Origin of the sequence: Thermovibrio ammonificans HB-1 (assembly GCF_000185805.1) — a bacterium.
GTDB classification, from domain to species: domain Bacteria; phylum Aquificota; class Aquificia; order Desulfurobacteriales; family Desulfurobacteriaceae; genus Thermovibrio; species Thermovibrio ammonificans.
This window is the reverse complement of the sequence record NC_014926.1, coordinates 766,857-996,062: the sequence shown is the minus strand read 5'-3', so window position 1 is coordinate 996,062 and position 229,206 is coordinate 766,857. Positions and strand designations below refer to the sequence as shown.

The window sequence follows — 229,206 nt, the reverse complement described above, 5'->3', positions numbered from 1 at the left end:
GTTAAGCGCCTCTACCGCTTCTTCAGGGATATGCATTTTGCCTACCTTGAGATTAACCCCCTTGTTATGGTCGGGAACAAAGTTTACCCCCTTGACTTCGTTGGAAGGGTTGACGACACTGCCCAGTTCCTCGTCGGAAGGAAGTGGGGTGAGCTTGAGTTCCCTGCAGGTTTTGGCGGTGAGCTCTCCCCCGAGGAGAAGTACATTAAGGAGATGGACGAAAAGTCCGGTGCCTCCCTTAAGCTAACAATCCTCAATCCCGAGGGAAGGATTTGGACCCTTGTTGCAGGCGGCGGTGCTTCGGTAGTTTACGCCGATACTGTTGCAGACCTCGGCTACGTTAAGGAGCTTGCAAACTACGGTGAGTACTCCGGTAACCCCTCGAGGGCCGAGACCAGGGAGTACGTTAAAACCGTTCTCGACCTTATGACACGCCATAAAGACCCTCAGGGTAGGCCGAAAATCCTCATCATCGGCGGTGCTATTGCCAACTTCACAGACGTTGCTAAGACCTTCGACGGAATCATCGACGCCTTCAAGGAGTACGCCGACAAGATGAAGGAAGTGGGCGTTAAGATTTACGTTCGCCGCGGTGGTCCCAACTACGAGGTTGGACTTGCAAAAATTAAGAAGGCAGCCGAAGAGCTCGGTCTTCCGATAGAGGTTTACGGCCCCGAAACCCACATGACCGAAATCGTTAAGAAAGCTCTTACCGAGAATCCATAAGCAGGAGGGAAAAATGGCAAGGCCCGAATATCTTCTCTTCGATAGAGACACTAAGGCTATCTTCTGGAACCTTAACAGGAACGCTATCCAGCGTATGCTCGACTACGATTACCTTGTAGGTCGTTCACCTTCGATAGTTGCAATTGTTGCTCCCACCCAGAGCAGGAAGTTTGACAAGTTCTTCTACGGCACTGAAGAGATTATGATTCCCATCTACCGCTCAACTACCGAGGCGGCAGAAGCTCACCCCGAGGCCGACGTTCTCGTTAACTTCGCCTCCTTCAGGACCGCTTACGACGTTGCGAGGGAGGCCCTCAACATACCCACAATCAGGACAATTGCAATTACCGCTGAGGGTATTCCCGAAAGGCTCGCCCGCGACATGGCCGCAAGGGCCAAGCAAGAGGGCAAGTGGATAATCGGTCCTGCTACTGTCGGCGGAATTGCTGCAGGAGCTTTCAGAATCGGAAACGCAGGCGGAACCCTTGAGAACATCGTTAAGTCTAAGCTTCACCGCCCCGGCTCCTGCGGACTCGTAACCCGCTCCGGTGGTCTCTTTAACGAGCTCTCAAACATAATTGCCCGCAACGCCGACGGTATCGTTGAAGGTATAGCTATCGGCGGAGACAGGTTCCCCGGCTCAGACTTCCTCGACCACCTCTTAAGGTTCCAAAAGAACCCGGCAGTTAAGTACATGGTTATGCTGGGTGAGGTCGGTGGAGAGCTTGAGTACATGGTTGTTGAAGCTCTTGAGAAGGGGCTTATCACTAAGCCCTTAATCGCTTGGTGTATCGGAACGATTGCGAAGCACTTCGGCGGAGAGGTTCAGTTCGGCCACGCCGGTGCTAAGGCCGGTGCCGATAGGGAGACCGCCGACGCCAAGAACAGGGCCCTCAGGGAGGCCGGAGCACTCGTTCCCGAATCCTTCAACGATATCCCTGACCTCATCAGGAAAGTTTACGAAGACCTTAAGGCCAAAGGCGAAATCGGAGAGATTGAGGAGCCCGAGGTTCCACCCATTCCCGAAGACTACGACAAGGCAAGGAGGGCCGGCAAGGTTAGAAGGCCTACCCACTTTATCTGTACCATTTCCGACGACCGCGGCGAGGAGGCTACCTACTGCGGCGTTCCGATTTCTGAAGTTGTTGAGAAGGGCTACTCGATTGCCGACGTTATCGGCCTCCTCTGGTTTAAGAGGAAGTTTCCCAAGTGGGCTTCCGACTTCATTGACATGGTAATCAAAATTGTTGCAGACCACGGTCCTGCCGTTTCCGGTGCCCACAACGCAAAAGTTACCGCAAGGGCCGGAAAGGACCTTATCTCCTCCCTTGTTACCGGTCTTCTGACAATCGGCCCCAGGTTCGGCGGTGCAATCGACGGAGCCGCTAAGTACTTTAAGATGGCCAAAGAGAAGGGAATGGATCCCTTTGAGTTTGTTGAGTATATGAAGAAGGTTGAGAAGAAGCCGATTCCCGGTATCGGCCACAGGATTAAGTCAACTAAGAACCCCGATAAGAGGGTGGAGCTCCTCAAGAACTACGCCAAGGAGAACTTCCCCTCTACAGAGCTTCTCGACTACGCCCTTGAGGTTGAGAAGGTTACCACCGCCAAGAAGGAGAACCTCATCCTCAACGTTGACGGAACAATCGGCGTTCTCCTGGTTGATATGTTCAGGAGCCTCGGTTTCTCCGAAGCCGAGATTGACGAGCTCATTGAAGCCGGTGCATTTAACGCCTTCTTCGTCTTGGGCCGTTCAATCGGGTTTATCGGCCACATCCTTGACGAGAAGCGTCTTGCTATGCCCCTTTACAGGCATCCGTGGGACGATATCCTCTACGACGTTAAGAGGCCAGAGGGCGTTTAGCGTTAGACCCTTTATACGATTAAGGGGGGCAAAAGCCCCCCTTTTTTATTTTCGCTCTGTGAATAAAAAAGAGCTGGCCCGCAGGCCAGCCTAAGGAGGGTACCATGGGAATTGGAGGGGAGGTGCACCCCTTAATTTAGGCTAAGTATGCTAATATGTCAATACCTATAATGTTAGCTATATTATTTAGGTTCTAATATAGCTTAGGACAATTGGGCTTAGATAGTTTAAAATTTTCTGAACTCCTACCCGGAGGAGCGGTTTGAAGATAAGCGTCTGTACCTACTGCGGAGTTGGGTGCGAAATCGGCTTTGAAAACGGTAGAGTTGTTCCCGTAAACGGTGTTGTGAGCAAGGGGAAGCTCTGTATAAAGGGGATATTCGGTCACCAGTTTGTCAATCATCCCGACAGGATAAGGGGAGCTCTTGTTAGGGAAGAGCTTCTCACCCGCTACGGCTACGCCCCTTCCTCCTACCCAAACTTCAAAGGCTTTAAGCTCGTTCCCTATTCGGTTGCTTACAGAATCACAGCTGAAGAGCTTAACCGACTAAAGGAGTGCTATGGCCCCCACTCCCTCGCCTTTATAGGGGGAGCGAGGACGAACTGTGAGAGCGCCTACCTCTTTCAACGCTTTGCCCGCCAAGTTGTAGGCTCGCCCCACGTTGATAACTGTGCAAGGATATGCCACGCACCTTCCCTGAAGGGGCTAAGAGCCACCGTTGGGGAGGGGGCGGCCTCGGTCCCCTTTGATGAAATCTACAACGCAGAGCTTATCTTTGTTCTCGGCTCCAACACCACAGAAGCCCACCCGATAGTGAGCCACAGGGTTATAGAGCGGGTGAGGAGCGGCGCAACCCTTGCCGTTTTAGACGTTAGAGAGATAGGCCTCTTCCGCTTTGCCAAGTATAAACTGGCAATCCCCTACGAGAGTAACCTCCTCTTTTTAAACGCCCTTGCCAGGGTTATAGTTGAGAGGAGGCTCTACAACGAGCCCTTCCTCCGGGAGAGGGTAGAAAACTTTGATGAGTTTAAAGAGGCTATCTTAAAAGACCCCCTTTCCCACCCTTCGGTGTTTGAAAGACTGCCCGGCTACTCCCACTTGGCCCATCAGATAGAAGAGCTCGCCTTTGAGATTGCCACCAAGAGGACCCTATTTATGTGGGGCTTGGGAATTACCGAACATACCGACGGTAGCTACGCCGTTATGGCCATTGCAAACCTTGCCCTTTTAACCGGTAACGTAGGAAAAGAGGGCTGCGGCCTCATGCCCCTCAGGGGCCAGAACAACGTTCAGGGGGCCTGTGACGTTGGGATGCTTCCCTACTACCTTCCCGACTACAGAGTTCCGGAGGAAATCGGCTACAAAACTCCCGAGATAATAGACGCTATCGACGATGGGCGTATAAAGGCCCTGTGGGTTATAGGAGAAGACATAGCCCACGTTCACCCGAACCAGTCTAAAATCCGCTCTGCCCTTAAAAAGCTTGAGTTCCTTGCAGTTAACGAGCTTTTTCCCTGTGAGGTTACCCGCTTTGCCCACGTTGTTTTCGGAGTTAAGAGCTGCTACGAAAAGAGCGGTGTTTACGTAAATGCCGAGCGGCGACTCCACCTTTCCCGGCCGCTTTTTGAAACTGACCTGCCCGACGACTGGGAGGTTATAAACGGAGTTGCCTCCCAGATGGGAGCGCCCTTTAACTTTAAAAGCTCTGAAGAAGTGTGGAATGCCCTCAGGGAAGACGCTCCTAAGCGTTTTAAAGGGGCCACCTATGAGCTCCTTGAAAAGGACCCCCTCAACCCGCCCCAGTGGCCCGTTACAGAGGAAGGAAAGGGGACGCCGATTCTCTATAGGGAGAGCTTCCCAACCCCTTCGGGCAAGGCACGGCTCGTTTACACCCCTTATAAGCTCCGCGGTATGGTTAAGGAGCTCCTTGAGCGGGGCAAGCTCTCCGGCTTTTACCTTACCACCGGCAGAGTTCTGCCCCATTACAACAACGCAAACCAGACCGGCAGGTGTGAAACCCTTGAAAAGTTCCAAACCTTTAAAGAAGACACCGTTTACGCAAGCGAGGCCGATAGGGAGCGCTTAAAGGGGGCCAAGCGGGTTATCCTGAGGTCCGAGTACGGAGAAACCGCTCCCCTGCCCCTTGAGTTTAACCGCCACCTAAAGCCGGGAACCCTCTTTGTTTCCTTCCACCGAGCAAAGAGCAGGATTAACTTCCTGTTCGGGGATGAAGCCGACGAGCTTGTCAAAACCGCCCGCTTTAAATCGGTAAAAGTTGAAGTTGAGGTGGTTGAGTGAGGCTAAAGAAACGTTACGGTCAGCACTTCCTTAAAGATAGAAATGTTATCCGGCGGATAGCAGACGCCCTCCCTATTACCTCAGACGACGTTGTTGTTGAAATAGGCCCCGGCGGAGGGGCTCTTACGGAAGAGCTTCTTGCCCGAAACCCCAAAGCCCTTTACGCTATCGAGATAGACCCCGACTGGGTAGACTACCTGAAGGAGCGTTTTAAAGACAGAATCACCGTTTTTAACGCCGACGCCACAACCTTTGACTTCTCCCAACTCGGCAGAGGTTTGAAATTTTTCGGAAATCTCCCCTACAACGTCTCTACAGCCATAATCAGGAACCTGCTCAACCACCGCTCTGCTTTCTCGGGCGGCGTTTTCATGGTTCAAAAGGAGGTCGCTGGCAGGCTAACGGCAACGGGCGGAAAAGAGTTCGGCTACCTGCCTGCTCTCCTTCAGAGGTTCTTCACGGTAAAGCCCCTCTTCGATGTACCTCCCGGGGCCTTTAAACCCCCTCCTAAGGTTTGGTCTACGGTTGTGAAGCTTGAGCCCAAGGAGCCCGAACTCTCAGACGAGGAGCTCTTGCCCTTTGAGAACTTCCTCAAAATGGCCTTCTCCCACAGGAGGAAAAAACTCAAGAAGAATATCCCGGTTAAAGGGGAGCTTCCCCCACACCTTCAGCCCCTCCTTGAAAAGAGGGCCGAAGAGCTTACCGGAGAGCAGCTCCTTGAGCTTTTCAGGGCCCTTAAACGGCAGTAGCCACCATGCCGAAACCTTGGCTGTTCCTGCCGCCGAGCCCAACTGTCAGTGCCACTCTCAGGGCCTCCGGGTCTCCTTCAAGGTCGAACATCCCCTTCCACGCCTCTATTACGAACCGGTTCCGGTACTGAACCACCGCCTTTTTAAACACCCCCTCGGGAGAAGGTTGAACCGATATTTCGGGCCTGATACCGGTAAGTTTCTCGGTTTTCTCCTTTAAATCCTCTTCAAGCTTTTTGAAGAACTCCCCGTTTGTTGGCCTGTGGTAGAGGGTTTTGCCGTTGGGGAGGCTCTGGAAGACCGTTACCGGCGAGAGGGTTTTTACTTTTATGCTCTTTTCGTTTACCGTTACCGGAACGGCGTCTACTTTATCGATTCTTACCCTGTTTTTCCCGAGCCGGAGCTCCGTTCCCACCGGGAATTCAATTTCTACATCTTCAAATATTGAAACGTAGAAGTGAAATGAGGATAAGAACGAAATTCTCTTCCTCTCTTTGTTAATCCTCTTCTTCCCGAAAAAGTTGGAGTAGGTAAAGTGGAGCTTTTCCGCTTGGGGAATTAAGTTAAATAGGAATCCCCTGAGTATGTGGTTGTAGTGAATGGGGAGATATACCGGAGATTCCGAAGAGAGATAGATACAGTACCTCAACTCCTCACCCCTCGTTCTTATTTTTTCGCGCCGCTTTTATTGGTTTTTTGTTATCTATTTAACTTTGAATTATATTTTACCGCCGCCCATATTTCTTTAAAAAAGATTAAAGGAGGGCGGGGAGGGCTACTCCCCGAATACCCTCTTGAATATGTAATCTACGTGCTTTGTGTGGTAGGAGAGGTCGAAAATCTCCTCTATCTCCTCCTCCGAGAGGACTTTTCTAACCCTTTCGTCTTTTTTGAGAAGCTCTTTGAAGTCTTTGCCCTCGTTCCACACCTTCATTGCGTTTTCCTGAACGATTGCGTAGGCCTCCTCCCTTGAAAGGCCCCCCTTCTCTATCAGGGTGAGGAGAACCCTCTGGGAGAAGATTAGCCCCTTAAGTAGGTTTAGGTTTTTCATCATGTTCTCGGGGTAAACAACCAGGTTCTCCATAAGGCCGGCAAACTTCTGAAGCATGTAATCGAGGGCTATGCAGGCATCGGGGAAAACGGTTCTCTCGGTGGAGGAGTGGGAGATGTCCCTTTCATGCCACAGGGGAACGTTCTCCATTCCTACAATGGAGGCGCTCCTCACAACCCTTGCAAGGCCGCAGAGCCTCTCCGAGAGTATCGGGTTCCTCTTGTGGGGCATTGCGGAGCTACCTTTCTGTCCTTTCCTGAAGGGTTCTTCAACCTCCCTTACCTCTGTCCTCTGAAGGTGTCTGATTTCGGTTGCAAACTTCTCTATGGAAGATGCTGTGAGGGCAAGGGCGTTCAGGAACTCTGCGTGTCTGTCCCTCTGAACCACCTGGTTGGAGGCCTTTGCGTAGTCTATTCCCAGCTTCTTGCAGGTGAGCTCTTCCACCCTCGGGTCTATGTTTGCAAAGGTCCCCACTGCTCCCGAGAGCTTCCCTACAGCCGCCCTCTTAACGGCGGCTTTGAGCCGCTCGTAGTTCCTCCTCATTTCGTCGTACCATATGGCCAGCTTCAGGCCGAAGGTTATGGGCTCTGCGTGTATCCCGTGGGTTCTTCCCACCATAACGGTGTTTTTGTGTTCAAAGGCCCTCTTCTTTATGGCCTCCATGACTCTCTCTATATCTTTGAGGAGCAGCTCTCCCGCCTGTTTTATCTGGAGGGCGAACGCCGTGTCGAGCATGTCCGACGAGGTCATACCGAAGTGGAGGTACTTGGCTTCGTCGCCTACTATCTCCTTTATGTAGGTGAGGAAAGCTATAACGTCGTGGTTCGTTACCTCCTCTATCTCGGCTATGCGCTTTGTGTCAAACTCCTTCTCCCCTTCAAGGTAGGGCTTAACTTTCTCCTTTATCTTCTCTACCGCCTCTTTCGGAATCTTCCCTATCTCTGCCCAGCTTTCGGCCGCCGCAACTTCAACCTTGAGCCAGTTCCTCAGTTTGTTCTGCTCGTCCCATATGCTGCCCATTTCGGGTAGAGTGTAGCGGGGTATCATAGACACCTCCTTAGCGAGTTTGGGCGATTTTAACAAAGGGAGTTCAGGACTTCCTCTGCCGTTTCTCTGGCGCTTTTGGTGCAGTCGTTTATACCTACGCCTTTGTAGGCGTTGTTGCAGAAGAAGAGGTTGCCCAGCTCCCTGCCGAGTTTGAATATCCTTTCCACTTTTTCGGCGTGCCCGATGGTGTAGTGGGGAATGCCCTTTTCGTGGCGGAACACCTTTACCATCTCCGGGTAGTGGCGGATTTTCATTATTCTCTTGAGCTCCTTCAGGGCTATCTCTGTGAGCTCTTCCTCGCTTTTGAGTGCAAGCTCCGGCTGGCGTGCTCCGCCTATCATTACCCTGATTAGGGCCTTTCCTTCCGGGGCCCTGTTGGGGAATACCGAGCTGTCCCAGAGGGCTCCCAGAATCTTCCTCCCTTCAACTTTCGGCACGAGGAACCCGAAGCCGTCGAGGTTGTGGCCCAGCCCCCTCTTTTCAAAGCCCAGGGCAACTACCGATATGGGGGAGTACTCTATGGAGGCAAGTAGCTCTGAGAGCTCCCTTGAGGTCTCCTTTAGCACCTGTGCGGCTGCGTAGGCCGGTAGGGAGAGGACCACGGCGTCGAACTCTTCGCTTTTCTCTTTACCTCGGAGGGTGTAGGTTACCAGCCACTTGTCTTTTTTCTTCTCTAAGGTTTTTACTTGGGCTTCGGGGGTGAAGCTCTCTCCCAGCTCTTGGGCAAGGAGCTGGGTAAACTGGCTCATCCCCTTAACGAAAGAGGTAAGTACGCCTCCCGGGCCGGCGGGCCCTGAGCTTTTCGCTCCCTTCTTCTTTGCCTCCTTCGCCTTTGCTATGAGCCCCCTGATGAGTCCGCCGTACTCCCTCTCCAGCCTGTAGATGGTGGGAAAGGCCGCCTTTAGGCTCATCCTTTCGGGGTCGCCGGCAAATATTCCGGCAACCATCGGGTCGAGCAGGTAGTCGAGGGCCTCTTTCCCGAGCCTGCGCCTTACAAACTCGGCGAGGGTTTCGTCCTCTTTTTCGGAGGGGGGGACGAGGAGCTCTCCCAGCACTCTCACCTTACCTTTCCAGGAGAGCAGGTAGGAGGAGAGAAAGGCTATCGGGTTCTCCGGCAGCCTTACAAGCCTGCCGTTTTTATAGATGAACCTTTTCCTTGCCTTGTCGGAGCTTCTGTAGAGTAGCTTTTCGGCCCCCAGCAGCTTTACCAGCTCTAAGGTATCGGGCTTGCCGTCGAGGAACCCGTTGGGCCCTGACTCAACTATGTAGCCTTTCTCGTAGTAAGTTCTCGCCTTTCCTCCCGGATAGTTTTCCCTCTCGAGGAGCTTCACCTGGGCCCCGCCCCTTTTTAGGTAAAAGGCGGTTGAAAGCCCAGAAACACCGCCGCCTATAACGCACACTCTCATCACTCACCCCTCAGCTTTTCAACTTCTCCCTTTAGGGCCTCTATAAGGAGCGGAGAGTCGTGTTTCAGCCTAACTCTCCTGTAGTCAATCCCCAGCTCTTTCGCAACCTCTTTATACTCTACATCGAGTTCGTACAAGGTCTCTATGTGTTCCGAGACGAAGCTTATCGGGAAAACGACAACCGACGAGAACCCCATCTCTTTGAGCTCTCTCAGCGTCTCTTCCGTAGACGGCTCGAGCCACTCTATCGGCCCTACCTTGCTCTGGTAGGAGATAAACCACCTGAAACCGGTAAAGGCCGAAGCGATGAGCTGTGCACTCTCCTTTACCTCTTCCGGGTAGGGGTCTCTCTTCTCCTCCACAAAGTACTTGGGTAGGCTGTGGGCCGAAAACAGCAGGGCCGTCTCGTTCGGGTTCAGCCCTTTCAGGTAGGGCCTTATCATCTCCTGAGCCCACTTTACGTATAGGGGGTTCCTGCACCAGGAGCGGCAGTGTTTGACCTCTACTCCCTTTAACTGTTTTTCAACGTCCCGTATGCACGCCCCCACGGTGCCGTAGGAGAACTGGGGATAGAGTGTAATGTGGTAAATCTTTTTGTAGCCTTCCTCTTTTATCTCTTTGGCAACTACCTCAAGGAGGGGCTCTGAGTAGAGCATTCCGCACTTTACCTTTAGGCCCGTGGCCTTGGCAAGGAGCTCTGCCTGCTGTAGGGAGTTCCTCACGAGAGGGCTACCCCCTCCGATTGCCTGATACTGGGGCTGCACTTTAGGGGTTCTAAAGGTTGCTATCAGGTAGGCAAGGGGCTTCTGGAGAAAGGCCGGAACGCCGAAGTTTATGAGGTCTCTGTCGGAAAAGAGCCTGTAGAGGAAGGGTTTTATCTCTTTGAGATTTGAGGGAGCTCCCATGTAGGTAAGCAGAACCGCCTCTTTCAACTCACTCTCCGATTATTTTGATGATTACCCTTTTGGGCCTCTGGCCGTCGAACTCGGCGTAGAAGATTTCCTGCCAAGGCCCCAGGTCCAGCTCTCCGTTTGTTATCGGCAGGACCACCTGGAGGTGGACCAGCAGGTTCTTCAGGTGGGCGTCGCCGTTGTCTTCGCCCGTTCTGTGGTGTTTGTAGTCGGGTCTGAAGGGGGCCAGCTTCTCCAGCCACTCCCAGATATCTTCGTGGAGCCCCTCTTCGTCGTCTTGGATGATTACCGCCGCGGTTAGGTGCATTGCGGAAACGAGGCACAGCCCCTCTTTAACTCCCGACTCTTTTACCGCCTCTTTAACGGTGTCGGTTATCCTTATGAGCTCTCTGCGCCTTTTGGTGTTAAACGTAAGGTATTTAGTGTAAGCCTTCATGGCGCCTCCTTCTTGAAGTAGTTGTGATTATCTCAAATGGGGTTTATGTTCTTAAAGAAAAGGCGGAGGTGGTGATGTACGGAGTGGTTATTGTGGGCGGCGGGCCTGCAGGTCTTTCCTGTGCCCTTACGCTTGCAGACGGGGCAAGGCGCTTCGACTTCGCAAGGAAGCCAATAGCCGTTGTAGACAGCGGAAGCTCCGACGTTTTAAAGGCCGTTTTAAACAACGTTCCCGGCGTTAAGAGGGGAACCACCGGAGAGGAGTACCTTGAGTTCCTCAGGACTCAGGTGGAGGAGTTTGAGGAGGTTAACCTGATTGAAGGTGAGGTTGCAGAGGTTACCGGCAGGGAGGGTGAGTTTAAGGTGGTTCTTTCCGACGGCAGGGAGCTTCAGGCCGAGCTGGTTGTTTTCGCTACAGGCTTTCACTCCTTCCCGGTAAAAACGGACCTCGTTGAAGTTGTTCCCCACCCCAAGTCTCCCAGGCCCGGGAAAATCGCCCTTAGGCCTAAGGCTCCCGGCGTTTACGTTGCGGGTCTTGCTGCCGGCGTTATAACGATGGTTGCCTCTGCAGCAGGTAGCGGCGTTGAGGTGGCCTGCGACATACTCTCTAAGTGGGCCGGTAGAGTCGTTGTGGGTCACGATAAGATAGGCGGTTAAGGGGGCCTTTGCCCCCCTTTAGGCGCTTTTTACAATAGAGAGGAAGTTCTCAAGGAGCTTCAGCCCAGCCCTTTGGCTCTTCTCCGGGTGGAACTGAACCGCAAACAGGTTCTCCTTCTCAACGGCAGATGTGAAGGTTATGCCGTAGTCGGTTTCCGTTAGAGTTACGCCGGGCTCTTCGGGCTTAACGTAGAACGAGTGGACGAAGTAGAAGAACTCCCCTTCTTTAATGCCCTCAAAGAGCTTCGACTCCTTCTTCAGGTAAACCTGGTTCCAGCCCATATGGGGAATCTTGAACTCAGGAGGCAGCCGAAACCGAACAACCTCTCCCCTTATGAGCTTCAGCCCCTCACTTTCGCCGAACTCGTAGCTAACGTCAAAGAGCAGCTGAAGCCCCAAACATATCCCCAGAAACGGCTTGCCCTTCTCAACCTGCCTTATAAGGGTTTCCCACAGGTTGAGCTCTTTCAGGTTCCTTACTGCGTCTTTAAACGCTCCTACCCCCGGCAGGACAACCACCTCTGCCTCCTCAATTCTCTTCGGAGAGCTCGTTACCTCAACATCTCCGCCTACCGATTCAATCGCCTTGCTTACGCTCCTGAGATTTCCCATTCCGTAGTCTACAACGGCTATCACTTTATACCTCCGGGCATTGAGCCGAGCAGGTACTTAATGTCGTTGTCGCCGAACAGGACGCCGGCTCCAAGGTAAACGCCTCTCCACTTGTGGTACAGGAGCTCGTCGCCGCCTCCGTAAACGAACCAGTTCTTGTTGAGGAAGTACTTAACTCCCACTCGCAGGTGGGGCGGTATGTTGTCTCCCTTGGAGTCCTTCCTGCCGGTGTTCCAAAGGTCCGAAACCAGCATAAACCGCTTGTTAAACAGTAGGTCGAGCCCTACCCCTCCGGAGCTCTCTTTGAGTCCTCCCCTCAGAACCAGCTTCGTTCCCGGCCTCAGCCAGTCGGCGTTGAATATCCTGGCGTACTGGAGGGTGAACTGGGTTTTGTAGTTCTTCTCCACCTCTTCTCGCCAGCCGGTTGTCGTTCCCGTATCTATGTAGTACTTCTGGTAGGTTATGTGTCCCTGGGAGTTGCCCACAACCTCAAGCAGGTAGTAGTGGTCCTTCTCCGGGGGCTCCACCTTCAGGGTAAACACCCCTCTGCTGTCGCCGGTTCTCGTGTTTACGTCGCCTCTGAAGCCTACGTAAACTTGAGTCTTTTCGACCTTCTCCGCAAGGCTTCCCAAGGTTTTGACCGTTTTATCCAAGTTGGCGTAAAGGCTTTCGTCGTTGAAGAGCTTCCCGATGGTTCCCTTGCCGCTGTTGACTTTGGCCAGAAGCTCCTTCAGCTCCTTTGTTGTGGCCTTGATGTTTGCCAGGGTCTCCTTGATGTTCTTCGTATCCTGTTCGTTGAGGAGCTCTTTCAGGTTCTTGGTGAGTTGGTCGAGGTTCGCGGCAATCTGGGGTGCCTTATCGCTCGCCAAGCGCAGGTTCCTTACCAGCTGACGGATGTCTTGGCGGTTCTCAAGGGTTACTTCCGAGAGCTGCTGGGTGAGGTTGTTTACGTTGTCGAGTATCTGGGGAAGCTCCTCCCGCAGGCTCTCTGTAAGGGCCAGGGCGTTCTCTATGAGCTTCTTAACGTTTTTCCTGTTCTCGGTTAAAAGGGTGTCAACGTCGTTTACAACCTTGTTCACGCTTGCGGTCAGCTGGTTTATCCTGTCCATTATGATGGCGATTCTGTTCTTGCCGTCGGGGGTTGTAACCGCCTGGTTGAACTTCTCGAGGAGCTGGTTCAGAGAGGTCATCACCTGGTCCATAGAGGCGGGAACCTGGGTCTGCTCTATAACCGAGCCCGGGGGAAGCGGTGGTGCCGGCGGGTGGCCCGGGTCTATCTCAACGTACTTTTCGCCCATTAGGCCCATGGTCTCTATCTTTGCAACGGCGTTTTTGTAGAGCTTCACGGGCTTTGTGAAGATTATCTCTACAACCGCCTTGCCGTCTTTTACTCCTACCTTTACAACTTTACCCACCGTAACTCCGGCCACCCTTACCGGGGCGTCCTTCTCAAGGCCGGCGGCGTTGCTGAAGTAGATAAGGTAGGGCTTTTGCTCAACCCCCCTTTTAAACTGTAGGGGGTTGAGGGTTGTTGCTATAACTCCAAGGCCGGTGAGCCCGGCAATTACCAGGGCGCCAACTTTGGCCTCAAGACTCAGCTTACCCATCTTCACGCTCCAGAGCTTCGGTTATAGGCCCTTCAGGTTCTCCGTTGATGAACTGTTTAACAACTGGGTTTTTACTGTTTCTAATCTCTTCCGGCGTTCCCACTTCAACCACCCTGCCGTTAAAGAGTATCGCTATCCTGTCGGCTATCCTGAAGGCGCTTGTAACGTCGTGGCTCACAACAACGCAGGTCTTGTTAAACTCGCTCCGCAGCCTCAGAATCAGCCTGTCGAAAATTGCCGTCATCACCGGGTCAAGGCCCGAGGTGGGCTCGTCGAACAGTATGCACTTTGGGTTCATACACAGGGCCCTTGCAACGGCCACCCTCTTTCTCATACCTCCCGAGAGCTCGCTGGGGAATAGGTCTTCCGTTCCGGAAAGCCCCAGGAGCGACAGGTAGTAGCTGGCCTTTTCCCGGGCCACTCTCTCCTTCACGCCCTTCTTCTCTATGAGGTAGAAGGCCACGTTGTACCAAACCGGGTAGGAGTCAAAGAGCGCTCCGCTCTGGAAAACGTAAGTAAGCGTCTCCCTGAAGCGCTCAAGCTCCTCCTCTTTCAGGTTTATAACGTCGAAGTCGTAAACCTTTATCCTCCCCTCGTCGGGGATTATGAGCCTTGCTATCTGCTTCAGCAGAACGCTCTTTCCCGTTCCCGACGGCCCCATTATCACGAAAATTTCGCCGTCGTAAACGGTGAAGCTCACGCCGTTGTGGACAACCTTATTGCCGAAGCGCTTTTTCAGGTTCTCAACTATTATCGCTTCCCTCATAGGTTAAAGAGCCTCAGCAGGTAGGTTATCAGGTAGTCGAATATGAGAATCGCTATCGAGGAAGAGACAACCGCCTTTGTAGTGGACTCTCCGACCCCTTTTGCTCCTCCTCTCGTGTAGTATCCGTAGAGGCAGCTTATAGTGGAGAGGAGAAAGCCGAAAACGGCGGCCTTTATGAGGCCGTGAAACACGTCTTCCATATGGGCGAAGTTCTGGGTGTACCTCAGGTAGAGGGTCTTGTTAACGCCGAAGATGTGGACGCTTACCAGGTATCCCCCTATGTAGCCTATTATGTCGGCTATAACGGTAAGGAACACCAGAGAAATGGTTGTGGCGTATATCCTTGGGGTTATGAGGAACTTAATGGGGTTTACGGCCATCATCTCCAGGGCGTCTATCTGCTCTGTAACCCTCATGGTTCCTATCTCGGCTGCCATAGCAGAGCCCGAGCGGGCGGTTACGAGCAGCGCTGAGAGAACCGGAGAGAGCTCCCTGGCCATCGAGATTGCCACAACCGCGCCTATCATGAACTCTGCGTTGAACCTGTGGAAGGCGTTGTAGGTCTCAAGGGCGATAACGCCGCCTGTGAACAGGCTCGTTACCGCTATCACCGGTATGGAGTCTGAGCCTATGGTTGCAAGGTAGTAGATAAACCTCTTGAGCCTCAGCGGCGGCTTAAATGCAAGGGTTACGGCCTTTGCAGAGAGCAGGAACCACCTTCCCCAGAACTCCAAGAAGGCGATTACCCACCTTCCTACGGCCTCGAGGAGTTTAACCACTGACTCCCTCAATCATCGTAGATTCAAAATCGTGTAAATTATACACTTTCCTTTTATTCAATTTCTTTGGTTCAGTTTGAAGTTTCCCTTCTAAATGCCTAAACTTTAGGCAGAAAATTCCAACTTTCCAGTGGAGAGAGAGGATGGCAGAGGAGAAGAGTCTGGAGCACAAGATAGTAGAGCAGCGGAAGGAAAAGGTAGAGAAGCTGAAAGAGCTCGGCTACGAGCCCTACGCCTATAAGTTCGACGTTAACGCCAAAGCCGGTGAGCTTATTGCCCGTTTCGGCAGGGTGAAAAGCCAGGAGGAGCGCGAGGGAGAAGAGCTTCCCTCCCAGGAGTTCTCCCTTGCCGGCCGTATAGTCTCCATGAGGGTTATGGGCAAGGCCGCCTTCTTCCACATTCAGGACGAAAGCGGCAGGCTCCAGTGCTACATCAGGCGGGACACGGTAGGGGAAGAGTTCTACAACAAGGTTTTTAAGAGGCTCATAGATATCGGCGACATCGTTGGGGTAAAGGGGACCCTTTTCAGAACCAGAACCGGCGAGCTGACCCTTGAGGTTAAGGAGCTCACCCCCCTTACCAAGTCTTTAAGGCCCTTGCCCGAAAAGTGGCACGGCTTGAAAGATACCGAGAAGCGCTACCGTCAGCGCTACCTCGACCTCATAGTGAACCCGGAGGTCAGGGAGGTATTCAGAACCAGAACCGAGGTTATAAAGGCCATAAGGGAGTTCCTCGACAGCAGGGGTTTTCTGGAGGTTGAGACCCCAATCCTTCAGCCTATAGCTTCGGGAGCGGCCGCAAAGCCCTTCATCACCCACTACAACGCCCTCGACATAGACGTTTACCTGAGAATAGCCCCCGAGCTCTACCTGAAGAGGCTTCTGGTTGGGGGTTTTGAGCGGGTTTACGAGCTGGGCAAGAACTTCCGTAACGAGGGGATAAGCACCCGCCACAACCCCGAGTTTACGATGGTTGAGTGGTACATGGCCTACGCCGACTACTACGACCTTATGGAGATGACCGAGGAGCTCTTTGAGTTTCTCCTGGATAGGCTCTACGGCCCCGGCGTTAGGGAGATAGAGTATCAGGGAACGAAAATCTCCTTTAAGAGGCCCTTCAGGAGAATCTCCTACCTTGAGGAGCTCTCGAAGAAGACCGGACTCACCCCCGATGAGCTCCTCCACAACGAGGAGAAGGTTCTTCAAAAGGCCAAGGAGCTCGAGATAGAGAACGCCGAGAAGCTCTCCCACTTTAAGAGAGTTCAGGAGCTCTTTGAGAAGCTGGTAGAGCCCGAGCTTATCCAGCCGACCTTCGTTGTAGATTTCCCCAAGGCTATATCGCCCCTTGCCAAGGAGAAGCGCGGTAACCCCGAGCTTGTTGAGCGGTTTGAGCTTTTCATCTACGGCCGTGAGGTTGCAAACGCCTACAGTGAGCTCAACAACCCCGAGGAGCAGGCAAGGCGCTTTAAGCAGCAGCTCCAGGAGAAGGCGAGGGGAGACGAGGAGGCCATGGAGTACGACGCCGATTTTGTTACCGCCCTTGAGTACGGTATGCCTCCCACCGCCGGCGAGGGGATAGGAATAGACAGGCTCGTTATGCTCTTTACCGATAAAGACTCCATCAGGGAAGTTCTCCTCTTCCCTCAGCTCAGGCCCGAGAGGAGAGAGGAGAAGAAGGAAGAGGTTAAGGAGAGTTGAACCCGCTCCTTCTGTGGCTTGCGGTTAGGAGTTTAAAGCCCAAGGGCGGCTACCACTCCTTCGCCGTTTTGATTGCAGTTCTCGGCGTTGTTGTGGGGGTGGCCGCCCTTATAATCGTTAACTCCGTTATGACCGGCTTCCAAGACGCCATAAAGAAGCGGCTTCTTTCTGCCAACGCCGACATAATAGTGATGAAGCGTTCGGGTCCCTTTGTTCGTTACGACTACGCTCAGCACGTGATATCGAAGATTAAGGGCGTTGTAGGTGTTGAGCCGTTTATCTACGTTCCGGCTATGGCCACGGCCGGTCAGGCCCAAACAGCCGCAAGTGCTTCCATAAGGGGGTGTGTTCCCGCCCTTGAGCCAAAAGTTACCTCCATTCCCCGGCACATGGTTGTTGGAGACTGGAAGCTCTTTGAGAGCTCCCCGAAGGGTGTGGTAATCGGGCGTATTCTTGCCGATACTCTCGGCATAACGGTGGGAGACGAAATCACCTTTATATCTCCCTACGGCAGGAAGACCCCTTTCGGCGTTATACCCCGAACGGCCAAGTTCACCGTGGTGGGCATATTCGAGGTGGGGATGTATCAGTTTGACTCCTCCTTGGTTCTTGCCCACCTTGACGCCGTTCGTAAGGCATTCGGTTTCGGAGATTCTGTTACGGGTTTAATGGTTAAGGTTAGGGACCTTAACCTCGTTAAACCCGTTGAGAGGCAGATAGAGGCCGTCCTCGGCCCTGCCTACTCGGTTCAGGACTGGATATCTTTAAATAAGAGCCTCTTCTCGGCACTGAAGCTTGAGAAGCTCGCCATGTTCCTGATTCTGACGCTGATTGTGGTTGTTGCCTCTTTCAACATCTCCAGCCTTCTCATGATGACGGTGAGCTCAAAGTCCAGGGATATTGCCATACTGAAAACCGTGGGGGCGGAAAACGGCTTTATCGTGAAAGTTTTCGTCCTTCAGGGGCTTCTGATAGGGGCAATCGGCACTATTTTGGGTGAGGCAATCGGGATTGCCGTTTCCGTTTTCGGCGAGAAGTTTAAGCTCATTCCCCTGCCGCCGGACGTTTACTACATAGACCACCTTCCCTTTCAGCTCCACCTTGCAGACTGCGTAGTTGCCGCCGTTGCGGCCCTAATCATAAGCGGGATTGCAACGGTTTACCCGGCGCTGAGGGCGGCGAAAACTGAGCCTGTGAAAGTTCTTAGGATGGGGGAGAGTTGAGCAGGAGCGTTCCCGGCACCATTAGGAAGGCAAAAGTTCAGGATGCGGAGAGCATTCAGTTCCTCGTTAACCACTACGCCAAACTGGGGCTTATGCTTCCCCGTTCCATAAACAGCATCTACGAGAACATAAGGGAGTTCTGGGTTTACGAAGAGGACGGAACGGTTCTGGGCGTGTGTGCCCTCTCTGTTTTCTGGGATAACCTTGCGGAGGTGCGCTCCCTGGCGGTTGCTCCCGGTCACACGGGAAAGGGTATAGGCACCGCCCTTGTAAAGAGGGCCCTTGAGGAGTCGCTTGAGCTCGGGATTAACAGAGTTTTTACCCTTACATACCAGGTGGACTTTTTCAGGAAGCTCGGCTTTAGGGAGATAGATAAGAACACCCTTCCCCATAAAATCTGGAGGGACTGTATAAACTGTGTAAAATTCCCCAACTGTGATGAAACGGCTATGGAGATAATACTTGAAGGAGAGGAGAGATGACCCCGCAGGAGCAGTTAAAAGTTATAAAGAGGGGAACCGCCGAGATTATAGGGGAAGAGGAGCTTTTGGAGAAACTGAAGTCGGGTAGGAAGCTCCGCATTAAGGCGGGGTTTGACCCTACGGCCCCCGACCTTCACCTGGGCCATACGGTTCTCCTTTGGAAGCTCAGGGACTTTCAGGAGCTCGGTCACGAGGTTTACTTCCTCATAGGCGACTTTACCGCAATGATAGGGGACCCTACGGGCAAGAACGAAACCCGCCCGCCCCTCACAAGGGAGGAGGTTCTTAAAAACGCAGAAACTTACGCACAGCAGGTTTTCAAGATACTCGACCCCGAAAAAACCGTTGTGGTTTTCAACAGCGAGTGGCTCGGCCAGATGAGCGCCGCCGACCTCATAAAGCTTGCCTCCAAGTACACAGTGGCAAGAATGCTTGAGAGGGACGACTTTGAGAAGCGCTTTAAGGAAGGCAGGCCCATACACATTCACGAGTTCATCTATCCCCTCCTTCAGGGCTACGACTCGGTTGTGTTAAAGGCCGACGTTGAGCTCGGGGGAACCGACCAGAAGTTCAACCTCCTGATGGGGCGCCACCTTCAAAGGGAGTACGGTCAGGAGGAACAGGTCTGCATAATGATGCCCATTTTGGAGGGGCTCGACGGCGTTCAGAAGATGAGTAAGAGCCTCGGTAACTACATAGGGATACTTGAGCCTCCGGAGGAGCAGTTCGGTAAAGTGATGAGGATTTCCGACGAGCTCATGTGGCGTTACTACAGGCTCGTTACCCGCGTTCCGGAGGAGGAGATAGAGGAGATGGAGCGGGCCGTTAAGGAGGGGCGGCTCCACCCGATGGAGGCAAAGAAACGCCTTGCAGAGACCATAGTTGCCACTTTCCACGGTGAAGAAGCCGCAAAGAGGGCGAGGGAGCACTTCGAGAGGGTCTTCTCCCGAAGGGAGCTTCCCCCCGAAATCCCCGAGCCCGAAGTTGAAGTTCCCGAAAACCCGATTTGGCTGCCCAAGTTACTGAAAATCTTAGGGCTTGTTAAGTCTACCAGCGAGGGCAGGCGTCAGATAAGGGGCGGTGCCGTCAGGATAGACGGCCGGAAAATCCTCGACGAAGACTACAAAGTGGACCTGCTTGCAGGGGAGTTTGTCGTTCAGGTGGGCAAGAGGCGCTTTGCCAAGATAAAGCCCGAAAACGTTAAGTTGACTTCCGGTTAAGGCGACAGCTCCACCCTCACCTCTACGGGCTCTGGGGCGGGCTTACCTATGAAGTAGCCCTGCCCCAGGGAAACCCCTATCGCCTTCATCAGGCGGTAGGTCTCTTCGTCTTCTATGAACTCTGCAAGGGTTCTCAGCTTAAAGGCCTTCCCCACTTCAACTATGGACTTCACTATGGTCAGGTCTTTCCTGTCCTCTTTTGCCCCGCGGATGAAGCTGCCGTCGATTTTTATAACGTCTGCGGGGAACTTTTTCAGGTACATGAAGTTTGAGTAGCCCGCCCCGAAATCGTCTATTGCTATTCCGGCGTTGAACTCTTTAAATAGGGTGAATATGCTGATTGCCGCCTTTTCGCTCATGAGTTTTTGGGACTCGGTTATTTCAAATATCACGTTTGAGAGGTCCAGGTTGTACTGTTTGGCTATCTGGAAAATGGTGTTAAGCTCCCTGAAGAAGTACTTCATTGAGAGGTTGAAAAAGAGCTTGTAGGGGCCGAAGAACTTTATGGTGTTTATAAAGAGGAGTTTGTCTATTTCGGGGGTAAGGGCGAGGGAGTCTGCAACCGAGAAAACGTAGTCTCCCTTTAGGATTTCGTCTCTGTATTTTATTCTCGATAGCACTTCGTATCCGAATATCTCGCCGGTTCTTAACGAGACTATCGGCTGGAAACAGGGGAATACGGCCTTGTTCCTTATCGCCTCTATGAGCTTCTGTCTTATTTCTCTGAACTTCTTGGCGTCCTGAAGGCTGAAGTGCTGGTAGAAGACCAGCTCGTTTTTGCCCTCCCTCTTTGCGGTGTAGAGGGCGTCTTCCGCCTGTGAAAAGACTTCAAAGTACTGCTCCTGTCCGCTGCTGACTCCGCCGCTAACGGTTACCCTGATGAACTCATCTTTCAGCTTGAACTCTATGAGGTGGATGTGGCGGTTGAATACCTCTTTAATCCGGATAATCGGAACTTTGTCAAAGAGCAGGACCGAAAACTGGTTTGCTCCCGTTCTTGCTACGAAGAAGTGGGAGAAATACTTCTTAAACACCCTTTTTAGGTGGTGGCCGGTGGCCTTTAAAACGGCGTCTCCCAGCTGGTAACCGTGGGAGAAGTTTACGAACTTAAAGTCGTCTATGTCGAATATGGCAATTATTACGGGTGTTCCGGGCTCTACACTCCTGAGCTTGTTGAAGAAGGACTTCCTGGAAGGTAGGCCTGTAACCTCGTCTACCATATTCTAAGCTCCGGTCGCTCTTCGAGAATCTCTTTTACCTGGTTAACGTCTTTATCGCCTCTTCCCGAGAGGTTTATCACAACCGTTTTACCTTTAAGCTTCTCCCTGTTCTTAAGAACCCAGGCAACGGCGTGGGAGCTTTCAAGGGCCGGTATTATCCCCTCGGTTCTTGAGAGTACCTGGAAGGCCTCGAGGGCCTCTTCGTCGGTTACCGCGTAGTATTGGGCCCTTTTAACCTCCTTTAAGAGTGAGTGCTCCGGTCCTACTCCCGGGTAGTCGAGGCCTGCAGATACCGAGTGGGTGGGGGTTACCTGGCCGTCTTCGTTCTGGAGCAGGTAGGACTTGGCCCCGTGGAAAACGCCGACTTTACCCTTGCACAGGGTTGCTGCGTGTTTGTCGGTGTCCAGGCCGTAGCCCCCAGCCTCTACGCCTATAAGTTCCACCTCTTTATCTTCTATGAAGGGGTAGAAGATGCCGATTGCGTTGCTCCCTCCGCCCACACAGGCCACTATTGCGTCGGGCAGCCGTCCCTCGGCTTTGAGTATCTGTTCTCTGGTCTCCTTTCCTATAACCGACTGAAAGTCCCTAACTATCATGGGGTAGGGGTGAGGGCCTACCGCCGAGCCGATGATGTAGTGGGTGGTCCTGACGTTTGTTACCCAGTCCCTTATGGCTTCGTTTACCGCGTCTTTAAGTGTTCTGCTGCCGCTTTTGACAACCTCTACCTTGGCGCCGAGAAGCTCCATCCTGAAAACGTTTAGGGCCTGTCTGTGAACGTCCTCCTCCCCCATGTATACTATGCACTCAAGCCCCAGGAAGGCGCAGGCGGTAGCCGTTGCAACGCCGTGCTGGCCTGCTCCGGTTTCGGCTATTATCCTCTTCTTACCCATTCTCTTGGCAAGGAGCGCCTGACCCAGGGCGTTGTTGATTTTGTGGGCTCCGGTGTGGTTGAGGTCTTCCCTTTTCAGGTAAACTTTAATGCCGTTCCCGAGGAACTCCGATAGGCGCTCGGCAGGCTGCAGGGGAGTGGGCCTTCCTACGTACTGTTTTAGGAGTTTTCTGAATTCGGATTGGAAGCTTTCGTCCTCTTTAAGCTCTCTGTACTTCTCCTCAAGCTCCGAAAGAGCCGCCATTAAGGTTTCGGGAACGAACTTTCCTCCGAAGGGGCCGAACTTTCCGAGGGAGTCGGGGTAGTTGTACAAGGTGGACCTCCTGACAGTAGAGCCTCTGCTATGCCAAATTTAACCAAATTTTCCGGGTGAAGTAAATCGCTTGGAGGGCCGAGGCTGTTTCCGGCTGTAGCTGGGAGTTTTCACTTTCTTGGGGGTGTGTTTGGCGGTTTTAAAGACAAACGGGGCCTACAAGGCAGGCCCCGTTACCGCTTTGCAGGAGATTACTTAATCAGTCCGGCCGCTATACCCCACCTGTGGGCGTACATTCGGCCGTAAGGCCTTGTGCTTACGGGAACAATCTTTGTGAAGGGCTCGGAGAGAATTTCATCTACCGGTATCCCGAAGGCTTCGGAGAAGCCTTTCAGCTCTTCCGTTAAAAGTTTCATATCCTCTAAGGTCGGCTCAAACACTTTGACCTCTTTGCCCAGGTACCTTTTGGGAACTTCTCCCCTTACGAAGATAACGCCACCGTGCATTCCGGTTGCACAGTAGTCGCCCACTATATCCTCTCCGGGCTTTCTGTTGAGCCCGAGCAGTATGAGCCTGCCTCCGGCCATGTACTCGCCGAAGAAGTTCCCCGCCTTTCCTCCCACTATAAAGGTGGGAACGAGGTTTTTGTATCCCTTCATGTGGATTCCCACCCTGTAGCCTACGTCCCCCTCTATGTAAACTTTTCCTCCCCTCATTCCGTAGCCGCATACGTCTCCAGCGTGGCCTCTAACCACTATTTTCCCTTCCCTCATGGTGTTGCCAACACCGTCTTGGGCGTTCCCGAACACCTCTATTTCGGGGCCGTAGAGGAAAATGCCCAGGTCGTTTCCTGCCGTTCCGTGAACCTCAATTTTCACCTTTCCCTTTATTCCTGTTCCTATGTAGCGCTGCCCGTAAACTTCTCTCAGCACTACCTTCTTGGCCCCTTGGTTTACGAGCTCTTTGATTTTTCGGTTCACTTCCCTGTAGTGGGTTGTTCCGCACTTTATCTCGTATACTCCGTCCGATATCTGTCTAACTTCCATGGTTCACCTCTGCTGTTTTATGCCGGGTAACATACGTCCTCTTCTTTACAGTGGTTGAGAAGCGCTATTACCGGCTCTCCGGCTTTGGGCATCCAAACCCTTTCGGGCTCGGGGCAGATAACCCTTATTGCCGACTCTTCACTCGCCATGTAAACGGTTTCGCCGTTTACGGCGGCAACGAAGGGCCTGAGCTTTATCCTGTCGTTGAACCCGATTACTCCGTCTTTGAAGGCAAAGAGCATTGCAAACGGCCCGTTGAGCATTGCCGGAGCGTAAACCGTCCTTATCATCTTTGCCATTTCGGCAACTTTCTCAAGTCCGCTTTCCCTGTAGTGTTCTATATCTTTCCAGAAGGGGGCGGCCATTGCCATAAATACGGCCCTTATCGGTAGCCTGTGTTTCCTGAAGAGCAGGTCAAAGAGGTAGGCCGCAACTTCGGTGTCTGTTAAGAGGGTGCACTTGTACCCGAACATCTCAACGTAGCGCTTGTTCGTTCCGTAGGAGGTTATCTCTCCGTTGTGGACTATTGCCCAGTCCAGCAGTGTGAATGGGTGGGCACCTCCCCACCAGCCGGGCGTATTCGTGGGGAAGCGGGTGTGGGCAAGCCAGATGTATCCTTCGTACTCCTTTATCTCGAAGAAGTCCCCGATTTCGTCCGGGTGGCCTACGCCTTTAAAGGCCCCCATGTTCTTGCCGCTTGATATTACGTACGCCCCTTTTACCTTCTCGTTTATGGTCATTACCGCCCTTACCACTAAGTCCTCTTCCGTTTCGGTGGGGAGCTTTGCCTCCTCCTTCGGCTCCACGAAGTAGCGGTAGAAGGTGGGCGGGTTTGTCTTCTTGTAGAGCGACGGCACGCTCTTTGTAGGAATCATTTCAGACTTCACTATCCTGAAGAACCTGTTTAGAACTGCATTAACTTCGCTTTCGTAGTCTATGTCGTCGAGCATTACGTGGAAGGCGTAGAACTGGGCCATATCGGGGTAGATACCGTAGGCTGCGTATCCCGCTCCCATTCCGTTGCCGCGCTCTTTCATTGCGGTGATGGAGTCGTATATGTACTTGCCGCTTATTTTTTTGCCGTCTCTGTTTACTATTCCGGCCAGGCCGCAGCCTGACATTTCGGAGTAGCAAGCCATTACACAGCCCTCCAGTCTTTGTAGGCGGTTTTATCCTGCTTGAGCTTCTCCTCTCTCCACCACTGGGGAAGGTCTACAAGGCCGAAGTCCGGTTCAACGAGCCTCTCTTTCACCTGGGAAACGTCTATCTTCTGCCTTATCAGGTTGGTGAGGATTCCCACCCTGTCTATCTCGCCTATGGCGACAAACCCCACCAGCCTACCCTCTTTCAATATCGCCTTTCTGTAAAAGCCCTTCTTTTCGAACTGGTCGTTTACCAAGGTCTCGTAGGAGCTGTCGGGAGCTTCCACTATGCCGGCGTTTAAGACCGGGGTGGGCAGGAACTTTAGGGAGTTAAGGGGCAGGCCTCCCAGGTATTCCAGCTTTTTACCGGCCATGTTGAGCCCGGCTACAAATCCCTGCTCGAAGGCAAGGGGGAAAAGGGGTAGGGGCTTTGTCTGGCCGTCGGTTATGTCGAGGCACTCTGTACAGTCGCCCGCTGCGTAGATGTCCGGAACGGAGGTTTGCTGGTGGAGGTCTACCGTTATTCCCCTGTTCACCTGAACCCCTGCCGTTTGGGCAAGCTCGGTGTTGGGGCGAACGCCTATTGCCACCACCACCGCGTCTGCCCTTATAACTTCGCCGCTTTTGAGCTTCACGCTGGAAACTTCGTTCTCGCCCAAGATTTCCTCTACGGTGTTGTTGAAGAGGAACTCAACCCCCTTCTCCTTTAGCATCTGTTCAACGATTTGGGAGCCCCTTTCGTCGAGGGCCTTTGCAAGGACCCTGTTGAGAAGCTCTACAACCTTGACCTTAACTCCGATTTCCCTCAGGAAGTAGGCCACTTCCAGCCCTATGAATCCCGAGCCTATAACTACAACCTCTTCAGCTCCCCGCTCTTTCAGGTAGTTCTTGAAAGCCTTTGCGGAGTGAAGCTCTGTAAAGGTGAAAACCCCTTTCTTATCGCTTCCCTTAATGGGCGGGACAAAGGGCTTTGCACCCGTTGCAATCAACAGCTTATCGTAGGGGATTAGCTCGTTTGAGTCGAGGGCAACCACTTTGTTTTTCGGGTTAACCGATATCGCCTTGTGGCCCAAGATTTGGGTTACGTTGTTCTCCCTGAAGAACCCTTCGTCCCGGTAGATGAGCTTCTCCTCTGGTATATCCACCAGAACGTCTGCTATCATGGGCTTTGAGTAGCACTTATCCTCGTAGGATATAACCGTTATCTCGCTTTCCGGGTCCACCTTCCTTATTCCCGTTATGCAACCTACGGCGGCCGCACTGTTTCCCACTATCACGTATTTCATAAACCACCCCTCGGTTTATGAGGATTTATCTTTCGTAGTCGTAAACGAGAGCCCTGTTCGGGCAAGCCTCTACACATGCCGGGAAGCCCCTCTCCTGGCACAGGTCGCACTTGAAGGAGTGGCGCTTCTCCTCCTTTATCATCGGGTGTGCCGCCCCGAACGGGCACACCAGCACGCAGTTCCAGCACCCTACGCACCTTTCCTCGTCCAGGTAAACTTTGCCGTCTTCGCCTACCTGAATGGCTCCGGATATGCAGGAGTCGAAGCAGAACGGGTGCTTACAGTGGCGGCACATCAAAGAGAGTGAAACCGCCCCCTTTACCTCAACGGTTGCCCTCGGGAGCAGGCCTTCAAGCTTGTATGCCTTAACGGGGTCTTTGCTCTCGCTGTGAACCATAGTGCAGGCCACTTCACAGTACCTGCAGGAGATGCAGTTCTCCTCTATCGGGTATACCTTCATAAGCTTTCTCTTTGCCATGGCACTCTCCTACATTCCTGCTGGTAGAACGCCCAGTATTTTGTTCTCCTGCTCCGTAAGGCCCCAGCTCCTGAGCCTGAGCCTGTTCCCCTTTATAGACTCAATGGCGTTTATTCCCATAGCGCCCAGGAGCTCTTTAATGTCGTGTGCCCAAGCCCTGAGCAGGTTGTAGAGGTTCTCGGCTACTATATCGGGGTTGAGCCTCTTTGCAAGCTTGGGGTCGTTCGTTGTTATTCCCCAGGCACACCTTCCGGTGTGGCACTGCTGACACTGGGTACAGCCTGCAGCAATTTTCGCAACCGTTCCTATGTAAACGGCGTCGGCTCCCAGGGCTATTGCCTTTAAAACGTCTACGGCGCTTCTGAAACCACCTGCGGCTATCAGCGAAACCTCGTTCCTCAGCCCCTCTTTCCTGAGCCTGTCGTCTACTGCGGCTATTGCAAGCTCTATGGGAATTCCAACGTGGTCCCTGAGAGACTTGGGCGTTGCACCTGTTCCTCCCCTTACGCCGTCTATGGCTATTGCGTCGGCTCCCGCGTGGGCTATTCCGCAGGCTATTGCGGCTACGTTGTGGACCGCTGCTATCTTTACGAACACGGGCTTCTCGTAGTTTGTTGCCTCTTTAAGGGCGTATATGAGCTGCCTCAGGTCCTCTATAGAGTAGATGTCGTGGTGGGGAGCCGGTGAAATAGCGTCTGAGCCTACGGGAATCATCCGCGTTTCGGCTATTCCCTCGTTTACCTTCTCTCCGGGCAGGTGTCCTCCGATTCCCGGCTTTGCTCCCTGGCCGATTTTTATCTCTATGGCTGCAGAGTTCTCAAGGTACTCAAGGTCTACTCCGAAACGGCCGGAGGCTACCTGAACTATGGTGCAGTCTTTAAACTCCTTCAGCGACTTGTGGAGGCCGCCCTCCCCCGTGTTCCAGAGGGTTCCGAACTCCTTGGCGGCCCTTGCCATTGCCTTCTGCAGGTTTAGGTTAATCGAACCGTAGGACATCGCCGAGAAGAGGACCGGTATCTCCAGCTCGAGCTGCTTACCTATTTTCGTTTTTATACTTACGCCGTCTTCGTCGAACTGGAGCCTGTCGGTTTTCCTCCCTATGAAGGTTTTAAGCTCCATAGGCTCCCTTAGAGGGTCTATGGGAGGGTTCGTAACCTGACAGGCGTCGAGCAACAGGTGGTCGAAGTAGTTCCTTATCGGCTTGTCGTTGCCGGTAGAGGTGAGGATTACCGCTCCCGTGAGCATCTGTGTGTGGATATCCCTTATGGCCTCGGGTGTCCAGTTTGCGTCGGGGTGGAAGGTGGACGGGTTGGGAACGACTTTTATTGCGTCTGTGGGGCAGAAGGCTTCGCACCTTTTACAGTTAACGCAGTTTTCGTGGTGGTTCATTATTCTGTTGAGGTCTTCGTCGTAGTAGGTGGCGTTGAAGGAGCACTGGTCTACGCAGGATTTGCACCTTACACACTTTTCGTCGTCTCTCAGAACCATAAACGGGTAGAAGGCAACTTGAGGCTTCTTAAAGAGCATGGTTCACCCCCAAGAGTGGTAGAACTATTTTAACAGGAAATCAAACTTCTCTTATTGTTGAGTTTTGAGGAACAGCTCCTTTACGAGGCTGTCAACGTCGAGCATCCCTATGTAGGTGCCCCCTTTATCCACAACCGGAACCCTATTGACCTCGAGGAGAGCAACGGTTTTAAGGATTTCCTCCACTGGGGTCTGTAGAGTTACGGCAAAGGGTTCAGGCGTCATTATGTCTTTCACCCGTACTTCGTGGCCGTCGTAGAGGTAGGCCAGGCGAAGGTCCCTTATGGAGACTATCCCGGTGAGTCTGTTTTCGTGGGGGTTGTTCACCACCGGCAGGTACCGCTCCTTCTCCTTCAGGAAGCGCTCCCTGATGTGCTCTACGTGGGTGTTTTCGTAAACGGGCTTTACGTTTACGATGTGGCGGGGAAGCTCAACCTCAACCTTCCTTTCGATGAGTTTTTCTATATCTATCCCTTTAATGAACAGGCTCCTTTTGAAAAACTGAATCTCCCTTACGGCGTTTAACAGGTAGTTTGTAAGCGCCGCCGTAAAGAGAATGGGGACTATGAGCTGGTAACTGTGGGTCAGCTCTATAATCACCAGGGCCGAGCGGAAAGGAGCTCCGGAGATGCCTGCAAGGACTGCGGCACTCCCCACGAGCCCGAAAACCCGCGGGTCGAACCCGAGACTCCCGCCTATAAAGTATCCCCCGAAGGCCCCTATGAAGATTGAAGGGGCCATGAAGCCGCCGAATATCCCGCTTCCAAACGATATGAGAACTGCCGCCAGCTTTGCAAGGGCAACCTCTCCTGCCTCGGCCACCGAGTAGCGCTCCATGAAGAGCTCCGTTATTGAGTGGTAACCTACTCCGGCGGCCTCCGGGTAGAAGAAGAGTATCGTTCCCACCGTTAGCCCCGCAACGAAGACCCACCTTGACCACACGTGCCTGAGGGCAAACCGGATTCTCTGAAGGTTTTTGAGGAAGAGGGTTGTGATAACGGTAACCGCCGCCGCAAAGAGGGCAAGGAGCGGGAAGAAGGGCACCTCTTTTTCCGTGTAAACGAGGTGGGGAACGAAAAAGGCCGGGAAGTTCCCTATGTACTCCCTGGCAATGAGGGTTGCCGTTCCGCTTGAAACAACCAGCGGAATAAGGATGTAGTTGTTTATCCTGCCCAGGATAATCTCTATGCCGAACAGAACAGCTGCCACCGGTGCGTTAAAAGTGGCGGCTATGGCCGAGCTTACTCCGCACGTTAGGTATATGGGAGCGTTTACCCTGTTGATTTTGAATGCCTTAACGAAGAGTTCCGAGAGAACGCCACCCAGCTTGGCAATCGGCCCTTCCCTTCCCACGGGGGCTCCAAACCCTATGTTCATTGAAGTTAGGGTTAGAACGAGCAGCCCCTTTTTCGGGTTGAACCCGCCCCGCTCTATAGAGATTTTCTTGGCGATTTCGTCTACCGTTACGTTTTCTGGGGATACAAGGAGCTTCTTCGCTATCCAGTGGCTCCCTAAGTATATGAAGGGAAGTAGTAGGGGGTAGTGTATAGGGTTCCCTCCGGAGATTGCAAAGAAGAGCCCCTTGCTCCAGTCTATCATCCTCCTGAAGAGGACGGCCGAAAATCCCCCGAGAATCCCTACTGTTATCGGTATTAGAAAGAAGTGGTTAAGTTGGTGCAGAGCTCTTTTTATCAAAGTTCAAAAATTATACCACTCTTGTGGGTAGCGGTAGTTAAGAAATTTCTTCTATAGAAGATTTGTATAAGAGAGCTTGTGTGTATTAATATAGAAAGTAGAAAACAAGAATTCGGAGGTGAGCGATGGGGCACAACTACCTCTCTCCCGACGACGCCCTTTTTAAACTCTTTTACTACTTCGGTTACCTGGTGTTGTTCCTCATAGCGGTGTCTGTCGTTGTTGTAACCGCCGACTGGCTGAAGGAGAAGAAGAGGGAAGAGGGGGAGGAGAGCGATGGCTAAGATAGACGAGTTTAAAGAGAAATCTATAGAAGAGACCGTTAAAGAGCTCGGCACCTCCCTTGAAAGGGGCCTCTCTGAGGAGGAGGCACGCAGAAGGCTTCAAAAGTACGGCTACAACGAAATACCGGAAAAAGAAGAGCCTTTATGGCACAGGATTTTCAGGCGGTTCTGGGGTCCAATCCCCTGGATGATTGAAATTGCGGCCCTCCTTTCGGCCTTGGTTAAGCACTGGGAGGACTTTGCAATAATCCTGACCCTCCTGTTTGTAAACGCCGGCGTTGACTTCTGGCAGGAGCACAAAGCCCTGTCGGCTTTGAAGGTTTTAAAGGAGAAACTTGCCCGTAAGGCCCTCGTTCTTCGGGACGGTAAGTGGAAGGAGGTTGACGCAAGGTTCCTCGTTCCCGGAGATGTTATCAAGATAAAAATCGGGGATATTATTCCGGCCGATGTGAAGCTCGACCACGGCGGCGACTACATCCTTGTAGACCAGTCTGCCCTAACGGGAGAGTCGCTCCCGGTAACAAAAAAGCCTGGTGACGTTGCCTATGCAAACTCGGTTGTTAAAAAGGGAGAGATTATCGCCGTTGTAGTGGCAACGGGTCTCGACACTTACTTCGGCAAAACCGTTCAACTGGTTGCCAAAGCGGAAAAAGAGCAGCGCAGCCACTTCCAAGAGATGGTTATTAAAGTGGGCAACTTCCTCATCGCCCTTACCCTTGTTCTCATTGCCATCACGATTTTTGTTGAGCTTAACAGGGGTAAGCCGTTTATTGAGCTTCTCCAGTTCTCCCTCGTTCTGACTGTGGCGGCGATTCCGGTTGCGCTGCCGGCGGTTCTTACCGTTACGATGGCCATAGGGGCCCTTTACCTTGCCAAACGTCAGGTTATAGTCAGCCGGCTTGCGGCCATAGAGGAGCTTGCCGGCGTTGACGTTTTATGTTCAGATAAAACGGGCACCCTTACCATGAACAAGATGACGGTTTCAGACCCCTACACGGTAGGTAATTACAAGCCGGAAGACCTGATGTTTTACGCCGCCCTTGCCTCTAAGGAGGAAAACAACGACCCCATAGAGATTCCTATATTTGAGTGGCTCAAGAAACACAACCTTTACGAGAAGGTAAAGGAGTGCGTTCAGAAGAAGTTTGTTCCCTTTGACCCCGTTAGGAAGAGGACCGAGGCCCTCGTTGAGTGTAAGGGCAAGAAGCTGGTTGTAACAAAGGGTGCTCCTCAGGTGATAATAGAGCTCTGCGACAAAAGTGAGTTCGACGTTGAAAAGGCCTATAAGAAAGTTGAGGAGCTTGCCGAAAACGGTTTCAGGACTTTGGGAGTTGCCTATAAAGCTCCCCAGGAGGAGAAGTTCCACTTTGTAGGCCTCATACCCCTTTACGACCCGCCCCGCCCCGACTCCAAGGAGGCCGTTCAGGAGGCCAAGCGGTTCGGCGTTGAAGTGAAGATGGTAACCGGCGACAACATAGCGATTGCCCGCTATATTGCCCGGATTCTCGGGATAGGCGACAAGATAATAAGCGCAAGGGAACTCCGCGGCGAGCAGGAGCCCAAGGAGTACATAGTTTTAGCCGAGATAATAGCCAAGGCCTTAATGAAGACCCTCCACAACCTTTCCGATAAGGAGATTGAGGAGAAGACCAAACAGATAGTAGAGCTGGTTAAGAAGGAGCTTCAAAACGCTCCCCTACCCAAGGGCATTGTCCGTAAGCACGAGTCCGAAATTATCAAAATAATAGAAGAGGCCAACGGCTTTGCCGAAGTGTTCCCCGAGGATAAGTACTTCATAGTAGATAAACTCCAAAAGGCCGGCCACATTGTAGGAATGACCGGCGACGGCGTAAACGACGCCCCTGCCCTCCGTAAAGCCGACTGCGGTATAGCCGTTGCAAACGCAACTGATGCGGCAAGGGCTGCCGCCGCCCTCGTTCTGCTCAAACCCGGTTTAAAGGTCATAATCAAGGCCTTTGAGATTGCCCGTCAGATATTCGGCCGTATGGAGGCCTACACCATTTATAGAATTGCCGAAACCATAAGGGTTCTCTTCTTCATGACCCTCTCTATACTCATCTTCCAGTTCTACCCCATAACCACGGTGATGATTATCCTCCTTGCCCTGCTTAACGACATTCCGATTCTCTCCATCGCCTACGACCGCGTGAAGATAGCCGAAAAGCCGGTAAGGTGGGACTTCTACGAGCTCAACGTGATGTCCTTCTGGCTGGGGGTTGCCGGAGTTCTCTCCTCCTTCACCATCTACTTCCTCCTTGAGCGCTACTGGCACCTGCCCCAAGACCTCATTCAGTCCATAATCTTTACAAAGCTCATAGTTGCCGGCCACTTCACCATATTCAACACTAGAGTTAAAGACTGGTTCTTCAAAAAACCCTGGCCCTCGGCGGTTCTCTTTATAGCCACCCAGGGAACGAGCTTCCTCGGCACCGTGATAGGTGTTTACGGCTTCCACCTGATGACCCCGATAGGCTGGAAGTGGGGTATTTTCATCTGGGGTTACGCCTTTGCCTGGTTCCTCTTCAACGATGCAGTTAAAATGGCCGTCCTCAAGATGTACCGTGAGAGAAAGTTTATGTTTGCCCCGGGCCACTTCAAACTGATAAAGAAAATCTTTTCTGCTTAAACCCTCCGGCGGGGCTCCTGCCCCGCCATCCCTTGACCTTTACCGCCGATGTAGGATAATTGACAGAAAAATTCTCCCGTGGAGAGTAATGGCGTACCTTGCAATCCCCCGAAAGTACAGGCCTCAGCGGTTCGACCAGGTAGTAGGCCAGGACTTTATAACCAAAACCCTGAAGAACGCCATAAAGAGCGGCCGTTTTGCCCACGCCTACATATTTGCCGGCCCGAGGGGCGTAGGTAAAACCACGACTGCGAGGATTGTTGCCAAAGCCCTTAACTGTGAAAACCCCACAGACGGAGAGCCCTGTAACAGCTGCCCCCAGTGCCTTGAGATTTCTAAGGGAGCTCACCCCGACGTTATAGAGGTAGATGCCGCAACCAACAGGGGGATAGACCAGATAAGGGAGCTTCGCGAGTCGGTCCACTACGCTCCGGCTCGGGGGAAGCGCAAGGTTTACATAATAGACGAGTTCCACATGCTCACTAAGGAGGCCTTTAACGCCCTTCTGAAAACCCTTGAAGAGCCTCCCGAGCACGCCGTTTTCATACTTGCAACTACCGAAATAGACAAAATACCCCCTACAATACTCTCAAGGTGTCAGAAGTTCCTGTTCAGAAAAGTCCCCCGGGAGCTCATAGTTGAAACGCTGGAGAGAATTTGCCGCTCCGAAGGTGTTGAGTTCGATAGAGAAGCTCTTGAACTTATAGCAGTTGCCTCTGAAGGGTGTATAAGGGATGCGGAGAGCCTGCTCGACCAGGCCATAGCCTTGGGCGGCGGCAGGGTAGACTCCAAAGTGGTTTCGGAGTTCCTCGGAGTTCTTACTGGAAGGGAGCTTCGAAACCTCTTACAAACGGCTTTCAAGGGAGACAAAGCGGAGCTTCGCACCCAGGTTAAAAGGCTTGAGGAGCTCGGCTACAACCCCCTTTTCGTGGTTAAACAGCTCCTCTCCTGGCTGGAGGAGGAGCTCTTCAGAACGACCACCTTCTCCGAAGAGGAGGTTAACGCCGCCTTCCAGCTCCTTTCAGAGTGCTACCGGTCGCTCCAGAACCACCCTCAACCCTATACTGCTCTGCTCTTTTACCTCTTCAGGCTCTCCTACTTCAAAGACGTAAAGAGGCTTTCGGAGCTGCTTTCCGGCGGCATCAGCTTAACGGTGCCGGCTCAGAGCCCAGAAAAAAAAACGGCTCATGACCCCTTAAACTCCCTTATTCACTCCGTTAAAGACTTGGGAAACCTTGTAGAGGTAACGGCAAAGAGCGAAATTGCCTACAGAATGCTGAACGAGCAGCTTGCGCTTTTAAGGGAGCGTTTCAAGAAGGAGGTTAAACTCCTTCCCCCTTCAAAAAGAGAGCGCTCGAAACGGGAGCTTTCCCCTGAGAGCAACGATAAAATTGACCTGATGGTGAGGCTTTTAAACGCCAAGGTTATATCTGTAAGGCCCAAGGAGAGAGATGAGAATTCTGATAGTTGACGACGAAAGGGGCATAAGGGAAGCCCTTAAGGAGATGCTCGAAGACGAAGGCTTTGAAGTTTTCACCCTTGAGAGCGGGAGCGGGGTTGTCGATAAGGTCAAAGAGCTTCACCCCCGCGTTCTAATACTCGACCTCTTCCTCCCCGGAACCTCCGGGATGGAGGTTCTTAAAGAGCTCAACCGGGAGGGGCTCACCGGCCAGGTGGCCGTGATTATCCTCTCGGGCCACGGCACGGTAGAGTCTGCCGTAAAGGCCATGAAGTTGGGAGCCTTCGACTTCCTCGAGAAACCCTTCGACTTCGGCGCCCTCCTTGAGGCGATAAAGAGGGCCGCAAGCGCTAAAGCTCCTGCCCACAACGGCCCCCTCCTTGAACACTACACCTCTCTCCCCCTGAGGCAGGCCAGGGAGGCCTTTGAGAAACAGTACATCCTTGAGGTTCTCAGGAAGTTCAACTGGGACCTTAAAAAGAGCGCCCAGTTTATGGAGATAGACATCTCCAACCTCTACAGGAAGATGAACAAGTACGGCATAGAGAAAGGTGAAGTGGCTGAAGAGTGAGCTCGAAAGGATAAAGGAGCAGAACCTCTACAGGCGGCTGTTTCACTTTGAGTCTCCTCCCGGAAAGGTTTTAGAGCTTGAGGGCAGGAAGTTCATCAACTTCGCCTCAAACGACTACCTGGGGCTTGCCTCTGCCGCCTCTTTAGAGTGTTTGAGGCGTTGGGGGGCCGGCAGCGGAGCCTCCAGGCTGGTATCGGGCTCTTTTACCGTTCACAGGGAGCTTGAAAAAGAGCTTGCCCGCCTGAAGAAGACCGAAGACGCCCTGCTCTTTTCCACCGGTTACATGGCAAACGTAGGGGTGATTTCTGCCCTTGCCGGCAAAGGCGACCTGATTCTTTCAGACTCTTTAAACCACGCCTCCATAATAGACGGCTGCAGGCTCAGCAGGGCCGACATTCTTGTTTACAACCACTGTGACCTTGAGCACCTTGAGTCCCTTCTTAAGGAGAACAGGGGGCGTTACCGCCGCTGCTTTTTGGTTACCGACTCGGTTTTCAGTATGGACGGAGACCTTGCCCCCTTAGACGGCCTCTTTAGGCTTAAAAGGCTCTACGGCGCCGTTCTGATTATAGACGACGCCCACGCAACCGGCGTTGTGGGGTGGTCTTCCCTGGAGCTCTTTGGCCTTACGCCCGACGACACAACCGTTTTGGTGGGAACCCTGGGAAAGGCCCTCGGAACTTTCGGGGCCTTTGTGGCGGGAAGCTCCCTCCTTAGGGAGTACCTGATAAACAGGTGCAGGAGCTTCATCTACACAACCGCCCTTCCCCCCTTTGTGGCCTGCCAAACCCTGGAGAACCTGAAGCTCGTTCCCGAGAGGATGGCCCTCCTCCGCCGGAGGCTGAGCTTCTTCCGCAACTTAACCGGCATAAACTCCCCTTCTGCCGTTTTCCCCTACCTCTGTTCCTCCCCTGAGAGGGCCCTTGCCCTTTCGGAGTTCCTCAGAGAGAGGGGCTTTTGGGTTCCGGCAATCAGGCCTCCAACGGTTAAACAGAGCAGGCTGAGGATTTCGGTAACGGCAGAGCATACGGAAGAGGAGCTCCGCCTGCTGTGGAGCTCCATAAGGGAGTTTGAGCTTACTTTATGAGGCTTGCGATGTTGAATATCGGCAGGTAGAGGGCAACGATTATCACACCGATAATCGAGCCGATGAAAACTATCATCAGCGGCTCGATTAAAGAGGTGAGGCCGTCTACGGTTCTGTCAACCTCCTCCTCGTAGAAGTCGGCAACCTTTGAGAGCATCTCGTCGAGGTTGCCGGCCTGCTCGCCTATCGCCACCATATTTACCAGCATCGGCGGGAATATTGAGTGTTTTGCGAGGGCTTGGGAGAGGCTAACGCCCTTTTCAACCTGGCTCCTTACATCTTCAATCGCCTTTCTGATAACCTCGTTGTTTGCCGTTTCTGCCGATATGCTTAAGGCGTTGAGTATGTTGATACCGCTTGCTATCATCGAGGCCAGGGTCCTGGCAAAGCTCGCTATGCTGCTCTTAAGGACGAGCTCCCCGAAAATCGGCAGTTTTAAAAGGAGGAGGTCTGTAAGGTAGCGGAACTTCTCGAGCCTCCGGAGCTGGACAAAGCCGATGATGAAGACCACTATGAACAGGACTATCCAGCCGGCGTAGTCCCTTACCCAGTTGCTCACCTTTATTACCATCTGGGTGAGGGCCGGAAGCTCGCCGCCCATGTCGGCGTAGAGCTGCTCGAAGGTGGGTATTACGAACACCAGTATTCCGGTAACTATGAGCATTGCCACTATAAAGACGAACACCGGGTAGAAGAGGGCGCTTTTGACCTTACCCCTTAACTTCTCTACCTTCTCCAGGTAGTCTGCAAGCCGCTTTAAGGTCTCCTCTAAGGTTCCCGCCTCTTCCGCGGCCCTTACCATGGAGATGTAGAGGTCCCCGAAGATGTCCCTGTAGCGGGAGATTGCGGTTGAGAACTTGCCCCCCTCCTCGATGAAGGAGGCGATTTCCTCAACTATCTGTCTGAGCCTGCGGTTGGGCAGCTGCTCTTTGATTATTCTGAGGGCCTGAACCAGCGGTATCCCGGCGTGAATCATTGCGTGGAGCTGCCGGGTAAAGATGAGCAGGTCTTTAATCGTTACCCTCTCCAGGAAGGAGAGGGAGATGTTCTGGCTCAGGATTGACTTGTCTTCGGAGAGCTTCTCAACTACCACAACTCCCCGGGCAAACAGTATCTCCTTTGCCAGCTCGGGGTTTTCTGCCTCTACAGAACCCCTTCTGCGCCTGTTCAAGACGTCTCTGCCAACGTACTTGTATACCGGCATCTCTACCCTTTCTGATATGCTTTAATGAGGGCTTCCAGCTCTTTGGGGTCGGGCGAGACCCTCTTGGCCTCTTCAAGGTCGATTTTCCCTTCCAGGTAGAGCCTTGCAAGGCTCTGGTTCATTGTCACCATTCCGGTTGCGGCCTGGCCGGTCTGCATCATCGAGTAGATTTGGTGGAGTTTGTTCTCCCTTATGAGGTTTCTTATTGCCGGCGTCGGTATGAACACCTCTACGGCCGCAACCCTGCCCTTGCCGTCCTTCCTCTTTAGGAGTTTTTGGGCTACCGCACCTACAAGAACGAACGAAAGCTGGGTTCTTATCTGGTCCTGTTTCTCTGCGGGGAAGACGTCTACTATACGGTTAATTGTTTCTATCGTTGAGTTTGTGTGGAGCGTGGAGAAGACCAGGTGGCCCGTTTCCGCCGCCGTCAGGGCCGCCTCGATTGTCTCCGGGTCCCTCATCTCTCCCACGAGGATTACGTCGGGGTCTTCACGAAGGGCAGCCCTCAGGGCCCTTGCGAAGCTCTTCGTGTCGGTTCCCAGCTCCCTCTGGGTGATGAGGGATTTGTTGTGCTCGTAGACGAATTCTATCGGGTCTTCTATTGTGATTATGTGGTGGTAGTAGGTGTCGTTTATTATCTTTATCAGCGAGGCCAGAGTTGTAGATTTACCTGAGCCTGTGGGACCTGTAACGAGAACAAGCCCTTTATCTTTGTGGGCGAAGCTCTCCATCACCGGAGGCAGCCCCAGGTTTTTGAAATCCGGAATGCTGAAGGGGATTAACCTGAAGGCAGCTGCAAGGCTCTGCCTCTGGAAGTAGGCGTTTCCCCTGAACCTTGCAACGTCTTTTATCCCGAAGGAGAAGTCCAGCTCCAGCTCCTCTTCCAGCTTTTTCTTCTGTAAATCGGTTAAAACGCTGTAGATGAGCCTTCGGGTATCGGAGGGGGTGAGTGTTCCGTATTCCGTGAGCGGAACCAGGTCTCCCACTATTCTGAGCCTCGGAGGGCTGCCGGGCGCTATGTGGAGGTCGGAAGCTCCCCTGTCTACCACCTCTTTCAGGAGGTTTATCATCGAAAGTTCCGCCATCCCTACTCCCGCTTACAGTAGTATCAGCAGGAATATCAACCCTACTATTATCCTATAAATACCAAAGGGTATGAAGGTGTGACTTTTAATAAAATTAAGAAGCCACTTGACCGCCGCGAAGGCAGAGACCATTGCCACCACAAATCCGACGCCGAGCAGCACAAAGTGCCCGCCGCTTAGGGAGCTTGCGTTCTTCACCAGCTCAAAGCCGGTTGCCGCAAGCATTGTGGGTATGGCAAGAAGGAACGAGAACTCGGTTGCCGCAACCCGGTTCATCCCCAGCAGCAGTCCGCCTATGATTGTGGCTCCTGAGCGGGAGGTTCCCGGAATCATGGCAAGGGACTGAAACAGCCCTATACCTATGGCTTTTGCGTAGCTTATCTCCTCGGGCCTATCTATTTGGTGCTCTCTCTCCTTGTAGAGGAGCTCAACAACTATGAAGATTACGCCCCAAACTATCAGCATAACGCTTACAACCAGCGGGCTGAAGAGCTCCTCTACGTAGTGGTGGAGCAGCAGCCCCAGAATGCCGGTAGGTATGAAGGCGGCTATAAGCTTTTTCCACAGTTCGAGGCTCTTTGAGAGCTTCTCCCTGTATATGAAAACAACGGCCAGAATGGCTCCCAGTTGGATGGCTATCTCGAAGGTTTTTGTGAAGGCGCTCTGTTTTATCCCCAGCAGGTACGAGGCTAAAATCATGTGGCCCGTAGACGATATGGGCAGGAACTCGGTAACTCCCTCTACAACGCCGAGTATTACAGCGTCCAGCAGGTCCATTTAACCCTCCCGGCAGAAGTGGTCGTATCCTTTCGGCTCTATTCTTTTTCCGTCCACAAAAACCCCGCTCCCCTCTCTCACCCTTCCTATTACCTTGAAGCCCGCTTTTTCGAGTTCTTCTGCCAGCTTTTCGGGCGCGGTAACTATGAGCTCGTAGTCTTCCCCCCCGAAAAGGGCGGCTTCAAGGGCCTTCTGGCGGCCCAGCAAGTTTACCAAATCGTCCGACACGGGGATTTTTGAGCTCTCAACTTCAACTGCAACCCGTGAGCTTTCTGCAACGGTGTAGAGGTTAAAGGCCAGGCCGTCGCTCACGTCGGTTCCGCACTTTACGCCGAGCCCTGCCGCCTTTAACCCCTCTCTGAGCCTTACGGGAGGGTTTAAGAACCGTTCAACAAGCCGTCTGTTAACCACTTCCCCTTTGAGGAGCTGAACGAGGCCGCCGTAGCTGTCGCCGAAGCTCCCGGTTACGGCCACAACCTCTCCGGGCTCGGCCCTTGAGCGGAGCAGAGGCTCCCCTTTAACTTCCCCTATGAGCGTTAGGTCGAAAAAGAGGGTGGAGCTCTTTACCGTATCTCCTCCCACTACCGCCACGTTGAGGGTTCGGGCGAGCTCTCCCAGCCCCTTGTAGAGGGCGAGAAGCTCCCCCTCCTCTGTTTCGGGGGTAACTCCCAAGGTAACCGTTGCAAATTTGGGCACCGCACCCGTTGAGGCCAGGTCGCTTACCGACACTGCGAGCAATTTCCGGCCCAACAGCTCAAAAAGCTCGGGGACGAGCTCTCTCCACTCGCTTTTAAAGTGGCTTCCCTCTACTAAGGCGTCTGTGGAAATTGCCGCCTTTGGACCCCGGAGCTTTACTACTGCTGCGTCGTCCCCTATTCCTACAACCGTCTCTCCGTTAACGGGGGTAAGCTCCGATAGCGCTCTTATAAGCTCAAACTCACCGGTTCTCATCTTTTCACTACTAAGTAGCAGGTGCCCTTCTTTTCTTTGACCACGGCGGTAACTTCAACCTTTTTGCCCCTGTCTAACAGGGGGTCGAAGCCACCGGTTCCCCTTAGGTAGATGCAGCCGGTTCCGTCGGATATGCAGCTGTCGGAGCGGGTTATACCGGGGTTTTTACAATCCGGAGGGCAGTCCCACCCTTTGTAGGTTCCAGTTACAACCACCTCTTTTCCTTTCAGTTTGGGGCACTCTTTCAGTATCTCCCCTACGGTTACTCTGAACCGGGCCTCTGAGTTTACCTGAACGGAGCCGCACCCCGTTATGATAAGCAGAGCAAGTGCCGCAGCGGCCTTTCTCATTCTCCCTCCAACTGGTAGTAGGTTTGAAGGAAGTTGTCCCAGAGTGTCTGGGCAAAGGGGTTGTAGTAGTCGGTTTGGCCGTAGCAGTCGCCCGGGGTCTCCATGAAGTAGCAGTAAAGGTTTTCTTCGTCGCTTGCCAGTGTGGGCGGGAAGTAAACGGAGAGGCCGCCGTAGGTTGTTCCGTCGATTGCCGGGATAACTGCCGTGTAGGTTCCGTTTAGGGTGCCGAGGAGTTCCTCGGCCGCCGTTTTAATCTGGTCGGAGCCCGTGAGTTTAAGGGCTTGGGCAAAGGATTTGAGGTCCACGTGGTAAAGGTAGGAGCCGCTGTCGTAAACTTCCGTTGCGTTGGAGCGGGCCGCCGCAAACTGCTCTACCGTTTGGTTCGACAGTAGACCGTAGAGTGTGTCGAGGTTGTCGGCTATCTGCTGGGCCTGCTGGGAGGAGACTGCGGTTAGGGTTAGGGGCCAGTCTGCCGGTGAGTCTTTATAGGTTTGGTAGTAGGCGTCAACTATCGCCTTTGCAAATTCCCAGGGGGTTGCGGCAGGGTTTGAGCTTATCCATCCTGCAACCCGGGTGTAGTCCCAGCCGTTTCCCGGCTCTAAGGCTTCCGAGGCAACGGTTACGTCGGTTAAGTCTTTAAGGTCGTAGGCGACCTCTTCCATTCCCATGAGACACTCGTCGAACCCTACCAGGTTAACGGTTATCCCTTTCGAGCGGAGCTCTTTAAGGGCGTTAACCAGCTCGAACATAAAGAGGTAGTCTCTGCTCGTTGCGTCTTCGGCCGCTATTTTGGAGCTCCTCCAGCCGTCGCCGTGGTTCCAGAGTATCAGGGCCACGTTGGGTGCCGGGAACCGGCCCGTGAACTCTTTTACGAAGCTCTCTAAGGTTTGGGGGTCTCCCATGTCGGGCTCGTAGGTGCTGTTTGTGATGTCGAGCTTCCCGGTGATTTCGTTTGAAACTGCTATCTGCGTGGGAGTGGAGCCTGCGTAGTCTGTCAGGGCTACCACTTTTACCTGGGGGTTGTAGGTAACCGCCTGGAGTTCCTTGAGGTCTTCTCTGGCGTAGCTGCTCAGTGAGTTGTCTCCGTCCATGTAGATGAGAACGAGCCACTTCCTGTAGCTTACCTGCCGGCACGTTCCGTTTGTGCAGGCCTCCACCGTTGCGTTTGAAGGGTCTACGTTAAGGGTGAACTCGCCTTGGGGGTTTTTAACAGAGAGGGTAAAGGGCTCTTTTGACCTAAGGGCTTCCTGGAGCGATGTTACGTTTGCGCTTACGGTTACGTTTTCAAAGTCTAACCTGGACTCCGTTCCGTTAATGTCGCCGGCGGCTCCGTGGATTATCTCTGCCAGCGTTAAACCGAGAGTTGCGTTTCCCATTATCTTGAAGGGGGTAACGGTCTCTCCGCTGTTCTGTAGCTGGTAGTCTCCCAGCTTTACTCCAGGCAGCCAGAACGACATAAGCGGCCTTTGGGTCGGGGACTCAAGGCTGAAGCGGCCGCTGTTGTCGGTTGTGGTGCACGGTCCGGTCCCTTCTATGCATACTTTTACTCCCTTTACATAGCTTGCGCTGAAGGTTCCGCTTACGGTTATCTGACCTGTTGAGCCGCCTCCTCCTCCGCAGCCGAAGGTGAAAAGGAGGGTTAGTGCAAGGGGTGCTTTTTTCACCATGAAGTTACCTCCTATGTGCAGCTGCACTTGAGAAGCTCCGACAGAAGCTCTTGGTCTACTTTAAACTCAACAACCCCCTCTTTTGAGCCCTCCCTGAAAACCGTAACTCCCTTGAGTTTCAGCTTGTAGCCGGTTATGAAAATCTCTTTTATATCCTCAGGAGTTGCGCTTTTGGGTAGGTTTACCGTTTTTGAAACGGCGTTGTCGGTGTGTTTCTGGAAGGCGGCCTGGATTTTAAGGTGCCACTCGGGCGCTATTTCGTGGGCGGTTTTGAATATTCTCTTTATTTTCTCGGGGATTCCCTCTGCCCTTTGGAGCGTTCCGCTCTCTAAAATCTCTTTAAGCTGTTGCAGCGATAGCTCTTTTACCTTTTTCATAAGCAGGGGCTCTATGAAGGGGACTCTCCTGCCTCCCAGCACTCTCTTTACGTAGCCTACGGCAAACAGGGGCTCTATGCTGGGAGTTGTTCCCGCTATCATGCTTATCGTCCCGGTTGGTGCTATGCTCGTTCTCGTGGCGTTTCGTAGGGTTTTTCCCCTGTAAACGCTCTTGTCTATGTTGGGGAAGCTCCCTTTCTGCTTTGCGAGCTCCGCCGACGCCTCAAAGGCCTTCCGGTTTATGAACCCCATAAGCCTCTCTGCCAGCTCTACGGCTTCCTCTGAGTCGTAGGGTATCTCCAGCTCTATGAGGAGCTCTGCCCACCCCATAACTCCCAGGCCTATCTTCCTGTTACCTTTGGCCATTTTCTCTATTTCGGGGTGGGGGTAGCGGTTTACGTCTATTACGCAGTCGAGGAAGCGGACGGCAACCTTTACGAGCCTTTCGAGCTTCTCCCAGTTTATCCGGCCCTTCTCTACGATTTTGGAGAGGTTTATTGAGCCGAGGTTACACTCCTCGTAGGGAAGGAGCGGGACTTCGCCGCACGGGTTTGTGGCCTCTATTCTCCCCAGGGCCGGTGTGGGGTTGTGGCGGTTTATCTCGTCTATGTAGAGGATTCCGGGGTCGCCGGTTTTCCAGGCGCTCTCTGCAATCAGGTCTAGGAGCTCGTCTGCCTTTACCCTGCTCCACACCTTGCCGTCTCTGGGGTTTATGAGCTCGATTTCACCGCCCTTTAAGGCTTTCTGGAAGAAGTCGTCGGTGCAGGCTACGGAGATGTTGAAGTTTTGGAAGCTCTTGCCATCGGTTTTGCAGGTTATAAACTCCTTTACGTCGGGGTGGTTTACAGAGAGGACCCCCATGTTGGCCCCTCTGCGCTTCCCTCCCTGCTTTATGGCGTCGGTTGCGCAGTTGAAAACCTTCATAAAGGATACGGGGCCGGAGGCCTTACCGTTTGTGCTCTTAACAGTATCTCCCTTGGGCCTCAGGCGGGAGAAGGAGAAACCCGTTCCGCCTCCCGTTTTCTGGATTTTTGCCATGAGGGAGACGGAGGCGAAAATCTCCTCTATTGAGTCCTCTACCGGAAGGACAAAACAGGCGGCCAGCTGCCCCAGCGGAGTCCCTGCGTTCATTAGGGTTGGGGAGTTGGGGAGGAACTCAAGGTTTTCCATAACTTTCAGGAACTCCTCCTCCCACCTTGCCGCCTGAGAGGCGGGGCCGTAGAGGAGCTCTGCCTCCGATACGGCCCTTGCCACCCTTTCAAAGAGTTCCTGCGGTGTTTCTCCCGGCCTTAGGTATCTGGCCTTTAGTATTTCGATTGCGGTCTCCGATAGCTTTACCACCCCTTCTACCCGAAGAGTTTTTCTATGTCCTGGGGTTTCTCTACGTTTACCACTTTCAGCTTTCTGTCTATTCTTCTGATGAGCCCTTTAAGGACGTTCTTCGGGCCGATTTCGTAGAAAGTGTCTACTCCCATTTGGGCCATTTTGAGGACGTCTTCTACCCACCTTACGGGAGAGAAGACCTGTCTGTAGAAGGAGTCTTTTATCTCTTCTGGCTCTTTTATTAGCTTAACGTCAACGTTGTTGAGTATGGGGGGGTTGGCTTTGTGGAAGGGAAGCTCTTCCATTAGTTCCTTTAGCCTTTCCGCCGCCGGCTCCATGAGCTTTGAGTGGAACGGCGCCGAAACTGCCAGCCTTACCACCCTTTTTGCGCCGGCCTGTTTAAGCATCTCCTCTGCCTCTTGAAGGGCCTTGATTTCCCCTGATATAACCGTCTGCTCCGGGCTGTTGTAGTTGGCAACCTGCACGAAGCCGCTTTTCACCTTGTTGATAATCTCTTCCACCGCCTCGGCGGGCAGCCCTATTACGGCGGTCATTCCGCCTACGCCGGCCGGAACGGCACTCTGCATAAACTCTCCCCGTTTCCTCACCAAAAGTGCGCCGTTTCCTACCGAGAATACCCCTGCGGCGCCTGCGGCCGAGAACTCTCCCAGTGAGTGGCCGGCAACAACGTCGGGTTTTTTAAAGCCCGCCTTTTCAAGGACCCTTAAAACGGCCATGCTTACCGTGAATATTGCCGGCTGTGCGTTGTAGGTGAGTGTCAGCTCCTCTTCGGGAGCTTCGAAGCAGAGTTTCCTTATGTCCACTTTTGCCCCTTCCGAAGCTTCCTCGAAAACCTCTCTCGCTTCGGGGAAGGCTTCGTAGAGCTCCTTTCCCATTCCGCTGTACTGGGAACCTTGACCGGGAAAGATGAAGGCAATAGCCATACTCCTACCTCCGCCGTTTTAAAGAATTGTAACAGGTGCCCTTTTTAGGGAGCCAGCTCGTAGGCTCCCACTGCCCCGCTGAACTCTCCCAGCTCTGCTCCCACCACCTTCAGGGCTTTGCCGGGAAGTTTGAAGGCCCTTCTCTTAACCTCTTCCTCTACCAGCTTAATCAGCTTCGGGAACTGGACAACCGTTCCGCCGGCCAGGGCCACGGTGTCGGGGTTGAAGGTGTGGACAAGGTTGGTGATGCCAACTCCCAAGTAGAAGGCAAGGGCTTTTATCGCCTTTAAGGCCTTTTCGTCTCCGCTCTTTGCCAGCTCTAAAATTGCGTGCGGAGGCAGGTCTTCCTCGGTGTTTATGTAGTAGAGCCGCTTTAAGCCGTAGGATGAGGCGTAGGCTTCCAGGCACCCTCTCCTGCCGCAGTGGCAGGGCCAGCCGTTTACGCATACGGTTGTGTGGCCGACCTCCATGGCACTGCCCGAAACCCCTATGAGGGGCTCTCCGTTAATTACCGCCCCGCCCCCTAAGCCGGTTCCCAGCGTTAGGCAGAGGAAGAGCCTGCTGCCGCGGCCGCTTCCCCTTTTAAACTCGCCGTAGGCGGCTGCCGTGGCGTCGTTTACCACTCTGACGGCTGTGCCTGTGAGCCTTTTCTCTACTTCCTCTTTCAGGTTTAAACCGTTGAGGAATGGCAGGTTCGGCGACTCTGTAACCTCTCCGGTCTCTCCGTTTACAAGGCCCGCAACGGCTATGCACACCCCTTTTGCCGATAGCTCCTCTGCTCTGCCGGCTATCAGCTCTACCAGTTCCTCTGCGGAGCGGGGGGTTTTTACCTTCTCTCTGTTTTTCCCGTTGTAGAGTTTTATGAAGGTTCCTCCTACGTCTACTCCCAGTTTCAACCCCAGTCCTCCCAGAAGTTGAGCTCCTGGAATATGGAGTTTTTCTCCTCCAGCTTCCTGAGGAAGCTCTCCTGTGGCTTCTGAGAGTCTAACATCTGTTTGAGTTTTGAGAAGTTATAGATGTGTTCCTTGAGCCTCCTCTCTGCGTACTCTTTTGCCGTTTGGGTTGTTATGAGGAAGGGCCAGTCGGAGCTTTGAGCCAGTAGAAGTTCTCTCAACATCTGATTGAGGAGCCGGGTGTTAAGGGGGGTTCTCGGTAGCCCTCTGAGCCGGTTTAGTGTGAGTGCCATGGCGGTTAGGTGGTAGTAAATCCAGCCGTTCCTGCCGTTTACCCATACGTCGAAGTAGCCTTTGTCGCCCCAGGATGAGGTTGCAGGCTGGCTGACGGGGAGCTCTCCGTTTTCGTTCAGGTAGCCGCTGGGCGTTACCGGTCTGATTACCCGGTAGCGGGAGAAGTTTTTAAACAGGTGGTAGAGGAACAGGGGACCTTCGAACCACCAGTGGCCGAAGAGTTCTGCGTCGAACGGAGCCACTATCAGCGGAGGTCTTCCCATAACGTTTTCTAAGTACTCTGCCTGTTTGGCCCTGCAGAAGTGGTAGTGGGCGGCGTGTACTCTCGCCCGCTCTGCCGCCTTTTCCGGTATGTAAACCTCTTTCCGGCCCAGGTCTACGTTCCCGGTTATCCGGTAGTACTTGAAGCCGGTGTAGGTTCTGTGGCCGTCGGGGTTTATGTAGGGTTTTACATATTCCAGAGGAAGGTCGAACCCAATGTCCCGGTAGAAATCCCTGTACCAGGGGTCTCCAGGGTACCCTTCTTTTGAGCTCCAGACCTGTTTGGAGGATTCGGGGTCTCGGCCGAAGCAGTAGCCTCCGGCTGGGGTCTTTACCGCCGAGTAGACTCCGAATTTCGGGAAGGGCCTGCTGTAGAGTAGTCCGTGGGTATCGAGGAAGAAGTAGCGAATCCCGTGTTTAAGCAGCTCCTCCTCGAGCCCCGGATAGTAGCCGCACTCGGGAAGCCATATGCCTTCGGGTCGGCGTCGGAAGTGTTTTAGGTAGTTTTTGACCGCTACTTTTATCTGGGTCCGTACGCTTTCGGGTACGGGCTGTAGGGCCGGCAGCAGGCCGTGGGTTGCTCCGCAGGTGGCTATTTCAACAGCTCCTTTTTCTACGAGTTCCCTGTAGCCGTTTAGAACGTTCCAGTTTAGCCTTTCGAGCTCCTCCTTTACCGATAGGAAGTGCTCTCTGTACATCTTTGCCAGTCTGTTGAACTCGGGCTCTTTTTCCGTTCTCTTTATCTCTTTCTCTGCAAGCTCGAGGGACCTATCGAGGAACTGCCGGAGCTTCCCCTGCAGTGTAGGATCGGCGAGCATCTCACACAGGGGAGGTGTTAGGGATAAGCCCAGTTTTACCTCGGTTTCCTCTTCTTTTAGCTTCCTTACGGTTTTTATCAGGGGAACGTAAACTTCTGCTATCGCCTCAAAGAGCCAGTGCTCCTCCTGGAAGTAGCTGAACTCGGGGTGTTTTACAAAGGGGAGGTGGTGGTGGAGGAAAAGCAGGAAGTAGCCTTTCATCTTCCCTCTCCGTAGGGGCCGCCCCTTTGGAGTTCTGGCTTCTGTTTTGTGATGAGCTCTGTGAGCTCCGCTGCCGCCTCTTCTCCTATAACCACCTCCCTGGCCGGCATTACAACTTCGTTTGAGGTGAGGGCTTCTTCTTCTGTTATCAGAACGGCCTTTACCCTTTTGAAGGGAAGCTCCTCTTCCAGCTCTAAGAAGAGCTCCCTTTGGCCGGGTTCCACTTGAAGCTCTTTAAAGTCCCTTCCCTCTACAATCAGCTTCAGGGTTCCCCTTCTTCCCCCGGCGTTCCAGTAGATAAAAAGGAGCTTCGGGTTAACCGGTATCAGCCCCAGGAAGGAGACCGGGTAGCTTTCGGGCAGGGGCAGTTCCTCTCTTTCCTCTTGGAGTGGGGGCGGTTCGGCCTCCTCGATTCTGCTTGCGGGGGGCGGAGGTGCCACCATCTCCTTGGCGATAAGGAGCTCCCTTTTAACCGCTTCAAGGAGCTGGGCCTTCCGCATCCTACCCCTGCCCCGTATCTTGAGTTTTTTTGCAATCTCGTAAAGCTCCCTCTTTGTGAGTTTTTTAAGCTCCTCTTCTGTTAGGGCTATTTTCATTTCAAACCTCTAATTGAGTTTCCCCTCCAGGAGGTTCTCGTAAAGGCGGGTGTACTTTAGAGCCGAGGCATTCCAGGAGAAGTCAAGCTCCATAACTGCCCTCCTTAGGCTGTAGAACCGTTCCCGGCTGTTCCAGTAGAGCTTCACCCCCCTCTCAACGGCCTCGGTAAAGGCTTCGGGGGTGAAAGGCTCAAACAGAATCCCGTAACCTCCCGGCTCTGAGATGTCCACAACCGTGTCTGCGAGCCCTCCGGTTTTTCTGGCAACTACCAAGGTGCCGTAGCGCATGGCTATCATCTGGTTGAGCCCGCACGGCTCGTATAGGGAGGGCATCAGTAGGAAGTCGGCAGAGCCGTACATCTTCCTGCTCAGGGGCTCGTCGAATGCAACTTTAACGAAGAAGTTTTCAAGCTCGTTTAGCTTTTGGAAGGCTTCGTTGTAGGCTTCGTCTCCGAAGCCGAGAATTGCAAAGTTTGCAGGCATCTGTGCCAGCCGGGCCGATGCCCGGAGTATCAGGTCTACCCCTTTCTGTTTTGCGAACCTCCCGATGAATACAAAGAGCGGCTTCTCCTTTCCCTTAAGCCCCGTTTCTTCGAGGAAGAGCTCTTTGTTCTCCTCTTTTCTCTTAACCGAGGCCTCGGTGTAGTTTACGTACAGGTGGGGGTCCGTTTCGGGGTTCCACACGTCGTAGTCTATCCCGTTGAGTATCCCGAACAGCTTGTAGCTGTACTTTCTGAGGACGCCGTCGAGGCCGTAGCCAAACTCCGGGGTTGTTATCTCCTTTGCGTAGGTGGGGCTGACGGTGTTTACTGCGTCGCCGAAGACGATTCCCCCCTTGAGGAAGTTTACCTTGCCCCAGAACTCCAAAGCCTCCATGTGGAAGAGCTCCCAGCCTAAGCTCAGCCGCTCTATCGCCTCCTTGGGGAATATTCCCTGGTAGGCTATGTTGTGTATGGTCTGCAGGGTTTTAACCGGCAGCTTCAGCTTCTCCTTGGCCAGGACCGGAATCAGGGCCGCCTGCCAGTCGTTTGTGTGGATAACGTCGCACCGTAAGCTCCCCCTTTTCACGAGCTGTGCAACGGCCCAGCAGAAGCTCCCGAACCTGACGTCGTTGTCGGGGTAGTCTCCGTAGGGAGTGCCGTAGAGGAACTCCCTGCCGAACAGCCGGTCGTTCTTTAGGAAGTAGTGGGTTACCTGGTTACCGCACCTGTAGAGCTCGAAGGTGAACTTCCCGGCTCCTATTTCCACCTCTACGCTCTCTCCGGTGGGCTTTATGCGGTGTTTTTCGGTGTTTACACACTTGTAGAGGGGCATCACCGTTGAGACCTGAACCCCTACCTGGCTCAGGGCTTTCGGCAGTGAGTAGGAAACGTCGGCCAGACCGCCCGTTTTCGCAAACGGGTATATTTCGCTGGATACAAAGAGGACTCTCATAGCACAACCTCTCTCAGAAACTTAGCGGCGCTTTCGGGGGTTGTTGGGTTTATGTAGTAGCCGCTTCCCCACTCGAAGCCTGCGGGTACCGAAACCCGGGGCAGAATCTCGAGGTACCAGTGGAAGAACCGCTCTATCCCGGTGTAGTAGTGGGGCCTTCTGGGCTCCTCCCTGGGGGGAGGGGCGGTGTGGATGAAGAAGTTGTAGGGAGGGTTAACGAGGGTTTTGTGGAGCTTCCGCAGGGCGAGCCTTAAGGCGTCTGCGAGCAGGTAGAGTTCCTGGTCGGAGAGCTTGGCGAAGTCGTGCCCGTGTTTTTTCGGCGTTATCCTCATCTGAAACGGGAAGATGGAGTAGAAGGGGCAGTAAACCAGGAACTCCTCGTTTTCGTAAACGACCCTCTTCATCTCGTTGAGCTCGAACTTCACTTCGTCGCACAGGTAACACCTGCCCTTCTCTGTGAAGTACTTCCTGCTCTGGCTGACTACGGTGTCAATCAGCTTGGGTACCTGGGGCGTTGCTATTATCTGGGAGTGGGAGTGGCTCAGGGAGGCTCCCGCCTCCCGCCCGTAGTTTTTGAACACCAGGACGTACCTGATTCTGTAATCCCCGTAGAGGCTCTTCATTCTCTCCCTGTAAACGTAGAGGAGGAGCTTCATCTCCTCTACCGAGAAGTTGTGGGGGTGCTTGTAGTGGTCGGGGGTGTCCACCACTATCTCGTGGGCCCCGAAGCCCCCCACCGTGTCGTAGAGGCACCTGCCCTCGGGTAGCGGAGGGTTCTCTATTCTCAGGGCCGGGTACTTGTTCGGCACCACCCTTATCTTCCACCCCGGCGTGTCGGGTGCTGTGCCGGGTTCCCTTACTGCAAATATCTCGTGGGGTGCAAGGTTCTCCTTTCCCGGCTCAAACGGGCACTTCTCCGGCGGGCTCTGGGGCCCGTAGGTGTGGGGAGGGTAGTCGTGGGGCCTTCGCTCCCTCTCCGGGGCTATGATTACCCAGGTATCCCACAGGTAGTTGTAGCGGAACTCAGACATTTTCTACCTCGAGGTTAACTGTTGTTTTAAGGCTTCCCCGAAAGGGTATTAGGAAGCCCAAAGTTACGCCCTGCAGGGTTCTCTCAAGTCCCCTCTCGCTCTGGTGGAAGGTTTCAAGGGGAGTGAGCAGAAGCTCGAAGGGCACAGAGAGCGAGAGCTTTATCCTCTTGCCCAGGTTTTTATCTTCCAGGGTTACCGTTCCTCCTTTGCGCCCGAGGCGCGGGATTTCCGTAAAGTGGAGGTTGAGCTCCAGAAGGTGGTAGAGCTTCCCCTTAAAGTCGCTCTCAATCTCCTGCCGGTAGAGGAGGCCCCTGCCGGTGGGGGTGAAGCTCTTCCTCACTACGGTTTTGAACACCCCTTCCTCAAGGTATAGGGCTCCCCTCCTCTCGGCTGTAACAGAGCTGCCCAGTAGCTTCAGCTCAAAGGGCTGGTTTGCGAAATCTCCCACCTCACGGAAGCGCTCAAAGAGGAGCTCCTCTTCCGTAACCGGGTTCGGGCAGAAGTGGCAGATGAAGGAGTCCTTCCTGTGCCAGTCCCTCGGAACGTCTTCCGCCTTGAAGGTCGCCTCCAGTTCGTGGATTGTCGATATCCCCTCGTTTTCTTTTTTCCGCTGCCTGCTGTAGATGTGGTAGCCTTCCGTGTGGCGGCTTACAACGGCCTGTACGTTAAAGGGCGGGTTGAGAAGAGATAGCTCAACTACCGCCCCCGCCAGGGAGCCTACTCCCACGAGGAGCTCCTCCCCCCTAATCAGGGCCTCTTCGAGGCCGTCGAGGTTAAAGTCCTCAATTAGGGGGAGCTTCAGGCGGCCCGCCTCAGCGGCCTCCTTGGTGGCCTCAACCGTGTAGCGCCAGAAGTTGTCCCTCAGGACCGGCAGGTATATGCCGCCGAACACTCCGTGCCAGAACACGTCGTTACACTGGGATTTGAGCAGGTTCTCGGTGAACCTGCCGCTCTTTACCCCCAGAGAGCAGAGCTTCAGCATCCTCTTGTGCATGTAGTTGCTCTCGGGGTACTTAACGAAGAAGCTCTTCCAGATGCCTCCCCTCAGGAGCTTCTCGGGGGTTCCGGGGCCCATCTCCCTCTCGAGGAGTTCCTTTGCCTCCTGGAGCTCCTTGAACCTTTCGGCCGGAAGGCTCCACTCCCCCATTTCGTAGTAGGAGACCGACGGCAGGTAGGCTATTCCGCTGGCCTTCTCCTCTGCCGCCTGGCTGAAGTGCAGGGTTTCAACCTCCCCCGCCTCTACAAGCTCTAAGAAGCTCCGGAGCCACCCCTTTTCGTAAACCCAGCTGTAGGTTCCCGGCCAAACACCGAACTTCTCCCCGTCGTCGAAGAGGGTTCTTAAGCCTTTTGCCCCTTTTAGGTATCCCGAAACCTCGTCAACCGGTTTAAAGGGAACCAGGTAGCGGAGCCTTTTATCTATCGGAAAGAGCTTCAAAACCCTCCCTTCGCTCTCCGTTAGGTAGTAGCCGTGAAGCTCCTCCCTCTCAAAGCCTGCGGCTATAAAGTGGTAGTCGTCTACCGCCGTCCACTCCACCCCGAGCTCTGTAAGGTCTTTAACTATTGAGTCGTCCCACACCCTCTCTGTCAGCCAGAGCCCTTTCGGCTCTACCCCGAAGTTCTCCTTCAAGAAGGCGTTCATCTTCTCAACCTGGGCCTTCCTGTAGTCGCCGGGGATTGAGGCCAGCACCGGCTCGTAGAAACCTCCCGTTACGAGCTCAACCTGGCCCCTCTCAACCAGCTTCCGAATGAGCTCAAAAAGCTCCCGGTGTCGTAGCTTTACCTGCTCGAAGAGCCAGCCGCTGAAGTGGAGGGCGAACTTGAACCGCTCAACCTTGGCAGCCGCCTCTATGAAGGGCCTGTAGGCCCTCTCTACGGCGGAGTCTACAACCTCCCTGAAGTTGTCAACCGGCTGGTGGTTGTGAACCCCGAAGAGAAGCTTTCCCATTTTCACACCATCCATTCGCTTGAAAAGTCCCTGCTCAGGTCCAGGAGGGCGTAGCTGAGGAACGGGGCCTCCTCCACAACTTTGCCGTCTACAACGAGCTTTACGGTAAGGTAGAGCCTGCCCCTTTCACTCAGGCACTCTGCAGGTATCTCCACCTCGAGGATTCTGTTCAGGGCCCCCTTGGCACCTTTGCACCCTGTAACGGTTCCGTTGGGCTCCACGGTGAAGCTCTTTTTCTCCTTACCGGATATCTCAAAAACCACCTGGAAGCGGCGCCCTTTCAGCCGTTTCCAGTCGCCGTCTACCCTTAGGTAAAGGTTTCCGTTGCGGTCGTAGCCGTAGTAGAGCTCCCTCATTACAAAGCCTTGGGTTGCCATCGTTGAGAACTCTAAGAGGTCTACCTTGCCCGCCTCGAGCCACTCGTAGTAGCTTGTTACCTGGCCGTCTACCTGGGCCTTTACGAAGTTCCTCGGAGGCTCAGAGGCCGAGCTCTTGAACCTACTTATGGGGGTGAAGAGCTCCTGGGGTATGGTTTTGTTCAGGAGCTTATACACCGCTATGAGGTTACTCCTGAAGAGCCTGTCGAAGGTTTGGGAGAAGGGGGTGTAGTGTCCCTTACCGAACCACCAGAACCAGTCGCTCCCTTCGGCTGCAAGGAGCTTCTCCTTTGCCTTCCGGTAGTTATCGTTTTCCCTCTCCTCTTCCAGGTTGAGCTTGGTTATCCCCAAAAGCTCCCAGGCCCTGTTCTTCTCTCGGTCTCCCACCCAGGTGAGGAAGTTTCCCCCTATCCAGCTTCCTGCAACCACCCTTTCGAGCTTCTCGGTGGCTTCAAGCTCGCTGGGGAAAACGCTCTCCACCCACTCAAGCTGGGAGAGCGTCCTGTAGAGCTTCTCCCTGAAGGGGTAGCCGTTTTCCCTGTAGAACTCCCAACAGTTCTCCCCGTCCAGTATCACGCTTACAACAGGTTCTTTGAACTGCTCACCTATTCTCTTTAACCTTCCGGTGAAGTCCTCTACAGCGTCGTCCTCCCTCCAGCTCTTATAGACGAACCCTATCAGGTCGCTGAGCTCCCTGTCTCTGAACAGCAGTTTCAGTCCCTCGTAGCTGTAGACTCTGTACAGGGGCTCCCTGGTTCCAAAGCGCCTGCTTAAAGACTTAAACAGAACCTCCTCGTCGGTTGCACACCAGTTTGCCCCTTTCTCCTTCAGGAGCTTCAGGGCTTCCTCGCTTACGCCCCCCTCTGCCGGCCACACTCCCCCTTTAAAGTCGAAGAGCTCCTTTACCTCTTTAATGGCCTTTTCGGTCTGGAGCTCGGCGTCGTCTTTGAAGTTCACGTGGAGCGCAGGGAGCCTTACGTCGGGAGTGCTCTCCTTTGCCGCCTCTATGTTTAAGAGCAGGGGGAGTATCGGGTGGTAGTAGGGGGTTGTCGATACCTCTACCTTCCCCTCCCTGCTGAGCCGGCTGTAGAGGGGAATTACCTTGCCGGTGAACCTGAGCAGCTCTCCTATGAGCTCCAGCTTCTCCTCTTCGGAGAAAACGCTCTCTTTCTCTACGAGTCTCTTTACGACCCTTGAGTTCTCCCTCAGGTACCTGCCGCACCACGAAAGCAAGAACAGCACTTCAAGGTTTAAGAAGTCTTGGCTTGTTAGGTTTTTCAGGAAGCTCCCCTCTTGGCTCTCTCTCTCGAACCGGAGGAAGAGCTCGTAGTAGTGTTTGAACGGCTTCACCATGGTTTCAACGTTTCCGTGGAAGAGGAACTGCAGCAGCCACCGCTTCTCGTGGTTTTGGAGCTCTTTAACGGGTCTCTTCATCAGCTCGAGGAATTTGCAGTTGGCCTTCCCCTCTCCGTACTCTTTAAGCTGTTTTATCAGAACCGGCGTAAGGTTGAACGTAACTTTCAGCCCCTCGAACTTGGATGCGTGCCAGGCCATGTCGTAGTAGTCCTTTATCCCGTGGAGGAACACCCAGGGCATCTCGTACTCGCCGGTTATCCCGTTCCTGTAGAGGGGCTGGTGCATGTGCCACAGGAGAACCAGTTTTACTCTTTCTCCTCTATCCATTTTTCAATCTTCCTGTTGAACTGGTTTAGAAGCTCTCTGCCCCTCTCCTCTTTTTCGGTCTGGACGAAGATGTGGAGGTTGTCTGTGAACTGGTCGGGAATCAGGAGTATCCAGTCGCCGTTGAAGAAGATTTTCACGCCGTCTATGAAAGAGGCCCGTTTCTCCATTGCCTCTTCCGATATCTTCCTCATCAGTTTCGCCTTTTTAGAGGAGGGGCAGCTCACTATCACGTGTTTAAAGAAGAACGGGGGAATGGCCGAGAGAAGCTCCGAGACCGATGCGTTGCTGAAGCTCATGAGCTCAAGGAGCTTTATACTTGCGTAAACGGCGTCGGGCGATAGGGAAAACTCGGGGAATATGAACCTGCCGTTTAGGTCCCCTACAAGGGCAAACTGCCTCAGTAAGTTTGCCTTTATTCCCCTGAGCTTCCCCCTCTCAACTATAACGTTTTTCAGCTTGCCGTCTAAAACGGAGGGGCAGCTAACGGGCACCAGCACCTTTACCTGCTGCTCTACCGCCCTGTCGAGGGCCAACAGGAACAGCAGCAGTAGCTTGTAGTTGGGAACGAACTCCCCCGTATCCGATATGACCTTTAACCGCTCTCCGTTGGGGTAGATGATGAACCCGATGTCTGCCTCTGTTGCCTTCACTATTCGGGGAACGCTCCACAGGGCCTTCTCCTTCAGAATGGGTAGGTGGGTTATCTTCTCCTCGGAGAAGTAGGAGTTTAAAACCACGCTCTCCACCTTAAAGTGGGCCAGGAGCTCGGGGTATAGGGCCGAGTAAACGCCGTTCATAAGGTCGGCCACAACCCGGTACGAAGGCTGCTTTATCTTGTGGTCTATAGACTCCTCTATTGCCCGCTGGTACCTGTCTGCGGCGTAGGAGCTCTCCTTTATCAGCCCCACTTCAGAGGGTCCGACCCTTCTGAAGCGCTCTCTGAAGAAAATCCTCTCTATGGCCTTTTCCCGGTTTGTGTCTATTGGCAGACCGTTTTCGTCGAAGAAGAGAATGTCGGTGTGTCCGGGGGAGCCTACAGAGGCCTCAAAGTGGACTCCGGCCACTTTCTTCGTGTTCTCGAGGAGGAACCTCATGGCCGGATGGGGGAACTGCCTCAGGTCTAAAACGTTCACCCCTGTAGAGAGGAGGCCGGAAACGAAGGCTCTTTTAATCATTCTGGAGGCCCTGTGGTAGTCCCTGCTGGTGTATACCCAGCTCCCCTCGGGCAGGGTACTTCCGAAGGCGGCTCCCAGCTTTGCCGCAAGCTCCGGAGAGAGCTCAACGTTTATCCTTCCCGATATTCTGCCCCCCTCAAAGAGGGAGCGCTTCCACCTCTCTCCCCAAACCAGGTTTGAGGAGACTATTGAGCCGCTCTCAACGAACTTCTCCGGCCATATAACAACGTCTTTGGCAATCTGGACGTTGTCCTCTATTTTCACCTTCTCGGCTATGATGGCCCCCTTCAGGGCCGTTACCCCGCTTCCCAGCTCTGTAAAGGAGCAGATAACGGTATTTCTGAGTTTGGAGTCGTCTCCCACTTTTACCCTGTCCCACAGGATACACTCCCTCAGCTGGCACCGTTTACCCACCTCGGTTTCGGGGCCTATCACCGTGTTCTCAAGGAGGGTGCCCTCTCCGACCTCTACGCCCTTGCCTACAACAACGGTCCCCCTGATTTTGACGCTCTTGGGAATCTCCGCATCTCCCTGCAGGAAGAGAACGCCCTCCCTGTGCTTTACGAGTTTTCCCGGAATTTGAAGCTTCACCTTCCCTTGAAGGATGTCCCGGTGGACCTCCCTATAGGCGTCGGGGTTCCCTACGTCTTTCCAGTAGCCTTGGGCTTTAAAGCCGAACAGCTCAATCCCTTTCTCCATCAGGAGCGGGAAGAGGTCTTTGCTGAAGTCGAAGGGGACGTTCTCGGGTATGAAGTCGAGAACTTCGGGCTCCATTATGTAAATGCCCGTGTTGATTGTGTCGCTGAAGACCTCTCCCCATCCGGGCTTTTCAAGGAACTTTAGTATTTTCCCCTCTTTGTCGGTTATCACTATTCCGAACTGTAGGGGGTTCGATACCGAAGTAAGCGTTATGGTAACCGGGGATTTTTTGAACTCGTGAAACCCCGCTATCTCCCTGAAGTCAAAGTCGGTTATGACGTCGCCGCTTACTACTATGAAGGTTTCGTTTAGAAACTGTTGGGCCTTTTTTACGGCGCCTGCGGTGCCGTAGTCTGCCTCCGGCAGAACGTAGTTTACCTTTACCCCCAGTCTTGAGCCGTCCCCGAAGTACTCCTTTATCACCTCGGGTTTGTAGTAGAGGAGTATCACGAACTCCTCTACCCCGAGGGCAACGAGCTTCTTCATCGTGTGTTCCATCATGGGGAGGTTCACGACCGGGAGCATAGGCTTGGGCAGAGAATTTGTAAGGGGCTGGATTCTGGTTCCAAAGCCCCCGGCCATGACAACCGCCTTCATTACCCCTCCCGGTATAAGTGTTCCCGTGTTAGCGGAAAGCCCGATGAGCCGTCCTTTGCCGTTTTTACGAGGAGCGTTTGGTAGAGCCCTATTCGGTTTGTGAGGAACTGGTAGGCGCTGGAGGCCATGTAGAGCCTCCAGATTCTGTAGCGCTCCTCTCCGGCAATCTCAACGGCCTTTTTGTAGTTCCTCTCCAGGTTTCTGACCCAGTGCATAAGGGTGAGTGTGTAGTGCTCCCGCAGGCACTCTACGTCCCTTACTTCAAAGCCGGCCTCCTCTGCCTTCTCAACGGTTAGGTAGATGGGCAGGAGCTCTCCGTCGGGGAATACGTACTTCCTTATGAACTGGGAGGCGGGCTTTCCGAACTCATGGTAGTTACAGCTTATCGCGTGGTTTAGGAAGATTCCCTTCTCTTTCAGCAGGTTGTAGGCCTGTTTAAAGTAGGTGAGGGCCCTCTTCTGGCCTACGTGTTCAAACATTCCTACGCTTGCTATTTTGTCGAAGCTCTCGGGCTCGTTGAGCTCCCTGTAGTCGGCGAGTAGAACTTCACACCGACCTTCAAGCCCTTCCTCCTTTATTCTCTCCTTCACGTAGCGGTACTGGTTTTCACTTAGGGTTATCCCCAGCGCGTAAACGCCGTACTTCTTTGCGGCGTGTATGATTAGGGCACCCCAGCCGCAGCCTATATCGAGGAACCGCTCGCCGGGCTTTAGCATCAACTTCCTGCAGATGTAGTCGATTTTCTGCTCCTGGGCCCTGTCTAAGGAGTCGTGGGGTGTTCTGAAGTAGCCGCAGGAGTAAACCATGTTTCTATCGAGGAACAGGCGGTAGAAGTCGTTTGACACGTCGTAGTGGTACTGTATCGCCTGTTTATCTCTCTCTATGGAGTGAAGCTCACCGTCTACTTCGGCCCAGCACCGTTTTATCTGGGCCTCTCCCGGCAGTCGCCTTATGAGCCTCCAGAGCTTCACCTTCTCGCTCAGCGGCCACCGCCTCTGGAGTATCCAGTCCACCAGCGGGAACAGTAGGAAGATGTCCCCTTCAAGGTCTATGAGGCCGTATATGTAGCTCTCTGCAAGTGAGAGGTCGTTGAACTGCTTTAGGGCCTCCTTTAGGGACCAGGGCGTTTTTATTCTTATTTTCAGTTTATCCCCCCTCCCCCATACCCTCTTGTTGTTCCAGAGGATTACCGAGGTCTCCTCTTCACCGGGGGCCCCTTTAAGGAGCCTGTTTACTATCTCCCGGTTTAGTTCTTCAACCTCTCTCTCACTGCATACCTCCTTCGTCATTGCTCTCCCTCCTGAGCTCTTCTATTGCAACCTTTTTGCCTATTTCAACGGCCGGCTGGCCGTAAGGGTTCACCCCTAAGAGCTTCCCCATAACCACTACCGCAACCATGTAACCCATAAACAGGTAGCCCATCTGGTACTCCGAAAGCTCCTCCATCTCAAAAATCACCATGGGCCTGTTCCTGCTCTTTAGGGCGTGAACGGTTCCCTTGAACTCGGCCTCCATAACCTCCGACACCTTTTTCCCTGCAAGGAACGGTAGTATGTAGCACTCTTGAGGGAGCTTCGGGTCCTCGGCGTAGTGTTTAACGAAGAAGAGCTGGAAGAACTTATCGTCGGGGCCGTCCATGAATAGCTGCAGAATCGCGTGTTGCGACGCGGTCCCCACCGCCTTCAGCGGCGTCTGCCCTTTGCCCTCCTTTCCCAGCGACTCGGCCCAGAGCTGAACGTACCACTCTGTAAACTCGGCCATGTAAGAGGAGTAGGGCATAACCACCGATATCTTCCTTCCCGCCTGGTAGTGCAGGTACTTGGCCGCCGCAAGGTAGAGGGCCGGAAGTGGAGTCTCCAGCAGGTCGAACGCCCCCTCAAGGAGCTTCTCCACCGAGTAGCCGGCAAACATCGCCGGCACCAGGCCTACCGCCGTGAACACCGAGAACCTTCCCCCCACCTCTTTGGGGATGGGGATAAAGGCCGAGCCGAGCTCTCGGGCAAGCTGCTGGAAACTGTTGCCCGGGTCTCCTATGAAAACGGTTCTCCCTTGGGGGCTGAGCCCGCGCTTTTTCAGCTGGTCTAAAACCAGGTTCATAACCGTTACGGTCTCAAGGGTCCTTCCCGATTTACTGATGAACGCAAAGGAGCTCCTCTCCCAGTTGAGCTCGTTAAAGGTTTTCGAAATCAGGTTCGGGTCAACGTTATCGAGGAATTTGAGCTTTTCATCCTTTTTTCCAACCGCCTCGTGGAGGGCCTTTGCTCCTCTCGAGGAGCCTCCCATTCCCACAACCACGAGGGTGTCGCTCTTTTCCTTTAGCTTCTCGACTTCCCGTTTGATTTTTAAGAGCTCCTCCTCACACGGAAGCTTGGAAAAGGGCATTTTCTCCGGGTTGACTAGTTTTCTCGCCTCTACCTCCTCGAGCACCTCTTCGTAGCTCTTCTCCGGAAAGTGCGAGAGTTCAAACTTTACCTTCATCCTCCCTCCTTGTTGTTATTTGTAAACCGGGTAGGTGCACCGTCCCTTTTCTTTAAACTCTACCAGGTTTTTCAGCGTTTTGGTGAGGATTCTCATAATGGCCTCGTGGGTGTTGTAGGCGTTGTGAGGAGAGAGTATAACGTTATCGAACTGGGCAAGGGCGAAGGTCTCTATTGCTTTCTTTAAAACTTCCGGAGATACGTCCTTCTCGCCCCTGAAGATTATCAGCTCCTCTTCCGTCCACACCTCTTCTCCTTCGAAAGTATCGAGGGCTACTCCGGCGAGCCTCCCCTCTTTCAAGGCCTCTACTATGGCATCGGTCTCTACAACCGCTCCCCGTGAAGTGTTAACAAGGTAGCTCCCCTTTTTCATCAGCTTGATGTTTTCCCTGTTTATGAGGTGGTGGGTTGATGGAAGGTAGGGAACGTGGAGTGAGACGATGTCGGAGCGGGAGAGAAGCTCCTCAAGGCTTACATACTCCACCCCGAATCGCTCTACCAGCTCCTCTTTGGGCTTTACGTCGTAGGCTAAAACCTTAACGTCGAACCCCGAGAGCAGCTTTACAAGCCTTGCCCCTATCCTTCCCGTTCCGATTACGCCTACCGTTTTCCCTGCAAGGTCGTGACCCCTCAGGCCTTCTCTGCTGAAGATTCCCCTGCAGGTCCTCTCTATAGTGGGTTTTAGCTTTCTCAGCAGGGCCAGTATCATAAGCAGTGCGTACTCTGCAACGGTTTCCATTCCGTAATCGGGAACGTTACAGACCGCAATACCCCTCTCCCTTGCCGCCTCCACGTCTATGTGGTCGAACCCCGTAGAGCGGGTGGTAACTATCTTGAGGTTGGGGAGGGTCTCTATAACCTTTCTATCTACCTTAGAGTAGATGAATACCGAAAGGGCCTCTACATCTTTTATCCTCTCTATATCGCTCTCTTTCAGGGGCTCTCGGCTGAGGGTTACAATTTCAAACCCTTTGGGCTCTAAAGTCTCCCTTATTACAGGCTCTTCCCAACCTTCAAGCTCAAAGAAGGCGACCTTCATCTCTCCCTCCTCTCTCTTTTAGTGGAGTCCCAGCCGTTTCTCTATTTCGTAAACCGCCCTTATAACCTCCAGTATTGAGTCGGGGTTGATGGATATTGTGTCTATTCCCTTCTCAACGAGGAACTGGGCAAAGTCGGGGTGGTCGGATGGGGCCTGACCGCATATTCCCACCTTTCTGTTGTACTTCTTACCCTCTTCGATGGCCCTGCCGACCATCCACTTCACCGCCTCGTTCCTCTCGTCGTAGATGTGGGCAACCAGCGATGAATCCCTGTCTACCCCTAAGGTGAGCTGAGTCAGGTCGTTAGAGCCTATGGAGAAGCCGTCGAACTCCTCAGCAAACTCCTTAAACAGGATTACGTTTGAGGGAATTTCGCACATTACGTAGACCTTCAGGCCTTTCTCTCCCCTCTTCAGGCCGAACCGCTCCATAACTTCTTGAACTTTTTTACCCTCCTTGGGGGTTCTGCAGAAGGGCACCATAACTATCACGTTTTCAAGGCCCATTTCTTCCCTTACCTTCTTTATCGCAAGGCACTCAAGGCCGAAGGCCTCGGCAAAGTTCTCCGAGTAGTAGCGGGAAGCTCCCCTCCAGCCGAGCATCGGGTTCTCTTCCTTCGGCTCAAAGTACTTTCCGCCTAGCAGGTTTGCGTACTCGTTGGACTTGAAGTCGGAAAACCTTACTATTACCGGCTTCGGGTAGAACGCGGCCGCTATCCTTGCTATACCGAAGGCGAGTTTGTCTACGTAGAACTTACGTTTGTCGCTGTAGCCTTTGGTTCTTCTCTCTATCTCCTCCGCAAGCTGCGGGTCTTTTTCTTTAATTTCGTCAAACTTGATGAGGGCGTTGGGGTGGATGCCTATGTAGTTGTTGATTATGAACTCCTCCCTTGCAAGGCCCACTCCTGCGTTGGGTAGGAACGACAGGTCGAAGGCCCCTTCCGGAGTTGCTATGTTGAACATAATGGGGGTTTTTGGCTTGGGAAGGGTATTTAGGTCAACCTCTTCAACCTCGTAGGCTATTTTCCCCTCGTAAACGTAGCCTACGGTCCCTTCCGCGCAGGAGACCGTTACCTCCTGCCCTTCCTTTAGAACTTCGGTTGCGTTGCCTGTGCCCACAACCGCCGGAACTCCCAGCTCTCTGGCGACAATGGCGGCGTGGCACGTCCTTCCTCCCCTGTTTGTGACTATTGCAGAGGCCTTCTTCATTATGGGCTCCCAGTCCGGGTCGGTCATATCGGTTACGAGAACGTCTCCCTCGTTGAACCTGTCGGCCTCCTCTACCGACATCAGGACTTTTACCGTTCCCGTGGCTATCTTCCTGCCTACGGCAATTCCCTTAACGAGTACTTTTTTCTCTCTCTCTTCCGGTGGTTCTGTAACCTTGTAAACGGTTATTTTTGAGTAGTCTTTGTGGGAGTGGACCGTTTCGGGCCTTGCCTGAACTATGTAGAGCTCGTTCCTCTCTCCGTCTTTTGCCCACTCAACGTCCATGGGCGTCCACCTGCCGTGCTTCTTGGAGTAGTACTCCTCTATTTCGGTTATCCACTTGGCAAGGGTGAGAACTTCGTCGTCTGTAAGGCAGAACTTCTCCCTGTCTGCGAGGGGAACGGGGACGACTTTTACCGGTTCCTTTTCGCTGTCTCCGTAAACCATTTTCTGCTTTTTGTCACCCAGTTTCTTCTCGATTATTGCCTTGAATCCCTTTTTCAGCGTAGGCTTAAAAACGAGCCACTCGTCCGGCGTTACCGCTCCCTTAACAATCATCTCTCCCAAGCCGTAAGAGCCCGTTACCAGTACAACGTCTTTAAAACCGCTTTCGGTATCCAGCGAGAAGCCTACGCCGGAGGAGGCAAGGTCTGAGCGGACCATCTTCTGAACACCTACGGAGAGGGCAACTTTGAAGTGGTCGAAGCCGAATGTCTCCCTGTAGGAGATTGCCCTGTCGGTAAATAGAGAGGCGAAGCACTTTTTAACAGAGTTGAGCAGGTTCTCTATGCCGCGAACGTTCAGGTAGGTTTCCTGCTGGCCGGCAAAGGAGGCGTTGGGGAGGTCTTCTGCTGTGGCCGAGGAGCGGACTGCAACGTCTACGTTCTCTGTTCCGAACCTCTCAGAGAGCTCCCTGTAGTATCTCTTTATCAGCTCTTTTAAGTCTTGGGGAAACTTGCCGCTCTTTATCAGCTCCCTTACCTTTTCTCCCCTTCTGTGCAGGTCGTCAACGTCGTTAACGTTTAGCCCTTTTAGGACTTCTCTTATCTTCTCTTCAAGGTTGTTGTACTTTATGAAGTACCTGTAGCTTTCCGCCGTTATAACGAATCCGTCCGGTATGTTTACCCCTTTCGGTTTGAGGGCCTTCATCATCTCGCCAAGTGAGGCGTTCTTCCCCCCTACAAGCGGAACGTCTTCTATTCCTACTTCTTCAAGCCACACTACCAGTTTTCCCTTCTCCATCGTCTCCCTCCAGAATTAACCGGTTCTATCAATAATCTTAATACAGGATTATTGGATTTTTCAATGTAACCTATTGGTTAGTTTGCTAACCACAAAATTTTACGGTTAGTAAGTGATGCCTTCCCGGACTTCCGCCTTCTGCCCCTTTCCCGGTGCTTCTCCCCGTTTGTCAGAGTGGAAAGGCTCTTGGTTTCCCCAGACGAAGAAGTTGAAGGGTTCGGCCTCGGCGTTTACTTCTTTATTTGTTCCTTTCGGTTGGAGGCTTTACCGTTCTTTCCTTGGTTTGGACTGTTATTTTGGTTGCTTCTTCTGTGGCTTTCTGTTCCCGTTTTATGTTAACCATAAAATTTTACGATATTAGGGTGAACAACCCAAGAACCGGCGCTCCCCCTCCCTCCAACGCCAAACCCCAACTAACGCTCTTTCAGGTTTTTCTCTTCCTGGGCTTTTTTCTCTTTCAGAGTGTGCTTCCAGGCAAGAACCGCAAAAGAGAGGGGTAACAAAATGGCGATGACGGTACAAATAATTCCCAGTATAGTGTTCTCGCTCATAGTGCTACCTCCTCGTAAACCTGTATGATGTTGTAAAGGGTATCCCTCTCAACGGGAACTTTTCCCGCCTCTTTTATCAGCCTTACAAGCCTCTCTTTCGGAATGAACTGACCGGCCCTTGCACCGGCAGCCTGTGTAATATCCTCTTCGGTAACGGTACCATCTATATCGTCGGCACCGAACTGCAGAGCAATCTGGGCAACCTTCTCTCCGAGCATAATCCAGTAAGCCTTCACGTGGGGGAAGTTATCGAGGAGAAGCCTTGAAACTGCTATGGTTCTAAGTTCATCGAAGCCGGTGGTGTAGTTGGCTCCCGGAATTTCGGTGTTCTTAGGGTGGAAGGCAAGGGGAATAAAGGTCATAAAGCCGCCGGTTTCGTCTTGCGCTTCCCTGAGGCGCAGGAGGTGGTCTACCCTGTCTTCAACGCTCTCTATATGACCAAAGAGCATAGTGGCGTTGCTCCTTATGCCGAGCCTGTGGGCGGTTTTGTGGATTTCAAGGTACTCTCTGGCCGAGATTTTATCCGGGCAGATTTTTGACCTCACAGACTCGGCAAATATCTCGCCTCCACCTCCCGGTATTGAGCCAAGGCCCGCTTCAATCAGTTCTATAAGGGTCTCCTCTACGCTTTTGCCCCCGAGCTCGGATATGTACTTTATCTCCTCGGCGGTGTAGGCTTTTATGTGGATATCGGGGAAGGCTTCCTTTACGGCCCTTACGATATCTATGTAGTAGCTGTAGTTCCAGTCGGGGTGGAGGCCTCCAACTATGTGAACCTCGGTAAGGCCGGGGTTCTGCCTTTTGTACTCCTCTATTTTCTTCAGAATCTGGTCTATTGTTAGCTCGTAGGCGCCGTTTTCCCCTTTTCTCTTCCTGAAGGCACAGAATTTACAGGTTCCAACGCAGATATTAGTGGGAGTAACGTGGAGGTTAACATTAAAGTAGGCAAAGGGGCCGTTTTTCTTCTCTGCAACGTAGTTGGCAAGGTAGCCAAGGGTGTGAATGTCGTGGGTTTTGAAGAGCTTCACACCGTCTTCAAAGGAGAGTCGCCTACCGCTCAGCACCTTTTCTGCTATGGGCCAAAGCTCTCTATCTCTGATTTGAAGCTCCATAGTCACCTCTACTGGTAAACTCTGATAACGTTGTAAAGGGTATCTCTCTCAACGGGTAGTTTTCCCGCCTCCTTTATGAGTTTTATGAGCCTCTCTTTGGGCATGTAGGAGCCGCCGGAAGCTCCGGCAGAGCGGGTTATGGTCTCCTCAACGACGGTTCCGTCGAGGTCGTTTACGCCGAAGTGAAGGGAGACCTGGGCAAGCTTCTCGCCGAGGGTTATCCAGAAGGCCCTTACGTGGCGGAAGTTATCGAGCAACAGCCTTGCAACGGCAAGCATTTTGAGGTCGTCGAACCCGGTGGTGAAGTTCCCTCCCAGCTGGGTGTTTTTTGGCTGGTAGGCAAAGGAGATGAAGGCCATGAAGCCGCCGGTTCTGTCTTGAAGCTCCCTGAGCCTTAGAAGGTGCTCTACACGCTCCTCTACCGTTTCTATATGGCCGTAAAGGATGGAGGCGTTGCTCCTTATACCGAGCTTGTGGGCCGTTTCGTGGATTTCAAGGTACCTCTCGGCCGAGAGCTTCTCCGGGCAGAGCTTCTCCCTCACCCTCCCGCTGAAGACTTCCGCGCCTCCGCCCGGAAGGGCGTCGAGCCCGCACTCTATCAGCTCCTTCAGGACCTCCTCGGGCTCCAGCCCCTCCTTCCTGCAGAGGTAGTCAACTTCTTCAGCAGTAAGGGCCTGTATTTTGGCCCTCGGTTTTAGTCTTTTGATTGTTTTTAAGAATTCCTTTATCTCCTTTAGCCCCCAGTCGGGGTGGAGCCCGCTTACAACGTGGATTTCGGAAACTTCCGGAGTTTCAAGGAGCTTCCTCTCAAGCTCCTCTACGGTGAGTTGGTAAGCGCCCTTTTCCCCCTTCCTCTTCCTGAAGGCACAGAATTTACAGGTTCCAACGCAGATATTGGTAAGGTTAACGTGCCGGTTAACGGTAAAGTAGACAACGCTACCGTTAACTCTCCTATTGGCAAAGTCGGCAAGCCTCCCGAGGGACAGGAGGTCGTGGGTTTTAAAGAGCTTCACACCGTCTTCAAAGGAGAGCCTCTGACCGGCCTCAACTTTCTCTGCGACGGGTAGGAGCTCTCTATCTTCAACGAGCTCAGGGTTAAGAATCGACTGTGTCTGAACCATTACCGTCTCCGAAAGGGTCTATTCCGCGTTCTTTCAGGTACTCTGTAAGCTTTTCAATCCGCTCAACGGTTTCGGATGAGAGGTGGTGCTCCATGAGGCACCCTTCCCTCTCTGCAACTTCCTTCGGGAGTTTCAGAACGTCTTTCAGGAAGGTTATAAGCGCCCTGTGTTTCCTGTAGAGCTTCTGGGCGTACTCCCTGCCCTTCTTGGTGGTCCTAACGTAGCCGTAACTCTCATAGAGAACGTAACCCTTCTTGGAGAGCCGCTTCAGAACCTCGCTCACGGTGGGCATCTTAACGCCGCGGGCCTGGGCTATCTCTTTAACCCGGGCAACACGCTTTTGGGACTCGAGCAGGTATATGGTTTCCAGGTAGTCTTCGAGTCTCGGGGCGAGCTTCTCCTCCTTTTCCATCCCTGAAGGTGCCTCCATCTATTTGAGACTTAATATATTCCTCATATTGTTAAGTTTCACTAACTCCTTACGCTCTGGCCGCAGTGCTCGCAGAGGGAGGCCTCGGAGCAGATGAACCCGCAACTCTTAGCGCCCTTCGGCTTCTCCCTATAGAAATCCTCGTCGAACCAGCACCTTAGGCCCAGGCCGAGCTTCCGGGCCACAGCGACGGCGGTCTGCCTTGCCCTTGAAACGGCCTCGATGAAAGTGGTCATACCCGTGGCGGCGTCTCCGGTGATGAAGCTGTTCTCGGAGGAGAGCCCGCCGATGAGCTCTCTATCTACTTCAAAGCCTACGGCGGGAACGAGGTAGTCGTAGTCTGAACTACCGCAGCTGAAAATCAGCCGTTTGCCCTCTGCCCCCTTAAACTCGCAGCCGGTGTAGAGGTTAACCCCCTCGGAGATGGCGGCCCGAACTTCCGCCTCTTGAGCCTTTACGCTCTCCCTCCTCCCCCTGTAGAGAACGTCGACCTCTGCTCCGAGCCGCCTTGCAAGCCTTGCAACGTCGAAGGCAGTGTCGCCCGCCCCTACAACGGCAACTCTCTTACCCTTTAGCTTTGGAGGCTCCCTGAGGAACTTCAGGGGAGTCAGAAAGGAGCCGGTGTAGCCGGCGGGGTTGAAGCTCTTTTCAACCTGGGCCCCCACGGCAACCACGTAGGCATCGAAATTCTCAGGAAGCGAGCGGACCTCCACCCCGAGGTGAACTTTAATGTTCTCAAAAGAGGTAAAGAGCTTCAGCTCCTTGCGGGCAAGCTCAAAGTCGAGCTTAAAGTCGGGGATGTAGTTTAGAAGGCCGCCCAGCTGCTCTTCCTTCTCAAAAATCTCAACCTCAACGCCTATGGAGGCCAGGTAGTAGGCGGCGGTAATTCCGGCAAGCCCTCCGCCTATCACCGCGACTTTACGGCCTGCGGGAGGGAAAAAGGGTGACCTTTTAACGACTTCAACTTCTGAAAGGAGCCTCTCGCCTACCCGGCGGTGGAGCTCCTTTATCTTAAGGGGCCTGCCGGGCAGGACCCCGCAGACCGACTCACAAGGTGCAGGGCAGAGCCGCCCCAGAATATAGGGGAAGGGAGATTTGACGCAGAAGGCGGCATAGCTTTCGTGGATTTTCCCCTCCTGGGCGAAGCTCAAAAAGGCGGGGACGGCAACGGAGGCGGGGCAGCGGTCCTCACAGGGGGAGGTTTCGCGGGAAGCTCCCCTTTTGGCATCGAGGGCCTGAAGGCCGTAGAGAAGCCCCTGGGCGGCAAGTAGCGTAACCGTCCCGTAGTTGAGCCCTTTCCCCACAAGGTAGAGGTAGTAGAGGGGAAACAGCCCTATAACCGAGAAGGCAACTCCGGCAGAGAGCCTTCCCTGGTACACTTGGCCCAGGCCCGGAAAGAGGAGCGACAGCCTAAAGGCCCTCGCCCTCTTTACCCTCCTCTTCCAGAGAACCCGGGCCAACTTCCTGTCGGCATCGAACACTTTAACCATCTTTATTGCTCCCGTCTTGGCAAATTATAGCTTTCCTCTTTAGATGGACGGCTCACTTCTAATATAAAAACCCCGGAATCAACAGTTGATAATAGAAATTTTATTATTTCATAATCTGCTTTGACATTTAGAAAATAAGAGATATACTAAATTAGGAATTGTAAATTAGGGGAGGTGAAGTATGGTTAAACGGCGCTGGAAGACAACTCTCTCAATTTCTTCGGCCTTCCTAATGGGACTAACCCTCCAGGCGCAGGCCCACGGACCGGTTACACTCAAGGACATCAACGGAAACCCCATCTCCCAAACCCTAAACGCCACAGATTCCATAACAATCGGGGGGACAACCTACTACGCAGGTAACCCGGTAAGCTGGGAGGTAACCTGCGGCTCCTGCCACTCCGATGTAACGGGAGACGTTAAAGGGGGGCTCCACTCTCCCGGCCCGATTCACGCAACCTACCACGTAGGCCGGGGCTGGGACGAGATGGCCGATGACTTCGGCGCCAACAGGGTTCGCGAAGGTAAAGACTGGCGTAAGTTCCTGAGGTCCTTCGGCGACGACGGCGCGTGGTGACCCCCTTCATACCGCCAGTTGGCGGCAAAGCACCCTGCAGACGACCCCGGACTCGCCCCCGACATTAACAACGGCATAGATTTCCGCGGAAACGTAAAATACGCAATGGATATGGGAACACCCGACAAGGTGTTCACCTGTGCATCCTGCCACTCGGGCGGAATTCACGCCTTCGACAGGGACAGCGGCAAACGCCACGACGAGGCCGAAACCTGGGACGACGCTACCGACGGCACAGGCTTTTTCTCTAAGGCCTCCTACACCGACGACCAGGTAGACGGAGACCTCTTCTCCTACACGGCCGACGAGTACTCGAGGGGCTACATAGGAATGCCCCACAAGTTCAACTGGAAGAAGTCGGGGGTTCTCGATACCGACTGCTTCCTCTGCCACGCCGACAGGAGCGCTGCCGAGAACGACAACCTCGTGGTTGAAAGTGCCATCCACTTGTCCGACAACGGAACTGTTGAGTGGAAAGCCCTCAACCCGACTCCGGCAAACCCGAGGGTTTTCGTCTTCGTTAAGAAGGACCCCAACGGCCACGTAGTAGAGATTTCCATGGGCTTCCCTCCCCAGCTCAGCTCTCAGGAGGCCCAGGCCGGCTACACGATAGACTCGGCGGCCTTCTACTCGGACCCGCTTGAGAGGCTGGTGGCTATTTACTACCAGAACGTTATTCAGGACTGCCTGCTGAATTCCGGCCTCGACCTCTCAGACCAGCAGCTTGTAATGAAGGCCCAGAGCCTCACGATTGCGGTTATTGCCGGCGCCCTCAGACACGGACAAACCAGCGGGTTTACGGTTCCCTACTCGAAGCTCGGCGGTACCGATTACACCTACAACGGCAACGGGCTTTCGGGATTCTTCAGCCAGTTCTACCTGGACCCCGGAGCTCCCAACTTCTCTGCAAGGGACTACCTGCGTAACGCCTTCTTTGAGTCTACGGCAGACAAGGAGGGGCAACCCTACGTTGGTGCCGGCTTTATGATGAGGGCAACCTCCCTCAGCGACAACTACACCTACTCGCCGGGCGACCCAAACGTTCCCTTTGTAACTCTGGCAAGGGCCGGACACTTCTTCGGCTGGGCCGCAACGGGAACTCTTATGGGGGTTGCAGACCCCAACGACCCGACCAAGCCCCTTGCCTTTGTAAGGCTTATAAAGCAGCCCGACGGAACCTTTAAGGCCGTAGCCTACTACGCTTCTGATGTAGACCTGGACAACGTTCAGTTGCCGGTGCTGGAAACGGATAACCACTACACGCTGGCCGGACCCGACGCCGCCTCTGCAGACGGCGTTAAGGTTACCCACGCCGGCGACAAGGATAAAGACCTGGGCCTCATGTGTGCCCAGTGCCACTTTGCCATCCCCGATACAGAAAACAGGTGGTCCGACCCCAGCGGACAATCCCACCCCTCTTGGTACGTGAGGAGGGGTATCATAGGTTTGGGGGCCGACGTTGTTAAGCGTGGCGCCGTTTACGCTCCGGACGAGAGCCAGAACGATAACTCCGTGGCTCCCATAGCCATGGACTCCTCGGGTGAAATCAACACCGACCCGACGAACACCCAGGGACTTCCCGCCGGCTACGACGTTCACTTTGCCAAAGACGGCGGCAATTTAACGTGCCTGTCGTGTCACGGTCAGGATAACCTCCCCGAAGAGGTCAGGGAGCACCACAACCCCCACAACTTCCTCAAGGGTAACGACCCGGCCGGTGAGGTTATGCCGGCGCTGGACTACAACCCGCCCGTTCAGACCTGTGTGAAGTGCCACTGGGGTTCTGAAGCTGCAGCCGCAGATGCCCACAAGTCTAAGTTCGGGCCCGCTGCCGGAGCCCACATCTCGAAAATCATGTGTCAGGTGTGCCACATTCCCTACAAAACTTACTGGAGCTTCCGCTTCTTCGACGACACCCTGGGCTACTCCAACAACTTCGATAACCGTTTCATGAGCGCAAACTCTACAACTTTCCAGGTTCAGCAGTTCCCGCCCGAGTGGGCAATACCGGCGTTTGCTCCCACTCCAACCTACGGTATCAACTACTCCTACGTGATAGCCCAAACCGACGATGCGGGTAACGACAAAGTTCTCCCCATAGGCCAGATAGATATGGACCCCTTCAGGGCCCTTATGAGGGTCGGCAATACGATGTTCGGCAACTGGGAGATTAAGCCGGGTAACTTCCCGTGGCGCTGGGCTCCCGTGATTATCAAGCGCTGGACGGTAGACGACAGCGGTAACCCGGTTCTCAAGGCGGGGCTCATCAACCCGATTCAGGTTGCAACCTGGGTAGACGCCGCAACCGGAAGGGCTCTCTTCATCAGGGAGATGAACATGGCCTTCGACGGCGTTGCCTACGACGCAAACGGCAACCCGCTGGGAAGGTCTACGATAGACCCGGAAGCTCCCGACAAGAGCGTTCCCGGCCTTACGATAGACCCCAACACCGGCAAGATTGCGATTAAGCTCCACTGGGTAGAGGGCAATCCCGGAGGCTACCTCAACTACATAGACGACGATGACGGCGACGGCAGGCCGGAAATCAGCAACGACGCCGAGTACGAGGCGGTTAAGGCGGCCCTTAAACAGGTGCTCGATAAGGAAGACCCGGACCATCCCCACAACCCGGTTATCATGTTCTTCATGGCTCCCTTCGGGGTTGACCACGGCGTTCTGCCGGCAAGTTACGCCCTCGGCTCTAAGAGCTCCGGTCCGCTCTCCTGTGACGCCTGCCACAGCGCCGACGAGAGCCAGAACAGGCTGAGCCCGGCAGTTATGAGCGGCGACCCGACCGCCGGAAGAGAGGTAACCCTTATTCCCTTTGGCTTCTCTCCGGAGGCCATCTCCGAGTCTAAGGCGGCCGGTATGTGGAAGCTTCCGGCAGGAGCCGAGGTTAAAGACGGAAAAATCGTTGTGACTCAGGGAGCTCTCCTTAACGTCACTTCCGTTCCGGTAGAGAGCAAGGAGTACGCCGCCTTCTACCTGGTTACTCCCGACGGCAAGGTTACGGGTCCGGTTTCCGAAGACGTCCAGATATCGGCACCTGTGGGAGCCGTTGATACCCCAACTTCCGTTAAGGTAGAGAAAGTAGAGAACGCCTCCATTGAGGAGTCGGCCCTTGAGGCGGCTAAATCCATGGGGGTATCAACTCCCGTTCTGGCCACCGAAGTTCTCGACATCCACACCAAGACGAACCGCTTTAACGCCCCCGTTACGTTCACGATTAAGTACGACCCCGAGAAGGTTAAAGACAGGGTGGTTGTTCTTGCCAGCGAAGACGGCAAGAACTGGACTAAGGTGGCCGACTTCGGCGTAGACCCCAACAACCCCTTCGTTACGTTTGCCCGTCAGAACCTCAGCTACTTTGCAATAGTCGGAACCGCTGCCACCTCTACCTCTGCAACCACCTCTTCTGCCGGAGGGGGCGGAGGCTGTTCTCTTGCGGCCTCTACGCCTGCACCGTCCGGTATCGCCTCTTTCCTCTCCATGTTTGCAGGTCTTCTCGGTCTGTTTGTCGGAAGGAGGAAGAGGAGGTCCTAAGCTCTGCTGGGGGCCTCCCCCCCTTTCCCCCTCCTTGTCCGTCTCCTTTAAGGGCATTAAGTATTAGTCTGTCTCAACTCTGTTAGTATGTTCGGAGGTTGTATGGAGCTTCTCAAAGAGAAGGTAAAGGGAGCGGTTTTCGGTGCGGTAATCGGGGATGCGCTGGGAACGCTCGTTGAGGAGATGGACGGGGAGACGGTGAAGAGGGCCTACGGAGGGCCGATACTCGGCTTCAGGGAGCCTTCACCCCTTGCGGTGTGTCCGCACCTGGGGAAGGGGTGTTACTCCCACGAGTCTCAAATTTTCCTTATGGCCTTAAAGGTTTACGCCGAACGGGGTTACTTCGACGAGTCTTACTACGTGGAGCTCCTTGTCGACTGGGTAAAGAGGGAGAGGGAGCACAGGTATCCGTCGGGGGCCCACGTTAACGCCGCCCTCTCCTACGGTGCAGGGCTTGAAAGCGTGGAAGCCCAGGTTAAGGCAACGGACATAGACGGCGCAGTTCCGGCCCTTGCGGCCGGCCTCTTCAGGTGGGACAGCAGCGACGACGCCTACCAGGAGGGGGCCTACGTGGCCTCTATAACCCACGGAGACCCGATTCTGACCGACACGGCCGGAGTTCTCGCCGTTGCGGCCTCGGAGGTTGTAGGGGGTAGGGTCTCTTTTGAGACGGAGGAAGACCGTTTGGGGTTCATAGACGTTTTAAGGGAGTTTGCCCAAACCGAAACGGTAAAGGCGTACCTTGACCTGCTGCTGCAGGTGCTCAGGAAGGGAAGCTTAAAGCCGGACGAGGTTGCAGTTGTTCTTGGTAACGGCTCTTTCGCTCCGGAGGCCTTTGCAAGCGGCCTTTACTTTGCCCTTTCCAACTACCGCTCTTTCAGGATGGGCGTTCTCTCGGCCGTTAACAGTTACGGAGAGTTCGGCGGCGATACAGACGCCGTAGCCTTTGTGACCGGAGGGATTTTAGGGGGGTACTTGGGGTTTGGCTCGATTCCCGAGAGCTGGGTTAAGGAGCTGGAGGGAAGGAAGGAGATAGAGCTTCTCACCGAGAAGTTCTTAGAGAGGATAACGTCTTACGGAGGTTAGCGTGAGGAAGCTACTTGTGGCAGCCGTTTTGTTCTTTGCCCCGGCTGCGTTTTCCGGCACCTGCCCGCCGGATGAACCGCTGCTGAAGGTCGACGGCAGAACCGTTAACTACTCCTACTTTGAGTTTGTGGAGTCGAGGCTCCCCAAGTGGGCCCTTAGGCGGTTTTACAGCGGGCTTTCGGGGAGGGAGAAGCTCCTGGAGAAGATAGGTCAGAGGCAGCTGATACTCACCTACTACGAGAAGAGGGGCTACTTTAACGACCCTGTTGTTAAGAGAAGGCTCGAGAAGTTTAAAATCGACGAGCTTATCTCCATGCTCGTCAATAAAAGGCTCTCTGAGGTAAAAGTATCCCCGGAAGAGGTTGAGAAAGCCCTTGAGAAGTACCCGCCCAAGGAGAGGGCGAGGCTCAGGAAGTTTGTGGAGATAAACATAAAGGCCCACAAGTTTGAGGATGCGGAGAGGAAGCTCTACTCCGGGGCGATGAGGGGGGTGAAAATCGTTAACCTCCACCCTGAAAAAGAGGGCGACGTTGTGGCCGTTTACCCGGGAGGGAAGGTAACTTACGGGGAGCTTCAACCCCTCCTCAACGGTTCGAGCTCTGCCGAGGCGCTAAAGAGGGCCGTTAGGGACTACATGCTCTACCTGAAGGCAAAGGCCCAGGGGCTTGACAGAACCGAGAAGTTCAAAAACGAACTCCTCTACTACAAGGAGTCCTTTGCCGTTAAGGCTTTTGAGTCTGAAATAGCCTCCCAAGTAAAGGTCTCCGACGACGAGGTTAAGCGCTACTACAGGGAGCACAAGCAGGAGTTCAGAACACCCGAGAGGGCAAAGGTTACCGTTTACCCCTTTGAGAGCGAGGAGGCCGCCAAAGAGGCATTGCAGAAGCTGAAGAAGGGGATTCCGCCGGCAAAGGCGATTCCCAAAGAGGTTTTCTCCCGGGGAAGGGTTGTTGAGGTGGAGGAGGGGCAGAACAACCCCGTTGCCCAGCTCGTTTTCACGGAGAAGGGGAAGAAGCTCTACCTCCTCAACGTGCCGAGCGGTAAAACCCTACTCGTTGTCCTCGACAGGTTCGTTCCCTCGAGGGTTTTGGGCTACGGAGACGTTTACACAACCATAAAGAACAGGCTGAAGGTGGAGAAGGAGCGCAGGCTGGTAAAGAGGAAGCTGGAAGAGCTTAAAAAAGAGTTCGGCGTAAAGGCCCTGAGGGGTGCTTTAGTCTGCTTGGGGAGTGAGAAGTCCGATTAAGGGCTCTTCCGTCAGGAAGGAGATTTTCTCCCTGAAGGTGTTGATATCTGCTGCTTCAAGGTCTTTGAAGAAGTCTGTAAAGTAGCCGGGGTCGCCCAGAACGGTTACGGCGTAGCCGATGGCGTCGGCCTCGGCCTCACCCGACTCCCTGCCGAAGAGCTCTCCCTTCTTCAGCTTCTCCTTCGCAAGTCGAAACTCGGATTCCGAAACCCGCTCTACAAGGTTTTTGAGGAGTTTTTTCAGCTCCTCTACGGCTCTTTCGGGGTTTTCGGTTGCCATCGAAACGGTAAAGTTTGAGCCGAACAGGAGGTTCTGGTAGTTTGAGGAGGCGGAGAAGACCACTCCCCTTTCCCGAAGCTCCCTGTAGAGGAGTGCCGAGCGCCCCGATGAGAGCATAGAGTCGAGAATCTCGAAGTAGATGTCGTGTCGGCCGCACGGGGGGAGCTTCCACCCCAGAGCCACGTAGGGGAACGAAACAGTTGGGTGGCTAAGGGCAAACCTCGCGGCGGCGGTGTCGGCAGGTTCGGGCTCGGGCTCGGTTACCGGCTCTCCCTTTTTCTCTGCACAGAAGAGCCCGCTGAGCCTGCTCTTTACCTCCTCCGGGCGGAAGTTACCCACAACAACCAGGCCCATCCGTTCGGGCGTATAGAGTCTGTTGTAAAAGCTCTGAAGGAGCTCGGGGGTGAATGACGAAACGGTGTCGGGGTATCCCAAAATGGGGTGCCTGTAGGGGGCCTTCCTGTAAAGCTCCATCAGGAAGCGCTCCGAGAAGAGCTCGTGGGGGTTATCCCGGCTTCTTGCTATCTCCTCGAGGACTATCGGGCGCTCCTTCTCAACGGCCCTTTCGGAGATAACCGGCCGCAGGACAAGCTCTGAAATCAGCTCCAGGGCCCGCAGGGTGTACCTGCCGGGGAGGTTTATATAGTAGTAAGTGTAGTCGTAAGAGGTTGCGGCGTTGAGCTCGCCTCCCAGCCTCTCAACTTCGGCGTCTATCTGGCCGGGGGCAAGGTTTTCGCTCTCTGTAAAGATTACGTGCTCGAGGAAGTGGGCCGCCCCCCGCTCCCTATCTGTTTCGTAGGCCGCCCCGGCTTTAACCCACAGAACAACGGTGGTTGAGAAGAGGTCTTCTCTCTCCTTAAGGCAGACCTTCAGGCCGTTTTCCAGCGTAAACAGCTCCATTGCTCTCTCCGGGGGTTGATTTGGGAAATTTAACATAAGTGGAAAAAAGGGCCGCCAGAAAACGGACGGCCCTCGGGCAGAGGTGCCCAAGGTGGGGGGATTCCTCAGTCGTTAGGGACCAGTTTAATCCAGTCTATAAAGATGTACTGGTAGAACCATCCCTTCCTACAGCCCAGGAGGTCTACCGTTACCGTTTGGCCGGCGTAGCTATCGAGGGGAACTTTCACCACCCGCCACCTGCTCCCGCTTACGGTCTTCGACAGCACTACCTTGCCGTTAACGGCAACCTTTAAAAGGTAACTCGAATTTACGTTTCCCGCCGTTCTGATTTCAAGCGTTGCCCCATTTTCGGGGACTTTAAAGGTTCCCTCAACAACGGCTGGGTCGACCTTCGTAACCGGGTAGAGGTAGAGAACCCCTTGGGCGCCTTCGGGGGGAACTGCGTCTCCTATGGCTTCGGCCTTCTCCTTCCAGCCGAAGTGCTGGTTGCTGTTGGGGATTTTGTGGGGATTACAGAGGACAACTTTAAAGGTTTTTCCCCAGCTTTCGGGTATCCGGGTGTCCATAAACGGGTACAGATAGGCGGGTTTTATCCCCGACGTGCTACCTTTTCGGGGAAGCGGCTCGGGAACGTCGAACTGTAGGGAGCACACGTTTTCGCTTACGCTCCAGGCGAGGCAGCCGTTGTTCTGGTAGCACAGCTGTTTGCACCGGTTGATGCCGTCGGCTCCGGGAGAGACTGTAAAGCGGGCCAGCGTGTACCCCGTTCTTGCCGTGTTTTTCAGCTCAAGGGGGTAGCCAAGGGCTGTAGAGGAGAGAAGTACTGCTACTGCAATGGCTTTTAGTCCTTCCTTTATCACTCTCTTTCCCCCTAAAGGGTTTCCCCGGCTTGTTGTTGTTTCTTTGACTAAATTTTAGGTCTTATCGGACTAAATGGTTGAATCACAAATCACACTTCTCCCTTGATTTTCCGCTCTGCTGGCCCGATAATAACTAAGCTGTTAACGGTTGGGAGAGCGGTGTGAGAGTTCTGGTTTTCGGAAGGGGAAAGAGCGGTTTGGGGGCGGCGAAGCTCCTTGAAAGGCTCGGAATAGAGCCGCTCCTTTACAGCGATGGAGAGCCCGAACCCGAGCTCTCCGGGATTGCCGCGGTTGTGAAGTCTCCCGGCGTTCCGCCCCGCAACCCGTTACTCGAGAAGGCGAAAAGGGCTGGGATTCCCGTCTACGGTGAGGTTGAGCTGGGGTATCGGTTCTCTTCCGGGAGCTTCATCTCCGTAACGGGCACAAACGGCAAGAGCACAACAACGGCGGTTATATACCACGCCCTTAAGCTGAGCGGCAGGGAGAGCTTCATAGGGGGAAACTACGGAATCCCCCTAAGCACCTTTGCCCTCGATACAACCGAGGAGAGCTTCACCGCCCTGGAGCTCTCCTCTTTCCAGATAGAGGACCTTACCTCCTTCAGAAGCCGTGTTTCGGTCTTCTTGAACGTTACTCCCGACCACCTCAACCGCTACTCCTCTTTCGAGGAGTACAGGGAGGCAAAACTGCGCCTTTTAGATTTCAGCGACTGTGCAGTTGTGAACGGAGACGACCCCTCCTTCAAGCACTTAAAAGGAAAGCTCGGTATCTACACCTTCTCGGTATCTACAGACTCGGGCGCAGATGCAAGGGTCGAGGGAGAGCTTCTCGTTTTCAGTGGCTACAGAATTCCCTACAGGGAGCTTCCCCTCAAAGGAATTCACAACTTAGAGAACTACCTTGCAGCCCTTGTTGCCCTTGCCGTTGTGGGGCTGAGTGAAGAGGAGATTTACGAAGGCTTCAAAGCCTTTAAGGGGCTTCCCCACAGGTGTGAGGTGGTCGGCAGGAAGGGCGGGGTGGTTTTCGTTAACGACTCAAAGGCCACCAACCCGGACGCAATGAAAAAGGCCCTCGAGAGCTTCCGCTCCGTTGTTCTCATAGCCGGCGGTAGCGACAAGGGCCTCGACTTTAAAGAGCTAAAACCCCTTGTAAAGAGCAGGGTAAAGGCCCTTGTTGCAATCGGAGAGACGGCGGGGAAGCTTGTTGAGACTTTCAAAGAGGAGACCTACGTTCTAACGGCCTCCTCTATGGAAGAGGCCGTTGAGAGGGCCTACGCCCTTGCCGGCGACGAGGGAGTAGTACTCCTTTCTCCCGGCTGTGCGAGCTTCGATATGTTCAAGAACTTCCAGGAGAGGGGAGAGAGGTTCAGGGAGGCCGTTAAAAGACTTACGGAGGAAACGTGAACAGGAGACTTGCCGCCTGGGCTCTGTTTATCATTGCCCTGCTGCTTTCGGTAGCAGGCGTTATATTCGTTTACACCGGCAGCTACTTCTGGTGTTTAAAACACGGAATGGCCCCCTACAGGTACGCCCTTAAACAGGGATTTGCCCTTCTTCTTGGGGTAGTAGCTGCTCTCGGCGTATACAAGTTCGCCGACTACAGGAAGATGGCCACCAAGAAGTACCTGTGGCTCCTTTACGGGGCCGCAAACCTCCTGCTGGTGGCGGTTTTGCTCTTCGGCAGGGAGATAAACAACTCAAAGAGCTGGATAGTGGTCGGCGGAATCTCGTTTCAGCCGGCCGAGCTTGCCAAGGTGCTTGTGATACTGTTTGTTGCCGGCTACCTTCAGTACAAGTGGAGCGACATTCAGAACAACTGGAGGGTGTTTGTAGGCTTCATGTTCCTTGCCTTCTTCCCGGTTTTCCTGATACTGGCCGAGAAAGACCTGGGCTCTGCGATGATTCTCTCGATAGTCATATTCGCCATCCTGTTCGTAACCGGGCTCAGTATGAGGTACATAGCGGCCCCGCTGCTTCTGGGGTTCTTAACCTTCGTTGTTGCCGTTGTTACCGCCCCCTACAGGCTTGCCAGGATAAAGATTCTCCTCCACCCTAAGGACTACTACAGGGTTCCCGGTAAGTACGACAGCTACCAGCTGGTTCAAGCCTTCGTGGCCTTTGCAAAGGGCGGGCTCACCGGAATGGGTATAGGCCAGGGAACCCAGTCTAAGCTGATGTTCCTTACCTTCTCCTTTAGCGACTTTATGTTTGCCCACATAGCCGAAGAAACTGGCGCAGTGGGAGCGGGCCTTGTTATGCTTGCGTACCTGTTGATTCTCTACCTGGGGCTCTCCATAGCCGACAGGAGCGACGAAAGGGTGGGGCGCTCTATGGCCATAGGCCTTACCCTCTACCTCTTCCTCGAGGCGGCCGTTCACATAGGGGTGAACTTGGGAGTTGTTCCCACAACCGGTATAACCCTGCCCTTTATGAGTATGGGGGGAACGTCGCTGATTGCAAGTTTTCTGGCGGTCGGTTTTTTGATGAACATTGCGAAGCTTCTGCCGGCCGAGTCTAAGGTGAAAATTGAGATGGTTGAAAGGGGAAGGTACGCGTGAGGGTTGTTCTCTCCGGAGGGGGAACGGGAGGCCACTACTTCCCGGCGCTTGCCGTCGGCAGGGAACTCCAGAGGCGTGGGCACAGGGTCTTCTTCGTAGGCTCTAAGGGGAGAATAGAGGAGCGGCTAAACGACTTCCCCGCCGAGGAACGGGTTTACCTGCCGGTTGCCGCCTTTTCGGGTAAGGGGTTGAAGGGGCTCGTTGCTCCTTTCACGGTTTCTGCCGCCGCTTTAAAGCTGCTGAAGCTCTTTAAGAGGTGGCGGCCCGATAGGGTCGTTGTTTTCGGGGGGTACGCGTCGATGCCTGCCGGCCTGGCGGCCGTCTTAAGCGGCACTCCCCTTTTCCTTCAGGAGCAGAACAGCGTTCCCGGAAGGAGTTTAAGGCTACTCTCCCGCTTTGCGGGTAAGGCCTTTCTCGGCTTCCCCGATGCCCGAAAGAGCCTACGGTGCAGCTGCGTTTTCTCCGGGAACCCCGTAAGAGAGGAGGTTGTAGAGGCGGCCGAAAGCAAAGGGAAGGTGGGGACCCGTTTTTTAAAAAGGGTCGGGTTGAGCCCCGAGCTTCCCACCCTCCTCATTGTGGGAGGGAGTCAGGGGGCCCTGTGGCTGAACGAAACGGCCCTGAAGGCTTTGCCCCTTATTAGGGGGAAGTTCCAGGTTATCCACGTTACGGGGCCGGGAAAGGGTAGAGATAGGGCCGAGAAGCTCTACAGGGAGAGGGGAATACCCGCTTTCGTTACCGAGTTCTACGGCAAGGTATGGGAGCTCTACGCCGCTGCCGACGCTGCCGTTTCGAGGGCCGGTGCCCTTGCGCTTGCGGAGCTTTCCCTCTTCGGGATTCCCACCCTTTTGGTTCCCTTCCCCTTTGCAACAGACGACCACCAGTTTAAAAACGGTGCCTTTTACGCCGAGCGGGGAGCGGCCATCTTGAGGAGGCAGGAAGAGCTTCCCCCCGAAGAGTTTGCCCGAATTGTAGCCAGGCTCCTATTTGATAGAATAGAGAGGGAAAGGCTAAGGAAGAACTTCCTTTCCCTTTCAAGGCCTGAGGCTACCGAGCTGATAGTCGGAGAGCTTGAGTTAAATGGAGAGAACTAAAAGACTCATAGAGGCCGCCCTCTTTCTGGCTCAGGAGCCCGTTTCTGCCGGGGAGCTTTCGGAGAAGCTTAACCTGCCCCTCTTGGAGGTTGAGAGGGCCCTGAGGGAGCTCCTTTCCGAGTACGAGGGCAGGGGGATTGTGCTGAGGGAGGTTGCCGGAGGGTACAGGTTCTTCACCGCCCCCGACCTTGCCCCGGCCGTTAAGGAGTTCGTTAAAGAGCGGCCCGTGAAGCTCTCGAGACACCTGCTTGAGGTTTTGGCCATAATAGCCTACAACCAGCCGATAACCAGGAAGGAGATTGCCCAGATAAGGGGGCAGAACCCCGACGGGGCGATTCGCTCCCTCCTTGAGAAGGGGCTCATAGAGGTGGCCGGCAGGGCGAAGGGGCCCGGGAGGCCGAAGCTCTACAGAACAACCAAGGAGTTCCTCTACCACTTTAGGCTCGCCTCCCTTGCAGACCTGCCCGAAATAGAGCTTGAACAAGAGGTGAAAGGTGGATAGGGCCGAAGAGGCTGTGGAGCTTCTCTACGAAGATGAAGAGCTTGCCCTGTGCTGCGACAAGCTGCTTCCCAAGCTTGAGGAGCTCTTCGTAAGGCTCGATAAAACCCTCCCGGACTTTGTAGATTCCGACTACTTTGTTGAACTGGCCCAGAGAATAAGGTTAAATTTACTTTCAGACGAAGAATACAGAGAGAGAATGCTGGAGGGAAAGATGGGAGTTGTTACGGTGACCTATCAGCTGGGGTCCCTCGGGCTCGAGGTTGCCCGTGCAGTTGCCGAGAAGCTCGGCTACAGGTTGGTCTACTCCGAAATCCTGCAGGAGGTGGCAAAGAGGCTCGGGGTTCCCGAGTGGAAGATAGAGGAGTTCAACGAGTTCAAGTACGTGCCGTCGAAGCTCTCCTTCTTCGACCTCTTTCAGCTGGACAAGGACTTCATAGACTTCGGGGCCATATTCGGCGAGAAGAAGAAGGAGATAACCTTTGAGGACTTCAGAGAGGCCCTTACCAAAACGGTTACCGCCTTTGCCGTTTCCAACAACGTTGTTATAGTTGGGCACGGCGCTGCCTGCATACTCCAGGAGTACCCCAACACCCTTCACCTGAAGGTTGAGGCTCCCTTTGCCGACAGGGTTAAAGTTTTTGCCGAGAAGACGGGAACAACCCTCGACAGGGCCGAAGCTCAGCTCAGGAAGATTGACGAGAAGGAGAGGCAGTTCTACAGGGATGTCTGCGGCAAAGATATAGAGCAGATAGACCTCTTCCACCTGAAGCTGAACACCTCTAAGCTGTCGGTTGACAACGCAACCGAGCTTGCGGTTAACGCCTTTAAGCTGGTAGTGGAGGAGTAGTGTTTAGGCTCGGCAGCAGAGACGCCCTGATAGTTGTAGACATTCAGAACGACTTTATGCCTTGGGGCGCTCTGCCTGTTAATGGGGCAGACTCCATAATTCCGGTTGTTAACAGGTACTTGAAGCTCTTTTCCGAAGCGGGTCTGCCGATTTTCGCAACGAGGGACTGGCACCCCGAAAACCACGTCTCCTTTAAGGAAAACGGGGGAATCTGGCCCCGCCACTGCGTCCAGTGGAGCGAGGGGGCGGCCTTTGCAAAGGGGCTTGAGCTCCCTCCGGAGACTTTCATAATTAACAAGGGAGACAGGCCCGAGCTTGAGGCCTACTCGGGATTTCAGGGGACCCTGCTGGAGCAGCTCCTTCGGGAAAGGGGCGTGAGAAGAGTTTTCGTCTGCGGGGTTGCAACCGACTACTGCGTTAAGAACACCGTTTTAGGCGCTTTGAACTTGGGCTACTCCTGCGTTCTGCTTGCAGACGCGGTTAAGGGGGTTGCCCCGGAAACTACCCGGGAAGCCGTTAACCGGATGCTCGAGGCCGGAGCGGTAGCTCAAACAATGGAAGACCTTGCCCCTTAAGGGGCAAGGTCCCTTATTCGTCCTTCAGAGAATCCAGCAGCGACTTAATGTCGAAGGGGAAGTCGTCTGCGGTCTCTTGGGTTTTCTCGTCGAAAGGTGAGCTCATCTCCTCCTTCATCTCAGAAAAGAGCCTACTGCGGCCTTTCTCGTCGAACCCGGTTGCTATTACGGTCACCTGAAGGTTTTCGTCCATAGAATCGTCTAAGGTAACCCCGAAGAAGAAGTTTGTGTCGTCTCTTTTAGTTCTCTCCCTTATAAGGCCGGCTGCAGCGTAGGCCTCGTCTAAGGTCAGGCTGGGGCCGCCGGTGATGTTTACCAGAATCCTGCTTGCCCCCTCTATCTGGGCGTTCTCAAGGAGGGGGTTGTCTATGGCCTTGCGGGCTGCCGTAAGGGCCCTCTCCTCTCCGCTTGCCTCACCGAGGCCTATAAGGGCGTAGCCGCCGCTCTGGATTACGGTTTTAACGTCTGCAAAGTCCAGGTTTATGAGGCCCGGCCTGGTGATAACTTCCACTATGCCCTTTACGGCGTGGTAAAGGACCATATCGGCCATTTTGAAGCTTTCAACTATGCTGAGCTTCTTCGGGGAAACGGTTATCAGTTTCTGGTTGGGAATCACCATCAGGGTGTCTATGTACTCCCGGAGCTTCTTTATCCCCTCCTCTGCGTAGATGCGGCGCTTCTTGCCCTCAAAATCGAAGGGTTTGGTTACAACTCCAACGGTTAGAATTCCCATATCCTTGGCTATTTTTGCAACAATGGGAGCTGCGCCGGTTCCCGTGCCACCGCCCATGCCGGCGGTTATGAAGACCATATCCGAACCTTCTATAACTTCACGTATTTTTGCCTCGTCTTCTAAGGCGGCCTGCTCGCCGATTTGGGGGTTGCCGCCGGCTCCGAGCCCCTTGGTAAGCTTTTCGCCTATCTGAACCTTTACCGGAACGTTCAGGCTTGTCAGAACTTGAGCGTCGGTGTTTATGGCAACGAACTCCACACCTTCGATTCCCATTTCGAACATTCGGGCTACGGCGTTTCCGCCGCCTCCTCCTACGCCTACTACTTTAATTGTGGGTCCTTGGAAGGTGTCGGTTTCCGGTTCAAACATTTATTAACCTCCTTAAGTGAACAGTTATACTTCTTTTAAAAACTTAATCTCCGAGAGGTGGAGTGTGAAAATTTTACTCGTTGACGTAGGGGCGGGAACTCAGGATTTACTCCTGCCCATTGAGGGTAAGAGTTACGAGAACTGGGTAAAAGCAGTTCTCCCTTCACCTACGGCGAAACTTGCAAAGGCGGTAGATGGGTGGAAAGGCAGCGTAATAAGGTTTAACGGATACACAATGGGAGGAGGCCCCCTGAAAAAAGCCGTTCTGAGGTTCATAAGTAGAGGGGGGCGAGTTGTTGCGACTTTGCCTGCCGCAAAGAGCTTCAGCGACGACCCTAACGAGCTTAAAGAGTGGGGCATAGAGGTTGTTGAAAGCCTTCCCGAGGCCGACTTTACCCTGACAGACCTTGAGTTTGACCTTTACAGAGCTCTCTTTGAAATGGCCGGGGTGGAAGGCGATGGGTTTATTCTTGGAGTGGCCTGTCAGGACCACGGCTTTGAAGAGGGGCAGAGCGACAGGGTTACCCGGTTCAACTACCTAAGGGAGCTCCTTGAGGAGGAGAGGCGGCCCGAGAAGCTCGTTTACAGGGGGCCAACCGGTAAGTTCTCCAGGTTCGACTCTATCCTGGAGCAGCTTAAAGAGAGGGGAGTTGAAGGGTTTGTTATGGACAGTAAACTCGCTGCAGTTGCCGGCGTTCTTCAGGTTGCCAGGGAACAGGGGGTAAAGAGTTTCTTGTGTCTCGACTGCGGAAACGGTCACACCCTTGCGGCGGCTGTGAAAGATGGGGTTATCTGTGCTCTGTTTGAGCACCATACGAGGATGCTCGGTGCTGATAAACTGAAAAACTTTATGGTTAAGCTATTGAAGGGGGAGCTCTCCTTCGAGGAGGTTTTTAACGACGGCGGGCACGGAGCGGTCTGTTTTGAGCCTGTTGAGCCGGAAAAGGTTTACCTTGTGGGCCCCAACAGGAAGAAGTTTAAAGAGCTGGGAGAATACGCTTACCCTTTAGGGGACGCCATGCTGTTTGGTTGTGCAGGGCTTGTAGAGGCCTCAAGGAGCTTGCATTTTATCTCCTGAGCCCGAAGGTAGCCGGACTCTGTTAGGGCAAATAGTTTCTCCTTTGTGGGTTTAACGAGCTTCCTTCTTTTTAGGCTTTTTAGCGTTTTGTAGGTGTGGCTCCTGCTTACCTCGGCTTTCTCTGCTATTTCTGGAGCTTTGCTTCCTTCGGGATATATCGAGAGCAGGTAGAGGAGTATTTTTTCCTGAACGGTTGCGTTTGCTGCCGGTATGCTCGGGTGGGGAAGCTCTATGTTTCTCAGTTCTTTGAGCTTCCCGGGAGCCGCCTCTTCGAGTAGCCGGGTTACCGCCCACTCAAGGGCGGCACTCACAGCTTTTACATCGAGCTCTTGAACTTCGGACTCTTCTGTTGCATGGGCTGCCTTAAAGTTCCTCAACAGAGATATAAACTTAAAACAGTTTATATCTGCTTTAAGTTTTTGGAGGAGGTTGGGGTGGTTCTCGAGTCTGTTGAGCTCCTTTGAAATTTTTAAGCTTGTGTTTAGGGGAGTATACCGGCCTTTGATTAGTGACTGAAGCACTCTTGTTCCTACCTCTACAGCTTTCCCTGCCTCTAAGAGTACTTCTTGAGAGTTGCCCGTGATGAGAGCAGCTTTTACACGTTTGACTCTGTCTATTAGCTTGTTTACTAAAGTGGAGTCCACCTTCATTTACCGGCTAATTTTCTCTCTAGTTCTTCTTCAACGAAGTGAATTCCCAGGGGAGAAATCTGGTAGGTGTTCCTACCTGCCTTTTCGAACCACTGTTTTTAAGAGGTATCCCTTAAAAACCTTTAGGCGGTTTAGGCGGTTTCACCTTGTTGTCCCAGAACTTTTTGAGGTCTTCCGGGGAAATCTCCTTTTTGTTTAGGTATTTGTTCAGGTGGTAAGCTATGATAACGGCTGCTTCGTTCCTCTTTTTAATATCGTACCTCTCCAGAAACTCCCTGATGAGCTTCCTCACTTCCCCTTCCGACAGTGTTCCGGGCTCTGTGGGGTCGGTTGCTTTGTTGAGGGCTTGGGAGTTTTTTTTCGGGTCCGTGTCCGGGGCGGTGTTGCTGTTTTCGGGAGAGAGGATTTCCCTAGCTGCCTCTATTACCTTTTTGAATATGGACTTTACAAAATCGGCATCCCCTTCGATTTCAATTTCTCCTATCCGTACTCTGCAGCTTCCGTTTTTAAGCTCCCTCTCTTCCAAAATGCCTCCTTTAGTTGTTTATTGCATTTTTAGTGAATATATAGTCGGTATTGTTAAATAGCTTTAATTCTAATTAAAGAATCAGAGCTTAATGTGAGGGGAAGCCCTGTTTGCTACTATAACAAATTGACATTTGTTATAGTAAAGGTAGCCGGTTCCGAGCTGAGCCGCCCGGCGGAGGTGATGAAAGGCGCGTTTATATATTTCGTCTGTGATGAAACTGGAGTGTTGTTATACCTGCCGAACCGAAATAGAGCGAATATATCGATGGTAAACGGGAGGAGGCGTGAAGCTATCTGAGGCGGTTGAACTGTTTCTGAACTTTAAGGAGAAAGAGCTCTCTCCACGAACGGTAAAGGAGTATAGAAACGACTTGAACCTGTTCATAAAAACGGTTGGGGACAAAGATGTATCGGCAGTAAAAACCGCCGACCTTATGCTCTTCAGGGGGAGGATGGGCTGTAGCCCTTCCCTCATAAACAGGAGGATATCTGCCCTGAACACCTTCTTCAACTTCCTGGTAGATATGGAGATAATTGATAAAAACCCCGTTAAACCTTCTCTAAGGATAAAGAAGGTCAAACAGAGAGTCCCCGAGGCGCTCACTCCCGAAGAGGTTGAAAAGGTCCTTGAGGCGGCAAGGAAAAGGGGAGAGCGGGATTACCTGATGTTTAAGACCATTCTCTACTGCGGTCTCAGGATATCGGAGCTGCTGTCCCTTACCAAAGAGAGTATAGTGGAGTTTAAAGGGAGGCCGGTCCTCAAAGTTATCGGTAAGGGAGGTAAAGAGCGGTTCATTCCGCTGAGTAGGAGCTTCGCCCGGGAACTCATCAGCTACGCAGAAAGGGTTGAAGGGGAGAAGCTCTTTCCGCTGAGCTACCAAGGGGCTAAGTACATATTCAACAGGGTCAGAGATGAGACGGGCGTTCCCATACACCCCCACAAACTCCGCCACACCTTTGCAACGGTACTGGTAGACAGGGGGGTAGATATAAGGGTCATACAGGCCTTTCTCGGTCACGCCTCTCCGAACACATCGGCAAGGTACGCAAAGGTTCGGGACGAGCTGATGTTCAAAGTTGTAGACTCGGTTTTCGGTTAAACCCCTTCCTTGCTCGGCTCGGGCCCTTTTAGGATAATCTACCGATGAATCGAAATGGGAGTTAGGGTATGAAGAGGTTCTTTATATCGGCAGCGGTAATCGTTTCTCTTTTCGGGCAAGGAGCTTCCGCCGCCGGCGGCGACCCCCTTGAAACGGTGCTATCGGAGCCGGAGAGCTTCTACCGGCAAGCCCTGGAAGACTTCATAGATGTTGCCGCCCGGGATTTTAAATCTGAACCTGTTTCTGTAAACCAGCCGGTTGCCGGCCAGTTGGAGCTCCTCACCCAACTTGCGGGTAGCTACTACCTGTCCGTTAAAGACCTTGAAAGGGCTTACAACCTTGCGGTTAAAAAGGGGGTTGAAGGGGCGTTTGCCGTTTTGAAAGAGTGCGTTGAGAACGACCTGAAAGACCCCGATGAAATTTTGCTCTTCGGCGAGATAACGGCAAACCTGAAAGGAGTGTGCGGCCGCCGGGTTTACAGGTTCGCCGCCGAGAACGCAAAGAGGTTCATGAGGGAGGCCCTCCAGGAGTGTAACCTGCTGAAGTACAGCCCCCTGATGGACTCGTTTTTAAAAGATGAGAGGTGCAGCTCGGTCCTCTACTACTACCCTTCTCAGGTTGAAGGGGTTCTCTTCGGCTTTCTGAAGAAGGAGGAGAAGCGCCTCTACTCCGACCCCTCCACCTGGCGAACCCCAAGGTTAAGGGCTATACTTGGAGTATTGAAGCGAAACGGGCTTCTTTACTAACCGGGAGGTTGGGTTATGGAGCTTCTCTGGGCACCGTGGAGGCTCTCTTACGTATCTAAGGTGGGAAAGGAGGAGCCGAGGGGCTGCTTCATCTGTAGGGCTGCTGCCGAGCACCCCGACAGAGACGAGGAGAACCTGCTCCTCTACAAGGGAGAGAAGGCCCTCGTTATACTCAATCGGTTCCCCTACAACACCGGGCACCTTATGGTGTGTCCGGTTAGACACACCGGCGATTTCACCTCTTTGCTTCCGGAAGAGCTTTTAGAGGTTAACCGGCTGATTCAAAAGTCTATAGAGGTGCTAAAGAGGGCCTACAACCCCGACGGTTTCAACGTAGGGCTTAACCTGGGCAGGGCCGCAGGCGGTAGCGTCGATACCCATATACACTTCCACGTTGTTCCCAGGTGGAACGGAGATACCAACTTTATGCCGGTTACGGCAGGGGTAAAGGTGATACCCCAGGCCCTCGATGAAACCTACAGAAGGCTTAAGGAGTGCTGGGAGTAGATGTTCTCCAGGTTAAAGGAGCTTTTTAAGAGGGGAGGGGCGTCCGGCGTAGAGAACTACCTGAAGAAGCTCTCGGTCAGCAGGCAGGACCTTATCAAGGAGATAGAGCCTGTATCGGTAGATACTCCCTTTAATGCCTATGTTACCTTGGCTCTCCTTCTGAAGGAGAAGGGTGAGTTTTACAAGAGCCTGAAGATACTGGAAAGGCTGAAGGGCGAAGAGCTCTCTCCCGAGGAGAGGAAGCTGGTTGTTTTAAACCTTGCACTTGTTTACAGGGCTGCCGGCTTTATCGACAGGGCCGAGGAGGCCCTAAAGGAGGGGATAGAGCAGTTTCCCGGGGAGAGCTTCTTCTACTACGAGCTCGCTCTCCTTAAAAGGGATGTTGGCAGGCTGGAGGAGTCTGTTGAGCTCCTCGAGAAGGCCGCAAGCCTTAAGGAGGAGTTCTCCGACGAGCTTCTACACACCAAGCTCTACCTGGCCAGCCAGTACATAGACAAAGGGAGAACCGATAAGGCCTTTCGCCTCCTGAGGAAGGTTAACCCCAAGGTGCCCCTGCCTCTTTTTTATTACGTTCTCTCTAAGCTCTACTACGCAGTCGGGGAGCCGGAGAAGGGCTATCAGATGGCCTTGAAGGGGATGAAGCTCTCCCCGAAGCACACCGCCCCGTTCCTCCAGGTTATAGAGGAGGGAGACGGGCTCTCGGTTGAGAAGCTCCTCCAGATATCTAAAGAGGCTGGGCTCTCCTACCCGGTTGTCTTGCGGCTTGTGAAGCTATATCTTGAGTCAAACGACAAAGAGAGTGCCCTTAAACTTCTCGAGGAGTTTGTTGACGGCGGAGAGTTTTGGGCGGATCTCTACGAGCTCTACCTGAGGCTGCTGTGGGAGAGCGGTCAGAGGAAAAAGGTGGTCGACAGGCTGGAGGGACTGCTGAGCCACCTTAAAAACCGTCAGAAGGTTTTCCGCTGTCAGAACTGCGGCTTTAAAACAGACACCTTCGACTGGATGTGCCCCAGGTGTCGTAGTTGGGAGAGTTTGGAGCTAAACAGTGAAAACTAAGGAGTTTCTGAGGGAGCTCCTTCACTCTATCAGGCGTGGCCCGATAAACCGGTTCCTGCGCTTTGTTTTCTTCCTGTTCTTCCTCTTCTTCTCCTTCCTTGTCGGTAGAGACTTAATCGGCTACGTTCTGAAGAAAAGGGCGGAGATTGCCTTTAACGTTTCCGGGTTACGCTGGAGCTTCAATCCAAAAAACTTCACTGCCGGAGTTTCGTTTAACTCACTGGAGTTGAGGAAGCCCGGGCTTGAGGTTGAGCTCTATAAGGGGAGGGTGGAGCTCAACCTGCTGAAGAGTTTGACGGAGCGGAAGCTCTTCTTCAGCGAAATTTCGGTTGTAGAGGCAGAGGTTGAGTCCACTGGTTCAAGCTCCAAAGGCGGAGGAGAGTTTAAGCCCGTTTTGCCGTTTTACGCTCAAAAAGTGGAGATAGACAGAGCGGTTTACACCTGGCCCGGTGGCAGCCTCCTTGTAAACGGAATTCTCTTTGAGTCCGGTAGGCAGTTTTTCATCGGCGGATTAGAAGGGTTAGTAGGCAGTAGGGAGCTCCAGGTTGAGCCGACCAAAGGTTACTTTGTAAACGGAGAGCTTAGGGTTCCCCGCATCTGCGGTAACTACGGGGGGTATTCCTTTAGAGGTAGTTTGGCCTTTAGGGGGGTTCGTAGTGGCTGGTTGAGTTTTGGGGTTGGTGGTTCTGGGTTTTTTCAGCAAATTACAGTAAATTATTATGGTAAATCATTTAGCGTAAAATCGCGGGGAACGGTAGAAGACGTAGATACTCAGCTGACCGCGAAGGGAAAGCTGGAAGAGAACAGAGTTCAGGTTACGAGTTTTAAGGGTAAGTTCGACGGTTTGAGGTTTAAGGGAAGCGGGGAATACCGGCTTAAGAGCGGAGAAGTAAAGTTTGCCGTTGAAGGAAAGGGAAGCGAGGTAGTCCCTAAAAGAGCGACGGTTCTAAAGAGGATAGAGTTCAGATGTTACGGCAGCGGCAAGGTCGGCCGGCCCGAGGTAGATTTCTGGGCAAGAGTTAAAGAGCTTCAAACCCCTCAGCTTACAGAGAGCAACCTCTTTGTGAAGGGAAAGCTCAGGTGGCCTGCCCTCTCTGTTGATTTAAGGGGGAACGACGTTTCGGGAAGGGCGGAGTACAGCCTCGAAGAAAAAAGGCTCTACGGTAGCCTCAACTTGAAAAAGTTTTCCCTGAATAGGTTAAAGGCCCTGCAGGGAAAGAGAATAGAGGGACTTTTAAGCGGGCCGATTGAGTTTTCCTACTCGAGAGAGCACCTGAACTACCGGGGCAGGCTGAAGCTGGAAAAGGGAAAGATTGCAAACTTTGCCGAAGAGGGGGAAATAGGGTTCAGGGGAGGGGAGAAGTTAGTCAGGTTCTCGGCAGCCCTAAGGGGCGATTTAGAGCTAAAGGCAAGCGGTTTCTACAGAACTCCTACGAAAGAGTTGAACGTAGATTACTCTATAGTTGGAAACTTATCGAAAGTTGTAAAGAGCAAATCTTTAACCCTTTCGGGCAGCTTTAATCTAAACGGACAGCTCGAGGGAAGGGGAAGAGAGCTCTTCTCGGAGTTTTCGTTCAGTGGAAGTCCCAAAATCGACGGAGTCTCCTTAGGGGACGTTGCGGGAAGCGGTCGGTTCAGCAGTGGGGAGGGAGTTTTAGTTGTTAGCGGTTATTCTACTGAGGGGATTGTTTTGCGTAATTTAACCGTAAATATTAATGGTAAAGAATTCTGGGGAAGCCTGCTCCTCTCCAACGTAGATGTGGCTCCCCTCTCAGAGGTTGCAGGGAGGTGGGTTAAGGGAGTTGAAGCGGATGGTAAGGTCAGCGGTGAGCTCTCCTTTAGCGGGAGAGCTCCCTTTAAAGCAGAAGAGCTCTCTCTGAAGACCAAAGGGTTCAGGTACAGCGGAAGGATTACGGCCAAAGGGGTAGAGGTTGAAGGGGTATTTACCGGGAATTTTGAGTTTAAAGGAGGAGAGCTCTTTGGGGAGGCAAGGGGAGAAGTAGGTGAGCTGAATGTAAAAGGTAAAGAGTTCGGAGAGGGAGAAATCAGGGCTCTGTTTGTTGGTAACGGGGTAAAGGCCGAGTTTAGCGGCTTTAAGGTTCCCCTGCTTGCAGAGAGCAGTTTACGGGGAAGAGTTGAGTACGGGTTTAACGGCAGAGTTCAGGGTGAAGTTAAGGTAAAAGGAGAGTATAGAAACAAGTTTGTTGAGGTTGGAGGCGGGGGAAGTATTCTGTTTGGAGGTGTTCTACCTAAAGTAACCGTAAAATTTTCTGGTAAGTTTAATGTAAACTCGCCCTACCTCGAGAGAGGAAAAGAGGTAAGAGCCTCGGGAAGCCTACTGGAGCCGGAGGGGTTGGGCACGATAAGCCTAAAGGGTGAAGGAGTAGACCTGAAGGTGGTCTTCTCGGAGAACAGGCCCTCGGTTGTGGGAGTTGTAAGGGAGTTAAAACTGAAGCTGCCCAAAGCGAAGGGTTTAATCAACATGGCCTTCGTTCAGCTGGACTTAAGCGACCTTACGGGGAGGGTGGCGGTTCCAGCATTTACGGTTAAACCGCAGGGTTTCTACAGGCTCTACTCGGTATCGGGTATCTACCTGAAGCTCAAAAAGGGTAAAGTTCAGGTGAGTGACTTCAGCCTGTCGTACGTAGACGGCTGGATAGAGTCGAAGGAGCTCTCACTCTACCCGTACCCCCACGGCAAGTTCAAAGGAAAGTTCGGCATAAAGGGGCTGGTTTACCTTGCCAAAGCGTACAAGTTTATCCCCTTTGTAAAGGGCGCCGTTATAGCCGAGGGCAGCTGGGGCTACAACAAAGAGCTTCACTACAGACTCCGGGCGGGAGTTAAAAACGCATCTATGAAGGTTAAGTACGTCCTTGAAAAGATATACATTCCGAAACTCGAGGCCGCCGTAGAGGACGGAGCGGTAGAGAGGCTCTCGGGAGAGGTTATGGCCGGAGACGGAAGCGCCGTCATAACCACAAAAAACGGCAAGGGGGTTGTAACCCTATCCGACATACCGATAGGCGAAGTGGGAGTTTGGAAGAGCTTCGCCTCCGGAGAGCTCCACCTGAACCTAAAGGAGAGAGGAATCTCCGGAACGGTCAACCTGAGCAGAACCAAGGTGCTGTTCCACAAAGGCAAAGGCGAGGAAAGCGGAGCTTCCGCCCCGCCCCAAACGGTAAAACTCCCGGTAAAACTCAACATTAAGGTGCTCTTCTTAGAGCCGGTAAAGATTCAGTCGGAGCTCTTCTGGGTAGAGCTTGTGCCCTCCTTCAACTTGAAAACCGCCAACCAGCAGCTCAAGGCCAGCGGCAGCTTCTACATAACCGGAGGCCAGATAGACTACATGGGCAAGAAGTTCAAGGTCCTTTACGGCTCCGGCGTTATAACTGACCTGCTGAGGAAGCGGGGCAGGATAAGCCTGATAGCAAGCTCCTACATAAACGGCTACTACGTTTACATGAAGATAGAGGGGAGCCTGCAGTCGCCCCAGCTCTACCTTACGTCGGACCCTCCGCTTACGAGGGAGCAGATTCTGAACCTCATAATGACCGGGGCGTCTCCCGAGCAGGTTGAGGCGAGCTCGGAGATATTCCCGGCGGTTCAAGTTGCCTACTATGCAACGGCCACCTTCTTTAAGCCCGTTGAGGAGCAGTTCCAGAAAATCCTGAAGCTGGAGAGCTTCTCCGTTGAGCCCTACATAACAAGGTACGGAGAAACGGTTGCGAAAATTACCGTTTCAAAGAAGCTGACTAAGAGAATCAGACTGGTGGGCTACGAAACAACCGGCCAGAACCCCGAGTACGGAGGCAGCATTCAGTTCTACTTCAGCAGGAAGTACTACCTTGAAATCAGGTATAACAGCTACTACGGCCCCGAGGCCGGAATCGGATTTAGAGTGAGGTTGAAGTGAAACTGAGCAGCAGCGAAAAGGAGAAGCTCCTAAAGAAGCTGAAAGCCTTAGGGGCAAAAGAGGAAAAGCCGCCGGAGCACGCCCAGTACAGGCTGAGGCTGAACGACGCAATCTTAACCGTTTACAAGAGCGGCTCCGTAGTTTACGGAGGGAAAGGAAGAGAAAAGCTCAAAGAGCTTGTTGCCGAAACGGTTTTAAGCGACACAGAGCTTCCCCGGATAGGGTGTGACGAGGCCGGAAAGGGGGAGTTTGTAGGGCCGCTGGTTGTTGCGTGTATAGTGGCCGACGAAAAGTGCCTGAAAAGGCTGATAGAGTTGGGGGTTAAAGACTCCAAAAAACTGAGCAACGAGAAGGTGGAAGAGCTTGCATCGGAGATAACAGAGACCTGCCACGGAAAAGTAAAGCTGCTGATTCCGGAGAAGTACAACAGGGCTTACTCAAAGTTTAAGAACATCAACAGGCTGCTGGAGGCCGTTTACCGGGAGATAGTCTCTGACCTGTGCGAGAAGTTCTCGCCGAAAGTGGTTGTTGTAGACAAGTTCAGCAACAGGGCGGAAGAGGTGTTAAAAGACGTGGTTAAAGGTGCCAGGCTCGAGGTGAGGCCGAAAGCCGAAGACGATTTGGCGGTTGCGGCTGCCTCAATCGTGGCAAAGGCGGTGCGGCTAAAAACGATGAAGGAGCTGGAAAAGAGGTTCAAAGTGAAGCTGCCGGAGGGGAATACCGGGCTGGCAGAGCTTCTAAAGAAAACGCCGAAAGAGCTCCACGAAAAGCTGTTCAAGCTCCACTTCAGCGTAGGAGGTAAGAAGTGAAAAGGCTAAAGGGGATTTTCCTGCTCTTAGGGGTTATGGCCTTTGTCGTTCTCGTTATGGCCCTGTTCCCGAAGGAGATGGGCTCTATAGAGGCAGCCTACGGCCCGAAGGTGGCGATTGTGAGAATAGAGGGGGTGATTTCGCGCTCTGAGCCATACCTGAAGCTGCTGGACCGGGTCGAGAGGAACTCAAGCGTTAAGGCGGTTGTCCTGAGGGTAGATTCACCAGGAGGGGTAGTAGGAGCTTGTCAGGAGATTCACGACAAAGTGGCAGAGGTTGCCCGGAGAAAACCGGTGGTGGTCTCGATGGACTCGGTGGCCGCGTCGGGAGGGCTCTACGTGTCGGTGCCGGCCACGAAGATAGTTGCCAACCCGGGAACGATTACGGGAAGCATCGGCGTGATAATCCAAGTTTTAAACGTAAGCCAGCTGGCCCAGAAGCTCGGTATAGAGGCGGTAACGGTAAAGAGCGGCCGCTGTAAAGACCTGCTGAACCCCTTTAAAAAGCCCGACCCGGAGTGTTTAAAGGTGGTCCAAAACCTGATAGACGACTCCTACAACCAGTTTGTAGAGGCGGTGGCCAAAGGCAGACACTTGCCGGTTGAGAAGGTAAGGTCGTTTGCAGACGGTAGAATATTTACGGGGCGCCGGGCAAAGGAGCTGGGGCTGGTAGACTACCTGGGCGGTATAGAAAAGGCAGTTGAAGTGGCAAAGAAGCTCGGCCGCTGCCCCGGGGCAAAAGTTGTAGAGGTTAAACCAAAGAGGGGCTTCTGGGAGCGGATATTCGGACCCGCAGGGGAGAGCGTGCTTAAAACCGTTGGGAAGGTTCTGAGCGGTGAAACCGAGCAGGTTAGGGCTATGTATATCCTTAATTAGTGCCCTCTTGGTGGTGCCGAGCAGCGCAAAGGGGTGGATAAAGGTTTACGAAAAGGACGGCGTTATCCACATAGTTGGCGTAGGGCAGAAACGGTTCAAGAGGCCCAAAAACGCCGGTTCCTTAGTGGAAAAAGCCAAGCTCTACGCCAGGAAGTACGGACTGCCCGAGAGGCTGTTTGTGGAGCTCGTAAAGGCAGAGTCAAACTTTAACCCCAGGGCGGTCTCCCCGAAGGGAGCAATGGGGCTGTGTCAGCTTATGCCGCAAACCGCAAGGGAGCTCGGAGTGAAAAACCCGTTTGACCCCGACGAGAACCTGAACGCCGGGGCAAAGCTACTGAGAAAGCTCTACCTGAAGTACAGGAACTGGAAGCTCGCCCTTGCCGCTTACAACGCAGGGGAGGGGGCGGTAGAGCGGTACGGAGGCGTTCCCCCCTACCGGGAAACGGAGAACTACGTTAAGAGGATACTCTCACGGGTGAAGGGGAGAAAAGTTCGGGTAAGAAAGAGGCGGGTAAGGTATAGAATCGTTACGCTCCAAAGGGGCGATACTGTTATAATTGCGCAGGAATTTATAAGGTAACGGGGAGCGGAAGATGAAAGTTCTCGTTGTAGGCGGCGGAGGCAGGGAACACGCCCTTGCCTGGAAGCTGGCACAGAGTCCCGAAGTTGAGAAGGTTTACGGAGCCCCGGGGAACCCGGGGATTGCCAAAGTAGGGGAGTGTGTTCCCATCAGCCCAACAGACGTTAAGGCCTTGGCCGAGTTTGCCCAAAGGGAAGGGATAGAGCTAACCGTTGTGGGGCCGGAAGCTCCGCTTGTTGCGGGTATAACCGACGAGTTCCAGAAAAAGGGACTCAAGGTGTTCGGCCCCAGTAAAGAGGCGGCCCGGCTCGAGGGGAGCAAGGTGTTTGCAAAAGAGATTATGAGGGAGCTGGGAGTCCCTACCGCCCCCTTCTGGGTGTTTGAAGACCCGAACAAAGCCAAGGAGTTTATAAAGGAGAAGGGGGCTCCGATAGTTGTGAAAGCCGACGGCCTTGCCGCCGGCAAGGGAGTTGTTGTTGCCCAAACGGTTGAAGAGGCCCTGGAGGCGGTAGAGAGGATAATGGTTCAAAAGGTGTTCGGCGAGGCCGGAAACAGAATCGTTGTTGAAGAGTGCCTTAAAGGGGAAGAGGTTTCCTACCTTGTTGTTACCGACGGAGAGCGCTACATCCCCCTTGAGCCGGCCCAAGACCACAAGGCGGTTTTCGACGGCGACAGAGGGCCAAACACCGGAGGCATGGGGGCCTACTCGCCGGCTCCGGTTATGTCTAAAGAGCTTGAGGCGGAAGTTCAGAAGAGGGTAATAGAGCCGATACTGAAAGGGATGAGGGAGAGGGGAACGCCGTTCAGGGGCGTTCTCTACGCCGGACTCATGATAACAGAGAGCGGCCCGCAGGTTCTCGAGTTCAACGTAAGGTTCGGAGACCCCGAAGCCCAAACCCTCATGAGGAGGCTGGAGAGCGACCTGGCCCAGGTGTGTCTGAGTGCGGCGGAGGGAAGGCTCGTTGAAGAGCTCCGCTGGAGCCCCGAAACCTCCATATGTGTGGTTCTCGCCTCTAAGGGATACCCCGGAAAGTACGAGAAGGGTAAGGTGATAACCGGCGTAGAGGAGGCCGAAAAAGAGCCGTCGGTTGTGGTGTTCCACGCCGGAACCAAGCTGGAAAACGGAAAACTTGTGACAAACGGCGGAAGGGTTTTAAACGTTACCGCCCTGGGCAAAGACATAGTAGAGGCAAGGGAAAGGGTTTACAGGGCGATAGAGAAGATTCACTTTGAAGGTATGCACTACAGGAGAGATATAGGGCTTAAGGCCGTTAAAAGGCTCGGCAGAGAGTAGGTTTAAGTGCAAGTGGATACTCCGGATTCAGAGGAATAAACGCTAACTACCGCCAAGTAAGGGTTAGAGAAGTTAAGGGGCCGCAATGGCCCCTTTTTAATTTGGGGCTACCGAGAATTGAGTGGGAAAGGGGGAGTTGAGCTCTTTCGGTAGCTGGTTTAAAGTAAACGGAAGGCAGAAGTAAAGGCCGCCCCCGGTCAGTTTCGGGAAGTTGAATTGGAGGTGCTCTTTTTGGTCTTCAGCTCCGATTCTATTCGGGAGAGAAGCTCTTTGGCCTTGTAGTTTTCCGGTTCGAGTATTAAAAGGTCTTTCAGTATAGATTCGGCGTAGGCGAGCTTTCCCTCCCCGTAGAGGGAGCGTGCAAGCTCAAGGAGGAACTGGCCGTCTGTAGGGTAGATTGCGAGCATCTTACGGTCTACGGCTTCGGCGTACTTGAATTTCCCCTGGTTTCTGTAAGCAGCAGAGAGGCGCAGGTTCCCGTAGTAGTTGTAGTAGTCTATTTTGAGTATACGGTAGCAGATAGACTCTACGTCTGTCCAGCGGCCCTGGGCCATGTAGGGAAGGGTCAGGCCGAGCATAGCTTCAACGGAAGAGGGTATAGCCTTTAAAGCCTTACCGTAGTGGTATTCGGAGTTTGAGTACTTCTTCCACAGGTAGTAGAGCCACCCCAACCTCAGGTTAACCGTGTAACCGTTGGGATAGGCCTGATAAACCGGCATCAGGGCGTTTATCGCGTCTTTGTAATCTCCGCTCTTTTCGTAAAGGTAAGAGCGGTAGTAGGCCTGTTTAATCTCCTGGTAAGAGAGGGAAGTTGCGTGGGCCGAAACGGCCCACAGAAAGGCAAGAATCAAAGAGGCGATTTTCCTCAATTTACCCTCCGTCTTAGAATCGGTAGCCGAGAGAAACCGTTACAACCGACTGGTTAACAGAGTCGTCGGTCTCAAGCTCCTTGTAACGGTTGTAAGTGTAGTTTAAAGAGAGCCTTAAACCGTTTCTGAAGGTATAGCCAAGCTCCAGTTCGGCACCGCCTTTGTACTTCTCCGACAGGTTGTAAACAACGAATCCCATGTTCTTAACGGCGAAAACCTGTTTACCGAGCCAGCCACCCACCTTAACGTCGTAACTGCCGTAGTAGTAGCGGAGGGCCGCCTCGGCAGAGTAGTAGTTGGATTTATCCAGACCGACCTGAGAGGCCTTATTTACGTGAATTGCGTAACCGGTAAAGTCGAGGTAGAGGGCTCCCTGACGGTAGTTAGAGAAGAGCTTCACCGTAGTATGGGGGGTAAACTGGAAAACGTAGAAATCTACAGTGTTGGGGTAACGGGTGTAGTAAAAGCCGAGCCCCCCGTTCCACTGGAAGGCGTAAGGGTAACGCTTCTGGTAGCTGTTGTAAGTTCCGTCGAAGAATAGGGTGTAACCGCCGTCTGTAAGGTCGTCGTCGCTGCTGATGTAGTGACCGCCAAGGGTAAAAGTATGGTTTCTCAGTATGCCGTTGGTGTTTGAGTAGGCGGCGGTAAAGTCGTGTTGCGTGAGGTTGCTGCCGGTTTTGTAGTTGATGTAGGTATAGCTGTAGCCCAGCTGAACGGCGTTGCCTTTCTCTCCGAAGGAGAGGTAACCGGTTCCCACGTAACCGTAATCTTTAAGGCCGGAGCCGCTGTAGTTGATGTAGGTGCCGTAGAGCGCCTCGTAGCCGTGAACGGGAGCATCGAGCTCAGCCGCAGATGCAGCAGAAACCCATATGGCAGAACACAGAGTTGCCACAGCCAAGAGCTTCCTCATCCTTACCTCCTTCTCTTTAAAGTTATAGAGCCGTAACGAATCTCCTCGAAGCCGTAGTCCGGGGATAAAAGTGTAAAAGCTTCAACCCTTTTACCGGAGGGTAAAAGTATATCAGAGTGCAAGGAATCCCTTCCTTTCCAAGAGCTTTTAACCGAAACCTGAAACAGGTTCTCTTTAAACGAGGAGAGGAGCAGGTAGAGCTCCCTCTTCAGTCGTGAAGTAACGGCTATAAGGGGAAGGTAGTCGCGCCAGTAAACTCCCTGTTTTTCAAAGAGAGGAATCTTCGGGGCCGAGAAGAAGAGGTATTTAAGGGGAGAAGAAGTATCCCCCTCAAAGTGGTAGAAGTAGAAGGTGGAGTTCCTGATTCCGAAGTAGAGCTTCGCCCTGCCGTCTGTCAGGTAGAAGGTGGAGTCCGGGGCCATTTTAACCTTGAGGTGAAGCTCTGAAACCTCCTTTTCACCCTCGAAAACCGAGTAGGAGAGCTCCTGGTCTATTAACAAGTTGAGCCGCGATAACAGAGACTTATCGGGGTAAACCGGCTCAACCACCTCACCGACAGAAGGAACGCCGGCATCCTTAAAGAGGTTGCCAACAAGGTAGGAAGAGAAAACAAAGGGAACAGTAGGAGCTCCCAGCTCGGGAAGGAGCTGAACGTGGATGTGGATATGGGGCTGAGGGGAGTAGCCGGAGTTGCCGCACTGGCCCAAAAGAGTGCCCCGAACAACGTAGTCGCCGGGCTTCACCCTGATGCTGTTTTGCTTAAAGTGGGCGACAAGAACGTAAAAACCCCGCTTGTCCCTAATTAACACGTAGTTACCCCAGTTGTTCTCCCTGTCGGCCTTGCCCGGAGGGTTATCCGGTAGGGTAGAAACTACCGAAACCACCTGACCTTCGGCCGGCGAGAGAACGGGCTTACCGAAGGCGTAGTAGTCGGTAAGGTAGTAGCCGTCCCCCGAGTAAGTATTCCCCTCCTGGTCGGTTATGACAAAGTCAACGGCATAACGCCAGGGGCCCTTGTGGGTCCACTCGCCGTTGAACGACTGCCAAACGGTCCACCTGCCGGAAAAGGGCAGGCTCACCTCCCTATCGGTAGAGGGGAAACGCTTTACAAAAGTCAGGTAGTAGTCCAAGGTCCTCTCGGGGGTTCCCTTGTAGAGCTTCACAACCGCCCAGTAGTTAACCGACATAAGAACGTAAAGGAGCAGGTGGGTGGTAACGTTAAAGGGAAGGGCGAAAACCGGAAGGCCGTAACTCTCCCAGAACACCTTGGCACCAGCGTTGAAGGGAACGGCAAGCAGAGAGGCCAGCAGGGCAAACTTGTAGCTTCTGAGGGAGGGAACGAGAAAAACGCCTCCAACCGCCATAGAGGCCAGAATGTAGTTAAAGGCGGCCGTGTCTGTAAAGGCGTGGTAGGCAGAGCCGGTCAGTAGTGCCTGGAAGAGGGTTCCGGAGAAGTAGCCGATTAAAGAGAGGAGAACCAGTATCCGCGAGACGGCAAGTAGAACCGCGAATATTACAGCACCGCCTAAAACAGTGGGGGTAAAGAAAACGGCCCCCAGCGACTTCAGGTAACCTTCAACCGGCAGTGGGAGAGGGAGGGGCTTTACAAAGAAGTGGAACTGGGGGTAGAGGCTCCCGACAAAAAGGTTAGAGAACTTGGAGCTTGCAAGGTAGAGGAGGGAGCTTCCCACCACAAAGGGCACGCTGAGAACCGGCAGTTTCAGGTAGTAGTAGAGGAACGATGAGATAAAGTAGGTGAGCAGGAACGACAGAATCCCGGCAATTGTAAAGAAGAGTAAGCTCAAGAAGTTCAGCTTAAAAAGGTAGCCCAGCGAAAGCCCCACAAGGAGCGGGTTGTAAACGTAGTAGTCGAGCCTGAGGAACTCCTCCTTAAAGCCCACAAGCCGTGCAAACAGGTAGGCGGAAATCAAAGAGACAAAGCCGCCGAACCCTACGTTCGGGTTCAGGAAGGTGAGGAGGAGGAGAGCAGCTCCTCCCCAAACGCTGGAGTTAAAGAGAACCGCCGAGTAGCTCTTCAGTATGGAAACGGCGTAGCGGGTTAAGAAGCTCATTGCAGCTTCAACCTCTCCGGGAGCTTCTCGCGACGAACAATATCGGAAAGGTCCTCGGCCTCGCGGATAAGGTCAACCTCCCCGTTCTCGCCGATGAGAACAACCGCCGGCCTGTAGCGGATAAACTGCATCCACTGGGTCACGTTGTAAGCCCCCACAGGGGAGAGTATGAGCCTCGTTCCCCGGGGTAGGGGCGGAAGCTGAACAGCGTCGTCTACAACGTCTATGTTCATACACAAGGGGCCGTAAAGGATACACGGCTCGGAAGGCCCCTGAACCTCCCTATCGAGCTCCACGTTGAAGTGGTACCAAAAGGCGGTAAACAGAATGTTCACCCCTGCATCAAGAACGTAGGCACGGCGGCCGTCGGGCATCCTCTTAGAGGCGTGAACGGTTGTTATGAGGAAGCCCGCCTCGTCAACTATCGCCCTTCCGCTCTCAAGGATGAGCTTGGGGTAGTCTCCGGGCTTCAAGCTCTCGAGGAGGGCGTTGCACACCCTCTCGGCAAACTCGTCTATCGAAGGAACGGCAACGTCTGGGGGAAGGTAAACCCCCTTAAGCCTGTTTTTAGAGGGGAAACCGCCTCCGATATCCAAGTACTCAATCTTAAAGCCGAACTGCTCCTCAACCTGGTAGGCAAACTGAACCATCTTCCTCACTTCGTTTTCGTAGGCACGGGGCTCAAGGATAAAGGTCCCTATGTGGCAGTGAAGGCCCACAAGCTCGAGCTTGCCGCCGGCGGCAATCCTCTTAACGGCATCAAGGGCCTGGCCGTTCTCAAGGTTGAAGCCGAAGCGGCTCCACTGGGGCTTTATACCGGTATCCATGTTGAGCCTTATACCCACCTTTATCTTGGTTCCCAGCTCGTCGGCCACCTGCTCAAGGTCGGCAATCTCCTCAAAGTGGTCGATGTTTATCCTGGCTCCCTCCCGAGCGGCCCTCCTCAAGGAGTCTAAGGGCTTGTAGGGGCCGTTGTAGATTATCTGGTTGCCCGGAACGCCCAGGCGGCGGGCCTTCTCGTACTCAAACTCCGAAACGACTTCGGCAGTTTCCCCTTCAGAGTGGAGAATTGCACAGATAGCGTCGAGGTAGTTGGTCTTGTAAGACCAGCTGAACTCAACGTTAGGGTAGCGGAGGGTAAAGGCGTTTTTAAGCTCCCTGAACTTGTTGCGAAGCCTCTTTTCAGAGAAGACGAACAGGGGAGAACCGAACCGCTCAACCAGCTCATCTACGGGAACGCCGTCTATCTTCGTTCTGACCTTTTTCAGGAAGTAAGAGCCTCCGCCGAACTTGTTCATGAAACCGGTTTTGAGTTTGAAGATAACCGGTTTCTCGTAAGGTTTCTTCATGGTTGTTACCTCCTTAAGCACTTACACGGTTTGCACGGTTTACACGGGTTAAAGCACCTCTTGGTGCACGGGCAGCAGCTTCCGAGGAAGGCCGCCGTAGAAACGAGAAGCAAAAGAGAGAGAAGCCTTTTAATAGCCATCTCTGCCTCCCCGTTAAGTCTCTCCCGAAGTCACAACTTTCTGGAACCGGGACATATCGGTGACCAAATCGTCGGTGTAGCGAACGTAGAGCTTCCCGGCCTCGTAATCCCAGGAGCACTCCGGCTCAAGGCCGAGAGCCGCCTTAAGGAGCCTTGCCGGAAGGTTCACACCTACCCCCGTTGCAAAGTAAACCCAAGCCGGGAAGCGGGGGTTCACCTCTATCAGGTAGATGGTGGAGCCGTTCACTATACACTCAAACTCAAAAGCCCCACGCCACTTAAAGGAAGAGACGAAGTTGGCGGCCGCCTCAAGCAGGGCCTCGTTGCGAACCGTAACGCCGGTCCAAATCTTGCCTAAGCTCGTTATCCAGAGCTTCTTTATCCCCACAAGGCCGAAGTGGCCGCCTTCGCCGTCTCCCAACCCCACAACGTTCATCTCTTCGCCGGAGACAACCTCCTGAACGATTACCGGGTAACCCCACTCGGAAACTATGGAGTTAAAGTAGCCGGTAGCCTGGGATACGTTGTAGGCCTTGTAGGCCTTGTAGAAGATTCCCTTAATCATTACCGGAAAGCCAATCTCCTCAACGGCCTTTACCAGGTCTTCGTAAGAGGTTACGGTTACGGTTCTGGGAACCTTAACCCCTATGCGGTCGGCAACCATGGGGAGCTTATCCTTGCCCCGGAGCTTGAACTGCTCCTCGGTGGGAAGGAAGGTCTTAATCCCGGAAGAGGCAAGGAACTGGGCACCCTTAATGAAGAGGGGAAGCTCGGCATCGAGGGCAGGAATAACGGCGTCGAGCCCGTAGCGCTCCTTTATGTAGAAGAGCCGCTGGAGGAAGAGCTCTTCCCCCTCGGAAGGGTAGGGCATTATGAAGCTCTTATCTATGAGCCAGTCCATATAGATGCCGGGCTCCATAGCGTCGTAGGCAAGGCCGTAAACGGTAACCTCAAGGTCACTCTGCTTCAAGCTCTTGGCTATGCCGACTCCCGGCCCCGGGTTATCAACGGCGTTGATGCCGGAAACCGCAACTCTATACATTCTTCACCTCCAGAAGGCCGTTGAGCCTGAGCTGCTCTATAAAGTCCACAAGGTCTCTGCGGGCCTCCTCGGGGGAAACGTCAAACTCCTCGGTAAGGGCCTGCACTATCTCCTCCTCGCTCTTGCCCTCTTTCAGGAGCTTGATGATAAAGAGACCCGTTTGGTTCACAGTAAAGCTGTTTCCCGTTTCGGGGTCGAAAATGAAGCCTTCATCGTTAATGGCCAGCCTGTTTAACTTGCCCATTGCTACCTCCTTTAAGAATCTGAAGAATCTGGTACGGATAGTACCCGTGTTTAAAAGCTATATCCCTGAGCCTCTGCTCAGGAGAGGCCTCTATACCGGCCTTTTTCAGCCGCTCGATGCAGGAGCTAACGGGAATGCCCAGCTCGGAGCAGACCTTCTTCAAGGTCATGCGCCCCATACCGAAACCTCCGGCTGCCGCAGGAGAAGGGGTCTTCTTGCCGTGCTTTAACAGAAGCTCGTAAACGTGGGCAGGGGTGGTGTTATTGAGGCGGGCAATCTCCTTCAAGGTCAGATTGGGTGAGGAGACCTTCAGACCGCTCTGCTTAAGAATCGAAAGCGCCTCCTGAGGCGTTAAGCCAACCATCTTTGCGATTTTCGTCAGGGGAAAGAGCTCTGCGTGGGGGGCCGGAGGCATCGTTTTCGGCTTGGGCCAGCTCTGCTTTATAGACTCCCCAAACTCTATGAAGTTCTTAAAGGGGGGAACGTTTAAAACGGCACCCACGGCAACCACAAGGGAGAAAAAGCCTGCAAAGAGAAAGTCTTTCTCCTTAAAGTAGTTAACGAGGCTGCGCCAGTTAAGGGCTGCGTGCCAGATACCGAAGAAAACCATGATGAAGCCGAAGATTATGTGGAGGTTATCCCACTGGTCTTTATCGAGTCCCAAGAAGTGCCAGCCCGTCCAGTAGGCAACCCTGCCGTGGGGCATTATGAAGAGCACCGTTCCGGTAATGAGCATCGCAATAAGGGAGAAGAAGAGTACAGAGCTTACAAACTTCCTGAGCATCTCACCTCCTTTTAGTCAGATGTTCTTAAAAGGGGACCGCAGGCAAGAGGTTAAGCGTAAACGCTGATAGAGCTTCCCTCCTGAGAGCTTCCGGTAACCTGAGAGGCTACGGCGTTGATAACCGAAACCATCTGCTGGTAGAGCTGGTCGGCAGAGAGCGAAGCGTAGTCAATCTGAAGAATCTGCTGCTTTGCAACCGGTCTGAGGTCCTGAGGCAAAGACTGCAGAAGCTGGGCAACCTGCTGCCTTTGGTCCTGAGAGAGCTGCCTCATAAGTTGCCCCAAGCCGTTGCCGCCTCCACCCCTGCGGTAGCGGTGCTGCTGCATGGCTTGAAGGGCGTAGTCTGTTGATGTAACTCCTGTAACGGTAGCTATAGCCACCTCCTCTATTGGGTTTTCTCGCCTGCGGCCCCTTCGTGTTTGTGAAACTCTTCAAGGAGCAGGCAACGGGGCCATGCCGCGGTTACCGTTTTGCCGCCTACAGAGAGCCGGCAGGGAACCAGGTAGTTCAAGGGTTTACCGGCCGGGTGGTAGCCGTAAACGGAAACCCTCTCCCCCTTCTTCGGCCTAAGGGCTACTTTTTTAAGGTCTAAAACCACCGGCCCGTAATCGGTGGAGAGCAAAAGCTCAGAGGCCGCTACCTTCTCGACAACACCTTCCACCTGGTAGCCCAGGGCAAGGCTCTCGGCAGTCGGGGTTGCTCCTTGAGCTCCGGCAAAGAGGGCCACAGCAGATATTATCGGTAAAAGCCTAAACATTACAGCCTCCCGCAGACCTTCCTCCAGGAAGAGAAGTCGTAAACAGCTCCGCTTGTCAGGTTTTTAAGTTTACAGGCGACAAACCGGGAGCTTCCAAAATAGGGAGGAGAAAAGGCTTCAAGCTCTACGGTATCTCCGGGAGAAAGGGAGAGGCGGGGGTGGAGCCAAGAGGGGGAGACGAATACAGAAAACCTTCCTTGGGGGGTTTGAAGCTCCACCACCCACCACTTTACAGAGGTCCTGCCCAGTCCGGAACGCTTGTAGACTGCCAGGACCTCGCCACGGAGTTCAACCCTCCTGAGCCCCGTTCTCGCAGGGCCTACTTCGTGGGGAGTAGAGAGTATCCGGTTGAACTCCGCTCTTGATATATAGTGGGGGGAGTAGTCCGAACCGAAACGACGGAGAGTTCTCACAAAGGCCCTCATATGGTTTCTCGAGCCCTTCATAAGGTTGGAGTAGACAAACTTTATGTCGGGGCGGTTCGTCCTGGAGAGGGCCTCTTCAAGGTCTTTTATGTCCAGGTCTTCTACGGTTGCTCCCACCTTAAGGGCGTCTATAAGAGAGCGCTTCCCGCGGTTAACAAGCTCGGTGTAGAGCTTCTGAAGCTCTAGGTCTTTAAAAACGCCCACCCGGTCTCCGGTTTCGGCAACAGGGTCTTTAATGCCGTAGCGTTTCAAAAGCGTTCCAACGGCGTCCATATGGCGCTGCTCCGCACGGGCGATGTTCCTGAAAACGGGAATGGGGTATACGGAAGAGAGGGTAAGGTAAACGTCACGGGCGAGCTTTTCCTCCTCCCTCATGTGGAGGAGGTCTTTAACCTCTTGAGGTGAAAGGGCAGAACGGTAATACTGAGCCCCCTGGTTAAAAACGGGGCATCCTCCGTAAGGGGCGGCAAACGCCGGAACGGTTAAGGCCGCTAAAGCGGCTAACGTCAGATTTAGAAGCTTTCTCATGTCTCTACCTCTTAAGCAGTTCACCGGTTTTAATAAGCAACATCCGTGCCAAGTTAAACCGACTGAAAAAGGCTGGCCAAAGAGGAGGGGGGTCGGAAAAATTTCCGAATCGGCGGGAGTGGGTCGGAAAATTTTCCGAAGCAGGCGGAAGCTACCTGAGGGGGAGCTCCACCCGGAAAACCGTCCAGCCCTTCTCTACCCTGGCAGAAAGGCTTCCGTTGTGGGCAAGGGCTATTCGGCGGGCGTTAAAGAGCCCGAGGCCGAATCCTCCCTTTTTAGAGGAGGAGAAGAGTTTAAAGGCGTCTTTAGGGAGTGAACCGGCGCTGTCGGCAACTTCAACCCTATACACATCTCGGAAGCTCCTACCGGTTATTTTCACGATGCGCTCGCCCCGGTAGGAAGAGAGAGCCTCTATGGCGTTCTTTAAAAGGTCGGAGAAGAGGGAGTAGAGCCTGTCTCTGTCTGCGAGAAGCTCGGCAGGCTCAACAGAAATCTCTATCTTAACGCCGTTGGCCTCGGCAAGGTCCTTAAACTTCTCTGCAACTTCCCGAAGGAGTGAGTCTATTCTAACGGGGGCCCGGTTCAACTTTAAAGGCCTTCGGAGGTCGGCCGTCTCCTCTATGTAACGGGAGAGAAGGGCAACTTCGCCTTTGAGCTTTTCAATGTAGGAGGCATCGCCCGTTTTCTCCAAACGGTACAGCAAGAGCCTGAAAGCGTTGAGCCTGTTCTTTACCTCGTGAAGTAGTGAGTGAATCACAAGGTTAATAGTGGAGAGGCGCTCCTTTTCCTTCTTCTCAAGCTCGAGGGCGATTTTCTCCTTGTAGAACTCCCGCATATACCAGAGCAACAGGGAGACCGACAGCAGAGAGAAGAAGATGAGGAAAAGAGAGGCCAGAAGTATGTGTTTGTTGAGCTCCTTAAGGTAAGAGGCATCTATGTAGAGGTTAAAGGTAAAAGGTTTCACCGAAAGGGTCACTTTGTAGTAGTCCTTCGAGATTTGAGAACCGGGGACTATAACTTCCCTACCCTCCAAAGAGAATGTAACCCCCTTTAAGAGCTTAGATTTCTCAAGGTAAACGCTTAAGGCTTCAACCGGGTCTCCGCCTGCGGCTATCGTCCCCTCCACAACGGAGCGAATCCGCGCAACCTCCTCATCTATGACAAGGCGGTAGAACTTCCCCAGCTCGCTGTGGAGGTAGTAGAGGTTGGCAAGGGCCGCCCCGAGAAGCAGAAAAAGGGCTACAACGGGAACTACAAAACGTTCCTTCCTCATATTCCGTACTTTTTCCTCTTATATCTTAAGGACTTTTCATCTATACCGAGAAGTTTAGCAGCTTTGGTCTGGACGTAATTGGTCCTTTTCAGGGCCTCTTCAATCATTCTTTTCTCAAACTGTGCCACCTGCTCCGGAAGGGGACGGGAGAAGTCAACTTCAAAAGAGGAGTGGCTGCTCTTTGAGCCCAAAAGGGCCTCTACGAGTTGAGGAGTTACCTCCCCTTGGGAGAGGACAACTATCCTGTGGATTAAATTCTCAAGCTCCCTGACGTTGCCGGGATAGGGATAGGAGAGCAAAAGGCTTAAAGCTTCCGGAGAGAGCTTCACCTCCTTTTTGTATTTATCCGAGTATTTCTCGAGGAAATGGCCTATGAGAACCGGAACATCTTCCGGCCTTTCCCGCAGGGGCGGAACCCGAAGGTTCAACACGCTGAGCCTGTAAAAGAGATCTTCCCTGAAAAGGCCTTCGGAAACAAGCCCTTCAAGGTCTCTGTTTGTTGCGGCAACTATCCTAACGTTGGAGCGGCGCAGCTTGGTATCGCCAACGCGACGGAACTCCCCCTCCTGAAGGAAACGGAGGAGCTTCGGCTGGAGTTCAAGGGGAAGCTCACCCACTTCGTCTAAGAAGAGAGTTCCCCCTTCGGCCTCCTCCACAAGGCCGGCCTTAGAGGAAGTTGCGCCGGTAAAAGCTCCCCTCTCGTAGCCGAAAAGCTCTGCTTCAAAGAGGTCTTTGGGAATTGCCGCACAGTTAACGGCTATAAAGGGGCCCTTGCGGCCGCTTTCCTTGTGGATGAAACGGGCCAGAAGCTCCTTGCCTGTTCCGCTCTCCCCTGTAATCAAAACCGGGGCATCACTCTTTGCAAAGAGAGAAGCCTGACGGACAACCTCCTCCATCTGCTTAGAGGCGTAAACGATACCGCAACACTCCTTAGAGGGCCTCCGAAGAGAAGCGAGCTGACACGCCTTAGCCACAAGATTTAAAAGGACTTCCGGCTCAAAAGGCTTGGTAACGTAGTGGAAAGCTCCCGCCTTAATAGCCTTAATAGCATCTTCCACGCTGCTAAAGGCCGTTATAACTATCACCTCTACCGCGGAGTCAAGCTCCTTCAAACGCTCTAAAAGCTCCAGCCCGCTCATACCCTCAAGGCGAACGTCTGTAACAACAACGTCAAAACGCTCCTTCTGAAAAAGCCTTAAGGCCCTCTCGGCACTCGGAGCGGAAGAAACGTTAAAACCCTCCTCACGAAGGAGCTCTACAAGAAGCTCCCTCTGAGTCGGGTCGTCTTCAACCACAAGAACTCTGCACTCCTGCAAGGCAACCCTCCGGAAACTAAAGGAATATTACCTCAAACACCACGTGCTCCGAAACCCCGGCTTATAACCCAAAATTTGGGTCATAAGAAACTTAAAGTTTTTTCCAAACAAGGAGGGAAAAATGATTCAAGAGTTGAAGGAAACAGCCGCAAAATACGGTTTAGAGACAATACTTCAAAAGCTGGAAAAGCTCGAGGCGCCCATACAAATCAAAATAGGCTTTTTGGGAGAGTTCAATTCGGGAAAATCGTCCTTAATAAACGCAATTCTCGGAACAAGAATACTGCCGACTATGGAAAAACCTACAACCAAGAACATAATCCATCTAATTCCGGACAAATCCGTTGAAGTTCCGGAGTTCTTTAAAGAAGAAAACGGAGAAATCATCAAAATAGAACCTCTGGAATTCCAGGAAATAGCACTGGGAAGAAAAGAAGGAGAAGCATTAGTAAAAATACCTGCCTTAGAACACCTTCCGGAAGGAATCGAAGTGGTCGACACCCCAGGAATAGCGTCACTCGAGAAGACCGACACAGAAATAACCTTTGGCTACCTTCCGGAACTCGATGCTGCCATTGTATGCCAAGATATAACTTTTGGAACAATCCCGGAATCGGTCCTAAAATTTCTTAAAAGACCCGATGTTAAACCCCTACTAAGTAAAACGCTCTTCGTGCTCACAAAAGCCGATAGAATTCCTCAGAAAGACATAGAAAAGGTAAAAAAACACGCCACAAAAGTAATCCAAACTCTCTTTAAAGAATTACAAATCCAAGAGAGAGTCGAAAACAAAATCTTTGTCACCTCGGCCAAAAGAGCCTTTGAAGGGGATAGCGCATCAATTGAAAGTTTCCTAAAAGGCTTACAGGAGGAAGTATTTAAGAAAAAAGAGATATTAGAAAAAGAGAGGCGCCTTAAAGAGGCAGCAAAAATTGCCAACGAACTTGCTAAGAGCCTTAGAGACCTGCTTAGCAAAACAGAACTTGATAACTCCCAAATAGACAGGGAGATAAATACCGTAGAAAATGAGCTTTACCAGATAGAAAAAGAAAAGAAAAAACTTCAAGAAGCTGTTACAGAAATAGCTGAGCAGGTTTTCTACATAGCAGAAAAACTTCTAAGAGCTCACAAAATGAATATAGTTTCAGCAGAAGATGAGGACGAGCTCAAACAAATCCTCTCCCAAATTGAAGAAGAATTCACAGATAGAATAAACAAGCTCATTGAAAGAAAGCTGAAACTATCTGAAGAGTTCTCATCGATAACCATTAAAGAAGCTGTTAATAGCATAAAAGAGCAGATAGCAAGCGAACTTAAAAAAATTGAAATCATAAAAGTAATTCTCACAGGAGTTTTAACAGCCATAGTTATCCCCGGAGCGGGAGCAGCAAACGCAGCCGAAGGTATAGCCGGTGCATTTATTTCAAAACTTGGAAAGATAGGTAAAGCAGTAGGGCTGGAGAAAGCAGGTAAGATTTTGGCCAAAGTGATTAAAAGTATTAACCCCGTAGAAATCATAGGGAATCCAGTAGCCAGAAAATACCTTGCCTCTAAGTACGATGAAATCGTTCCTCAAATCTCTTCCCTGATAAGCAACAGCATTGAGGAAGAATTAGAAAAAATCTTAGAGGATACCTTCAGTGAGCTTCAAGAGAAGGAAGAAATCAAAAAGGAAATTTTACTTCAACTGAAAGAGCAGAAACTCAACTCAATAAAGGAGCTAAACAAATACAAACAAGAACTCCTTCAGGATATTGAAAAAGTAGAAAAACTTGCAAGGGGTGTCTAAAGTGAGCAAGCAAGCCCAAACGAACAACATGCTACCTAAAGAGGAACAAAGGTTAACCAGGGAACTGGAAAAGCTTTTAGATGTTATTTCAATGTGTAGAGATATTAACAACGATTTCAGAAGGCAACAGTTTAGAAAAGAATTTGAAGAGATAGAGAAGAAAGCCTTAGAAGTTTTTAAACAACAGCTACTGCACCAGGAAAATAGAGGGAAAATCAACTTAACAATCATAGGAAACTTTTCAAGCGGAAAATCTTCGATAATAAACGCTCTTTTAGGTGATGATGTATGCGCAGTAAAGGTAAACCCTACAACATCTTCAATAACGCGTTTTATCTATGGGGAAGAAGAGAGAATATTTCAAATTCTATCGGACGGAACGAAAAAGGAGATAAGCAAAGAGAAATATCTTGAAAGCTCTCAACATAAAATCTCTAACATGGAAAAGACAGAGGTTGCCTTTTTTGAGTATCAGTATCCGTCTCCCCTGCTTGAAAATATTATTCTTTATGATACTCCCGGTTTTGAGAACCCCGAAAATAAAACCGACGAAATAGTAACTAAAACAGTATTTAAAGAGAAAGCAGACGCAGTTTTATTTGTCCAGGACATTTCAAAGCCGTCTCTTGAAGAAACAACCAAAAAAAGAATAGAAACGTTGAAAAAAGAGAAAGCAGATATCCCTTGGATTTTAGTCTTAAACAAAGCCGACATAGCTTCAGAAGAAAATATCAATACCGTCCTCAGCTTCTGGAAAGAAAACAACAACGGGCTATTTAACAAAGTAATAGTTTACTCTGCCAAAGCAGTGAGAGACCTTCAAACCATCGAGAGAGCCCAAAGGGAAATAGAGAGTAAAATAATCGATGCACTTTTAAAAAAGAAAACAGTATCAATATCCATTGAAACTGATAAGAAAAAACCACTTTTCAAGAAAAAGAGAACCTCTTCCAGGTCACAAAAGGTAGAGATAAAGTTAGAAACCGATGAGGGAACAGAAATATTTGAATATCAAACAGTAGGAGAAAGAGATAAAAAACTCTTTGAAGCTCATAAAAAACTTTTAGAGACTTTCAAAGAGCTTAGTTTGCAAAAAGAAGAACTCCTTGAGCGCAGAATTCAAAAACTTAAGAAAGAATTGGTTGAAGTTGCAAACAAAAACCTTGAAAAGGTTAAAGTCTCTCCTGAAGAATTTGAGCCAATTCAGGAACTCAAAGAAACCCTTAAATTTTTAAATTCCTTACAAGAAGAGGCCCGTTCAACGGTAATAAGAAATCCCAGAGCCGACTTAACAGCAATAGTAAAAGACGTTTTAGACTACTTAGAGCGGAAAAGAAAGCTTCTTAAATTAGACTCTACTCTTATAAAAAAGAGCAAAAAGGCAGTAAAAGAAGCATACTCAAATACCAGAGATAAACTCGAAGCCATAAGAGACTTTTTCACCCCTATAATTAACCATCTGGAAGGACAGCTTAAATCACTGGAAGCAAGAGGTAAAGAACAAGCAAAACATACAGGGGAAAAACTGCAGAAACTCAAAGATACCATTAATAGCATAAACAAATCCATTCAGACTCCTCAAAAACAAACTTCAAGAAAAACTAAAAGCAACTGCATAATTCTAAATACCAGGGATTTAGAGCTAATCAGGCAGGTAAAAAGTATATGGAAAGATGTATTAAAGGATGCTTTAGCAGCCGATAACGAACTATCACACAAGTCTAAGAGAAAATCAACCATTCTCGAAAAGTGGATTTTTCTTAAAGATGTCAAAAAGTTCCTCAAGAAAGAACTTAAGATAGATGAATACCTTCTGGACAAAGCTTTAAAACAGGCATTGCATCACGACCCTCGCGACCCTTACCCGACCTTTAGTGAAACCGTTAATTCATTTTTTGAGTATCTCGTTGAACTGATTAATGAAAATTACTAAAAACAGGGAGGAGATAATGCTAAAGGAATTTAAAAAAAGAAAGGCTGAGATTTTCCAGGCATACGATAAATTAGTCCAAGAAGGTATCGCTAAAAAAGAGGAGGTGGAAAGATGGAAAAGTGAACTTGACAGAGAAGAGTTTACAGTAAGTTTCTGTGGCCAAATTAAAGCAGGAAAGTCAACTCTGCTAAATGCCTTAATCTTCAGAAAGCCGGTTCTCCCTTCAAAAATAACACCTCATACAGCAAAACTCACACTAATCAAATACGGAGAAAAACTGAAATTTAAGGTTAACTTCTACTCTCAAAAAGAGTGGAAAGAGCTCCAGAAAGTAGAAAAAGACGGAGAAAAATATTTTGATAAATACCTTAAAGAAGAGGTAAACAAGAGAATTACAAAAGGTATATACCCTGACAGCGTTCTCGGAACTTCAAAGGAAATTAGAGAGCTTAAAGAGCTGAATAAGTTTGTAGGGGCCGATGGAGAGTACACTCCATTCGTAAAAGAAATAACAATCTACTACCCCAATCCCATACTCAAGGAGCTAACAATAGTAGATACTCCAGGAACAAACGACCCCAACCCTCTACGCTCTGAGGAGACGAAAAAGTGGATTAAAAACTCCAACGCCGTAGTCTACGTGGTGTATGCGGGACAGGCCTTTTCAGAGCCAGATATTGAGTTCATAAACGAATACCTGCTTACCGTTCCCCCAAACCTAATGGTATTTGCCGTAAACAAAATAGATACAGTAACAAGCATAGAAGAGGTAAAAGCCTGGGTAGAGTCAGTAAAAAATGACGAAAGGTTAAAAGTCAGAGGAATAATGCAGGATAAAGAGTCTATAGCGTTTGTAAGCGCCCTTGCAGGCCTTATAGAGCGAATGCTGAAAGATTGCGAAAAAGCAGGAATTGAGCCTGACGAGTGTATTCCTGAAGAGTTCCAGGAGCACGCCGAGGAGCTTTACGAGAAAGAGTTCTTAGACGAGGAAAAACACGGAATACCAGAGCTTGAAAGGGTAATAGAGAAGAAGCTAATTAAAACTAAAGGCCACTACCTCCTCTGCACCCACAAACAGAGAATTATCGGGCTTATAGACAGGAAAAGTTTAGAGGTTGAGAAAAACCTTAAAGCTAAAAGTGAACAGCTTAAAGCTTTAGGTCAGAGCAGAGAGGAGATTGAGAGAAAAATTGAAGAGCTTGAACAGGCCAGAAAAAAACTTAAAAAAAGCATAAAAATACTCAACGACAAAGCATTTGAGAATATAAACAGGTTTAGAAAATATGTAGACAAAATAGTTAACGAAGAGATAAGGCAGGGAAGAAGAAACATTGAAAGAATTGCAAAAGAGTTAGAGTCTGTGGACTGGGATGCAATTCCGGGAGAGGCTGCCTTCAGGATAAAGGCAACGGTAAACGAAATGTTCTCAAGGATTAAAAGCAAGCTCAGCGACAAGAATAAAGAGGCACAGGAATTTAAGCAAAATATGAATATCGCTTACGAAGAGTTCAAAAAGAATGCTAAAGGTTTAGGAGTTGATGTTTCTGATACTTTCGATTTCTTCCCGTTCAACACGATTTTTGCAGAAAGTATGGCTGAAGTTGAAGAGGAGTTAGCAGAACAGGAGAAAGAACTATACTATGAACTTGAGGAACTTAAGAAAGAATGCAGTAATTTAGCAAAAAGCTTTATCAGATTTCTAACTTTCGGATTAGTTGACGGCGGAAATAGAAAGAAGTTTATTGCCAAGATAAAAAACAGAAGCCTTATTTTTATAGAAAAATCGTTAAGAGGACTGCCTAACATTATAAAAAGGGCTTTTCGTGATGCAATTAGCCAGAAGTTTGAAGAAGTTGGAATGGTAATTGCAAATAGAATAGAAACTGTCAGTAAGGCCCTTGGAATGCTCCTGGAAGAAGAAGAGAGCGTAGAGAAAGCTTCGGCAAGGTTAAAAGAAGAAGTGGCGAAGGTGGAAAAGGAGCTCCAGCACCTTCAGGAAGTCAAAAAGCAGCTATCAAACCTTATAAAAGTGGAGTGTGGCCATGTGTAAGCTCTTCAAGAAAAAGGGGGAGGATAAGATGGGTATCTTAGAAGCTTTACTCATCCTGCTTATAGGCGGAATTCTGGGCTACACAGTCTGGCGTAAAGCAGAGTCAAACTCACAAAAACGTTTGGGAGAAAAACCTTCTAAAGACAAAGCAACAAGGAACATCAGTGATAAAAAAATAACGATAAAGGAAGAGACACAAAAGTGGTTTGAGAAGAAATATAAGGAATGGTATCAGAGCTTTTTGAGTTACTATCTGGAAGAAGTTGCCACTGAAAAGTCCATTCCCGTAACAAAACTCAGTAAGTTTAACGAATTTCTGAAAAAGAGAGGGCTTAAAAAGGCCTTCATAAAGCCTTCCGTTGGAGCATTTTTAGACTACACAGGTGAAAAGAACAAAGCTATAAAAGAGTTCCTCCAAAAGCAAAACTTCCCCATAAACCACCCCGACGAGCCAAGAAAAGACCTGGAGGAGTTCATTAAACAGAAGGCCAGGAAAGAGGCCGAGAAGATAGTAGAGGAATTCCTAAGGCAGGAAGGAGAAAACGACCAGTAGCTCCTACCTGCCGAAGCGGTACCATATATTGCAAGCGCCCTCCATGGAGACCATACACGGACCTTTCGGGTCCCGGGGGGTGCAGCCTTTACCGAAGAGTTTACAGTCGGTTGGGTAGGCCTTCCCGAGGACAATCCGGTCGCAGATGCAGCCCGGAATTTTCTCCTCCTGAATTTCGGGTAGGTTGAAGACAACTTTGGCGTTAAGGTGGTTATATTCGGGGCGGAGCTCAAGGCCGGAGTCCGGTATGTAGCCGATGCCGCGCCAGTTTACTGCAGTTTTATAGAAGTATTTGTACATAAGCTCCTGGGCCCTTTTATTCCCCTCGGGCTTAACAACGCCTTTGTAAACGTTTTCAAGCTCTGCCCTGCCCTCTTTCAGCTGAAGGAGAATGCGTGCTATTGCAAGCAACAGGTTTTCCGGTTCAAAACCGGCAACAACGGTGGGTATTCCATACTTTTCGGGGAAGACTCTCCAGGCATTTGCCCCTACGATTGTTGAAACGTGGCCGGGAGCCACAAAGGCATCTACTCCAACTTCTGAGTCTTTTACGAGCAGCTCCATTATTTCGGGGGTAAGCTTCTGGGAAGTGAGAAGGTAGAAGTTATCGGGAACCCCCATTTCAAGTAGGGCTGCGGTAGGAGCGGTAGTTGTTTCAAAACCGATGGAGAAGAAAACAACGTTCTTATCGGGGTTCTGCTCGGCAATTTTAAGAACCTCGTGGGGTGCAGAAACCATTTTGTAGTTACCGCCGTTGCTCCTGATGGAGCCGATTCTGGTGGGAACCCTGAGCATATCGCCGTAGGTGCACAGAATGGTATCGTCCCGCTTCGAGAGGTTTATGGCGTTTATAACGTCGCTCTCGGAGCAGACGCACACCGGGCAACCGGGGCCGGGAACGAGCTCTATAGTTTCGGGCATTAGGGCCCTCATTCCGGAGTGGGTTATGGTGTGCTCGTGGGAGCCGCAAACGTTCATGATTTTTACTTTTCTGTCCTTGGGGGCAAGGGCGTGTATCGCCTTAACAAGCTCCTGTGCGCTAAGGTTAACGCCTAACTCTACCATTTAAGCCTCCAGTTTGAGTCCGGATGTGTAGATAAGGGAAAAGAGGGCAACAGCGGGAACAAAGGTAAACTGAAAAACCATTGTGCTAAGTATAGCAAACTGAAACAGGGCAGCCTTTAGAGGGAAGATGCCCGCCACAAGTAGCCCAACCATAACGCCGGGAATGTGAACTATTCCGGCAGAGCGGAACATGTCCCTGACGGGAACGGTTATGTCGTCTATGAGGGAGCGGAAGAGGAATTTGAAGACTTCAACGTCGGAGGCTCCCAGGGCAAACATTCCAAGCAGAACGTCTGAGAGAGCTTCAACCTTAGACTTAAAGTACTTAAAGGCCAGGGAGAGGCTCCTCATACCGGCAGCAGTTACTATGCCAGCAAGGGGAATGAGGGAGTTGGGTTTCAAGGTGAGTAAACCGGCCAAGTACAGAAGCGTTAAAACCGCGGTTGTGATAAGGGATATGGTCGCAAAAACTATGAGGAAGACGCGTCTTTTGGGGTAGGCCTTAAGGGTGAACCTGCGGGCCGCTATGAGGGAGGCGTTGAAGTAAAAGAGCAGAACCACGGCGAAGTTGAGTGCTTCTACGTTGAGCTTCAGGAGGTAGAGAATAACGAAAGCTACGGCAATCAGTTGAACAAGGGAGAGGAGGGAGGAGGTGAGAAGCTCCCTCCACATACCCACAGAGAACTTCCTGTCGAAGAGTATCACCAGAAAAACGAGGAAGTAGGAAAAAAGCAGGGTCAGTATAAGGTGTTTGTTTAGAAGCTGCTCCATCAGCATATCCTTGGAAGCGGGTCCTCTTCAAGGAGCTCGAGCCTGCGGATACCACCCACCCTCGTTTTAAGGAGAACCTGCGGAAAATCTGTTACCCTACCTATAACGGCAGCGTGTTCTCCAAGGGGGTGGGATTTCAGAAGCTCCAAGGCTTTGTCGGCATCCTCTTCGGAAACTACAACAACGGCCTTGCCTTCATTGGCAAGGTACAAAGGGTCGTAGCCGAGCATATCACAGATGAACTTAACTTCGTCTCTGACGGGAAGGGACTCTTCCCACAGCTCAACGCCCAAACCGGAAGACTCGGAAAACTCAATGAGAACAGTGGCCACACCTCCGCGGGTAGGGTCCCTCATAAAGCGGAGGCCGGGCAGCTCAAAAAGGGGAGTGAGAAGGCCGTTTAAAGGTGCACAGTCGCTCTCAAGGGGAGTTTCAACTTCAAACTCTTCCCGGGCAAGGGATATGGCTATTCCGTGGTCTCCGAGGTAGCCGGTAACTATCACGAGGTCGCCCGGTTTGGCAAGGGAGGGGGAGAGCCTTCTCACCACCCTACCAACGCCGGAGGTGTTTATGAAAACGCCGTCGCACTTTCCCTTCTCAACAACTTTAGTATCGCCGGCAACTATCGAAACACCGGCACTGCGGGCAGTTTCGGCCATAGAGGCAACGATACGCTCAAGGTCTTTTAAGGGGTAGCCCTCCTCGATTATGAAGGCGGCCGTTAAGAACTTAGGCTCTGCACCGCTAACGGTTAAGTCGTTAACCGTTCCGGCAACCGAGAGCTTTCCGATATCCCCTCCCGGGAAGAAGTGGGGCTTTACAACAAATGAATCTGTTGTAAAGGCAAGCTCGGAGCTGCCGAGGTTCAGGTACGAAGCGTCCGAAAGGGTGTGAAGCTCCGGAGAGCCGAAGTACTTAAGGAACAGGTTCTCTATCAGCTCCCTGGTGAGCTTCCCTCCGCTTCCGTGGCCGATTTCTACAAACTCCATCAAACACCCCCGAGAAGTAGTAGTAAAGGTGCAACGGCAACGGCACTGTCGAGCCTGTCGAGCACACCTCCGTGCCCGGGAATCGTGGAGCCGGAGTCCTTAACTCCGAACAGCCTCTTCAGAGCGCTCTCAAGGAGGTCTCCCAGCTGAGAGACCACCGTAAGGAAAAAGAGTATGAACAGGGCGGTGATTCCGGGCTCAAGGATACCAAACTTCAGGGCAACGGGGAAGGAGAAGAGCGTCCCGAAGAGAGAGCCGCCCAGTGCCCCCTCAACGGTCTTCTTGGGGCTCAAGGAGGGAACTAACTTCCTCCTGCCGAAGTAGCGGCCCACCAGGTAGGCAAAGGTATCGGTAGACCAGACAAGGGCAATCAGGAGCAAGAAGAGGTGCTTGGGAAGGAGGGCAATGGAGACGAACCCGAATGAGAGGTAAACGAGGAAGTAGAGAACCGGAAAGAAGTTCCGGGGGAGCTTCATCCCGTAAAGGGCAAAGGCGGCAAGGAGAAGGGTGCCGAAAATCGCAGGGACCGAAAGGAGCAGCTTGTAAAAAAGTGTGCTCGTGTGGAAGAGAACCGCAAAGGTGGAAAAGTAGTAAGAGAGCAGGGCAACCGCCTTTTCAATATTCACGGCAAACAGGAAAAGCAAGGAGAAAAGGAGTATCCCCAGAGGTGAAAACTCTTCGAGCTCTGCCATCTGAAAGAGCTCTATAACGGCAACAACACCGAGCAGGTAAACGAGAACGTAGAAAAGGGTAGGAGGGCCGAAAACCATAAGGGAGGCGTAAAGGACCACAAGGAGTGCACCAAGTAAACGCTCTCTCATTTCAGCCCGCCGAAACGTCTCTCCCTGCGGGAGTAGTCTAAGAGGGCCTTTTTAAACTCCTCCTCGGTAAAGTCGGGCCAGAGGGTCTGGGTGAACCAGAGCTCCGTGTAAGCCGACTGCCAGAGGAGAAAGTTGGAGATTCTGAGCTCCCCGCTGGTTCTTATGAGAAGGTCAAGGTCCGGGAGTTCGGGAAGGTAAAGGTACTTCCTGAGCGTATCCTCGGTGAGCTCCCTTTCACCGGCGGCCACGGCCCTGTTAAAGGCGTCTAAAAGCTCCTGGCGGCCGCCGTAGTTAACGGCAAAAACGGCGGTCATTCCGGTGCAGTGGGCGGTCTGCTCCTCCATCCAGGCAAAACCCTCTCGAAGGTAGGTGGGAAGCTCCCAGAGCCGCCCCATAGCCCTAAAACGGACGTTGTTCTCGAGGAAGAGGTTCAACTTGCTCCTTACGTACTCGTACATAAGGTGGAAGAGGAAGTTTACCTCCTCCTTTGGCCTCTTCCAGTTCTCCGTTGAGAAGGCAAAAAGCGATAGATAACGAATTCCGATGTTGCTTGCCGCTATAACTATCCTCTCCGTAGTTTGAGCACCGACTCTGTGGCCCTCTATACGGGGTAGCCCCCTGCGCTTTGCCCACCGGCCGTTTCCGTCCATAATGATGCCAACGTGAACAGGTAGGTTCTCTATCTCCATACCAGGCCTCAGAAACGGTGGTTGTAAGGACTGCTGTTTCTCAGATAGTCTATAAAGCGGGCGAGCTGGTCGGGTCTACCGGTAAGCATAAAGTGAACCCCTCCCGCAAATTCCGTTACCGCCTCTGCAAGCTCAAGGATAAACTCCCACCCGTACCGGGCCGGGTCCCGAGAGCGCTCAAGGCCCTCAAGGAGGGAAGGGGGAACGGAGCCCGGGTTTAGTTTCTCTATAAAGGAGGCCATTTTCAAGCTCTTTACCGGAAGCAGACCCACAATGGGAACTGCGCCGGCCTCCCTTATCTGGCTGCAGGCCCTTTGGGCAACTTCAAGGCTGTAAACCGGCTGAGTCTGGATGAAACGGGCTCCGGCTTTTACCTTCTTTTCAAGCTTAAAAAGTTGCAGGCGTTCCGGGCCTGCAAAAGGGTTGAAAACGGCACCTATGAAGAAGTCGGTCGGATGGTCTATCTCCTTGCCGTTGAGGAGCTTCCCCCCGTTCAAAGAGGAGGCGAGCTCTATAAGCTGAACCGAGTCAAGGTCGAAAACCGGCTTTGCATCGGGCTGGTCGCCTAAGGTGGTGAAGTCTCCGGTCATAAGGCAGAGGTTCTCAAGGCCGAGTGCCCAAGCCCCCAAGAGGTCTGCCTGAAGGGCTATTCTGTTCCTGTCGCGGCAGGTAAGCTGAAGAACCGGCTCAAAGCCGGCATCGAGGAGGAGCTTCGCCGCCACAAGGGGAGACATCCTGACCATAGAGCGCTGACAGTCGGTAACGTTAAAGGCGTCAACCTTGCCCTTTAGCGGCTCAAGGGCTTCAAGTGAGAAGACCGTTCCCCGAGGGGGTGCAACCTCGGCGGTTATAACGAACTTTCCGGCCTCTAACTTCTGCCTGAAGCTCAATCCCTCTCCTCCAAGTGAAGCCTTCGGGGGTAAACGGAACGGGAGTGGTCCCTTGCAGGAACGCTCTCTCTAAGCCTGTCAAGCTCCCCGAGCTCCTCCATCCGCTGGGAAATTTTAAACCAGATACAAGGAACAGAAGGGTCAACTTCACACTTACCGGCTATGGCACCGCCGCAAGGGCCGTTTACGAGGGACTTTGGACACCTGGCAACCGGGCAGATACCGCCGGTATCAGAGATAACACAGTCGCCGCAGGCTATACAGTACTCGTCAAAGTAGCGCCGCTCCCTCTCAACCCCGATGAAAAGGGTTGTAACGCCGGTCTTCACCGGAATTGAAACGTTCTCGGCTATCAGCTGGGTGCCGGCACCGCAGGCAAGGGATAAAACGGCATCCGCCTTCTCCGATATCTCCCTGAGCAGGCTCTTCTGGGGAGAGTCTATCTTCTCGAGGATACAGGTGCCTCCGGGGCTCTTAACGCCGACAACTTTTATCCCGTGAAGCTCAAGGTAACCCGCAACCTTGTAGGCTTCGCGTAACCCTCCGTTTCTGCACCTACCGGAGCCCAGCTGACAGCCCACAACGAAAACTTTCGAGTAAGGTTTAAGCTCCTCGAGAATCTGAAACATCGGCTTCAGCTTAACCGTAACCAAAAACCACCTCCGGTTACATGTAAACCTTTACGCTGGCGCTCCTTTTCAGGTTCTCTATGTACTCCTTGAGGGCCTTCTGAAAACGCTGGGCAAAGAGCTGCTCACGGAGCTTCTCCCTGTTACACTGCCCCCTTTTCTCGCCCTTAACGTAAACTATGTAGTAACCGTCTTTCAGGCGAACGAGCCTGTAAGAGCCCGGTTTAATACTCCAAACAACCCGGTCGAGGGGTTTAACCAACATACCGGGAGAAACGTATCCAAGGTAACCGCCGTTCTGAGCGGTCATCGGGTCCTGGGAGAGCTCCCTCGCAACCTTCTGAAAGGGAACACCGTTTGCAAGGAGCTCCATAGCTTTCTCGGCATCGGCCCTGTTCTTCGTGTAGATGTAGTAAACCTCCCTCTCGGGTTTACCCTCAACTTTTAAGCAGAGTTTATCAAGCTCAATGTCGGAAACTTTCACCTTGGAGCGAACGTCCCTCGCTATGAGCTTGGCCACTATGAGCTGGTCTTTTACGCTCTCCTCTACCCGGGAGAAAGGTATCCCTTCCTTCTCGAGGGCCTTTTTAAACTCTTCAAGGCTCTTAAAGCCGTTCTTCCTGGCAAGTTCAAGGAGGGCCGTCTTAAGCTCCTTATCGGAAACGGAAATCCCTTCCGACCTTGCCTGGGTAAGGAGAATCTCCCTCTCTATGAGCCTGTCGAGGGCAACTCTTAAGTTGTTTATGTGGTTTTCACGGGCAAACCGGACAACATCGCTGTAGAGAATCGGCTGGCCGTTTACAACGGCGGCTATGTAATCTACAACCTTAGCCTGGGAAGTAAGGGGCAACAAGAACAAACAGAGTAAAAGGAGAAACCGCTTCATGGCGCCTCCTACTTAGCAGAGCCGGAGCTTCCGTAAATCTTAACCTTAGCGTGGGCCTCAAGGTTCTTCACGTAGTTCTCAACCGCCCTGTTAAGGGCCTCCTGCTCCTTCTGCCTCTTAAGGTTCTCCATTATAAACGGCTCAACGGCCGAGAAAGGAACCTGCTTTCCGGTGGCATCGGTAAACATCTTCTTGTTCTTCTCGTAGAAGGCTTTTGCCTCCTTCTTCGTAACCTCTACCTTGGGAGGTTTTACGTGTTTAGAGAGGAGGTATTGAACCAGAAGGCGTTTCTTTATCTGCTCCAAACGGCGCTTAAAGGCGGGGTCGTTCTCAAGACCCTCTTTAAGGGCTTCCTGGTAGAGGAGCTCCTCCTTAACCAAGTTCTCGAGCATCCGTTTCCTGAAAGTGGGGTTGTTCTTGAGGGTGTGGTACTGGGGAGGGAGAGAGTCGATTGCGGCGTTAAGGTCTTTGTCTGTAATCTTCTTCCCGTTTACCTCGGCAAGGACCTTTGCGGATGCGGCAGAAGAGGTTGCAACAACAAGGGTTAGAAGTGCTACGGTCAGCTTCTTCATTTAATCCTCCGGTAGTTTGTTCCTCTAAAACATAAGTAAAGCCGGGGCCGATTGCAAAAAGGGAAGCCAAGCATAATTTTATGCTCCGAATTTTCAACCCTATTTAAGGTGAAGCCGTGAAGCGGAAGATAAACCTCAACGAAGTTACGGCTAAAGAGCCGATAAAGGTTAAAACCCAGATACAGTCGTCGCAGGTGGACCTTCCGAAAGAAGAGGTCAGCAAATCCTCGCCGTTTAACCTCGAGATAGAAGTGAGGAGGAAACCGGTAGGCTACGACGTTAAAGGGAAAGTTACAGGCGAGGTCGAGCTGACCTGTAGCAAGTGCAACAAGAAGTTCACCCACAAAGTTGAGCAGCCGTTCCACTACGAGCTTATGCCCACCTCCGAAATAGGCGGAGGGCAGATAAAGAAGGGAGACCTTGATATAAAATTCTCCGACGAAACCGTAATGGACCTTGCGGAGGTGGTTAACGAACAAGTCCTGCTGAACCTGCCGGTAAAGCCGGTTTGCAGCAAGGAGTGTGAGGAGAGCACAATCAGCTTCTCCGTAGGGGAAGAGGAGCAGGTAAAGGAGAAGACCGAAAAGGAAGTGGACCCCAGGTGGGCAAAGCTGAAAGAGCTTCAAAATAAACTCTCAGAAAAGGAGTAGCGCGATGGCAGTTCCCAAGAGAAAAGTATCAAGGACCAGAAGGGACAAGAGGAGAACCCACTGGAAGGCCAAGAACCCCGCAATCTCCGTATGCCCCAACTGCTACAACCCGAAGCTCCCCCACAGGGTCTGCAAGTACTGCGGCTACTACAAAGGGGAGACCGTAGTAGAGGTTGAGGAGTAGATGAAGGTAGTCCTCGACGCAATGGGGGGAGACTTTGCCCCCCGCGTCCCCGTTCTCGGAGCGGTTCAGGCTGCCAAGGAGTTCAACACCAGCGTTATACTGGTAGGCAACGAGAAAAAGGTAAAAGAGGAGCTGAGCAGGCTCGACTACCCGAAAGAGCTCATAGAGGTCGTCCACGCAGAAGACGCCGTCCCGATGGAAGAGCAGCCCTCAAAGGCTATCAAGAGGAGGAACTCCTCCCTCCACGTGGGCCTGAACCTGGTAAAGTCGAAGGAGGCAGACGCTTTTGTCAGTGCCGGAAACACCGGTGCGGTTATGGCGGTTGCCCTGTTTACCGTGGGAAGGCTCAAGGGAGTAGACAGGCCGGCAATATCGGCGATACTCCCCAACCTTAAGGGCCACACCTTCCTCCTTGATGTTGGAGCAAACGTAGACTGCAAGCCCCACCACCTGCTCCAGTTTGCGGTAATGGGAAGCGCCTACGCAAAATACGTCCTCGGCGACGAAAACCCGAGGGTGGGCCTTCTGAACGTGGGAGAAGAGGAGGGAAAGGGCAACGAGCTGACGAAAGAGGCCTATAAGCTCCTCAAGAGGGCAAGGGAAAAGGGCCTGAACTTTGTAGGGAACGCGGAAGGAAGGGACATCTACTCAGGCGACTTTGAAGTTATAGTGTGTGACGGTTTTGTTGGCAACGTCTGCCTGAAGCTGAGCGAAAGCCTCGCCAAAATACTGGCAAAGATACTGAAAGAGGAGATAGAGAGACACTTTATATCGAGAATAGGGGCCATAACCCTCAAACCTGCAATAAAGAGCTTCAAACGCAGAATCGACTACGCCGAGTGGGGCGGTGCACCGCTCCTGGGTATAAAGGCACCGGTTATAATCTCCCACGGAAGCTCCAACGCAAAAGCGATAAAGAACGCCATAAGAACGGCGGGACAGTTCGTAGAGAGCGACCTAAACGCCCACATAGAAAAAGAGATAGAAAAATACGGGAAGGCCAATGGGGATTAAAATCGTCTCAACGGGCTCTTACCTGCCCGACAAGGTGCTTACGAACTTCGACCTTGAGAAGATGGTAGACACCTCCGACCAGTGGATTACCACAAGAACCGGGATAAAAGAGCGCCGAATCAGCGAAGGCGAAACAACATCCGACATGGCCGCAGAAGCGGCCCTCAGGGCCCTCAAAGGAAGAGACCCCAACCAAGTGGAGCTGATAATAGTAGCAACGGCAACCCCCGACGCCTTCTTCCCCTCTACGGCCTGCAAAGTCCAGGCAAAAATAGAGAACAAAAGGGCCGTTGCCTTCGACCTATCTGCGGCCTGCACCGGCTTCATCTACGCCCTCTACACGGCCGACTCCATAATGAGAAGCAAGGGGGTCAAAAGGGCCCTTGTAATAGGGGCCGAGCGCTTCTCGAAGATAGTCAACTGGAAGGACAGGACAACCTGCATACTCTTCGGAGACGGCGCAGGAGCAGTTGTCTTAGAGCAGAGCTCCGAAGAGGGGATACTGGGGTTCGACCTGGGAGCCGACGGCTCGTACGGTGAACTCCTTGCGGTTGCATCGGTCGGCTCAAACGAAGAGCCTCCCCACTACGTAAAGATGAAGGGAAATGAGGTCTTCAAAGTGGCGGTGAGGACAATGGTTGAGTCGGCCCAGAGGGTTCTTGAGAAAACGGGGGTGAAGCCGGAAGAGGTGAAGCTCCTGGTTCCCCACCAGGCCAACGTAAGGATAATAAACGCAGTTGCCGAAAGGCTGGGCATCCCCACCGAGAAGATATTTATAAACCTCAATAAATACGGGAACACCAGCGCCGCCTCCATTCCGATAGCCCTCGACGAAGCCGTTAGAGAAGGGCGAGCCAAAGAGGGCGACCTTGTCCTCATGGTGGCCTTTGGAGGAGGCTTTACCTGGGGAGCCTGCGTGGCAAGACTGTAGTTTGCTGTTAAAATAGACCTATCCCAAGGAGCCGGAGGGAAAATGCTCAAAACGAGAATATGTGAAATACTGGGAATAGAGTACCCAATCCTCCAGGGCGGAATGGCCTGGATAGCAGATGCAGAGCTTGCCGCAGCAGTCTCCAACGCAGGCGGACTGGGAATCATAGCGGGGGGAAGCAGGAGCGCAGAGGAGCTCCGCCAGGAGATAAGAAAGTGTAAAGAGCTTACCGACAAACCTTTCGGCGTTAACGTAATGCTCATGATGCCAAACGCCGAAGAGATAATCCAGGTCTGCCTCGACGAAGAAGTTCCGGTTGTAACAACCGGAGCGGGAAACCCCGGAAAGTACATACCGGCATTTAAAGAGAAGGGAATAAAGGTCATTCCCGTTGTGGCAAGCGACGCCCTCGCAAAGAGAATGGAGAGAGTAGGGGTAGACGCAGTAGTAGCAGAAGGAATGGAAGCCGGAGGCCACATAGGGAAACTGACAACAATGGCACTCATTCCGTCAATAGTAAAAGCGGTGAAGATACCGGTAATAGCCGCCGGCGGTATAGCACTGGGCGAGCAGGCGGCAGCTGCATTTGCCCTGGGTGCCGAGGGCGTTCAGGTAGGAACGAGGTTCCTGGCTGCCAAAGAGTGTAACGTTCACCCGAAGTATAAAGAGAAAATCCTGAAGGCCCGCTTCAACCAGGTTACAGTAACCGGGATAACAACCGGCCACCCGGTCAGGCTCCTTGAAAACAAGTTGACGAAGAAGTTTGCCGAGCTTGAGTTCTCCGGAGCCCCGAAAGAGCAGCTGGAAGAGCTCGGAAGGGGCAGGCTCCGCCTTGCAGCAGAGCAGGGAGACGTTGAGTGGGGCTCGGTTATGGCAGGTCAGGTGGTAGGCTACGTAAACAAGGAAGAGAGCGCAGCCGAAATAATAAAAGACATAATGGAAGGGGCCGAAAGGCGGCTCAGAGAGCTGTGCGGAAGGTTCTTCGGCTGCAACGGGAGTGAGGAATGAGAGTAGTGGAAGGTAAGCTAAAGGCAGACGGACTGCGGTTTGCAGTAGTTGTAAGCAGGTTCAACTCGTTTATAACCGAGAGGCTCCTTGAGGGCGCATTAGACTGCCTGCTCAGGCACGGCTGTGACGAAAAGGACATCACCGTTTTCAAAGTGCCGGGCTCTTTTGAAATTCCCCTCGTTGCCAAAAGACTCGCAAAGAGGGAAGAGTTCGATGCAGTTATAGCCCTGGGAGCCGTAATAAGAGGAGAAACGCCCCACTTCGACTACGTGGCGGCAGAGGTAAGCAAAGGTGTGGCGCTTGCCGCCTTGGAAACCGAAAAACCGGTGATTTTCGGAGTGTTGACTACAGATACCGTGGAACAGGCAATAGACAGGGCCGGAGCCAAAGCCGGCAACAAAGGCTGGGAAGCGGCGCTTACTGCAATAGAGATGGTCAACCTCCTGAAGGAGGTTTAACTGTGGCGTTAACAAACAGGGAGAAGAAAAAGGCAAGGGAGCACGCTTGCCTGATAATGTACCAGGTAGACGTAGGCAACCTCCCGCTGAAAGAGGTTACCGAGAACTACTGGAGCGACTTCGGTAAGGAGAAGGAAGAAATCAAGGAGCTTTCTGAATACCTTGTAAAGAAAACCATAGAACACCTTGAAGAGGTAGACAGGGCAATAGGCAAACACCTTAAGAAAGGGTGGGTAATAGAGAGACTGCTGCCGATGGACAGGTCTATACTGAGGGTTGCAAGTTACGAAATCCTCAACGAGGAGATATCGCCACCTGAAGCGGTTATAAACGATGCGGTTGAGATAGCCAAAAGCTACGGAGAGGACGAAAAGAGCCCCAAGTTCATTAACGCAATACTCGACAAAGTGAAGAGAGATGCAGGAAAGTAGGATAGGGCTGTTGGCAGGGGCCGGGAAGCTTCCGGTAGAGTTTTTAAAAAGCGCAAGGGAAAGGGGAGAGGCCGTAATCACCTTTGCCCTTGAAGGTATAACGAACCCCGAAGTGGAAGAGCTTTCCGACGAAGTGGTATGGATAAAACCGTTTAAGCTGGGTAAGTTTTTCAAAGAGGTAGAGAGGCGGCGTCCTGCCAAGTTCTTCCTGTTGGGTAAAGTTGAACACAAAGCAGCAGTTGACCTTAAAGGGCTCGACCTGAAAGCGATTTCATTCTTAATGAAATTAAAAGATAGGAAACCTCAAACGATTATAATAGGTATAATAGAAGAACTCGAGAAAAGGGGCGTTAAGGTAGCAAATCCTGAATCATATCTTAAGAGGCTGCTTTTAACTAAGGGAGAGATTATCGGTAAGCCCCCTTCTGAAGAGGTTTTGGAGGACCTTAAGTTCGGTATGGAGATTGCAAAGGAGATAGCTTCCTTGGACATAGGTCAAACGGTTGTGGTGAAGAACAAAACGGTTATTGCCGTTGAGGGGATAGAGGGAACCGACGAGTGTATAAAGCGGGGAGCGGCACTCGCGGGAAAGGGGTTTGTTGTGTGTAAGGCCGCAAGAAGAGAGCAGGATATGAGAGTAGATGTTCCGACGGTTGGGATAAAAACGGTTAAACTGATTGAGACGCTCGGGGGAAAAGGACTTGCAGTAGAGGCTGGGAAAACCTACCTGCTCGACAGGGAAAGAGTAGAGACGGGGAAAATCCCCGTCCTGGCCCTTTAACCCCCCTCCCTCCCCTTTGTAGGGGAGGGAACCGCCCGCTTATTATTGTTGTTCGCTATAAGAATAGCGACCGCCAGAAAGTTTAACAAGACCTAAATGTTTAACCTGCAAGTTTTAAACTAAAGTTTGAAGAAGCTCTATAAGTTCCCTCTCCGTAGGGATTTTGGGCAAGCTCCCCATGAGGAACTTTTTTGCCATCGCCATGGAGGCTATTTTCGGAATATCCTCCGAGGGGATTCCCACCTGGGAGAGTCGCCGGGGAATTCTGAGGAAGGTAAGCAACCTTTCGAGTTCAGAGAGGAAATCCTCGGCTCCGTTTAAGCCCACAAACGAGGCTATTCGGTTGAGGTCGTCTTTTACGGAGAGTCCGTAGAAGCGAATAACCGGAACGAGGAAAAGCCCGTTTGCAAGGCCGTGGGGTAGCCTGTAGAGAACGCCTACAACGTGGGCAAGGGTGTGAACGAGACCTGCACCAGCGTCTGCAATAGCCATTCCGGCAAGGGTACTCGCAAACATAACTTTTGTTCTGGCCTCGCGGTGGTTGGGGTTGCCGAAGGCTTTCGGAAGGTAGCGCAGGAGTAGTGAAGTGGCTTCCAAGGAGTAGAAGGAGGATATGGGCGTTCTCCTCTGGGTAAGGTAGGATTCAAGGGCGTGGGTTAGAGCGTCTACTCCCGAGTTGGCCGTTACCTCCCTGGGCAGGGTGAGGGTAAGTTCGGGGTCTACAACTGCAAGTTTGGGATAGAGGTAAGAGGATATTAAAGGGGCCTTCCGGAGCTTCTTCCTGTCGGTTAAAACGGCGTAAGGGGTAACTTCCGAACCGGAACCGGCCGTTGTAGGAACCGCCACAAGGGGTACTCCCGGCTTTTCAAAGGGTTCTGGAACGCCTATGAAGCTCTCTAAGCTGCCGGGGTTTTCAAGGAGAACCGATACGGCCTTTGCAACGTCGAGGGGACTTCCTCCGCCTACGGCAACTATAAGGGTCGGCTTGAAGCGGGAGACGCTGTTTAACACCGAGAGGGCGTTTTCTACTGTGGGGTCGGGCTCCACAGAGTCGAAGATTTCAACTTCTGAGGAGGGGAACATCTTGGCAACCCTGCCGGCCGTTCCGTGGGCAACCGCCGAAGGGGAGCAGATAACGGCCACCCTTTGGGTATCCAGTTTAAGGGAATTTACCTCCTCCGGTAGCCTCTCGAGTGAAGACCAGCCGAAGAGGAGCTTCGTCGGTAGATAGTGCCTAAACATCAATACCTCCGGCTATGTTAGACTTTATTCAAATTTTAAAAGCTACGGAGCCCGAAATGAAAGTGGCAGAGTTTCACAGAATGTGCCCGAACTGCGGAAGGATAATCTCCGACAAGAGGTTAAAGGCCGGACTGCCGTGTGAAAGGTGTCTGCCCGAGTTTTTAAAGTGGAAGGAGAGAGAGGAGATTTGCGAGGCGATTGAAGAGCTTCAAAACTTCCAGCAAATCTGCCGGTTAGACAGGTTCGTTAAGGAGTTTACGGAGTTTTTCAAGGAGAAAACGGGTTTTACCCCCTGGAGCCTGCAAATTATGTGGGCAAAGAGGGTCGCCCTTAAGAAGTCGTTTACGATGATAGCCCCGACGGGAGTAGGGAAAACAACGTGGGGGCTTGTAACTTCGGCCTTTGTGAAGGGGAAGGTTTACGTTCTCGTTCCCACAAAACTGCTCGTTCTCCAAACGGTTGAACGGCTCAAAAAGCTAACAGACAAAAAGGTGGTGGCCTACACCGGAAAGAAACGGGAGAAAGAGACCATAGCGTCGGGGGAGTTTGAGATACTGGTAACAACTACCAACTTCCTATACAGGAACTTTGAAATTATCCCCAAGCCTTTCGATTTTGTGTTCGTAGACGACGTAGACTCCCTGCTCAAAAGCGCAAAAAACGTAGACAAGGTGATAATGCTCTTAGGCTTCACGGAAGAAGACGTTGAGCTGGCTATGAAGGTAATCGATTTAAAGGCAAAGGCGGCCAAAAGCAGCGGCAGGGAGCTCCAGAAGCTCCTCGAGAGGATAAAGAGGCTGGAAAAGCACCTGGAGAGGCGAAGGGAGGAGATAGACAGGGTTTTAGTGGTCTCCTCTGCCACATCTCAGCCGAGGTCTAAGAGGGTGAAGCTCTTCAGGGAGCTACTCGGCTTTGAAGTGGGCAAGTCTGCAACAGCCCTGAGAAACGTTGAGGACGTTTTAATATTCACAGAGAAAGACGAGCTTCAGCTGGCCGTTGAAACCGTTAAGAAGTTCGGCAAAGGAGTCTTCCTGTTCGTCTCTGCCGACAGGGGAAGGGAATACGTTGACAGAGTTGTAGAAACGCTCAACTCAAACGGAATACCGGCCGTATCCTACGAAGAGTTCACCCCCGAAAACCAGCAGCGCTTCGTAAATGGAGAGATATGGGCGGCAGTGGGCATATCGAGCTACCGAAACCCCCTGGCGAGGGGAATAGACCTGCCCCAGGCCGTTAGGTATGCGCTCTTTTTGGGCGTTCCGAAGATGGAGTTCGGCGTAAAACTGAGCCTGAGTCCGGTAAAGCTGTTCGGACTTCTGCTCGTTCTCAGGGAGCTCTTTTCAGAAGAGGAGCTTCCAAAAGTTAACGGTTACATAAGCTACCTGAAGAGATACCTGACCCTGAAAGAGGAGCTCCTCGACCGATACCCCAAGATAAAGAGCAGACTACAGGAGATAAAGGAGTTCTTAGAGGCCCACCTGAGCAACCCCGAGTTTCTAAAGAAAATCCGGGAGTCGGAAACGGTCTCCCTAAAGGAGAAAAACGGTGAGCTCGTTCTGGTAGTGGGAGACGCGGCAGGCTACGTTCAAGCCTCGGGAAGAACCTCAAGGATGTTTGCAGGCGGCCTCACAAAGGGCGTCAGCCTGATGGTGGTAGACGACGTAAAGGCCCTCAACTCCCTGAGGAAGAGGGTAATGCTCTTCTTAGAGGACGTTGAGTTTAAAGTCCTGGAAACCGACAAAGGTAAAGAGTTCGCCGGGAAACTCGGCCTGCCAACCATAACCGAAGAGGAGTTAAAGGCGGTATTCAAACAGGTAGACCGGGACAGAAAGCGAGTGAGAGAGATACTGGAAGGAAAGGTAACGCCTGAAACAAAGAGCCTTGTAACAACGGCGCTTGTGGTCGTAGAGTCTCCGAACAAGGCCAGGACAATTGCGAACTTCTTCGGGAAACCGGTAAGGAGAAGGGTTAAAGACGTTGACGCCTACGAGATTAACATAGGGAACAAGCTCCTTCTCCTTGCGGCCTCCAAGGGCCACGTTTTCGACCTTACGGTGAGGGACGGAGTTTGGGGAGTAAAAGAGGAAGACGGACACTACATACCAGTTTACGACACAATCAAGTACTGCACCAAGTGCAACGAGCAGACAACGGAAAACTTCTGTACGAAGTGTGAAGGCAGGCCCGACGTAGACAAGATAACGGTGGTAGAGGCCCTGAGGGAGCTGGGACTCGAGATAGACGAGGTTTACATAGCGAGCGACCCCGACACCGAAGGGGAGAAGATAGGGTGGGATGTAGGGTGCAACCTAAAGCCCTACCAGATGAACATGAAGAGAATGGAGTTTCACGAGATAACAAAGTGGGCGTTCCTCAAAGCCCTTGAAGAGCCAAGGGAAATAGACGAAAACCTGGTTAAAGCCCAGATAGTCAGGCGGGTTGCAGACAGGTGGGTGGGCTTTTCTCTGAGCCAACACCTGTGGAAGGTGTTTAACAGACGCTGGCTCTCTGCAGGCAGGGTACAAACTCCGGTTCTGGGCTGGGTTATAGAGCGGTTTGAAGAGAGCAAGGAGAAAATCGGGCTGCTAACTGTAGAGTGTGAAGGGGTGAGCTTCACGTTCAAACTGGAAGAGCCTCAGAAGCTCAAGGAGGTTAAAGCCGATAAGGTGAAGGTAAAAGTTAGGGAGGTTTCGGTAACCGAGAAGAACCCGAAACCCCCCTTTAACACCGGAGAGCTCCTAAAAGAGGCTGCAGACAGACTGAAGCTCTCCGCAGAGAGGGTGATGGAGGTGGCCCAGGAGCTGTTCGAAAGCGGCTTCATAACCTACCACAGAACCGACTCCACAAGGGTATCAACCGCCGGAATGGGCGTGGCGAAAGAGTTCATAACCGAACGGTTCGGACCCCAGTTTGTAAAACTCAGGCCTTGGGGAGAAGGAGGTGCCCACGAGTGCATAAGGCCCACCCGACCGCTCGACGCAGAAGGGCTGAGAACCCTCGTTACGGTTTCCGGCTCAACGGTGAAAATGGAGAGAGACCACTACGCCGTTTACGACCTGATATTCAGGAGGTTCATAGCGTCTCAGATGGTTCCGGCGGAGGTGGAAAGAGTAAAGGCGGAGGTGAAACTCCTACCCGACGAGCTTCAGAAAGAGGAGGAGTTTACAACGAAAATAACCAAAGACGGCTGGAACCTCATACTCCCGCAGATAGAAGTCACAGAGCTTCCGTTTGAGCCGACCGAAGGGGAGAGTTACTACCTACCGGTAAAGGCCGTTCACAAACGGCTGATACCGAAAGTACTACCCTACACCCAGGGAGAGCTGGTAGAGGAAATGAGAAAACGGAGAATCGGAAGACCCTCAACCTACGCGAAAATAGTCCAGACCCTTCTGGACAGAAAGTACGTCGTAGAGAGGAGACACCGGCTCTACCCCACAAAACTCGGAATAGAAGTCTACAATTACCTGGCAGAGAACTTCCCCCACTACACCTCCGAAGAGTTCACACGGGAGCTCGAAGAGCTGATGGACAAAGTAGAGAGGGGAGAAGCGGACTACCAGAAAATAATAGAAGAGCTAAAACCGGTTCTACAGTTCGCAAACGTAGACCCGAAACAGACAGTAGGGGAGTAACTACATAACCCTTAAGGGGCGTAGCTGCCCCTTAACAACCTCCCCTACCCCCAAAAAGCCCGAAGAGGAGCAGACCGAGTAAGTTCCGTCGGGGGCGGAAACGGAAAAGCGCCGCCCGTGGCGGAAATCCTCTGCTTCCTTATCAGAGAGACTGAGGTGCGGAAACGGAAGCAGACTCTCAACGGGAAGGAGGTAAGAGAAGAGGTTCTCCCTGTTTAACTCAGAGAGTTTAACTGCAGACTCAACGCTCAGATTTCCAACCTTCGTTCTACGCAGAGAAGTAACAACGGCATCTGTCCCGAGGGCAAGGCCGATATCGTGAACCAACGAGCGGATGTAAGTTCCGGAAGAACAACACACCTCAAGGGAAAACCTCGGGAAGGAGAAAGAGAGGAGCTTCAGAGAGTAAACGGTTACCCTGCGCTTGGGGAGAGTAAACTCCTTACCTTCCCGGGCAAGCTGGTAGGCACGCTTCCCCTTTATCCTTACGGCCGAGAACGGAGGAGGCGTCTGCTCAATCTCCCCAACAAAGCGGGAGAGGGCAGATTGAAGCTCCTCCTCCGACAGGGGCGGGCAGGGGACACTAACGACCTCGCCGTCTACATCGTAGGTAGGGGAAGATAGGCCGAGCTCCCCTTCAACGGTATAACACTTATCCTGCTTTAAGAGGAACTGGGAGAACTTGGTGGCCTTCCCAACGGCAAGAACAAGAAGGCCGGTGGCAAGCGGGTCGAGAGTTCCCGTGTGACCCACCTTAGTCCGCCTGGGAAGCAGTTTACGAACCCTATCGACAACGTCGTGAGACGTTATACCCGAAGGCTTATCAACGGGCAGAAAACCGGCAACACCCATCACTGACAAGCATCACCGGCGTTAAATATAAAGTTATCAAAGGTTACAGCAAAAGTTACACTCTTCGAGGCCTTTAAGTCGGAGTTTGCCCCCTGATAGTTATAAGTAACGGTGAGCCTATAAGAGAGGGGCTGCTGAAGCTGTTTCCATAGGCCATTCATCTCCTGTACCAAGTACTGGTCGAAAGTAACAGAGGCCGTAGCCGAACCTCCGGGAGGAATATCATCGGAGCTACAGTAAGTATAAGTAACTATATCGTTTAGAACCGTAGGGTCTGCAGCTAAAGATGGCGTTCCGGGCAAAGGCTCTACAGACACCGAGCACCCTTGGAAAAGAAGCGTCTCATCTATATTGCCGAACTCCGAATTAAAGTCTGCTGCCTTCAAGGTAAAAGTGTAATCCACGGCAGGAGGCACGGTGGGAACCTGGGTGCTGTTGGTCGAGTTTGTAGTAGTGTAACAGAGAACGTCCTGCTCGATTTTCGGAACAACGTCTGTGGCGGAAATGGAAACCGAGTTACTGCTTCCCGCACCGCAGGAGAAGCAAAGCACGGCGGCAACCGGAAGTACTATAAGCCTTTTCATTACTTCCCTCCCTCAACGTTACCCTCGGAGTTAATGAGAACGGGGGTGATAAAGATAAGTAACTTACTCTTAGTTACCTGAACGGTTTGATTCTTAAAGAGCCACCCGAGAAGCGGAATCCTTGAGAGGACGGGAACGCCCGACTGAGACTTACTACGCTCCTTCTCGTAGATACCGCCTATAACAACCGTATCTCCGTTCCTAATCATAACGCGGGACTTAACGTTTCTGGTGTTAATCGCCGGCTCATTTCCGCCTGTAATGGCAACGTAGTCGTAGTTGGGAGAGTCCTTACGGACCTCTATATCGAGCAGTATGTTGTTGTCTTTAGTTATGTGGGGCTTAACCTTCAAGATAAGGGAAGCCTTCTTAAAGGCAATCCTGTAGGACGTTGCCCCTCCGGCACCTACAGTAGACTCCCTGTAAGGTATCTCAATACCCTGCTCGATTGAAGCCTCCTGATTGTCGAGAGTCAGAACCTTCGGGCTCGAAATTATCTGGGCGTCTCCGTCTACCTCAAGGGCCTTAAGGGCGAGCTCTACCCGCAGAGTTTGAGCCTTGTTAAGAATACCGAGGGCGAGCGTAGAGTCCATAACGGGAATCTTTGAAACGTTGGCGTAGGTGTCGGGGGATATAAGGGGAGTGTAACCGGCGGTGTTAAAGCCGTAACTGCCTGCAGTGTAAGTGGAAAGGTTTGAATCTCCGAGGCGGTTATAACCGCTGATAAACCAAGTAAAGCCGAGGTCCTTCTCCGCCTTTGCACTGAGCTGAACGATTTTTGCCTTAACCAGAACCTGCTTGCTGGGATGGTCAATAGCCTTAACAACTTTGAGGATTTCCCGGTAGTGGGTTGGGGTAACTTTCAAGATGAGAGCGTTGGTATCTTTATTGACCTCTATGGTCTCGCGGTTGTCTCCCTTTATTATTCCTTTAAGGTCTTTCATTATGGAGTCGGCAGAAACGTAGCTAACGGGTATAACGTAGGTCTTAACCGGCTCGAGCTTCTGCTCCTTTATAATCTTGCTCTTGGGAAGTATTCTTAAGTACTCGGGAGTCTCTATGTAAGTGAGGTTAAGGGGCTCGAGCACCGCCTTAAGGGCGTCTTTCCAGTAAACGGGCTTCTCAAAATCTACGTTAACGGTTCCCTTAACCTCGGGGTCAAACACAACGTTTACGCCGGCAACGCTGGTTATGGCCCTAACAACGGCCCTGACATCGGCATTCGTGAACTTAAGGGCTATTTTGGGACCTCTATCGGAGACGGTACCTGAACTTGCAGCAGGTGAAGGTTTAAGGGAGGTAGCCTGAGCGGCATTCGTAGCGTAGAGCCTTACAGCCACACCTCCGGAGCTTCCGGGAACTACCTCTGCAGCTTTAACAGACGGAGAGAGGTCAAGCTCTACAACGCCCCCTTGAGGCGTATTCGTAACCGCCACCCTTTCTACAAGCTGTGAAGTCGGACGGTAAGCCTCCTCAACGAACTTCAAAGAGGGGAACCTTATAAAGAGCTTATTCCCGACCTGCTGAGAGTTGAACTTGGTGCTGGTAGGAAGGGAGATTAAGAGAGCTTCTCCCCTAACGGTTTTTACAACGGATATCCGAGGTTTTATGAAAGAAGCATCAAGGACTTTAACCTTTAGCTCTCCCGGCCTTTCCGAGAACCGGGCAACACCGCTCTTTTTAAGCTTAATCAAAAGCTCCGAACTGCCGTCTACCGGCTTTAAAACGGCACTCTGAACAAGACCTCCCCGTGCACCTACGTTGTAGGTCCTGGTAAGGGAGCAGTTCTTCAAGAGGACGTCTATCACCTTACCGGAAGTAGATATAGGCTCCAAAGAGCAGCTTCCGGAGGTTTTAACTGTAAACTCGGCAAACTCCCTAAGTATTGAGCCCTCCGGCTCTGTAGAGTAAAGAACGTCGAGTGACTTAACCTCCCCTGCAACCGCCTGGGCACACAGAAGAGTTAAAACAAGAGGGAACAACCTGGCCATTACTTTAACCCCCCAGATTCACTTTCAGTGAGTACCGTTTTTTCACTATACGCCCTTTAAACCTGTAGTACTTCTCGAAGATGAGCTTATCGGGCTCAATGGCAACGAGTTTGGTATCGGGAGCAACGGCAGAACCCGGCTTCAAGAAGAACACCTGACCCGTCTGTGGGTCCATAACAACGAGGAAGGTCTGGTTTCCCTTCCTCACCACACCCTGTATTGCATAGGTGTTAAAAGCGTTAGGGAGAACAGGCTTAAAGAGGGTTACTGCCTCCTTCTTGGGCTTCTCCTTTTGCTTTTCCAGCTTGGCCTCGGCTGCAGCAACAATCTTCTGAATCGGGTTAACAAACGGGTCTACAATTTCACCGTAGGCAGATAGCGGCAGAAGTAAAGCCAACGAGAAAACGAACCACCTCATCTACTACCTCTTCAAGGTAAATGCCTTTATTTTCAGAGTAGCTACAACCGTATAGCCTGGGGAGCGCTCCTCCTCCCCTTTCCTGGGCAAACTGGAAGGTTTCTTCTTGTAGGAAACAATCGAGATATCGCCGAAGTTGAGGATTCTATCGACCTTGGAGAGGCGCTCACACCACCTGACAAAGTTGGGGTATGTTCCGGCAAGCTGAACGGTATAGGGATAGGCCACGTAGTACTTACTGCTGTGAGGTTTATCACGTTTAATGAAGCGTATAACCATACCGCTGTCGGCACCGGTTATGGATTTGAGTATCTGACTCACCTCCTCGTTTCCGGTGGGGAGCTTCTTCTCTATAGCCGCAATCTGCTTTTCAAGCTGGTTTATCTCCTTTTGAACAGCAGCCCTGCGCTTCTCAAAGACCTTAAGCCTGCTCACCGTCAGGGCAAGGGTATCTGCCTGGGCTCTCTTACGGGCGAGCTCTTGCTGAAGGGGAACTATTTTGTAGTAGTAAAGCAAGCCAAGTAAAAGGGCTCCGAGAAAGAGGATGAGAATCCACTTCTGCCAACGGGGAGTCTCTATCCACTTCTCGTAGAGGCTACTTAGCTGCTCCATTTTTCATCTCCACGCTAAAGTTAAACTGGTAGTAAGGGATATTCAGCCTCAGTCTGCGGTCCGAGAAGACCTTCCTCTTTGTTTCTCGGAACACAACGTTTCCAAGGTTTGTCTCTACGTACTGGAGGAAGAGAGGAACCCTTTTAACGTTGAAAGTGGCTCCCTTAACGTGGAGGAGTTTTCCCTTCGAGGAGAGCTCTGTAAGCCAAATACCCTTAACGTAGTCGGGATTTCCGAAGAAGTAGAGGAACTGCGGAACGTGGCGTTTCCTTTCAAGCTCGGAGACAACAGAGAGCTTGTGTTTAAGCTCCTGCTCGAGCTTCTTGAGCCTGCCAACTTCCCGTTGAACGCGCAACAGTCTGGCCTTTTCGGCCCTCAACCTGGCTATCTTTGAGTCTACGGCCGATATCTGAGACTCAATAGAGCTGACCCAGAAGTAGTAAACGGCAAAAACGAGCAGGAGCACGAATACGAGGAAAATAAGGTCGGGACGGACGTACTTTTCAAACTTTGACTCTTTCAGCTCGGCGAAGTTAAACCTTAGCATTTCCGTCACCCTTGTATCGTATGCTTAGTCCTGCAGCAACGGCAAACTCTTCAGAATCTACAATACCGGAAAAGCTGAGCGGAGAGCCAAGGTAGGTAGGTTTGCCGGAGAACCTCTCCACCCTTTTGGCCGCATCGGGGAGCTTTGCAGAGCCCCCGTAAAGGTAGACAGATTCCACCTCGAGGTTGAACCTGTCTTTAAAGTTCTCAACGGTCCAGAGGGCCTCGGTCACTATTTTCTTGAAGAAGTCGTCCACTATTGAGTCTATGGAGGATTGGTCCATCTCCTTCACGGGCTCTCCCTTTTTCAGACGCTCGGCGTCTTCAAAGCTTAGCATCAGCTCCTTCTGTATCTGCTCGGTGAGGGAGATACCCCCGTACTCTATGTTCCTTGTAATGTAAGGGTAACCGCCAAAACTTATAACGATTTTCGTGTAGGTTGCCCCTATGTCTATAAGACACACGGGAACCGGCGTAAGGTCGGGGTTGTTAAGGTAGAACTGGTTGTTGATTGCGGCAGGCTCTATGTCTATGACCGTAGGCTCAAGGCCGGCCTGCCTCAGCAGGTTTATCCTTTTATCGAGGAACTCCTGCTTAACAGCGGCGATTGCTATATCTATGGTGCCTTTCTCAACGGCAACGGGGAGAATCCTGTAGTCTATCTTTACCTGTCTGAACTCCTCGGCGGATATAAGGCTCTTCATGTAGTCTATAACGGCCGATTCAGGGTCCTTTCCCGAGGGGATACTGATTACGCTGTAGAAGCAGGCGTGGAGTGGAACGTGAATGGTTACCTGTTTATCTTTAATTTTTAGCTGTTCGTAGAGCTCTCTGATTGAATGGACAAGCTCAAACTCGTCTATTATTTCAGAACCTGCGAAAACCTGCTCTTTATATTCGTAAATTCCGTGAACTTTTACCTTGAAGTTGCTGCCTTTTCTCTCCGATTGAACCAGTTTTAGGGAGGATGTTCCTATGTCAAGGGCAGGAAAGAGATACCCCACTCCCTTGAAGAAGCGAGCCAACCACCCCATAACCACCCCTGTTACAGCGCTTTTATAGTGCTTATGCTAACTATAGGCAGGAGTAAAGCGTAAACTATAAAACCTATCATCAATCCAACTATAAGCATGGTAACAGGCTCGATTAAAGATGTCAAGCTCTTAACTTTAACGTCTATTTCAGTTTCCAGGTAACCGGCCCCTTTTAGGGCCATTTCGCCGAGGTTACCCGAAAGCTCACCCGCCTTAAGCAGCTGATAGACAACTAGGGGAAGGGGAATAAGCTCGGAAAGGACCTTAGAGAGGGATTCCCCCTTTTTAACGTGTTCAACAACGGGTTTTACGCGAAGGCGAACGGCAAGGTTGGGAATGGTTGTTACGGCGATTTCTAAGGCTTCAACAACGGGCACTCCGGCGTTGAGCAGGTTGCCGAGGGTGTAGAGGAACCTTTGGAGGGAGGAGAGGTAGAGGAGGTTACCAAAAAGCGGCAGTTTTAAGAGAAGCTGGTGGAAGAGCTTCCTCCTCTTTTTTACAAGCAGCAAAAGGGCAAAGAGGGATAAGGCGAGAAGGGTAACTATAAGGTAGTAGTGGTTTAACAGCAGGTTGCTGAAAAGTATCACAAGGCGCGTGCTTAAAGGAAGCTCAAGGTGGGCGGTTGTGTAGATGCCGACAATCTTGGGTATAACTGCGGTCATCATAAAGACAACAACGCCGAGGGCAACAACAAAGAGGATAGCCGGGTAGATAAGAGCCTGAGCTACCTTGGTTTTCAGGCTCTCTATTTTCTCAAGGAGAAGGGCCGCAAGTTTGAGGTTCTCGGGAAGCAGCGCTCCCTTCTCTCCGGAGTAGATAAGCGAGAGAAGGGTTTCGTTTCTCAGACCGGCCCGTTTAAGGGCCTCCGTGAAGGTGGCTCCCTCTTTTAGGGCCCCTGCTACGGCGCTGTAGAATAGCTGAAGGTGGGGAGGTGTGTCCTTCTCTACAAAGGATTCAACCGCCTCTACTATGGGAATTCCGGCGTCTATCAGGGTCGCAAGGGTCTTGAAGAAGGTTGCAAGCTCTTGGTTTGAAGGTCCCCTCCTGATGAAGGGAAGGTGCAGGCGCTTTTCCGAGGCGGAAACTTCCTCCTCTTTAAGCTCGTAAGGGTAGATGCCCCTGCTTTTGAGGAGGGAGTGGGCGGCGGTGTAGCTGGGAGCCTCTATAACGCCTTTAACCTCCTTACCTTCGCTGTTAACACCACGGTAGGAGAATACGGCCATTACCGTGCCACCCTCAGTACTTCTTCAACGGTTGTTATACCGAGCTTCACCTTCTCCGCTCCGTCTCCTTTAAGGGTTCTCATCCCCTTAGAGAGGGCGAGCTCTTTTATCTCGTCGCTGTCGCGCCTATCCAGTATGAGCCGTTTTATGTCTCTGTCGATAACGAGAATCTCGTAGATGGCGGTTCTGCCCAGGTATCCGGTTCCCATACAGTAGTCGCAACCCCTTCCCCTGTAAAGGGGACCGCTGTAACCGGTTATGCCGAGCTCCTGAAGCTCTCCGGGCTCGGGAGTGTAGGGGGTTTTACAGTGGGGACATATCTTCCTTACAAGCCTTTGGGCTATAACGCCAACAACCGAAGAGGCAACAAGGAAGGGCTCTATTCCCATATCCAGAAGCCTGGTGACCGAGGAGGCGGCGTCGTTGGTGTGGAGGGTAGAGAACACAAGGTGACCGGTAAGGGCCGATTGAACGGCTATCTCGGCGGTTTCAACGTCGCGAATCTCACCCACCATGATGACGTCTGGGTCCTGGCGGAGTATGCTCCGGAGGGCACTTGCAAAGGTGAGACCTATATCGGGCTTTACCTGAACTTGGGATATGCCGGGGAGCTCGTACTCAACCGGGTCTTCAACGGTGATTATGTTTATCTCCTCCCTGTTGATTTCGGAAAGGGAGGCGTAAAGGGTTGTGGTTTTTCCAGAGCCCGTAGGGCCCGTTACAAGGAGCATGCCGTGGGGAAGCTTTATGAGGGAGGTCAGCTTCTCGTAATCGTCGGGAAGGAGGCCGAGCTCCCTGATTGAGTAGAGGATGTTCTCCTTGAGGAGCAGCCTGAGGACAACCCGCTCGCCAAGGTGGGTGGGGAGGGTGGAAACCCTGATGTCTACGTCTTTGCCGCCGAACTTTACGAGAATTCTGCCGTCTTGGGGAAGCCGCTTTTCAGCTATATCAAGGCCCGCCATTATCTTGAGGCGGGAGATAACCGCCGGCATCTTGGAGGCCGGAAGCTCGCGGACGGTTTTTAAAACACCGTCTATGCGGATTCTCACCCTCATCTTGTTCCTGAAGGGCTCAAAGTGGATATCGCTGGCCCTTGCCCTGAGGGCAACCGTTAAAACCTCGTTTATAAACTGAACGGCGGGAGCTTCCTCCTGGGAGGTGAGGATATCCTCGCCGTAGGAAACCGGGGCTACCTCCTCCTCTTCCTCCCTCTGGGTAGAGAGGAGGGCGTTGAGCTCGTCGTAGGGAGCAACAACCACCTCTATCGGCTTACCGAGCAACCACTCGAGTTTTTTCAGTCCCTCGTAGTTAAAGGGGTTATCGGTTGCAACAACAACGTGGCTGCCGGCGTCTTCGAGAGGAACGAGCCTCTCTTTTTTCAGGAAGGAGGCGGGAACGGCAGAGAGAAGCTCGGCGGGAATTGAAAGGGGCAGGTTCTTGGTAAAGGTGAATCCTGCCCCTTTAAAGAGCTCTTCAACCTCGGGCAGGTTCCACTTTAAAAGGCCGGCAACCTGCCGGAAGGAGCTAAACTCCTGGTCGGGCAGGAGCCCTTTAGACTTCAGAAGCTCTATAAACTGCTTCTCACTTAACGTCTTTAACATTTACCATAAGCCCTTTATTGAGTTCAAACTGACCGAAGCCCTTAATATCGGAGAGGATGCCCTTCCTGGAGCGCTTAATCTCAAGGAGGTTCTCCCTGTACTCGGCAACTTTCCTCGCGGTAAGGGCCTGCTCCTCTTCCGTATTCCTAACAATGTGGGGAGTAATGAAAACGAGGAGGTTGGTCTTCTCTATCTGGTGTCCGGTCTTTTTAAAGAGGTTCCCTATAACGGGAATGCTGCCGAGAACCGGAACCTTTTCAACGGTGGTGAGCTTCTTCCGCTTTATGAGACCGCCTATAACAAGGGTCTGACCGTCGTGAACGTCTACGGTGGTTTTGGCCTCACGCTTTGAGGTTATGGGAGCCGTTTGGTCGGCGTTGGCGTAACCTACAACGTCTTCCACCTTCTCGTAGACCTTAAGGCGAACCTCTCCGGAGGCAGTTATGTGGGGCGTGATTTTGAGAACTATGCCTACGTCCTTGTAGTCGTAGGAGATTACCGGGTTGTTGTTCGTGTCGTACTTAACGCCGGTGGAGTAGGGGATAACTTTGGAGATGTTTATCTCAGCCTCTTCGTTGTCGAGGGTGAGTATCTGGGGCGTTGCTATTACGTTAACGCCGCCCTCTTTAGCGTAGGCGTTCAGGAGCAGCCCTATGTCGGGCACGCCGTCGCGCCACTTGGCTATACCCAACAGCAGGCCCGGAGAGGCGCTGGGATAACCGGGCTGAAGGGGCAGGTTCCCGTAAAGGCTGCCGCCGAAGGGAACGTAGTTGCCCCGGGAGAGGAACTTCCACTCAACGCCCATCTGGAGGAGTTTATCCATAGACATCTCTACTATTTGAACCTCTACGAAAACCTGCGGGCGTTTAACGTCTATGCTCTTTACAACGTCTTTTACAACGGCAAAGTCCTGGGGGGAGGCAAGAACTATAAGGGAGTTACTCCCCTTATCGGCAACGACTTTAACGGGGCCGGAAAGGCCGAACTTCTTCTGGGAGGTGTCCTTAAAGAGGGAGTCGAGCACCTTGGCCATATCTTCGGCAAAGGCGTAGTTCAGCTTGATTATGTGGATATCCCCCTCTTTTACTTTTATGGGGCGGTCGAGCTTCTCACACAGCTGGAGAACCCTCACGATTGTTTTGGGAGTGCCGACAACATAGAGGGTATTGGTTCTGCCATCTACGGCAAAGTGGTAGTACTCCCTGCCGGGCAGGGGGAAGGTTTTGGCTATGTCGAAGGCGAAGCCCTTCTCGAGGAGGGCCTGAAGGACCTTGACAACGTCTTGGGCCTTTGCGTTTTTGAAGGTGTAAGAGGCGATTTTCAGTTTTAAGGGCGCCCTGTCGAGTCGGGAGAGGACTTTAACTATTCGGTGAACGTTCTTCTCCTTGTCGGTGATAACAACGGCGTTGCTCTCCCGGACGAAGCTCACCCTGCCGACAGGAGATAGCATGTTCCTTATAAGGCCCTGAAGGTTCATAACGTAGAGGTGTCGGGGGATGTAGATGTAGGTTACAACGATGTCGCCGCCGTCTACACGGCCGGTAAGCACGGTGGTAGATTCACGGGCAACTTCACGGTTTCTGACAATTTTTACGTAGTCTTTGTAGTTAACAACCTGGTAGCCGAGCTCATCGAGGGCAGCCACGAAGAGGTCGAAGAGCTCCTTCTTTGGAATCGGCTTCGGCGAGATTATGGTGATTTTTCCCCTTAAGGTGGGGGGAACTATTATGTTCTTTCCGGTAGCCTGACTGACCACTTTGGTGAAGTCTTTAATGTCTACATCTACGAAGTTCACTTGAACCGACTTGGGCTCCTGAGCGAGAAGGGGCGGCTGAATCGGAGCCACCAGAACCGCCGAAGCGGCAAGGAGAGCGGCAGAAACGGTTCGCTTCACCATAACGACCTCACTCTATCTCGTAGTGGAGTTTTAACTCCTTCCCGCGCCTTAAAACGGTTACGGTAACCGTGTCTGCATTTTTCAGCTGTTCAAAGGCGGAGAAGGAGTCCTCGGGAGTTCTTATCTCTATGCCGTTTATAGAGGTGATGATATCCCCGGGGCGTATGCCGAGTTTGTAGATGAAGCTCCTCGGGTTAACGTAGTTTACCCTGAGGCCTGGCGGGTTTTTGGTGGGAACGATGTTTATGTAGCGGAGGAAGTCTCCGGAGGATATCTGAGAGATTATCTCCTTACGGCTAACTTTATACTGGAGTGTAGAGGAGGTAAGGGGTTGGGGAGAGAGGGTATTAACCGGCCGTGAGTGTGCAGTTTGTTGCTCTTTCTTGAAGAGCCTCAGGACCACCTCTCTGCCCCCCGACTCAAAGACGGCCTTGTCGGGGTAAACGGCTTTAAGGGTGTAGTTTTTGAGGTTTGAGCCCACTGAGAGGACAACGGTTCTACCGTCGGGGGCTGCAAGTATCGCTATGCTGTGGCCGCACTGACCGCAGACAACGGTTCCCTTTAAGGAGTAGCCCGCAAGGGTGAAAACCTCTTTCCTCTTTACGGGCTGCGGCCGGGCCACGGCGGTTTTCTTTTTGGGTTTAAAGAAACCTTCTCTTGCAACCATGTAGTCGTAGGTCGGGAGTTTGGTGGCAGGCGTTTTTAAGGAGAGGTTCAGGTGGAAACAGGGAGGGAGCTTTAAAAGGGCAAGGGAGGAAAGGAAGTAGGCAACGGAGAAGGCCAGCAGGGCCACAAGGAGAAGGTTAAGGGTTGTTTCGCTCTTTAACTGCATCTACAAGCTCCTTCAGGTAGGCAAGCTGCTCCTCCCGGCTGTCGGGGGGGAGCTCACCGTCGGCCACTGCATATTTTACTCTACGGAGGAGCTCGGAAAAAACGGGACCCGGCTTAAGGCCGAGAGCCTTTATGTCGTTCCCGCTTACAAGGGGTTTAATGTAGCGCAGGCGCGTTGCAACCTCCCTTACCTTTTCAGAAACTTCCGGAGGCGAAACGGCAGAGAGGAAGATGAGGAGCTCCTCCGGGGCGGACTCAAGGAGCGAAAGGTAGGTGCTGTTCCTATCGGCCGACTCAAGGCGGGGTAGAAGCTCTCTTGCCCTTTTAAGGAGGTTAAGGAGCTCTCTCTCTTCCTTTCCCGGGAGGGTAAGGGCGGCAAGGTATTCTTTTACCCTGTTTTCGGGCTCACCCCAGAAGAGGGCAAGGAGGTAAACGAGGTGGTAGTCGGTATCCGGCGAGAGCTTAGGAAAGTTGAGCTTGTGCCATATAACGCTCTTTCGAACCTTCTCGAAGAGGTCTTTCTTCTCCCTGTCCCAGCGGAGGCCGGGGAAGAGTTCAGCCAGAACGCCGTACCTGTCGAGCTTTAAGAAGACCCTTAGGGGGTTCTCCTCTAAGAGAATCTGCTTGAGCTCGTGGTAGATTCTCTGGCCTTCAACGGTTTTAAAGAGCTTCCTCTCAACGGCCATCTTAAGGAGCCTCTCGGTGTGGCGGCCCAGCTCAAACCGGTAGCGGGTGGCAAAGCGGAGGGCCCTGAGGATTCGGGTAGGGTCCTCAACGAAGGAGAGGGAGTGGAGAACTCTTATCTTTCGCTCCTTTATGTCCCGGAGGCCTCCGAAGAAGTCTATGAGCCGGCCAAATTCGGAAGGGTTTATTTTTACGGCAAGGGTGTTTATGGTGAAGTCGCGCCTCATCAGGTCTTTCTTTAAAGGGGCGGTATCCACCTCCGGGAGGGCCCCCGGTGAGCGGTAGAGCTCGGTTCTTGCGGAGGCAAGGTCTATCCGAAGACCTTCCGGGAAAATCAAAGTTGCAGTTTTAAAGCGCTCAAAGGTGTGAACTTTCGCTCCCAGCCTCTTTGCAACCTCTTTAGAGAAGGTAACAGCATCTCCCTCAACAACGATGTCTATGTCGAAGTTCTTCCGGCCTATAACGAGGTCTCTGACAAAACCTCCCACAAGGTAGGCGTTTAGGCCGAGCTCCTGGGCAACCTCTCCTATACGCTCAATAAGGGAGTAGAGCTCCCGAGGGAGGGCCTTCTTGAGCAGGTGCTTAACGTTGCGAAATTTTGGCTCTGAGCTCAGCCGCTTTGAGTAGAAGGTGGAAAGGCGGTGAAGCTCTTCCCTGTAGAGGTTGTTTAAAAGGTCGGTCCTTGTAACCACACCTACGGGCCTGCCCTCCTTTACAACGGGGACGAAGCTCTGCCCCTTAAGGACGAGAAGCTCCTCTACGGCAGATAAGGGAGCTTCGGGCTCCACGGTTTCATACTCCCTGTCCATAACCGACGAAACCGGCTCGCCGCCGAGCCCCATGTAGATGGCCTTATCCAGAAGCGCCCTTGTTACAACCCCGAGGAAGGCCCCGGCAGAGTCAACAACGGGAGCGGCGTTTATGCTGTTTTTCATCAGCAGCTTCCGGGCCTCTTCAACGGTAACGTCGGCAGACACGGTAATGGGGGGAGAGGTCATAATGTCCTTAACAACCTTCAGGGGTTCTACGGAGCGCCGCAGAGCCTCTTCAAGCCTCTCCAGAGCCTCAAAGGCGGTAACCTCCTTCAGAGTTGCAGAGGCGGCCTCGTGGTGACCTCCTCCCCCGAGCTCGGCTAAAGCAGCTGCGGCGTCAACCTTAGGAGTTCTGGAGCGGCCTATGAGAAAGGTGGTTCCGCCCACTTCTACGGCAGCAAAAAGGGCCGGAAGCCTCAGAGCCTCCAGCAGCCTGCTTACAAGGTGGGCAACCTCGCCTACGTGGCGGTCGAAACGGGCAAAAGTTATCCCTATCCGGTTACCCTCAACCTCAACAACCCTGAGGTTGTCCTTTAAAACCTTTAGAACGTCTATCTCGGTTTCGGAAAGCTCCGCAGGCAGGTACTTCTTAACGAACGAGATATTCGCCCCAACCGACATCAGGTAGGCGGCGGCAAGGAAGTCAAGGGGGGAAGTGGAGGGGTAGCGGAAAGAGCCGGTATCGGAGTAGATGCCGGCAAGCATAGCGGAGGCCTCAAGGGGGGAAGGGGTTAACCCCTTTCCCTTTAATAGGAGGGCCACTATAGAGGTTGTTGAACCGGCCTCTTTAAAGTTCAGCTCGGCGCCGGGGATATCGGTAGAGCCCGAGTGGTGGTCGTAGACTTTAACTTCAACGCCTTCCGAGAGGCGTTTTTTCAAGGTTTCGGGTATCCTCGAGAGGGAATCGGTATCGGCAACGATAAGGCGGGTAACCTCCCCCTTAAAGTCCTCCTCGTTTACAAACTCCAAAAGGTCGGGGTTCTCCTCGAGGAGCTTCGAGACCTCCTCTCCCTTCGCCGAGGGGAGCACAACGGTGGCCTCGGGGTAGAGCCTCTTTAAGCCGACAACCGCCCCGAGGGCGTCAAGGTCCATTCCCCTGTGGGTGGTTATGACGGTTCCCATATCTCCTCTCTGGTTGGAAACTGAGGCAAACGCGCAAGAAAGTAAGGCGGGAAAAGTCTATCCCGGGCTCTGCCTGCACCGTATAATATAGCAGCCGGCAGAAAAAGCAAAGAGGGCTCAAGGGCTACCCGATGAAGGTCAGGTTCAGACGGTTCAAGAACAAAGAAGAGCTTGAGAACTTCCTCCGGTCGATAGGCAACACCGAAGCCGGAGCGCAGATACTCTCTGCGAAGGGGGAAACGCTCCTCATAGAGGTAGACGGCATAGACACGAGGGGAGCCAACATACTGAAGCAGGACGCAATATCGGTAGGTGCCGACTGTGCAGTCCCCAGAAAAGCCTCCTCCTTCGAGAAGGGGAGGTGGAGAGTCCTGCTTATGGCAAACAGGCGGCAGCTGAAGAAGCTGACCGAGAAGCTGAAAGTGCAGCCCTTCGGTCTGAAGGAGCTTGCCGAGAAGATAGAAAAGGCCTTGTTGGAGTTCGAGAAAGAGAGCTTCAGGCTGGTTTACAGGGGTAAGGTTCTCAACCTTGGCACTCCGAAAGTGATGGGAATTCTTAACGTAACTCCGGACTCGTTCTCCGACGGAGGGCTCTTCAGCTCGGTAGAGGCCGCAGTCAAGAGGTGCAGGCAGATGCTCCAGGAGGGGGCCCACATAATCGACGTAGGAGGGGAGTCTACAAGGCCGGGCTCTGAGCCGGTTCCGGAAAAAGAGGAGATGGAAAGGGTCATTCCGGTTATCAGGGCCCTCCGCAGAGAGCTGGGAGAAGACTTTTTCATCTCGGTGGATACTTACAAATCTGCCGTGGCGGAGGCAGCCCTCGGGGAAGGGGCCGATATAGTAAACGACATAAGCGCCTTCAGGTTCGACCCGAAAATGGCAGAGGTTGTGGCCCGTTACGGCTGCCCGGCAGTGGTTATGCACATAAAGGGAACTCCCAAGAATATGCAGAAAAACCCCTATTACGAAGACGTTGTAGGGGAGATAATAGAGTACTTTCAAGAGGTGTTCAGCGCCGCAGAATCTGCCGGAGTAAAGAGGGAGCAGCTGATAGTAGACCCGGGTATAGGTTTCGGCAAAAGGTTAGAGGACAACCTGTGTATCCTAAAGAGGCTGCAGGAGTTTAAGGTGCTGGGCAGACCCTTGCTGGTTGGGGCCTCCCGGAAGAGCTTCATCGGCGCGGTTACCGGCGTAAAAGAGCCGAAAGAGCGGCTCGCAGGCAGCCTCGGAGCCGTAGCCGCCGCCTACTACGGAGGTGCGAAGCTCTTCAGGGTTCACGACGTAAAAGAGACCGTAGAGCTTCTAAAACTCCTCACGGCCGTGGAGGGGGTCGATTGTTAGAGCTGATTCCGCGTCCGTCCCTGTGGGACATTGTAGACCTTCTGATAGTAACCCTGATAATCTACAAGGTGCTCACCTACCTGGCCCAAACAAGGGCCCTGCAGGTGCTCGTTGGGATATTTGTGATACTGGTTCTCAGCGTTGTTGCAAAGTTCTTACACCTGTACACCCTCTCTTTCATACTCAACAACCTGCTGACAATAGGGATTCTTGCCCTGATAGTAATCTTCCAGCCGGAAATCAGGCGGATACTCGCCAGAATCGGCGAAAGCCAGTTCGGCATAACCACCTCCGAAGCCGAGGCGGAGAGAATCGTAGAGGAGATAGTGAGGGCCGCGGCGCAGATGTCCGAGGACCGAATAGGGGCCCTGATAGTTGTTGAGAGGGAGATAGACCTCGACAACTACGTTGAGTCGGGAACGGTCATAGACGGAAAACTCACCAAGGAGCTGCTCATTACGATATTCTGGCCGGGAACGCCCCTGCACGACGGAGCAACGATAGTGAGGAAGGAGAGGGTTTACAAGGCGGGAGCCTTTCTACCGCTGACCCTAAACCCGAAGCTACCCCAAACGGTGGGAACGAGGCACAGGGCGGCCATAGGCATAACCGAAGAGAGTGACGCTGTGGCGATAGTGGTGTCGGAAGAGACCGGTGCAGTATCGGTTGCCTACTCGGGTAAGCTGATAAAGAACCTCGACCCGCAGAAGCTCAAGAAAGTTCTAAAGGGGCTCCTGATTAAAAAGAGCGAGAAGCGGGGAATCTTAGGCTTTATGAGGAAGGAGAATGAAGAGACTGTATAGCGTCCTCTTCAGCAACCTCCACCTTAAAGTGCTCGCCTTCGCCTTTGCGGTTCTCTTCTGGCTGCTGGCAACCAACAAAGAGGTAGCAGAGACCCAGCTGGAACTCAAAGTTAGACCAATTGCAACCGGAGATTACACCGTTGTAAGCTACAGGCCCAAAACGGTTACGCTGCTGGTTGAAGGCTACAGGAAGGAGCTTTTGGCCCTAAAGGAGAAGAAAGAGGTAGAGGTAAAACTTCCCAAGGAGCTGAAAAGCGGCGTAAACGTTATAGAGGTAAACAGAAACAACTTGCAGCTTCCGGTGCCCTCGGTAAAGGTGAAAACCGTTCAACCCAAGGAGATAAAGGTCACCATTGAGCTACTTGCGAAAAAGCTGGTAAGGGTAGAGCCCGGCTTCAAAGTGAAAAAGGGGTGGAGAGTTGAGTTCGACCCCAACTACGTTACCGTTTTCGTTCCAGAAGAGATAAAAGAGGTTATAGACTCCGTTCAGACCGAAGGTGTATCTTTAGCAGGTGTAAAACCGCCTGCCAGCTTCGTGCTCAGGCTCGACACTCCGTTCAAAGTATTTCCCGGGCAGGTGAAAGTAACCTTAAAGGAGGAGAAGGGCAGATGAAAACCAAGAGGAGGCTGTTCGGCACCGACGGAATAAGGGGAATCGCAAACCGGTACCCGCTTACACCGGAAATGGTTCAGAAGATAGGCCTTGCCTACGGAGTTTACCTGAACGCCAAGTTCCCCGACAGAAAACACACAGTAGTGGTAGGGCAGGATACAAGGCTCTCCTCAGATATGATAAAGGCCGCCCTCATCAGCGGCCTTAACTCGGCAGGGGTAGACGTTTTAGACGCCGGCGTTGTTCCGACTCCGGCCGTCTCTTTCCTGATAAAGGAGGGGGATTTCTCGGGAGGGGTAATGGTTTCTGCCTCCCACAACCCTTATGAGTATAACGGCCTTAAGTTCTTTAACCACCTGGGGAAGAAGTTCTCAGAGGCCGAAGAGGGAGGGCTTGAGCTCGTTGTGTTCAACAAATACGAGCTTCCCAGGGCAAACTACGACAACCTGGGCAGGGTTTTCAACGGTAAAAACCTGGTTGAGAGCTATAAAAAACACCTGGAATCTGCGGGCAGGTACCTTGCAGGGCTGAAGATAGGGCTCGACTGTGCCAACGGCGCAACCTACCAGATAGCTCCGGAGGTGTTCAGCGCCTTAGGAGCAAAGGTTTTCACCTTTAACGCCGAGCCCGACGGCAAGAACATCAACGACGGCTGCGGTGCCCTGCACCCGGAGAAGCTCGCCAAAAAAGTGGTTGAGCTCGGACTCCACCTGGGGTTCGCCTACGACGGAGACGGCGACAGGTGCATCGCCGTTAACGAGAGGGGAGAGGTTATAGACGGCGACCAGTTAATTGCCCTGCTGGCCCTCCACTTTGCAGACAGGTCTAAGGAAGCGGTTGCCACGGTGATGAGCAACTTGGGGCTGGAGCTGTTTTTAAGAGAGAAAGGCTTTAGGCTCCACAGGACTCCGGTAGGCGACCGGTTCGTGGCCGAGAAGATGGACGAAGTGGGGGCCGCGGTAGGGGGCGAGCAGTCGGGACACATCATAGTGAAGGAGTTTGCAGAGACCGGAGACGGAATACTCACCTCGGTTCTCGTAGCCTCCATAGTGAAGTCGCTGAGAAAACCCGCAAGCGAGGTTCTGAGCCTGTTTAAGCCGGTTCCCCAAAAGCTGAAAAACGTTAAGGTTAAAGAGAAGCCTCCCCTCGAGAGGCTGGAGAAGGTTCAGAGGGCCATTAGAGAGGGTGAGAAGCTCCTTGAAGGGAGGGGAAGGGTTCTGGTTCGCTACTCGGGAACCGAGCCCCTGCTGAGGATAATGGTTGAAGCCGAATCTCCCGAGCTCATAGAGAGGGTTATAGAGATGGTGGAGGAGGCGGTGAGGGAAGAGGGAATAGCACAACAGTAAGGAGGAGACCATGAAGAGACAGCTTCTAACCGCCCTTTTGCTTGTTATCCTCGTTCCCCTTACGGCCTTGGCCGGCTCAAACCCGGGAGCCGTAATACTCTACGACAGGTGCAAGGTTAAGTTCTTCCCCGACGGTAGAAAAGTCTGGATAGAGGAGAGGGCCGTTAAGATAACGGGGAAAAAGGGAATTCGGGACTTCGGGGAGATAGTAATCCCCTTTTCTACGGAGCACCAAAAGCTAAAGGTGCTCTACGCCTACACGGTTACCCCCGACGGCAAAGTTGTTAAGCCGGGTAAAAAGGCCTTTAACGTTGTTTACCCGCCGTTCGTGTCAGAAGCTCCCATATACTCGGACCTTAAGTACCAAACCATATCAATGCCGGCAGTCACAAAGGGGGCGGTTATAAAGTACGGGTACGTTCTAAAAACAGTTAAGCCCTACATGAAGGGGGAGTTCTGGGCCACAAACTTCTTCCAGGAGGAGTACCCGGTTAAAGAGGCAACCTTCACGGCCCTCATTCCGAAAGGCAAGTACTACAAGTACAAAACCTACAACATGAGTAAGGCAGAGGCCGAGCCTCAGGTTAAAGAGGGAAAGAGGTGGATAGAACTGAAGTGGACGCTAAAAGACGTTCCCCCAATAGAGAAAGAGCCCAACATGCCGCCTATGGAGCAGGTGGCAAAGAAGGTGGTGATAACCTCACTGAAGAGCTGGCAACAGGTCGCAAAGTGGTACTCGGAGCTCGCTAAAAAGGCGTTAGAGCCTGATGAGCTCGTTAGGGAAACAACTTTGAAGGTTATTAAGGGCAAAAAGAGCAAAGAGGAGCAGATAAGGGCCATATACAACTTCGTGGCGAAGAACATCAGGTACGTGGGAATGGAGTTCGGGATTAACGGCTACAAGCCCCACCCGGCCGGAGAGGTTCTCAGGAACCGCTACGGAGACTGTAAAGATCACGCAACTTTGCTCATCGCAATGCTCAAAGTTATAGGGGTTAAAGGTTACCCTGTACTGATACCCACCCTCGACAGGGCGAATATGGACCCCGAAATGCCGCTTCCCACGGCCTTCGACCACGAGATAGCGGCAATCAAGCAGAAGGGCAAGTTCCTCTTTATGGATACAACCTCAGACTACGTTCCGCTGGGGCTCCTGCCCCCGGGAGACCAGGGAAGGAGAGTCCTTGTTGTGGATGTGGATAAAGAGAGGGGAACGGTTGCAGAAACGCCCGTTTTCCCGCCAGAGACAAACCAAGAAGACTTTAAGGGGAGCTTCTCCCTGGGAAGGTTCGGAACTCTTAAAGGGGACTTTAAGTTTATCTACACGGGAGTTTACGGAATATTCGAGAGGGCAAGGCTCTACACGGCAACAAAACAGCAGATAGAGCGGCTGGTTTCAGAGCTTGCGGCCAAAGTCTCCCCCGGTTTCGACGTTGAGAGCTACAGACTCTCCGACTACAAGGATTTAAACGAGAAAACGGTCTGGATAGAGATTGAGGGAAGGGACAGAAACTACGGAACGGTAACCTCCCACCTGCTACTGGCGAAGTTCCCTGCCCCGGACTACTCGAGGCTCGTGAACTTAGTGGCTATGAAAAAGAGAAAGTACCCGTACGTTGTGGGCTACAAGATGGAGAAGGTCAGCGAGGTGGACTTGAAGCTCCCGGAAGGTTATGAACTCTTCCTACTGCCCGAGCCCTTCCACTTTGAGAACCGGGTCGGGTCACTGGACGTTAAGTGGAGCAGGAAAGGAGAAGTTCTGAGAATGGAGATGCGTATGGTCCTGAGGAAGAGCGTTATTCCTCCTCAGGAGTACCAAGACCTGAGAGACCTTTTCAACACAACGGTTAAAACCCTGAGAAACCAGATAGTTGTTCTGAAGAGGGAGAAGTGAGGGAACAGGACTTTGTAGAGGAGATAGTTAAAGAGCTGGAATCGCTTCCCCAGGTTAAGAGGGTAGAGGTGGTTCCCGTGTGCGAAATAGGGATAGACGCCTGCCTGAAAGTTGTAACAACAACCCCGGAAGTAAAACCGCAGGTTGCAGACGTGGTTGCCTCCGTGGCGTCGCGGTTTCGGAAGAGGCTGGGTTACTACCCGGAGATACTCTGGGACTTAGAGGTTGAGTGATGCTGGTTCTCGGCATAGATACCTCGTGTGACGACACTTCGGTGGCCGTGTACAGGGCCGATACGGGCCGGGTGCTCTCAAACGTTGTCTCTTCCCAGTATGAGTTCCACGCACCCTTTGGAGGCGTGGTTCCGGAGGTTGCTGCAAGGAGACACGCAGAGCAGATAGACGCCGTTTTTAACGCGGCCTTGAAAGAGGCCGGCGTAGAGCCGAAAGAACTCAACCTTGTTGCAACTACCAACAGGCCCGGGCTGCTACCGGCACTGCTCGTGGGGCTCACGTTCGGTAAGGGTTTGAGCTTCCGGCTCGGAATCCCCTTTAAGGCGGTTCACCACATAGAGGCCCACCTGCTCTCGCCGTTTATAGGTAGGGAGCCGCCCTTTCCCTTCATCGGGCTTGTGGTAAGCGGAGGCCACACGGTTATAGTGGTGGCCGAGAAGCTCGGAAAGTACAAAGTTGTTGGGAAAACCTTAGACGACGCAGTGGGAGAGGCCTACGATAAAGTGGCAAAGCTACTTTCGCTGGGCTATCCGGGAGGACCCGCAATAGATAGGCTCTACAGGAGTTACAGAGGAGAGCTGCTGAAGCTCCCAAAGCCAAAGGTGAAAGGTTTAGACTTTAGCTTCAGCGGCATAAAAACAGCCACAAGGAGGCTTTTCGAGCAGGGTGCTCCGGCTGTTCAGGTGGCGGCCTCCTTCCAGGAAACGGCCGTAGATTACCTGGTAGAGAAGCTCAAAAAGGCGGTAAAGGAGGTGGGCGTTAAAAGAGTAGCCGTTGCCGGAGGCGTTTCGGCAAACTCCCTACTGAGGGAGAGGTTACTTACCCTAAAGGAAGAGAAAGGCATTGAGCTTCACCTTGCCCCCCTGGAGTTTACAAGCGACAACGGAGCCATGGTTGCCTACACGGGGTACCTCCGGTTCCTCCTTGAAGGTGCCGACCCCCTGACGGTAGGAGCACAGGCCCGGAGCCCGATAGATGAAGGGTAGCTACTGTCTCATCTTTCGCCTTACAGAGAGTACAGAGGTAGAGACAAAGGGAGGTAAACGCTTTACCTTAGAGGCAGGAATCTACTGCTATGCCGGCTCGGCCTTCGGCCCCGGAGGAGTAGAGGCGAGAGTCTCCAGACACCTAAGGAGAGAGAAAAAGCTCAAGTGGCACATAGATTTCGTTACAACGCTGAGGTGTTTTGAACCGGAGGCGGTGGCCGTACTCGAGGGGAAAAGGGCTGAATGTCTGATAGCCGGAGAGCTTTCAAAGCTTGGGAAGCCGGTTAAGGGATTCGGGTCAACCGACTGTAAGTGCCCGTCCCACCTGATTAAACTGGAGAGCCCGCAGAGCGCCTACAGGCTCCTTGAAAAGCTCGGTGCTAAAATTCACAAAACCTTTAGCCGGAGAGGAGATGGAAGTAAAAGAAACCCTTGAATCGCTGATAAACGGCAGAAACCTCTCGGAGGAAGAGGCAAGGGAGCTGTTTTACTCAATTATGGAATCGGAGCTCACGCCGGCCCAAACGGCGGCCGTACTTACAGCCCTAAGGTGCAAGGGGGAAACGGTTCCGGAGATAGCCGGAGCGGCAAAAGTTATGAGGGAAAAGAGCTTGAAAGTGGAACTTCCGGACGAGATACGTTCCAGGCTCGTAGATACCTGTGGCACCGGAGGCGACCTGAAAGGGACCTTTAACATCTCCACAACCGTGGCCCTCGTTGTGGCCTCCTGCGGGGTTCCGGTGGCAAAACATGGCAACCGTTCGGTCTCGAGTAAATGCGGTAGCGCCGACATCTTAGAGAGCTTCGGCGTAAAAGTAGACCTTAAACCCCACCAAGTAGCCCGGTGCATAGAGGAGCTAAACTTCGGCTTCATGTTCGCTCCCGTTTTCCACCCGGCAATGGCGGCAGTTGCCCCGGTAAGACGGGAGCTGGGCATAAGGACAATCTTCAACCTCCTGGGGCCCCTCACAAACCCGGCAGGCGCTAAAAGGCAACTACTGGGGGTTTTCTCGGAGAAGCTCACGGAACCGATAGGAGAAGTCCTCCAAAGGCTTGGGACTACAAAGGCCTTCGTAGTCCACGGAAAAGACGGAACAGACGAGATAACGGTGTGCGACGAAACGAAAATAACCGAAGTCTCTCCAAACGGTATAAAGAGCTACACGGTTAAGCCCGAAGACTTCGGCCTCAGAAGGTACAGCCACTCGGAGATAAAAGGAGGCCAAACCGTAGAGGAGAACAGGGAAATAGTGAGGAGGATACTCACCGGAGAAGAGAAAGGGGCCAAGAGAGACGTTGTGGCCCTTAACACTGCATTCGCACTCCTTGTGGCGGGAGCGGTAGAGAGAGTAGAGGAAGGGATAGAAATCGCAAAGGAGAAGATGGAGAGCGGAGAGCCCTACAGGCTGCTGTGCAGGCTCGTAAAACTTACAAACTCCTTCGGGGACTAATTTTAATCAGAGTAAAACTAAACAGAGGAGCAGTAGATGTTCGGACTGGGTAAGTTCTTCAAAAGGGGCGGACTCGAAGCCGAGCTCCGGGAAAACCCCAACCAGCCGGAAAAGTGGCTGAAACTGGCAGAGGAGAACGAGAAGAAAGCTCCTGAGGCGATAAAGAACGCCCTTGTATACAGCAACGGAGAGCTGATAGACGGGGCCGCGAAACTCGTTAAAAACCTGGCCCTCTACAGGGAGATAGAGCCCTACATGGAGGAAATCGAGGAGAAACTGGGGAAGGAGTACTCCTCCTTCTTTAAGGGGATGATAGAGGAGTATAGGGGAAACTACCAGAAAGCACGGAACCTCTACGACGTTGCAAGGAATAGCAACAACAAAATGCTCTCCTTCCTCGCGAACTACCACATTGCCAACCTCTACCAGAAAGAGGGGCTCTACGAGCTTGCCTACAAGGCTCTCAAGGAAGTTGAAGGGGAAGTTCCCGAAAGCTACAAATTCGACCTTTTAACCCGTAAAAGAGAGCTGGAGGAGAAGCTCGGACTGTCGGGCCTTAAAGTCCTCAAGTCGTTCAAAGAGGGTCTTAAAAAAACCCGCGACGCCCTCGGGCTGTCGGCATTTAAGGGAAGGAGCGTAGACGAGTCCCTGTTTGAAGAGCTTGAAGAGAGGCTGATTCTGGCCGACGTTGGAGTTAAAACCACAATGGAGCTCATAGACTACCTCCGCCAGGAGGCCAAAAAGCGGAAGATAAAAACCTCAGATAAACTCCTTGAGCTCCTGAAAGAGAGACTAAAGGAGATTCTGAGAAACTGTAGGGGAGAGCTCAACCTGTCGGAAAAACCTTCGGTGATACTGGTTCTGGGAGTAAACGGCGTAGGGAAGACCACCACCATAGGAAAACTGGCTAAACAGTTGAAAGACAAAGGACTGTCGGTTGTAGTTGCCGCAGCCGACACCTTTAGGGCCGCAGCCATTGAACAGCTTGAAGTGTGGGCAGAAAGGGCTGGTGCAAGAATAGTCAAGGCCCAAGAAGGCACAGACCCGGCGGCCGTTGTATTCGACGCAATTCAGAGCATTAAAGCCAAAGGAGAAGACGTTCTCATAGTCGATACGGCCGGGAGACTCCACAACAAAGAGCGGCTGATGAAGGAGATTCACAAAATCAAGAAAGTGATAGGCAGGGAATTCCCCGGGCAGCCGGCCGAGATTCTACTGGTCCTCGATGCAAACACAGGGCAGAACGCCCTCTCCCAGGCCGAGGTGTTCAAAAAGATTACGGATATTACGGGTATAGTGCTGACGAAGCTCGACGGAACGGCCAAGGGCGGAATAGTTGTCTCCATATGCAACACCCTGCGGATTCCCATAAAGTACGTAGGTATCGGAGAGAAAATAGAAGACCTCAGGCCCTTCGACCCAGAAGAGTTTGTAGAAGCCCTATTTGAGGAAGAGGAGCAAGAGGAGGCCGGAGGTTAATGGCCCTCATAGAGCTAAGAGATGTAAGGAAGAGCTTCCGCCAGGGAGACCTCGAGTTTGAAGTCCTCAGAGGAATCGATCTCACGGTAGAGAAGGGCGAGTTCGTTGCCATAATGGGGCCCTCGGGCTCGGGGAAATCGACCCTCATGTACATAATAGGGTGCCTCGACAGGCCCACATCGGGAAGTTACCGCTTAAACGGGGTAGACGTCCTCAGCCTCAACGACGACAAGCTCTCAAAACTGAGGGCAACTCACATAGGTTTTGTCTTTCAGGCATTTTACCTTGTTCCCTACCTAACGGTCCTCGATAACACCCTCCTACCGGTCGAATACCTGCCCAAGGAAGAGCGGAAAGAGCGGTTCAGGGGAACCTCCCCTGCAGAAAGGGCAAAAGAGCTCCTTACAAGGCTCGGAATGAGAGAAAGGCTCCACTTCAAGCCCGAAGAGCTCTCAGGGGGACAAAAACAGAGAACCGCAATAGCAAGGGCCCTCATAAACTCGCCGGAGATAATACTGGCCGACGAGCCCACCGGCCAGCTCGACTCAAAGTCAGGTAAGGCGGTCATGGAAGTGTTCAAGGAGCTACACCGAGAGGGGAAAACCGTAATAGTGGTTACCCACGATGAGAAAATCGCCTCTTACGCAGAGCGGATAGTGAAAATCCAAGACGGGAAAATAGTGGAGAGCTGATGTTCAGGCTCTTCCTCAGGGAGCTAATCCTATCACTAACCTACAACAAAGTAAGAACCGCCTTTGCAGTTCTCGGGATACTCTTCGGAGTGGTCTCCCTCATACTGGTAGTTGCGGCAATAGAGGGAAGCTCTCTGCAGGCAAGGAAGGTAATAGAGAAGCTGGGGCCCGATTCGGTTCTTATAGTCTCGGGCTCCGTCGGCAAAGGCCCGAGGAGCGGCTTTCAGAACCTCAGCCTCGAAGACGTAAAGGAGATAGGGAAACTGGAGGGGATATTTGCCCTCACCTACGGAATCGTAAAACCTACAACGGTATCAGACATCAAAAGCTCAAAGTTTTCATCGGTGTTCGGGGTGGGCGAAAACTGGCTGAAATCCTGGAACTACAAAGTTGAAATCGGCAGGGGATTTACTCCCAACGACTTTAAAGAGCTTAAGAAAGTTGCAGTAGTGGGCCACGACGTTAGCGACTTCTTCTGGCCCGGGGAAAACCCGGTGGGGAAAACGATTCTGGTTGGAAAAACCCCCTTCAGAGTCATAGGGGTTTACAAGAAAAAAGGGAAAACCCCCAACGGCCACAACCTCGATAACAGGGTCTTCATTCCCTATAGGGTGTTCGACAAAACCGTTGAAAAAACCTTCAACAAGGTGAGCGTTATCCGGTTCAGGGTATTCAACCTATCCGAGTACAACCAGATAGTTCAAGAAACAAGAGAAATACTCTTAAAGCACCACAAGCCCGACCAGTTCATGGTGATAACCCCGGTGGTTGTTAAAAAGTTCCTCTCCATGCTCTCTGCAACCCTCGCACTCTTCCTGGGAGTTGCGTCAACAACTGCCCTGGTGGTGGGGGGGTTCGTCCTCTCGTCGATTTTCTACATAAACATCTACACAAGGGAGTGGGAGATAGGCCTCAGGCGGGCCCTCGGGGCCACAAAGAAGGAAGTAATGAGAAGAATTCTGGCAGAGAGCGTGGTGGTTGTAGTAGCTTCCGTTCTGGTGGGCAGCCTGCTGGGTGTTGCGGCGATAAAACTGATATTGCCGTCACTGAAGATACCGGTAGTATACCCGGTCAAGGCGTTTGTACTGTCTGCACTCTTTTCACTGGCCGTGGCTCTCTTTTCGGTCTACTTCCCGGCCCGAAAAGCCGCGCAGTTCGAGCCGGTTAAAGCCCTGAGGAGAAAAGTATGATAAAGGGACTGATTGCCTACTTCCGAGAGAACAAAAAGAGAATGGTCCTTTCGGTCATAGGCGTCGCCATAGGGGTCTTCTCCCTTACCCTAATGCTGGGCATTTCGGGAGCCATGGAGAGAAGGGTTGAAAAGAGCCTCGGGAAGATGGGAGCCCTGCTCTTAGTGGTGATTCCCGGAGAGGTGAAAAACCTGGGAGGCAGGACCCTCCAGCTCTCATTCTACCCTACTTTAACCGTTAAAGACGCAGAAGCGATACAGCAGAAGTGTCCAGACGTAAAGGCGGTAACGCCCTACAAAGAGGTATCTCCTAACGTCCACTACGGAGGAAAGTTCATATCGGCAAAGGTGATAGGGGTTTGGCCTACTTTTACCGAAGTTACCGGTTTCAAAACCTCCTGCGGCAGATTCCTCACCTGGAGCGACGAAAGGGATATGGCCCAAGTTGCCGTAATAGGTCCGAAAGTTGCAAAAGAGCTATTCGGTAACGGGTGTCCGGTGGGTAAAACGGTTTACCTGTTTAACGCCCCCTACAAAGTTGTGGGCGTAATGGAGAAGAGAGGAACAGACCTTTCGGGGGAAGACCTGGATAGCCGAATCTACGTTCCCCTCAGCTCGGCGATGAAAAGGCTGTCAAACGTTACGTACCTGGACGGGATACTCGTTATCCCTCAGGGAAAGGAGTCTTTAAAACCGGCAATAGAGGAGATTGAGAGCCTCCTCCTTAAAAGACACGGGAAGAAGGACTTCACGGTAAGCCGTTACGAAGACGTTGCAAACACCCAGAAGCAAGCTATGGAGATATTCTCCAAGCTCTCCCTTACGGTGACGGCCGTGGCCTTCGGAGTGGGTGCTTTGGGGATTCTCGCAGTAATGACGTTATCCGTTTACGAGAGACTCGTAGAAATCGGCGTTAAAAGGGCATTCGGCGCGAGGAAGAGGGATATATTCCTCCAGTTCCTGGTTGAATCGGCCCTGCTGTCGCTTGCGGGCGGAACTGCCGGGGCCTTTGTTTCCTTAGGAATTGTAGCCGGTATATCAACAGTTGCCGGCTGGGGAACTTACGTACCGGTAAAGGGAGCGGTGCTAGCGCTGATACTTACGCTTATAATTGGTATTGTGGCGGGGATTTACCCGGCGCTGAGGGCGGTTTCGTTCGAGCCCCGAGAAATTTTAAAAGAAATTTAATAAAATGGGCCAAAATGTGACCGAAAAGGGGAGTATTCTGAATCAAGAACCAATATGAACGAGGAGGAGATGGAGTTCACCCAGAAAACGAACCTTTTTCCCTACCCGGACCTCTTCGTGTTTGTCGATAGAATCTGTCCCGTATGCGGTTCTCCCCTGTCGGTAAAGAGAGTTAACGGAAAGGAGTTCGTTACCTGCACAAACAACAGGTGTAACTACTTCGAAAACTCTAACCTTCATCGGACCGAGAGGGGTGAAACTCTATAGAGGCAGAGTTGATACAATAGCGGACGTTTTTGGGTGTAAGCCCCTCACCGTAGAAAACGTGGCCGAGGTGGGCCCCGCAGTTGGCACAAACAACTTCTATGCGGTCGTCGGGGAACTCTTCGGGGACTTCCCTGACGGCCCCGGGAATCGCCCCATCGAAGGAGGGCCAACCGCTGTAGCAGAGGAACTTGTGCTCGCTCTTAAAGAGGGGAGCACCGCAGAGTTTACAGTGGTAGGTTCCCTCTTCAAAGTGGTTCCAGTACTTCCCGGTGAAAGGCGGCTCGGTTCCCTTGTTGAAGATGACCCACTTCTCAAAGGGAGTCAGGTGGAAGCCGTCAAACCTCTTCTTCAACAACAACCTCCCGCTTTATTTTCGATATAAGCTCTTCGAAAGCAGGGAGAACATCGCTCCTGAAGCGGCCGGCAACCACAACAACCATGATATCGTCGCCAACGGAAAGCTCCCCTTCGTTAATCCAGATCTCCACAGCCTCTATGCCGCTGCGGGACTCGGTCTCTTTAATGAGCTCCCTTAAACGCTCCCTGTTCACCGAAAGCTTCATACCCCTTACGGTACTTCCGTTTCGGGAAGTGGCCCTTACAACGCCGTTGTGGACAAGGACCATACCGAGGTTCTCAGGGTTTGAGCGGGCCTTAACCCGAGATAGAAGTTCATCTACAGAGGGTCTCAAGGTACTCCTCCTTGCGGTTTATGTTTGTAAGTGACTTAAGGCTGTAATCTCTGTGGGAGAAGAGGTGTAATGGAAGCTCTTCCGTTTTAAGCTCCCTGTGGAGCCGGAATACCCTGTGCTCTCCCCGTTTCAAAAGGGAGTCAACCACCGTAACGGCAGCTTTGGGCAGAAAGGTTACAAGGGAGTGGAGCCTGTTTGAGTCTTTAACAACTACCGGAGGGGGGTGGGAGACAATCCATCTAAGCAGCTCGGGAGAGACAAAGGGTAAATCCGCCGGCAGAAACAGGAGGGCCCGGGCGGGAATCTGTAAGAGTGCGGCCCTCACACCAACAAGGGGAGAGTAAACGCCTTCCCCTTCAACGACAAGTCCGAACCTGTAACGGCCAAGTAGGAAATGAAATTTCAAAGGGTTTTTGGAAACGAGGTAAGTAGGGGCTACTTGTGTAGCGGCCGCCAGAACCTTTTCGATAAAGGGGCGGCCGTTAAAGGTTGCGAGGGTTTTATCGGCTCCGAAGCGGGAGCTTCTCCCCCCACACAAAACAGCAACCGCTATCAGTGGCCACCTCCAGCGGCCATTTTGAGGGCGTGTTTAAAGAGAGGAGCAAACATCTTCAAGTTCTGTTCAACTCCTTTGGTTGAACCGGGAAGGTTCACAACCATACACCGGGGAGAGAGCAAGCCCACCTTGGCCCTGGACATCAGTGCCTTCGGTGTAAAGCGGACTCCCAACAGGTGCATCGCCTCGGAGAAGCCTACCATCTCTTTGTAGAGAAGCTCCTGTGTGGCCTCGGGCGTAACGTCACGGGGAGAGAAACCGGTACCGCCGGTTGTGACTATGATATTGGCACCCTGCTCTTTAAAGCTTTCAAGGGCTTTCTTTATAGCCTCCTTCTCGTCGGGGACCACAGTGTAGCCTATAACCTCGGCTCCGAACTCCTTGAGGAGCTCAACCGCCCTCGGACCGCTCTTATCTTCCCGCTCCTTCCGGTATGCAGAATCGCTTACGGTAACAACGGCAGCCTTAAGGCCGGAGAGGTCTTCGGCCCAGTCGGACTTCCCTCCGCTCTTGTGAACAACCCGAACGCCCTCTATAACCATAGAGGAGTCGAAGGCCTTGCACATATCGTAAACGGTTAAAAGGGCCATCATAACTGCGTTCATGGCCTCCACTTCGTAGCCGGTCCTCCAAATCCCCCTGACCTCGGCCTCGGCCTCTACGAAGTCTTCCCCGAGCTTCAGGTTCACCTCAACGTGGTCGAGGGGAATAGGATGGCAGAAGGGCATAAGCTCGGGGGTCTTCTTCGCCCCCATAATACCGGCTATTTGAGCGGCGGCTATAACGTCTCCTTTGGGGATTCTCTTCTCCCTGATGAGCTCAACGGTCTCCGGGGAGAGTTTAATCCTGCCAACGGCTCGGGCGGTTCTAAGGTTGTCAAACTTGGCGGAAACGTCTACCGTCTTCATCCTCAACCTCCGGGTGTGTGTAAATTATGATAGCATTGTAGCTACAATGGAAAAGCTCCTCGCAGCGGTAGGGCTGTTGGGTTTCCTATTGGCGGCAGTCAAAAGGGAAGGTTTGCTGCTCCTAATCCCTGCAATCTCCCTGCTGGCGGCAATAGCGGCAGAGAGTTTGAAGCTCGGCTACCCTCCCCTTTTCAGCGGCTACTACGCAATAGCCCTTTTCGGTGCGCTCTTTGCCCTATCGGGCTTTAGCCTCAAGGCAAACCCAAAGTTCGTGGGAACCGTAGGAGCGGTTGTTACTGCCATTCTACTTGCGCTGAACCCCCAGGTTAAAGAGATTCCCCCGATAGTGAGAACCCCTCTCTTCTTCATTCACGTTGGAACGGCAATGGTCTCCTACTCCGTATTCGCAGTGGCGGCAATTTACGCCATTTGGAAGGGGGCTTCCAAAGAGGAGATAGAACCGCTTACCGTAGCAAAATGGGGGTTCTGGCTGTTTACCCTGTCGCTTTGGGTGGGAGCAGTGTGGGCGTTCCTCGCGTGGGGAGACCTCTTCCCGGTAGACCCAAAGTCCCTCCTATCGTTAGGGTTCTGGCTCTACTGCGGAGCGCTCCTGCACCTGCCCTTCGATAGTAAACTCCAAAGAGTAAAAGAGATAGGAGTAGTCGGAGCCGGCCTTTACGTCCTCTTCCTCTTCTTGGGAGTAAATTTCCTCCTGGGCGGAAGCCATGGATTTTAAGAGCGTTAAGCTAACTGCCACCTTCTCGGTTCTCTTCTCGCTTGCAGCCGTTGGAGCCGTTGTGGTCGCAGGAAAGGTCATACCGAGCTGGGCGATTTTACAGTCGGCAGACAGAGTGAAATTAGCAGCCGCAGCTTTGGGTTTAATATGGTTTGCCTTTGCGGCTCAAACAGCCTACTGCAGGGGAAAATTGGATTTCAAAGGAATCTTTCACCTCACCACAGCGGCGGCAATGGCGGCACTACTGGCGTTCCCTCTGAGCGTTAAGGCCTATCAGTTCTACCTCTACCCCCAGAGCTTCGTAAAGGTAGACGGAAAAGTAGTTGCCCTAACAGACTTACGTTTCACAAAAGGGGGACCTGTAGCCCACCTTTTTATAGAGGGTAAAACTAAAATCGAAGGAGAGGCCTCTTTTAACAGTCCTCTACTCTCTAAGGAAGGTTTCGTTTGGGTAAAAGACGTAGGTTTCGCCCGGGGCATTCCGGTTGTTCAACTGGAGTTTATGGAACCCACGCCGGTACCGTTTCTATTCTTCCTGCTGTTCGGAGCTTCTACACTCCTCCTACCGTTTGTATACTTAAAGTCGGGAGACAGAAAAGGAGGGAGAGATGTACACAAAGGAAGAAGAGAGGGAACTCCAGCAGCTAACGGATAAACTCCTGAAGGAACTCGAAGGGAAAACTGAAGAAGACTTTAAAAAACTCTCTACCGAAGAGGCAAGAGAGCTTGCGGAGAAACTCCGCAGAGTTATCAGGTACCACGACTACAAATACTACGTTCAGGCAAACCCCGTAATCTCCGACTACCAGTACGACAAGCTGTTCCACGCCTTAGAGGCCCTCGAGAAGGCCCACCCGGAGGTTGTAACCCCCGATTCCCCGACTCAACGCATATCCCCGGCCTTCACCGGCGAGTTTCAGAAAGTAAAACACTACGCCGAAATGACGTCCCTTGAAAACACCTACTCCCCCGAAGACCTGAAAGAGTGGGACAGAAAAGTAAAAGAGCTACTTGGAACCGACACCGTAGAGTACATAGTAGAGCCCAAGTTCGACGGGGCAAGCGTTGAACTGGTATACAAAAACGACATTCTCGTAAGGGGAGCAACACGGGGAGACGGCATCTACGGAGAGGACATAACGGTAAACATAAGAACAATTAAATCCATACCCCTAAAAGCCCCATTCTCGAAACACGGCATAGAGCTCATATCCATAAGGGGCGAAGTTATAATGCCCAAGAGCGTCTTCAAAAAACTCAACGAAGAGAGGGAGAAACAGGGGTTAACCCTCTTTGCCAACCCGAGAAACGCCGCAGCGGGAACCCTGAGACTGAAAAACCCGGCAGAAGTGGCAAAAAGAGGGCTCGACTGCTACGTTTACCAGATACTCTACTCCGAGCCCAAAAAACTCTGCACAGATATCAGAACACAGAAAGAGGCCCTTAAACTGCTTGCAGAGTGCGGCTTCAAAACTCCCCCCATCCAGAAAGTCTGCAAGAACATAGAGGAAGTCATAGAAACGGTTTTGGCCGCACAGGAAGAGAGAGAAACGTGGGACTTTGAAGCAGACGGAATGGTAATAAAGGTCAACGACATCTGTGCATGGGAGAAACTGGGTGAAACACTCCACCATCCCAGGTGGGCGGTAGCCTACAAGTTCCCGGCCAAACAGGCGGTTACAAAGCTGATAGACGTTGTGTGGCAAGTGGGCAGAACAGGAGCCCTAACCCCTGTAGCCATACTTGAACCGGTAGAAGTGGGAGGGGTCATAGTTTCAAGGGCTACGCTCTTTAACCCCGACTTCATAAAAAGCAAAGATATCCGCATAGGAGACTACGTTATCGTTGAGCGGGCCGGCGAGACCATACCTTACATCGTGGGCCCGGTAAAAGACAGGAGAAAGGGAGACGAAAAACCGGTAGAAGTTCCCAAGCACTGCCCGGTGTGCGGAGCTCCCATAGTGAAAGAGCTGGACGAAGCGGTCCCCAGGTGTCCGAACATAAACTGTCCGGCTCAGCTGAAAGAACACCTGGTTTACTGGGGTAAAGTCCTCGATATAAAGGGACTCGGAGAATCAACCGCAAACGTGCTCACAAAGAAAGGGTTGGTCAAATCGATAGCAGACCTCTACTACCTAAAGAGAGAAGACCTCCTTAAACTCTCCGGTTGGGGGCTGAAAAAAAGCGAAAACCTGCTGAATCAGATAGAAAAGTCTAAGAGCGCTCCCTTCTGGAAGAAGCTGACGGCACTGGGGATAAGGCACGTAGGGGAGAAAACGGCTCAACTGCTCGCAAAGAGGTTTAAAAACATTGAAGAGCTCATGAACGCCGACTTTACAGAGCTCGCCTCCATTCCAGGGATAGGCCCGATAACGGCTACGAGCATTCAGAACTTCTTCAAGGCCGAGCAGAACGTAGAGATGATAAAAAAACTGCAAGAAGCGGGATTCAAGTTTGAGAGAACCCAAGAGGAGGAGCAAGAGGAGAAGCTACCTAAACCTTTAGAAGGCCAAAGGATAGTGTTCACCGGAGAACTGGAGCACTTTACGAGAAAAGAGGCCCAACACGTAGTAGAGCTTCTCGGCGCAAACCCCACAAACTCCGTAACGAAAAAAACCAGCTTCGTGGTTGTAGGAGAGAACCCGGGTTCTAAGTTTCAAAAGGCCCAAAAACTGGGAATAAAGATGCTCAACGAAAAGGAGTTTATAGAGCTCCTTAAACGGTATGCAGACCAGAACCCTGAAGTTAAGAAGATTCTTAAGGAGAAGGGGCTGCTGTAGCCCCTTCTCAAGTATAAAAAAATCTAAACAACCGATAGGAAAAAGTTGTATAATTGAATCAGGAATCCAGGAGGAACAAAACGTATGGACGGGGGTAAAAAAGAACAACAGCTCCTTTCGATATACGCACTGTTGAAAGCTCCGCTTGAAGCTCTGGGGAAGTTACTCGAGGCTGAAACAGCAGAAGCTCAAGAGTTTCGGGAAAATCTAGAGGAATTTCTCAAAAAGTGCGGATTAAACCGTAACCACAATGAGTTAAAGAAATTTAAAAATCGGGTAGAAGAGGTTATAAAAGCCTTAAAACTTGAGTCGAAGCCAAATGAAGTTAAGCCGGCTCAAACAGTATTTTCTCAAATCCGTTTGGAAGATAGTAGTTCGAAAGAAGAGTCCCAAAATGGGATAAAACTCTACAAACTTGAAAAACTTTTTACAAATAAAAAAGGTGAGCTAAAACTATTAGACGAAATCACCCATTCAGGAAACAAAGTAGAGAATGCTGAAGTAGACGAATACCTAAACAGACTGCTCAGAGGAGCAGCTGAAGACTTAAAAAAAGCCTCATCAGACCTGCAAGAGCTTAAAGGGCAACTTCCCAAGGATAATGAAGAGCTTCTCTTCAATATAGCTTTCGAAACACTAAAAAGGCTAATAGTTGAGTGGTTCTGGTGTTTATCAGACGGTAACCCAAAGATATCAATTGCAGACAAAGCCATAACATTGGCAGCGGCAGTAACCGCAGCCGAGGCCTCCAACGGAAATAGGCTTCTCCTTACAAGCGTAGACTTCTCCGGTATACAGAGCTTCATTTTCCAACAGTACAGAGAAACTAAGAAAGGGGCAGCAAAAATCCTGCGCGCCCGTTCATTCTTCATATCTCTTGCCCTTGAAGCAGTTGTGAAAGAGATACTCGAAGCTTTCGGTGTAAACCGTTCCTGTATTCTGCTAAACGGCGGAGGAAAGGCCTTACTGCTCCTACCGGTTAAAGGAAAAGTTGAGGAGGCCAAGGATAAACTACTGAACATCCGAAACGAAATAAAGAGCAAGCTAATCGAGACCTTTTACGGTGAAATAAAGATAAAAATTGCGGCAATCGATATTACGCTCAATGAGCTTAGCGAAGAGCACTTTAAGCAGACCGTACGAAGGCTATCTAAAGAGGAGAACAGAGAGAGGTTTAAGCTCTTTGACTTAGATGACTTTGACTCTTTGAACGAGAAGCTCAACAGAGTATACGAAGAACAGCTCCTTCAAGGACTAAACGACTCAACAGTATGCAAAGTGTGCGGAAAGCGCAGAGGCTCCGAAACGCTTGACGATGGCGAAACAACAGTTTGTAAGCTATGTAAAACTCTAATAGAAAAGGGGAAAGAACTTCCAAAAGCTGCAGGAATACTCGTCAAACTCTCAGGGTCGAAATTCCAACCGTTACCAGAGCTCTACTTCATAAAAGAGAAAAAGGGCGGCTGGGAAATAACGGGGAAGCCCGACAGAGCAGACCTACTCTTCTTCTTTACTCCCGAAGTATATCTTCCCCTGAAACCGGCCGAGAACCACATTCCTACATGTGCAGAGAGAGAGGAAATCGAAGAGAAACTGGAAGAACTTATAACAGAAAGCTGTGAAGATGAAGCCTGCAGCAAGAGCAAAAATGAGATTAAATCCCTGTGCCAGATAGCCCACAGCGCTCTCGAGCTGGAAGACAACAAAGCGGTAGGCAAACCCTTCTTGGCAGTCATAAAAGCCGATGTAGACCGCCTCGGTCTTATATTCTCTACAGGTTTTGGAGAAAACTACTCTCTCCCCCAAATGGCCGGATTAAGTCGGATGTTGGAACTCTTCTTCAGCCACAAAGTTAAGGAACTGGTAAAAGAGAAATACCCGAATATCTACAGTGTTTTCTCTGGAGGAGACGACCTCTTTCTACTTGCACCTTGGCGCCAGGGTATAGAGTTCACAAAAACCTTTTTAGAGGCATTCCAGAAATTTACTCAAAACCCCCAGCTTACAGTCTCGGTGGGAATAGCAGTTCAAAACTACAACCTCCCGATTTATACGCTGGCAGAACAAGGCGAATCAGCCCTTGAAAAGGCAAAGGAGGAGAGAAACAGCGTAACGCTCTTTAACGTAAGGCTACCGTTAAAAGGTAATGGAGAGAAAAACCTATTCGAGGAGATTCTTAACATCGCCGAAGAAATCCTCGGCTGGATAAAAGAGGGGAAGCTATCAATTGCAACTATTTATAAACTACTTGCCATATCGGAGCTTGCAAACTCGATACACAAGAACTTTGAGAGTAAGAGAGAAAAAGAGCTTCTTAAATCTCTAATGTGGAGGCCTTATCTCAGGTATACAATTACAAGGAATATTGAAGATAAGGAGGTTGCAGAGGAAATATTCAATAAGTTCGAAAGCTGGATAAAAGAATACTCAGAAACCACCGAAACGGAAAACAAAGAGAACATGCTCTACCCGGCATTTGCAATAGCAATTTACAGGAGGAGACGCTATGAGCCGAGAAAATAGAAGATCTCCGGAGAAGAAGGAAATCTCTGTTGAATTTGTAAAAACTTTCATTAAACTCGATATAAAAACGAAGGAAGGGGCTCAAAAAGCGCGGAGAATCATCCAGGAGGAGCTCCAAAGTTTTGCAAAAGCGCTAAGAGAGTCAAATAGAAATATGAAGTTCACACAAATAAGAAAACACTATAACTATTTGCTTACCATATACAGAGAAACAGAGAGAAAAGGCGAAAACTACTTTTACACTCAGGGACAGTTGAAGCTAGGAATGGGTAAAGTTTTTGCTATTTACGACGAAGCTCGGAAAAACATAACTAGAGAGTTTAAAGAGTTTTTAGTGAAGCTCTTCACGAACATAGAAACCCCTGAAGAACTTGGAAGGGGAAAAGTGCTCTTTGAAGCCCTAGTAGGATACTGCAAAGGATTGTTTACAGATTAAAACCGGCGATGAAGGAGGAGAATATGTCAGAAAGAGTTCAACTAAAGAAGATTTTACGACTGAAAATAAAAATCAAAATAGAAACCGGTCTCCATATAGGAGCCGGCAACGACGAGATAAAGATAGGTGGTATGGACAACCCAGTAATCAAAGATTCAGAAGGGAATCCCTACATCCCCGGCTCCTCAATAAAGGGAAGGATGAGGATGCTATTAGAGCTCGCATCGGGGTTGGTAACCGATGAAGGGGAACTTGAATATAAAAAACTCTCCGAGCTGAAAAATAAACTTGGACTAACAGAAAAAGAGTTTAAAGAAGGGTTAAACATATTAAAACTCTTCGGAAGCTCAGGGTCAGACAAGTTCAACCAGAAAGAGTTCGGCAAGGTGAAGATAACGAGGGCCCTCTTTAAAGATGCATTCCTTGAAGGAAAAGATGAAGGAAAAGAAGTCACGGAGGAGAAAGCTGAAGTCAAAATAAACAGGATAACGGGAACGGGCGAAAATCCAAGACACACAGAGCGGATTATAAGAGGGACAGAGTTTAAAGGAGAGATACTCTTAAGAGTATTTAGTGAAGACGACGAAGAAGAGCTCAAAAGTATGATAAGGAAAGGTTTAGAGCTTATAGAGATTAACGGGCTGGGAGGTTCAACCTCAAGAGGATACGGCTTTGTAAAAATAGAAGGAAAAGACAATTGGGAAGAGGTATTTTCTGTAGATAACGGCAAGTAAAGGTGGAGAAATGGTACAGTATATATACCTTGACTTTACTTTAAAACCGGATGTTTTCTCATCCGTTCCTCTATCTGATACCATTTTTGGGGAGTTCTGCTGGCTCTACAGGTTTATACATGGAGAAAGAAAGCTCAAAGAGCTACTTAACAGTGAGGAGCCTCCTGTAGCCTTCTCAAACTTTATGCCCCAAGGAGCGGTCCCCGTTCCAAAAGCTCCATTAACCTTGACGATTTTTGATATAGAGAGTTACAGTCTTGCAAAGAAGTTTAAAAAAATTCCCTTCGTAAGAGAAGAACTCCTAAAAAAAGCAGCAAAAGGAGTTTCCGATCCCATCACACTTAATAACCGTCTCTTTGAACACTTTAAAAAGTCTGTAAAACTGGAGAATAAAACAGAAGAGGACTTTCCGAAGCTCGTAAAGAACAAAACCTCAAGACAGAGAGTAAAAGTAGCGAGAATAAGCTCTCTGGAAGAGGGAGGTCTTTTCAACCAGAATGAGCTATTCCTTAATGAAAAAGTGAGATTGATAGTAGCGGTTCATTCATCACTCAAAGAGGAAATCAAAGAAATAGTTAGATTAATGGGAGAAATAGGTATTGGGCAGAAAAAAAGCCTAGGATATGGATCATTTAAAGTAGTTTCCGTTGAATATTGGAAGAACGAACTTTCAGAAAATGCCGAAAACTGGTTTATCTCGCTCTCTACCGGCCTTCCTAGAAAGGAGGAAATAGAGGATGGATTCGCAGACTTTGGCGTTAAATATCCAAAACACGGTCCGGAAATCAGTGCTTACGGCTACACAGTTGTGTTTAAGAAACCGGTCATATTCTCCCGAGCCGGAAGCGTGTTCAAAGGTAAAGTTAAAAAGCCGGTATACGGTTCTTTACTTGAAGGGAAGTCTGTAATTCCCGAACACAAACACCCTAGTTTTATAGTTCCATTATTTATATAAAGGAGAAACACCCATGAGGATAAAAAATGAATTAAAAAAAATTAAATTAAAAATAACAATTGCCTCACCCGTATGCATCTCAAGCGGAGAGAGCTATGGTATCCTCGACTACACGCTGAAGGGAAATAAAATACTCGTTATAGACTACGATAAGTTTTTTGAAAAACTCTCCCTACAAGAGAAAGAAGAATTCAAGAAAATAATTAAGACAACCGACTCAAGAGTTATATGGAAAGTAAGAGCTTTTCTAAACAAAGTAGTAACCAGAGAAATCGCAAAAGACGAAATAGATATAACAGATAAAGCAAAGGAAAGGATAGAGGAAAGCCTGAAAGAGGAGAGGAAATCGCTACGCAAACTGAAAATAGAGAAGATATTTAAAACAGCAAATACTCCTTGTATTCCAGGATCTTCATTAAAAGGTGCAATAAGAACAGCTATTCTCGACAGATTGTTAGAAGAACTCCTTAAAAGCGGGCAAAAAAAACAATGGATAGATGAAGTAATTAAAAAAATTAACAAGGCTATTAACCTAATAACAAACGGAGAGAAGGAGGAAAAGAAAGCAGGATTCCGAGAACTTAAGTTAATAGAAAGAGAGTTAGAAGCCCAACTACTCTGCTTCTTAAACAAAGAAAGAAAAAAACAGCTCTCCAAGTTCTTAAAAAAAGAACCTTCCCCAACTGCAATCGATCCGTTTAGACTACTAAAGGTAACAGACTTCCTACCGGTATGTAACTTAAAAAGAAAAGTGAGAGCATTAGAAAGAGGTCAGATACCTCCTGTCTTGGCAGAATTTGTAGACGAAGGCTCATTTGAGGGCTACATAATTGTGGATGAGGGTTTACTAAAAAGCCTATTTAAAGAGCTCTTTAGATGTAATCTGGAGCAGTTTTCTACTACAGAGTGGATAATTGAAAGCATTAGGAAGCACTACGGTTTTGTGTTTAAAAAGGAAAAGGAGCTTCTAAACGATAAAACGCCGTTCAGGATAACGGGAAAAGCAAAAGAATATGTCATTAGATACAATACAGAAGTGGGAAAGAAAAGACTTTCTCTTATTAAACTCGGTAAGTTCTCTGGAGCGCTTTCAAAAACATTCAAGTTCGAGGAGCTAAGGAAGATATACGACCAAAAAGCAAAGACTTACAAGCCAGAACCGAAAACGGTATGGGTAACCGAAGAGACTGAAACTCCAGGCTGGTGCTTTTTAGAGATAGAAGATGCCGATTAAGATATTCGCATACGTAGAGATAGAGGAGGAGCTTCCCACCCGAGAGCTTAAACCCAAACATATTCACGGTCTCTTCTTCCAAATGATAGGGGAGGAAACCGGCGAGTTTTTCCACAAAGGTGCCGTAAAGCCATTCACATTATTCTGCAGAGAGCTGTTTAAAGAGAAAGAGACAACAAGGAAACTCCACCTTGAGATAAACGTCCTCAAACCCGAGCTGTTCGGCCCCATAGCAAAGGAGCTGACCTTAAACGCCTTTAAAAGAGAACTAAAAGTTGGAGGGAAAAGGGCAGATTTCACCGGATTTAAGGTTACAGAGGCCGAGAGCTACAAGGAGCTGATGAAGCTCCCCCCGGAGAAGGACTTCACCCTTCAGTTCAAATCCCCAACCTCTTTCAAACGGGGAAACTACGACTACCCGTTACCCGACCCTACACTGATTGTAAAGAGCCTTACAAGAAAGTGGAACACATTCTCACCGGATAAAGTCCCGGTGGAAGTGGCCAAAAAGCTCGGGAACTCCCTCGTTCCCTCCGGGTGCTGGATAAAAACACAGAAAGTAGAACTCTCCGACAGGGCAAAAATCACCGGGTTTAGGGGGCGGGTTTTCCTGTACCTACCGGAGGAAGAAAGGGAGATAAAGCGCTGGGCAAACGCCCTCTTCAACTTTGCAAAGTACGCAGGGGTAGGAAGGAAAACCACGATGGGTTTCGGGAAAGTAGGCCTTGTAAAGCTACCTGCGTCGCTTGAGGATAACGGTTCCCAAGCCAAAGAGGCCAATTCCCTGGAGGAGCAGAACAAACAGCTCCCGCTTTAAGCTCCAGACAGAGAGTCCCTTAATGGCAATAGAGAACGCACCGTTCACGTAGTACTTAAGAGGAGAAAGAACCGAAAGCCACTGCAAAACCCGAGGCATTGCGTCTATGGGAGTCCAGTTACCCGACAGGTAGAGAATCGGAATCAAAATTAAAATGGTCAGCTGAGAGACCTGAAGCATATTCTCCGAAACCGCCGCAATGAACATGGAAAGGCCGGTAGCGGCAAAGGTGTAAACGGCAGTAAGGAGGAGAAAGTCCCAGTAAGAGCCTGCAAATTTTACACCTACAAGGTGCTTAACGGTAAACAAAAGGGCAAAAGCCGTAAAAAGCAGAACGACTATTCCCATAGAGACTGCCTTTGCAGCCACAAAGAGCTCCGGCTTTAAAGGTGACACAATCACCATCTCTATGTTTCCCCGCTCTTTTTCAAGAACCACCGCCGAGGCGGGAAGCAAAAGGAGGAAGAGGGTTATCATGGTCAGAAGTTCCGAGTAGGCCATAAAGAGGCGGCTTGAACAGCTCTGGTTGTAGAAAACCCTGGGTTCCACTTCTACAAAAGGTTTATAGAGAGAAGCCGTAAGGAAGTTAAGTATTATGCGGGTAGCATAGGCGGAAAAGAGGTAGCTGGAGCTGAGCTCCGCCCCGTTTACAAAGAGGGCTACCTCCGTTTTCCTCCCGCTGAGAAGGTCCCTTTCGAAATCGGGAGGGAAAACAACAACCCCAACGGCTCTATCCGATAGGAGAACTTCGTCTACCTGGGAGTCGTTGAGCAGGTATCCCCTGAAGTTGAAGTAGTAGGGAGGGAAGCGGGATATGAGTTCCCTTGAGGTGTGAGAAAGGTCCCTGTCGAGGGCGTAAAAGGGGGCCTTTTTAAGGGTGAGGTCTATGCCGTTTGCTGCCAAGTAGATGTCGAGAGTAAAGGCATAAACGGCAAAGAGGAGTAACCCCCTGTTCCTGAGGAACTGAACAATCTCTTTATAAAGGAGAACCAAATAGCTCACCGCTCCCTCTTCTTAAAGGTTAAGTAAGTGGCCCCGAAGAGGATGGAAAATGCAGCCAGTAGGGCCGACAGCTGCGGCCAGAGCCGGGAGAGGCCCACTCCTTTAAAGAAAACGCCTTTAAGGAACTTTAAGTAGTAAAAGGCCGGAACCAGGTGAGAGGTAACAACTGCACTTTCACCCATGGAGAAGAGGGGGGTAAGGTAACCCGAGTAGAGGATAGAAGGCACTATGGTGAGGACGGTAGTGCCTATAAAAGCGGCCGCCTGGGAGTTGAAAAAGTTTGACATAAAAAGGCCGAAAGCCGTAGCAACGAACAGGTAAAGCAGAGTACCCACTATAAGGAGGAAAAGACTCCCCTTTGGGTAAACGCCAAAGATAAAGAGAACCATACCCAAGCAGATTAAGGCGTTGGGAATCGATATCGAAAAGCCGGCAAGGAGCTTCCCCACCAAAAATTCCCCTTTAGTAATCGGAGCGGTGTAAGCGTTGTATATGGAGCCCGACTCCTTCTCTTTAACTATCAGCAGCGCAGCAAAAACGGCCGGGGATATCATGAGCACAACGGCCAGAGTTCCAACCGCAACAACCCTATCCTGGTTTAGAGATTCGTTAAACCAGTAACGGGGCTTTACCTCAACCGGCAGGGAGCTGTGGCTCCGTGAAAGGTTAAAGGCGGCAACGGCCGCTTCAACGTAACTCTTAACAACTTCGGCCCTGTAGGGGAAAGTGCCGTCTATGAGTGCTTGAAACTCGGCCCTCTTCTTCTCTAAGGCCTCTTTTTCGAACTTAGGAGGGAAAACGAGAACGAGCATAACCTTTCCGGAGTTAAGGAGCTTGTCGGCATCCGAGTAGGAGACAACACTCCCCTTAAAGGTGAAGTACTCCCTGTTTGAGACAAACTGCCAGGTGACTTCCCTTGAGAGGCGGGAGTTATCCTGGTCGAGAACGGCAAAGGGGACCTTTTTAACGTCGAGCTTCAACCCGAAGCCGAAAACGAGCATCATAGAAACGGGAACGAGGAAAAGTGTCAGAAGGGAAATCGGGTCTCTGAGAAGCTCCCGAACCTCCTTCTTCACAATAGCAGCAACCCGAGAAATCCTCATCTTCCCGCCTTAAAAACGAAAACGTCTTCCATAGTAACGGCAGAGGGTTTTAAAGAGTAAGGCTCTATCCCTAAGGAGCGTATCTTTTCGGGAGTAACCTTCTCTGCAGAAAAAAACTTCACCTTACGGCCGTAAAGGGTTGCCCGGTAACCGGCGGCAACAAGCCGCTCTTCGGCCTCAAAGGGGTCTTTACATGAAAGCAGAAAGGGTTTTCCAAGCTCCCTCTCCACTTCCTGCTCAAGCTCCTCAGGTGAACCGAGGGCAACAAGCTCTCCCCTGCTCATAAGGGCCACCCGGTCGCAGTACTCCGCCTCGTCCATGTAGTGGGTGGTCACAATGGCCGTAACGCCGAACCGGCGCGATAGCAGCCTTATGGCCTGCCAAAAGGCATCCCTCTCGGCAGGGTCCACCCCGGAAGTTGGCTCGTCGAGGAAGAGGACCGAAGGCGAGTGTAAAAGGGCAGACAGAAGCGATACCCTCTGTTTTACCCCTAAGGGCAGGTTCTCCACAAGCTCGCCCAGGTAATCATCGAGGCCGAAGTAAGAGGCGGTCTTCTCAACGAGGGCTTTAACTACCTTGGGGGCAAGCCCGTAGGCGTTTCCCCAGTAAACGAGATTCTCGAAAACGGTTAAGTCGGAGTAGAGGGAGAATTTCTGAGAGGTGTAGCCCACAAGCCTCTTTATTTTACTCGGCTCGGAGCTTCCAGCAACCACAATCCTGCCGGCATTGGGCCTGTAGAGGCCGAGAATCGTCTTTATCAGGGTAGTTTTACCGGCACCGTTGGGCCCCAAAAGGCCGAATATCTCCCCCCTCTTAACCGTGAAGGAAACCCCTTTAACAGCAGTAAAAGAGCCGAACTTCTTCACCACGGAGTCAACAACAACCGCCTCTTCCGGGATTTCAGCAGAGGGTTTAAAGTCGTCCGGGATTTCCACCCTCTTCAGCCCCACCTTCTCAACAAACAGGTCTTCAAGAGTTGGTTCAACCTCCCTAAGCTCAACGTTAAGGCCCCTCAGCCCCTCTTCTACCCTCTCCTTAGGGGCCGTAAACCGCAAACGCCCCCTTTTCAGTCTGGGGTTGTTCGAGAAGCTCCAAACCACGCTGTAGGCCTTTTCTACGTCGGGACCCCGAGCTTCAAAAACGGGATAGCGGGTTTTGACCACCCGCTCCGGTTCCCCGGAGACTACGGCCTCTCCCCTGTTCATGAGGAGGAGCGCCGTTCCCCTCTCCGCCTCGTCGAGGTAGGAGGTTGAGAGGAGAATGGTCATGCCGTCTCGGTTGTAGCGGTAGAGGAGCCTCCATATCTCCCTGCGAGAGATAGGGTCTACGCCGGTTGTGGGCTCATCGAGGATGAGGAGCTCCGGCCGGTGAAGAAGAACGCAGGCAAGCGATAACTTCTGCATCATACCGCCGGACAGGTGACCCGCAAGGCGCCCTTTAAAGGGTTCAAGGCCGGTGACTTTAAGGAGAAGCTCTATACGCTCCTCCCTCTCTTTCTTAGAAAGGCCGTAAAGTTCGGCAAAGAGCCTGAGGTTCTCCAGAACCGAAAGCCGCTTGTAAAGGTTGTGCCCCAAGCCTTGGGGCATGAAAGAGAGCCTCTCTCTTATCCTGCTGAAAGCCCTATCGTTGTTGGGGTCAACTCCGAAGGTTCTCAAACTCCCGCCGTTGTAAGTTAAAACTCCGGCAACGGCCTTCAAAGTGGAGGACTTACCGGCTCCGTCGGGCCCTATAAAGATGAAAACGGCCCCTTTAGGAACTGCAAAAGAGAGGCCGTTCACGGCAACCACTCTTCCCTTACGGTAGGTTATGTAGAGCTCCCTGGCCTCTACAACGTTCACTTTCTCTCCAGGTAAACGTAACAGTCTGTAGGCATACCCGGCTTAAGGAGGTGGCGGGGGTTCTCAAGGAGCCTCAGCTTAACTCTAAAGACCTCTTTTACCCGTTCCTCCTTAGTTTGAACCTCCTTGGGGGTAAACTCCGCCTTTGTTGCAACGTAGGTAACAACAACGGGGAACTTTTTACCGGGGTAGGAGTCGACAACAACGTAACCCCTCTGGCCAAGGTGAATGAGGCCTATTTCCTTCTCCGGAACGAAGCCCTCAAAGTAGAGCCTGTTAAGGTTGTAGATGACAAAGAGGGGCCTCCCGGGAGCTACAACCTCCCCAGGCTCAACGAGCTTCTCCGCAACAACCCCGTTAACGGGGGAGCGGATAACCATATCCGAAAGCATCGCCTTAACCCGCTCAACTACAGCTTTAGCCGAAGCGGCTTTGTGTCTGTAACCCTTTGCCTCGGCCAAGGCGGCCTTGAGCCTTTCAAGCAAAGAGGCGAGCTCCTTCTTTAAGGAGGCAACCTCTTTCCAGCGGGTCCGAGAGAGCTTCACTTTCTCCCGTGCAGCGGCAAGCTGAGACTTCAGAGCCTCTATCTTGCCCTCAACGGCCCTTAAAGAGGCTTTGGCGTTCTCGTAGGCAACTTTCGCCTGTTCGTAGCGGCTCTGGGAGATAACCCGCCGCCTGTAAAGGGCCTCAAAGCGTTTATAGTCCCTTTCCGCTTTCCAGAAAGTTGCCGCAAGGGAGCTCTTCTGGGCCTCAAGGGCGTGAAGCTCCCCTTCAAGAGCTTCAACCTCTTTCTCGGCAGAGCTGGTTTGAAGGGGAACAGCGGAAGTGAGCTCCGAGATGCGCTCCCTCAGAGAGTCTGCCTGCCTCTCCAGGGCCGCCACCTCTTGCTCCTTGGCCCTCCACGCAGAAAGAGCAGCCTTGTAGGCCGCCTCCGCCTCCTTCAAACGGGCGTTAAGCTCTTTTGAATCAAGCTCTGCAAGGGGTTGCCCCTTCTCAACGGAGTCCCCCTCGTCGCACATGAGCTTCACAACCTTCCCGGGGTATTTGCTCTCAACCAGGTAAGGGTCCCCCTCTATCCGGCCGTTAAGGTAAAGGGTGGTCTTCTGTTCAGAACCGCAGGAAAAGAAAAACAACAGCGCAGAGAAGAGGAAAAAGAGCCTCACCGCTCACCTCCTCCGGCACCAACGGCCCACCTGAGGGCCGCAAGGGCCGTTTCGTAGTCGGCAAGGGCCGAAACAAGCGAACTCCTGGCCCTCTGTAGGTAAGCTATGGCGTCAACCACCTCGGTAGAGGTGCCAACGTGTTCCCTGTAGCGCTCCCTGGAGTCGCGGAGAAGCTCCCTGGCCTCCTCAACCATCTTCTTAGCAACGTCGAGCTGCTTCCTCGCGCTGTTAAACTCGGTGTAGGCCGAAACCACCTGAAGCCTCACCTCCTCTTTTGCCCTTTCAAGGGAGAGGCGGGCCTTATCGATTTGGAGTCTGGCCTTTTCAAGCTCCAGGAAACGCCTACCTCCCTCAAAGAGGGGGAACCGGAAAGTTACGGCAACCGCAGTTGAGCTAAAGGGGGAAAGCCCCGGGTACTGAGATGTCCTTTGGTAGGAGATTCCCAAGAGGAGCTCAGGCATGAAAGAGGAGACGGCAAGCCGCTCCCCCGAGCGGGCCGCACCTTCGGCGGCCTTAAGGGCCTTAAGGAGGGGGCGCTGCCTGTAGGCCCTCTGTATAAGCTCCTCAAGGGGAGGCAAGCTCACAGGGGTCGCCCTTAAACAGCCGGAAAGGGGAGGCAGCTTACCGGCACCGACAACGGTTCTGAGCTGCTCCCTGGCCACTTCAACAAGGCCCTTCGCCTTCACAACCTGCTGTTTAGCCTCCTCCAGCTTTACCTGAGCTTCAAGGAGGTCTCTCCTTGCCACTATACCTTCATCGTAGAAGGCCTTCACAACTGCGTAGTGAGCCTTAGCGGCCCGAAGGGTTGCCTCTGCAACGTTGAGCATGGCCCTTGCCTTCAGGTAGTTGTAGTAACTCCTCTTTACCCGATAGGCAACCCTGTTTAAAACCTCAAGGAGGGTGTAGTAGGAGGCCCTCTCCTGAAAACTCCTGAGCTTCACCGAGTTTGAAACTCTACCTCCTGTAAAAAGGGGCTGAACGGCCTCAACCTTAAACTGGTAGAAACTCTTGTTGAAGAGGGAAAAGCCGGAAGGCGGCAAGCCCGGAAGGGAGAAGGTGTAAGTGGGAACAGAGTTCAAGTAGTTCCTGGAGTAGGAGAGCTCCACCTTCGGGAAGTACCCCGTTACCGCCTCTTTAAACTCAACCGAGGATATCTTCAGCTCGGTTTTGGCCTTCTGAACCTCCTTGTTAGAGGAGAAGGCCAAGTAGATGAGCCTGTCGAGCTCTCCGGCCCGGGAGCTAACCGTCAGAAGGCTTAAAATTAAGGCTATCAACACCGCTCTCACCGCTTTCCTCCACGAAGAGGGCTGGTATTAAAGTTAAAACCCCGCAAACGAGGGCGAAGAAGAAGGCATCTCCGAAGGAGTGCCAGAAGGCGTGCAGGGAAAAGAGCTTCGCAAGCACCCCCTTGGCCTGCTCCGAGGCAATCTGGGGAACCGAGGAGCAGTCGTAAAGGAAGTGCTCCTTCCACCTGTTCAGGAAGTAAACAACCTGCGGTGCTTGGGGGGAAACCTCCTGGGTAAGGTGAACGAAGTGCTTCGGCTGGGAGGAGACCAAAATGTAGGTGGAGACCGCAGTCCCCACACTGCCCCCGACCAGCCTTAAAAGGTTCTGAAGGCCGGAGGCCTGGCGGAGAAGCTCTCCTTTCAAAGAGCCCAAGGAGACCTGAGAGAGGGCGGGGAAGAAGAAGCCCATCCCGGCTCCCCAGGGAAGCAGGTAGAGAACAACCTCCGATTTACTCATGTCGAGGTCGAGGGCGGTCTGCAGGTAAGTTCCGAAGGTGAAAATGAGGACGCCGATTACTATTGAGGTCCGTTTACTCAGGAGCTTCCTGTCTATAAGGAATCCCACAACCATACTCACAAGGCCGGTGGCCATAGAGGGCCAGAAGAGAATCTCCCCCGCTGTTATGGTCGGAAAGCCCCGGAGCTTCTCAAGGTAAAGGGGCAGTAGAAAGTAGGAGGCGTAAACCCCCATACCGAAGAGGGTTAGGGAGATAACCGGGTAGCGGAAGAAGGGAAACTTGAAAATCCTCAGCTCTACAAGGGGGTTTTCGGTTCTCAGCTCGTAGAACACAAAGAGCACAAGGGAAATGAAGAAGAAGTAAAGGAGGGATACAACCTTCATCGAGTCCCAACCCCAGCTGTTGCCCTTGGAGAGGGCAACAATGAGGGAGGTCAGGGAGGCGGCAAGGAGCAGCAGACCCGGAATATCAAGGGGTTTATCGCTTCTGTGGAGGTGGCGGTCGTCCTCCATAAACAGGGTGAGCAGGTAAACAACAAGAACCCCGGGAAGGAGGTTAACGTAGAATATCCAGCGCCAGCTCAGGTGTTCGGTTATGTAGCCCCCGAGGGTGGGACCCAGCGACGGCCCGAAAGTTGCTCCCAGGGCAAAGAGCCCCATTGCCACCCCCCGTTTCTCGGGAGGGAAGAGCTCAAAAAGAAGCGTCATCGTCATGGGAACCGCAAGGCCCTCACCCACCCCTTGGAGGGTCCTTGCGAAAATCATAAAATCGAGGTTCGGGGCAAGGCCGCACAGGGCACTCATAGCCGTAAAGAGGGCTATCCCCAAAAGGTAGGTGTTCCTGTGGCCGATTCTGCCCCCGAGCCAACCTACAACCGGCATCGAAACGGCCGAGGCGACCATGTAAGAGGTTATAACCCACTGGATATCGTCGGGCTCTACCTCGAAGGCGCTCATCATATGGGGGAGGGCAATGTCCACTATGGTGGTGTCCAGAAGGGTCATAAACATACCGGCAACTATTAAGCCACCGAGGAAGAAGACCCTCTTCATCGCTTCCTCAGGTAAACGGTAACGTTGGTTCCGGGCTTTACACACTCAAGGGGAACGTTAAACACCTTTATCTTTACGGGAACCCTCTGAACAACCCTTGTGTACTCCCCTTGGGAGGTATCCCGGGGTATCAGGGCAAAAACGGAGCCTGCAGACCTACCTACCGCAACAACGCGGGCTTTGAAGCTCCTTCCGCAGGTCTCAAGCTCAACCCTTCCTTCGGTCCCATTGCGGATAAAGCGAACCTTATCCTCATCTATCCAGGCAAGAACGTAAAAGGAAGAGGGGTCGTAAACGGAGAAAACGGGAAGCCCCGGAGAGGTAAAGTCTCCCACCTCCTTCCAGCGCTTTGCCACAAAACCGCTCACCGGAGACCTAACGAGGGTGTGGGAAAGGAGCAGCTTAACCTGGGCCTCCTGGGCAACAAGAGCCTTTCTGCGGGCAAGGAGCTCCTTCAGCAGGGCACGGGTCTCCTCTATCTGCTTCAAAGAGGCTTCAGAGGCTTTGAGCCTCTGCCCATAGGCTACAACCTTTGCCCGGACCGCCTTCAAACGGGCTTCAAGGGCTTTAACCTGCTCTTTTAGGGCCTCCGCCTTTTTAAGGGAAGAGTCGGCTTGAACGAGCCTCGACTCTGCAGCCCTGTAAGCGGAAAGGGCCTTGTAGTAAGCGGCTTTAACGTCTTCAAACTGCTGAAGCGATATGACCCGCCTTTCGTAGAGGGCCCTGTAGCGCTCCAGCCGGCGCCTCCACCTCTCCAAGTCCACCTTTGCAGCTTCAAGGGCCGAGCGGGCTGCGGGAACCGCAGCTTGTGCCTGGGCAAGGGTTGCCCTGTAGTTGGCCTCTGCCTCAGAAAGCTGCCTCCCAAGGGCAGAAACAGAGGCTTTAGCCCCCGAAAGAGCCGCTTCGGCCTCGCCGACGGAGGCGGGAAGCTGAACCTGAAGGCGGGATAGCCTGAGCTTCGCCGCCTCTATCTGGGCATCAACGGCCTTCAGCTGGGCCTCAACCTGGCGGAGCCTCTCCCTGTAGGAAGAGTCGTCAACCTTAAAAAGGGGTTGCCCCTTAGATACCCTCTGAAACTCCTTAACGTAGAGCTTCACTATTTTTCCCGAAACATCTTCGGTAGATACGGCCGTAAAGTTGGCAGACTGAAAAGCGTTATCGGTAACAACAAACCTGTAGTGGAGGTAGAGGAAGTAACCGAACCAGGCAGTCACGGTAAGAACGGCAACGAGCCCCAAAAGGGTGAAAAGTCGCCTCAACGCTCACCTCCGACGAAAAGGGAAACGAGCTCCTCTACAAAGGCCCGAAGCTCTCCATCGGAGAGCCTCTTTCCTCCGAAGAGCTCCTCAGAAAGGAAGAGACTGAACAGTGAACCGTGAAAAATCCGTGGAAGAGGAGAAGAGGGCGGAACCGAGAGAACCCGGGCTATCAGAGAGTCGAGCCGGTTCACAAAATCCCTGTAAACGCAGGTAACAGAGTCGGTGGTAGAGTGGCTGGGGGCCTCCGAGAGGAGTATCCGTATGAGCCTCTCGTTATTTCTGAGAGAGCCGTAGAGGGAGAGGGCTACGCGGGTGAGAAGCTCTCTGGAAGGAGGCTTCCCACCCTCAACAAGGGACTCAATATCCAGAACGGAAGAGTAACGTTCAAGGACCTCCCTGAAGAGCCTCTCCTTACTGCCGAAAATCCTGAAAAGGGTCACCTCGGAGAAACCGGCCCTCTCGGCAATCTCCCTGGTTGTGGCCCCCCTGTACCCCTTCTCGGAGAAGAGCTGATACGCAATCTCCAGTATCCTGTCGCGAGCCTTCAAGGGACCCCCAGGTAAGTAAGCACTTACCTGAGAGTATAACAGTTTTAAAAGTTACTTGGAAGTTACGAGAGCCTTGCCCTCCGAGAAAGAGGAGGTGAGCAGCCCCTTAAAGAAGAGCTCAACCAGGAGCTTCTTAATCTCATCGGAGGAGAGGTTCACAAACCCCTTCATAGAGCAGTAGAGGAGGTTCTTTACGGCCCCCGAGATTGCAAGGATAACACCAACAGGGTCGAGCTCCTTGAAAACCCCCCTTCTCTCACCCCTGGAGACTATTCTTGCAAGCTTTTTAACGTAGCCCTTGTACCACTCGGAAAGCTCGAAACGCTCCTCGTCTATTATGGAAAGGCTTCCGACCTCCCTCATGAATATCTCGAAGAAGGAGCGCTCCTCGTCGAAGAAATCGACAACGGTCTCTATGTAGGCCTTAATGGCCTCTTCCGGAGACTTGTGCTTAGTTCTCTTCTCCACCCGCCTCTCAAGCTCCGTAAGCTTCTTCTTCAGAACTGCTGCGTAGAGCTCCTCCTTACTCTTGAAGAAACGGTAGATGGTTCCCACCGAAACCTCTGCAAGGTCGGCAATCTGATAGACTTTTGCCTCGTAAAACCCCTTCTCGGAGAAAACCTTCTCCGCAGCCTCTACAATCCTCTCTCTCATAACCTTTCCCCCTTTGAATTTTGAATCGCTGAGATTGAGTTTAAAGGCAGACCGTAAAAGGTTTGTGAAGGGCCCGTGAAAAAATCGTGAATCATAGAACAACCCTCTCTTTTTATTGTTTAAGCAATCGGGCAAAAAGGGCTATTCTAAAATTAGTATAATCTACGAACGGAGCTTTAACCAATGGCAAAAGTAAACTACCTAAGGGTATCGGTAACAGACAGGTGCAACTTCCGGTGCCGCTACTGCATGCCTGAAGGGGTAAGGGAGTTCATTCCCCACAAAGAGCTCCTCACCTACGAGGAGATTACCGAGATAGTAAAAACCTTCGCCCAGTTCGGCGTTAACTCGGTAAGACTAACGGGGGGCGAGCCCCTCATCAGGCAGGGAGTTGAAAACCTCGTATCGCTGCTGTCGGAAGTTCCGGGGATAACCGAAATAACGGCAACAACCAACGGATTCCTCCTGAAGGAGAAAGCCGGGGAGCTCAAAAAGAGGGGACTGAAAAGGGTAAACGTGAGCCTCGATACACTGGACCCTAAGAAGTTCGCCTTTATAACCGGCACAACGGAAAAAGCCCTCCGGCAGGTAATAGAGGGTATAAGGGAAGCCAAAAGGGTAGGTCTCACACCCGTAAAGATAAACACCGTAGTTATAAGAGGCTTTAACGATACCGAAGTTTTAGACCTTGTAGCGTTTGCAGCAGAGGAAGGAGTAGAAATAAGGTTCATAGAGGTAATGCCCGTAGGGGGCCCCTTCTTCTCAAAGGAGCGGTTCGTTCCCCTTCAAGAGGTTAAAGAGAAGGTGGAGAGGGCCTTCGGCTCTCTAAGGCCCGTTAAAGTAAAGAAACAGGGGCCGGCCAAAAGCTTTAAACCCGAAAATTTAAACGTTTCCGTGGGCTTTATCCCCTCCGTCAGCGAGCACTTCTGCGACAACTGCAACAGGCTCCGCCTCACCTCCGACGGAAAGCTGAGGCTCTGCCTGATGTCTGAAAGGGAAATCGACCTTAAAAGTATAATTCGGTCTGAAGGCTACAGGCCCCACCACCTCAAGTTGGCGGTGGCGCAGGCACTACTTGCAAAGTCGGCCGTAAACGGCGTAGAGGCGCTGGAGAGCCTCGGCTGCTCAAGGAAGATGTTCACAATCGGAGGTTAAGATGACACTCATCGAGTTCGACCTTACCGTAATAGCTCTCTGCACCGTTCTTGTAACGATAGGAGCCGTTGTATTCTTCATAGTCTCCTTTAAGGCCATAAGGGAGCTGGTTACCAAGGTAAACGAGCTCCTCGAAAAGGTGAGCGAGAGCGTAGATACGGTTAACAACCAGCTGAGGCCGGCAGTTGTAGAGCTAAAGGCAGCAGTAAACACGCTGACAGAGGCCGTAAAGGCAGTAAATACCGTTGTCTCCTTCGTTAAGAGGGTTGGAAGAAGGGGCGGTTAGGTTTAATTTAGAAGCGTAAGCATTAGATTGCGGGAGGTTAGAGATGAAAAAAGGCTCCGTTCTGTTCCTCCTGGGAACACTCGTAGGTGCCGGCGCAGCTGTGGTGGCCACCACCAAAAGGGAGGAGCTTCTAAAGAAACTGGAAGAGCTTCAAGAACAGATAAAGGAGAGCGACCTGCCCGAGAGGGCCCAGAACCTGGTTAAGGAGATAGCCGACTCCATAAAACAGCTCGTCTCCTCCGGCGAAGGCAGCATGACCGAAGAGGAGAAGAAGAACATCCTCGAAGAAGTTGAGCAGAAAATCCAGAAGCTCGAGGAGACCATCAAGGAGGGCGAACAATAAAACTCCCTCACCTCCTTAAGGGGGTTCCCCTGCTGTGCGGGGGGGCTCCCGACGTCGAAGTTAAGGGGATAACCGCAGACTCAAGGGAAGTAAAGCCCGGTTTTCTCTTCTTCGCAGTTCGGGGGACCAAAGTCAACGGCAACACCTTTGCAGAGGAAGCCCTGAAAAAAGGGGCCTCGGCCGTTGTAACCGACTCCCGGAAGTGGTTCGAGAAGCTCTCGGCCGCCGGGAAACCGGTCCTGCTCGTTGAGAACTCAAGGAAGGCACTTGCAACCGCCGCTGCGAACCTTTACGGCAACCCACAGAAAGAGCTGAAAATCCTGGGAGTAACAGGAACCAACGGCAAAACAACAACCACATTTCTGCTCTTTAAGGCTCTAAACAGGCTCGGCGTAAAAGCGGGGATAATAGGAACCGTTTCGTGGGGGAGCGAAGAAGAGCTCCACCCCAGCAGCAGAACCACCCCTTCCGCCGTTGAGCTCTTCAAAATGCTGAAAGAGCTAAAAAACAGGGGTTGCGAGTTTGTGGTCTGCGAAGTCTCTTCCCACGGGCTCCACCAACACAGGGTCCACGGCATAGAGTTTGAAGGGGCCATATTTACAAACCTCACCCCGGAGCACTTAGACTACCACGGGAACCTCGAAGAGTACTTCCTGGCAAAGGCCAAGCTCTTCAGGCTCAGCAAACTCTCGGTGGTAAACCGCGACGACCCCTACGGAACAACCCTTTCGGCCCTCAGGGCGGTAAACGGCGGGAAAACCGTAACCTACGGCAAAAAGAGCAGAAACTACACAATAGAGGCAATAGACCCCGAAGGAAGCGTTCTAATCGGAACCCCAAAAGGAGCAGTAAAGGTAAAGCACAACCTTAAAGGAGAGTTTAACGGCTACAACGTTACAGCTGCATTCTCCCTGCTCTCAGAGCTGGGGTTCGAGCCGTTAAACCTAAAAGAGGCGTTTAAAAACGTTAAAGTTCCGGGGAGAATGGAAGAAGTTGTTCCCGGCGTGTTTGTAGACTACGCCCACACCCCCGATGCCCTCCAAAAAGCCTTAAACGCTCTGAAAAAGGCCTGCTCCGGCAGGCTCATTGTCGTTTTCGGCTGCGGCGGAGACAGAGACAGAACGAAAAGGCCGGTAATGGGAAAAATAGCTGCAACCCTTGCCGATTCGGTGATAGTCACAAGCGACAACCCAAGAAGCGAGCCGCCGGAGCAGATAGCCAAAGAGGTGGTTGCCGGAATCCCCGAAGAGCTGAGAGGAAAGGTAACCGTAGAGCTGGACAGGAAAAGGGCTATAGAGCTCGCCCTAAGGGGTAAAGGGCAAGCAGACTACCTGCTGATTGCCGGTAAGGGGCACGAAAACTACCAAGAAGTGGCCGGCAAAAAGCTACCTTTTAGCGACCAAGAGACGGTGAGGGAGCTCTATGGACGCAAAAACGCTGGCGGAAATAGTTAAAGGGGAGCTTGTAGGGAGCGGCAGGTTCGGCGGCGTCCACTTCGACTCAAGGGAGATAGCAAAGGGGGAGCTCTTTATCCCCGTTAAGGGGAGGAGAGACGGCCACCTCTTCATAAACGACGCCTTCAGCAGAGGAGCCGCCGGAACCCTCACAGAGAGGAGAGTAGAGCTTCCGCCCGGCAAGTTCCAAGTTGTAGTAAGAGATACCTTAGAGGCCTTCGAGAGGCTGGCAAGGTGGAAGAGGGAAAAGTTTAAAGGAACGGTCATAGGCGTAACGGGGAGCGTAGGGAAAACAACAACGAAAGAGCTGCTGGGGAAGCTGCTGGGAAGAAACTGCTACACCAGTAAAAAGAGCTTCAACAACCTCCTTGGAGTGTGCTACACCCTCTCCAACCTGCCAGAAAGCGCCCGCTTTTTGGTTCAGGAGCTGGGAACGAACTCCCCCGGAGAAATTGCCCGGCTCACCAAAACCGTAAAGCCCCACGTTGCAGTGGTTACAACGGTCGGTAAGGCCCACACCCAAGGGTTTAAAACGTTAGAGGCAATAAAAAAGGAGAAGCTATCTATTACCGAAGGTGCCGAAGTTGCCGTGGTGCCGGTAGAGCTCAAGGAAATGTGCCGCGCAGATAAGTGCCTTACGGTAGGGAGAGGCGGAACAGTTGAGGTTAAAAACTGGGGAATAAAAGGGGGCAGAACCCTGTTCACGCTGAAAGCGGGGAAGGAAGAGCTCCAGCTCGAAAGCTCCATTCCCGGCTACTCAATCGTAAATGCCGCGGCAGTTGCCGCCGCCGTGGCTTTGGAGCTGGGGATTCCACTTAGAGAGCTGGTTAAAGTTGTGAGAGAGTTTTCCCCTCCGAAGCACAGGTGCTCCGTAGAGAGGCTGCCGAATGGCACGCTGATAGACGACTGCTACAACGCAAACCCGGTCTCCATGGAGAACGCCGTCAGAGTTCTGGCGTCGTTCAACGGACCGAAGGTGGCCGTTCTCGGGGAGATGCTGGAGCTCGGGGAAGAAGGGCCGAAAGAGCACAGAAAGCTGGGAGAGCTGCTCAACGCCCTCGGCATAGAAGAGCTGATAGCCTTCGGGGCCCAAACAGAGGAAACGGTAAAGACTTTTAAAGGTAAAGGTTTCCACTTTACAAACAGAGAAGAGTTTATTAAGTTTATTTCCGAATTCCCCTTCAGAGGGAAAACCGTGTTGGTCAAAGGCTCCAGGGGCAACCGCCTCGAGGAGGCGGTTGAGCTGATAAGAGAGAGGCTGAAGTGAAAGTTGCGCTCATATACGGAGGACCTTCACCGGAAGCGGAAATCTCCAGGAAAAGCGCCGAAAGCGTAGAGAGGGCCCTGAAGAAGCTCGGCCACCGAGTTTTAAAGCTCGAGCTGACAAAGGAGCTTCCCCTAAAACTGGCCGCAGAGTCCCCCGACGTAGCATTCCTTGCCCTCCACGGCTCGCCGGGTGAAGACGGAACAGTTCAGGGCCTCTTAGAGATTATGGGCATTCCCTACACAGGCTGCGGAGTAACAACCAGCGCAGTGGCAATAGATAAAGACCTTACAAAAAGGCTTCTGAAGAGCCACGGAATAAGAGTGCCCGCAGGCATTACGGTTTTCAGGGGCCAAGAAATACCCGAACCGGCCGAGCTACCCTGTATAGTAAAGCCGGCAAGGGTGGGCTCAAGCGTAGGCCTCTCGCTTGTAAAGAGCCAAGAGGAGTTCGAAAGGGCGGTTAACGAGGCCCTAACAGTTGACGCAAAAGCACTAATAGAGGAGTTTATAGAGGGAAGGGAGATAACGGTTGGGGTTTTAAACGGTAGACCGCTTCCGCCGGTTGAAATCCTCACCCCGGGAGAGCTCTACGACTACGAGGCCAAATACTCAGACTCCCGCACCGAGTACGTAGTTCCGGCAGAGCTCGGCAGGAAAACACAGGAGCGGCTGTGCAGGCTGGCCGAAAAGGCCTATAAGGTGCTCGAATGCCGGGGTGCCGTGAGGGTCGATTTCAGGCTCGACAAGTACAACTCACCGGTTCTGCTCGAGATTAACACCATACCGGGGCTCACAGAGAGGAGCCTGCTGCCGAAGGCGGCAAAAGCCGCAGGGATGGAGTTTGAGGAGCTGATAGCGGAGATGCTTCCCAAATGAAGCGCGCCCTCCTTCTGGCCGTTGCAGTGCTAATAGCTGTCGGGCTGGCAACTTACGCGGTTTTAACCGCCCCGAGCAAACTCAAGAGCATAGAGATATCCATAGTTGAGCGCCACGGGAACTGGAAGGGGAGGATAAGCGAGTTCCTCCTCTCCATGGTTCAGCCGGGGCAGAACATAACTCCCGAAACGGTAGAGGAGCTAAAGGAAACCCTAAACAGCCTCCCCTGGGTGCGGCACTCGGAGGTGAGCGCCTCGGGAGACGTTCTAAAGGTTAGAGTATGGGAAACGAGGCCTTCTCTCTACATCTTCTACAACGGAAACACCTACGTAATCGGGGAGAACGACTTCGTTTTAGACAGAGTCCCCGGTATACCGAAAGGGGTCACGGTTCTCTACTACAGCGGTAAAACGCCGCCTTTTACAGTCGAAAACGGGTTTCTCAAATTAAAGAAAACTGTTAAAATGGAGATAAAACTAACCGAAGATAAGGTTAAGCAGTTGCAGCTTAAGGGTAAACCGCCCGAGATACTCTTTACGGACACAGGGGTGAAACTGATTCTGGGGGATAACAAGGTCCTTGTGTACCTGAGCCCCGAAGCCAACTCCTGGCACAACTTCCAACACTTCAGGGAGATGGCCGAAGGACTGAACCCCGGAATCTACGATTTCCGCTTTCACGACATGCTGGTAAGAGGGAGGCAGCAGAAATGCTTGAACAGAAAGTCTTAACCGTAGACCTGGGGACGAGCACCGTCAGAGCCGGCCTCGCCGTGTTAAAGTCGGGCGAGATAAAACAGCTCACGGTCAAACAGACCCCCTCAAGGGGAATAAACAGCGGAACGATTGTAAACGCCACATCGGCAAAGGAAACTCTGACCTCGGCGATAAACAAGGTTAAACTGGAGTCTCCGGCCACGGTTCCGAACGAAGCCTACGTTGTAGTGCCGGGGAGCTACACTCTGGGATTTCAGGTGGAGTCGAAGATAACACTGCCTACCCTCAAAACCATAACCTACAACGACGTTAACGCAGTTAAAAACAAGGCGAAAGACGAGCTCCTGAGAAGGCTGGGCAGCCCGGTAAAAACTAAGTACGAGATACTACACATAATCCCCCAGGAGTTTAAGGTAGACAACGTAGACGGCATCCAGAACCCGATAGGCCACAGCGGAAGGGAGCTCACAATAAGGGCCTTTGTGATACTTGCGGCCAAGAACTACATGAAAACCGTTGAAGACCTATTCAAAGAGGCCGGTCTCAGGCTCAAAGGCGGTGTTCTCCAGGTGCTTGCCTCCTATTACAGCATAAAGGGAGAAGATAGCTACTTCAACAACAACCTGCTCATCCACATAGGAGCGGGAAATACAGAAGTTCTCTACTTCAGGGAGGATAAGCCGGTCCTCCTGAAGCACGTTCCCTTCGGAGGAGAGGACATAATAAAGTTCATAATCCAGAAGCTCAAGGTGAGCCGCCAGGAGGCGGAGAGGCTGTACAGGGAGTACGGATACGCCTACGCCTTCGCCGTTAACCAGGAGGAGACAATAGACATAAACTACGGTAAGAAGGTGAGGAAGGCTCCAAAAGTGCTGATTGCGGCGCTTATACACCTGAAGCTCAAGGAGCTGTTCAAGGACATAATCTCCGACTTGAACGAGAAGGACCCCAGCTTCATAGAGAACCTAAACAGGGTTTACCTAACCGGCGGCTTGACAAACTTAAAAGAGATAACCACTTTAACCGAGAAGGTGTTTAAAGCCCCCGCAGAGGTTGCAAAGCCCAAGGGAACAGACGACCCCACCCTGGCCCCTATAGTGGGGGTTGTGAACTACGTTAGGTCCCTTAACAACAGCGAGAGAATTGAAGACGTTAAAGAGGACCTGATAAAAGAGCCCGGAGGCTCCGGCAGTATCTTCCAAATAATCCGCAGGTTCATCTTAGACCTTATATAGGAGGTAGTGGATGCCCGTTTTTGACATAGCCGACGACCTGTTTCAGGGGCCGGTTATAAAGGTTATCGGCGTAGGGGGCGGAGGCGGAAACGCCGTAGCCCGAATGTTCGAGATGGGAATTGAAGGAGTTGAGTTTATAGCCATAAACACCGACGCTCAAGTTCTCTCAAGGCTTCCGGTTCCGGTAAAGGTTCAAATCGGTGAGAAGCTCACCAAAGGGCTCGGAGCAGGCGGCAAGCCGGAAATCGGCGAGCAGGCGGCCCTCGAGGACGAGCCGAAAATCAGGGAAGTTCTCGAAGGTGCCGACATGGTCTTTATAACCGCCGGCATGGGCGGCGGCACGGGAACCGGCGCAGCTCCTATAGTGGCAAAGGTTGCAAAGGACATGGGAATTCTGACCGTAGGCGTTGTAACGAGGCCTTTCGACTTCGAGGGCAGGAAGAGGCAGGAGTACGCAGAGGTAGGGATAAGGAGGATAAAAGAGTTTGTAGATACCCTGATGGTGATTCCGAACCAGAAGTTGCTAACGATTGCCCCCAAGGATATGAACATCTTAAACGCCTTTAAGCTGGCAGATAACGTCCTCTATCAGGCGGTTAAAGGGATAACAGAGGTTATCACAAGGCCGGGCCTTATAAACCTGGACTTTGCAGACGTTAAAACGGTTATGCACAGCGGCGGCTACGCCCTCATAGGAATAGGAGAGGCAAGCGGGGAAGACAGGGCCCTTACAGCGGCCCGCAAGGCCATAGACAACCCTCTCCTTGAGAACGCCCAGGTTGAGGGGGCCAGCAGGATACTGGTTAACATTACGGGAGGCAGCGACCTTACCCTCGATGAGGCCTACGCCGCAGCCGGCCTCATAAAGGAGAGGGCAAAGAGGGACGATACGAACTTCTTCTTCGGCGTAACGGTAGACGAGAAGCTGGAGGGTTCCATAGAGGTTACCGTTATAGCCACAGGCTTCGACGAGAAGGGAAGAGCGCTGAGCACCTCGTTCACCGAGATGAGTACCTACTCTTCAAGGTCTTCCAACTCTGAGCCGCCGTTCCAGACGAGGGAGACGGTAGACGAGCTGGATATAGACCTTTCGAGCCTGCTGAAGGAGCTCAAAGAGGACTAAAAATTTCCCCCTCCAGGCCGATACCTGAATATAAACTTTCAGCTTTCCGGTTTGGAGGGGCGGTATGGAAAAGAGCCTGCTTGACGAGTTGAAGGAGCTTCTCAACCTGGTAGAGTCCTTCAAGAGCGAAATCTCTAAGGTTTCTGCCCACCACAAAGGGTTCAAGGCGGTCAACCAGCACATAGATACGGCGATTTCCGAAAGCGAAGAGGCAACGAAGAAGCTCATAGACCTCATAGGAAACTCCCTTGAAGAGCTTCAAAAGGGCATAGAGCTCGCAGGGAACCTCAAAGGGGAGGAGGCTCAGAAGCTCACCTCGATACTCACAACAACCCTAAACAACCTGATGACGGCCCTAACGCTGCTTGAGTTTCAGGACATACTCGCCCAAAGGCTCCTAAAGGTTAAAAACTTCCTATCGGAGCTCGAAAAAAGTATTCTTAAAATAGCCCTCCTTGCAGGCCTGGAGGACAAACCCCAGGAGGAGCAGGAGGAGATTCAGAAGAAGATAGAAGAGCTGGAGTGGAAGAAAGAGGTTACCCAGGAAGATGTAGACCAGATAATGAAACAGTTTGGACTCTAAGGAGCGGAGATGAAGGTAAACATACCGGAAGAGCTTCAAGAGATACTGGAGGAGTTCTTAGTAGAGGCAGAGGAGATACTGGAGAACCTGGACCAAGACCTCGTAGACCTTGAGAACAACCCGGAAGACAAAGAGCTCCTGAACAAAATCTTCCGGGGAATGCACACCCTTAAAGGGGGAGCGGGGTTCTTAAACCTTACGCCGATAGTTGAGATAGCCCACCGTATAGAGGACATCTTCAACAAACTCCGTAACGACGAGCTGAAGCTCACGCCGGAGATAATGGACATTATCCTGGAGGGCATAGACCAGCTCAAAACGGCCCTCCAGATGCTCAAAGAAGATGGCGAGCTGCCGGAGATGTCCGAAATAGAGAACCTCCTAAAGAACCTTGATTCAGTATTAGAGGGGGGCTCACCCTCCTCAGCCACCTCCGGCGGCGAGGAGAAAAAGGAGAGCGAAGGTAAAGAGGCGGAAGAGTACGAGTTTGTTGAAGGCATCTCCGATAAACTGAAGGAGCTGATTAAACAGTACCCCGACAAGGACCTTGCGGGGATACTCGAAGAGATAATTCTGATGCCTCCGGACAAACGTCCTATGGAGGTAATCCCCGAAATAGAGAAGCTTATAGAGGAAGGCAAAGATATAAAAGACCTCATAAAACCGAAGAAAAAGGAAGAGCCTCAGGAGCAAAAGCCCCAACCCGAGCAACCCCAACCCAAACCGCAACAGACCCAGAAACAGCCCCAACCCCAACAGCAGAGCTCCAAAAAGACGGCGAAAGAGAGCAAACCTGCCAAAAAGACAACGGAAACCATAAGGGTAGACGTTGAAAGGGTAGAAAACCTGATGAACCTGGTCGGGGAAATCGTCCTCGACAGGAACAGAATCCTGAGGGTAACGGCAGACGTAGAGAGGGAGTGTAGAAGCGAAGAGGTTGAAAAGCTGGTTGAAGCGGTCACCAGCCTCGACAGAACCGTTAGCGACCTTCAGGTTGCCGTTATGAAGCTGCGTATGCAGCCGATTAAGAAGATATTCAGCAAGTTCCCGAGGCTGGTGAGGGACCTTGCGAGGAAGCTCAACAAAAAGGTTCAGCTCATCATAGAGGGTGAAGATACAGAGCTCGACCGCTCAATCCTCGATAAACTGGAAGACCCGCTGATTCACCTTGTAAGGAACGCCCTCGACCACGGAATAGAGCCGCCGGAAGAGCGGATAGCCAAAGGTAAACCGGAAGTCGGAACGATAAGGCTCTTTGCCTACCACGAGGGCGACCACATAGTTGTCGGCATCCAAGACGACGGAAGGGGCATAGACCCCGAAAAGGTTAAAAAGAAAGCCCTGGAGAAAGGCCTCATAACACCGGAACAGGCCGCCCAGATGAGCGACAAAGAGGCCTACGAACTCATATTCCTGCCCGGCTTCTCCACCGCAGACAAGGTGAGCGACGTTTCCGGCAGGGGAGTGGGAATGGACGTTGTTGCAAACACAATCCACTCCCTAAGGGGCTCTATAGAGATAGACAGCGAGCCGGGCAAGGGGACAACCATTATTCTGAAGCTCCCCCTCACGGTTGCAATCATCAGGAGCCTTATGATAGGGGTAAACGGCCAAGTTTACGCCGTTCCCCTCCACGCGGTTATAGAAGTTGTCCGCTACGACGACAGCCTTGTGAAAGACGTAGGGAGCTTCAAAAGCTTCATGCTCCGCGACGAAGTCCTGCCGCTCTTCTCGCTGAACGAGCTGCTTGAGCTGGAGGACAAAAACTCCAAGCACTTTGTAGTAATCGTTAAAGTGGGAGAGCGCTACATAGCCGTCTCCATAGAGAACCTCTACGGCGAAGAGGAGATAGTAATCAAGTCGCTGGGCGAGCTCCTTGCAGACATACCCGGAATAGCGGGAGCAACAATAGCCGGAGACGGTAGGGTGGTTCTCATACTCGACCTCAACTCCCTGCTGTCGGACTACAAAGTAAAACTGATAGGGGCTAAGCGATGAGCAACGAGGAGAAGAAAGAGATAAACATCGTAGGCGTAGAAGAGCTCATAGGGGAGATTCACGAAAAAGAGGTCCAAGTTATCGCCTTTAAGCTCGAGAACGAGCTGGTCAGCGTCCCCATAGAGGAGGTTGTGGAGATAACCAGCAACCGGGACGTAACCCCGGTTCCCAAGGCTCCCTCTTACGTTATAGGGGTTATGAACCTCAGGGGTAAAATCGTTCCGGTTGTAAACCTTAAAGAGCACCTCGGCATAAAGTTCACCATACCGGAAGACATCTATAAAAAGAACAAAATCGTGATAATAGATACCCCCAAAGGAGAAGTTGGGGTTATAGTAGACAAAATCATAGGCTCCATTAAGTTCCCCGAAAGCGACATACTCCCCGAACCGATAGGGACAATCGGCATAGACGTGAAGTTCATTCAGGGAGTTGTCCAACTTGAGAAGGACCTTCTCATAATACTAAACATTGAAACAATATTTAATCAGGAGGAGTAAAAATGTTCTGCTCTTGGGAGAAGAGGGAGATTGAGAAGTTAAGGAAAGAACTGGACGCTTTAAGGATTGAAAACAGCCGACTTAAACAGAACTGCGAGAAGCTGGAGAGTGAAAAGGAGAAAATGAAAGAGGAGGTATCCCAGCTCTCCAGCCAGAACATGGAGCTTCGGAAGAAGCTCAAGGAGTGTGAAGAGAAAATCAAAGAGATGGACAACGACATCTACATGTACCAGCAGATACTCGACTCCCTAATGGAGGAGGCCATATTCCTTGCAACTCCCGACTTTAAGCCCGGCAGGGCCGGAAACGTTGTGGTTTACGCCAACAGGAGGGCCTTAGAAATTGCAAACAAGTGGCGGGACGCCTTCATCTCCGAGTTCGGCATAGACCCAGACAAGATAATCGGCACCAGCATCCACGTATTCCACAAAGACCCCGAAAGGGTAAAGGAGCTTCTGAAGGCCCTCAGGCCGGGAGAGCACAAGAAGAACGCAGATATACCCGTAGGCCCCTACGTTATGGCCTCCTACCGCCACGCAATAGCAAACAGAGACGGCTCAATCCGCTACTACATGGCCACCTGGAAGGACGCAACGGCCGAAAAGCAGATAGAGAAGCAGCTTGAAAACTCCCGCCGCATGTTCCTCCAGAACCTTAAAGCCACAAAGCAGTCCCTCATAAACAACCTGGCCACTATAGTTGCCATATCGGTTGCAATAAGGGAGCTCAAAGAGACCCTTAACCTCTCCAAGGAGCAGATTGAGGCCACCGAGGAGATAGAGAAGACCGTAAACAAGCTGGTAGAAGTCTCGAACAAGCTGCTTGAAAACTACAAGTTCGTCCTTAAAGAGCTGGAGAACGCCGAGCGCAAGACCATAGAGTCTATCGACCAGATGAAGTACATAAGGAACATCACCAAGGAGATGGAGGAGGTGGTCAAGTCCCTCCAGGCACAAACGGAGCAGATAGACCGGGTAGTTGAGGTCATCACCTCTATCACAGAGCAGACAAACCTCCTTGCCCTCAACGCCGCAATAGAGGCCGCAAGGGCCGGTGAGGCCGGTAGGGGCTTTGCGGTTGTTGCAGACGAAGTAAGGAAGCTGGCAGAGAGGACCAACAAGTCTGCCATAGAGATTAGGGAAGTTGTTAAGAACATGAGAGAGCAGATGGGCAGAACCGCCGAGATAACCAACAGGAGCGTAAGCGCGGTGGAAGAGGGAATGAACATCTTCAAGGACAACCAGCAGACCTACTCCTCACTGAAAAACGCCTCCGAAGACGTTCTCAAAGTCATCAACAACCTCTCCGACGTTGTAAGCGTTCAGAAGGAGAAAATCGACGAGATAGTAGAGAACATCCACGAGTCCAACAAGCTCATCAGCTCCGTAAGGGAGGAGGCCGACAAGATTATCAAGATTGCCGAAAAGACAGACGCAAGCCTCCAGAAGATATGGGAGACCTTCTACATTATGGATATTGGCGACGCCTCCGTGCTGCTTGAGAAGTTGGCAAAACTGGGCGAGTTCACAAACAAGGTAAACGACATTATCAAGGGCAAGTTCATAGAGAACCTCGCCCCCGACATCTCCGTAGTGGCCGAGGCCGACTCGCTGCTTAGGGAGCTGAGCCCGCAGAACAAGGATATTGCCGAGCTCATAAAGAAGTACCCCGAGCTCGAGAGGTTCTTTGCCGATGTGGAGGAGACCCTCTTTGAGGTTAAACTGCTGCTCAAGGAGCTCCTCCTGGCGATTAACAACGACAACGTAGAGGAGATTAAGCAGAAAGAGCACGACCTCAGCGAGGTTACAAACAGGCTCTCCGACAACCTCATCAAGGCCATTGCGGCCATTATCATGGCAAACAAAGAGAAAAGCGGTGAAAGGGCGTAAGCTATGGCTAAGAAGAGAGAGCTTCTACCCAAAATCCTCGAAACCGGCGCCAACGAGCTGGAGATAATAGACTTCAGGATGTACGAGATACTGGACGACGGCTCTACCTACGAGTGGATACTGGGTGTTAACGTCGCCAAGGTTAAGGAGGTTATCTTCCGGCCCAAGGACATCATAAAGGCGCCGGGGCTCCCCCCCGAAGCAGAAGGTATGGCCAAAATCAGGGGGCAGATGGTTCCCATAATCAACCTGGCCAAGTGGATGAAGATTAAAGAGCCCCCGAAGGCTGGGAAGTACGTAATCGTTATGGAGTTCCTCAGGGAGATAATCGGCGTAATCGTCCACGAGGCCAAGAGGATAAGGCGTATAAAGTGGGCAGACATTAAAAGGCCCCCAAAGAGCGTAGACGAGAAGCTGGGCGGAAAAGTTGTAGGGGTTGTGGAGATAGAGGACAACAAGCTACTGCTGCTCCTTGACTTCGAGGGAATCCTCGACGAGCTGGGAATGATTAAGATATTCGGCATAGAGGAGACAACCGAGGTAGAGGGCATCCAGAAGAAGGGCAGGTTCAAAATCCTCATACTGGACGATAGCCCCGTTGCCCGGAAGATTATCAGGCGCATACTCGAGGCAGACGGCCACACCGTATTCGAGGCCCAAAACGGCATAGAGGCCCTACAGATACTCCACAAGTGGTTGGAGGAGGCAAAGGCCACCGGAAAGGACATTACCGACTACGTTCAGCTGATAATCTCCGACATAGAGATGCCCGGCATGGACGGCCTAACGTTCACCAGGAAGGTGAAGGAAGACCCCGAGCTCAGCAAGATACCGATAATCATCAACACGTCGCTTAGCGACAGGGCCAACGTGGATAAGAGTAGGTTTGTAGGGGCAGACGCACATCTTGTAAAATTTGATGCCCCAGACCTGATAAAGCTGGTTCACCAATACGCAATCACAAAGTAGGAGGAAGAGAATGGGAATGCCCGACCCGAACATAAAAATCCTCATAGTGGACGATATGGCGGCTATGAGGAAGATTCTGAAAACGCTGCTTGCCCAGCTGGGCTACAAGAACGTAGACGAGGCCGAAGACGGCAAGCAGGCCCTTGAGATACTCCGCCAGAACCCCGACAAGTACGGGCTGGTAATAACCGACTGGAACATGCCCAACATGACCGGTATAGAGCTGGTTCAGGAGATAAGGAAGGACGAGAAGCTCAAACACCTCCCGATTCTGATGGTCACGGCGGAGGCAAAGAAGGAGAACGTTCTCATGGCCATAAAGGCCGGAGTTAACAACTACATCGTTAAGCCCTTTACGGCAGAAACCCTGAAGGAGAAACTCGAGAAGATATTCTCCTCCCTCGGGAAGTAGGGGTTTACCGCCCCTGCTTCTCCCTCCACTCAATTGCCTCCCTTATGCGAAGCCAAAGGGGCTTTCCCTCGGGCCGGGGAAGGCTGAAGCTCCCCACCCTGACAACCGGACAGGTATCCTCCCGGGCGCTCGTTATAAAGACCTCATCTGCACTAAGAAGCCCCTCAAGTGAGAAGAACCCCTCCACAACCGGAAGCCCCATCTGGCGGGCAAGGTCAACTATAAAGGCCCGCCTCGTTCCAGGCAGAGCCCCGCACTTGAGAGAAGGGGTAAAGAGAACCCCTCCCTTTACGAAGAAGAGGTTTGCAAAGGCGGCCTCCGAAACAAATCCTCTACAGTCAAAGAGGAGGGCCTCGTCGAATCCCTTGCTCTGGGCCGCTTTTAAGGCGTAGAGGGAGGACATAACGTCTACGGTTTTATGAAGGGAAAGGTCGGAGTAAACCCTGACAACTCCGTAAAAAGGCATTAAAGCCGCCTCCTGCCGCTTTATACAGGGGCGGGAAGAGAGGGTATAGCCCGACTCTGTTAAGGTAAACCTGACAAGGGCCGGATCGTAGGTGGCGGCAGACTCTACAGCCTTCCCGAACTCCTCAAAGGAGAGGTTAAAGGGAAGGGAGAGGGCCTCTGCCGAAGAGGAGATACGCTTAAAGTGGTAGTCGAGCAGAACGGCCCTCCCCTTTTCTACCCGAACGGTCTCTATAAGGCCGAATCTCTCCATTAGGGCGCGTCAAATCCGGGTATTCTCGGAACTTTCTTGAGCTTACTCGCCTTGTAGTACCAGCCCCACAGTTTTTTGAGGGAGTGGCCTATGAAGGGCAGGGGCATCATTATGGCCTTTTTGTCGTCTCTGAGAACGAGAGCGCCGCTCATCCAACAGGGTCCCATATCCATAAGGCAGAGGATGTGGAGGTGGTGGATGTAGTCTTCCCTCTTGGGGTCTCCCTTCACCTTGTTCTCAAGGTTCCTCGCCACGATTCTCGCCATAACTTCGGCAAGGTGGCCCTGCTTCGCTTTCCACTTAGGGCCTTCAAGGGCGGCGCTGTCTCCTATGGCCCAAACGGTTTCGTCGGTTCCCTCAACGGCACAGGTGGGCTCTATTTTGATAAAGCCCGCCTCGTTAAGGGGAAGGTCGGAACGCTGGAAAACGGGGTGGCCGTTGGTTGCGGGTATAAACATTGTAAGGTCGGTTTTTAAAAAGGTGTCGTCTTCAAAGAGAACGCCGTCGGGCTTAAACTCTTTGATTTTCTTGCCGAAGTGGCGCTTTATTCCCAGTTTGTCGAGCATCTTGTAGGCCTTCTCGGCGTTTTTCTCCCCCAGCCGGATACCCGGTTTGGGCATGGGGGCGAAGAAGTGAAGCTGGAATTTATCGCGAACGCCGAGCTTTTTAAAGTAGCAGTCGAGGTTAAACACAAACTCAAAGGCGGGGCCTCCTCTAACTCCGGAGGGGTCTTTGGGGTTCCCGCCAAATCCTGCGGCGATAACGCCGCCTCCCTGTTTTATCAGCTGGTCTATTCTCTCCCTGAGCTTTAAAGACTCTTCAGGGTGACCGCAGATGGAGAGGAAGTGCTCGCTCCCCTTGTGCTTCACCTTGCTCCCGCCGAGGGCTATAACCAGGTAGTCGTACTCCTTTACCGTTCCGTCTTCAAGGTAGACCCTCTTTTCGGCTACGCTTATCCGCTCCACTTTACCTTTGGTGAACTTGAAGCCGTTCACCCTGGCCACTTCTTCAAGGGGAAGGGTTACATCTTCCCAGTTGTACTCGTGGGTAGGTATCCAGATGGATATGGGGTAGATGTAGAGGTAGTCTCTATCGGATATAAGCTCAACGTTAAAGCATTTGTGGCACAGCGCAAATGCGGCCTCTACCCCTCCTATACCTCCTCCCAAGACAAGAACCTTCGGGGCCATTACGCTCCTCCACAGTTAATCGGAATTTAAGAATAAAATATACCACTGTTTTGTCAAGGTTCAAACTGCTCCAGCCAGACGTCAGGGGGCTCGTCGAGGAAGAGGAGGACCAGCCTATTTACGGTGTAGCCGGCCCGACGGAAAACGTCGGCGTAGGCGGTAAGCTGCTCCCTGTAGAGCTTCAGCTTGGCCTCCTCCTTAAGGCCGGTTTTAAAGTCCCACACCTCTACAGAGCCTCCCTCCTTAAAGAAGACAAGGTCTGCCCTGCCCCTCAGGATTGAATCTTCGGAGTAGAACAGAAGGGGAAGTTCAGTTTCGAAGCGAATGGAGCCCTCTAAGGGGAAGGGGTTGTTGGAGGAGAGCTTCCTGTAGAGCTCCCTCAGGCGCTCCTCAAGGGATGGGGTGGGGTTTAAAACGTGGCCGAGGGCGTAGTTAACGGCCCTATCGATGTCGGCACCTTTAAGGAAGGCCTCGCAGAGGGCGTGGGCGGCGTCGCCGTACTCGGTGGGAGACGTTCCGTTGGGCAGGTGAGGGTTCTCTTTTGTGGAGAGCTCTTCAGGGTCGGCGTGGTCGCTGGGCCTTCTAATTTTGATGTGGTTAACGCTGGGCTCGGGAAGGAGCTTCGGGACAAAGCTCCGGTCCGGTCGAACAGCGGGAGGGTTTTCTGGAAGCTGCTTTAGGTAACCCTTTAGGAGCGAAGAGTCGAAGGTGATGGAGCCCGTGGAGAACTTCCCTTTACCTCGCTCCTTCAAGCCGAGGATAAGGGCCTCCTTTGCCCGCGTAAGGGCAACGTAGAAGAGGTTTTTTTCCTCTAAGCGGTTGAGGAAGTCGTTGAGCTTCTGCAGGTAGAAGAAGTAAGGGGAAGCGCACCAGTTGTAGAAGGGCTTAAGGTGTTCTTCTTCCTCGGAGAAGTCGTAACGGGGGGCGTGGAGCTTAACGGCGTAACCGATGTTTGAGTAGGTGAAGCGGCTGTAAGAGGGGCGAGGTTTATCCCAGGGAACAACTGCAACGGCATTGAACTCAAGGCCCTTAGAGCTGTGGATTGTGGTAAGAACGAAGCCCCTTTCCGGAACCCGGGCGGCCGAAGAGGCCGAGTCACCTCCCAGACCCTCAAGGTAGTGGACGAGCTCCTCGAAGGTGAAGCTCTCTACGGTTTCCACGGTGTGGATTTCCCACAGCAGGTCAAGGAGCGAGGAGAAGGAGTCGGGGTCGGAGAGGCGGAGGGCGGAAAGGTAGCCCAGCCTCAAAAGGAGGGAGTAGATTTGGAGGGAGTAAGGGTGAACGCTCCTCTCTTTCAGCTGTGAGCGGAAGTCTTTAAGCTCTCTGAAGAGCTTGTAGCGGAGTAATGGGGATTCGCCCTCCTCTTTTACCTCCTCTACAAGATCGAGGGCTTCGGGGTGGGTGAGTCCCAAAAAGCGGGAGGTGAGGAGGAAGAAAAGGGAGGTGTAGTCGTTGGGGTTGAGAGTGAACTTCAGAAGGTTTAGAAGCTCCTCGAAGGCCTCTGAGCGGTAGGGGCTTGAGGAGAGGTAGGTGAAGGGAATGCCGTTCTCTTTAAGGTAACGGGCAAAGGGAACAAGGGCTGACCAGCTCCTTGCAATAACCGCCGCCGTTCCCCGCTCGGCGTAAGGTTTAAGCTTAGAAACCGCGTACCTAACAAAGGGGGCAAGGCCGTAAGAGGAGAGGCTTTTGATGGGGATAACCTCTACCTGCCCCCCTTCCGCTGTTCTCTCAGAGGGTCTAAAGGGGACAAAGTCGAGCTCCGCCGGGTGGGAGGTGGTTTTTCGGTAGAGCTCTTTAAACACGGTGTTAAAGAACTCCAGAAGTTTCCGCCCGGAGCGGTAGTTTTCGGTTTTCTCGGTAACTTTCCCTCCCTTCTCCTTCACCCACTCCTTAACCCTGTTCCAGAGGTTAACGTCGGCCGAGCGGAAACGGTATATGGACTGCTTCGGGTCTCCCACGAGGAGAACGGAAATCTCGCTCCCGCCTCTCTGTGAAGCTTCGTAGAGGGTTTCGATTATGCGCCACTGGATTGGGTCTGTGTCTTGAAACTCATCTATAATGAAGACTCTGTAGCTTGAGAGAACCTCGCTCGGGGCTTCCCTCACGAGTTTTTCAGCCTTTATGAGCAGGGAGTTGTAGTCCAGAAGCTCGTTTTCCTTAAGGAGTTCATCGTAGCGGGCAAGGGCTTTAACGAGAAGCTCGTGTAAAAGTTTTACCTTTTCAACCTCAAGCTTTTTCCTCTTCTTAACCTGGTTGCGGGAGAGTTCAAAAGAGCCGAGTTTTAGGCTTTTAAAGCCTTTGAGAAGCTCTTTCACGAGGGTGTTTTTACTACCGAAAACCTCCCTGTAGATGTACTTAAACTCCCTTCCGGCCTTTTCAAAAAACTCCTCCGGGGAGACCGTATGGACAAAAGGGAAACGGGTTCTGTGGTGGATAACTTCCTTCAGGAAACGCTCAACGGTTAAAAGACCCTCAAGACCGTTGGGGTCTATTGCGGTAAGGAGCTTCCTAAACCCTTCAGAATCCGCAGAGTAAACCTCCTCAACGGCAGACTCAACAGCCCTCTCTGCAAGCTCTGCAACCTCTATGGGAGAGGCAAGCCTCGCCTCCAGGGAGATGAGCCCCTTTGAAACACCGAAACGGCGCAGAAGCTCAAAACAGAACGAGTGAATGGTTCCTATCGGGGCCGTAGGTAGGTAGAGAAGTTGGGTCTCAAGGTGCTCTTTAGTCCCTTCATCATTAACGCAAGAGGAAATCTCCTCAATCAGGGCCAGCTTGACCCTGTCCCTCAGCTGAGCGGCCGCAGCTTCAGTGAAGGTAGTCAGAACAACCTCATCAACGGAAAACTTTTGCCTGATAAACTCAACGTAACGGGATACTATCTCGGTTGTTTTCCCGGCACCTGCGTTGGCCCCTATGAGCTCTATCATTGGGTCCTCTGAGCCAGGTGTTTTTCAAAAGCGGACACGAGCCTGCGGTAACCTTCACCGGGAAGGTGAAGCCCTTTGGCTTCCTTAAAAGGGAGCTTCGTCAGCCTGAGGGCAAGCTTTGAGTCCCTGTAACTCCAGGGGAGCTCTCCCCCGGAGGCACAGCGCTCACACACAACACCGCCCTCTTTAAGGGAAAAGGCGTTAAAGGAGAAGGAACCGCAAACAACGCACCTGTTCAAAACCGGGTAGAGCCCCTCTATGTAGGTAAACTTCAGAAGGAACATCAGGTAGGCCAGTTTAAAGTCAGAAGTTATCGGAAGGTAGCTCTCAAGGAGCTTAAAGAGCCTCTCCTCCCACGGAAGCTGCTTCCCGACCAGCAGCCCCGTCAGCTTAAAGCGGTATTTAAACTGGGCAACAGAAGAGGGGAAGTGGGAGCGTATCAACCTGGCCCCAACAACCTCCCTCTTTTCGCCCAACTCCTTCACAGAGAAAAAGGTTAGAGAGAAGGGCTCGTACTTTAAAGGAAACTCCTCTTTTGGGACCTTAACGATTAAAGAGTGACTCCCCACCTTCTCCCCGTAAACGGTAAGGACCCGCAGGCCCTTACCGAGATACGCGCTTTTAAGGACAAAAGCCCTGAACTTCATACGTTGAACCTGAAGTAGATTACATCTCCGTCTTGAACTTCGTAATCTTTACCCTCAAGGCGCATAAGGCCCTTCTCCTTACAGGCCTGAATGGAGCCCTCCCTTATGAGGTCTTCGTAGCGTATAACTTCCGCCCTGATAAATCCCCTCTCTATGTCGGAGTGAATCTTCCCGGCCGCCTGAGGAGCCTTGGTCCCCCTCTTAACGGTCCAGGCCCTAACCTCCTGCTCACCGGCGGTGAAAAAGGTTATAAGGTCTAAAAGCCTGTAACCTTCCCGTATAACGGCGTTAAGTCCGGGCTCCTTAAGGCCGAGCTCCTTTAAGAACTCTTTCCTCTCCTCCGGCTCGAGCTCGGCGAGCTCTGCCTCTACCTTTGCACATATCTTCACAACGGGAGCCCCCTCCTTGGCAGCAAACTCTTTCACCTGACGGACAAACTCGTTGTCCTCAAAGAGGGCCTCTTCATCTACGTTGGCAACGTACATCACCGGCTTGGCTGTTAAGAGGGCAAGCTCCTTCACCACCTTTTTGCCCTCTTCGTCGAGCTCTTTAAGGTGAGGGTAAACCCTCTCGCCGGCCTCCAGTATGGCCTTTATACGCTCAAGGGCTTCAAGCTCGGCCTTCAACTTTTTATCGCCGCTCTTTGCCTGCTTGGCAACCTTTTGGATACGCCTCTCAACGCTCTCAAGGTCTTTTAAAACCAGCTCAAGGTTTATTGTCTCTATGTCCCTGATAGGGTCTACAGAGCCGTCCACGTGAACAACGTTGTCGTCTGCAAAGCAGCGGACAACGTGGGCTATGGCATCTACACCCCTAATGTTGGCGAGAAACTGATTACCCAAACCTTCCCCTTTACTTGCCCCTTTCACAAGGCCGGCTATATCAACGAACTCTATGGTTGTGGGTGTAACCTTTTTGGGTTTTACCACCTCGGCAATTTTGTAGAGCCTCTCGTCAGGGACCTCTACTATCCCCACGTTGGGCTCAATGGTACAGAAGGGGTAGTTTGCAGACTCGGCCTTGGCCGAACTCGTAAGGGCGTTAAAAAGGGTAGACTTCCCCACGTTGGGCAGACCCACTATTCCGCAGTTGAATCCCATCTTCCTCTCCTGACTCGTAAGGTAGTTTTAGATAGTGGATTATAGACCCGACCCGCTCCGTGTGAAGGGGGTCTTAGATTTATTGAGAGCACAAAGGGCAGGAGGATGAGTTGAAGGGTAGGTTTGTTGCGGCTATGGTGGCAGGCGTAGTGGCAGGATTTCTGGTAGGGGGTCTTTTCCCCCAAGCGGGTCTAAAGGTTAAGGTTGTAGGCGAGCTCTTTCTGAACGCACTGAAGATGGTTGTTCTGCCGCTGATTGTGGTCTCTATAGCCAACGCCGTTTTAAACATGGAAACCTTAGAGCGGTTTCGCTCGATAGGCCTGAGGGCTCTTGTTTACTACACAACCACTACGGCCCTGGCAGTTGCAACCGGGTTGGCGGTGGTTATCCTCTTAAAACCCGGAGAGGGGGTAAAACTGGCAGCAGGAGCGGTTGAGGTTAAAAAGGCCGGGTTCTCGCTGGAGAGCCTTGTAACTTCCCTCGTTCCTCCGAACCTGTTTGAGGCTCTCGTAAACTTTAACGTGCTCGGCGTAATTGTTGCCACAATGCTCTTTTCCCTTGCGGCAATATCGGTAGAGTGGGAGAGGGAGCTTCTCCTCAAACAGGTGCTCGAAGAGCTCGACACGGTGTTGATGAGGCTTACAGGCTGGATAGTGAGGCTCGCCCCGGTAGGAATATTTGCCCTGATAGCCTATAAGGTAGCGGCAATGGGAGGGGCCCAGGCCGTAGTGCCCGTTTTAAAGTCGCTCGGCAAGTATACGGCAACCGTCCTGCTGGGGCTTGCCGTCCACGGTTTCATCACCCTTCCCCTCATCTACTTTGTGGTAACCCGGGAGAACCCTTACAAGCTGCTCCTTAGAGTAAAGGAGGCCCTTATAACCGCTTTTGCAACAGCCTCATCTTCGGCAACCCTGCCGGTAACAATCGAGAGGGCCGTTGAGGCCGGGGTAAAGAGGGAGGTAGCCGAGTTTACCCTCCCTTTAGGAGCAACCGTTAATATGGACGGAACCGCACTGTACGAGGCCGTTGCCGCAATATTCCTCGCCCAGAGCTACGGAATCGAGCTGTCGCTCCCCCAGTACTTGGCCGTTTTCCTCACGGCAACCCTTGCGGCAATAGGAGCCGCAGGCATCCCGGAGGCGGGACTCGTTACGATGGTGCTCGTTTTAAAGTCTATAGGCGTTCCCCTTGAGGGAATAGGGATAATCCTGGCAATAGACTGGTTCCTCGACAGGTGCAGAACGGCTGTTAACGTTCTCGGTGATATAATCGGCGCAGCAATCATCTCAAGGAGCGTATGGGGTAAGTGATGGTGGGATTTCTCCTGGACCTTGAAGGGACTTTGGTGAAGGATAAGAGCTATACGCCAATTCCCGAAGCCCTGGAGTTCGTTAAAGAGCTTGAAGAGAGGAAGATTCCGTGGCTGGTGGCAACCAACAACTCTACCGAGAAGCCCACGGTACTTGCGGAGATTCTCAGGGAGAAGGGATTCCCCGTTACACGGGAGAAAATCCTCTCTCCGTCGCTCCTTGCAAGTCTCTTTTTAAAGAGGGAAGGGGTAAAGTCCATCTACTTCCTCGGAACCGATAAAGTTAAAGAGTTCTTCCGGGAAGAGGGTTTTGAGGTAAGGGAAGACCATAAAGTAGACGCCGTGGTTGTAGGCAGGGACAGAGAGATAAACTACGGGAAGCTGAAAACGGCAACTTCGGCGGTTGTTAAGAACGGAGCGAAGCTCTTTTCGTTCCACATGAACAGGCTGATACTCGACCCCGACGGCCTGGTGGGCCCGAGCGTAGGCGCCATAGCAACGGCCATCTCTTACGCCTCAAACAGGCCTGTTACCTCTTTCGGTAAACCCTCTAAGGAGTATTTCAAGAAGGCTTTTGAGCTTCTGGGAATCTCCGACCCCAAAAAGGTTTACATGGTAAGTGACGACCCGTTTACAGACCTTGCAGAGGGGAAAAAGGTCGCAGGCTTTAAAACGGTATTCGTCCTCAGCGGCAAGTACCCGACCCAAGAGGTTCTCGCAGAAATACCGAAAGAGCTTCACCCCGACTACGTCTTCCCCCACGCAGGCTACTGCAGGGAGCTTGTAAATGGGTAGCTTGGCGGAGAAGGCAAAGAACTACCTTGAGCTTATAAAGGTTGAACACACCGTTTTTGCCCTGCCGTTTGCCCTTACAGCCGCCCTACTTGCCGCAAAGGGGTTCCCCTCCCTAAGGCAGCTGCTTTGGATATCGGTGGCCCTGTTCGGGGCGAGAACCGCGGCAATGAGCCTGAACAGGCTTATAGACGCCGATATAGACGCCAAAAACCCCAGAACGGCAAACAGGCACATCCCGAGGGGCGTTGTAGGGAAGTGGGAAGCCCTCCTACTGGCGGTGGCGGGATTTGCCATTATGGTGTTTGCGGCTTACAAGCTCAACCCGTTGGCCTTGAAGCTCTCCCCCGTTGCAATAGGGGTGCTGACGCTCTACTCCTTTACAAAACGGTTTACGAGCCTGTGCCACATAGTTCTCGGCATTGCAATAGCCCTTGCACCCCTGGGAGCGTGGATAGCGGTTAAAGGAACGGTAGACTCCACGGCACTGGTGCTTTCGGCCTCGGTAGGCCTGTGGGTTGCCGGGTTCGACGTTATATACGCCATTCAAGACGTAGAGTTCGATAGAAAGGAGGGGCTCTACTCCATACCGGCAAGGCTGGGGGTAGAAAAGGCCCTGCTGCTGTCGAGGCTGTTTCACGTGCTCACCCTGGCCGGCCTGATATACGTGGGGGTAAAGGAGGGCATGGGCCCCCTTTACTACATAGGACTTGCAATTTCGGCCGCCCTAATGGTTAAAGAGCACATAATAGTGGCAAGGGACAGGAGTAAAATAGGCTACGCCTTCTTCAACCTAAACGGTTACATATCCCTTACGGTCTTCTTCTTCACACTACTGGACTTCCTCTGGAGGAGAGTTGGAGCTTTTTAAGTACCTAATCTCCCTCCTTGTGATTGTTGACCCGATATTCGCAGCGGTAATGGTTGCCACCCTACTGCCGGGAGAGGAAGAGGAGATTAAACGGGTGGCCTTTAAAGCCTCTGCAACGGTTTTGGTGGCCTCCTTCGTTACGCTGCTCTTCGGCCAGGGGCTTTTAAAGATAATGGGGGTGAACATATACAGCATTAAGATATTCGGCGGCCTCATACTGCTCAGCATGGCCTTTCAGATGTTACAGGCCAACCCTCCCAAAACGAAACACACAAAGAGGGAAGAGGAGGCCCTGCAGGAGAAGGACGAGATAGCGGTAATCCCCATAGGTATCCCGATACTGTTCGGGCCCGGAACCTTTACAACGCTTTTAATCTTTAGGGAGGAGGTTCAGAGCGCCTCCCAGCTTGCCCAGCTTGTAGCCGCCGTGGTTTTAACGGTAGCAGTAATATACTTTACTCTTGAGAAGGCCAGCCTGCTGGCAAGAAAAGTGGGCCCCACGGGCATAGGGGTCACCGTTAGGGTCTTCGGCCTGTTTGTAGGGGCCCTCGGCTCTCAGTTCGTAGTTGAGGGAGTAAAACACCTGTGGAGTGCGGGGTAGAAGATGAAGGCGTGCGTCCAAAGGGTTCTAAACGCAAAAGTTGTGGTGTCCGGTGAAACCGTAGGGGAGATAGAGCAGGGAGTAGTGGTTCTCATAGGGTTTGAGAAGGGAGATTTAAAGTCCTACGTAGATAAAATGGCGAAAAAGGTGGTGAACCTGAGGATATTTGAAGACGGTTCGGGCAAGATGAACCTCTCGGTTAAGGACATAGGGGGTAAGGTTTTAGCCGTTCCCAACTTCACCCTTGCCGCCGACTGTAAGAAGGGCAGAAGGCCAAGCTTTCAGTCCTCTGAAGAGCCGGCAAAAGCGGAAGAGATGTTCAACCTGTTTGTGGAGAAGTGTCGGGAGGAGGGGGTAGAGGTTGAAACCGGCATATTCGGCGCCGACATGAAGGTCCACCTCGTGAACGACGGCCCCGTTACGTTCGTTTTAACCAATAAGGAGCTGTGATGAACGGCCTGGGAGCTTTTAAAGAAGCCGTTAACGAGGCGGTCTCTAAGGCTGTTCCGTGGGTTAAGGTTGAGTACACCCTGGCGGCAGTGTTCCTGTTCCTGTCGGTTGTATCCCTGTGGAGCCAGAAGCTCATAACGAAGCTCCTCTTAAAGGCGGCCCTAAGGGACGGAAGGCTCTCTAAGAAGGAAAAGACCGTAATCAGGGTATCCCGGTGGGTCTCCTACTTCCTCTCTCTGCTGTTCCTCAACGGTGCTGTTATACAACTCAACCTGCCGCAGCAGCTCTTAAAGGTTGTAAACCTCGTTTTCTTCATACTCTACGTTGCGGTTGCAACCGTAATAGCGACGAAACTGCTCGACCTTGCCTTCGAGGCTTTTGCCCAGGGAGTTAAGAAGAAGGTCACACCTTCAGAGAGGCCCCTTGTAGACACCTACTACTCGATGATTTCCAAAATCATCAACGTTTTCGTTGTGATAGTAGCCGTAATTGCCGTTCTCGACAGGCTCGGCTTTAACGTAACCTCACTGGTAACATCGTTGGGAGTGGGCTCCTTGGCAGTGGGCCTTGCGGCAAAGGACACGATTAAGAACTTCATCTCGGGAATTCTGCTGGTTACAGACAGGCAGTTCAGAATAGGGGACAGAGTTTACATAAGGGATATAGACGTTGAAGGCTACGTTTACGACATAGGGCTGAGAACCACCCAGATAATAACGATAACGGGGAACAACCTTATAACCGTTCCCAACTCGAAGCTCACAGAAGGGGTAATAGAGAACGCCCTCTACCCAGAGCCCAAAGTTAAAGACTCGGTTGAGGTAGGCGTGGCCTACGGCTCAGACGTTGAGCTGGTTAAGAAGCTCCTGATAGAGGCGACAAAAGGGGTAAAAGGAATCTTAAAGGACCCGCCGCCTTCGGTCTACTTCATAAACTTTGGAGACAGCGCCCTGCTCTTCAAGCTAATTTACTACGTGGAGAATAAAGACCTCGCCTACGGAGCAAGGAGTCAGGTCCACGAGAGGATAAAGAAGCTGTTTGAGGCCCACGGCGTAGAGATTCCTTTTCCCCAAAACGACCTGTGGTTCAGAAACCCTCTGAAGGTGGAGTTAAATGGCCCTGTTCAGCGTGAAGATGAGAAGCTCTAAGGGGGGAGTCCACATATCGGGAGCCGAGAGAATAGTGAAAGAAGAGGAGGTTGAGCAAACCGTTTTAGAGCTGCTGAGAAGGGCAAAGCACCACTCAAGGGGGGAAGCCGACTTTATAAACGTCAAGGTTGAAAAGCTGAAGAAAGAGCCCTTGAAACTGAAAGCCCTGCCCGTTTTTGAGGTGAGAAGTAGACTGCCAGTAGAAGAGGTTCTGAGGAGGCTCTCTTACCCGCTTATCCCGGAAGAGCTGGTAGTTAAAACCTACAAACTGCTCCTTAAAGGCCCGGCACCTAACGGCTCTGTAATGAGGGGAGCAGCCGTTATAGAGGTCCCGGAAGGGAGAAGGCTCGAGGAAGACAGGTTCAAAGGTGTAAGGGCCTCTATGCTGGACGGAACAGAGGAGCTGAGAAGGGAGCTTCAAAGGCTCGCCGGAGATAAGTTCACCGAGAACTTCGCAGAGGCACTTGTGCTATCTACAAAGGTTCTACACCACCCGGACGTTTTGGGGGAACTGTGCATCTCCGACGACCCCGACTACACAACCGGCTACATATCCCTCAAAGGGAAGGGCTACTTTAGAGTAGAAGGGATAAAGCCCAAAGGGCTTAAAAAGGGGGGAAGGGCGATTTTCGTCAAAAAGGGTTGCTCCTTTAAGAAGCTCGCCGAATACCTGAAGGGAGAGCCGGTAATAGTAACGGAAGCCTCGGGCTACTTCTCCTTGGAGCTCTGAGAGAGAAAAGAGCCGCTCCTTACCGAGCCCTCCATAGAGGCTCCCGGTTCAACGGTGAGCTCCTTAACGGTAAGGTTGCCTTTTACCCTGGCCGTTGACTTAAGCTCAAGGGAGTCCACTATGAGGTCTCCCTCTACAGTTCCCATGAGAACAACCTTCTTGGCAGAGACATTCCCCTTTACAGAAGCGCTTTTCCCGAAGAGGATAAACTCCCCTTCCACATCGCCAGTTATCTGGCCATCTATCCGGATTTTCCCTTGAGCCTTAACGTTCCCCTCTACTCTCAGGCCCTCTGCAAGGATACTCTTAATCTCTTGGTTCTCAAGGTCATCCTTTTTTCCCTTTCCCAGCAAGGCCTGCCTCCATAAAGGGTAGTGGATTTACAAGCTTTCCGTCTATCCTGACCGAGTAGTGCAGGTGAGGACCTGTACTCCTGCCGGAGCTTCCCATAATCCCGATAATCATACCCCTGCTAACGTGCTCTCCCTTAAAAACGGTAATCTTCGAGAGGTGGCCGTAGTAGGTGTATATTCCGCTGCCGTGCTTAATCTCTACGCAACGCCCCATAAGGCCGCACCAGCCGGCCCTAACAACAACACCGTCGGCGGTGGCCCTAACGGGGGTGCCCCACCTGTTGGCTATATCCACACCGAGGTGAAACTCAAGGGCTCCGGTTACCGGATTCCTGCGAAGGCCGAACTTAGAGGTTATACGCCCCTCTGTAGGGTAGCCGAGGGGAGTGTCTTTAAGGTCTTTTATGAGCGCATCTACTCCGCCCACAAGGTCTTTAAAGGGAACAACGCCGCTCGTTAGAAGGGAGTCGAGGGGCAGGGAAACGCCGCCCTCCCCGGAGGATTTGGGGTAGTCTACCCCTACCTCCTTCATAAGGGCGTCTATCTGCTTTACCCTCTCGGCAAGGGCCTCAACCGTTTTTACCCGCTCTTTTTCAAGCTGGGCAACCCGTTCCTTAAGGCGCTCCCTCTGGGCCTGTACAATTGCGAGTTTTGATTCAAGGTTTTTCACCTTAGAGGAGAGGGCCTGCCTGCTCTCTTGAAGGCGGGAAAGCTCTTTAAAGGCATATACGGAGTAAGCGGCAAGGCCGCAAAGAGCGGCAAGCAGAAGGAGAACAGAGGAAAAGAGGAAGCGCTTCGAGAGTTTGAAGCTCAGGTAGTTACCGAGCTCGTCCTTTATGACTATAACCTGAAGTTTACCGCTTCTCCTACCCATAACTCCTCATCACTTTCCTATGCAAAATCGGGAGAAGATGATATCAAACATATCCTCGGTTGTCACTTCTCCCACAATTTCACCGAGGGCTTTAAGGGCATCGTCTATATCCATCGAGAGGAACTCAGGAGACTCGTAGCCAAGATTAAGGCTGTTTAAAGCTTTTTCGAGGGAGGTCTTCGCCCTCTCCAAGAGCTCCCTGTGGCGCTCGCTGGTTATGAGAACTTCATCCCCCCCGAGCAGAGATTCGGGTTCAAGGAGAAGGAGCTCCATCATGGCAGAGGCAAGCTCGTCTATCCCTTTACCTTCTTTTGCGCTTATAATCACACAACGGCCAACGCCAAGGGTCTCTTTTAGCTGCTCGCAGGTGAGTTTGAGAGCGAGGTCAGCTTTGTTTATAACGGCGATTACGTTGTCTTTCCTGTTAAGGAGAGAGGCTATTTTAAGGTCCTCTTCGGTGAGGCCTTCGGAGCCGTCGAGGACAAAGAGGACAACATCGGCTTCTTTTAGGCTTTTAAGGCTCTTCTCTATTCCTATTCTCTCTACAACGTCGGCCGACTCTCTTATGCCTGCGGTATCGAGGAGCCTTACGGGAAGCCCTTTGAAGGTTACCGTCTCCTCTATAACGTCCCTTGTGGTTCCGGGTATTTCGGTTACTATTGCCCTCTCTTCCTGGAGTATCGCGTTGAGGAGCGAGGACTTGCCTACGTTTGGCCTGCCGACTATTGCGACTTTTATCCCCTCCCGGATGTAGCGTCCCTCTCTGTAAGTTTGTATGAGTTTTTCAAGTTCATCGATGAGCCCGCGAAGGTGCTCCTTAATGCGGTGGGACTCTATTATCTCCACCTCTTCGTCGGGGAAGTCAACAGCCGCCTCTATAACGGCTTTAAGCTCGAGGAGGCGGGTCTGAAGCTCCTTGATTCTCTTAGAGAGCTTCCCCTCAAGCTGCTCAAGTGCAACCTTTGCCGAAAGCTCGCTCGTTGCCTCTATAAGCTGGTTTATAGCTTCGGCCTGAACGAGGTCTATTTTGCCGTGGATGAAGGCCCTCATGGTAAACTCACCGGGCTTTGCAAGCCTTGCCCCGCAGGCGAGGACCTCCCGGAGAACTTTTCTGACCACTACTATGCCGCCGTGGACGTGAAGCTCAACAACATCCTCACCCGTAAAGGTTTTAGGTGCTTTCATGTAAACGGCAAGAACCTCATCTATGGGCTCTCCGAACCTGTCAACAACAAGGCCGTAGTACATTTTTCGGTCCTCAAACTCGAGCTTCTCCTTGCCGCCCTTAGTCCTAAAGAGCCTCCTCAGGATGGTAAGGGCGTCTTTGCCCGAAATCCTGACAATACCTATAGCTCCCTTACCTATCGGCGTAGAGATGGCGGCTATGGTGTCTTCACACAGGTAATCAAGTGATTCCAAATTCCACCTCCAAAGTCAGGTTGCTATACTACAGAACAATTTAAACCACCGACAGAAGAGGCCAAAATGTGCGGAATCGTAGGATATACAGGCGATAGAATAGCAGAGTACGTACTCATAGACGGCCTTAAAAGGCTTGAGTACAGAGGGTACGACTCTGCCGGTATAGCCCTGATAGTAGACAGCAGAATCCAGGTGTTCAAAAAGAAGGGGAAAATCAGAGAGCTCGAGAGGGAGCTCAGACCCCTGAACCTACGCGCCACAACGGGCATAGGCCACACAAGGTGGGCAACCCACGGCAGCCCCACAGACCTTAACGCCCATCCCCACCTGAGCTGCGACGGCAGGATAGCCCTCGTCCACAACGGAATAATAGAGAACTACCAAGAGCTTAAGAGGGAGCTGGCAGAGCTCGGCCACACTTTCCGCTCCGAGACAGATAGCGAAGTGGTAGTCCACCTCATAGAGGAGGAGCTTAAAAGGGAAAAAGTGTTCAAGAGGGCCTTCCTTAATGCCCTCAGCAGGCTAAAGGGTTCATTTGCCCTGGCGGTTATAACAACCCAAGAGCCGACCAAGATATTCGTAGCCAGGAAGGACAGCCCCCTGGTTATAGGTTTAGGAGAGGAGGAGAACTTCGTGGCCTCCGACGTTCCGGCTTTCCTCGCCTATACAGACAGGGCCATATTCCTGAACGACTTTGAAGCCGCGGTTATAGACAGAAGCTCTGTAGAGGTTTTCACATTCAACGGAGAGCCCGTTAAGAAAGAGGCGGTAAAGATACCTTGGTCGCTGGCACAGGCAGAGAAGGGCGGCTACAAACACTTTATGCTTAAGGAGATAAACGAGCAGCCCCGAGCGATTGCAGACACCATAAGCGGGAACCTCCAGTGGTTTGAGAGCGGGAAGGTAGAGGGCATAGAGCCGGAAGAGGTAGAGAGGATAACGGTAGTAGCGTGCGGGACTTCCTACCACGCCGGCCTCATAGGGAAGTTCCTCTTTGAGAACTTGGCAAAAATCCCGACGGAGGTAGATTACGCCTCGGAGTTTCGCTACAGGGACCCGATAGTTAAGAACCGGGACCTGGTGATTTCAATTACCCAGTCGGGGGAAACGGCCGATACACTTGCGGCGATGAGGCTTGCCAAGGAGAGGGGAGCGAAAGTACTGACGATATGCAACGTCATCGGCTCAACGGCAACGAGGGAGGCAGATACCGTAATCTACACCTACGCGGGTCCCGAAATCAGCGTAGCCTCCACCAAGGCCTTCACAACTCAGTTAACCGTTTTACTCCTCCTTGCCCTTTGCTTCGGAAGGAGAAGGGGTAAGCTCGGTCAAAGGGAGTTTGACTCCCTGTTTAAGGAGCTAATGTCCATTCCATCGAAGGCGGAAGCCTTCCTCAACAGGGAAAAGGAGGAAGAGAGGGTAAAGGAGATAGCGCTGAAGCTCTACAGGGCAAAAAACGCCCTGTACTTGGGCAGACACGTAAATTACCCCATAGCCCTTGAAGGGGCTTTAAAGCTGAAGGAGATTAGCTATATCCACGCAGAAGGGTACCCGGCAGGGGAGATGAAGCACGGGCCCATAGCCCTAATCGATGAAACGGTTCCGGCGGTGTTCTTGGCAACAAAGTCACCGGTTTATGAGAAGGTACTGTCTAACATAGAGGAGGTTAAGGCGAGAAAGGGAAGAGTTGTTGCAGTGGTGAACCCGGGAGACTCTGCCGTAAGTAAACTTGCAGACTTCAAAATAGAGGTTCCCGAAACGCACCCATTGCTCTCTCCCGTGCTCAACGTAATTCCTTTACAATTACTCGCGTACTACATTGCAGACTTCCTCGGATACGACGTAGACCAGCCCAGGAACTTGGCCAAAAGTGTAACCGTGGAGTAGGAGATGGCTGAAACCGCAACGCTGCTCATCTCGTGCCCCGACAGGAAGGGGATTCTTGCCGAGGTCACCGGGTTTATCGCAAGGAACGGAGGCAACATCCTTCACGCCGACCAGCACATAGACTTCCAGAAGAGCATCTTCTTCATGAGGATTGAGTGGGACCTTTCGGGCTTCAAGATTCCGAAAGGCGAAATAGAGAAGGCCTTCAGGCCGATAGCCCAGCAGTTTAAGATGAACTACCAGCTTCACTTCAGCTCCGAGGTGAAGCGGGTGGCGATATTTGTTTCAAAGTACGACCACTGCCTCTACGAGCTGCTCTACCGGTTTAAAGCGGGAGAGCTAAAAGGAGAGCTCGTTACCGTTATCAGTAACCACAGGGACCTTCAGCCCGTTGTTGAGATGTTCGGGGTTCCGTTTGTCTACTCGCCCAAAAGCAGGGAGAACAAGCGGGAAGCCGAGGAAAGGGAGATAGAGATACTCGAAAGGGAGGGGATAGACCTAATAGTCCTTGCCCGTTACATGCAGATTTTAAGCGACCGGTTCGTCAACAGGTTCAGGAACAGGATAATAAACATCCACCACTCGTTCCTACCGGCCTTTGTAGGCGCAAAGCCGTACCACAGGGCCTACGAAAGGGGGGTGAAGATAATCGGGGCAACGAGCCACTACGTAACTGAGGAGCTCGACCAGGGCCCCATAATAGAGCAGGACGTTGTAAGGGTCACCCACCGGGACAGCGTGGAGGATATGATAAGGAAGGGGCGAGACCTTGAGAAGCTCGTTCTTGCAAGGGCGGTAAAGTGGCACCTTGAGAATAAGGTGCTCGTTTACGACAATAAAACCGTTATTTTTGAGTAAGGAGCTTCCCTTTCACCCTATCGAGAATCGGCTTTATGAGGGAGTACTTGGTCTTCAGGCTCGCCTTGTTCACTATGAGTCTGGCGGTCGAGTGGAGTATTGTGTCTACCTCTTTAAGGCCGTTGGCTTTTAGTGTGTTACCGGTCTGAACGAGGTCAACTATTCTGTCTGTAAGACCCACAAGGGGGGCAAGCTCTACAGAGCCGTAGAGGGTTATTATCTCCGGGTGAATCCCCTTACTCCTGAAGTAGGCATCGGTTATCCTGGGATATTTGGTTGCAACCCTTATATAGGAGAGCTTCTCAAGGTCGTAGGGCTCGGGGGCGTTTACCGGCTCGGCAACGGAGAGCCTGCAGGCCCCAAAGCCCAGGTCGAAGGGCTCGTAGAGGTCGTAACCTTTTTCTTCTATAACGTCTTTTCCGGCTATTCCGAGGTCGGCCGCCGCGTAGTAAACGTAGGTGGGAACGTCCATAGGCTTCACAAGCAGAAACCTGTAGCCCTCCCACTCAAATATGAGCTTTCTCGTTTGAGTTAAGACTTCAGATGCATCTATCCCCACAGAGGAGAGGAAGTCAACCGCCTCTTTTAAGAGCCTCCCTTTAGGAAGGGCAAACGTTACCTTCTCCAAACTGCTCCTCCTTCTCTTTAACCCTCTCGATGTCGGCCCCGAGGGCCCGGAGCTTCACCTCCATCTGCTCGTAGCCCCTGTCGAGGTGGCAAATTTTATAAACTTCGGTAGTGTTTTTGGCAGCAAGGCCGGCTATAACCAGTGAAGCGCTTGCCCGAAGGTCTGTTGCAGTAACTTTCGCCCCCACCAGCTCCTCAACGCCGCGGACAAAAACGGTGTTGCCGTCTACCTTAAGGTTGGCTCCAAGGCGCTGAAGCTCGGGAACGTGCATAAAACGGTTCTCGAAGATAGTCTCCCTGATTACAGAATCCCCCTCTGCAAGGCACATGGCGGCCATAAACTGGGCCTGCATGTCGGTGGGAAAGCCCGGGTAAGGCTGGGTCACTATGTCGGTTCCCCTGAGGCGCTCCCTCTTTACAACCCTCACTTTCGAGCCGGGGAGCTCCTCTACAACAAGGCCGGCCTCGGAAAATTTATCCACAACCGCCTTGAGGGCGTAAGAGGGGAAATCCTCTATCACAACGTCTCCTCCGGCGGCGGCAACCGCCGACATAAAAGTGCCCGCCTCTATCCTGTCGGGCATAACCGTATACTCAAAGGGAGAGAGCTCATCAACACCCCAAACCTCTATGACGTCCGTTCCCTCTCCCTCTATAACTGCTCCGGCCCTCTTTAAAGCCCTTGCGAGGTCAACAATCTCCGGCTCTTTCGCGGCGTTACGGATAACCGTTTTCCCTTCGGCAAGAACCGCCGCCATCAGAACGTTTTCTGTTCCGCCAACTGTCGGGAAGTCAAAGTATATCTCGGCCCCCTTGAGCCTTCCCTTAACCTCTCCCACTATAAAGCCGTGGTAGACCTTAATATCGGCCCCCAAACGGGACAGCCCCTTAAGGTGCAGGTCTACCGGCCTCACGCCTATTGCACACCCTCCCGGCAGGAACACCTTCCCCCTGCCGTAGCGGGCAAGGAGCGGACCGAGGGTGAGAATAGAGGCCCTCATGGCTATAACCAGCTCGTAGGGGGCAACGGGGTTGAGGTCCCCCGAGAAGGATACCTTAAGGGTATTCCCCGAAAACGAGGTGTGAAAACCCATAGCCTCAAGGAGTTTGCAGGCGGTAAAAACGTCTGTTAACCTCGGAACGTTGTGGAGGGTAAGGGAGCCGGTAAGGATAGAGGCAAAAATTATCGGCAGAGAGGCGTTCTTCGAGCCGGAGACCTTAACCGTTCCCCTTAACTCCCTGCCTCCTCTTATGATGAACTTCTCTTCACTCTCCATTCTTCTCCCCGACAACTACGCGCTCAATCCCGGAAAGGTCGCGAAAAGACTTGACGTTCAGGAAGCCGGCGGTTTCAAGGAGAGATTTTACCCTATCGGCCTGGCCCTCTCCAACCTCAAGGGCTATGAACCCCTTAGGGTTAATCTTCTCCTTTGCCTGAACGATAAGCCGCTCTATGAGCTCAAGGCCGTCTTTTCCGCCGAAAAGGGCCATGGCCGGCTCATACTTCAGAACCCACTTGTGGAGCCTCTTATCGCCAACGGGAACGTAGGGGAGGTTTGCCACAACGGCATCCACGGGGAAGTCTACAGCTTCAAGGAGGTTGCTCCTGAGGAAGGTCACGGAGCAGCCGAGCCTCTCCCTGTTCTTCTCGGCTACCTCCAAAGCCTTGGGTGAAAGGTCAACACCGTAGTAGCGGTTAGCGTCTCCAAGGAGTTTACACAGGGTAAGGATTACGCAGCCGGAGCCGGTGCCAACGTCAACAACCGTTTTTCCCTGTTTCCCCTTTAGGTAGGAAAGGGCAACGTCTACCAGGAGCTCGGTCTCCGGCCGGGGAACCAGAACTCCCCTATCTACAAGGAACTCAAAGCCGTAGAACTCCTTCTTCCCGGTTATGTAGGCTACGGGCTCCCCCTTGGCCCGCCTCACTATAAGCTGCCTGTAACGCTCCACCTCGTCGTCGGTAAGGGGTCTGTCGAACTGGGTGTAGAGCTCTACCCTGCCCTTCAGGCCGAGGGAGTGAACGAGCAGCAGCTCGGCGTCGAGCCTGGGGGTGGGTGAGCCCCTCTCTTTGAGGATTTCAGAAGCTCTTTTAAGCAAACTACCAACGTTCCACTTCATAGCGGCAATTATAGGGAGTTTTATAAAATTTGGCCATGGAAATCGTCTTCCTCGAAGAGGTAGATTCCACAAACGACGAAGCCAAAAGGCTCCCCTTCAAGCACGGCCTCTGCGTTGTGGCCCGAAAGCAGAGGGCAGGCAGGGGCCGAAGGGGAAGAAGCTGGCTCTCTGAGGCCGGAAAGGGGCTGTACGCCTCGTTTATTCTCGAGAGGCTAAACCTGCCAATTGTAAGCGTGGCTTTCGGCGTGGCGGTTCTGAAAACGCTCAAAGAGCTGGACAACCGCTTCTACCTGAAGTGGCCAAACGACGTTTACATAGAAGGTAAGAAGGTGAGCGGGATTCTCGTTGAGCGAACGAAGGACAGGCTGGTTGTAGGAGTCGGCATAAACCTTTCCTACGGGAAAGAGGAGCTTCAAAACCTTGAAAAACCGGCAACTTCTCTCAGTGCCGAAGGGATAGAATTCAACTACAACACCCTGCTTAAGTCGCTCCACAAAAACGTTTTAGAGCTTCACGCCCGGCTCAAAGAGGGAAGCTTCAACCCAAGGGAGTTTGAGAGGGAGTGCCCCCTAATAGGGCGGGAAGTGGTGGTAGTTCGGGAAAACGAGCGTTTTCGGGCAAGGGCCCTGGGCATAGACACAGACGGAGCACTCGTTGTTGAAAGAGACGGACAGATAACGAGACTCTTTTCCGGAGAGGTAAGCATCCGTGGAGTTTGAATTTCCCACCTTCAGAGAGCTCATGAAAGACAAGAGAATCCTCTACTACATAGAACGGGCCGACTACTTCCTTAAACGTATGGGCTACACCGACCACGGCATAAAACACGTAAGCTGGGTGGCAAACAAAGCCCGGTGGTTACTGCTTAAGACGGTTGGAGACAGAGTCCTTGCCGAGCTTGCGGGTGTTGCAGGGCTCCTACACGACATAGGCCACATAGTGAGCCGCCACGACCACGCCCAGAGCGGTGCAATCCTTGCATACCAACTGCTCAAGGGCAGAGGATTCCTCGACGACCACCTCACCGAGATAACCTTTGCAATAGGTAACCACGAGGAGGGAACCGGAGAGCCGGCAACGGAAGTGGCAGCAGCGCTTGTTGTGGCCGATAAATCCCACGTCCACAGAACCCGGGTGAGAAAAGAGGGGAACATAAAGGAGGACATTCACGATAGAGTCAACTACGCCGTTCTATTCAGCAACCTCGAGGTGGATAAAGAGAAGAGGGTGGTGAAGCTCGTCCTGAAGATAGACACCGAAATCTCCGACCTCCTCGACTACTTCTCTATATTCCAGCCCAGAATGGAGATGTGCAGACGGGCAACCGAAGTCTTAGGGTTTAAGTTCCGGCTCAAGATAAACGACACAGACCTCTAATTGTGTATCATTTGGCGATACCAAGTTGAGACGGAGAGCAGAATGAAAAACCTCAAGTGGAAGGTTCTCTTCATACTCGCAGTTCTTGTAGGCTCCCTCTACGTTGCCCTCACAAAGCCGATAAACCTGGGTCTGGACCTCAAAGGCGGAACTCACCTCGTTCTCCAGATAGAGACACAAAAAGCCCTCGAGAACGAAGTCTCAGCAGCACTCAGGGACATCAAAAGGAGCCTCGAAGAGGAGAACCTCCCCGTTGTGAGCGCCGTAAGGAAGGGAACGACCATAGAAATCGAGATGCTCACCGCAGATGCCGCCCAGAAGGCACAAGAGCTGATAAAGGAAGACTACGGCAGGATGTTTGCAATTAAGCGGAACGGAAACAGGCTCACATTAAGCCTGAAGCCTTCCTACGTTTCCAAAGAGATAGACAGACTCGCCGAACAGGCCCTCGAGACCATAAGGAACAGGATAGACCAGCTGGGGGTTGCAGAGCCGGTAATCGTCAGAAACGGCAAAGACAGAATAATAGTAGAGCTTCCCGGCGTTAAGAACCCCGAAAGGGCGAAGAAAATCATAGGCAAAGTAGCAAACCTCGAGTTTAAAGAGGTAGTGGCGGAGTTCAGGTCCCCGAACCAGATGATAGTAAACCTGGGAGGGAAGGTACCTCCGGGGGCTTCAGTAGAAGTTGAACCCTCTCCCACAGGCCCCAAGTTCTTCCTCGTAGAGGAGGGGCGGAAAGAGCCTATAAAAGTCAAAAACCTTGAAGAGCTCGTTAAAAAGTTCGGAGGGAACGTTCCCGAAGACGAGCAGCTCCTGCTACAGGAGATAAAGAACAAAGAGGGAAGAGTTGTAGCCTACAACTTCTTCCTCGTCAAAAGAGAGCCCATTCTAACGGGAGCCTACCTTAAAGACGCCTACCCCAGCCAAGACGAAAACGGCCTTCCCGCCGTTAGCTTCGTTCTAAACTCCCAGGGAGCAAAAATCTTCAGGAACTACACAAAACACCACATAGGAACGCGCCTTGCAATAGTTCTCGACAACAAAGTCCAGTCGGCACCGGTAATAAGAAGCGAAATAGGTGCCAGGGGCCAGATATCGGGACAGTTCACCTACCAAGAGGCCAGAGACCTTGCAATCGTCCTGCGGGCGGGAGCCCTTCCTGCACCGGTCAAGATAGTGGAAGAGACCACCGTAGGCCCCTCCCTGGGTAAGGAGTCGGTAGAGAAGGGAATAAAGGCGGGCGTAGCGGGCATAATAGTTGTAATGCTCTTTATGCTCGTTTACTACAAAACGGCAGGAATAGCAGCCGACGCGGCCCTGCTCATGAACGTGATAATCCTCTGGGCCCTGATGGCCCTTATAGGGGCAACGCTGACGCTGCCCGGTATAGCCGGCTTCATTCTCACAATCGGAATGTCGGTAGACGCGAACGTTATCATCTTTGAGCGGATTAAAGAGGAGCTTCGCAAGGGCAGAAACCTCTACTCGGCAGTAGAGGCAGGATTTGCAAGGGCCTGGGGAACAATTCTGGATTCAAACGTTACAACCCTTATAGCGGCGGCGGTTCTCTTCCAGTTCGGAACCGGCCCCATCAAAGGGTTTGCCGTTACCCTGTCGCTGGGCATCATGACCAGCATGTTCACTGCAGTTTTCGTAACCAAGGTTCTCCTCGACCTAATCGTTAAGTACAAACCAAAACTCTTCAAGATTTAGGAGCCGTTGATGGAAAGAAAGTTCGACTTCATCGGTAAACGCTACTGGGCATACCTGTTCTCCCTTACACTAATCCTGGGAACCTGGCTCTACGGTGCCTTCATAAAGGGGCCCAAGTTCGGAATCGACTTTACAGGCGGCGTCCTCGTCCTCGTTAAGGTGGAAGAGCCGGGGATAACAACCGGGAAGATAAGGGAAATCTTCAAAGGGAGCGTAGAAGGTGTGACCGTTCAGAACGTTCAAGGGGAGAACGAGTTCATGATAAAGGCCCCGGCTACGGGAGATACCAACAAAACGGTAGAGACAATACGGCGGAAGCTCAAAGAGCACTTTAAAAGTGGCGTAACGATTCTGAAAGTTGAGATGATAGGCCCGACCGTAGGGAAAGAGCTCCGCGAAAAAGGGATAATGGCCATCATCTACGCCCTAATAGGCATCCTTATATACGTTGCCTGGCGTTTTGAGTTCATCTTTGCCGTGGGAGCCGTACTGGCCCTCATCCACGACGCACTGGCCACAACCGGCGTCTTCATGGCCGTGGGAAGGGAGTTCAGCCTCCCGGTTATAGCGGCGCTCCTAACGGTTATAGGTTACTCCATCAACGACACCATAGTAGTTTACGACAGAATCAGGGAGAACATGAAGGTTTACTTAAGGAGCAAGCCCTTCGAGGAGATAGTTAACGACAGTATCAATCAAACCCTCTCAAGGACAATCATAACCTCCCTGACAACCCTCTTCGTAGTTCTGTGCCTTTACCTCTTCGGCGGAGGCGTTATAAACGACTTTGCATTTGTGCTCCTGGTCGGAATAACCGTGGGAACGTACTCCTCGATATTCATCGCAAGCGCCATTGTGGTCGACTGGTACAAGTATATGAAGAAAGTGAAATGAAGGTCCTTCACAGGTACATAGCCTTCGAAATCACCCGGGTGGCGGCCCTCAGCTCCGCCCTCTTCCTCTTTGTAATCCTGATGGACAGGGCATCGACCATAGCAGAAACCGTCCTCGGGAAAGGGGTCTCCTTCCTGGACTTCCTCTCGGTTCTTGCCAAAGGGCTACCGGCGTTCCTCGGGATAGTGATTCCGATGTCCTTCGTTCTTTCGGTTGTTATAGTGTTCATAGGGATGAACAGCAACAACGAGCTTACGGCCGCAAAATCGTGCGGCATAAGCCTGAAAGAGCTGTCAAAACCGGTTTTCCTGCTCGGCCTCATATTCTCGCTCCTCTCCTTCTACTCACTTATGTTCCTTGCCCCAAAGAGCAACGTTGCAATGAAGAGGGAGCTGGAAGAGCTCCTGAGGAAGAAGATAACCTTGAGTATCACAGAGAAGAGGTTTTCCAGCAACTTCCCCGGTGTAACGTTTTACGTTGAGAAGCTCTACCCGGAAAAGGGGCTCCTTGTAAACTTCATGGCGTCGCTACAGAAGAAGGAGAAACTCGTAACAGCTTTCGGCAGAAGGGGCTTCCTGAGGACAAAGGGAGACACCGTCTTCCTCGACATAGAAGACGGCAGTGCCCAAGTTGTAGACTGGAAAAAACCGAAAGAGTTCAAGTTCATAAAGTTCAAGAGCTACACGGTTGAACTCTACAAGTTCACCAGAAAAGAGAGGTTCAAGGCAGCCAAATACAAAACCCTATTCCAGCTCCTCAAAGAGAGGGATAAAGAGGCCAGAGTTGCCGTTGTAAAGAGAACCGCACTGGCGTTTGCCTCGCTGATAGTGGGGATAATCGGATTCTCCATAGCGGTCTCAATTCCCAGAGGCTCCATAGGTGTGGGAGTTCTGATTAGCCTCCTTCTCATCGTGCTTTACTACATACTCTACACCTTCTCTAAGAAGGTTGCCCTGAAAACCGGGCAACCCCTTTTGGCGCTTCTGCCCGATGTGGTATTCGGTGCGGCGGCTCTGTTACTCTATAAACTGGCGGTAAGCGAGCGCATTCGGATAAACGTTGGAGCGCGGTGGTGATAAAGAAGCTCGACAGATACGTCTTCTCCGAAGGGGTCAAGTTCTTCTTCCTGACACTGACCACGTTTCTCACCCTCTTTGCCGTTATAGACTTTGTAAGCCACTTCAACATGGTCTCCAAGGTGGGAGCGTCGGGGGCGGCCGCATACATCCTGGGGAGGCTTCCCCTCTACGGAGTAAGGGTTATTCCCATAGCCACTCTCATAGCCACTATGGTTACGCTCTCTCGGTTTTCCGAAACCAGCGAGCTTACAGTTGCAAGGGCGTTGGGCATAAGCACCTACAGGTTTTCGGCTCCCCTCGTTATCCTCGGAGTGCTGGCATCGGTAGCCTCCGTGGCCGTTCAGGAGACCTTACTGCCGGCAGGCCTTAAAAGGGCAACGGAGATTGCCCTTAAGGCCGGAGAAGAGGTGACAAACGGCCCCCAAAAGGTTCCGGGCGTGTGGTTCAAGGACAGAGCAGGAGATTTTGTGTTCTTCTGGGAGCTCCTGCCAAAAAACAAGAGGGCGGAGCGGGTAAGCATAATAAAGGTTAAAGACTTCTCGCCTACGGGGAGAATAGACGCAGAAGAGGCCATTTACAAGGGCGGGGGTAGGTGGCTTCTCAGGGAAGTCTTTGTAAGGGATTTTAAAGAGCTAAAGAGCACTGAGAAGGAAACGCTTCCTATAAATTTGGGGGTAAGCGTAAAGGAGCTACTTCTGTCGGTAAACAACCCGGAGGCAATGGGGCTCTTAGAGCTATTCCTGACCATAAAGAGATTGAGTAAGCTCAACTACGATACCAACTACCTCAGGGTGGAGCTCTACTCAAAGCTGGCACTCGGGCTGCTTCCGGTTATAACGGCGATAATCGGAATACCCTTTGGGGTTTACAACCCGAGGAATAAAAAGGGCTACACGGTGTTGCTTGCGGCAATAATCGTTGTATCTATGTGGATTACCGTATCGCTGTTTCTGAGCCTGGGGAAGAGTGAGGTCCTTCCGCCCCTTTACGCAGCCTTCGCTCCGCTCCTGCTATTTGGGGCCGTTGGGCTGTTCCTCCTGGGGAGGGTGGAAAGTTGAAGTTCTCCTTTAAGAAAGCGGCTAAAGCCCAGAAAGCTCTGGCTGAAAAGGTGAAAATAACGCCCCTTACAAGGGAACCGAAACTCATTGCCGGATGCGACTTAACGTTTTTAGACCCTTTTAAAAACCCCACCACGGGAATAGGGGCATTTGTGGTTTTAACCTACCCGGAACTGGAGGTTGTAGAAAAGCACTACGAAACCCTTAAGGTAGAGATACCTTACGTGGCCGGCTTTCTGGCCTTCAGAGAGCTTCCCCTCCTTTTAAAAACGCTGAAAAGGCTGAAACACACCCCCGACCTTATCGTGGTGGACGGCCACGGAATAACCCACCCCAGAAAACTCGGAATAGCCTCACACCTGGGGGTGGTAACGGGAATACCCACGGTAGGGTGCGCCAAAAAGCCCCTCTACGGGGAGTTCCAAGAGCCCTGCAGGGAAAGGGGATGCCGCTCTCCCATCACAGACCCGAAAACGGGCACGGTACTCGGCTACGCCTTAAGGACCAAAAGGAACGTTAAACCGGTTTACGTCTCTCCGGGTCACTTAGTAACTCCGGAGGAAGCGGCCGAGCTGGTGCTCTCAAGCTGCACCAAGTACAGGCTTCCGGAACCAACACGGTTGGCGCACAACTACCTGCAGTCTGTTAGAAAGGTTATAATACAGGGCAAATCCCAAGGAGGAGGAGAATATGGCAGTTGAGAGAACTCTGGTTATAGTAAAGCCGGACGCCGTGAAGAAGAACGCAGTGGGAGACATTGTAAGGATACTCCAGGAGAACGACCTGAAGCTCCTTGCAATAAAAATGGTTCACCTCACAAAGGAGCAGGCAAAGAAGTTCTACATCGTCCACAAAGAGAGGCCCTTCTACGATGAACTTACCGACTTTATGTCCTCCGGCCCGTGCGTTCCGATGGTTCTCGAAGGTGAGAACGCAATAGCAAGGGTAAGGGAGATAATCGGTGCAACCGACCCGGCAAAGGCAGCCGAGGGAACAATAAGGAAGAAGTACGGAACAGACGTAGGCAGGAACGCCGTTCACGCCTCCGATTCCCCCGAGTCTGCCGCCTACGAGATTCCGTTCTTCTTCAACCAGCTGGAGATACACGACCAGTATTAAATTCCCGGGGGCATCGGCCCCCGTTAACTCAATTGGGAGAGTTAATGGACGAGAGTTTCAGTATTCTGGAGCTTCCGCCCCAACTGTGCAAAAAGTCCAAGGGAGAAACGGTAGAAGTAAAACACTTCGTGTTCGAAGACCTACTCGACAGCCAGGAAAAGCTCATCTGCCGCCACGCCGAAATCGACGAGAACTTCTCAACCTACCTCTACCTGTTGGAGAAGAAAAGGGACTCTTTCTTCTCCCGGGAAGAGGAAAAACCTTTAGGCTGTTACCTCGGATACAGGGCGGGTGTTCTGTACACCTTTGAAGACTTTAACTTCAAAATAAACTCCTTCGACGAGTTTACGCTGCTGAGCGAGGCTGTTGAGGTAACAACCGGAACGAGCTTCTTCTTCGAGCTGTGCAACCTCTGCCAACTCCCCCAGGAGCTCTCCGGCGAGATAGAGCTTCTCCTCTCCATCTACTCCCGAAAAGTCAAGAGAATACCGCCCCTTACCCACTTCGACCAGATTGCCGACGAGAACAGAGAAGTGCTTAAAATGGCGGTAAAGGGCAACCCCCGGGCGGTTGAAAAACTCGAAAGGGAGGTAGGGGAAGAGGAGGCCAAAAGGTTGATAAAGGAGTTTAAAACCCGCCCCGAAGAGCTCTTCGACACCTGCATACTCTCGAGTGAGGGAAGCTACAGCGTGGTCGGCATAGTAACCGCCCTGGGCACGGAAGAGGTAGAAGGAAGACAACTAACGGTTGTAGACCTCTTCGCAGAAGAGTTCGAGCTGAGGGTTCTCTCCCCGCACGTAGAGCCGGTAAAGGAGGGAGAGAGGGTGGCCCTCAGTGGTAAAATGTTTGCAGTAGCCGTGGTTTAAGAGGAGGAGAGGGTGAAGATAGGGAGATTTAAGTGGGGTGAGAGGACAATCTACGGGATAGTTAAGGGGAGGGAGATAGTTCCCGTTAAGGAGACAAAGGTCTCTGAGCTCATGGAGGGCGTTACTCCGCTTGATGAAACCGTCTCCTTTAAGGAGGTGAAATTTCTCTCACCTACAAGGCCTTCCAAAATCGTGGCGGTAGGCCTCAACTACAGGGCACACGCCGAGGAGATGGGCAAAGAGGTTCCGGAAGAGCCCCTGCTGTTCATGAAACCCTCCACGGCGGTTATAGCCAACAAAATGCGGATATTCCTGCCCAAAATGTCCAGCAGGGTAGACTACGAAGGGGAGCTCGCCGTAGTAATAGGGAGGAAGTGCAGAAAAGTCTCCCCGGAGGAGGCCCCCGACTACATCTTAGGCTACTCCTGCTTTAACGACGTAACCGCAAGGGACCTTCAGAGAAAAGACGGCCAGTACACAAGGGCAAAGTCGTTCGATACATTTGCCCCCTACGGCCCATGGCTCAACACCGACATAGACCCGATGGGGCTCCAGATAACCACAAGGGTCAACGGCGAAGTAAAGCAGAGCGGAAACACCAGCGACATGATATTCTCGCCCTTTGAGCTCGTTTCGTTCATATCACAGATTATGACTCTCCTGCCGGGAGACGTTATAGCAACCGGCACCCCGCCGGGAGTCGGGCCCCTGAAGGCGGGAGACAGGGTGGAAGTGGAAATCGAGGGAATAGGAACCCTCATAAACTACGCAGAGGAGGAGAGGGAGTAGCTTAGGCCCTCTCCAACTCTCCCTCCCTCTTTACGTGCTCTATGAAGCGGCTGTAGGTGGAGTGGCTGCTTAAGGTTTTCGTGTTCCCAATGGCAACCAGCTTTCGCCTGGGGCGCGTTATGGCAACGTTGAGCCGGCGAAGGTCCTTCAGAAAACCTATCTCCCCTTCGTCGTTGGAGCGAACGAAGCTGACGATTATGGCTTCCTTTTCCCTCCCCTGAAAGCCGTCTACGGAGTTAACCTCAACCTTAAACTCCCTCTCTGCAAGGAGCTGCTTTATAAGCTTCACCTGGGCGGCGTAAGGGGTGATAATGCCGATTTCCCTCCTGTCGAGGCCCATACGGTGAAGCTCAAGGGCCACCTCAACGGCTATCTTGGCCTCTTCGTAGTTCTCGTAAGAGGTGGAACCTTCGGGCTGAAACTCGTAGGCGTTTATAGAGCTTGTATCGATAAAGCCGAGGGGAACGGAAGGGTCGAGGACCTTCTTAAACTTCCTCGGCGCCTCAAGGTTGAAGTCTGCAAGGGTTCTCTCTTTTACCTCCGGGGCGGCTACGAGCTTACCTTCGTAGAACTCCCTGTTGGGGAACTCCATTATCTTCTCGTTCATCCTGTACTGAACCCGCAGCATCGAGGAGAGCTCGCCGTGGGTAGAGATGAGCCTCTCAAAAAGGGTTCTCTCAAGCTCTTTGGCCTCTTCACTCGCCACAGTGGGGGGAAGCTGCTTATGGTCGCCGGCAATGAAGAAACGGTTGGCCCGGGCTATGGGTATCAAAGTGGAGGGCTCAACCTGCTGGCTGCCTTCATCTATAACGGCAGAGTCAAAGTGGAAACCTTCAAGGAGCTCCGACTTCACCATGGAGTTTGTGGAGATTACAACGTCGGCATCGGCGATTATCTCCCTGAAGATGTGGGTCTCCATCTCCTTTAGGGCCTTAATCCTCACATCTATTTCGTAGTTCGCCAAAATCCACTCGGCCATGGAGCGCATGAGCTTTTTGGGAACGCCGCGGAAGCTCTTTCCCTTCTTGCCGAAGTAAACAATCTCATCGTCGCTCATACCCCTGCGGAGCTGGGGAACGGGCTTTGTAAACTGGTCCCGCTTCTCTATAAGCTCCTTCACCCTCTCCCACCCCTCTTTTACCTTCTGAGCCTTAGGGTGCTCTTCAAAGAGGGCGTAAATGGAGAACCTCTCAAGCTCTTCCAGAACCCTTGCAGGATGACCTATCCTTACCAGTTTCAAATCCGGGTACTTGGAGAGGTTGAGGAGTATGTTGTCTGCGGCAATGTTGGAGTCGGCAGTGGCTATAACCTTTTCACCCCGCTTTACAAGCTGAACGATAAGCTCGGTAATAGTGCTGGTTTTCCCTGTGCCGGGAGGGCCGTGAATGAGGAAAAAGTCCGGAGAACCTAAAGCCCTTGAAACGGCAAGTCTCTGAGTTTCGTTGAGCCTGGAGTCAACAGGTTCAAAGGGTATCTCGGTAAAATGTTCCGGCTCTCTCAGGCCTATAACGGTGTTTCGAAGCTCACGCTGGCGGCCGCTGGCGTGCCTGAGCTCCTCTAAGTTCTCCTCCATCCGCTTGAAAGTAACGTCGTTAACGTAGAGGTCTATCCGAACCCCTCTCTTGTAAACCCAGTTTGGAGGGCGGTTATCAAACGCAACGGTTACGGTTTTCTCCGTAATCCTTACAACTGTGCCGAGTAAGTCGCTCTTTAAGGGGTTACCTTTACTAACAAGAACTATGTCGCCTGTGGTTATCTCCGTCTCTATGGGTTTTTCCCTCCAGAACCGAACAAGGTGAAGGTGAAACTTTGTTCCCGCCTTGGTTCCCTTAAGGTCGAGAATGGCACGGCCCAGAAGCTCCCTCTCCCTGCCTGAAAGCCTCCTTATCTCCTCCTCCTGGGCCTCTATCTCTGCAAGCCGTTCAACGTCGATAAGGTACTTAAACCTCTCAACGTAAAGGTGAACCCTCTTTATCTCCTCAGCCTCCTCCTCAGAGGGAACAAAGTCGGAGTAAATACTACACAGGCTCTCATCCTTCAGGTAAATGAGAGTTTTGCCGTTGGCTATGAAAACCTCCCTTACGTCTCCCTTCCTCAAGCCGAGTTTCTTCAGCTCCCGCTGAAGTTTTTTACCGTCGTAAATACCTTCAAGGAGAATAGGCAACTTAAACCTCCATTAAAGAGTCAGGGAGACAAATATAGCTCTCAAAACGGCTAAAACCACCTTCTATACCCGGAGCTGAGAATCCAGCCCCAGGAGTTCAAAGCGTTAAAGCTGTTAAACGTTCCCAGCTCCACGTGAAAGTTATCCTTCCTCGTGAGCCTGCCGCCTACACCTACCACAAGTGAACAGTCGGCTCCGTACTGGCTGTTGTAGCTTACAGAGCCGTCGAAGTAGGGCCTCCAGCTCTTTATAAAAGAGTCCCTGTGGTCAAAGCCCCAGTTAACACCAACGCCTAAAGAGTAAAAGCCGCTGGGCAGAACATTCTCCCTCTCCTTACCCGAGAGCCTGTCAACGTAGGTTCCCGTATGGTCGGTCTCGTAGTAGCTGTTAAGGTTTAAAAAGAGGCGGAACTTATAGTCGGGGTACTGACTCCGCTCCTGAAAAGAGAGCTCGGTGTAGAGTTTTCTACTGTTACCTACGTAACTGCCGTCGAGGGAGTAGTACCTGTTATAGGAGAGGGAAGTGAAAAGGGAGAGCCTGTTGTAGAAGGGGAAGGTGAACTCAAGCTGTGCCCCCCTTCGAACAACTCCTAAGGAGCTCAGGAAGGACTCATCTGTCAGCTCACCCTTAAACAGGGTAAGCGTGGCCGTAGACTGGTGCCAGAGCTGAGCGGTGTACCCTAAGTAACCTCCACCTAAAGTGTGGCTTCCCCCCCTAACTACAGTTACACCGGCAAAGAGCGACCTGTTGTAGTCGAGCAGACGCTCAAGGCCAACAGAAATCCTGTTCAACCCCCTCTTGGTGTCAAAAACGTTCCCCCGAGAGATGTCGTATCTAAAGGTATCCTTAACGTTCAGGTAGTAGTTTCCGGTAAGGTGCAACCTTAAATCCTGAGAGAGGGAAAGGAGGTTCACCCCCTTAACGCCGTAATCGGTAAGCTCAAGGTAGTAGTGGGAAGCCTTATCTACAACAAGGTCTCTAAACTGCTTCATAAGCTCGGCGTCTTTGGGGTTCTCATCCATACCCTTAACGGCTATCCAAAAAGCCCTGCCGAACTCCCCCACCTCTTCAAGGGCCGTAACTCTATCCCTGATGGGAAGTATGGGAAGGTAGAGCTTCACAAGCCTATTCATCAGGTACCTGTCTTCCCAGTAGAGGGCAAGGGTGAGCTTCATCCAGGGCGCAAGCTCCTCATCTTTTCGCTTCCAAAGGTAGGCGGTCTCACTCTCCCGCCCCTTATAGAGGAGGTAGGTAAGGTAGATATCCCTTGCGATTTCCTTCGAGAGGTAACGCTTAAGCCTCAGGAACTCCCTCTCAAACCTGTCTGCAGGCTGGTAAAAGATTGAAGAGCGAAGGTAGGCCTCAACAACGTCGGGGGAGTGAACTCCCTTTTTTATGAGCTTCTTGGTGTAGTTGTAAACTCTAAAACGCAGGGTCCAAGCCCTTCGAACGTCGCCGTAGAGCTCGAGGGCATCGGCCTCTGTAAGGAGCAAGTTGGGGTTCTTGGTTTTTATCAGGCTAAAACACTTTAAGGCTTTCTTACCGTTCTGGAGGAAGAGATAAGCCGCAGCAAAGGCCTCCGGAACTTGGCTACAGTAATCTTTGTACCTTCTGACAAGGCTCTCCACGGTGGGGTAGTCCTTCATATCTATACTGAGATAGATAAGCTCGGCCAGAACGTCGGGCGATGGGTTACCGTTGAGGTAGCTGAACAGCAGCCGCCGTGCCCTTTCCTTCTCACCCAGCTTAACAAGGGCGGAGGCGTAGGTGAGGCCGATAGTAGGGTCGGCAAGGAGCCTCCTCCTCAGCCTGTCGGGCAGGGAGTCCACCGACTCAACCACCT

The 229,206-nt window shown here is 52.2% G+C and carries 211 protein-coding genes and 1 pseudogene (2 of these 212 running past the window's edge); 104 read left to right on the top strand and 108 right to left on the bottom strand.

Annotated elements, in window-relative coordinates; genetic code table 11:
- The 4 genes from THEAM_RS05135 to rsmA all read left to right on the top strand — a co-directional run.
- On the top strand, positions 1 to 726 hold the 3' portion of the coding sequence (locus THEAM_RS05135; protein ID WP_013537775.1) for an ATP citrate lyase citrate-binding domain-containing protein. The gene continues 576 nt to the left of window position 1, outside the view; 726 of the gene's 1,302 nt are visible here — the last part of the coding sequence; the start codon falls outside the window, past its left edge; its stop codon occupies positions 724 to 726.
- A gap of 13 nt (positions 727 to 739) precedes the next feature.
- Positions 740 to 2,590 carry a citrate/2-methylcitrate synthase gene (locus THEAM_RS05130; RefSeq protein ID WP_013537774.1) on the top strand — a complete coding sequence of 617 codons (1,851 nt, stop codon included), beginning with the start codon at positions 740 to 742 and terminating at the stop codon, positions 2,588 to 2,590.
- Between the two features lie 262 nt (positions 2,591 to 2,852).
- Complete coding sequence (locus tag THEAM_RS05125) at positions 2,853 to 4,889, top strand: molybdopterin oxidoreductase family protein (RefSeq protein WP_013537773.1); 2,037 nt, start codon at positions 2,853 to 2,855, stop codon at positions 4,887 to 4,889.
- On the top strand, positions 4,886 to 5,638 hold the full coding sequence (rsmA, locus tag THEAM_RS05120) for a 16S rRNA (adenine(1518)-N(6)/adenine(1519)-N(6))-dimethyltransferase RsmA (protein WP_013537772.1): 753 nt from the start codon (positions 4,886 to 4,888) through the stop codon (positions 5,636 to 5,638). The genes THEAM_RS05125 and rsmA overlap by 4 nt, the downstream gene beginning before the upstream one ends.
- On the opposite strand, the gene cas6 (THEAM_RS05115) is transcribed toward rsmA, so the two are convergent.
- The 5 genes from cas6 (THEAM_RS05115) to THEAM_RS05095 all read right to left on the bottom strand — a co-directional run bounded on the left by cas6 (THEAM_RS05115) (position 5,625) and on the right by THEAM_RS05095 (position 10,489).
- Positions 5,625 to 6,287, bottom strand: coding sequence for a CRISPR-associated endoribonuclease Cas6 (gene cas6, locus THEAM_RS05115; RefSeq protein WP_013537771.1), 663 nt, complete (start codon positions 6,285 to 6,287; stop codon positions 5,625 to 5,627). The two genes, rsmA and cas6 (THEAM_RS05115), sit on opposite strands and share 14 nt — an antisense overlap.
- A 126-nt stretch (positions 6,288 to 6,413) precedes the next feature.
- Positions 6,414 to 7,736, bottom strand: coding sequence for an adenylosuccinate lyase (gene purB, locus THEAM_RS05110; RefSeq protein ID WP_013537770.1), 1,323 nt, complete (start codon positions 7,734 to 7,736; stop codon positions 6,414 to 6,416).
- 29 nt (positions 7,737 to 7,765) lie between these two features.
- A complete protein-coding gene (hemG, locus tag THEAM_RS05105) occupies positions 7,766 to 9,142 on the bottom strand; it encodes a protoporphyrinogen oxidase (protein WP_013537769.1) in 1,377 nt (458 codons plus the stop codon).
- Entirely contained in the window at positions 9,142 to 10,074 is a 933-nt protein-coding gene (gene hemH, locus THEAM_RS05100) for a ferrochelatase (protein WP_013537768.1), read from the bottom strand. Before hemH ends, hemG begins: the two co-directional genes overlap by 1 nt.
- 1 nt (position 10,075) lies before the next feature.
- Positions 10,076 to 10,489 carry a secondary thiamine-phosphate synthase enzyme YjbQ gene (locus THEAM_RS05095; protein ID WP_013537767.1) on the bottom strand — a complete coding sequence of 138 codons (414 nt, stop codon included), beginning with the start codon at positions 10,487 to 10,489 and terminating at the stop codon, positions 10,076 to 10,078.
- A 74-nt stretch (positions 10,490 to 10,563) separates the two neighbouring features.
- On the opposite strand from THEAM_RS05095, the gene THEAM_RS05090 reads away from it, so the two are divergent.
- Positions 10,564 to 11,145 (top strand): FAD-dependent oxidoreductase, encoded by a 582-nt coding sequence (locus THEAM_RS05090; protein WP_013537766.1) that lies wholly within the window; start codon positions 10,564 to 10,566, stop codon positions 11,143 to 11,145.
- 18 nt (positions 11,146 to 11,163) lie between these two features.
- On the opposite strand, the gene hisH is transcribed toward THEAM_RS05090, so the two are convergent.
- The 4 genes from hisH to THEAM_RS05070 are packed head-to-tail and all read right to left on the bottom strand — an operon-like array spanning position 11,164 to position 14,909.
- The gene (gene hisH / locus THEAM_RS05085; protein ID WP_013537765.1) at positions 11,164 to 11,781 is read right to left on the bottom strand and encodes an imidazole glycerol phosphate synthase subunit HisH; all 618 of its coding nucleotides are present in this window, start codon (positions 11,779 to 11,781) and stop codon (positions 11,164 to 11,166) included.
- A complete protein-coding gene (locus tag THEAM_RS05080; RefSeq protein ID WP_013537764.1) occupies positions 11,778 to 13,364 on the bottom strand; it encodes an MlaD family protein in 1,587 nt (528 codons plus the stop codon). Before THEAM_RS05080 ends, hisH begins: the two co-directional genes overlap by 4 nt.
- Positions 13,357 to 14,130: an ABC transporter ATP-binding protein gene (locus tag THEAM_RS05075; protein WP_013537763.1), complete on the bottom strand. Its 774-nt coding sequence runs from the start codon at positions 14,128 to 14,130 to the stop codon at positions 13,357 to 13,359. The genes THEAM_RS05080 and THEAM_RS05075 overlap by 8 nt, the downstream gene beginning before the upstream one ends.
- Entirely contained in the window at positions 14,127 to 14,909 is a 783-nt protein-coding gene (locus THEAM_RS05070; protein ID WP_013537762.1) for an MlaE family ABC transporter permease, read from the bottom strand. Before THEAM_RS05070 ends, THEAM_RS05075 begins: the two co-directional genes overlap by 4 nt.
- A 143-nt stretch (positions 14,910 to 15,052) precedes the next feature.
- On the opposite strand from THEAM_RS05070, the gene lysS reads away from it, so the two are divergent.
- The 4 genes from lysS to tyrS are packed head-to-tail and all read left to right on the top strand — an operon-like array spanning position 15,053 to position 19,531.
- The gene (lysS, locus tag THEAM_RS05065) at positions 15,053 to 16,606 is read left to right on the top strand and encodes a lysine--tRNA ligase (protein WP_013537761.1); all 1,554 of its coding nucleotides are present in this window, start codon (positions 15,053 to 15,055) and stop codon (positions 16,604 to 16,606) included.
- Positions 16,603 to 17,829, top strand: coding sequence for an ABC transporter permease (locus tag THEAM_RS05060; RefSeq protein WP_013537760.1), 1,227 nt, complete (start codon positions 16,603 to 16,605; stop codon positions 17,827 to 17,829). The genes lysS and THEAM_RS05060 overlap by 4 nt, the downstream gene beginning before the upstream one ends.
- A complete protein-coding gene (locus tag THEAM_RS05055) occupies positions 17,826 to 18,311 on the top strand; it encodes an N-acetyltransferase (RefSeq protein ID WP_013537759.1) in 486 nt (161 codons plus the stop codon). The genes THEAM_RS05060 and THEAM_RS05055 overlap by 4 nt, the downstream gene beginning before the upstream one ends.
- Entirely contained in the window at positions 18,308 to 19,531 is a 1,224-nt protein-coding gene (tyrS, locus tag THEAM_RS05050; protein ID WP_013537758.1) for a tyrosine--tRNA ligase, read from the top strand. The genes THEAM_RS05055 and tyrS overlap by 4 nt, the downstream gene beginning before the upstream one ends.
- On the opposite strand, the gene THEAM_RS05045 is transcribed toward tyrS, so the two are convergent.
- The 8 genes from THEAM_RS05045 to THEAM_RS05010 form a co-directional block, all read right to left on the bottom strand.
- The gene (locus tag THEAM_RS05045; RefSeq protein ID WP_013537757.1) at positions 19,528 to 20,751 is read right to left on the bottom strand and encodes a bifunctional diguanylate cyclase/phosphodiesterase; all 1,224 of its coding nucleotides are present in this window, start codon (positions 20,749 to 20,751) and stop codon (positions 19,528 to 19,530) included. The genes tyrS and THEAM_RS05045 overlap by 4 nt on opposite strands.
- Positions 20,745 to 21,953, bottom strand: coding sequence for a tryptophan synthase subunit beta (gene trpB / locus THEAM_RS05040; RefSeq protein ID WP_013537756.1), 1,209 nt, complete (start codon positions 21,951 to 21,953; stop codon positions 20,745 to 20,747). The genes THEAM_RS05045 and trpB overlap by 7 nt, the downstream gene beginning before the upstream one ends.
- Positions 21,954 to 22,144: 191 nt before the next feature.
- Positions 22,145 to 22,939 carry a GltB/FmdC/FwdC-like GXGXG domain-containing protein gene (locus tag THEAM_RS05035; protein WP_013537755.1) on the bottom strand — a complete coding sequence of 265 codons (795 nt, stop codon included), beginning with the start codon at positions 22,937 to 22,939 and terminating at the stop codon, positions 22,145 to 22,147.
- Between the two features lie 17 nt (positions 22,940 to 22,956).
- Positions 22,957 to 24,078: a class II glutamine amidotransferase gene (locus THEAM_RS05030; RefSeq protein WP_013537754.1), complete on the bottom strand. Its 1,122-nt coding sequence runs from the start codon at positions 24,076 to 24,078 to the stop codon at positions 22,957 to 22,959.
- Entirely contained in the window at positions 24,078 to 25,367 is a 1,290-nt protein-coding gene (locus THEAM_RS05025) for an NAD(P)/FAD-dependent oxidoreductase (RefSeq protein ID WP_013537753.1), read from the bottom strand. The genes THEAM_RS05030 and THEAM_RS05025 overlap by 1 nt, the downstream gene beginning before the upstream one ends.
- A gap of 25 nt (positions 25,368 to 25,392) precedes the next feature.
- Positions 25,393 to 25,845, bottom strand: coding sequence for a 4Fe-4S dicluster domain-containing protein (locus tag THEAM_RS05020; protein WP_013537752.1), 453 nt, complete (start codon positions 25,843 to 25,845; stop codon positions 25,393 to 25,395).
- Between the two features lie 9 nt (positions 25,846 to 25,854).
- On the bottom strand, positions 25,855 to 27,372 hold the full coding sequence (locus THEAM_RS05015; RefSeq protein ID WP_013537751.1) for a glutamate synthase-related protein: 1,518 nt from the start codon (positions 27,370 to 27,372) through the stop codon (positions 25,855 to 25,857).
- Between the two features lie 51 nt (positions 27,373 to 27,423).
- Positions 27,424 to 28,971 carry a chloride channel protein gene (locus THEAM_RS05010; protein ID WP_041439447.1) on the bottom strand — a complete coding sequence of 516 codons (1,548 nt, stop codon included), beginning with the start codon at positions 28,969 to 28,971 and terminating at the stop codon, positions 27,424 to 27,426.
- A gap of 221 nt (positions 28,972 to 29,192) precedes the next feature.
- Between THEAM_RS05010 and THEAM_RS09655 the strand changes: the two genes are divergently transcribed.
- The 5 genes from THEAM_RS09655 (at position 29,193) to THEAM_RS04990 (ending at position 35,115) form a co-directional block, all read left to right on the top strand.
- A complete protein-coding gene (locus tag THEAM_RS09655) occupies positions 29,193 to 29,351 on the top strand; it encodes a hypothetical protein (RefSeq protein ID WP_013537749.1) in 159 nt (52 codons plus the stop codon).
- Positions 29,344 to 31,998 (top strand): plasma-membrane proton-efflux P-type ATPase, encoded by a 2,655-nt coding sequence (locus THEAM_RS05005; protein WP_013537748.1) that lies wholly within the window; start codon positions 29,344 to 29,346, stop codon positions 31,996 to 31,998. The genes THEAM_RS09655 and THEAM_RS05005 overlap by 8 nt, the downstream gene beginning before the upstream one ends.
- A gap of 88 nt (positions 31,999 to 32,086) precedes the next feature.
- Positions 32,087 to 33,469: a DNA polymerase III subunit gamma/tau gene (gene dnaX / locus THEAM_RS05000; protein WP_013537747.1), complete on the top strand. Its 1,383-nt coding sequence runs from the start codon at positions 32,087 to 32,089 to the stop codon at positions 33,467 to 33,469.
- On the top strand, positions 33,450 to 34,028 hold the full coding sequence (locus THEAM_RS04995; RefSeq protein ID WP_013537746.1) for a response regulator: 579 nt from the start codon (positions 33,450 to 33,452) through the stop codon (positions 34,026 to 34,028). Before dnaX ends, THEAM_RS04995 begins: the two co-directional genes overlap by 20 nt.
- Entirely contained in the window at positions 34,009 to 35,115 is a 1,107-nt protein-coding gene (locus THEAM_RS04990; RefSeq protein ID WP_013537745.1) for an aminotransferase class I/II-fold pyridoxal phosphate-dependent enzyme, read from the top strand. Before THEAM_RS04995 ends, THEAM_RS04990 begins: the two co-directional genes overlap by 20 nt.
- Here THEAM_RS04990 and THEAM_RS04985 read toward each other — a convergent pair.
- The 25 genes from THEAM_RS04985 to THEAM_RS04870 form a co-directional block, all read right to left on the bottom strand.
- Positions 35,105 to 36,319: a type II secretion system F family protein gene (locus THEAM_RS04985; RefSeq protein WP_013537744.1), complete on the bottom strand. Its 1,215-nt coding sequence runs from the start codon at positions 36,317 to 36,319 to the stop codon at positions 35,105 to 35,107. The two genes, THEAM_RS04990 and THEAM_RS04985, sit on opposite strands and share 11 nt — an antisense overlap.
- A 2-nt stretch (positions 36,320 to 36,321) precedes the next feature.
- A complete protein-coding gene (locus THEAM_RS04980; protein ID WP_013537743.1) occupies positions 36,322 to 37,404 on the bottom strand; it encodes a type IV pilus twitching motility protein PilT in 1,083 nt (360 codons plus the stop codon).
- A 12-nt stretch (positions 37,405 to 37,416) separates the two neighbouring features.
- Positions 37,417 to 38,181: an undecaprenyl-diphosphate phosphatase gene (locus THEAM_RS04975; RefSeq protein ID WP_013537742.1), complete on the bottom strand. Its 765-nt coding sequence runs from the start codon at positions 38,179 to 38,181 to the stop codon at positions 37,417 to 37,419.
- Positions 38,182 to 39,132: a thiamine-phosphate kinase gene (thiL, locus tag THEAM_RS04970; RefSeq protein WP_013537741.1), complete on the bottom strand. Its 951-nt coding sequence runs from the start codon at positions 39,130 to 39,132 to the stop codon at positions 38,182 to 38,184.
- On the bottom strand, positions 39,129 to 39,482 hold the full coding sequence (locus THEAM_RS04965) for a hypothetical protein (protein WP_013537740.1): 354 nt from the start codon (positions 39,480 to 39,482) through the stop codon (positions 39,129 to 39,131). The genes thiL and THEAM_RS04965 overlap by 4 nt, the downstream gene beginning before the upstream one ends.
- Positions 39,479 to 41,149 carry a clostripain-related cysteine peptidase gene (locus THEAM_RS04960; protein ID WP_041439445.1) on the bottom strand — a complete coding sequence of 557 codons (1,671 nt, stop codon included), beginning with the start codon at positions 41,147 to 41,149 and terminating at the stop codon, positions 39,479 to 39,481. The genes THEAM_RS04965 and THEAM_RS04960 overlap by 4 nt, the downstream gene beginning before the upstream one ends.
- Positions 41,150 to 41,160: 11 nt before the next feature.
- Positions 41,161 to 42,867 carry an adenosylcobalamin-dependent ribonucleoside-diphosphate reductase gene (locus THEAM_RS04955; RefSeq protein WP_013537738.1) on the bottom strand — a complete coding sequence of 569 codons (1,707 nt, stop codon included), beginning with the start codon at positions 42,865 to 42,867 and terminating at the stop codon, positions 41,161 to 41,163.
- A 5-nt stretch (positions 42,868 to 42,872) separates the two neighbouring features.
- On the bottom strand, positions 42,873 to 43,793 hold the full coding sequence (gene fabD / locus THEAM_RS04950) for an ACP S-malonyltransferase (RefSeq protein WP_013537737.1): 921 nt from the start codon (positions 43,791 to 43,793) through the stop codon (positions 42,873 to 42,875).
- Between the two features lie 44 nt (positions 43,794 to 43,837).
- Positions 43,838 to 44,689, bottom strand: coding sequence for an ROK family protein (locus tag THEAM_RS04945; protein WP_013537736.1), 852 nt, complete (start codon positions 44,687 to 44,689; stop codon positions 43,838 to 43,840).
- Positions 44,686 to 46,260, bottom strand: a complete 1,575-nt coding sequence (locus tag THEAM_RS04940; protein WP_013537735.1) for a glycoside hydrolase family 57 protein — start codon at positions 46,258 to 46,260, stop codon at positions 44,686 to 44,688. Before THEAM_RS04940 ends, THEAM_RS04945 begins: the two co-directional genes overlap by 4 nt.
- On the bottom strand, positions 46,257 to 46,856 hold the full coding sequence (locus THEAM_RS04935) for a Rho termination factor N-terminal domain-containing protein (protein ID WP_013537734.1): 600 nt from the start codon (positions 46,854 to 46,856) through the stop codon (positions 46,257 to 46,259). The genes THEAM_RS04940 and THEAM_RS04935 overlap by 4 nt, the downstream gene beginning before the upstream one ends.
- Positions 46,857 to 46,865: 9 nt before the next feature.
- Positions 46,866 to 48,290, bottom strand: coding sequence for a glycogen synthase GlgA (glgA, locus tag THEAM_RS04930; RefSeq protein ID WP_013537733.1), 1,425 nt, complete (start codon positions 48,288 to 48,290; stop codon positions 46,866 to 46,868).
- Complete coding sequence (galT, locus tag THEAM_RS04925) at positions 48,287 to 49,321, bottom strand: galactose-1-phosphate uridylyltransferase (RefSeq protein ID WP_013537732.1); 1,035 nt, start codon at positions 49,319 to 49,321, stop codon at positions 48,287 to 48,289. Before galT ends, glgA begins: the two co-directional genes overlap by 4 nt.
- Positions 49,314 to 51,266 (bottom strand): alpha-amylase/4-alpha-glucanotransferase domain-containing protein, encoded by a 1,953-nt coding sequence (locus THEAM_RS04920; RefSeq protein ID WP_013537731.1) that lies wholly within the window; start codon positions 51,264 to 51,266, stop codon positions 49,314 to 49,316. The genes galT and THEAM_RS04920 overlap by 8 nt, the downstream gene beginning before the upstream one ends.
- 2 nt (positions 51,267 to 51,268) lie before the next feature.
- Positions 51,269 to 53,326, bottom strand: coding sequence for a glycoside hydrolase family 57 protein (locus THEAM_RS04915; RefSeq protein ID WP_013537730.1), 2,058 nt, complete (start codon positions 53,324 to 53,326; stop codon positions 51,269 to 51,271).
- A complete protein-coding gene (locus THEAM_RS04910) occupies positions 53,305 to 55,797 on the bottom strand; it encodes a sugar phosphate nucleotidyltransferase (RefSeq protein WP_013537729.1) in 2,493 nt (830 codons plus the stop codon). The genes THEAM_RS04915 and THEAM_RS04910 overlap by 22 nt, the downstream gene beginning before the upstream one ends.
- The gene (locus THEAM_RS04905) at positions 55,797 to 57,086 is read right to left on the bottom strand and encodes an SAM-dependent methyltransferase (RefSeq protein WP_013537728.1); all 1,290 of its coding nucleotides are present in this window, start codon (positions 57,084 to 57,086) and stop codon (positions 55,797 to 55,799) included. The genes THEAM_RS04910 and THEAM_RS04905 overlap by 1 nt, the downstream gene beginning before the upstream one ends.
- Positions 57,064 to 58,275, bottom strand: a complete 1,212-nt coding sequence (locus tag THEAM_RS04900) for a hypothetical protein (RefSeq protein ID WP_013537727.1) — start codon at positions 58,273 to 58,275, stop codon at positions 57,064 to 57,066. Before THEAM_RS04900 ends, THEAM_RS04905 begins: the two co-directional genes overlap by 23 nt.
- A 15-nt stretch (positions 58,276 to 58,290) precedes the next feature.
- A complete protein-coding gene (locus THEAM_RS04895; RefSeq protein WP_013537726.1) occupies positions 58,291 to 59,313 on the bottom strand; it encodes a hydroxyacid dehydrogenase in 1,023 nt (340 codons plus the stop codon).
- 18 nt (positions 59,314 to 59,331) lie between these two features.
- The gene (gene ppsA / locus THEAM_RS04890; RefSeq protein ID WP_013537725.1) at positions 59,332 to 61,764 is read right to left on the bottom strand and encodes a phosphoenolpyruvate synthase; all 2,433 of its coding nucleotides are present in this window, start codon (positions 61,762 to 61,764) and stop codon (positions 59,332 to 59,334) included.
- Between the two features lie 413 nt (positions 61,765 to 62,177).
- Positions 62,178 to 62,315 carry a hypothetical protein gene (locus THEAM_RS09650; protein WP_013537724.1) on the bottom strand — a complete coding sequence of 46 codons (138 nt, stop codon included), beginning with the start codon at positions 62,313 to 62,315 and terminating at the stop codon, positions 62,178 to 62,180.
- Positions 62,312 to 63,427 carry an aminofutalosine synthase MqnE gene (gene mqnE / locus THEAM_RS04885; RefSeq protein WP_013537723.1) on the bottom strand — a complete coding sequence of 372 codons (1,116 nt, stop codon included), beginning with the start codon at positions 63,425 to 63,427 and terminating at the stop codon, positions 62,312 to 62,314. Before mqnE (THEAM_RS04885) ends, THEAM_RS09650 begins: the two co-directional genes overlap by 4 nt.
- 8 nt (positions 63,428 to 63,435) lie before the next feature.
- Positions 63,436 to 64,548, bottom strand: a complete 1,113-nt coding sequence (gene mqnE, locus THEAM_RS04880) for an aminofutalosine synthase MqnE (RefSeq protein ID WP_013537722.1) — start codon at positions 64,546 to 64,548, stop codon at positions 63,436 to 63,438.
- Complete coding sequence (locus THEAM_RS04875; RefSeq protein WP_013537721.1) at positions 64,523 to 64,960, bottom strand: metal-dependent transcriptional regulator; 438 nt, start codon at positions 64,958 to 64,960, stop codon at positions 64,523 to 64,525. Before THEAM_RS04875 ends, mqnE (THEAM_RS04880) begins: the two co-directional genes overlap by 26 nt.
- A gap of 59 nt (positions 64,961 to 65,019) precedes the next feature.
- The gene (locus THEAM_RS04870; RefSeq protein ID WP_013537720.1) at positions 65,020 to 66,468 is read right to left on the bottom strand and encodes an FAD-dependent oxidoreductase; all 1,449 of its coding nucleotides are present in this window, start codon (positions 66,466 to 66,468) and stop codon (positions 65,020 to 65,022) included.
- A gap of 181 nt (positions 66,469 to 66,649) precedes the next feature.
- Between THEAM_RS04870 and THEAM_RS04865 the strand changes: the two genes are divergently transcribed.
- From THEAM_RS04865 to THEAM_RS04850, 4 genes are all read left to right on the top strand, one after another.
- Positions 66,650 to 67,045, top strand: a complete 396-nt coding sequence (locus tag THEAM_RS04865; protein WP_013537719.1) for a hypothetical protein — start codon at positions 66,650 to 66,652, stop codon at positions 67,043 to 67,045.
- Between the two features lie 18 nt (positions 67,046 to 67,063).
- Positions 67,064 to 70,588 carry a cytochrome c3 family protein gene (locus THEAM_RS04860; RefSeq protein ID WP_013537718.1) on the top strand — a complete coding sequence of 1,175 codons (3,525 nt, stop codon included), beginning with the start codon at positions 67,064 to 67,066 and terminating at the stop codon, positions 70,586 to 70,588.
- A 102-nt stretch (positions 70,589 to 70,690) separates the two neighbouring features.
- A complete protein-coding gene (locus tag THEAM_RS04855) occupies positions 70,691 to 71,674 on the top strand; it encodes an ADP-ribosylglycohydrolase family protein (protein WP_013537717.1) in 984 nt (327 codons plus the stop codon).
- Between the two features lies 1 nt (position 71,675).
- Entirely contained in the window at positions 71,676 to 72,920 is a 1,245-nt protein-coding gene (locus tag THEAM_RS04850) for a peptidyl-prolyl cis-trans isomerase (protein ID WP_013537716.1), read from the top strand.
- On the opposite strand, the gene THEAM_RS04845 is transcribed toward THEAM_RS04850, so the two are convergent.
- Together THEAM_RS04845 and THEAM_RS04840 are read right to left on the bottom strand one after the other, a co-directional pair.
- On the bottom strand, positions 72,888 to 74,099 hold the full coding sequence (locus THEAM_RS04845; protein ID WP_013537715.1) for a M16 family metallopeptidase: 1,212 nt from the start codon (positions 74,097 to 74,099) through the stop codon (positions 72,888 to 72,890). The genes THEAM_RS04850 and THEAM_RS04845 overlap by 33 nt on opposite strands.
- Before the next feature lie 104 nt (positions 74,100 to 74,203).
- Positions 74,204 to 74,959 carry a PAN/Apple domain-containing protein gene (locus THEAM_RS04840; RefSeq protein WP_013537714.1) on the bottom strand — a complete coding sequence of 252 codons (756 nt, stop codon included), beginning with the start codon at positions 74,957 to 74,959 and terminating at the stop codon, positions 74,204 to 74,206.
- A 161-nt stretch (positions 74,960 to 75,120) separates the two neighbouring features.
- Between THEAM_RS04840 and murD the strand changes: the two genes are divergently transcribed.
- The 6 genes from murD to THEAM_RS04810 are packed head-to-tail and all read left to right on the top strand — an operon-like array spanning position 75,121 to position 80,531.
- Entirely contained in the window at positions 75,121 to 76,362 is a 1,242-nt protein-coding gene (gene murD, locus THEAM_RS04835) for a UDP-N-acetylmuramoyl-L-alanine--D-glutamate ligase (RefSeq protein WP_013537713.1), read from the top strand.
- Positions 76,359 to 77,516, top strand: coding sequence for an FtsW/RodA/SpoVE family cell cycle protein (locus tag THEAM_RS04830; RefSeq protein WP_013537712.1), 1,158 nt, complete (start codon positions 76,359 to 76,361; stop codon positions 77,514 to 77,516). Before murD ends, THEAM_RS04830 begins: the two co-directional genes overlap by 4 nt.
- A complete protein-coding gene (murG, locus tag THEAM_RS04825) occupies positions 77,513 to 78,607 on the top strand; it encodes an undecaprenyldiphospho-muramoylpentapeptide beta-N-acetylglucosaminyltransferase (RefSeq protein ID WP_013537711.1) in 1,095 nt (364 codons plus the stop codon). The genes THEAM_RS04830 and murG overlap by 4 nt, the downstream gene beginning before the upstream one ends.
- Positions 78,594 to 79,109, top strand: a complete 516-nt coding sequence (gene scpB / locus THEAM_RS04820; RefSeq protein WP_013537710.1) for an SMC-Scp complex subunit ScpB — start codon at positions 78,594 to 78,596, stop codon at positions 79,107 to 79,109. Before murG ends, scpB begins: the two co-directional genes overlap by 14 nt.
- Positions 79,102 to 79,956 carry a cytidylate kinase-like family protein gene (locus THEAM_RS04815; protein ID WP_013537709.1) on the top strand — a complete coding sequence of 285 codons (855 nt, stop codon included), beginning with the start codon at positions 79,102 to 79,104 and terminating at the stop codon, positions 79,954 to 79,956. Before scpB ends, THEAM_RS04815 begins: the two co-directional genes overlap by 8 nt.
- A complete protein-coding gene (locus THEAM_RS04810) occupies positions 79,956 to 80,531 on the top strand; it encodes a nicotinamidase (RefSeq protein WP_013537708.1) in 576 nt (191 codons plus the stop codon). The genes THEAM_RS04815 and THEAM_RS04810 overlap by 1 nt, the downstream gene beginning before the upstream one ends.
- Before the next feature lie 13 nt (positions 80,532 to 80,544).
- On the opposite strand, the gene ftsZ (THEAM_RS04805) is transcribed toward THEAM_RS04810, so the two are convergent.
- Positions 80,545 to 81,633 carry a cell division protein FtsZ gene (gene ftsZ / locus THEAM_RS04805; RefSeq protein ID WP_013537707.1) on the bottom strand — a complete coding sequence of 363 codons (1,089 nt, stop codon included), beginning with the start codon at positions 81,631 to 81,633 and terminating at the stop codon, positions 80,545 to 80,547.
- Between the two features lie 64 nt (positions 81,634 to 81,697).
- Between ftsZ (THEAM_RS04805) and THEAM_RS04800 the strand changes: the two genes are divergently transcribed.
- Positions 81,698 to 82,711 carry a DUF1786 domain-containing protein gene (locus THEAM_RS04800; RefSeq protein ID WP_013537706.1) on the top strand — a complete coding sequence of 338 codons (1,014 nt, stop codon included), beginning with the start codon at positions 81,698 to 81,700 and terminating at the stop codon, positions 82,709 to 82,711.
- On the opposite strand, the gene THEAM_RS04795 is transcribed toward THEAM_RS04800, so the two are convergent.
- Entirely contained in the window at positions 82,633 to 83,361 is a 729-nt protein-coding gene (locus THEAM_RS04795) for a helix-turn-helix domain-containing protein (protein ID WP_013537705.1), read from the bottom strand. The genes THEAM_RS04800 and THEAM_RS04795 overlap by 79 nt on opposite strands.
- A 112-nt stretch (positions 83,362 to 83,473) precedes the next feature.
- Positions 83,474 to 83,887: a hypothetical protein gene (locus THEAM_RS04790; protein ID WP_013537704.1), complete on the bottom strand. Its 414-nt coding sequence runs from the start codon at positions 83,885 to 83,887 to the stop codon at positions 83,474 to 83,476.
- A gap of 286 nt (positions 83,888 to 84,173) precedes the next feature.
- On the opposite strand from THEAM_RS04790, the gene THEAM_RS04785 reads away from it, so the two are divergent.
- The 9 genes from THEAM_RS04785 to purD all read left to right on the top strand — a co-directional run bounded on the left by THEAM_RS04785 (position 84,174) and on the right by purD (position 94,769).
- Positions 84,174 to 84,989 carry a tyrosine-type recombinase/integrase gene (locus THEAM_RS04785; protein ID WP_013537703.1) on the top strand — a complete coding sequence of 272 codons (816 nt, stop codon included), beginning with the start codon at positions 84,174 to 84,176 and terminating at the stop codon, positions 84,987 to 84,989.
- A gap of 68 nt (positions 84,990 to 85,057) precedes the next feature.
- A complete protein-coding gene (locus THEAM_RS04780; RefSeq protein WP_013537702.1) occupies positions 85,058 to 85,735 on the top strand; it encodes a hypothetical protein in 678 nt (225 codons plus the stop codon).
- Between the two features lie 15 nt (positions 85,736 to 85,750).
- Positions 85,751 to 86,242, top strand: coding sequence for an HIT family protein (locus THEAM_RS04775; RefSeq protein WP_013537701.1), 492 nt, complete (start codon positions 85,751 to 85,753; stop codon positions 86,240 to 86,242).
- The gene (locus THEAM_RS04770; RefSeq protein WP_013537700.1) at positions 86,243 to 87,298 is read left to right on the top strand and encodes a hypothetical protein; all 1,056 of its coding nucleotides are present in this window, start codon (positions 86,243 to 86,245) and stop codon (positions 87,296 to 87,298) included.
- Positions 87,288 to 91,211, top strand: coding sequence for a translocation/assembly module TamB domain-containing protein (locus THEAM_RS04765; protein ID WP_013537699.1), 3,924 nt, complete (start codon positions 87,288 to 87,290; stop codon positions 91,209 to 91,211). The genes THEAM_RS04770 and THEAM_RS04765 overlap by 11 nt, the downstream gene beginning before the upstream one ends.
- The gene (gene rnhC, locus THEAM_RS04760; protein WP_013537698.1) at positions 91,208 to 92,020 is read left to right on the top strand and encodes a ribonuclease HIII; all 813 of its coding nucleotides are present in this window, start codon (positions 91,208 to 91,210) and stop codon (positions 92,018 to 92,020) included. The genes THEAM_RS04765 and rnhC overlap by 4 nt, the downstream gene beginning before the upstream one ends.
- Positions 92,017 to 92,895 (top strand): signal peptide peptidase SppA, encoded by an 879-nt coding sequence (gene sppA, locus THEAM_RS04755; RefSeq protein ID WP_013537697.1) that lies wholly within the window; start codon positions 92,017 to 92,019, stop codon positions 92,893 to 92,895. Before rnhC ends, sppA begins: the two co-directional genes overlap by 4 nt.
- 10 nt (positions 92,896 to 92,905) lie before the next feature.
- Positions 92,906 to 93,475, top strand: a complete 570-nt coding sequence (locus tag THEAM_RS04750) for a lytic transglycosylase domain-containing protein (RefSeq protein ID WP_232203422.1) — start codon at positions 92,906 to 92,908, stop codon at positions 93,473 to 93,475.
- A gap of 13 nt (positions 93,476 to 93,488) precedes the next feature.
- On the top strand, positions 93,489 to 94,769 hold the full coding sequence (gene purD / locus THEAM_RS04745) for a phosphoribosylamine--glycine ligase (protein ID WP_013537695.1): 1,281 nt from the start codon (positions 93,489 to 93,491) through the stop codon (positions 94,767 to 94,769).
- 197 nt (positions 94,770 to 94,966) lie between these two features.
- On the opposite strand, the gene THEAM_RS04740 is transcribed toward purD, so the two are convergent.
- The 13 genes from THEAM_RS04740 to THEAM_RS04685 form a co-directional block, all read right to left on the bottom strand.
- Complete coding sequence (locus tag THEAM_RS04740) at positions 94,967 to 95,638, bottom strand: tetratricopeptide repeat protein (RefSeq protein ID WP_013537694.1); 672 nt, start codon at positions 95,636 to 95,638, stop codon at positions 94,967 to 94,969.
- 13 nt (positions 95,639 to 95,651) lie between these two features.
- Positions 95,652 to 96,548 carry a TonB-dependent receptor gene (locus tag THEAM_RS04735; RefSeq protein WP_013537693.1) on the bottom strand — a complete coding sequence of 299 codons (897 nt, stop codon included), beginning with the start codon at positions 96,546 to 96,548 and terminating at the stop codon, positions 95,652 to 95,654.
- A 2-nt stretch (positions 96,549 to 96,550) separates the two neighbouring features.
- Positions 96,551 to 98,620 (bottom strand): urea transporter, encoded by a 2,070-nt coding sequence (locus THEAM_RS04730; RefSeq protein WP_013537692.1) that lies wholly within the window; start codon positions 98,618 to 98,620, stop codon positions 96,551 to 96,553.
- Positions 98,617 to 99,969, bottom strand: coding sequence for an alanine racemase (locus THEAM_RS04725; RefSeq protein WP_013537691.1), 1,353 nt, complete (start codon positions 99,967 to 99,969; stop codon positions 98,617 to 98,619). The genes THEAM_RS04730 and THEAM_RS04725 overlap by 4 nt, the downstream gene beginning before the upstream one ends.
- Positions 99,970 to 99,974: 5 nt before the next feature.
- Entirely contained in the window at positions 99,975 to 100,109 is a 135-nt protein-coding gene (locus THEAM_RS09805) for a hypothetical protein (protein WP_013537690.1), read from the bottom strand.
- 13 nt (positions 100,110 to 100,122) lie between these two features.
- A complete protein-coding gene (locus THEAM_RS04720; RefSeq protein WP_013537689.1) occupies positions 100,123 to 101,151 on the bottom strand; it encodes an ATP-grasp domain-containing protein in 1,029 nt (342 codons plus the stop codon).
- A complete protein-coding gene (locus THEAM_RS04715; protein WP_013537688.1) occupies positions 101,144 to 101,395 on the bottom strand; it encodes an HPr-rel-A system PqqD family peptide chaperone in 252 nt (83 codons plus the stop codon). The genes THEAM_RS04720 and THEAM_RS04715 overlap by 8 nt, the downstream gene beginning before the upstream one ends.
- Positions 101,367 to 102,179: a DUF4405 domain-containing protein gene (locus THEAM_RS04710; protein WP_013537687.1), complete on the bottom strand. Its 813-nt coding sequence runs from the start codon at positions 102,177 to 102,179 to the stop codon at positions 101,367 to 101,369. The genes THEAM_RS04715 and THEAM_RS04710 overlap by 29 nt, the downstream gene beginning before the upstream one ends.
- 50 nt (positions 102,180 to 102,229) lie before the next feature.
- Positions 102,230 to 102,559, bottom strand: a complete 330-nt coding sequence (locus tag THEAM_RS04705; RefSeq protein ID WP_013537686.1) for a hypothetical protein — start codon at positions 102,557 to 102,559, stop codon at positions 102,230 to 102,232.
- A gap of 5 nt (positions 102,560 to 102,564) precedes the next feature.
- Positions 102,565 to 102,936 (bottom strand): hypothetical protein, encoded by a 372-nt coding sequence (locus THEAM_RS04700; RefSeq protein ID WP_013537685.1) that lies wholly within the window; start codon positions 102,934 to 102,936, stop codon positions 102,565 to 102,567.
- On the bottom strand, positions 102,936 to 103,889 hold the full coding sequence (locus THEAM_RS09570) for a DUF2202 domain-containing protein (protein WP_013537684.1): 954 nt from the start codon (positions 103,887 to 103,889) through the stop codon (positions 102,936 to 102,938). Before THEAM_RS09570 ends, THEAM_RS04700 begins: the two co-directional genes overlap by 1 nt.
- A 151-nt stretch (positions 103,890 to 104,040) precedes the next feature.
- Positions 104,041 to 105,162: a sensor histidine kinase gene (locus tag THEAM_RS04690; protein ID WP_013537683.1), complete on the bottom strand. Its 1,122-nt coding sequence runs from the start codon at positions 105,160 to 105,162 to the stop codon at positions 104,041 to 104,043.
- Positions 105,159 to 106,478 (bottom strand): sigma-54-dependent transcriptional regulator, encoded by a 1,320-nt coding sequence (locus tag THEAM_RS04685; protein WP_013537682.1) that lies wholly within the window; start codon positions 106,476 to 106,478, stop codon positions 105,159 to 105,161. Before THEAM_RS04685 ends, THEAM_RS04690 begins: the two co-directional genes overlap by 4 nt.
- Positions 106,479 to 106,599: 121 nt before the next feature.
- Here THEAM_RS04685 and THEAM_RS04680 point away from each other — a divergent pair, with 121 nt between their 5' ends.
- From THEAM_RS04680 to THEAM_RS04665, 4 genes are read left to right on the top strand one after another with little or no spacing between them, the layout of a single operon-like run.
- Positions 106,600 to 108,267: a dynamin family protein gene (locus THEAM_RS04680; protein WP_013537681.1), complete on the top strand. Its 1,668-nt coding sequence runs from the start codon at positions 106,600 to 106,602 to the stop codon at positions 108,265 to 108,267.
- Position 108,268: 1 nt separating this feature from the next.
- Positions 108,269 to 110,200, top strand: coding sequence for a dynamin family protein (locus THEAM_RS04675; RefSeq protein ID WP_013537680.1), 1,932 nt, complete (start codon positions 108,269 to 108,271; stop codon positions 110,198 to 110,200).
- A gap of 16 nt (positions 110,201 to 110,216) precedes the next feature.
- Positions 110,217 to 112,250, top strand: coding sequence for a dynamin family protein (locus THEAM_RS04670; RefSeq protein ID WP_013537679.1), 2,034 nt, complete (start codon positions 110,217 to 110,219; stop codon positions 112,248 to 112,250).
- Positions 112,243 to 112,803, top strand: a complete 561-nt coding sequence (locus tag THEAM_RS04665; protein ID WP_013537678.1) for a hypothetical protein — start codon at positions 112,243 to 112,245, stop codon at positions 112,801 to 112,803. The genes THEAM_RS04670 and THEAM_RS04665 overlap by 8 nt, the downstream gene beginning before the upstream one ends.
- A gap of 3 nt (positions 112,804 to 112,806) precedes the next feature.
- Here the strand turns inward: THEAM_RS04665 and hypD are convergent, their stop codons facing one another.
- The 9 genes from hypD to THEAM_RS09455 are packed head-to-tail and all read right to left on the bottom strand — an operon-like array spanning position 112,807 to position 120,115.
- A complete protein-coding gene (gene hypD / locus THEAM_RS04660) occupies positions 112,807 to 113,868 on the bottom strand; it encodes a hydrogenase formation protein HypD (RefSeq protein ID WP_013537677.1) in 1,062 nt (353 codons plus the stop codon).
- Entirely contained in the window at positions 113,869 to 114,639 is a 771-nt protein-coding gene (locus THEAM_RS04655; protein ID WP_013537676.1) for an ABC transporter permease, read from the bottom strand.
- The gene (gene hypE, locus THEAM_RS04650) at positions 114,639 to 115,628 is read right to left on the bottom strand and encodes a hydrogenase expression/formation protein HypE (protein WP_013537675.1); all 990 of its coding nucleotides are present in this window, start codon (positions 115,626 to 115,628) and stop codon (positions 114,639 to 114,641) included. The genes THEAM_RS04655 and hypE overlap by 1 nt, the downstream gene beginning before the upstream one ends.
- On the bottom strand, positions 115,628 to 116,449 hold the full coding sequence (locus tag THEAM_RS04645; protein ID WP_013537674.1) for a phosphatidate cytidylyltransferase: 822 nt from the start codon (positions 116,447 to 116,449) through the stop codon (positions 115,628 to 115,630). The genes hypE and THEAM_RS04645 overlap by 1 nt, the downstream gene beginning before the upstream one ends.
- Positions 116,446 to 117,138 carry a polyprenyl diphosphate synthase gene (gene uppS, locus THEAM_RS04640; protein WP_013537673.1) on the bottom strand — a complete coding sequence of 231 codons (693 nt, stop codon included), beginning with the start codon at positions 117,136 to 117,138 and terminating at the stop codon, positions 116,446 to 116,448. Before uppS ends, THEAM_RS04645 begins: the two co-directional genes overlap by 4 nt.
- An 8-nt stretch (positions 117,139 to 117,146) precedes the next feature.
- Positions 117,147 to 118,028, bottom strand: a complete 882-nt coding sequence (locus tag THEAM_RS04635) for a methylenetetrahydrofolate reductase (RefSeq protein WP_013537672.1) — start codon at positions 118,026 to 118,028, stop codon at positions 117,147 to 117,149.
- Entirely contained in the window at positions 118,025 to 118,681 is a 657-nt protein-coding gene (locus THEAM_RS04630) for a methylenetetrahydrofolate reductase C-terminal domain-containing protein (protein WP_013537671.1), read from the bottom strand. The genes THEAM_RS04635 and THEAM_RS04630 overlap by 4 nt, the downstream gene beginning before the upstream one ends.
- Positions 118,682 to 118,694: 13 nt before the next feature.
- Positions 118,695 to 119,543, bottom strand: a complete 849-nt coding sequence (locus THEAM_RS04625; protein ID WP_013537670.1) for a peptidylprolyl isomerase — start codon at positions 119,541 to 119,543, stop codon at positions 118,695 to 118,697.
- An 8-nt stretch (positions 119,544 to 119,551) separates the two neighbouring features.
- Positions 119,552 to 120,115: a SurA N-terminal domain-containing protein gene (locus THEAM_RS09455; protein WP_013537669.1), complete on the bottom strand. Its 564-nt coding sequence runs from the start codon at positions 120,113 to 120,115 to the stop codon at positions 119,552 to 119,554.
- Positions 120,116 to 120,231: 116 nt separating this feature from the next.
- Here THEAM_RS09455 and THEAM_RS04615 point away from each other — a divergent pair, with 116 nt between their 5' ends.
- The 8 genes and pseudogenes from THEAM_RS04615 to THEAM_RS04580 all read left to right on the top strand — a co-directional run bounded on the left by THEAM_RS04615 (position 120,232) and on the right by THEAM_RS04580 (position 125,572).
- Positions 120,232 to 120,765, top strand: a complete 534-nt coding sequence (locus tag THEAM_RS04615; protein ID WP_013537668.1) for a YceD family protein — start codon at positions 120,232 to 120,234, stop codon at positions 120,763 to 120,765.
- Between the two features lie 4 nt (positions 120,766 to 120,769).
- Positions 120,770 to 120,877, top strand: a pseudogene (rpmF, locus tag THEAM_RS09855) (50S ribosomal protein L32); the annotation flags it as partial.
- Between the two features lie 93 nt (positions 120,878 to 120,970).
- Positions 120,971 to 121,963: a phosphate acyltransferase PlsX gene (gene plsX, locus THEAM_RS04605; RefSeq protein WP_425478106.1), complete on the top strand. Its 993-nt coding sequence runs from the start codon at positions 120,971 to 120,973 to the stop codon at positions 121,961 to 121,963.
- Positions 121,953 to 122,894, top strand: coding sequence for a beta-ketoacyl-ACP synthase III (locus tag THEAM_RS04600; protein WP_013537665.1), 942 nt, complete (start codon positions 121,953 to 121,955; stop codon positions 122,892 to 122,894). Before plsX ends, THEAM_RS04600 begins: the two co-directional genes overlap by 11 nt.
- 42 nt (positions 122,895 to 122,936) lie before the next feature.
- Positions 122,937 to 123,902 carry an enoyl-[acyl-carrier-protein] reductase FabK gene (fabK, locus tag THEAM_RS04595; RefSeq protein WP_013537664.1) on the top strand — a complete coding sequence of 322 codons (966 nt, stop codon included), beginning with the start codon at positions 122,937 to 122,939 and terminating at the stop codon, positions 123,900 to 123,902.
- The gene (gene ribH / locus THEAM_RS04590) at positions 123,899 to 124,360 is read left to right on the top strand and encodes a 6,7-dimethyl-8-ribityllumazine synthase (protein ID WP_013537663.1); all 462 of its coding nucleotides are present in this window, start codon (positions 123,899 to 123,901) and stop codon (positions 124,358 to 124,360) included. The genes fabK and ribH overlap by 4 nt, the downstream gene beginning before the upstream one ends.
- A 2-nt stretch (positions 124,361 to 124,362) precedes the next feature.
- Entirely contained in the window at positions 124,363 to 124,791 is a 429-nt protein-coding gene (gene nusB, locus THEAM_RS04585; RefSeq protein ID WP_013537662.1) for a transcription antitermination factor NusB, read from the top strand.
- Positions 124,778 to 125,572 (top strand): LpxI family protein, encoded by a 795-nt coding sequence (locus tag THEAM_RS04580; protein ID WP_041439434.1) that lies wholly within the window; start codon positions 124,778 to 124,780, stop codon positions 125,570 to 125,572. The genes nusB and THEAM_RS04580 overlap by 14 nt, the downstream gene beginning before the upstream one ends.
- Positions 125,573 to 125,686: 114 nt before the next feature.
- Here the strand turns inward: THEAM_RS04580 and THEAM_RS04575 are convergent, their stop codons facing one another.
- Entirely contained in the window at positions 125,687 to 126,814 is a 1,128-nt protein-coding gene (locus THEAM_RS04575) for an iron-containing alcohol dehydrogenase family protein (protein WP_013537660.1), read from the bottom strand.
- Positions 126,815 to 126,870: 56 nt separating this feature from the next.
- Here THEAM_RS04575 and rgy point away from each other — a divergent pair, with 56 nt between their 5' ends.
- Positions 126,871 to 130,449, top strand: a complete 3,579-nt coding sequence (rgy, locus tag THEAM_RS04570) for a reverse gyrase (RefSeq protein ID WP_013537659.1) — start codon at positions 126,871 to 126,873, stop codon at positions 130,447 to 130,449.
- On the opposite strand, the gene truB is transcribed toward rgy, so the two are convergent.
- From truB to THEAM_RS04510, 12 genes are read right to left on the bottom strand one after another with little or no spacing between them, the layout of a single operon-like run.
- On the bottom strand, positions 130,450 to 131,301 hold the full coding sequence (truB, locus tag THEAM_RS04565; protein ID WP_013537658.1) for a tRNA pseudouridine(55) synthase TruB: 852 nt from the start codon (positions 131,299 to 131,301) through the stop codon (positions 130,450 to 130,452).
- Positions 131,301 to 131,885: a hypothetical protein gene (locus tag THEAM_RS04560; RefSeq protein WP_013537657.1), complete on the bottom strand. Its 585-nt coding sequence runs from the start codon at positions 131,883 to 131,885 to the stop codon at positions 131,301 to 131,303. The genes truB and THEAM_RS04560 overlap by 1 nt, the downstream gene beginning before the upstream one ends.
- Positions 131,885 to 133,876: a type IV pilus secretin PilQ gene (locus tag THEAM_RS04555; protein WP_013537656.1), complete on the bottom strand. Its 1,992-nt coding sequence runs from the start codon at positions 133,874 to 133,876 to the stop codon at positions 131,885 to 131,887. Before THEAM_RS04555 ends, THEAM_RS04560 begins: the two co-directional genes overlap by 1 nt.
- Positions 133,877 to 133,880: 4 nt before the next feature.
- A complete protein-coding gene (locus tag THEAM_RS04550) occupies positions 133,881 to 134,294 on the bottom strand; it encodes a hypothetical protein (protein ID WP_013537655.1) in 414 nt (137 codons plus the stop codon).
- A gap of 3 nt (positions 134,295 to 134,297) precedes the next feature.
- A complete protein-coding gene (locus THEAM_RS04545; RefSeq protein ID WP_013537654.1) occupies positions 134,298 to 134,906 on the bottom strand; it encodes a type IV pilus inner membrane component PilO in 609 nt (202 codons plus the stop codon).
- Positions 134,890 to 135,453 carry a PilN domain-containing protein gene (locus THEAM_RS04540; protein ID WP_013537653.1) on the bottom strand — a complete coding sequence of 188 codons (564 nt, stop codon included), beginning with the start codon at positions 135,451 to 135,453 and terminating at the stop codon, positions 134,890 to 134,892. Before THEAM_RS04540 ends, THEAM_RS04545 begins: the two co-directional genes overlap by 17 nt.
- Entirely contained in the window at positions 135,440 to 136,486 is a 1,047-nt protein-coding gene (gene pilM, locus THEAM_RS04535) for a pilus assembly protein PilM (RefSeq protein ID WP_013537652.1), read from the bottom strand. The genes THEAM_RS04540 and pilM overlap by 14 nt, the downstream gene beginning before the upstream one ends.
- A gap of 11 nt (positions 136,487 to 136,497) precedes the next feature.
- Positions 136,498 to 137,709 carry a type II secretion system F family protein gene (locus THEAM_RS04530; protein WP_013537651.1) on the bottom strand — a complete coding sequence of 404 codons (1,212 nt, stop codon included), beginning with the start codon at positions 137,707 to 137,709 and terminating at the stop codon, positions 136,498 to 136,500.
- The gene (locus tag THEAM_RS04525; RefSeq protein ID WP_013537650.1) at positions 137,709 to 139,310 is read right to left on the bottom strand and encodes a GspE/PulE family protein; all 1,602 of its coding nucleotides are present in this window, start codon (positions 139,308 to 139,310) and stop codon (positions 137,709 to 137,711) included. Before THEAM_RS04525 ends, THEAM_RS04530 begins: the two co-directional genes overlap by 1 nt.
- On the bottom strand, positions 139,291 to 141,207 hold the full coding sequence (gspD, locus tag THEAM_RS04520) for a type II secretion system secretin GspD (RefSeq protein ID WP_013537649.1): 1,917 nt from the start codon (positions 141,205 to 141,207) through the stop codon (positions 139,291 to 139,293). The genes THEAM_RS04525 and gspD overlap by 20 nt, the downstream gene beginning before the upstream one ends.
- Positions 141,208 to 141,214: 7 nt before the next feature.
- Positions 141,215 to 142,039: a PDZ domain-containing protein gene (locus THEAM_RS04515; protein ID WP_013537648.1), complete on the bottom strand. Its 825-nt coding sequence runs from the start codon at positions 142,037 to 142,039 to the stop codon at positions 141,215 to 141,217.
- Positions 142,011 to 144,656: a CBS domain-containing protein gene (locus THEAM_RS04510; RefSeq protein ID WP_013537647.1), complete on the bottom strand. Its 2,646-nt coding sequence runs from the start codon at positions 144,654 to 144,656 to the stop codon at positions 142,011 to 142,013. The genes THEAM_RS04515 and THEAM_RS04510 overlap by 29 nt, the downstream gene beginning before the upstream one ends.
- Positions 144,657 to 144,787: 131 nt before the next feature.
- Here THEAM_RS04510 and folP point away from each other — a divergent pair, with 131 nt between their 5' ends.
- The 14 genes from folP (at position 144,788) to THEAM_RS04440 (ending at position 158,137) form a co-directional block, all read left to right on the top strand.
- On the top strand, positions 144,788 to 145,996 hold the full coding sequence (gene folP / locus THEAM_RS04505; RefSeq protein WP_013537646.1) for a dihydropteroate synthase: 1,209 nt from the start codon (positions 144,788 to 144,790) through the stop codon (positions 145,994 to 145,996).
- Positions 145,990 to 146,799, top strand: coding sequence for a diadenylate cyclase CdaA (gene cdaA / locus THEAM_RS04500; protein ID WP_013537645.1), 810 nt, complete (start codon positions 145,990 to 145,992; stop codon positions 146,797 to 146,799). Before folP ends, cdaA begins: the two co-directional genes overlap by 7 nt.
- A complete protein-coding gene (locus tag THEAM_RS04495) occupies positions 146,783 to 147,412 on the top strand; it encodes a YbbR-like domain-containing protein (RefSeq protein WP_013537644.1) in 630 nt (209 codons plus the stop codon). The genes cdaA and THEAM_RS04495 overlap by 17 nt, the downstream gene beginning before the upstream one ends.
- Positions 147,409 to 148,758: a phosphoglucosamine mutase gene (gene glmM, locus THEAM_RS04490; protein ID WP_013537643.1), complete on the top strand. Its 1,350-nt coding sequence runs from the start codon at positions 147,409 to 147,411 to the stop codon at positions 148,756 to 148,758. Before THEAM_RS04495 ends, glmM begins: the two co-directional genes overlap by 4 nt.
- Positions 148,759 to 148,768: 10 nt before the next feature.
- Positions 148,769 to 150,652, top strand: coding sequence for a DUF3857 domain-containing protein (locus THEAM_RS04485; protein ID WP_013537642.1), 1,884 nt, complete (start codon positions 148,769 to 148,771; stop codon positions 150,650 to 150,652).
- Entirely contained in the window at positions 150,649 to 150,885 is a 237-nt protein-coding gene (locus THEAM_RS04480; RefSeq protein WP_013537641.1) for a hypothetical protein, read from the top strand. Before THEAM_RS04485 ends, THEAM_RS04480 begins: the two co-directional genes overlap by 4 nt.
- The gene (gene tsaD, locus THEAM_RS04475) at positions 150,885 to 151,871 is read left to right on the top strand and encodes a tRNA (adenosine(37)-N6)-threonylcarbamoyltransferase complex transferase subunit TsaD (protein WP_013537640.1); all 987 of its coding nucleotides are present in this window, start codon (positions 150,885 to 150,887) and stop codon (positions 151,869 to 151,871) included. Before THEAM_RS04480 ends, tsaD begins: the two co-directional genes overlap by 1 nt.
- Complete coding sequence (locus THEAM_RS04470; RefSeq protein WP_013537639.1) at positions 151,861 to 152,307, top strand: GIY-YIG nuclease family protein; 447 nt, start codon at positions 151,861 to 151,863, stop codon at positions 152,305 to 152,307. Before tsaD ends, THEAM_RS04470 begins: the two co-directional genes overlap by 11 nt.
- A complete protein-coding gene (gene trpD / locus THEAM_RS04465; protein ID WP_013537638.1) occupies positions 152,285 to 153,322 on the top strand; it encodes an anthranilate phosphoribosyltransferase in 1,038 nt (345 codons plus the stop codon). The genes THEAM_RS04470 and trpD overlap by 23 nt, the downstream gene beginning before the upstream one ends.
- A gap of 528 nt (positions 153,323 to 153,850) precedes the next feature.
- A complete protein-coding gene (gene ftsY, locus THEAM_RS09845) occupies positions 153,851 to 154,801 on the top strand; it encodes a signal recognition particle-docking protein FtsY (RefSeq protein ID WP_041439905.1) in 951 nt (316 codons plus the stop codon).
- On the top strand, positions 154,801 to 155,493 hold the full coding sequence (locus tag THEAM_RS04455; RefSeq protein WP_013537636.1) for an ABC transporter ATP-binding protein: 693 nt from the start codon (positions 154,801 to 154,803) through the stop codon (positions 155,491 to 155,493). The genes ftsY and THEAM_RS04455 overlap by 1 nt, the downstream gene beginning before the upstream one ends.
- Positions 155,493 to 156,683 carry an ABC transporter permease gene (locus tag THEAM_RS04450; RefSeq protein WP_013537635.1) on the top strand — a complete coding sequence of 397 codons (1,191 nt, stop codon included), beginning with the start codon at positions 155,493 to 155,495 and terminating at the stop codon, positions 156,681 to 156,683. The genes THEAM_RS04455 and THEAM_RS04450 overlap by 1 nt, the downstream gene beginning before the upstream one ends.
- On the top strand, positions 156,680 to 157,870 hold the full coding sequence (locus THEAM_RS04445) for an ABC transporter permease (RefSeq protein WP_013537634.1): 1,191 nt from the start codon (positions 156,680 to 156,682) through the stop codon (positions 157,868 to 157,870). The genes THEAM_RS04450 and THEAM_RS04445 overlap by 4 nt, the downstream gene beginning before the upstream one ends.
- A gap of 69 nt (positions 157,871 to 157,939) precedes the next feature.
- On the top strand, positions 157,940 to 158,137 hold the full coding sequence (locus THEAM_RS04440; protein WP_013537633.1) for a DNA topoisomerase type IA zn finger domain protein: 198 nt from the start codon (positions 157,940 to 157,942) through the stop codon (positions 158,135 to 158,137).
- On the opposite strand, the gene msrB is transcribed toward THEAM_RS04440, so the two are convergent.
- From msrB to moaCB, 4 genes are read right to left on the bottom strand one after another with little or no spacing between them, the layout of a single operon-like run.
- Positions 158,100 to 158,489: a peptide-methionine (R)-S-oxide reductase MsrB gene (msrB, locus tag THEAM_RS04435; RefSeq protein WP_013537632.1), complete on the bottom strand. Its 390-nt coding sequence runs from the start codon at positions 158,487 to 158,489 to the stop codon at positions 158,100 to 158,102. The two genes, THEAM_RS04440 and msrB, sit on opposite strands and share 38 nt — an antisense overlap.
- Entirely contained in the window at positions 158,473 to 158,829 is a 357-nt protein-coding gene (locus THEAM_RS04430) for a molybdenum cofactor biosynthesis protein MoaE (protein WP_013537631.1), read from the bottom strand. Before THEAM_RS04430 ends, msrB begins: the two co-directional genes overlap by 17 nt.
- Positions 158,810 to 159,367, bottom strand: coding sequence for a molybdenum cofactor guanylyltransferase (locus THEAM_RS04425; RefSeq protein ID WP_013537630.1), 558 nt, complete (start codon positions 159,365 to 159,367; stop codon positions 158,810 to 158,812). Before THEAM_RS04425 ends, THEAM_RS04430 begins: the two co-directional genes overlap by 20 nt.
- Positions 159,368 to 159,381: 14 nt before the next feature.
- A complete protein-coding gene (gene moaCB, locus THEAM_RS04420; RefSeq protein WP_013537629.1) occupies positions 159,382 to 160,293 on the bottom strand; it encodes a bifunctional molybdenum cofactor biosynthesis protein MoaC/MoaB in 912 nt (303 codons plus the stop codon).
- Positions 160,294 to 160,339: 46 nt separating this feature from the next.
- Between moaCB and ccsA the strand changes: the two genes are divergently transcribed.
- The 9 genes from ccsA to cas6 (THEAM_RS09450) all read left to right on the top strand — a co-directional run bounded on the left by ccsA (position 160,340) and on the right by cas6 (THEAM_RS09450) (position 170,508).
- On the top strand, positions 160,340 to 161,029 hold the full coding sequence (gene ccsA / locus THEAM_RS04415) for a cytochrome c biogenesis protein CcsA (RefSeq protein WP_013537628.1): 690 nt from the start codon (positions 160,340 to 160,342) through the stop codon (positions 161,027 to 161,029).
- Positions 161,019 to 161,684, top strand: a complete 666-nt coding sequence (locus THEAM_RS04410) for a hypothetical protein (protein ID WP_013537627.1) — start codon at positions 161,019 to 161,021, stop codon at positions 161,682 to 161,684. The genes ccsA and THEAM_RS04410 overlap by 11 nt, the downstream gene beginning before the upstream one ends.
- Positions 161,638 to 163,809, top strand: coding sequence for an NAD-dependent DNA ligase LigA (ligA, locus tag THEAM_RS04405; protein ID WP_013537626.1), 2,172 nt, complete (start codon positions 161,638 to 161,640; stop codon positions 163,807 to 163,809). Before THEAM_RS04410 ends, ligA begins: the two co-directional genes overlap by 47 nt.
- A gap of 84 nt (positions 163,810 to 163,893) precedes the next feature.
- A complete protein-coding gene (gene cas10 / locus THEAM_RS04400) occupies positions 163,894 to 166,332 on the top strand; it encodes a type III-A CRISPR-associated protein Cas10/Csm1 (RefSeq protein WP_013537625.1) in 2,439 nt (812 codons plus the stop codon).
- The gene (csm2, locus tag THEAM_RS04395; protein ID WP_013537624.1) at positions 166,316 to 166,768 is read left to right on the top strand and encodes a type III-A CRISPR-associated protein Csm2; all 453 of its coding nucleotides are present in this window, start codon (positions 166,316 to 166,318) and stop codon (positions 166,766 to 166,768) included. The genes cas10 and csm2 overlap by 17 nt, the downstream gene beginning before the upstream one ends.
- Positions 166,769 to 166,791: 23 nt before the next feature.
- Positions 166,792 to 167,502, top strand: a complete 711-nt coding sequence (gene csm3, locus THEAM_RS04390) for a type III-A CRISPR-associated RAMP protein Csm3 (protein WP_013537623.1) — start codon at positions 166,792 to 166,794, stop codon at positions 167,500 to 167,502.
- A gap of 10 nt (positions 167,503 to 167,512) precedes the next feature.
- Positions 167,513 to 168,457 (top strand): type III-A CRISPR-associated RAMP protein Csm4, encoded by a 945-nt coding sequence (gene csm4 / locus THEAM_RS04385; protein WP_013537622.1) that lies wholly within the window; start codon positions 167,513 to 167,515, stop codon positions 168,455 to 168,457.
- A 13-nt stretch (positions 168,458 to 168,470) separates the two neighbouring features.
- On the top strand, positions 168,471 to 169,691 hold the full coding sequence (gene csm5, locus THEAM_RS04380) for a type III-A CRISPR-associated RAMP protein Csm5 (protein WP_013537621.1): 1,221 nt from the start codon (positions 168,471 to 168,473) through the stop codon (positions 169,689 to 169,691).
- Positions 169,681 to 170,508: a CRISPR-associated endoribonuclease Cas6 gene (gene cas6 / locus THEAM_RS09450; RefSeq protein WP_013537620.1), complete on the top strand. Its 828-nt coding sequence runs from the start codon at positions 169,681 to 169,683 to the stop codon at positions 170,506 to 170,508. The genes csm5 and cas6 (THEAM_RS09450) overlap by 11 nt, the downstream gene beginning before the upstream one ends.
- Here the strand turns inward: cas6 (THEAM_RS09450) and THEAM_RS04370 are convergent.
- The 9 genes from THEAM_RS04370 to THEAM_RS04330 are packed head-to-tail and all read right to left on the bottom strand — an operon-like array spanning position 170,425 to position 180,871.
- A complete protein-coding gene (locus THEAM_RS04370) occupies positions 170,425 to 171,510 on the bottom strand; it encodes an ABC transporter permease (RefSeq protein WP_013537619.1) in 1,086 nt (361 codons plus the stop codon). The two genes, cas6 (THEAM_RS09450) and THEAM_RS04370, sit on opposite strands and share 84 nt — an antisense overlap.
- Entirely contained in the window at positions 171,507 to 172,613 is a 1,107-nt protein-coding gene (locus tag THEAM_RS04365; RefSeq protein WP_013537618.1) for an ABC transporter permease, read from the bottom strand. The genes THEAM_RS04370 and THEAM_RS04365 overlap by 4 nt, the downstream gene beginning before the upstream one ends.
- A complete protein-coding gene (locus THEAM_RS04360; protein ID WP_013537617.1) occupies positions 172,610 to 174,451 on the bottom strand; it encodes an ATP-binding cassette domain-containing protein in 1,842 nt (613 codons plus the stop codon). Before THEAM_RS04360 ends, THEAM_RS04365 begins: the two co-directional genes overlap by 4 nt.
- Positions 174,448 to 175,614 (bottom strand): HlyD family secretion protein, encoded by a 1,167-nt coding sequence (locus THEAM_RS04355; RefSeq protein WP_013537616.1) that lies wholly within the window; start codon positions 175,612 to 175,614, stop codon positions 174,448 to 174,450. Before THEAM_RS04355 ends, THEAM_RS04360 begins: the two co-directional genes overlap by 4 nt.
- Positions 175,611 to 176,900 carry a TolC family protein gene (locus THEAM_RS04350; RefSeq protein WP_013537615.1) on the bottom strand — a complete coding sequence of 430 codons (1,290 nt, stop codon included), beginning with the start codon at positions 176,898 to 176,900 and terminating at the stop codon, positions 175,611 to 175,613. The genes THEAM_RS04355 and THEAM_RS04350 overlap by 4 nt, the downstream gene beginning before the upstream one ends.
- A complete protein-coding gene (locus THEAM_RS04345; RefSeq protein ID WP_013537614.1) occupies positions 176,854 to 178,410 on the bottom strand; it encodes a DHA2 family efflux MFS transporter permease subunit in 1,557 nt (518 codons plus the stop codon). The genes THEAM_RS04350 and THEAM_RS04345 overlap by 47 nt, the downstream gene beginning before the upstream one ends.
- Positions 178,407 to 179,669, bottom strand: coding sequence for an HlyD family secretion protein (locus THEAM_RS04340; protein ID WP_013537613.1), 1,263 nt, complete (start codon positions 179,667 to 179,669; stop codon positions 178,407 to 178,409). Before THEAM_RS04340 ends, THEAM_RS04345 begins: the two co-directional genes overlap by 4 nt.
- The gene (locus THEAM_RS04335) at positions 179,666 to 180,217 is read right to left on the bottom strand and encodes a TetR/AcrR family transcriptional regulator (protein WP_013537612.1); all 552 of its coding nucleotides are present in this window, start codon (positions 180,215 to 180,217) and stop codon (positions 179,666 to 179,668) included. Before THEAM_RS04335 ends, THEAM_RS04340 begins: the two co-directional genes overlap by 4 nt.
- Positions 180,218 to 180,268: 51 nt before the next feature.
- Entirely contained in the window at positions 180,269 to 180,871 is a 603-nt protein-coding gene (locus tag THEAM_RS04330; protein ID WP_013537611.1) for a TetR/AcrR family transcriptional regulator, read from the bottom strand.
- A gap of 183 nt (positions 180,872 to 181,054) precedes the next feature.
- Here THEAM_RS04330 and moaA point away from each other — a divergent pair, with 183 nt between their 5' ends.
- The 15 genes from moaA (at position 181,055) to THEAM_RS04255 (ending at position 195,676) form a co-directional block, all read left to right on the top strand.
- Positions 181,055 to 182,026, top strand: a complete 972-nt coding sequence (moaA, locus tag THEAM_RS04325; protein ID WP_013537610.1) for a GTP 3',8-cyclase MoaA — start codon at positions 181,055 to 181,057, stop codon at positions 182,024 to 182,026.
- A gap of 1 nt (position 182,027) precedes the next feature.
- The gene (locus THEAM_RS04320; protein WP_013537609.1) at positions 182,028 to 182,312 is read left to right on the top strand and encodes a hypothetical protein; all 285 of its coding nucleotides are present in this window, start codon (positions 182,028 to 182,030) and stop codon (positions 182,310 to 182,312) included.
- 43 nt (positions 182,313 to 182,355) lie between these two features.
- The gene (locus THEAM_RS04315) at positions 182,356 to 182,655 is read left to right on the top strand and encodes a hypothetical protein (RefSeq protein WP_013537608.1); all 300 of its coding nucleotides are present in this window, start codon (positions 182,356 to 182,358) and stop codon (positions 182,653 to 182,655) included.
- Complete coding sequence (locus THEAM_RS04310; protein WP_013537607.1) at positions 182,652 to 184,109, top strand: UDP-N-acetylmuramoyl-L-alanyl-D-glutamate--2,6-diaminopimelate ligase; 1,458 nt, start codon at positions 182,652 to 182,654, stop codon at positions 184,107 to 184,109. Before THEAM_RS04315 ends, THEAM_RS04310 begins: the two co-directional genes overlap by 4 nt.
- Positions 184,078 to 185,376, top strand: a complete 1,299-nt coding sequence (locus THEAM_RS04305; protein ID WP_013537606.1) for a UDP-N-acetylmuramoyl-tripeptide--D-alanyl-D-alanine ligase — start codon at positions 184,078 to 184,080, stop codon at positions 185,374 to 185,376. Before THEAM_RS04310 ends, THEAM_RS04305 begins: the two co-directional genes overlap by 32 nt.
- Positions 185,373 to 186,251: a D-alanine--D-alanine ligase family protein gene (locus THEAM_RS04300; protein WP_013537605.1), complete on the top strand. Its 879-nt coding sequence runs from the start codon at positions 185,373 to 185,375 to the stop codon at positions 186,249 to 186,251. The genes THEAM_RS04305 and THEAM_RS04300 overlap by 4 nt, the downstream gene beginning before the upstream one ends.
- Positions 186,248 to 186,982: a cell division protein FtsQ/DivIB gene (locus THEAM_RS04295; RefSeq protein WP_013537604.1), complete on the top strand. Its 735-nt coding sequence runs from the start codon at positions 186,248 to 186,250 to the stop codon at positions 186,980 to 186,982. Before THEAM_RS04300 ends, THEAM_RS04295 begins: the two co-directional genes overlap by 4 nt.
- Positions 186,961 to 188,202 carry a cell division protein FtsA gene (gene ftsA / locus THEAM_RS04290; RefSeq protein ID WP_013537603.1) on the top strand — a complete coding sequence of 414 codons (1,242 nt, stop codon included), beginning with the start codon at positions 186,961 to 186,963 and terminating at the stop codon, positions 188,200 to 188,202. The genes THEAM_RS04295 and ftsA overlap by 22 nt, the downstream gene beginning before the upstream one ends.
- A gap of 10 nt (positions 188,203 to 188,212) precedes the next feature.
- Positions 188,213 to 189,325, top strand: coding sequence for a cell division protein FtsZ (ftsZ, locus tag THEAM_RS04285; protein WP_013537602.1), 1,113 nt, complete (start codon positions 188,213 to 188,215; stop codon positions 189,323 to 189,325).
- A 64-nt stretch (positions 189,326 to 189,389) separates the two neighbouring features.
- Positions 189,390 to 189,908, top strand: coding sequence for a nitrogenase component 1 family protein (locus THEAM_RS04280; protein WP_013537601.1), 519 nt, complete (start codon positions 189,390 to 189,392; stop codon positions 189,906 to 189,908).
- Between the two features lie 9 nt (positions 189,909 to 189,917).
- Positions 189,918 to 191,906, top strand: coding sequence for a chemotaxis protein CheA (locus tag THEAM_RS04275; protein ID WP_013537600.1), 1,989 nt, complete (start codon positions 189,918 to 189,920; stop codon positions 191,904 to 191,906).
- On the top strand, positions 191,903 to 192,406 hold the full coding sequence (locus tag THEAM_RS04270; protein ID WP_013537599.1) for a chemotaxis protein CheW: 504 nt from the start codon (positions 191,903 to 191,905) through the stop codon (positions 192,404 to 192,406). Before THEAM_RS04275 ends, THEAM_RS04270 begins: the two co-directional genes overlap by 4 nt.
- A 2-nt stretch (positions 192,407 to 192,408) precedes the next feature.
- Positions 192,409 to 194,295, top strand: coding sequence for a methyl-accepting chemotaxis protein (locus THEAM_RS09800; RefSeq protein WP_013537598.1), 1,887 nt, complete (start codon positions 192,409 to 192,411; stop codon positions 194,293 to 194,295).
- A 3-nt stretch (positions 194,296 to 194,298) separates the two neighbouring features.
- On the top strand, positions 194,299 to 195,264 hold the full coding sequence (locus THEAM_RS04260) for a chemotaxis protein (protein WP_013537597.1): 966 nt from the start codon (positions 194,299 to 194,301) through the stop codon (positions 195,262 to 195,264).
- Positions 195,265 to 195,274: 10 nt separating this feature from the next.
- The gene (locus THEAM_RS04255; protein ID WP_013537596.1) at positions 195,275 to 195,676 is read left to right on the top strand and encodes a chemotaxis response regulator CheY; all 402 of its coding nucleotides are present in this window, start codon (positions 195,275 to 195,277) and stop codon (positions 195,674 to 195,676) included.
- Between the two features lie 4 nt (positions 195,677 to 195,680).
- On the opposite strand, the gene THEAM_RS04250 is transcribed toward THEAM_RS04255, so the two are convergent.
- The 5 genes from THEAM_RS04250 to ychF are packed head-to-tail and all read right to left on the bottom strand — an operon-like array spanning position 195,681 to position 202,261.
- Entirely contained in the window at positions 195,681 to 196,394 is a 714-nt protein-coding gene (locus THEAM_RS04250) for an aminotransferase class IV (protein WP_013537595.1), read from the bottom strand.
- Positions 196,394 to 197,584 (bottom strand): NAD(P)/FAD-dependent oxidoreductase, encoded by a 1,191-nt coding sequence (locus THEAM_RS04245; RefSeq protein ID WP_013537594.1) that lies wholly within the window; start codon positions 197,582 to 197,584, stop codon positions 196,394 to 196,396. Before THEAM_RS04245 ends, THEAM_RS04250 begins: the two co-directional genes overlap by 1 nt.
- 53 nt (positions 197,585 to 197,637) lie before the next feature.
- A complete protein-coding gene (locus THEAM_RS04240) occupies positions 197,638 to 200,514 on the bottom strand; it encodes a UvrD-helicase domain-containing protein (protein WP_013537593.1) in 2,877 nt (958 codons plus the stop codon).
- Positions 200,511 to 201,161 carry a DNA repair protein RecO gene (gene recO, locus THEAM_RS04235; protein ID WP_013537592.1) on the bottom strand — a complete coding sequence of 217 codons (651 nt, stop codon included), beginning with the start codon at positions 201,159 to 201,161 and terminating at the stop codon, positions 200,511 to 200,513. Before recO ends, THEAM_RS04240 begins: the two co-directional genes overlap by 4 nt.
- Positions 201,158 to 202,261 (bottom strand): redox-regulated ATPase YchF, encoded by a 1,104-nt coding sequence (gene ychF, locus THEAM_RS04230; protein ID WP_013537591.1) that lies wholly within the window; start codon positions 202,259 to 202,261, stop codon positions 201,158 to 201,160. Before ychF ends, recO begins: the two co-directional genes overlap by 4 nt.
- Positions 202,262 to 202,371: 110 nt before the next feature.
- Between ychF and THEAM_RS04225 the strand changes: the two genes are divergently transcribed.
- From THEAM_RS04225 to THEAM_RS04195, 7 genes are read left to right on the top strand one after another with little or no spacing between them, the layout of a single operon-like run.
- Positions 202,372 to 203,571: a dicarboxylate/amino acid:cation symporter gene (locus tag THEAM_RS04225; protein WP_013537590.1), complete on the top strand. Its 1,200-nt coding sequence runs from the start codon at positions 202,372 to 202,374 to the stop codon at positions 203,569 to 203,571.
- On the top strand, positions 203,571 to 204,365 hold the full coding sequence (locus tag THEAM_RS04220; protein ID WP_013537589.1) for an HAD-IIA family hydrolase: 795 nt from the start codon (positions 203,571 to 203,573) through the stop codon (positions 204,363 to 204,365). Before THEAM_RS04225 ends, THEAM_RS04220 begins: the two co-directional genes overlap by 1 nt.
- Positions 204,358 to 205,233: a UbiA-like polyprenyltransferase gene (locus tag THEAM_RS04215; RefSeq protein ID WP_013537588.1), complete on the top strand. Its 876-nt coding sequence runs from the start codon at positions 204,358 to 204,360 to the stop codon at positions 205,231 to 205,233. Before THEAM_RS04220 ends, THEAM_RS04215 begins: the two co-directional genes overlap by 8 nt.
- Positions 205,220 to 205,834, top strand: coding sequence for a MarC family protein (locus THEAM_RS04210; RefSeq protein ID WP_013537587.1), 615 nt, complete (start codon positions 205,220 to 205,222; stop codon positions 205,832 to 205,834). Before THEAM_RS04215 ends, THEAM_RS04210 begins: the two co-directional genes overlap by 14 nt.
- Positions 205,835 to 205,837: 3 nt before the next feature.
- Positions 205,838 to 206,284: a D-aminoacyl-tRNA deacylase gene (gene dtd / locus THEAM_RS04205; protein WP_013537586.1), complete on the top strand. Its 447-nt coding sequence runs from the start codon at positions 205,838 to 205,840 to the stop codon at positions 206,282 to 206,284.
- Entirely contained in the window at positions 206,284 to 207,432 is a 1,149-nt protein-coding gene (locus tag THEAM_RS09445; protein ID WP_013537585.1) for a mechanosensitive ion channel family protein, read from the top strand. The genes dtd and THEAM_RS09445 overlap by 1 nt, the downstream gene beginning before the upstream one ends.
- The gene (locus THEAM_RS04195; RefSeq protein WP_013537584.1) at positions 207,398 to 208,162 is read left to right on the top strand and encodes a 6-carboxyhexanoate--CoA ligase; all 765 of its coding nucleotides are present in this window, start codon (positions 207,398 to 207,400) and stop codon (positions 208,160 to 208,162) included. Before THEAM_RS09445 ends, THEAM_RS04195 begins: the two co-directional genes overlap by 35 nt.
- On the opposite strand, the gene THEAM_RS04190 is transcribed toward THEAM_RS04195, so the two are convergent.
- The 3 genes from THEAM_RS04190 to mnmE are packed head-to-tail and all read right to left on the bottom strand — an operon-like array spanning position 208,141 to position 210,808.
- Positions 208,141 to 208,515, bottom strand: coding sequence for a bactofilin family protein (locus tag THEAM_RS04190; protein ID WP_013537583.1), 375 nt, complete (start codon positions 208,513 to 208,515; stop codon positions 208,141 to 208,143). The two genes, THEAM_RS04195 and THEAM_RS04190, sit on opposite strands and share 22 nt — an antisense overlap.
- Complete coding sequence (locus THEAM_RS09765) at positions 208,490 to 209,389, bottom strand: peptidoglycan DD-metalloendopeptidase family protein (RefSeq protein ID WP_013537582.1); 900 nt, start codon at positions 209,387 to 209,389, stop codon at positions 208,490 to 208,492. The genes THEAM_RS04190 and THEAM_RS09765 overlap by 26 nt, the downstream gene beginning before the upstream one ends.
- Before the next feature lie 9 nt (positions 209,390 to 209,398).
- Positions 209,399 to 210,808, bottom strand: coding sequence for a tRNA uridine-5-carboxymethylaminomethyl(34) synthesis GTPase MnmE (gene mnmE, locus THEAM_RS04180; protein ID WP_013537581.1), 1,410 nt, complete (start codon positions 210,806 to 210,808; stop codon positions 209,399 to 209,401).
- Positions 210,809 to 210,874: 66 nt separating this feature from the next.
- On the opposite strand from mnmE, the gene glmS reads away from it, so the two are divergent.
- Positions 210,875 to 212,701 (top strand): glutamine--fructose-6-phosphate transaminase (isomerizing), encoded by a 1,827-nt coding sequence (glmS, locus tag THEAM_RS04175; RefSeq protein ID WP_013537580.1) that lies wholly within the window; start codon positions 210,875 to 210,877, stop codon positions 212,699 to 212,701.
- A 3-nt stretch (positions 212,702 to 212,704) separates the two neighbouring features.
- Entirely contained in the window at positions 212,705 to 213,559 is an 855-nt protein-coding gene (gene purU / locus THEAM_RS04170) for a formyltetrahydrofolate deformylase (protein WP_013537579.1), read from the top strand.
- Here the strand turns inward: purU and hisG are convergent.
- Genes hisG through prmC form a run of 3 tightly spaced genes read right to left on the bottom strand, consistent with a single transcriptional unit; the run spans position 213,546 to position 216,304 of the window.
- A complete protein-coding gene (gene hisG, locus THEAM_RS04165; RefSeq protein ID WP_013537578.1) occupies positions 213,546 to 214,187 on the bottom strand; it encodes an ATP phosphoribosyltransferase in 642 nt (213 codons plus the stop codon). The two genes, purU and hisG, sit on opposite strands and share 14 nt — an antisense overlap.
- Positions 214,159 to 215,463, bottom strand: coding sequence for a UDP-N-acetylglucosamine 1-carboxyvinyltransferase (murA, locus tag THEAM_RS04160; RefSeq protein WP_013537577.1), 1,305 nt, complete (start codon positions 215,461 to 215,463; stop codon positions 214,159 to 214,161). The genes hisG and murA overlap by 29 nt, the downstream gene beginning before the upstream one ends.
- Positions 215,453 to 216,304: a peptide chain release factor N(5)-glutamine methyltransferase gene (gene prmC / locus THEAM_RS04155; protein ID WP_013537576.1), complete on the bottom strand. Its 852-nt coding sequence runs from the start codon at positions 216,302 to 216,304 to the stop codon at positions 215,453 to 215,455. Before prmC ends, murA begins: the two co-directional genes overlap by 11 nt.
- A 35-nt stretch (positions 216,305 to 216,339) precedes the next feature.
- On the opposite strand from prmC, the gene THEAM_RS04150 reads away from it, so the two are divergent.
- From THEAM_RS04150 to THEAM_RS04105, 10 genes are read left to right on the top strand one after another with little or no spacing between them, the layout of a single operon-like run.
- Positions 216,340 to 217,023: a biotin--[acetyl-CoA-carboxylase] ligase gene (locus tag THEAM_RS04150; protein WP_013537575.1), complete on the top strand. Its 684-nt coding sequence runs from the start codon at positions 216,340 to 216,342 to the stop codon at positions 217,021 to 217,023.
- Positions 217,013 to 217,681, top strand: a complete 669-nt coding sequence (locus THEAM_RS04145) for an HD domain-containing protein (RefSeq protein ID WP_013537574.1) — start codon at positions 217,013 to 217,015, stop codon at positions 217,679 to 217,681. The genes THEAM_RS04150 and THEAM_RS04145 overlap by 11 nt, the downstream gene beginning before the upstream one ends.
- Before the next feature lie 42 nt (positions 217,682 to 217,723).
- Positions 217,724 to 219,394: a protein translocase subunit SecD gene (gene secD / locus THEAM_RS04140; RefSeq protein WP_013537573.1), complete on the top strand. Its 1,671-nt coding sequence runs from the start codon at positions 217,724 to 217,726 to the stop codon at positions 219,392 to 219,394.
- Between the two features lie 9 nt (positions 219,395 to 219,403).
- Complete coding sequence (gene secF / locus THEAM_RS04135; RefSeq protein WP_013537572.1) at positions 219,404 to 220,288, top strand: protein translocase subunit SecF; 885 nt, start codon at positions 219,404 to 219,406, stop codon at positions 220,286 to 220,288.
- The gene (locus THEAM_RS04130; RefSeq protein ID WP_013537571.1) at positions 220,285 to 221,364 is read left to right on the top strand and encodes an LptF/LptG family permease; all 1,080 of its coding nucleotides are present in this window, start codon (positions 220,285 to 220,287) and stop codon (positions 221,362 to 221,364) included. Before secF ends, THEAM_RS04130 begins: the two co-directional genes overlap by 4 nt.
- The gene (locus THEAM_RS04125) at positions 221,361 to 222,425 is read left to right on the top strand and encodes an LptF/LptG family permease (protein ID WP_013537570.1); all 1,065 of its coding nucleotides are present in this window, start codon (positions 221,361 to 221,363) and stop codon (positions 222,423 to 222,425) included. Before THEAM_RS04130 ends, THEAM_RS04125 begins: the two co-directional genes overlap by 4 nt.
- Entirely contained in the window at positions 222,422 to 223,126 is a 705-nt protein-coding gene (locus THEAM_RS04120; protein WP_013537569.1) for an endonuclease V, read from the top strand. The genes THEAM_RS04125 and THEAM_RS04120 overlap by 4 nt, the downstream gene beginning before the upstream one ends.
- Positions 223,116 to 223,544, top strand: coding sequence for a nucleoside-diphosphate kinase (gene ndk, locus THEAM_RS04115; protein WP_013537568.1), 429 nt, complete (start codon positions 223,116 to 223,118; stop codon positions 223,542 to 223,544). Before THEAM_RS04120 ends, ndk begins: the two co-directional genes overlap by 11 nt.
- 44 nt (positions 223,545 to 223,588) lie before the next feature.
- A complete protein-coding gene (locus tag THEAM_RS04110) occupies positions 223,589 to 224,410 on the top strand; it encodes a hypothetical protein (RefSeq protein ID WP_013537567.1) in 822 nt (273 codons plus the stop codon).
- 12 nt (positions 224,411 to 224,422) lie between these two features.
- Positions 224,423 to 225,199: a fumarylacetoacetate hydrolase family protein gene (locus THEAM_RS04105; RefSeq protein ID WP_013537566.1), complete on the top strand. Its 777-nt coding sequence runs from the start codon at positions 224,423 to 224,425 to the stop codon at positions 225,197 to 225,199.
- A 1-nt stretch (position 225,200) separates the two neighbouring features.
- Here THEAM_RS04105 and THEAM_RS04100 read toward each other — a convergent pair whose 3' ends face one another.
- Both THEAM_RS04100 and THEAM_RS04095 read right to left on the bottom strand, forming a co-directional pair.
- Positions 225,201 to 227,363, bottom strand: coding sequence for an IGHMBP2 family helicase (locus THEAM_RS04100; protein WP_013537565.1), 2,163 nt, complete (start codon positions 227,361 to 227,363; stop codon positions 225,201 to 225,203).
- A 50-nt stretch (positions 227,364 to 227,413) separates the two neighbouring features.
- A protein-coding gene (locus THEAM_RS04095; RefSeq protein ID WP_013537564.1) for a tetratricopeptide repeat protein crosses the window boundary here: on the bottom strand, positions 227,414 to 229,206 show its 3' portion. It continues 1,222 nt past the right edge of the window; 1,793 of the gene's 3,015 nt are visible here — the last part of the coding sequence; its start codon lies off the right edge, out of view; the stop codon is at positions 227,414 to 227,416.

Coding starts and splice junctions, on each gene's coding strand:
- THEAM_RS05130 (WP_013537774.1), top strand. CDS start 740: ATGGCAAGGCCCGAATATCTTCTCTTCGATAGAGACACTAAGGCTATC.
- purB (WP_013537770.1), bottom strand. CDS start 7,736: ATGATACCCCGCTACACTCTACCCGAAATGGGCAGCATATGGGACGAG.
- hemG (WP_013537769.1), bottom strand. CDS start 9,142: ATGAGAGTGTGCGTTATAGGCGGCGGTGTTTCTGGGCTTTCAACCGCC.
- THEAM_RS05095 (WP_013537767.1), bottom strand. CDS start 10,489: ATGAAGGCTTACACTAAATACCTTACGTTTAACACCAAAAGGCGCAGA.
- THEAM_RS05090 (WP_013537766.1), top strand. CDS start 10,564: ATGTACGGAGTGGTTATTGTGGGCGGCGGGCCTGCAGGTCTTTCCTGT.
- THEAM_RS05080 (WP_013537764.1), bottom strand. CDS start 13,364: ATGGGTAAGCTGAGTCTTGAGGCCAAAGTTGGCGCCCTGGTAATTGCC.
- THEAM_RS05075 (WP_013537763.1), bottom strand. CDS start 14,130: ATGAGGGAAGCGATAATAGTTGAGAACCTGAAAAAGCGCTTCGGCAAT.
- lysS (WP_013537761.1), top strand. CDS start 15,053: ATGGCAGAGGAGAAGAGTCTGGAGCACAAGATAGTAGAGCAGCGGAAG.
- tyrS (WP_013537758.1), top strand. CDS start 18,308: ATGACCCCGCAGGAGCAGTTAAAAGTTATAAAGAGGGGAACCGCCGAG.
- THEAM_RS05045 (WP_013537757.1), bottom strand. CDS start 20,751: ATGGTAGACGAGGTTACAGGCCTACCTTCCAGGAAGTCCTTCTTCAAC.
- THEAM_RS05035 (WP_013537755.1), bottom strand. CDS start 22,939: ATGGAAGTTAGACAGATATCGGACGGAGTATACGAGATAAAGTGCGGA.
- THEAM_RS05030 (WP_013537754.1), bottom strand. CDS start 24,078: ATGGCTTGCTACTCCGAAATGTCAGGCTGCGGCCTGGCCGGAATAGTA.
- THEAM_RS05025 (WP_013537753.1), bottom strand. CDS start 25,367: ATGAAATACGTGATAGTGGGAAACAGTGCGGCCGCCGTAGGTTGCATA.
- THEAM_RS05020 (WP_013537752.1), bottom strand. CDS start 25,845: ATGGCAAAGAGAAAGCTTATGAAGGTATACCCGATAGAGGAGAACTGC.
- THEAM_RS05015 (WP_013537751.1), bottom strand. CDS start 27,372: ATGCTCTTTAAGAAGCCTCAAGTTGCCTTCTACCCGTTTATGGTTCTG.
- THEAM_RS05010 (WP_041439447.1), bottom strand. CDS start 28,971: ATGATAGACTGGAGCAAGGGGCTCTTCTTTGCAATCTCCGGAGGGAAC.
- THEAM_RS09655 (WP_013537749.1), top strand. CDS start 29,193: ATGGGGCACAACTACCTCTCTCCCGACGACGCCCTTTTTAAACTCTTT.
- THEAM_RS05005 (WP_013537748.1), top strand. CDS start 29,344: ATGGCTAAGATAGACGAGTTTAAAGAGAAATCTATAGAAGAGACCGTT.
- dnaX (WP_013537747.1), top strand. CDS start 32,087: ATGGCGTACCTTGCAATCCCCCGAAAGTACAGGCCTCAGCGGTTCGAC.
- THEAM_RS04995 (WP_013537746.1), top strand. CDS start 33,450: ATGAGAATTCTGATAGTTGACGACGAAAGGGGCATAAGGGAAGCCCTT.
- THEAM_RS04985 (WP_013537744.1), bottom strand. CDS start 36,319: ATGCCGGTATACAAGTACGTTGGCAGAGACGTCTTGAACAGGCGCAGA.
- THEAM_RS04980 (WP_013537743.1), bottom strand. CDS start 37,404: ATGGCGGAACTTTCGATGATAAACCTCCTGAAAGAGGTGGTAGACAGG.
- THEAM_RS04975 (WP_013537742.1), bottom strand. CDS start 38,181: ATGGACCTGCTGGACGCTGTAATACTCGGCGTTGTAGAGGGAGTTACC.
- thiL (WP_013537741.1), bottom strand. CDS start 39,132: ATGAGAACCGGTGAGTTTGAGCTTATAAGAGCGCTATCGGAGCTTACC.
- THEAM_RS04965 (WP_013537740.1), bottom strand. CDS start 39,482: ATGAGAAAGGCCGCTGCGGCACTTGCTCTGCTTATCATAACGGGGTGC.
- THEAM_RS04960 (WP_041439445.1), bottom strand. CDS start 41,149: ATGGTGAAAAAAGCACCCCTTGCACTAACCCTCCTTTTCACCTTCGGC.
- fabD (WP_013537737.1), bottom strand. CDS start 43,793: ATGGCTATTGCCTTCATCTTTCCCGGTCAAGGTTCCCAGTACAGCGGA.
- THEAM_RS04940 (WP_013537735.1), bottom strand. CDS start 46,260: ATGAAAGGCTACTTCCTGCTTTTCCTCCACCACCACCTCCCCTTTGTA.
- THEAM_RS04935 (WP_013537734.1), bottom strand. CDS start 46,856: ATGAAAATAGCCCTAACAGAAGAGGAGCTTAAAAAACTCACAAAGAGG.
- glgA (WP_013537733.1), bottom strand. CDS start 48,290: ATGAGAGTCCTCTTTGTATCCAGCGAAATATACCCGTTTGCGAAAACG.
- galT (WP_013537732.1), bottom strand. CDS start 49,321: ATGTCTGAGTTCCGCTACAACTACCTGTGGGATACCTGGGTAATCATA.
- THEAM_RS04920 (WP_013537731.1), bottom strand. CDS start 51,266: ATGGGAAAGCTTCTCTTCGGGGTTCACAACCACCAGCCGGTTGACAAC.
- THEAM_RS04915 (WP_013537730.1), bottom strand. CDS start 53,326: ATGGATAGAGGAGAAAGAGTAAAACTGGTTCTCCTGTGGCACATGCAC.
- THEAM_RS04910 (WP_013537729.1), bottom strand. CDS start 55,797: ATGAAGGCGGTTGTCATGGCCGGGGGCTTTGGAACCAGAATCCAGCCC.
- THEAM_RS04905 (WP_013537728.1), bottom strand. CDS start 57,086: ATGACGAAGGAGGTATGCAGTGAGAGAGAGGTTGAAGAACTAAACCGG.
- THEAM_RS04900 (WP_013537727.1), bottom strand. CDS start 58,275: ATGAAGGTAAAGTTTGAACTCTCGCACTTTCCGGAGAAGAGCTACGAA.
- THEAM_RS04895 (WP_013537726.1), bottom strand. CDS start 59,313: ATGAAGGTCGCCTTCTTTGAGCTTGAAGGTTGGGAAGAGCCTGTAATA.
- ppsA (WP_013537725.1), bottom strand. CDS start 61,764: ATGGAGAAGGGAAAACTGGTAGTGTGGCTTGAAGAAGTAGGAATAGAA.
- THEAM_RS09650 (WP_013537724.1), bottom strand. CDS start 62,315: ATGAGCGAGAACACTATACTGGGAATTATTTGTACCGTCATCGCCATT.
- mqnE (WP_013537723.1), bottom strand. CDS start 63,427: ATGGAGCTTCAAATCAGAGATAGAGAGCTTTGGCCCATAGCAGAAAAG.
- mqnE (WP_013537722.1), bottom strand. CDS start 64,548: ATGGTTCAGACACAGTCGATTCTTAACCCTGAGCTCGTTGAAGATAGA.
- THEAM_RS04875 (WP_013537721.1), bottom strand. CDS start 64,960: ATGGAAAAGGAGGAGAAGCTCGCCCCGAGACTCGAAGACTACCTGGAA.
- THEAM_RS04870 (WP_013537720.1), bottom strand. CDS start 66,468: ATGGTTAAAGTGTTCGATGCCGACAGGAAGTTGGCCCGGGTTCTCTGG.
- THEAM_RS04865 (WP_013537719.1), top strand. CDS start 66,650: ATGGTTAAACGGCGCTGGAAGACAACTCTCTCAATTTCTTCGGCCTTC.
- THEAM_RS04855 (WP_013537717.1), top strand. CDS start 70,691: ATGGAGCTTCTCAAAGAGAAGGTAAAGGGAGCGGTTTTCGGTGCGGTA.
- THEAM_RS04845 (WP_013537715.1), bottom strand. CDS start 74,099: ATGGAGCTGTTTACGCTGGAAAACGGCCTGAAGGTCTGCCTTAAGGAG.
- scpB (WP_013537710.1), top strand. CDS start 78,594: ATGGAGAGAACTAAAAGACTCATAGAGGCCGCCCTCTTTCTGGCTCAG.
- ftsZ (WP_013537707.1), bottom strand. CDS start 81,633: ATGTTTGAACCGGAAACCGACACCTTCCAAGGACCCACAATTAAAGTA.
- THEAM_RS04795 (WP_013537705.1), bottom strand. CDS start 83,361: ATGAAGGTGGACTCCACTTTAGTAAACAAGCTAATAGACAGAGTCAAA.
- THEAM_RS04780 (WP_013537702.1), top strand. CDS start 85,058: ATGAAGAGGTTCTTTATATCGGCAGCGGTAATCGTTTCTCTTTTCGGG.
- THEAM_RS04775 (WP_013537701.1), top strand. CDS start 85,751: ATGGAGCTTCTCTGGGCACCGTGGAGGCTCTCTTACGTATCTAAGGTG.
- THEAM_RS04770 (WP_013537700.1), top strand. CDS start 86,243: ATGTTCTCCAGGTTAAAGGAGCTTTTTAAGAGGGGAGGGGCGTCCGGC.
- purD (WP_013537695.1), top strand. CDS start 93,489: ATGAAAGTTCTCGTTGTAGGCGGCGGAGGCAGGGAACACGCCCTTGCC.
- THEAM_RS04735 (WP_013537693.1), bottom strand. CDS start 96,548: ATGAGGAAGCTCTTGGCTGTGGCAACTCTGTGTTCTGCCATATGGGTT.
- THEAM_RS04730 (WP_013537692.1), bottom strand. CDS start 98,620: ATGAGCTTCTTAACCCGCTACGCCGTTTCCATACTGAAGAGCTACTCG.
- THEAM_RS04725 (WP_013537691.1), bottom strand. CDS start 99,969: ATGAAGAAACCTTACGAGAAACCGGTTATCTTCAAACTCAAAACCGGT.
- THEAM_RS09805 (WP_013537690.1), bottom strand. CDS start 100,109: ATGGCTATTAAAAGGCTTCTCTCTCTTTTGCTTCTCGTTTCTACGGCG.
- THEAM_RS04720 (WP_013537689.1), bottom strand. CDS start 101,151: ATGTATAGAGTTGCGGTTTCCGGCATCAACGCCGTTGATAACCCGGGG.
- THEAM_RS04715 (WP_013537688.1), bottom strand. CDS start 101,395: ATGGGCAAGTTAAACAGGCTGGCCATTAACGATGAAGGCTTCATTTTC.
- THEAM_RS04710 (WP_013537687.1), bottom strand. CDS start 102,179: ATGCTCAGGAAGTTTGTAAGCTCTGTACTCTTCTTCTCCCTTATTGCG.
- THEAM_RS04700 (WP_013537685.1), bottom strand. CDS start 102,936: ATGTTTAGGCTTTTACCGATAATATCTGCTGTGGCCCTCTTTGCCGGA.
- THEAM_RS09570 (WP_013537684.1), bottom strand. CDS start 103,889: ATGAGAAAGCTTCTAAATCTGACGTTAGCCGCTTTAGCGGCCTTAACC.
- THEAM_RS04690 (WP_013537683.1), bottom strand. CDS start 105,162: ATGAGGAAGGAACGTTTTGTAGTTCCCGTTGTAGCCCTTTTTCTGCTT.
- THEAM_RS04680 (WP_013537681.1), top strand. CDS start 106,600: ATGATTCAAGAGTTGAAGGAAACAGCCGCAAAATACGGTTTAGAGACA.
- THEAM_RS04670 (WP_013537679.1), top strand. CDS start 110,217: ATGCTAAAGGAATTTAAAAAAAGAAAGGCTGAGATTTTCCAGGCATAC.
- THEAM_RS04665 (WP_013537678.1), top strand. CDS start 112,243: ATGTGTAAGCTCTTCAAGAAAAAGGGGGAGGATAAGATGGGTATCTTA.
- hypD (WP_013537677.1), bottom strand. CDS start 113,868: ATGGTAGAGTTAGGCGTTAACCTTAGCGCACAGGAGCTTGTTAAGGCG.
- THEAM_RS04655 (WP_013537676.1), bottom strand. CDS start 114,639: ATGGAGCAGCTTCTAAACAAACACCTTATACTGACCCTGCTTTTTTCC.
- hypE (WP_013537675.1), bottom strand. CDS start 115,628: ATGGAGTTTGTAGAAATCGGCCACGGAAGCGGAGGGAAGCTCACCAGG.
- THEAM_RS04645 (WP_013537674.1), bottom strand. CDS start 116,449: ATGAGAGAGCGTTTACTTGGTGCACTCCTTGTGGTCCTTTACGCCTCC.
- uppS (WP_013537673.1), bottom strand. CDS start 117,138: ATGGAGATAGAGAACCTACCTGTTCACGTTGGCATCATTATGGACGGA.
- THEAM_RS04625 (WP_013537670.1), bottom strand. CDS start 119,543: ATGAAGCGGTTTCTCCTTTTACTCTGTTTGTTCTTGTTGCCCCTTACT.
- THEAM_RS09455 (WP_013537669.1), bottom strand. CDS start 120,115: ATGAAGAAGCTGACCGTAGCACTTCTAACCCTTGTTGTTGCAACCTCT.
- plsX (WP_425478106.1), top strand. CDS start 120,971: ATGGGGGGAGACTTTGCCCCCCGCGTCCCCGTTCTCGGAGCGGTTCAG.
- THEAM_RS04600 (WP_013537665.1), top strand. CDS start 121,953: ATGGGGATTAAAATCGTCTCAACGGGCTCTTACCTGCCCGACAAGGTG.
- fabK (WP_013537664.1), top strand. CDS start 122,937: ATGCTCAAAACGAGAATATGTGAAATACTGGGAATAGAGTACCCAATC.
- ribH (WP_013537663.1), top strand. CDS start 123,899: ATGAGAGTAGTGGAAGGTAAGCTAAAGGCAGACGGACTGCGGTTTGCA.
- THEAM_RS04580 (WP_041439434.1), top strand. CDS start 124,778: ATGCAGGAAAGTAGGATAGGGCTGTTGGCAGGGGCCGGGAAGCTTCCG.
- THEAM_RS04575 (WP_013537660.1), bottom strand. CDS start 126,814: ATGTTTAGGCACTATCTACCGACGAAGCTCCTCTTCGGCTGGTCTTCA.
- rgy (WP_013537659.1), top strand. CDS start 126,871: ATGAAAGTGGCAGAGTTTCACAGAATGTGCCCGAACTGCGGAAGGATA.
- truB (WP_013537658.1), bottom strand. CDS start 131,301: ATGGGTGTTGCCGGTTTTCTGCCCGTTGATAAGCCTTCGGGTATAACG.
- THEAM_RS04560 (WP_013537657.1), bottom strand. CDS start 131,885: ATGAAAAGGCTTATAGTACTTCCGGTTGCCGCCGTGCTTTGCTTCTCC.
- THEAM_RS04555 (WP_013537656.1), bottom strand. CDS start 133,876: ATGGCCAGGTTGTTCCCTCTTGTTTTAACTCTTCTGTGTGCCCAGGCG.
- THEAM_RS04550 (WP_013537655.1), bottom strand. CDS start 134,294: ATGAGGTGGTTCGTTTTCTCGTTGGCTTTACTTCTGCCGCTATCTGCC.
- THEAM_RS04545 (WP_013537654.1), bottom strand. CDS start 134,906: ATGGAGCAGCTAAGTAGCCTCTACGAGAAGTGGATAGAGACTCCCCGT.
- THEAM_RS04540 (WP_013537653.1), bottom strand. CDS start 135,453: ATGCTAAGGTTTAACTTCGCCGAGCTGAAAGAGTCAAAGTTTGAAAAG.
- pilM (WP_013537652.1), bottom strand. CDS start 136,486: ATGGGGTGGTTGGCTCGCTTCTTCAAGGGAGTGGGGTATCTCTTTCCT.
- THEAM_RS04530 (WP_013537651.1), bottom strand. CDS start 137,709: ATGGCCGTATTCTCCTACCGTGGTGTTAACAGCGAAGGTAAGGAGGTT.
- THEAM_RS04525 (WP_013537650.1), bottom strand. CDS start 139,310: ATGTTAAAGACGTTAAGTGAGAAGCAGTTTATAGAGCTTCTGAAGTCT.
- gspD (WP_013537649.1), bottom strand. CDS start 141,207: ATGGTGAAGCGAACCGTTTCTGCCGCTCTCCTTGCCGCTTCGGCGGTT.
- THEAM_RS04515 (WP_013537648.1), bottom strand. CDS start 142,039: ATGCAGTTAAAGAGCGAAACAACCCTTAACCTTCTCCTTGTGGCCCTG.
- THEAM_RS04510 (WP_013537647.1), bottom strand. CDS start 144,656: ATGGGAACCGTCATAACCACCCACAGGGGAATGGACCTTGACGCCCTC.
- folP (WP_013537646.1), top strand. CDS start 144,788: ATGAAGGTCAGGTTCAGACGGTTCAAGAACAAAGAAGAGCTTGAGAAC.
- THEAM_RS04495 (WP_013537644.1), top strand. CDS start 146,783: ATGAAGAGACTGTATAGCGTCCTCTTCAGCAACCTCCACCTTAAAGTG.
- glmM (WP_013537643.1), top strand. CDS start 147,409: ATGAAAACCAAGAGGAGGCTGTTCGGCACCGACGGAATAAGGGGAATC.
- THEAM_RS04485 (WP_013537642.1), top strand. CDS start 148,769: ATGAAGAGACAGCTTCTAACCGCCCTTTTGCTTGTTATCCTCGTTCCC.
- tsaD (WP_013537640.1), top strand. CDS start 150,885: ATGCTGGTTCTCGGCATAGATACCTCGTGTGACGACACTTCGGTGGCC.
- THEAM_RS04470 (WP_013537639.1), top strand. CDS start 151,861: ATGAAGGGTAGCTACTGTCTCATCTTTCGCCTTACAGAGAGTACAGAG.
- trpD (WP_013537638.1), top strand. CDS start 152,285: ATGGAAGTAAAAGAAACCCTTGAATCGCTGATAAACGGCAGAAACCTC.
- THEAM_RS04455 (WP_013537636.1), top strand. CDS start 154,801: ATGGCCCTCATAGAGCTAAGAGATGTAAGGAAGAGCTTCCGCCAGGGA.
- THEAM_RS04450 (WP_013537635.1), top strand. CDS start 155,493: ATGTTCAGGCTCTTCCTCAGGGAGCTAATCCTATCACTAACCTACAAC.
- THEAM_RS04445 (WP_013537634.1), top strand. CDS start 156,680: ATGATAAAGGGACTGATTGCCTACTTCCGAGAGAACAAAAAGAGAATG.
- THEAM_RS04440 (WP_013537633.1), top strand. CDS start 157,940: ATGGAGTTCACCCAGAAAACGAACCTTTTTCCCTACCCGGACCTCTTC.
- moaCB (WP_013537629.1), bottom strand. CDS start 160,293: ATGAAGACGGTAGACGTTTCCGCCAAGTTTGACAACCTTAGAACCGCC.
- ccsA (WP_013537628.1), top strand. CDS start 160,340: ATGGAAAAGCTCCTCGCAGCGGTAGGGCTGTTGGGTTTCCTATTGGCG.
- THEAM_RS04410 (WP_013537627.1), top strand. CDS start 161,019: ATGGATTTTAAGAGCGTTAAGCTAACTGCCACCTTCTCGGTTCTCTTC.
- ligA (WP_013537626.1), top strand. CDS start 161,638: ATGTACACAAAGGAAGAAGAGAGGGAACTCCAGCAGCTAACGGATAAA.
- cas10 (WP_013537625.1), top strand. CDS start 163,894: ATGGACGGGGGTAAAAAAGAACAACAGCTCCTTTCGATATACGCACTG.
- csm2 (WP_013537624.1), top strand. CDS start 166,316: ATGAGCCGAGAAAATAGAAGATCTCCGGAGAAGAAGGAAATCTCTGTT.
- csm3 (WP_013537623.1), top strand. CDS start 166,792: ATGTCAGAAAGAGTTCAACTAAAGAAGATTTTACGACTGAAAATAAAA.
- csm4 (WP_013537622.1), top strand. CDS start 167,513: ATGGTACAGTATATATACCTTGACTTTACTTTAAAACCGGATGTTTTC.
- csm5 (WP_013537621.1), top strand. CDS start 168,471: ATGAGGATAAAAAATGAATTAAAAAAAATTAAATTAAAAATAACAATT.
- cas6 (WP_013537620.1), top strand. CDS start 169,681: ATGCCGATTAAGATATTCGCATACGTAGAGATAGAGGAGGAGCTTCCC.
- THEAM_RS04365 (WP_013537618.1), bottom strand. CDS start 172,613: ATGAGGATTTCTCGGGTTGCTGCTATTGTGAAGAAGGAGGTTCGGGAG.
- THEAM_RS04345 (WP_013537614.1), bottom strand. CDS start 178,410: ATGAAGAGGGTCTTCTTCCTCGGTGGCTTAATAGTTGCCGGTATGTTT.
- THEAM_RS04330 (WP_013537611.1), bottom strand. CDS start 180,871: ATGAGAGAGAGGATTGTAGAGGCTGCGGAGAAGGTTTTCTCCGAGAAG.
- moaA (WP_013537610.1), top strand. CDS start 181,055: ATGGCAAAAGTAAACTACCTAAGGGTATCGGTAACAGACAGGTGCAAC.
- THEAM_RS04320 (WP_013537609.1), top strand. CDS start 182,028: ATGACACTCATCGAGTTCGACCTTACCGTAATAGCTCTCTGCACCGTT.
- THEAM_RS04315 (WP_013537608.1), top strand. CDS start 182,356: ATGAAAAAAGGCTCCGTTCTGTTCCTCCTGGGAACACTCGTAGGTGCC.
- THEAM_RS04305 (WP_013537606.1), top strand. CDS start 184,078: ATGGACGCAAAAACGCTGGCGGAAATAGTTAAAGGGGAGCTTGTAGGG.
- THEAM_RS04295 (WP_013537604.1), top strand. CDS start 186,248: ATGAAGCGCGCCCTCCTTCTGGCCGTTGCAGTGCTAATAGCTGTCGGG.
- ftsA (WP_013537603.1), top strand. CDS start 186,961: ATGCTTGAACAGAAAGTCTTAACCGTAGACCTGGGGACGAGCACCGTC.
- ftsZ (WP_013537602.1), top strand. CDS start 188,213: ATGCCCGTTTTTGACATAGCCGACGACCTGTTTCAGGGGCCGGTTATA.
- THEAM_RS04280 (WP_013537601.1), top strand. CDS start 189,390: ATGGAAAAGAGCCTGCTTGACGAGTTGAAGGAGCTTCTCAACCTGGTA.
- THEAM_RS04275 (WP_013537600.1), top strand. CDS start 189,918: ATGAAGGTAAACATACCGGAAGAGCTTCAAGAGATACTGGAGGAGTTC.
- THEAM_RS04270 (WP_013537599.1), top strand. CDS start 191,903: ATGAGCAACGAGGAGAAGAAAGAGATAAACATCGTAGGCGTAGAAGAG.
- THEAM_RS09800 (WP_013537598.1), top strand. CDS start 192,409: ATGTTCTGCTCTTGGGAGAAGAGGGAGATTGAGAAGTTAAGGAAAGAA.
- THEAM_RS04260 (WP_013537597.1), top strand. CDS start 194,299: ATGGCTAAGAAGAGAGAGCTTCTACCCAAAATCCTCGAAACCGGCGCC.
- THEAM_RS04255 (WP_013537596.1), top strand. CDS start 195,275: ATGGGAATGCCCGACCCGAACATAAAAATCCTCATAGTGGACGATATG.
- THEAM_RS04250 (WP_013537595.1), bottom strand. CDS start 196,394: ATGGAGAGATTCGGCCTTATAGAGACCGTTCGGGTAGAAAAGGGGAGG.
- THEAM_RS04245 (WP_013537594.1), bottom strand. CDS start 197,584: ATGGCCCCGAAGGTTCTTGTCTTGGGAGGAGGTATAGGAGGGGTAGAG.
- THEAM_RS04240 (WP_013537593.1), bottom strand. CDS start 200,514: ATGATAGAGCTCATAGGGGCCAACGCAGGTGCCGGGAAAACAACCGAG.
- recO (WP_013537592.1), bottom strand. CDS start 201,161: ATGAAGTTCAGGGCTTTTGTCCTTAAAAGCGCGTATCTCGGTAAGGGC.
- ychF (WP_013537591.1), bottom strand. CDS start 202,261: ATGGGATTCAACTGCGGAATAGTGGGTCTGCCCAACGTGGGGAAGTCT.
- THEAM_RS04220 (WP_013537589.1), top strand. CDS start 203,571: ATGGTGGGATTTCTCCTGGACCTTGAAGGGACTTTGGTGAAGGATAAG.
- THEAM_RS04215 (WP_013537588.1), top strand. CDS start 204,358: ATGGGTAGCTTGGCGGAGAAGGCAAAGAACTACCTTGAGCTTATAAAG.
- dtd (WP_013537586.1), top strand. CDS start 205,838: ATGAAGGCGTGCGTCCAAAGGGTTCTAAACGCAAAAGTTGTGGTGTCC.
- THEAM_RS09445 (WP_013537585.1), top strand. CDS start 206,284: ATGAACGGCCTGGGAGCTTTTAAAGAAGCCGTTAACGAGGCGGTCTCT.
- THEAM_RS04195 (WP_013537584.1), top strand. CDS start 207,398: ATGGCCCTGTTCAGCGTGAAGATGAGAAGCTCTAAGGGGGGAGTCCAC.
- THEAM_RS09765 (WP_013537582.1), bottom strand. CDS start 209,389: ATGGGTAGGAGAAGCGGTAAACTTCAGGTTATAGTCATAAAGGACGAG.
- glmS (WP_013537580.1), top strand. CDS start 210,875: ATGTGCGGAATCGTAGGATATACAGGCGATAGAATAGCAGAGTACGTA.
- purU (WP_013537579.1), top strand. CDS start 212,705: ATGGCTGAAACCGCAACGCTGCTCATCTCGTGCCCCGACAGGAAGGGG.
- murA (WP_013537577.1), bottom strand. CDS start 215,463: ATGGAGAGTGAAGAGAAGTTCATCATAAGAGGAGGCAGGGAGTTAAGG.
- prmC (WP_013537576.1), bottom strand. CDS start 216,304: ATGAAGTGGAACGTTGGTAGTTTGCTTAAAAGAGCTTCTGAAATCCTC.
- THEAM_RS04150 (WP_013537575.1), top strand. CDS start 216,340: ATGGAAATCGTCTTCCTCGAAGAGGTAGATTCCACAAACGACGAAGCC.
- secD (WP_013537573.1), top strand. CDS start 217,724: ATGAAAAACCTCAAGTGGAAGGTTCTCTTCATACTCGCAGTTCTTGTA.
- secF (WP_013537572.1), top strand. CDS start 219,404: ATGGAAAGAAAGTTCGACTTCATCGGTAAACGCTACTGGGCATACCTG.
- THEAM_RS04130 (WP_013537571.1), top strand. CDS start 220,285: ATGAAGGTCCTTCACAGGTACATAGCCTTCGAAATCACCCGGGTGGCG.
- ndk (WP_013537568.1), top strand. CDS start 223,116: ATGGCAGTTGAGAGAACTCTGGTTATAGTAAAGCCGGACGCCGTGAAG.
- THEAM_RS04110 (WP_013537567.1), top strand. CDS start 223,589: ATGGACGAGAGTTTCAGTATTCTGGAGCTTCCGCCCCAACTGTGCAAA.